Source organism: Bacillus sp. cl95 (assembly GCF_900115925.1).
Lineage (GTDB): Bacteria > Bacillota > Bacilli > Bacillales > Cytobacillaceae > Neobacillus_A.
Genome location: NZ_FOYF01000003.1, coordinates 314,392 through 545,077 on the forward strand (window position 1 = coordinate 314,392; position 230,686 = coordinate 545,077).

A 230,686-nucleotide genomic window follows, 5' to 3' on the forward strand; every position below is an offset into this window, starting at 1 on the left:
AAACATGGCAATGAGCCTTTTTTGATCAGATACATATGCTTTGAATGTCATGAAATCATATACCCCTGTCGTTTTTTCGTGGTAATGGGATCAATTGAACCACTATCAGTTATTTTGCGGCGAAGTCGAGCAATGTTAACGGTAAGGGTATTGTCATCGATGAAGTTTTCATCCTGCCACAAAGCTTGCATGATTTCCTCCCTGGATACAATCTGACCCTGCTTTTTAAACAATATGTACAAAATTTGAAATTCATTTTTCGTTAAATTTATTTCTCCTGAGTCGAAAGAAAGGGTGCTGCGATCCAAGTTCAGCACAAAACTATTGCAAACGAGAGTGTCTTTTTCAGTAGATCTATAAGAATATTGCCTTCTTAACAATGCATTTACCTTCGCCATTAATACTTCCAGGGAAAACGGTTTTTGAATGTAGTCATCTCCACCCATATTCATGGCCAAGACGATATCCATATTTTCCGATCGTGATGAGATAAAAACAATCGGCACGTTTGATTGCTGACGAATTTTTTGGCACCAGTAAAATCCATCATAGAAGGGCAGATTGATATCCAGTAAAACGATGTGGGGATTGATAACCGTAAACTCTTCAGCAATCCTCTCATAGTTTTGAGTGATATGAGGGTTAAATCCCCATTTGCTCAAATGATCAAACAAAATGCTACTGATTTTAGGATCATCTTCAACAATCATTATTTTGTACATGATTTCACAACACTTTACTTTAAAATATTTAACAACATTTTACTATATTTTAATATATTTGTAAGTTTATGTTTGTTTATTTATCATAGAAATGTAGAGAAGTGAAGGGAGTGGAAAAGATAATGAACAAGATACATATATTCGGAATCCCCAGTTCAGCGGGAGCTTTATTTAAAGGCACTGAGTGGTCACCTTATGCAATTAGAGAAGCAGGTCTTATGGATAGACTCGTTGAAGCAGGGTGGAAAGTGGAAGACTTCGGAAACATTGTTTCCAGCGATGAGATGCTACGCCACAATGTTGGGCCTGTAAGGAATTGGCCTTCACCTAGAATGATCTGGGAAGCGACCGTAAATCAAACAGAAACCTTATTTTCAAACGATGCTTTTACAATGATTTTAGGCGGCGATTGCAGTATTGAGGTAGGTACGTTTACTGCCTTCAAAAAGACATATGGTGAAAATAGTCATTTACTCGTTGTAGACGGACATGTCGATACCGTTCATCCTCGTGGAGATGCTTGCATAGGAGCAGCAGGTATGGGGCTTTGGTTCCTAACACAAGACAAGAAAGTGTGGTGGACAGAAGAACCTACTCCACCACAATCGATTTCTATCATAGGTCCTCACACTTTAAGTGAGAACGACTGTGGAATCAATATCCTGCCATTGGCAGAATTGAAACATGAAGGAATAGTGGGAAAAATAAAAAGTCACTTGGCATCAATTCCCTCCGATAATAAAATCCTTGTCCATCTTGATGTAGATGTACTTCACGAAAGCATTATGCCTTCTGCCTATTCGCCGAGCCAAACGGGCCTTAATCGTAATGAAGCATTGGAACTGTTCAACAACATCTTCAGTGACCCACGTGTGAAGGGAATAGAAGTAACGGAATTTTCGGCGCAAAAGGACGATAACGGTGAAAGCGCAAAAATGATTGTAGATTTGCTTTCACTCGTTAAAATGAATCAAGCTTAAGAAGGGAGTTGTTTATATGCTCCAAGGAGAAAAAGTTTCTCTTCGATTTCTTGAAAAAGAAGATTTAAGAACCGTTTGGGAGTTTATTTACGGTCAAGAAAATCCTGAATGGAAAAAATGGGATGCACCTTATTTTCCTTTAAAGTATATGGATTTTGAGACTTACGAAACGGAAATGCTCAATAAAATCAAGCATCATATTGAACCCCGCATGGTTATTATTGCTGATGGACATATTATCGGTATCGTTTCATATTACTGGGAGCACGAGCCTTCACAATGGCTTGAGGTTGGAATAGTGATATATGAACCTGAGTATTGGAGTGGCGGGTATGGTACGGAAGCACTAAAATTGTGGATAGATCATCTCTTTGAGGTTATGCCTATCCATCGTATTGGACTTACAACTTGGTCAGGCAATCATCGCATGATGAAGGCTGCTGAAAAGCTCGGAATGATTCTTGAAGGTAGAATGCGAAAATGCAGGCAATATAATGGAGAATACTATGATTCTATCAAAATGGGAGTTTTGAAGGAAGAGTGGTTCCAGGATTAAAAAAGAAACAGCGCACACCTTCATAGGGGTGCGCTGTTTCAATATCATGCTACTTTACCGTTTTACGAGCAGTCTCCGAAATTAGATCAGCTAGGATAACTAATAAAAGATAACAAGTAAGAATTAACGTGATTTCGCTATAATGGAAAAAGCTCATGCTAAGTTTAAACTGTAATCCAAGACCACCCGCACCTACGAAACCGACCACAATGGTCGTTCTCATAATCACTTCCCAACGATATAGGAGATAAGTCAGAAACTTTGGCATAACGGCTGGGATCACACCGTAAAAAAGTTGTTGCCACTTCGACGCTCCCGAGGAAGCAAGATTTCGAATCGGACGAGCATCAATGTTTTCAATGGTTTCAGCCCAAAGCTTACCTAAAATCCCAATATTATGGAGAGCAAGAGCGATAGCACCGGGCAATAATCCTGGTTTTAAGATAAAGACAATCAGAAGTGCCCATACTAACTCTGGTACTGCTCTTGAAAAAACGTACGAAATTCGAATCAGCACATAGATTGGCCAGTTATACCACCGCTTCGAAGAGGTAAGAGATCCATCAGCAACATTTCTTGACGCAGGAATGACCGTAACGATGGAGAAGAGGGCAGCGATACCTATTGCCATAATACTCATGATAAGCGTATCAAATGTTAGATTAAGAGCCATCTCCCAGCTTTCCCGGTTTGTAAATGCTGGATTTTCCTCGTTTAACCCTAACAATCCAGTAAAAAACTTCTGGGCAAATTGCAAGTTGCGGTCTGTAAACAATCCACTGAGATTTGCCGATTCGTACACGTAAATATACCACCATGATAAAGTCATGATTATCACAGAGAACCAAACCGAAATTCTGCCAATCCTCATATGTATTTTTTGTTCCATTAAACCCTTTCTAATCAACAGACTCCATAGATCCACTAAAAGGACGAGGAGAATCAAAAAGAAAACAAAAGTCCAAACTTCATTATACTTCAGATCAGCCAGCGATAATTGGATTTGATAGCCTAAACCGCCCAAACCGACAAAACTCATAATCGCAGAAGAGCGGATGGCGCATTCGAATCTATACATCGTATAACTAATCATATCTGCTCTTACGAGGGGGATATAGCCATAGAACAAGCATTGCAGCCTTGAAGCTCCTGCATTCTTAAGTGCTAAAATCGGCGCAGTTGGAACATCGTTTAACATGTCTGCGAAAACTCTTCCTAGAATGCCTCCGTATGGGATGGCTAAAGCAAAGATAGCAGCAAAAGGGGAAAGACCGATGGCTGCAACAAATAACCATGCCCAAACAAGTTCATGAATGGCTCTTGTAAAACCTAAGATTCCTCTGAAAAATATCCTTGAAGAGTAGTTGGCTACCTTACCTGAAAACAATACACCTGACGCAAGTACACCAGCAATAAAAGCATATACAATGGCAAAAGTCATACCTGCTGCGGCATAGGCGAGTGTTATCCAAGATGATTCAAATGCTATTGCGATAATGTCCTTTTCAAGGTTAGGATGAAAAAATCCTTCCACAATTTCACCTATCATCATACTGCCACCAGGATGAATCAGGTTCGAATTCCATCTTACAAAAAGCAGGCTCCAAACAAACACTAAGAACAGCATCAACGTCAGGATAGAGCGTTTATGCAAATTAAAAACTTTCCCGACCCTGCCCATCTAAACAGTCTCCTTTAATAGATAGAGCTGTTTCAAATGCGAATCATTGACATCGGAAGAAGGGAGGTCGAATAAAATTTTACCATCCCGTAAGGCAATGATTCTTGTAAAATACTTCTTGGCATACTCAACTGAATGAAGACTTGCAACGAGCGTCTGCTGTTCTTCTTGCGCAAGTTTCGTTAGTAACTTTAGTACATCCTCAGCCCTTGCAGGATCAAGTGACGCTACAGGTTCATCTGCTAAGACAATTTCTGGTCCTTGTACAATTAATCTAGCTAAGGCAACCCTTTGCTGCTCTCCACCTGAAAGATTAGTGGTTTGCTCAAATAACTTGTCACCAAGTCCGACTCGTTCCAAGGCATCATGCGCTATTTTCTTATCTTGTGGAACGAGGAGAGAGAAGACTGATTTGAAAAATCCCCAATCAGAAAGTCGGCCGGCTAAGACATTATGAATGACCGCTAGCTGTCCAACGAGGTCAAACTGTTGCCGTATCACGCCAACCTTTTTAGCGAACTCTTTACCGCTACGATATTCTTTTATCTGTTTCCCATCTATTTTCAAACTGCCAGTGTCCAGGTCAACAAGACCAGCTAGAGAATTCAATAGAGTCGTTTTTCCGGCTCCACTCGGTCCGATCAAGGCAACCATTTCTCCCTTTTTAAGGGTAAAAGAAAGGGAAGATAGTGCTATCTTCCGCTCAAAGTGTTTTGTTATTTGTTTTACATCAATCATAGAGTCTGAAGACATGAATTTTAGCTCCTACTTAATGATCTCTAATTCTTTAGCGACCTTTTCAATTGCTTTATAGTTCTCATTTTTTGTTTCAATGAATTTGTCTGTTTGGAAGAAATCAAGAATTTCCTTTTGTTCACTATCCATTTCTAATAGAGCTTTTTTGACACTGGATTTAGTATCTTTGTCTATTTTATTAATCATCCAGTGATAATCATAATAAGCAGGTGTTGTATAAAATACATCTACTTTTGAAGTATCTACTTTCTTTTCGGCAACGGCCGCTTCCCAAACTGCTTCATTTAAGGCACCCGCTTGGAATGCACCTGACTCTACCAGTTTATAAGTAGTATCGTGTGAACCTGAGAAATTCGGCTGACCTTCGAAGTCTTTTTTGGGATCGATTCCTTTTTCATTCAAAAAGAAACGCGGCATCAAATGGCCTGATGTAGAGCTTTCACTTCCAAACGTGAAAGTTTTACCTTTTAAATCTTCCAACTCTGTAATTCCAGAATCCTTAGCCGCGATGAAAACTGAATGAAATTCTGCATCCCGTGGTCTCTGAGCAATTGCTTCTGCTTCAGGAACAAGATTGTGCGCTTGCACGCCTGTCAATCCACCAAACCACGCCAAATGAATCTCACCTCGTTCAAATGCAGTTACAAGAGCCGCATAATCAACAGATGGAACAAATTCGACTTTCATTCCTGTTTCCTTAGCAAGATACTCAGCCACTTTATCCATGCTTCGATTAAGATCAGCTGCGTTTTGATCAGGTATCGCTCCTATTTTCAAAACTTCCTGCTTTGTTTCTTTATTTTTAACTTCCTCTTTTTGTGAACAGGCTGTCATCGAAATAAGGAATAATGCCATAAGTATGCCGATAATCCATTTTTTCATCATTATTGCCTCCAAATATGTATTTTTACAAATATATTTCACCGAATAAAAATGAAATACACGCATTTAGTAATTCTTTCATAAAAGCCATAACTTTTGCAAGCAACAACCCACAGAAAATATCCCCCTACAGCATACTGAAGGGGGATGGGGAAACAAATCTTACATTTACATTCATACTAAATGGATATGGATTCTTTTAGAAACATCAGTCGTGATGTACCTTTTTACCGTTGTAAAATTTCGCTCCCATTTGAACTGGATTCTCCTTTGCTGAAACATGTAGTGTTTTCAACCTAAAGACTGCAGTTTTACTTCCTAATGAGGACCTGTATTTATCCACATGTGAGCTTGCCAAAGGTTGGTTATAATAGCCAGGAACATATTTATCCAACATTTTTTGCATAATGACTGTCGCTGTAACCAAGTCTGAAATATACTCAATCTCTCCGAATAGCATTACACTCATGTAAGCTGTATCTGTTTTAGCCGGAACGGGATTGGTCATTGTCCCCATATCTTCACTTACAGTAAAACATGCGCTAGGATTGTCACGAATGATATCCACCTTACGTCCTTCCGATGCACCATGAATGAAGATATCCCCCATGTAATAAACGAAATTAAGCGGAATTACGTATGGAGATCCTTCATCAGATAAGCCTAAATAACCCGTTTTCATACTTGCTAAGAATGTTTCAATCTTCGTTTGATCGTTTACTTCCAATTTAGATTGTCTAATCTGATTCTTCACTATATATCCCCCTAAGTATTCATGTTAAAATCATCTTAAAATACATTTGGACTCACCAAAAGTGACAGTTTTCACATTTTAATTGGGGTCAGTTGGAGGATCAATGGACATCATACCACTTATTGATAGACAGCATTCTTTGCCGATTTACAATCAACTATATCTTTATTTTCGGAATCAGATCGAATTAGGAAACCTTGGGGCTGGAGGCAAATTACCATCAATCAGGCAGCTTGCCACAAGCTTAAACATCAGCAGAAACACAGTTGAAATTGCTTATCAGCAACTATTAGCAGAGGGATATATTGAAAGCAAACCAAAGAGTGGATTCATTGTCACTGATTTGGAGGGCCACGATTTAAAACCGAAGAAAATCAAAACAGAGGTGAAAATAGTAAAGGAAAACTTGAGTAGTGAGATGATTGACTTTCAATATGGCGACATTGATCTTGATAAGTTCCCGCATAAACAGTGGAAGAAGTGTGTAAATGAAGTGCTCACCGACTACAAACAATCCACTTTTTCATACGGTAATAAAAAGGGACACGAAGGGTTACGGATGGAGATAGCTGATTACCTTTTCAGATCACGTGGCGTTCAATGTTCACATGAAGACATTATCCTATGTGCAGGAACTCAATCATCGATGACGATGATTGGTCAATTACTAGATTTAAGAGGAAAGAGAATCGCTTTTGAGAATCCAGGCTATGATGGGGTTAGAAATATCTTTCAAAACTTCGGGAGTGACATATATCCGGTCAGTTTAGATGATGACGGAATAAACATGGAAGTACTTGAGAAGAGCGACGCAAAAGTTTGTTATGTTACGCCATCACATCAATTTCCGCTTGGCATGATTCTTCCGATAACGAAACGTATGCGATTATTACAATGGGCTTTAGAGACCGACAGTTATATCATTGAAGATGATTACGATTCTGAATTCCGCTACCAAGGACAGCCGGTACCGTCACTAAAATCGCTAGACACAAATTCACGCGTTATCTATGCAGGGACGTTTTCCAAAGCATTTCTCCCTGCAGCACGCATGAGTTATGTCGTCTTGCCATCAGAACTAACAAAGAAACACGAACAATATTTATCCCACCATAACCAAGCAGTTTCACCAATCATACAAGAAGCCATCTTTCATTTTATGCAAAAAGGATACTTTGATAGACACATCCGGAAGATGCGTAAGGTTTATCACGATAAACATGATATTCTCATCAAGAGCATACATAAATATTTTGACAGTAATGTCAAAGTAATTGGACAAAAGGCTGGACTCCATCTATTACTCGAATTCCCTCATTTGAATTATAAGGAATTCTCAAAACAAGCACGGAGGAAAAACGTCATCATCTATAACACAGATAAATTTTGGATGAAAACTGAAACGAACAATATGATCATGCTTGGTTTCGGTGGTTTAAGTTTAGAGGAGATCGAGTCGGGAATTAAAGCTCTGGCTCAGTCATGGAATGACCTTCAGTACAAAAATAATTAGCTCTGTTAAATGTGCCTGTATATTTTCGCTCCAGGCACTTTGCTTGCCGCGGGACATTGAATGGCTTCCTTGAATGAACCCACGCACGAAGAAAATGCGATAGCACAAGGAATTCTCCCCTGAATTTACATCGCACGATATTATGCGATAGCATAATGGCGGATTTTCGAGGAGTCTTCGTGTCATCCACTCCAGTTAACATTGTTTAATAATCAACCTTAAACTTTAACAGAGCCAAATATAAACCTAGTTGTGACTCTTTTTTGAAAAAAATTTTAAAAACCTTTCGACACTAACAAGGGAAATGGTCGCTTTCCTAGACAGGTTTATCCACGCTTCTTCACATAACACTCCTAAACCCTGTAAACAGTAGGGAATAGGAGTGTTTTTCGTCATAATTTGTAGGAATTTATGTTGTTTCAATCAGATGATTTATTGGTATAAATGAATTAAAGAAACAACCTAAACATATACACTTCATGAAAAGACGATAAACATCATTTTGAATGTAATTTCAATTAAAAGCGACAAATAACAGACCAAAAAGAGGAGTGAAAAATATGAAAATTCGAGTTGGAAGCTGGCAGGCATTAACATTACAAGACAAAATCTTCATTCTAAAAGCTATCAGTGACCGTTCTAAGTACAAAAAAAGCGCATGATGGAAGAAAAACACAACGCAATCAAGGGAGAAAATACTCGGCAGATGATGAAACTTATAACTTATAAAACGTGAGGTCAGATATGCGATGCCTAATAATGGCAACGTTATTATCTGACCTATTTTATTTCATTTTTAAAATCCTTACACTTTTCATCGATAATAATCATTCACATGTTTACGATTGGACATTCTAATAATAGAATGGGTTCTAAAAAAAGAATGTCCTCTATGTATGTACAACTCTAAAAAATATGTTACATTATTTATTAAGGAAAGCCATTACAAGGCTATTTTTACCAACTTAAAGTGTCCGCACTGAAAAAACAATTGTTTTCGTTACGTTTACATTTACGATGTTCAAGGAGGATGGATTTATGTCTAGCATGGGGTTAGAGAAATTTTTGACAGATAATCTTAACGATTTAAAAGAAAAAGGTCTATATAACGTGATTGACCCACTACAAAGTGCAAACGGACCAATCATTAAGGTAAAAGGAAGAGAACTTATTAACTTGTCCTCAAACAATTATTTGGGATTGGCAACTGATGACCGTTTAAAGAAAGCAGCAAATCAAGCGATTGAGAAGTTTGGAGTTGGTGCTGGTGCAGTCCGAACCATTAACGGAACACTTGAACTTCATACAAAACTTGAAGAAAAACTGGCAGAATTTAAACACACAGAAGCTGCCATCGCTTATCAGTCAGGTTTTAACTGCAACATGGCTGCCATTTCTGCTGTTATGGACAAAAACGATGCCATTCTTTCGGATGAACTTAACCACGCTTCCATAATAGATGGTTGCCGTTTATCAAGAGCAAAGATTATTCGTTTTAACCACTCAGATATGGAAGACTTAAGAGCAAAAGCGAAGGAAGCAAAAGAATCTGGACAATACAATAAAATCATGGTCATCACTGACGGCGTTTTCTCAATGGATGGTGATATTGCATTGCTTCCTGAAATAGTCGCTATTGCAGAAGAATTCGACTTAATCACTTATGTCGATGACGCACATGGTTCAGGTGTATTGGGTGATGGTGCCGGAACAGTTAAGCACTTCGGTCTTTCTGATAAAATCGATTTCCAAATTGGTACTCTATCAAAAGCCATTGGCGTTGTTGGAGGGTATGTTGCAGGGAAGAAGAACCTGATTGACTGGCTGAAAGTCCGCAGTCGTCCATTCTTATTTTCTACATCATTAACACCTGCAGATGTTGCTGCTAGTATTGCATCCATCGAAATTTTGATGGAAAGCACAGAACTTAACAAACGCCTTTGGGAAAATGGTGATTACCTGAAGAAAGGTCTAAAGCAATTAGGCTTTAATATTGGTAACAGTGAAACGCCAATTACACCATGTATCATTGGCGATGAAAAACTGACGCAACAATTCAGTACTCGTTTGAACGAGGAAGGCGTTTATGCAAAATCGATCGTTTTTCCAACTGTTCCAAGTGGTACAGGACGCGTAAGAAACATGCCTACTGCAGCACATACAAAAGAAATGCTTGATCAAGCAATTGCAATATATGAGAAAGTCGGTAAAGATTTAGGAATTATCAATTAAAAGACGTATTGTTTTTGGAGGAATCGGAACATGAAGAAAATTATGATAACTGGCGCACTTGGCCAAATTGGGTCAGAACTTACCCTAAAATTAAGAGAAATTTACGGAACAGATAACGTTGTTGCAACAGATATTCGCCAAAATGAGAGTGAAGCAGCCCAAAACGGTCCATTTGAAATCGTAGATGTAACAGATATGAAGACAATGGTGGAAATCGCTAAAAAGCACCAGGTGGATACTGTGATGCACCTCGCTGCACTCTTATCTGCTACAGCTGAAAAGAACCCAATTTTTGCTTGGAATCTTAATATGGGTGGATTGATGAATGCACTAGAAACCGCGAGAGAAGTCAATGCTCAATTCTTTACACCAAGCTCAATCGGTGCTTTCGGTCCTTCCACACCAAAGGATCAGACTCCACAGGACACGATTCAACGTCCAACAACGATGTATGGAGTTAATAAGGTAGCAGGTGAATTGTTATCTGATTACTACTTCCACAAATTTGGATTAGATACGAGAGGACTACGCTTTCCGGGCTTAATTTCTTATGTAACTCCTCCTGGTGGTGGTACGACAGATTATGCAGTAGAAATTTATTATGAAGCGATCAAAAATGGTAAATACACCTCTTACATTGATAAAGGAACTTACATGGATATGATGTACATGCCAGACGCTCTAAATGCCATCGTTGACCTTATGGAAGCTGACGCTTCTAAGTTAGTGCACCGAAATTCCTTTAACGTAACGGCAATGAGTTTCGATCCAGAAGAAATTGCAGCATCAATCAGCCAGCATATTCCTGGTTTTGAAATAAACTATGCAGTTGATCCTATTCGTCAGGCGATTGCAGATAGCTGGCCAAATTCAATCGACGCAACAGCTGCAAAAGAGGAATGGGGTTTCAAAGCAGAATATGACCTTGCAAAAATGACAGCAGATATGCTTGAGAAACTAAAACAAAATTAATATTTCAATAAAGTACCCGCTGTTTGCGGGTCTTTTTATTTTGGCGCGATGTTGCTAATTGAACGTAGTTTAGGTACATTTTGTGAAACTGGCCAGAAATCTCGGAAAATTGGGTACAAATGAAAAAAATTAAATTAAAAACCTAAGTATTTGTACAAAAATCCTTTCAAATTGTACATATTAAAGACTATGGTGAGTCCAGAGCCAGGTTTTTGAATCAATATTTTGAAAATCATTCTTTTTTATAATAAAATGGAATAAATATCTTTTTAAGTTGGGGGAAATAGCATGAAGCAATATGAAGTAACTGTTGAATTTTGTATGATGTGAAACTACGCACCAAAAGCCGCGAGTCTCGCGGAAGAATTGTTTACACATTTTAACCGAAATATCCCTAAACTAAATCTTATTCCAGGCTCTGGTGGGATTTTTGAGGTTTCGGTAAATGGAAAATTAATTTACTCGAAAAAAGATACAGGGATATTCCCACAGACAGAAGAAATAATTGAGTTGATTGAAGCAAATTAATCAGAAGGCTGTTTCCAATAGGGACAGCTTTTTAAAGTTACAATAAGATTATTATGTAAACTAAACAACAAAAAGAAGTAAAGCGAAATTCAAGGAAGAGTGATAAAACAGTCCTTTCCTAAGCCTAACTCCTTTTTGCTAATAGACACTTCTAATACTCCTTCTCTAAAAGCAGCCTCAACTTTTTTAGTTATAATGAGGAAAGGAAACTCTACAGTTCGATTTCTCACTTGGCTTTTTTTATAGGAAGTTAACGAAAGCTTTGCTGCTGTGATAATAAGCTTTTGCTTTTCTATATAAACGGACACTTCCGATGAATGATAATCACTTAAAAGGGCCTCAACAATAAGATGCGTGTCAGTTTCAAAAAGATCAATCCGGAATTGCGAATGATCAAGGTACGTGGTCAAAGGATCCAAAAAGAAATTTTCCAACCATTTTTCCATACTTTTTTGGTCAATGAACGCTTCTTCGCTGTTCGATGACATAATGATAACCCCCTTGCTTGGTTTATTTTATTCATTTCATGAAAAATTGTGAAAGTGCTATAATGATGTTGTATTTTGAAAGAGAAGAGGTAATCCAATGAAAGAATGGCTTCGCTCCATACCGCCTGTACATGAATTCCAAAAAGACTCACGTTTTTTAACATATACAAGTAATAACCAGCTTGATAACATAATCGCGACTGAGAAGTTGAAACAGACACTTACGGAGGTAAGGGAACTTATCTTGGAAAACTGTTGGGACGGATCACTGCCCGGAACTGAAGAATTCCTAATCGATATTTTTACGTTATTAGAGTCAAAAACGAGTAATGAACACACCTACACACTTAAACCTGTCATCAATGCCACAGGGACGATTTTACATACGAATCTTGGGAGAGCAAGATTGAGCAATAATGCCATGAAACATGTAATTGAAACGGCACAGTCATACTCTAACCTGGAATATGAGATAGCTGAAGGAAAAAGGGGATCAAGACACAGCCATATTGAGGCCATCCTAAAGCAGTTAACCGGTGCTGAATCCGCAATGGTAGTCAACAATAATGCTGCTGCCGTTTACTTAATCCTCAATGCTCTCGCCAAAGAAAAAGAAGTTATTGTTTCACGTGGTCAGCTCGTGGAAATTGGCGGTTCATTCCGAATCTCATCTATTATGGAAGAGAGCGGTGCTAAAATGGTGGAAGTTGGTACAACAAATAAGACTCATTTGTATGATTATGAGAACGCCATTTCTCCTGAAACAGCCATGATCATGAAGGTGCACACAAGTAATTTCAAAACCATCGGATTTACAAAAACAGTCGAGACAGAAGAAATAGCAAGTTTAGCAAATCAGCATGGTTTAATTTTTTATGAAGATTTAGGAAGTGGAGCTCTTTACGATTTCCGCAAACACGGTATTGGGGATGAGCCGGTCGTTAAGGAGATACTTGATGCTGGTGCTGACATCATTTCATTTAGTGGAGACAAATTGCTTGGAGGTCCTCAAGCAGGAATAATTGCGGGGAAAAAGAAATGGATTGACCGCTTAAAGAAACATCAGCTTGCTCGCGTTTTGCGTGTTGATAAGATGACCTTGGCTGCATTAGAAGGAACATTGCTTGATTATCTTAAAGGAGAGAAGGGACTTAGACAGATTCCAACACTCCGAGACCTTCTAACTGATAAGAATGAAATGAAAGAAAGAACAGAGTACTTTATACAGAGACTAAGGGATATTAATCCACTGATTGATGCAAGGATTGATGTGAGCTACAGTCAAGTTGGTGGAGGGACAATGCCCGAAGTGGAGTTGGAAACATTCATTGCAGCGTTAAAGCATAAAGGACTTACCGCTGAACAAATGGCAATGAAATTAAGGAAAGGGCAGAAAACATCCATTGTAGGACGAATACAAAAGGATGAATTACTGCTCGATTTAAGGACTGTTACAGATGAAGAAGAAATCATCATTCTCGAGGCTCTCCAAGACTTATCGTAGGCATCGAGCGATTTACAGCATATTTGAGAAGAGCCATGCAAAAATGCATGGCTCTATGTTTTCATCTTTATAATCTCAACGTTATTTTATCAAGTTACTACACTAAACAAAGATTAAGCTCTTTTTACATATCGTGATGCGAATTGTGCTTCTGGCGGGAATGGTTTCTATTTTTCACTTTATGAGAACCACTCAATGGCTGAGGTTGTCCTGATTCATTACCCTTAGGAGCATTTTTGCGCATATCTTTACTGTCGTTTTTGTTCATTTTTTCATCCCTCCTGACTGTTAGGATGCGATTTCAAATTCATTTTTATGCTGAATATTTTTTATAAAATAGCGTAATTTAACTGTACATGGATTCAGGAAGGATGTGAAAACATGCCATACAACAAAAACAAGCAACAAGCATTCCAAGCCGCACAACAAGGGTTGGAGGATGCTCAAGAGCTTTATTTTGAAATTGTGAAAGATAGCGGTGCATATGGTCATCAATTGAAGCATCTTAAACAAGAAGTAAATGAGGCTTATGCTCAAATTGAAAATGCCTTAGAAGTTGCTTCTGAGCATCAACGAGCACAACTTCAACAATTCCAACAGGATCTTCAAAACATGGTGACAGAAGTCAACCAAGTTGAATAGATGCATCATTTATACCAAGACAAAAAAGCAAACCCGGATAGATAAAACCGGGTTTGCTTTATGACGATCATTCTTCAATTATTGGTTTTTCTTGCGCTTTTTGTTGTTTTGTTTTTGAAGCTCAGATAGCTCAGAAGAGAACTCCTGATTAAATCCTACACCTTGTCCCTGTGCGTTTGCAGCATTCGCTCCATCTATTGCATGATTCGCTTTTTTCTTCGCCATTTGTCGTCACCCCCTCGTGTGTCTTATATTCCATCTTTTTCAAGATAATTATTCAATTATTGGTTTACTAAGATAATTTTATGGTTAAATATCAATGGATATGCCTTTTTAGAATATCTAATCATATAAGGGTATTACTCCTATACATAGTGGATAACTGTAATAACATAAGTGAAACTTATCAAAGACAATAACTTTCTTGTTATTTACTTATGTAGCAGATTATATTAAGATTGGAATTGTAAGAAAAGTTGAGATGGATGGGAATATTCACACTTTTCGACATACAAGTTTTTTTGTATGGTTTATGACGAAATTGGGGGTACAAGAAAATGGCAAAAACCGATTTATTTAATGCAAAGAGTTCATTTGACCTGAACGGTAAACGCTATCATTACTATCGCTTAAGCGCTTTAGAAGAAGCGGGTGCAGGCAAAGTATCAAACCTGCCTTATTCCATTAAAGTATTGCTTGAATCTGTTCTTCGTCAAATGGACGGTCGTGTTATCACGAAAGAACATGTTGAAAACTTAGCAAAATGGGGAACGTCTGAAGTAAAGGAAGTAGACGTACCATTCAAACCTTCTCGTGTTATCCTACAAGACTTTACAGGAGTACCAGCAGTAGTTGACCTTGCTTCATTAAGAAAAGCAATGGCAGATATGGGTGGAGATCCTGATAAAATCAATCCTGAAAAAACAGTTGACCTTGTAATTGACCACTCCGTACAGGTTGATAAATACGGAACACCTGATTCATTAGATGTAAACATGCAACTTGAATTTGAACGTAATACAGAACGCTATCAGTTCTTGAGCTGGGCTCAAAAAGCATTCAATAACTACCGTGCAGTTCCGCCAGCTACAGGAATCGTGCATCAGGTTAACCTTGAATTCTTAGCTGACGTTGTTCACGCTGAACCAACTGCAGACGGTGGATTTGAAGTTTATCCAGATACTTTAGTAGGTACTGACTCTCATACAACGATGATCAATGGTATTGGTGTCCTTGGATGGGGTGTAGGTGGTATTGAAGCAGAAGCAGGAATGCTTGGACAGCCATCATACTTCCCAGTTCCTGAAGTAGTAGGGGTAAAGCTAACTGGTGCACTACCAAACGGTTCAACTGCAACTGACCTTGCTCTTAAAGTAACTCAAGTACTTAGAAGCAAAGGCGTTGTAGGCAAGTTTGTTGAATTCTACGGCCCTGGTGTTTCTAGCCTTCCACTTGCTGACCGTGCAACAGTAGCTAACATGGCTCCTGAATACGGTGCAACTTGCGGATTCTTCCCAGTTGATTCCGAATCACTTGAATACCTTCGTTTAACAGGACGTGAAGAAGAACATATCCAAGTTGTTGAAAAATACAGCAAAGAAAACGGGTTATTCTTCGATCCTTCTATTGAACCAACTTATACTGCAGTTGTTGAAATCGATCTTTCAGTCATCGAAGCAAATCTTTCAGGTCCTAAGCGTCCACAAGATTTAATTCCACTTTCTGATATGAAGAAATCGTTCAACGATGCTCTTACAGCACCACAAGGTAACCAAGGTTTTGGTTTAACTGCTAAAGAAATCGACAAAGAAGTAACAGTTTCTTTCCATAACGGCGACCAAACTGTTATGAAGACTGGTGCAGTTGCAATTGCTGCGATTACAAGCTGTACAAACACATCAAACCCTTATGTACTAGTTGGAGCAGGACTTGTTGCTAAGAAAGCTGTAGAACTTGGAATGGAAGTTCCTAAGTTTGTTAAGACTTCTTTAGCACCTGGTTCAAAAGTAGTTACGGGATACCTTCGTGATTCTGGCCTACTTCCATTCCTAGAGCAACTAGGCTTCAACTTGGTTGGTTATGGATGTACGACATGTATCGGTAACTCCGGTCCATTAAGAGAAGAAATTGAAAAATCAGTAGCAGAAGGTGACTTACTCGTAACTTCTGTATTATCTGGTAACCGTAACTTTGAAGGACGTATCCATCCGCTAGTTAAAGCTAACTACTTAGCATCTCCACCTTTAGTAGTTGCATACGCATTAGCTGGTACGGTAAACATCGACCTTCAAAATGACGCTATCGGTAAAGATAAGAATGGTAACGATGTATTCTTCAAGGACATCTGGCCATCAACTGCTGAAGTAAATGAAGTGGTTAAGCAAACGGTAACGCCTGAATTATTCCGCAGAGAATATGAGCATGTGTTCTCCGATAACGAGCGTTGGAATGAAATCCAAACTGGCAATGACCCACTTTATACTTTTGATGAAGATTCAACTTACATTGCAAACCCGCCTTTCTTCGAAGGTTTACAACCAAACCCTGATGAAGTTAAGCCGCTTTCTGGTTTACGTGTAGTTGCTAAATTTGGTGATTCTGTAACAACTGACCACATCTCACCAGCAGGAGCAATCGGCAAAGATACTCCAGCAGGCAAATACTTACGTGAAAAAGGCGTTGAGCCACGTGATTTCAACTCTTATGGATCACGCCGTGGTAATCACGAAGTAATGATGCGTGGAACGTTTGCAAATATCCGTATTCGTAACCAAGTTGCTCCAGGTACCGAGGGTGGTTACACTACATTCTGGCCAACTGGTGAAGTTACATCAATCTATGATGCTTGCATGAAGTACAAAGATCAAGGTACTGGATTAATCGTATTTGCAGGAAAAGACTACGGAATGGGTTCATCCCGTGACTGGGCTGCAAAAGGAACAAACCTACTAGGTATTAAGACTGTTATCGCTGAAAGCTTTGAGCGTATCCACCGTTCAAACCTTGTATTAATGGGTGTGTTACCATTACAATTCAAGGATGGAGAAAGTGCTGATACTCTTGGATTGACTGGTAAGGAAACAATCGATGTTCAAATTGATGAGACTGTAAGACCGCGTGACATGGTTAAAGTTACTGCAACTGCAGAAGACGGAAAAGTAACCGAGTTTGAAGTACTTGTTCGTTTTGACTCTGAAGTTGAAATCGACTACTACCGTCACGGTGGAATTCTTCCAATGGTTCTTCGTGAAAAACTTAAAGCATAATCTATTTAAGAGTACTCCTTGGCACATCGCCAAGGAGTTTTTCAATATATATTGACAATTTTTCCAATAAATCCTAAACTAATGATTAACTGAAATGGAAGGACTGAGTAAAAGGGAATGAAGTACTAATCTTATTTTTCTAGGTTAATTCGAATATTTTAAAATTTCGAACCTGAAGAATAGGATAAGTCTGCCCTTTTTTAGAAAACATCAAATCGTTGCGTAATGGCAAAGCTTTTTTTCGTTCATTTTCTGCGACGAAACGATTTTTCTTTTTGTCTTCCCAAAGGCTGCTTGTTCACCTCTACAGGTTCTGTAGGAGGTTTTTTTATGTTTAATAGGGATAATATCTCGCCTTACATTAAGTTACATGAAGTAAGCTTAAGCTTTGCTGAAAAGAAAATACTGGACAAAATAAATCTAGAAATTTATCCTGGCGAAAAGATTGGTCTTGTCGGATACAATGGAGCTGGTAAAACGACGTTAGCTAAACTTATATTCGGTTCGATAGATGCTGAGAATGGATCTTTTATGAAAAAGAACCCCTGTAAAATTGGTTATCTCATGCAGTCCACGGATATCGTCCTTCAATCTGAAAATATCTTGCAGGATAAACAGAATTTCTCATATATGACGAGCCAACTTGGTTTATTAAAAACACACCAATGGAATGAAGAAAAATTAAAAAATCTCAGTGGTGGAGAAAAACTAAAACTTTCCCTTGCTGATTTGTGGTCTTCTACACCTGATTTGCTCATACTTGATGAACCGACCAATCATCTGGATATGAAAGGTATGGAATGGTTGATTCATGAAATTAAAGCCTTCTCTGGATCTGTGCTAATGATTTCGCACGATCGCCACTTTTTGGACCAAACCTCTTCAAAGATTATCGAAATCGAAAACGGCAAACTCATCGAATATCAAGGAAACTATAGTGAATATAAAATCGAAAAACAAAAGAATTATGAAGCACAATTACACCAATATGAAGTGCAACAGCACAAAAAAATGCAAATTGAAAACCAAATGGATAGACTCAAACGATGGTCAATTTCAGCACACATACAATCTACCAAACAGGGGTCTGCATCAGAAAGACGCCAAATCGGCTATAAAGAATTTCATCGGGTAAAGGCAAAAAAAATGGATAAACAAATAAAATCGAAAATGAAACGATTGCAGCAGGAACTGGATAAACGGAAGATTGAAAAACCGAAGGAAGACAAAGCGGTTGCTTTTGAATTCTCAACACAAGGTAAAAGAGGGAAAAGAATTGTCGAAGCTAAGGGGATTACTAAAGCATTTGGAAGCAAGACCTTATTTGTTGAAAGTCATTTTTATATCAAACAAGGCGATCGAGTTGCATTAATAGGAGAAAACGGTTGTGGAAAATCCACTTTATTGGGAATTATCTTGCAACAACAAGAACTTTCACGAGGTGAGATGTGGGTAAGTGAATCACTCAAAGTCGCCTATTTGAGTCAAGACGTACTAGATTTGCCCGAGAACCTAACTCCGATTGATTCATTATCTCTGACAAAAATTGAAGATATACAAAAAGCACGCACAATGTTAGCCCATATGGGGATAGACTCTAATAAGCTTCAAAAGAAGATTTCTCAACTTAGTCTCGGAGAGCGCACGAAGGTAAAACTCGTTGAATTATTACTGAAAGATTATGATGTATTAATTTTGGATGAACCAACAAATCATCTCGACTTACCCAGCCGTGAACAACTAGAATCCACGCTTTGCGAATATGAAGGTACTCTCATCATCGTATCTCACGACCATTATTTTATCGATAAGGTTTGTAATCAGTTACTGACATTTGAGGATGGTAAGATATACAGAGTAGAATCAGGGCTGTCAGAATGGAAAGAAAACAAAATGAAAAGAAATGTACACAGTGAAAGTGAAAAGAAGGAAAGAATGATGATCATTGAAAACAAACTTTCTGCCATACTAGGTGAGCTTTCACTGATCGATCAAAACGACGAGCGATATGCTGCTCTTGATCAAGAATTTAAAAAACTGCTTGAAGACAAGAAAAGCATTGGGTAATGGAAGAGCCATCTTATTTAGATGGCTCATTTTCTTCTAGAGATTCGATACTTGCGTGAGGTAGGCTTCGAGTAACTGTCGTTCTCTTTCAGCAGAAATCCCTGCCTTCCAGTCATTTTCGGTAAGATTTCTTTTACATTGCCAGTGATAGATTTCCTTAATTGTTTCATTAAGTGATCTAAAATGGAGTCCTGTTTCCAAAGCTTTGGAAATGTTTATAGAAAAGGTACCTTTCCAGGGTTCATCCTCCCCAGTTGTCAAAGCAAAGAGCTCAGGTACCCATAATGGCATTTCAGTCCATGGAGCAACACCATGATCCATTAAGAATTTTTCATCAGCCCATACAAATTCAGCGTCACTGCCTGTAACGGACTTAATACTTTGAAGAAACTCCTGCATGGTTACAGGATGATCTGGACCGGTTACATTAAAGCTGCCTACGATTTGTTTTTCCATGGCATTTAGAATCCATAATGCCATATCTCTATTGTCTATGTACTGAATGGGACGGTGAGGATTACCTGGAGCTAACACGGTTCCACCTTTAGCAACACGATGTATCCAATAAGGGAATCTATCCGTATAATCATTTTTACCAACGAGCTGTCCAGCCCTAACCTTTAGCACCCGTCCCGGCATACTCTTTTCTGCTTCTTGTTCACAAAGGGCCTTGAACGCTCCATAATATTCATAAAATTGACCTGTTGAGTCCTTGGTTAGTTCATCCGCCTGGTCGCTAGACATTGTTTGAAGTGGGTAATCTTCATCCAATCCGACCGGAATCCAATCACGATAAACAGAAATACTGGAAATAAACGTATAATGCTTCACATTGTTTTTGAGTAGCTGTGTAGATTCTCTAACAGACCTCGGTATGAACCCGCTAGTATCCAATACAGTATCCCATTTTCTATCCTTTAGAGCTGATAAATCACCATTTCGATCACCAATGAGAATTTCAACATTTTTAAGGTTTTCATTTTGATTCCCCCGATTAAAAATGCTGATTTCATGTCCACGTTTTTGAGCTTCTTCGATAAAAGCTCTTCCTAAAAATCGACTTCCACCAAGTACAAGAATTTTCATTTCCTCACTCCCAACATTTCTTATTCTTTATCATCGTATCAAATTATCGAATAATTATGATAATAAAAAGATTCCAACTCTTTTTAAGCCATTTAAATTGCATAGGAAGCGAAATTAATATACCTTATAACGTATGTGATATATTTAAAAGGAGGGGAGAATTTTGGACGCCTTTCAGATAGGCTTTCTTACAATACGCTATGAATGGCTTTATGCTGCCATCGCTTTTACCGTTACATACTTTACCCTTGAGCACATGACTAAGAAAGATAAACATATTCAAAAACAGGTTACCGAAACCCTTCTTAACAGTTTACTACTATGGATCCTAACCTTTAAATTGAGCGTAATCTTTTTTAGGCCAAGTATTATATTTGATAATCCGCTAGGAATCATATTCTTTTGGGGAGGACTGAAGGGGCAAGTTCTAGCAACATTTATAGCGCTAATCTATTTCATAATGAAATCTAAAAAGTTACAATGGCCGAATTCGCTTCTTTTATTAGTTACGTATTTTGTCACATTTATGCTTACATACATACTTATCAGAACTTTATTTCAACTAATAATATAGTGTAAAATACCTTTAGATATATTTATTGAGTTCAAAGGAGGAGCGGCATGATTAAAAAGGTATTGGCCGCAGTTGCCCTGATTGTGTTAATAACAGTGGCTATTGTACAGGCAATGGAGAAGAAAGAAGAACCGGTAAATAACAGTACAGGTATCGCTATCGGTTCAAAGGCTCCTGACTTTGAAGTTAAGACATTAACTGGGGAAACGGTCAAACTTTCTGATTACAAAGGTAAAAAAGTAATGTTAAATTTCTGGGCCACTTGGTGTCCTCCTTGTAAAGCAGAAATGCCGGACATGCAAAAGCACTACGAGCAAGGACACAAGGATTATGAAATTCTGGCAATAAATATTGATCCCCAACTTGATGTCCAAGGTTTTGTAGACGAAATGGGACTTACATTTCCTATTCTATTAGATGAGGACGACAGCATTAATACAAAGTATAAAGTGATTTCTATTCCAACTACTTACTTTATCGATAAAAAAGGGATTATCCGGGAAAAGTTTACTGGAGCAATGCCGCTTGAAGCAATGGAAGAATATCTGGAAGAACTTTAAAACATCGGCCGAGCCGATGTTTTTTATTATGTTCAATCATTCATTAAGACTTTATATCAAGTCAAATGATGTTTCATTTTCAATTATTAAATTACTTATAAATATAAAAAGTTAAAATACGATTAAATTTTCGAAAAGTTGTAATAATTAGAGCGGTTATTGGGCATTACTATTGTTAGAATAGTGGATAAGGAAGGTGATACCATGAGAAAGCCTCGTAAACGTTCTTTCGCAGAGCTTGTTTTAGAAAATAAGCGCCAATTATTGAAAGACCAGGCAGCAATGGACAAGATTGAAGAGCGTCTTGAAGAGAAGCGACTTGGAAGAGCCGAATAATTCTTACTTTGATTTCCATTCATGATTTTGAATCCCTCAGGACAAAATGAAGGTGAGGAGGGATAATCAAATGGGAAATCCAAAAAAAGACAGCAAACATTTTGTGCCTGAACATATAGGAACACAGCCTCGTACTGGCCATGGGAATAAAGGAAAGCAAATGGCTGATACTTCAGGCAAGCATGCCCAAGTCATCCAAACAAAAGGTGAATAAGAACATATGAATCATAAGAAACCCCGCGTATCTTCCCCCGGCACGCGGGGTTTCACTTATTCAATGAGAGTAATTTCCATCATATTTTCTTGCAAAAGTTACAAACTATATCTGTAACAGAAAAAGGAGGAATGAATGATGACTTATAATAATCAACCAAATCCTGATGATCGCAGTGACAATGTTGAAAAACTTCAAGCGATGATCCAGAATACAGACGATAACATCCGTAAAGCAGAACAATCATTGTCTCTTGCAGAGAATGAAGGGCAACGTAGCCAAATTGAAGCAAAGAACGAACGCAGACGTGAAAGTATCACAGAGATGCGTGCGGAAATTCAAGACGAAGCACATCAATAATCGAATCTGTAAGCGCGGAGAAACTTCCGCGTTTTTTCATGCCTTGGATTAGGTTGAGCAAAATTCGGATCTAAAAAAAGGATTTTACTACTGACCATTTTCCTTAGTTTGATTGCATTCCTTTTAAAAAACAGCTCTGAATGTGTTAGTATAATGGAAGTAAATTAAGTTAAAGAAGTGATGAAATTGGAACAACGTCAAAGCAAAGTGGAATCACCATTTCCTAAGTGGGAAAGTGAGTTATCCATAAATGGCCAATTGAAAAGTGAAGCGGAGATATTTGCATTTATTCGAGAAAGGGATGAAAAAAGCTATCCTGTTGAGCTGTCAAAGGCTTATTATCTGCTCGCATTGTCTCGAAGCAAACTGAAAGAAGATTCCTTAGCCAGGAGTTGGATGGATAAAGCCCTAAAACTCGATCCACAAAATGAAAGAGCGGCTCAGTATCTGGAAGAATTGAAATGGAATACGAAAAAGGATCTCCTTTCAGGTTTGAGTTTCCCTTTGATTCGAGAAACAGACAACCGTACTGCCAAAAAGAAAGTTGCTGAAGATTACATAAGAATCTGCCGAGAGTTTTTGGAATTAGCTGAAGAACAACAATATCCCTCCAAAAACCATACTGCAACATCTCAACTGAAGTTTTCACGATTAGCTTCCCTTTTAGAAGAAGTGATTGAAGAAACAAGCTTATTGTTAAAAGCAACTGAAGAATATGAACAATCCATTATTGGCGTTTTTCATACATCGGTACATTTTCAAGATTTAAAAAGACATTTAGAGAACCTTGAAAAACTTAAGATGGAGTGGAAGTCTCTCTTTGCTGAAAATGAAGAAGAAACAACCGATAATAGTGCGTTAACAGAACTTGAACAAATGATTGGTATGAATACGGTAAAGGCAAGGGTAGAGGATTTTTACCGATTTTTGAAATTCCAGAAAAAACGTAAAGAGATAGGCTATCAAATTAAAGACGAAATTAGCTTAAATATGGTGCTTACCGGTAACCCCGGAACGGGCAAAACAAGCTTAGCGAGATTGCTTGCGAAAATCTACAATGAACTTGGAGTCTTACCTCATGAACATGTGGTCGAAGCTGATCGTACTAAACTAGTAGGTGCTTTCGTTGGACAAACAGAGGAAAACGTTCGGGCACTGGTTGAGAAATCAATCGGTGGTGTTTTGTTTATTGATGAAGCATATAGTCTAAAACGCGAAGGGCAAACGTCTACAGATTATGGCCAGACTGCGATTGATACGCTTGTATCACTTATGACGAGTCAAGAATACGGAGGAAAATTCGCCGTCATTTTAGCTGGTTATACGGAAGAAATGCGACAATTCCTTGATACGAATCCTGGACTTCGAAGCCGCTTTCCGCAATCAAATATGATCCATCTAGATGATTATTCAAACGAAGAGCTCGTGCAAATTGCGGTTCAAATGGCTAAAGAGAATGACTATATTTTGACAGATGATGCAAAAATGGCACTGAACGACTTAATTGAGCGAGAACGAGTAGATGATACATTTGGGAATGCCCGTACGGTCAAAAATCTTGTTTTGGATGCCATCTTCAAAAAAGGAGCAAAATCTGATCTTGAAAAAGAGAATTTGATTGAATTTACCTTTTTAGAAAAAGATGATTTTGCCTGCTTTACAGATACGGATGCCATACTTCCTGCTGAAAAGCTACGTTCTTTAATTGGCTTGAAACAAATTAAGGATGAGATGAATACACTAGTTTCTTTCATTAAGATGCAACAATGGCGTAAAGAAAGAGGCTTACCGAGTGTTCCTATTCAACTACATTCGGTATTCAGTGGTAACCCTGGTACAGGGAAGACTACAGTTGCAAAAATTTATGCCGAATTCCTAAAAGAATGCGGAGTCCTTAAGAGAGGACATCTGATTGTGACAAGCAGAGCTGATTTTGTTGCCGGTTATATAGGGCAAACCGCCCTGAAAACAAAGAAAAAAATCAAAGAAGCATTAGGTGGAGTATTATTCATCGACGAAGCCTATTCGTTACTTGCTGATTCGAAAGCGGATTTTGGTAAGGAAGTCGTAGATACTCTTGTGGATGAGATGACTAAGCATAATGATAATCTTGTTGTCATTTTAGCTGGCTATCCAAAGGAAATGGAAGAACTCCTATTAAGTAATCCAGGTTTGAAATCGCGTTTCAAGAAGTTCTTTAATTTCCCTGATTACTCTGCTAATGAAATTTTAGCAATTACACTTGAACACAGCCGCCGTTTTGAATATGAAATGAGTGAAGAAGCTCAATCTTTCCTGTTACAAGCGTTCCAAACGACAAAAACGGAGGGGAATGGACGATTTGCGGCAAACTTGCTTGATGAAATGATTCAAGTACAAGCCGTCAGAATGATGAGTTCAGACAATTCAGTTGATCCATATGTAATGAACGAAGAAGCATTCATCATAAATAAAACAGATGCAGAAATAGCATTGTCTAAAATGGGGAGTGGGGAAAATCATGTTAATCTCTAAAAAAGAAGTAGAAGTTCGATACGCAGAAACTGACCAAATGGGAGTAGTCTACCACGCCAATTATTTAGTATGGATGGAACTCGGAAGAACCAGTTTAATTAAAGAATTAGGGTTCAATTACGCCGAGATGGAGAAGGATGGAATTATTTCTCCTGTTCTCGATATCCAAGCATCTTACAAAAAACCATTGAGATACGGGGAAACAGCTACGGTCAAAACCTGGATTGAAGAATACGATGGGTTTCGTTCAAAATACGGCTACGAGATTTTAGATAATCAAGGTGAAGTAGCAGTCACAGGCTTTTCTAGCCATGTTTGTGTCAAAAAAGAAAGCTTTCGTCCCATTTCCTTTAGAAAATTGTATCCAGAATGGCATGAAGCGTACGAAAAGAATAAAAAACCAACTGCTTAACCGAGGTGATAATAATGGCATTTGGGATCAAAAGGGAAGAACTTATGGAGTGGAAGAGACGGGTTGAAAGTGGGGAAATCGCTTTTCTTACCCACTATTGGGTTGATGACCGCTTCCCAGATGCTAGGACGGTCACGAAGGTAGGGTGTAAGGACCTTGTAAAGTTAATCAAATGGGGACAACAATATGGTTTAGAAAAGGAATGGATTCATCACCGACAAGGCTATCCTCATTTTGATTTACTTGGTTCTCGTCAGAAAGAAATACTGATTGCAGAAGGATTACAAAAACACCTTTGGTGATCATGAATACCTGAATGCTATAGGATGATTTCATCTACAAAAAAGAAGCTGATCGGTTGATCAGCTTCTTTCATTTTTCCTTTTGTCTAGCTCCAACGCCAAGCCAATTCTTATTGTACCTGGACTTGGTTACGTCCCTTATCTTTAGCGTTGTACAATGCTATATCGGCTCTTTTTAAGAGATGACGAGCTTGGTCATTCTCACTATATTGAGTGACACCGAAGCTCACGGTTACTTTATCAACTTCTGTAAATTCATTGTTTTCAACTGATTTCCTCAACGTCTCAGCGAAGCTAGCAGCATCATTGCTATTCATATGTGGAAGGATGACCAAAAACTCTTCGCCGCCCCATCTACCAAACACATCACCTTGACTCATTTTTCCACTAATCAAAGAAGAAAGTTCCTTCAATATTGTATCTCCCGCTGCATGACCATAAGTATCATTTATACATTTGAACCGGTCAATATCAAACAAGATAATCGAGAAACTCTTATTCGGATGATCGAGGAAATGGTGTAACGTCTCTTCTAGCATCCTGCGATTTGGCATACCCGTCAAAAAATCAGTATTGGCCATGACATCCATCGTCTGTTTATGAATATAAGCTTCTTTCAAATGCTGTAAAAAATAAAGTGCAAATACATAGACCGCATTTGATAAATAAAATTGGAACAGCGTATCGACCGCCTGATGATTAATTACGTCTGAAAACGTAATAATAGAAATAACCCCAATCATACAGGACATAAAAAAAATACTTCCTGCAACCATCAAGGCAATACGTCGACTGAAAACAAGAAAAATGAAAATATAGTATAAAGGAATCCAGTTTGTGATTTCACCTAATCCGCCACTAGCTTCTAGTGTCTTCCTATTGAATATCATAAGATCGGCTAACCAACTTAAATATACGATACTAATGATCATCATCGTGATAATTTCCATCTTCGGCAAATATTTGTCTTTAAATATCAAAATGAAGAGGACAAATAGCAACCATATATCCAATGCCGGAAACATATAATACATCACGAAATCGTTCTTATTATTGATACCATCAAAGAGCCATCCTAGAAATGTAGCACTAATGAGGAAAGGTAATATCCAAAAATATACTTTTTTCTTAAATCGGACGAAATATAAATCCTCTTTTGACTCTTTCATTTTTTCCCCTTAGAAAAATCGTTCTTTTACTTTTGATAATTAAATTCAGGTTCTTCAAACTTATTATTAAAATTCACTTCTAAATCATGTCCATCAAAGTACCATAAATCTTTTTCTTCTATATAATAAGTGATTCCGTCTACAACAGTTTGAGCTCCCAATCCTATTGGAGCTTCTTTTTCCACACCAAGCGAGAACCCTTTTTGGACTGTGCTACAACCTCCGTAACGAACGAAAAAACGAACAAAATCTCCTTCTTTTAAACCAATTTCATTTTGATACCAATTTGCTGCTTCGTTGCTGACAATAATATTCATAAGTATCTCCTTCCTAAAAGCACCTACCTATATTATAAAAGATAAACGGGGTTAATGCGAGTACATTAGACTGAGGGGAGTTATGACCACGTCTAAATAAAAAAAGCCCCCATTATGGGAGCCATTGCAGCATGTGGTCTAGTATTTCATTGTTTTTTACCGTTGCGTTTACTGCACCTACGGAACCTGCTTTTTCGAGTGGAAGCACTCTATAATTCTTTAAGTTCTTGTTTTCCACATAAGTTGGAATAAATACCGGATTAGAAAGTTCAATCTTTCTCTCATTTTTAGAGATAGTTTTCGTAATTTCCAAGGTTGCAATACCGCCGATATCTTTGTAATCACGCATTTGCCCAGACAGGAAATTCCCTAAAGAGTAGACGATAAAAGCTTTTCTTCCATCCGCTGCTTCAGCCCATTCCATAGGTTGCAGTACGTGTGGGTGATGTCCGAAAATGATATCTACACCTTCGTCAATAACGAATTGTCCTAATTCTTTTTGTTCGTTAGTAGGTACTCGTTGATATTCATTCCCCCAATGCAAAGCCATAATGACGACATCCGCCTCTTTACGGGCACGATGAATTTCATTTTTCATTTTTTCGCGATCAATAAGATTCACCAAGTATCCTTTTCCTTCAGGAACTGGAATACCATTTGTCCCATATGTGTAGGAAAGAAAGGCAAGTTTTATTCCGTTCTTACGAATGATTCTCAGTTTTTGTTGATCCTCAAAATTTTTGAAACTTCCCACATAAGGCAATCCCTTTTTTTCATAATAGCGAATAGCAGATTGGACTCCTCTTTCACCCTTATCAAGTGAGTGATTATTAGCATTCGTAACAATGTCAACTCCAGCATCCACAAATGCGTCTCCAACTTCAGTAGGGCTATTGAACATGGGATAGCTTGAAACACCGAGTTCTGCTCCACCTAAAACTGTTTCTTGATTTGCAACGAGAATATCAGGTGACTGAAGCAAAGGCTTTACTTCGGTAAGCATAGGTTTAAAATCGTATTTTCCATTCTTAAAGGCATCTTCATACACCCAATCATGAATCAAGATATCTCCAATGGCCCCTATCGTCAGCTTCTCGGTAAGACCTCTACTTTCGATATTCGTGTTACGAGAAGAGTGGGGAGCCGCAGAATAAATTTTTGCACTTGCTGTATTTTTTTGATAAAGCAGGAGGAATAATGAAACAGTAAAAAGGATGAGGACAGTAGAAATAATCAATAATGAAAAAATTTTTTTAGTTTTCATATGCAACCCCTTGTTCTTGTCGAATAAGCAATTTCTTTGTCTATCTATAACTACTATAATATATTTATGAAGTAATTTGATTAAAAATTTCACAAATAATGAAAGGAAGGATGCAGGATGTTTAAAATTAGCGGAAACGCTTACGATATTCTTTCCAAAACCATTAAAAATGAGAAAAAACACCCGACAGAACAATTGTTCGCAAGGGTGTCCATCGGCATTGGTTGAGGTGGACCTTCCTTAAAGCTGTCTCTGGAAGAGCGGCCACTTTCTCAGGATCAAATATTTGAGTTCAATGATATTAAAATTCTCATTGACGAAAGAGATTTCCCTTATTTCTCTCATACCAAATTAGATTATGTACGCGATGTATTAGGACAAGGAAAATTCCAGCTCCTAAAAATATAAAAGCGGATCCAAAATGGACCGCTTTTATTTATTGATCAAAAAAGATACAGTTCTAATTAAGTTAGTTTTCTTCGAGACCGTCAATGAACCTCAGCAGTTCATCAAAATTCTTCGTTATGGTAACAGGCAAGTTGGTATTCTTATCCAGAGAATTTGAGGAACCAAAAATTTCGACCATAAATTCATCACGATCCTCCGCTATATCTGTAGAAAAAGAGAATATTTGCCCTTGTTGCTCCGAAGATTCCATTCTAACCTTGTCCTCCTTAAAGTAATATCCATATTTATAGTTATAGTGTATAAAGATTTCCTTATAAAAATTCTAAGGTGAAACAAATTTATGACTAATTCGGTTAAAAACTCCAATTGCTGTAGATTATTATTTTTCACAGGAAGAAAATCTAAATAATAAGGGAAATCACCTCAATTAGTTTCTTTAAATTTCTTATTTCACAAAAAAAAATCAAAGATTAGGTTTAGGCCCTTTTTAGCGTGGGTAAACATAAAATCGTTGTATTTTCCGATAGAAAAAAATAATGGTATATTGCACCGTCTCACAACATTAGCAAAGGGGAAAAGAGGCATGAAAATTACTTCTCAAACCTTGAAAACATATATATTAGAACACGCTCAAGAAATGACTGATCAATGGCTTTCTCTTCGTAATCGTGAAGAAGATTATTCAATCTATTCCAACCACATGCCCATGGAGAGGGTGGAGGAGTTAAGAAAAAGTAATAGAGAACTCATTCAATATATAGCTTCAAAGATTGTGAATGAATCAGTAGAGGAATTAAAAAATTGGGGAGCGATAACTGGGGAAAAGAGGGCTAGCCTTTATACACCCATAAATCGTTCCATGGAGCAGTTCAAAGTGTTTAGGGGGATATTTCTGACTTATTACGAAAAATCCATTTTGAGCGTGAGTGATCAAGTTCCTTTTAGCCAAGCATTTGAATGGTGTAAGACCATAAACAATGCATTCGATGAAATGATTCAGCAATTTACTCATTCCTACTTCCTTTATACGAACGGACGATTAAAAGCACAGGAAGAAATGATTGATGAATTAAGTACCCCTGTTATCTCTATTACCGATGGGATTGCCGTCTTGCCGCTTGTAGGTGATATCGACACACATCGGGCCAAAATCCTAATGGAACACACTCTTAATGAAAGTTCTCAAAAGGATGTAGACTGCCTGATTATTGATTTATCAGGAGTTTTAGTTGTAGACACGATGGTGGCACAGGAATTGTTTAAAGTAATCTCTGCTTTGAACTTAACTGGAGTGGAAGTTTCCATTACCGGAATGCGGCCAGAACTAGCCAGTTCTATCGTTGGACTTGGTATTAAATTCAATAACATAAAAGTTTACAATAATCTTGAACAAGCCCTTAAAGACTTTGGTATAAAACGTCACTAAAAAAATGGCTATAAAAAACCTAAATAGGTCTTTTATAGCCATTTAATTTTTGGTTCAGTTTTATCTAAAATTCTCTTTATATTCGCTCGATGACGGTAAAATACAAAAAAGGCAAGTATGCTAACGATAATAATAAGAGGTATATCCTTAACATCCTTAAAAACAACAGCATACAGGACTGCAGCTACACCAACTAACATTGATGAAAGTGAGACGTACTTTGTTATGTAGAGACAAATAAAAAAGATAACAAGAATTGATACAAACATTAGTGGCTCATAGAAAAGCAAAACTCCACCGGAAGTTGCAACAGCTTTTCCTCCTCGAAAACCAGCAAATACAGGATACATATGACCAATAACTGCAACCATACCGGCGATCAAAGGATGCAGATCTGCTCCAAAGATAAACGGAAGCGCAGCAGCTAACGTGCCTTTTAAAATGTCCATTATGGTTACTGCCATTCCCGCTTTTACACCTAATGTCCTGAATGTATTTGTGCCACCAAGGTTTCCGCTGCCATGCTCGCGAATATCGGTCTTATAGAAAACTTTCCCGATTATGAGACCAGAAGGAATGGACCCGAGCAAATAAGCTATCCCGATAATAATAATAATTTCTGTCATGTAAAACTTCTCCTTCAAAATTGAAATCAGTTCTTCTATTGTACCATTTATTCGTAAAAACGCCATAGTCGTCCAAATAGTTTTTGTCTGAATTTTCTAATCGCGGATAAAATCTATCTCACATTGAATGTGCTGCCACGGGTTTACCGATTTTAAATACGGGAATCTATTAATTGTAACTTACAATAAAGGAGTGGTAACAATGGAAAAACTAAACGATCAAAAACTTGAAAACGAAGTGTTAAAAAACAAAGAAGTTCTCGGAGATTTCGAAGAGTTCAAAAGCTACCTAGGTAAGAAAGTAAGTCTTGGTGAAAAATTGGGCATGGATGAAGAACAACTTGCAAACGCAGCCCAAAAAGTCGGTGACTTCTTGGCTAAGAAAGAATCTCCTCAAAACAGCGAAGAACAGTTGTTACAGGAACTTTGGAAAGTGGGAACTGAAGAAGAAAAACACATGCTTTCCCATATGCTAGTAAGACTAGTGAAGTAATCCCATAAAAAGGGCGGAATTTTCCGTCCTTTTTTGTTTGCAGAAATACAGGTGAAACGAAAGAGATAGATTCCATAGATTTCAGCAATTAAGGACAATGAAAAGGACATTTTCCTCTTTCCAATTCCTGCTTATTTTCGTACGATAGATTGGGAGGGGGAAACGAATGGCAAACATAGAATATACAAGAAAGAAATCGAATACAGGCTGGGTGATAGGAGGGGCCATCATCTTTGTCGCTTTATCCATATCTCTCCTACTCACTATCTTATATCCTTTTGCTTCAACTGAAAAAACGGCATACTTTACAGGTAAAAGTCCCATTTTATATAAAGGAAAACAAGTGGGAAACGCATTCGTTGAAGGCGAAACGGTGTATATCCCTGTATCGTTTCTAACTAATAAACTCGATAAATCCATTATCGTAGATCAAAAATCCAGTTCAATCATTGTCACCACAAAAGATAAAGTGATCCAAATGCCTGTAGAATCACTCACCTATTATGTGAACGCAAAGCCAGTCGATATACAAATACCAATCGCAAAATTTAAGGACCAGGAATGGTATATTGCTATTGACCCATTACTGAGCTTTTATCCCATTCAATATAAGCAATTAAAAGAAACTGGCGCAATACTTATACAACAATCAGGAGAAAAGACGACAAATGCCTTAGTCAATGGAAAAGAAGTCAATTTAGAATTGTTGAGACTCAGAAGTGAGCCAACCCTTCAATCTCCTTACGTTGCTAATAGCTCTTATAAAGAAGAGATTACAATTGAAAATGAAACCGGAGACTTTTATTTTGTCAGAAAATCAAATGGAATTGCTGGATATCTTCAAAAAGAATATGTTGATAAGAAAGGAGAAATAACCATTAGCATTGAGCATCCTGATACTCCTGCTAAACTCACAAAAATCAACGGACCAATCCACTTGACATGGGAAGCAGTTTACACTAAAAATCCGAATCATGCTTTAATTTCTGAAATGTCGGGAGTAAACGTTGTTTCACCAACTTGGTTTAAATTAAATAATAAACAGGGCGGCATTGCGAACTTAGCTTCCCTGGATTACTCGAAATGGGCTAAGGGTCGAGGGTATCAAGTTTGGGGGTTATTTTCAAACGACTTCAACCCAGAAATGACCCATGAGGCTTTTAAGGACTTCGAAACTAGACAAACGATCATTCGTCAGCTTTTACATTTTGCACAAATGTACGAACTTGACGGTATTAATTTTGACATTGAGAACGTGGCTGTAAAAGATGGTCCATTCGTTACACAGTTATTAAGAGAAGCAACACCCTATTTACATGCTGCAGGACTAACGGTATCAATGGATATCACTTTTATATCTGGGAGCGGGAACTGGTCAGCTTTTTACGAACGAGATGAACTCTCAAAAATAGTTGATTACATGGTTGTCATGGCATACGATGAACATTGGGGTTCATCACCTGTAGCAGGAAGTGTCGCAAGTCTGCCATGGGTAGAAGAACATTTGCAAAAATTGCTTCAAGTTGTCCCAAATGAACGCTTGATTCTCGGTGTTCCCCTTTATACGAGACTTTGGAAAGAAGAACAACTGGAAGATGGTCAGGTAAAAGTAACTTCTGAAGCCTTATCCATGTCCAAGGCAAAGGAGTGGATTGCCTCGAAAGGAATTACTCCGGTTTATGATGATGCGAGCGGACAAAATTATGTTGAATTCTACTCGGAACAAGAGAAAATCACTTATAAAATTTGGATAGAAGATGAATTGTCATTAGGTAAACGAGCGGAGTTATCGAAGAAATACAGTTTAGCAGGCATAGCAACTTGGTCTCGTTACTTTGCTGACGAAACTGCATGGGTTGCGCTTAGGCTTGATGAACAAAAAGATGTGACAAAAAAATAAATTTTTGAAAACCGGCAATTGTCGGTTTTTTTATCGACTATCTTACAGTTTATCATTCTGGACAGCGTTAAGGGTTCTTATTAGAGTTTTCTCGGAAATAAGGCTAAAATAAAGGTAGTACAAATGCTTTGCCATTCAGAAATGAAAAGGAGAGTATATGATGCCAATTACAAACCCAACGAGAGAAGAACTAGGTGTTCTCTTAAAAAAAGCAAAAAGAATAGCTGTTGTAGGTCTAAGTAATGATCCGGACAGAACATCTTATATGGTTTCTGCAGCTATGCAAAGAGCGGGATATGAAATTATACCGGTGAACCCATCTATTGACGAAGCCCTTGGCGTTAGAGCCGTACCAACTTTAAAAGACGTTAAAGGACATGTAGATATTGTCAATGTGTTCAGACGATCCGAATTCTTGCCTGAAGTTGCCCGAGACTTTGATGAAATTGATGCAGACGTGTTTTGGGCTCAACAAGGCTTAATGAACGAAGAAGCATACAAATTTCTTAAGGACAAAGGTTACACAGTCGTAATGGATCGCTGTATCAAGGTTGAACTCGCTCTTACAAGATAACAAGTTTGCCATGGAATCCGTTGGTTTCCATGGCTTTTTATTTTCTTCAGCCTTCTCTCCACATTTTTGGTCATTTTCACCAATTTTTTGTTTTTTTCCTTTAAACTCATTTGCCAAATCTGAATAAAACGCTACAATTAAGCATAGACGCCACAAGTGCGTATGATACAATAGAAAACAAGAACGTTTGTTCCTTGTGAGATTAAAGGATTTTTTCCTCTATTGACGAATTCATAATCGAACGTTTAACTTAATGTAAGAGAAGGCTTCGCTTTTTGCAAGGTATGAAAGGGGTAATTTCGTGGCAACAAATCAGCAACAATTTGAATACAATGATGATGCCATCCAAGTTCTTGAAGGACTAGAGGCCGTACGGAAACGTCCCGGTATGTATATAGGAAGTACCGATACAAGAGGTCTTCATCACCTCGTCTACGAGATTGTAGACAATTCCGTTGACGAAGCACTCGCCGGATATGGTAATCAGATCATTGTAAAAATACACAAAGATAACTCCATTAGCGTCCAGGATAAAGGTCGTGGAATGCCTACTGGAATGCATAAAATGGGTAAACCAACTCCAGAAGTCATCCTAACCGTTCTCCATGCAGGTGGTAAATTTGGACAAGGTGGATACAAAACGAGTGGTGGTTTGCACGGTGTTGGTGCCTCAGTTGTAAACGCCTTATCAGAATGGCTAGTCGTTACGATTAAACGTGACGGTTTTGTATATGAACAGCGATTTGAAAATGGTGGTAAGCCCGTTACAACTCTCGAAAAAATTGGGAAGACGAATCAAACAGGTACGACGATTCATTTTAAACCTGATAGGTCCATATTCTCTGTTACGACATATAACTATGAGACATTATGCGAACGGTTAAGAGAATCTGCATTTCTATTAAAAGGGTTCAAGATTGAACTGATCGACGAACGTCATGATGCGCGTGACGTTTTTCACTACGAAACCGGAATTGAAGCATTTGTGGAATACTTGAATGAAGAAAAAGATACTCTTCATCACGTCGTCAGCTTTGAAGGGAATCAGAATGGAATTGAGTTAGAATTCGCTTTCCAATTCAATGATGGTTACTCTGAAAATATCCTTTCATTCGTTAATAATGTAAGGACAAAAGATGGAGGAACACACGAAGTAGGTTCAAAAACGGCTATGACTAGAGCTTTTAATGAATATGCTCGTAAAGTAGGATTATTGAAAGAAAAAGATAAGAATCTTGATGGAGCGGATATCCGTGAAGGATTATCAGCCATCATTTCCGTTCGTATACCTGAAGAGCTATTGCAGTTCGAAGGACAGACAAAAGGAAAGTTAGGAACAAGTGAAGCTCGTTCTGCGGTTGATTCCGTTGTGACAGAGCATTTATCTTATTTCCTGGAAGAAAATCCTGAAACTAGCTCATTGCTTATCAAGAAAGCAATTAAGGCGTATCAGGCACGTGAAGCAGCTCGTAAAGCTAGAGACGATGCTAGAAACGGCAAAAAACGTAAGCGTTCAGACACCGTTCTATCAGGTAAATTAACTCCTGCGCAATCTCGTAATCCTTTGAAAAATGAAATCTATCTCGTAGAGGGAGATTCAGCGGGCGGATCTGCAAAACAAGGTCGTGACAGACGTTTCCAAGCAGTCCTTCCACTTCGAGGTAAAGTTATCAATACCGAAAAAGCGAAACTGCAGGATATTTTTAAGAATGAAGAAATCAATACCATCATTCATGCAATCGGTTCAGGGGTCGGAGCAGATTTCACTGTTGAAGACTGTAACTACGATAAAGTCATCATTATGACCGATGCCGATACAGATGGAGCGCACATCCAAGTGCTTCTACTAACTTTCTTTTACCGATATATGAAACCGCTTCTTGAAGCAGGAAAGGTTTTCATCGCACTTCCTCCTTTGTATAAGGTGAGTAAAGGTGCCGGTAAAAAGGAAGTGATTGAATACGCTTGGAGTGATGAAGAGCTTGCAGGTGCAATCAAGAAGATTGGCAAAGGCTATATGATCCAGCGCTATAAGGGTCTTGGTGAAATGAACGCAGATCAATTATGGGAAACGACAATGGATCCTGAAACACGCACTCTAATTCGTGTGAAAATTGATGACGCTGCAAGAGCGGAACGACGCGTTACGACATTGATGGGTGATAAAGTTGAGCCACGTCGTAAATGGATTGAATCAAATGTGGCATTCGGACTTGAGGAAGAATCGAACATTCTTGAAAATGAAAACATTACGGTTGCTGAAGGGGGAAATGAGGAATGAGTTCACAGGAAAAATTCCGGGACCTGCCTCTAGAAGATGTTTTAGGCGACCGTTTCGGACGATATAGTAAGTATATTATTCAAGAACGGGCATTACCTGATGCCCGTGATGGATTAAAACCTGTACAACGTCGTATTCTTTATGCCATGCATGTCGAAGGCAATACAAATGACAAAGGTTACAGAAAATCTGCAAAGACCGTCGGTAACGTAATCGGTAACTATCATCCGCATGGTGACACATCCGTTTACGATGCAATGGTTCGGATGAGTCAGGACTGGAAAGTAAGAAACGTCCTGATTCAAATGCACGGTAACAACGGTAGCGTAGATGGAGATCCACCTGCAGCGATGCGTTATACAGAAGCTCGTTTATCAGCCATCGCAGCAGAACTATTACGTGATATTGAAAAGAAGACAGTTGATTTCATTCCTAACTTTGACGATACTTCTCAAGAACCTACTGTGTTACCAGCTATGTTCCCGAACTTGCTAGCCAACGGTTCAACTGGTATCTCTGCTGGTTATGCAACAGAAATTCCTCCACATCACCTTGGTGAAATCATTGATGGTGTGATTATGCGTATGGACCACCCAGACTCTACAGTTGATGAACTAATGACTGTTATCAAAGGGCCAGATTTCCCAACAGGCGGAATTATCCAAGGTGTTGACGGAATCAAAAAGGCATACGAAACAGGTAAAGGGAAAATCATTATCCGTGCAAAAGCTGATATTGAAGATGTTCGCGGTGGTAAGCAGCAAATCGTCATCACTGAAATTCCATTCGAAGTAAACAAAGCAAACCTCGTCAGAAAAATGGATGAGTTTAGAGTCGACCGTAAGCTTGAGGGGATTTCTGAGGTGCGTGATGAGACTGACCGTACTGGCCTTCGTATCGTCATCGAACTAAAGAAAGATGCAGATGCAGCTGGAGTATTGAACTTCCTTTATAAAAACAGTGATTTACAAGTAGCCTATAATTTTAATATGGTCGCTATTCACAAAAAACGACCTGTACTTATGGGGCTAAGAGAACTTCTTGATGCCTATATTGATCACCAAAAGGAAGTTATCACAAGAAGATCACAATTTGAACTAAATAAAGCTCGTGAACGTCAGCATATCGTCGAAGGCTTAATGAAAGCCTTATCGATACTAGATGAAGTGATTGCGACAATCCGAGCTTCTAAAGATAAACGCGATGCAAAAGATAATTTGATTGCTAAGTTTGAGTTTACTGAAGCACAATCAGAAGCAATCGTTTCCTTGCAGTTATATCGTTTAACAAATACGGATATTACGGCACTGAGAGCAGAAGCTGAAGAATTGGCAAAGAAAATTGAAGAACTTACTGCGATTTTAGACAGTGAAAAGAAACTTCTTTCTGTCATCAAAAAAGACTTGAAAGATTTGAAAAAGCGCTTTGCAGACGATCGTCGTTCACAAATCCAGGCTGAAATTGAGGAAATCAAGATCAACCTAGAAGTTATGGTAGCGAGTGAAGATGTCATCGTTACCGTTACCAAGGAAGGTTACGTGAAACGTACAAGTCAGCGCTCCTTTGCGGCTTCTAACGGCCAAGACTTGGCGATGAAAGACTCTGACCGCTTGCTCGCTCAAGTGGATGTAAATACAAAGGACGTTGTCTTGTTATTTACTAGCAAGGGTAACTATTTGTATTGTCCAGTGCACGAGCTTCCTGATATCCGTTGGAAAGACCTTGGTCAGCATATCGCTAATATCATACCAATTGACCGTGATGATGAAATTATCAAGGTTATGCCAATCAAAGACTTTGACGCTGAATCATTCCTATTATTTGTTACGAAAAACGGTATGGTTAAGAAAACAGAGCTAAAGTATTATAAAGCTCAACGTTACTCTAAGCCTCTTGTTGCGGTTAACCTAAAAGATAGCGATAAAGTGGTCGATGTTCACTTGACAGATGGCAAGCAGGATATCTTTATGACAACTCATTATGGTTATGCGTTATGGTTCCATGAAGAAGAAGTTAGCATTGTTGGAGCAAGAGCTGCAGGCGTAAAAGGTATGAATCTTAAGGACGCTGACTATATTGTCGGTGGAAAAATCGTAAATCCAGACCAAAAGCCATCAGTTGTCATTGTGACCCAACGTGGTTCTGTCAAGAAGATGAAACTAAAAGAATTTGAAAAATCATCCCGTGCTAAACGAGGTGTCGTAATGCTTAGAGAGCTCAAAGCAAATCCACACCGTGTTATTGGGTTTGATATTTCAAACGAAACAGATGAAATCACGATTCAAACCGAAAAAGGTGTAAGTGAGACCTTTAAAGTATCGGAATTAAAGTTTAGTGACCGCTATTCCAATGGTTCATTCCTTATTGATGAAGGTGACAGTGGCAAAGCATCACTGATCTGGAAAACAGAACAATCTACAAATGAATAACGAGTATCCTCCTGACCATTGAGTTAGGGGGATTTTTTCTGGTCTAGGAATTTATGAAATTGTAGGATGCGTATAACTTTTTACAAGTTCCATTTAATCCAGCTCCAGCACCCAGCCCCTCGGGGTCGTTTCTTGAAGCGCTAAACAGGACACTTCCGAATTTTGCTCTGGAAAGCCCCTCCGAAAATACATCTTTTTTCCATAAATGGACAATATAAGATTACTTAAATTCCGGAGGGATAAAGATGAGAAAAGAACACTTATTTGCTTTTGCAGCTTTCTTCTTCATTTCACTCTCAGCCATGACAGCCGTTTTTGCCATGGAGGAAGCAGAAAAAACCGTCATCATTTCGGAACGTTTCATTGATGTTACCGGGGATGGCAAGCCAGAAGAACTAACACTACAGGGAATCAAAAATAAAAAAGAAGATCCATACTTTAAAAACATCTTCCTTGAAGTAGTCAATTCTCGTGATGAAAAATTGCGTATCAATGCTGGAACGGGAATTGAACCTGGACTATCGTTTGCCGATCTTAATCACGATGGAATTCTAGATGTATTGCTCAACGTTTCAACAGGTGGCAGTAGTGGTTCTTCGAATTATATCCTTTACACCCTAAAGGATTTTAGACCGACAGACCTATCCGTTCCTCAGGTACTGAATATCGACACATCCTTTCAAGATGGATATCAAGCCAAAGCTGTCATAAAACCTACAAGTGACGTATTTACTTTTGATTTAAAAAACAGGAAACAAGAATATGACCAATCCGGCTTATACTTAAATGGAAAGCTGAATGAACCAACAGAATTGATTGTCAATAGATTTTCCTCACTCACTCCAGTCATGATTGAAGGAAATCAACTAGGATTGAAGGGAGTGCAGCTAATTAGCGGTATCACAACATCTGATTCCATAGCTAAAGTAGAGTCTTCATGGTTTTATACTGAGGGACAATGGAAGCTCAAAAGAACGAAGGTTTACACCCTGAAATAGTTTGTAACTTAGTTGATACATTTAAAATAGGCGTTTGTCACGGAATTCCCTTCCTACCATATACTATGGTAAGCATCATTATGCTTGAGAGGGGGAAATCCTTGTCATGAGTGTATTTGATCCATCTAAACTAAGTGTTACTTATTTAGCACCAGCAACGCCATTCCGGCCAATTGATTCCCGTAAGTATACGCTAACCCACTCTGATACGACAGGTCAGCTTTTTCTGGCAATAGGTTGTCAATACGATTATAAGGCGATTAATCCTAAGTTCCGTGATGAAGTATTAGCAGAATGGATCCCGAGAATGGGGATATTCACACTTTGTGGTCGCGTATATATTAGTGGCGGCGAATTTGATGAACGTTATTCTCATGTACGCTTTATGATTTTTAAAAGGGAACTTGAATTGGCACTAAAAGCGATTGTTTATGGTGATCAAACAATTTACTCGTATTTCCCTTGGCTACTTGATTCTCCAATCTACATTCATTTTGAATCGGTATTCCCGCAATATAATCAAGTCATTTACTTTGGTACACCGCGACAACACTTAATGAATGCCGTTCAGCAGCAACCATTAGCACAGGTCTAATTCGCCTGTGCCTTTTAGTTTTGAAATATTCTGTATTTTACTGCATTTATTATTTGATATAATGATAGAAAGGGAGTTTTCCAATTATAGGGAGGTGTTTATCGTGAAAAAAGCATTGTTAATCGCATTAACTGTCGGTGTGGAAAGTATTCTTACATGGTTGATCGCAAAATATTTTCATGTAAGATTCGTAGAAGTGATGTTTTTTACGGGATTGGCATTCACAGTAATTATTTTCTGGTTCTCAAGTAGCGGTGGGGCTTACACCCGTTTTATTGACTCTCAAGCAAGCGCACAAACCGGAGTTTTAATGAATAGAGAAAGCTTAAAATGGCGCTTAAACCCCGTATTGCTAGGTTCAATTGTCTTTTTAACAGTAGGGTTACTCCTTTTTATCTTGTTACTTAAGGGCATTATTCCCCAAGCCTAAGAAGTGAAGGGAAGAGGAGGAAATAGATTAGGTCCTAATGTCGAATGAATGGCTGTTTTGAAATTTTTAATATGTATTAGCCTACATAATAATTTTTAGCTGGTTGTAGAAAACGATTATTTATTGATCAAGATAGTGGTAATTATATTTTTTGAAATTAATGGAATGATAATGTAAAGGAAATTAATGTACATAAGGTTATTATGTTAACTGAAATAGAAAACATTTTAACAAGCTAATAATCAGATTTACCAATTGCTGATGTGTAAAACATTAAGTAATTGGTTTTTTTATGGTTAAAACTAAAGCGATATACAACTATTAATTTACATATAAACGAAACTGATGTTCAAACCAGAGTTACAAATTGGTTAAAAATTTTATGAATCAAATAATGACTCATATAGATTTGAAATTTAGATACATGTTGATAATCTAAGCAAATGAAAAAACATGATCTCAGCTGAAAAATTCTATTTCGTCTCACTATCTTAAGTTTACTTTATTATTGAGACGATATTTGATTCTATATATACAACTTCCTAGAATATATATTATGTAAACTGAATAATTGAAACAAAATATGGCCGTCTACATATCCGCCCCCTTGTCCGTTGAAGACAATCTACCTACATTAATGAAGAGAATCAGCCTACATTCCTCCCTTTTATGGGTTCCAAAGCAATAACCATGATTACTGCTTAAATACCACTGAAATTTTTTTGAATAGAATTTACCTACATAGATAAAACCTGAAAAGAATTCACCTACTGTCATAACTTAGCGTCATGAATGATGACAAATATCTTTTTTACTCTTTATAAACATAAAAATAACCTTAGGATAGCAAGAATCACCCTAAGGTTATTTTTAATTATTGGATTATTTTAATTGAGAAACCTCATTACAAATTAACGCTGTTCATATCCGGATAACGTTCTCCTGCTGCCACACCTTTTGGAGCTACTTCATTAATGCGGCGAAGGTCTTCTTTTGATAATTGAATTTTAAGGGCTCCAATATTTTCTTCTAGATATTGAATTCGTTTTGTTCCTGGAATCGGGACAATATCATCACCTTGAGACAGAATCCAAGCAAGTGCCAGCTGTGAAGGCTGACAATCTTTTTCTCTTGCTAATTCTTTAATTTGATTCACAAGATCTAAATTTTTTGTAAAGTTTTCTCCTTGAAAACGAGGAGAAAAGCGACGATAATCATTTTCTGCCAAGTCTTCAAATGTTTGAATTTGCCCTGTTAAAAAGCCTCTTCCTAAAGGACTGTAGGCTACAAATCCAATTCCAAGCTCACGGATAACAGGTAAAATTTCGTCTTCGACATCTCGGCTCCATAGTGAATATTCCGTCTGAATGGCTGTTATTTCATGTACCGAATGAGCACGGCGGATCGTTTGAGGAGCTACTTCAGACATGCCAAGGTAGCGTACTTTTCCCTCTTGAACTAATTCAGACATCGCACCAATTGTTTCTTCAATTGGAACATTAGGATCTACTCTATGCTGATAATAAAGATCAATATAATCTACACCTAAACGGGCTAAACTTGCATCACAAGCTTGTTTTACGTAGTCTGGATGGCCATTAACTCCTAAAAATGATCCATCTTCTCCTCTTACAACTCCAAACTTTGTTGCAACAATAACTTGATCACGTCGATTTTTAATAGCTTGACCAACTAAGTTTTCATTTTGGCCAGGGCCGTACATATCCGCTGTATCAAGGAAATTGATGCCCAGTTCGATGGCACGATGAATGGTTTTTACTGATTGATCATCATTTCGTCCGCTGTAAAAATCAGACATACCCATACAGCCTAAACCAAGAGATGAAACCTCTAATTCAGATTTTCCAAGCATTCTTTTCTTCATATTAAACATCCTCTCTGCTTAAATTAAGGTATAAAATAGTTAATTTTTCTAAATATCACCCTACTGAAATATTTTTTGGTCTAAGTTCTTTAGCGAATTCCGACCTTACTAACATCTACTTTGAAGGAACATGCTATTCCGCCGTTATGATTTATACTTTCGAAAACTTCTTCAGCCATTTGTTTATTAATCAAGTAATTTATCACAACAGTGTTGCCATTCTGAGAAAGCCTATGGGCTATTGCACGCTAATACCACGTAAACCCCTGTAACTATAGCAATTTTTTGGTTCAGGATTTAATTTCACTTTTCAAAGTGTGTTTAGAAAAAATGCAGAATCCCAAATTAGTTAATTTTCATAATGATTTTTTATCATTTCATGTTCTAATCTTGCAATTTTTTGTTGAATTTTTTTTAGATTTTCTTCAGTATCACGTAATTTGTTGTAAAACAGTGATTTCGTGTTGTTTCATCATTTTTAATCGTTGTGGGATGGTATCACTCCCATTCATTGTCTGTTCAATAAATTGTTTAATCTCTTTGCATTCCAGTATTTTTTAAACATAAGATCATTTCTAGAAATTTAAGTGCATCCTCGTCAAAAACTCGATTTCCATTTTCAGTTCCTTTTAGAAAAGGTAACATTCCTTGATTATCATAGTAACGTAATTGAGAAATGGATAAATGATACATTTTTGCAACTTGTCCAATGGTATAGTTCATAGTATTTTACCTTGGTGATTACCAAGGAATAATCCCGTTTTTATCGAGGATTTTACCATTATAGTTTGTATCGCTTAAAGCATATTTAACAATGATTTGTGCACCTTCAGCAGTTGTTTTACCACCTGGAGCATTATTATTAAGATCCGTAGTTGTAAAACCAGGTGTAACACCTAAAATTTCAGGTCCATCCGTACCAAATTCTGTACCAAATGCTAATGTTAATGAATTAACAGCCGTTTTTGATGAATTATAGCCCAATATATTGAGTTGAGGAATATCGCCATTCGCGAACATTGTTTGTGAAGCCATATCTGTCGTTACGTTAACAATTTTCCCACCCTGAGATTTTTTCACTAAAGGTAAGAAGGCTTGAATGATTTGGAATGTTCCAAAAAAGTTAACATCAAATTCTTGCCGTAGTGTTTCTAGTTTTAATTCACTAGGTAAAACACCAAAATCAAGTGCAATTCCAGCGTTATTAATCAATAAATCTAAGTGGTCCGTTACTTCAAGGATTTTATTTTTGGAGTTTTGAATCGATTGTGTGTCTGAGATATCAACTGGAACAAACGAAACATTTGAAATGCCCAAGGATTGCACGGCTTTTTGTCCAAGTTCAGCATTGCGTGCTCCTAAAAATACATGATAATTTTTTTCAGCTAATTTACGCACAATTTCATATCCAATACCTTTATTAGCACCTGTTACAAAAGCAAATTTTGTCATATGATTCCTCCAATTTTTATATTAAAAAGATACAGCCTAAACCTAAGTTGAGGTCAAGGTTTTTTAAAAATTATTATACGAAACTGATTTTTACATAATATAAAATATTTCGTTTATAAATCAATATTATATCTTGCTATGTCGGTAAGTTATTCGTTAGTTTTGAATGGTCAGTATTTGTGTTCAACTTAAATATGCTTATCCTTAATATAGCTTGTGAAGAAACTGTGATCGGTGATAGGAACCTAATTCATTTCTAATCTCTACCAGAAGTTCAATTTCTTTTTTTGCAAATCCAATTTGTTGAAAATTACGAGCCACAAATCCGTCTGCGACAAAAATACTAGTAACAAGTTCTGTTTGTCGATAAAAACAGAAAAAGTCATTCCCCTTTTTTATATTTTTATCAGCTTTTATCATCATAGATACAATAATGAATCGTTAGAAAAAGACCAAATCAAATGACCTGGTCTCCAATGGTTTTCGCTAATGATAATACTTCACAGTTACGATCTTCAATCATTAACACACTACGCTATTCTTAAATGTGTTTTGATTACACTTTCATTTTATACAAAACTGTCCTGAAACAGTGCTTGACTCATCATTCATAATCCGAAGGGTCAATGAAGAAACAGTAACAAAGATAGATAATAAGGCAGATGGCCATTGTGATGTAGCCCCAACCAAGGATGATTTGATCCATGACAAGGTAGCTATTGCACAAATTATCAGTTGCCATGATAAATAACCATCCCATTCCGATAAACATGACGGCAAAGAGTACAATAGTCATATTTTTAAGATTGCTTGATAATTTTACCCAACTGTCCCTTAAAGGAACCCCTGCTAGAAATGGCAGACTGATAAACTTGAAAACTTCCACCATAGGAAGATTGAGAGCCTCATCCATTGCCCTTGGCAACATCCAATAGGATATGATGATGATGAATAACATCATTCCAGGAACACCATTTCCATTCCACTTTTCGAAAAACCCGGGGAATTTAATTTGAAAAAAACGTGCTATTAAGATTCCCGAAATGACCAATAACGGCATTTGCATGTGCATATGCATGATCATGATAGACTCCAAAAAATCAGCAACTGGCGGAAGACTTAAGACCACAAATAACAGCAAACCATATAATGCCTGTTTCACTGTCAATCCCCCTTTTCAAGTATGCTTTTGATTTTTTGCGCTGCTGCATCCGTCTTTTCATAATCCATCACATCTGCCAAATAGCCGTTTCGATTAACTAAGTAAAATGCAGAGTTGTGAGTGAAATTACCACTTCCATCAGGAATTACGATAACACCAAACTCTTTCAACAAAGCTTCTAACTCCCTTTTATCCTTGATTCTAGCCATCCGCCACGTTTCCCCATCACTTTTGAACATATCCTTATACTTGTCAAGAGTTACCGGATCATCTCTATCCGGGTCAAAGCTTATGCTCAAAAATACAATCTTTCTGCCTAAAGCCTCGCTTGGTAATTCGTCATAGACTTTTGACATATTCATTTCCAATTCAGGACATACGGATCCACAAGAAGTATAAAGAAAGGTAATAAATACATACTTCCCTTTAAATTCAGAGATAGAATAAGTTCTTCCTTTACTATCTTCAATTGTGACATCAGGGAATTTTGGTTTATCCACTTCAAGCCGTGCAACTCTTGCAGCTTCGGCAGTAAATGCACGGAATCCGTCTGTACCAAAATAGAATAATAACAGACCAAACAATAAAACAAGGATGCTAGCCTGCGTATTGCGGCCAATTTTGATCATGAAGATCACTTCCCTAATGTCGTTCTAACAACAATGTTTACGAAAAGAGCCTTAATAAAAAAAGAGAGATAGCCCTACATTAAAGCTATCTCTCTTTTGGTTTCTATCAATGATTGGTCCCCTTTGCTTTTCGACTTCTTTTTATAAATCGTTCTACGTTCCTACCAGGTTTTAAATGGTGGAGATCCAGGAGGTGCATTAAAAATGAACTCTGTTAATGGGATTACATAAGCCATTCCAACCAGTACAAGCATCACTACAATCCAAATTCCCCATCTTTCTGTCCAATAAGGAGTTTTTGAGCTTTCCTCTTCGGTTTCAGCAATTGGGAATTCAGTTTCACCCTTTGGTGCAAAAAACATCATATTGATGACGGCATAAACTTGTAGAATAACACCTACCATCAACAAGGTGCCGCCTATGCCCAGCATTGCTAAATAAGGGTCCCATCCTAGTGCTGTTGCGTGGTCACCGTAAGTGGAGAAAGAAGTTCTCCTAGGTGAACCCAACAATCCAACACTATGCATCGCAAAAGCCATCAGGCTCATTCCTACAGTCCATATTACAGTCTGGAATATGCCCAATCTGTTCATTGTAGGTGTGAGTACTCTGTTTGATAGATGCGGAACGAGCCAATAACTGATTCCAAAGAACGTCATTGCTACCGTCATCCCTAGTGTCAAATGGAAATGGCCTGTTACCCACATAGTATTATGGACAACCTGGTTTAGTTGGTTCGTACTTTGGACAATACCACCTGCACCAGCAGGAATAAATGCTACCATCGCAATGAATGGAGCTAGAAAGCGGACATCGCCCCAAGGCATTTTTTTATACCATCCGATAAGCCCTTTTTCCCCATTGTTTCTCGCAGTTCTTTCAAAGACGGCGAATAGCGCAAATGCAGTCATCAACGAAGGAAAACCAATCGCTAGACTCATGAATACGTGCATAAATTTGACTGCTTCAGAAATTCCTGGGTCAACAATTTGATGATGGAAGCCTCCTGTTATGTTCATTACAACCAAGGATATGATTACGACGCGCGTCAGAGTATCGCTCCAACGTTTGCCACCTATTAATTTTGGTATTACGACATACCATGCAGAAACGGCAGTTAAGTACCAAATATTTACCAGAGTATGTCCAAAAGCCCAAAATAATGTCCGGGAAAGCATAACATTAATGGTTTTCATCCAGCCAAACGCCCATGGTATGATCATGAAAACCTCAATAGCTACAGGAATAGAGCTGAAGAACAAAAGAATGAATACGCCAGTAGCAAAATATGAAAGAATGGGAACGTGCTGCCCTTTATGCTTCTTCCTCCATTCAGCCACTTGGATAAACGACCCGAAAGCACACATCCAAACACCTAGGACGATAAATACCAGGCCAATATAAAACCATGGTGACGCTGCCATTGGCGGGTAAAAAGTAAACATAACAGAAGCTTGATTCAATAATATTGGAATAACGGCTATTACAAAGCCAACGATTTTCATCCCAAACCCGATCCACGCTATTTTTCTTACCTTTGGAAGCAATCCTCCGAGGTCATTGGAGAGTGCTGCGTAGAAATAGCCAATTGTAAAGAAAGCGGTTAAGACAAGAATTAGTAATATCCCGTGTGCTGTAAGTACTTGATAATAATTGAACCACGCGGGTAATTCCAATAATCCTGCACGATTTAATCCTTGTAACAATCCTAAGAAACCACCCAGTAGCAATGCTGTGAATGCGACAAATATATAGGATTTGCTTAGGGTGGCATCCTTAGGATTTAACCCAAATGCTTTCTTTGTTTTTTCTTTAAAAGTTTGCGCTGTAACTTTATTCATTTTCCACCCCTCCTTACTTCACTGTTATAGTTGTACTCATTGCTTGATGACCCGCACCGCAATACTCATTACAAAGAACCAAATAGCTTCCTGGCGTATCAAACACCTGAGTAATTTTTTGAATGTGTCCCGGAACTACCATTGTGTTTAGGTTGGTTCCTGCCACTTCAAAACCATGCACGACATCTTTTGAGGTCATGATAAAAGTGACCTTTGATCCAGCAGGCACTTCTATATTCCCTGGGTTAAAGCTGAATATTTGGAGCGTCATATCCACTTCATATTCTTTTTCTCCTACTTGTTTAATTCCTGGCTTATCAAACGGAGCAATTTGGTCAACCTTTTGCGGATCAATTGTTTCCAAATTGCTCGGTGGCCCCATTTGCAAAGCGAAGGTTTGATATCCTGTTATTAACATAAAAATCATGATGATTCCGAAACTCAATGCAAGCCAAACCTTTTCTGAACGATGCATGTTCTCTCTCCCCCTAAACTCTGGCCATAAACAGGCCGAATAGTACAAAATACGTAATGAGGATAACTCCTAAAACTACCCCTAAGGATATGAAAGTCCCCATCATGGATGATTCATTTTTCTTGCCCGACTTCTTCATGCTGTTAACTTTTGAGGATCCCATTGATCAACCAGCCCCCTTAACTTTTCTTACCCTCATCATAAATGCGAATGATTATCAGTTAAGTGAACTGCATCACACCTAAATTCATCTTTTTTCCAGTAAGGATAAATGAAAGTTTCGAAAAATGGAGAAGTATTTCTGATTATGACCGACCGAAACGCGCTATTACTAATGTTTACTGATTACTCACTGTCTCAAATTGAGTGAAAAAATAAGGAAAGAATCGCGAAAAATGATGAGAATTCAAATTTGACAAATTTGTGAATAATCAAATCCTTGGAAGTTATGGCGTGGGAGGGGTAAAAGAAAGAGAAGTTAGTAAAAGGTGAAAACAACAGATTCCTATGCCTGTAACCGAACAGGTATGTTAACAGAGTATAAAAAAGCCGTCCCGTTGTTTTGAGAACAAAACAACGAGACGACTGAATTCATTACATATTACTTAAATACTGGCAATGTAACCAGTACCATTGATAAAAAAAGCACCATAATATAATTAACCGAAAACAGAAAAACCAACCTTGCCCACTTCATATCATCTTTTGCAAAGAAGCCAAGCAAGGAAACAATTACTCCAGCCACATTCAAAAGAGATGCTATGACAATAAATGTCGTACCAAGTGATATTAAATAGAACGGTAATGGTAACAGGCAGACGGTATAAACAAAAATCTGTCGCTTGGTAACGGATAATCCATAAACAACAGGTAGCATGGCTACATTAGCAGCTTTATAATCATCATATTTTCTTATTGCAATCGCGAAAGTATGTGGCATTTGCCAGATAAACAAGATAAGAAATAGGATGATCGGAACCAATTGGAAGCTCGACTGGATCGCCGCCCAGCCAATTAAAGGTGATACAGCACCTGACACACTTCCAATCACAGTATTTAAGCTGTATCTCCGCTTTGACCAAACTGTGTATAAGACTACATAAGTGAACCAGCCTATGAATGCATAGATTGCTGATTCCATGGAAACAAACATCAGAAGAGTAAGGCCGAATATAGTCAGAAGAAGTCCAATGATGAGGACGGTTTTTAAGGAAAAATGACCTGTAACCGTAGGTCGATTTTTTGTACGGTTCATAATAGAGTCTATATCCACATCGTACCAGTTATTTATTGCAAGGGCACCTGCCATAACCAACGTGCTTCCGACCATTGTCAGCCAAAATAAATCCAAGTAACCAATAATTGAGGATCCACTAAAATGGACAGCTAACCAAAAGCCGGTAAAAACAGGCAAAACATTGGCGATTAGTACGGGTCCTTTAAAGAGTAATCTTAAGTCGTTAAGGAAGGTGGCGACATTTCGTTTATTTGATATTTCATCGTTCCATTCCTTATTCATAGAAGTCAAACCATTATTGCGCATCTGCTACTTCCCCTTAAAAAATATAATAATAGAATTATAACATAGCCCTTCCATGTTTGACTTTCCAGTTGATTCCTCTTTTCTAAAATTCTGGTTCTGTTTAATCATTGTGATATTTTCCGAAAGGCTCTGCTATAAGAAATATCCAGCGAAAAATTCTTTTGTTATTTCTTTCAATTATTTTTCCATCATTAATTTCAAAATTAACTTGTCTGTTTGCCTTGTTCCTTCATTTCCGAGCTTACAAAAGCTTTCAATACTTTTCTCCACGTCATCATGAATGAATCCATCAGTAGATTTAATTTCTTGATTGTTTAGTGCCAACAGTGCTGATTGAACCGCAACATTTGAACACGTGGAGACTTTCATGGCACAGCCAGCTTTGGCCCCATCGCAAATCATTCCTGAAACGTTTCCAATTGTATTTTGGATGGAAGCTTTAATTTGTTGTAGATGACCATCCAGTAAATAAACGATTGCACCACTGGCCCCCATTCCTGCAGCAGTTACACCGCATAAAGCAGAAAGACGACCAAATTTAGATTTTATATGTATCGTGATAAGATGACTAAGAGCGACTGCCCGAATCATCTTTTCTTCGGAAACTTGTAGTTTCTCTGCCACAGCAACAACTGGAAGTGTTACTGCTATCCCTTGGTTTCCACTTCCGGTGTTAGCCATTACCGGTAGCGTTGAACCTGCCATTCTAGCGTCTGATCCCGCGGCAGCTAAAGACATTGCAGCAGTTGCAATATCATCAGATAGAATTCCTCTTTTTACATTTTCTTTAATTGTTTTTCCTACATTTAAGCCATAATCTCCCACAAGGCCTTCCCTTCCAATGATTCTATTTAGGTCGATACTCTTTTTTACTAAAGACAAGAAGCTGACATCTACCATTTGAACCCAATCATATATTTCATCTATTGTGAGAGTTATTAAGTCCTCTTTGTCAGATTGAATGCCTATATTCTCACATCCACCCTGGTATAAAACCTTACCATCAACCTCGATTAATGTGATATTACTATGATTATCAGAAATAATCACTTTAGAAGTATTCTCTTTCGTCTTGAGAGTCACTTCAATATATAGTCTTTTCGGTGTATCGGCTTGACTACATTCAACTTTTCCTTCCTCAATAAGCTTGAGTGCTGCGTGCTCATCTTCGAAGGTAAGTCCATTTAATACTTCGAGTTTCTTATTTGGATCTCCAGCTACTGCTCCAAGGGCAGCTGCGAAATCTAAACCAGTAGAAGACATTCCAGGAATGCCGACCGCTTTAGCATTTTTTATAATATTCCCACTAACTTTTAGACTTAGCTCTTTAATCTGTCCCTTTGCATAGCTTTTTGCCGTTGCTGCCGCCAATGCAATCGCAACAGGCTCCGTACATCCAAGGGCAATCACTAATTCTTTTTCTAAAATTGATAAAATTTTGTGCTTCTCCATTATGCTACACCTACTTTTGTGAAATAACTTTTTCAAGATGATTTACATCTATTCTTTTCGGTGTATAGCCGATTAAATCCTCTTTAAATTTGATTAATAGGTAAATAGTCGCGTGTTAATATGTCCGAATAACTGACCTTTATCAATCACTTCTAAAATTAGTAGTGGAAGACGAAGTCTAAGTCTTCCTTCGAATGTATATTAAAAAATATCAAGCAAGGAGATTGAAAATGTTAAGCTTTTCCGCACAAAAAAGAGTCCTCTAAATGTTTTGGAGAACTCGTATCTAAGAATATATGCGGATTTTGAAACCATTACTCGCTCTTCAATGGGATTTCCAAAACATCTGTCTCTGATCCATCTTTGGCCGAATAAGTGAACAATTCTAACTTGGTTCCTTCATTTACAACAAGTTCCTTAGATATGGTAATTGAGAATTCACCCCATGCAGGCGCACCGTCTGTTTGATAGTACTCTTCCTTTAATATTTCTTTCCCAACAACTACCGCGTAATGAAAGACGCCTTCAAATACTCTTGCTTTTCCCTTAATGACTAGATTTTCGTTATTTTCAACAATTGTAACTTCCTTAAATGCATCATTTTCATAGAGTTTTGGCGGTATATCACTTTTTTCTTTCTCTGCATCTTTGTCGATGATAGTAGGATTATTTTTAACATCCTCTTGGTTTTCATTTCCATGGTTACAAGCCCTAAAATAGAGGATAGATAAAATAATCATCAGTGAAATAGAGATTAGCTTTTTCACATCCTGACTCCCTTTCTTTTTGTTATTCACCCATAATAATTGTCCTTCATGAAAAAATAGACTAAACTTATCTTTGGATTTAATTCTCTTTTCCACAAAATCAATTAGAAAGAAGGTTTCCACGTGCCATACAGAATCAAAGACACAATGATATCAGAAACTGAAATTTCGAAGCGTGTGAAAGAATTAGCGAAAGAGATTGAAAAAGATTTCAACAATGAACCAATTGTCTTAGTTATTGTTTTAAAAGGATCTTTTGTATTTGCAGCCGATTTAATTAGGGAATTGAAAGGCGATGTCAAAGTCGATTTCATCTCCATTTCTAGCTATAGTGACCAAACGGAGACCACTGGTAAGGTTAAGCTATTAAAGGATTTGGACGCGAATATTACAGATAAGAATGTAGTTGTTATTGAAGATATTATAGATAGCGGTCTTACATTACATTTCTTACGTGATCATTTACAATTACATAAGCCGAAAAACATTAAGATTTGTACCCTTTTAGATAAGCCAGAGAGAAGAAAAGTAGATATGAAGGTTGACTACGTAGGATTTGTCATTCCTGACGAATTCATTGTCGGATATGGAATTGACTTTGCGCAGAGATATAGGAATTTACCGTATATCGCAACTGTTGAGGAATATTAGAAGTTTTTAAAAGTATCAAGGTTGATGTTCCTACTAATGGGAGCATCAACCTTTTTAAATTAAGCTCTGTTATACTTGCCAGCTGATTTCTGTTCTAGGAGCTTCCTTTCCGCTCCAATCAACAATTTTTCAAAATCAACAATGAGTTTTAGCAGATCCTTACTGTATTATATTATTCCTCAACTTAGTAAACTTCCCTTCATCCAAGGGCGATTTCGGTAAGGACCGATCGGAATTTGAATCAAGCTAGTTTTACCTTGTTGCCCCAAGTTATAAATTTCATCACTTTGTATTGTATCAAAACCAAGAAGTGGATGTCCTCCTAACCCTAATGCAGAGGCAGTTAAAAGTAACCTTTGCACAAGCATACCGGCTTCCATTTGTTGTATTCGATATCCTCTTAAACCAAGAGCCATTTTTGAGTAGTCTCTGGTTCCCGCTAAATGGAGACATAATGGCACTTGGTACAAATTCACATTATCCATACTCATTCCTTTTTGTAACGAGACCCTATGATCACCAGGTAATATCTGTTGTAACGAATGTTCTCTGCTGTCATAGTAATATGCACCATTAGCAATGCCTTCAACATTATACAGACAGCCATATAGTGAAACACGAGGTTTGTGACAAAAAGGTATTTCATCCAAGTCATTCCTATAAGAGAAGGTAGCTAGTACTTCTTGGAGCAGATTCGCCAATTGTGATTGACTTATCCTTCCCAAAACAAAATCCATGTCCGGAGAGAATCGCTTACGGCAGACGGAAGCCAAATCATACTGCGTGGATTTCACATGAGGAAGAGGTATTAATTCTCCATCATTAACTCTCGGCTCTTTTCCCTCTATACGCCGAAAAAGTCTTGGTGAATCCATCATGGACGCTACATTCATTTTGATTAACATCGGATAATCTTTCATTCTCTGTGAACGGACGTAATGCTTTGTCTTAATTGCTATCAACTCTCGGCACAGTTCAGCTGAAGTGACAAATCCGTCTTTTTCACTGCCGTTTGTGGACCAATTCGTTGGTTCCACAGAAAGCGGGATAACAGAATAAACACTCTCATCATTTTCTGAGATTCCAATCAAATGGTTCATTGCCTCGTCAAGAAATTGGTAGTATACCCCCGCAGCAAAGCCAAATCGTTTCGCTACTTCTAATAACTGTCCCATCAGCACACCAGTATCCAACCCCTGGAGACGATAGGAGAAATTGTTGTACTTAAAGAAATTCTTCCAAAACATGGTCGATACAAAAACAGTTCCAAAACAAGAAGGCACGTCACAGCGATTACCAAGAGCTCTGTTAATATATGAATCGTAATTGCCTTCCCGCAACAATACCAGTCTGTGGTGCGCCACATCATAATGATATACCCCAGTTGGCAAATCCTCTACCTTTAAATACACGTATAATTCGTTTGGATACAATCCACCACCAGAAGGAGCAAATCTCCGAAAAGACTGCATGAGTTCCGTTTTTTGTTCAGCTGAATCTGACGAAAAGATCGATTGACTCAATTGAGTGATTCCGTACACATACCAGAGGAAATGACCCACTTTACGTAGATTTGGTTTTGCCGGAAGTTCCGAAACTTCCAATGTCAGCGGTATATCCAGAGATAATGGAACGACAGGTAATCCACGATAGAGCTTATATGGAAGCGGTGAGTCTTCCCAATCGACTTCCCAGTTTGACACGTTTGCTTTGTCGATATCAAATTGTAGATTGTGCAAAAATTCCTCTAGACTCATCCTCCTACCTCCTAGTCACCGCTTATGGGAAGGGATGCGGATACGGATTGAGTTCATCAACCGTTAATGTTTCTTTCCTATATCCTAATTGCTTAGGTACCTCTAACACTCTATCTAGTCCTGAAACACGGGTAAGATGATGACCAAAAGTCATTGGCAGCATGCCCGGAATAAGGACTTTCACACAATACAGTCCGTTTCGAATCGTCTCCGATGTCGATTGATCAACCACAATGACATCCATGTCCAGTCCTCGAAAAACTTGAATGAGGTCCTTTAGATCATCTGTTAGGTCTGTATGTTTTGACTTCCAATTAAATTCCTCATCAAATGTGCGCATCGGACGATCATCTTCCATTAAGAATTTAAAGCGTTCTTCTGCTTCCTGCAAGCCATACAGCATGCCATGATCATCCATCTGTCGCACCCGAGAAGAATCATAAAACATTTGCTCATACTCCTCGCGGTTTGCCTCAAACTTATCATCTAGTGTCAGCATCATGCCAGCCAACTCATGAATGGCACTCTTCACTGCGCGAACTGGGTCAAGATGAGCGCCCGCTGCACAAATGAGATTCAATCCCTTTTGCTTTCTGTTTTTCGCCAATGCCATGATACTCGGAATGCCGTTCTCCATCGTTGAGTTATAGAGATATAGATCATATCCAGCAACGGCTCGCATCCTCTCAATCATTAACTGTAACTCTTCGTCTTTAGCTGAAGATGGATCAAGTCGAGGGAGATTCATCCGCGAGTACCAAGTCATCAGAAATGAATCACGCTCCACCACTTCCATAATCCCGTAGAAAATGGACTCTTCAAGGCTTCCGCCTAACGCACATCCGTTGGAAGTTTCATAGACAAATCCGCTAGACCCACAGCCTAAGCTGTAATAGGCGAGTAACTCTGGAACCAATATTGAACGCTCTTGCAAAAAAGAATATCCCCACACCCAGTTCATAGGGTGATCAAGATTAAATTCCTTAAAAGGAAAACCCTGCCGCTGATATTGTTCTTTTTCGTGTACACCAACGCTAATAGGATCTAATGCATAATCTTTCAAATTAGTGTAACTATCATAAACTACTGTTTGTTTCCCCCTTGGCTGAATTCCGCAGTACCGCTCCAGACCTTCCAATATTGCAGTCAACTCACTTACCGCATAGGAGTTAGTCCGTCCTGCTGTCCCTTCGTCCCCATCGAACAAAGGCAAATTAACACTCACATCTGCAAATGGTGGAACAAGATTATACATTTTTCCATTCAAAAGCCCTGTACGATGATCTAGATAATCTTTTACCAGAACTTTATTCAATTCATCCAGCGAACGGCTTCGGTAACTGTCAGCGCTGACTTTTGGACTAGCCTTCAGGGATATGCGTGCCAAAGATGAAGTATCTTTCGGTAATCGACTACAAACCGAACATAATGGGACTGGCAAAAAGGGATGCCATGAACTCTTTAAAGTTTTTAGACTGATGAGGCATATATGTCCTTCAGAAAAAACCTTTTCGCCGCTTAAGATTCTTTGTACCTCCGCCGTGAGAAGGTACGCTATTTGTAAAATTCCTGTACGCGAGGCCCATGCTTCCTGTCGCACTCCACGGTCAGCTTCTAAATTTTTTTGCATCTGCCACATCTCTTTACGATCGTTTCCAGTCATATGTCGACGCAAATCTGCACATTGAGAGCACCCTGGCGAATTGGGGCGTACCAATGGTCCTATCACACCCTCTCCGAATGAAACAAAGCCTCTCAGCCAAGGGGTATTAGTTGCCCTAAACACTTCTTCTGCTTTTATATGAATAGAGGGATTCCAAGAATCATTTAAAACCAAAGCCAAATCAGCTTTCACCTGCAAGATTGACTCAAGATCAGACTGGCGAACGACCATGTATCGAGATGACAGTTCCTCACATAAGAGGTCAGTCAACACCCCTTTTCCGACTATCAAGACGAGATCACTCACCCTAATCCCTCCCCGCGAACACATACGGCAAAGACTCCTGCCATTTCCTCTTTTAAAAAAGGCTCGAGCCCTAATTCATAGACTGCTAGTTTCTTACCATTCCTCTCCAAGACTTCTATAGCATCCAACAAGATTTCAGTTTGAATCCTTGCTTTACATTCAGGGATATCAAGGCTTCTAGTTACCTTTTCGTCAAGAAGTACAGACGGTACAGTCAAAGCACGTGAAGTGAAGGGATTTTCGTTGTTTTGCAGTTTAAAAAGTGCCTGTTGCAAAGATCTTCGTAAGGCCATCGTAATATTCAAATCCACACTACCAAACCACCCGTCACTCGTACCGATCCATACAACTGGGAACCCTGATACATCCTTCCCTAAACCAACAATCGGTTTTTCCAGCATTGTTGCCAGTGATTGCAAATAAAAATTGCATCGCTCATCCTCTACAGTATTCAAATGTACGCGAGAGACCGTATACTTAGGATTTGCCTTCTCTTCCCTCAAATCATCTGCCAAACAGCTTTGCAATCCTCGGTAAACACTTTCCACAAATGTTTTACCTGCTCCAAGCCCAACAAATTCTCGCAATTGAATAATCCTCTCTGCTCCCGTCATAAAAGGTACAGGGGTATCTAGGATATCGACAAGACGTGATACATACGCTTCAATACCAGTTAATCCTGCTTCTCTTCTTGCCTCCTCATGGGTTAGTCCTGTAATGACGATCTCCTGCAACAGCTTGGTTGGGCCATCTGACAATGGGTCAACTACTTGAACTCGACACTGAGCCAATGGCAATTGCTTTAAATCTCCTTCCTCCCATATATGAAAAATCCCGGTTTGCTTAGATGTTAACTCGTTGAAGTAAAGGAGTAATTTATCTGACTCCCCATTACCTGAATCGCGTTCAAGCAATCTCTCGAAATCTTCGACCAAATTAGCTGAAGGTAGTCCTGTTACAAGTGGGTGAGGCAAGAACGAGTGCCAATTTCCTTCCATCGTTTCCAAGTTAAGCAGAAAAAATTGATTCTTCTGTTCCCGATCCTTTACTCCAGTAATGTCTTTATACAAGTCAAACACGATCAAATTAGCTAACATAGCACCGGCTATAGGAGAGAAGCCTGATGATGGCTCATGATTTGAGAGAACGGATTGGTGCATACGGCGCCAAGCAGACTCCCAACACGCGTCTGAGTCTGGTCTCACTAACGGCCCCGCCATCCCCATTTGCTCTATGCATACTGAGGGGAGAAACACTTTCTTTAATTCTTTACAAATAACATGAAGATTTCGCAGTTCCTCCACATCACTTCCTTCTGAAACATATAGTATCGAATCAAACGGTTTCACAATTTCCCTCCAGTAACTCGCCCGGTCTTCCTTTAAGACCATTTCCTCTACGAATACCTCAGCGTCTGTTTTACGAGCATGTGCCACAAGTTCCTTCAACCTCTTTCTATTGGTCGGAACAGTTTCTGTGATGAGTACTTTGAAATTCGGTAAACCCGATTCTAACAAAGAAGAAACTAAAGATACTAAAAATGGACCAGAGCCAATTGCCAATACCTTAGACTGGCGATATTCTTGGAAACGGTAAGCTCCAGAATCTACAAGATTATCAACAAATTCAATTTGAGATGCATATTTTTCAAGAATCTTTTCTTTCAAATGATGTGGACGATCTTGGCTTACATCTTTAACAAATCCATTCCGATATAGTGTTCCGGCAATTTCATACACCCTATCTCTGTAAGCTTCCGGCAAACCATTTGTCAAATACTCCAAGGTATTTTCCCCATTGAACATAGGAATCAGCTTTTCAACCCACTTTTCAATCATACTTCCTTCCATTCGAAAAGAACTTAAGTTATTCCGAAAATATACACCCCTATTTTCATCTGGGAGAAAAAACATGTCCCTTTTTACTTTCAGACGCATAGAAGGGTTAAGCTTTTCCATTTCGTACCTCCTTAGACGTAGCTCTCATTGTTCATGATTCTCATCCCTATTATTCTATGTAACGCAATTTGTCCCATATGTTCAACGATAAAGAGAAAAGCCCTTCTACCATAAGTAGGGGCTCTTCTTGAGTTAACCGAAATTTTGTTCGAAACCTAAAATTATTAGCGCTTACAGCGACCGCCACCGCCACAATTACCACCACAGCGGCCTCCACCACCGCAATTGCCTCCACAACGGTGTCCACCACAATTGCCTCCACAAGATGAACAACCAAAGCAGCTGAAACAACGGAAACAATTTGAGCAGTTAAAACAATTGAAACAGCTAAAACAATTAAAACAATTAAAACAACTAAAACCACCAATTGTACCAACACCGATAAACTGGCGATCCTGATCTGTATAGTACTGGTTTGGATCCCAAGAAACTGCCTGAGTTGCTTGGTAATCCCCTAAGTTCAGCATTTGGAGTTCTCTTTGAAAATCATTCATTTTTGTAACCTCCTGTAGTATAAAAACAAGCCCTATAAACCCTTTAAAACTTCAATTAAAGAGCTTAATTGAAAATATAACTTCTAATGTATTTAATACTCCCCAACAAAATATGTGAAATGGGTGGGTATTGCTACTAATACAAAAGCCTATTTTATTGGAGATTTGCAAATACCGTAAAACGAAGAAAGAGTACTAACATGAATAGTAGTCCAATTCATTGAAATTCAAGCGAAGTTTCTTTCTGAAATAATTTCATTGTCATTTCTTAAAATGAACCTAAAGACTACATATAAAAATTTCTTAGTGAATATTAATTAAAGAATATGAGTTAAATAAAGGGGTGAAACGATGTCTAATTCATTTGTATCCCAATCCTTAGATGAAATTCGTTTTTGGTCAAGGATTATGAAGGAACATGCGTTATTCTTAAGTCTCGGTTTTAGTTATGATGATAAACAATTGATAGAAGAAGCAAAGCAATTCATTCCAGTATTTCAAAGAATTGAAGAAGAACTAAGTAATTTCAATGTAAACTCTGATCCTCAGCAAATTATTAAGTTTAATAATCAAGTTTACCAAGCAGCCGTTTCTATTTGGGCTTATAAAAGAAAAGTTCTCGGTCTAACATTGCAGTGTAAAATTAGATCCAACAATTACGCATTATTAATTGACCATACAAGTAGGGAGGCAGCTTATTTCGCTAAACGCTTGAAAGAATTAAATGCGGGAAAATTGAAACCCTTACCGGAGGCAATTATAAAAGAAAATGTTTTCTTTCTAAAAATTATGGCAGACCACTCAAAATTTATCGGTCATCTACTTGATCCTTCTGAAAGAAAGCTAGTTGAACAAGCAAGGGAATTCAGCCATGACTTTGATCAACTGCTTTATCAAGCGATGGACTTAGATCACATGCGTCCTCAATCTGAAACTAAACCAATATTAGATCAATTTCTTGATCAAAACCGGGTGTCAGTAGCCTCTCTAAGGGACTTTAAGAAGACCGCGAGAGATTTAATTGAAGCATGCAGAATAAAGAGCAATATTCATCCCCTTCTTGCAGATCATGTTTTCCGTGAAGCTGAGAGATTTCTTCATGTTATTGATAGGTTTGAAGCCAGCCTTACTTCAACAAACGGTTGAATTTACCGCTGAATGCTTTGTCATAATTCACTATTTATATAAGAAGAAGTCGCTTTCCTTTATTAAAAAACCAGAGTGGAATACCACACTGGTTTTTTAAATTATCTTTTCAGTTTCCGATTTTTCTAACTCAACATGGTAAACAGTCACTTTATTCATACCAGTATGGAATTAAATTAAGTGCAGCTAAAACAATTAGTTATAAATTAATTCTTTAAAGGAAAGATAATATATAAAACAACCGAGGTAATGGCGTAATTACTCTCCCAATCAAAATTAACCTTAATCTATCTCTTAGAAACACATATCTCTAGATCTAAATCCATAGTCCAATGGAGTGAATGTATTGAGGAATAGTAAACGAATTCATTTAGTATTACTTTTAATCGTAACTTCCGTATTCATCTGGTCATTAATAAAGCCAGAAGGTTACCTCATATGGTCTTTGGAAGCACTTCCTGCTGTAGTGGTTCTGATCACTGCAATCCTCCTATATAATAAGTTTCGCCTGACGACGCTATCGTATTTCATCATTGCAATTCTTTCGATATGGATGTTCATCGGTGCACATTATACATATTCTAAAGTGCCGCTCTTTAGTTGGATAAAAGATTATTTTGAGTTAAAGCGGAATCATTATGATCGGGTAGGACACTTCCTAAAAGGATTATCTGCAATTGTCATTAGAGAAATATTCATACGTATGACACCACTTAAAAAAGGGCCGTGGCTAACTTCGGTTACTTTAAGCTTTGCACTAGCGATTGGCGCTTTATATGAGATTATCGAATGGCTAGCATCCAAAGTCTCCAAAGGTGGAAAGGCTTCTAAACAGTTTTTAGGAACGCAAGGTGATAATTGGGATTCTCAATGGGACATGTCGCTAACATTTATAGGCTCTATTGTGGCTTTGCTAATTCTATCAAAGTTACACAATAAGCTTTTAGTTAAAAAGGGGATTTCCATCGAACAAAAGAATAATCGTTAAAAATATGTACGTATTTCATATCCATATTCAATCGTCCTGGCTGGTTTCCTACCAGCCTTTTGCATGCATAAATCAAATAAAAGTTTAGGGGAAATAAGCCTATCCCCTAAACCTAATCATTTTCCTATCATTCATTCTTCTTCGATCCAATCATACCGTAATCCTTTATCGTTATATTGACATCATATGTTATGGGAATCTCACTAAATTCCTTATCCCAATCCTTTCTCACATCTTCCCAAACCTTTGGGTACTTAATTCGTAATTGGTTGCCAAATCCCGCAACATCAACTTTGTACCCTTTTTGCATCTTTTTTGTGACGGTCTCTACCAATCGTTTCACTTCTTTTTCGGCAGCTTTTTCAATATGTTTTACATTCTTATTCTTAAACGCAGGTTTTAAATAAGGATTCCAATATTCAGCAATTCTTCCCTCAGATTCAATCTTTACTGTGAATGAAATCCTGTTTCCTTTCACATGTGGCTGTATCTTGCTCTTCATTGTCTCTATTTCATAGTATGTTGCCCTTTCACCTGCTTTTTCATAGGCTTTTACAGCACCCCCCTTTCCTTCTCCTGTTATCCAAGAAATACCTTCAACCTCTTTCTTATTCAAAGACCCGACCATTTTATTTGTTTTACCGTGAATAATGGCAGCTCCAATAAACTCCACTTCACCTTTGGAAGAATCGAGTCGCTGCAAGAGAAAACTGGTCCCTGAATTCATTGTCCCCCATATCTTCATTAAAGAAGTATGTCTCAATATTCGTGTAGTCAGCTCCTGATTCGCAATTTCTACGATGCGTAATGCAGGAATAACGCCTGGTTCTTTCGTTTCAAGAACTTGATCGGCTGGCCCTTTCGATATAAAAATAAGCGTACTGCCTCTTATATCTATATCCCGAAAGTACAAATCCGTAAATTCTCTCAAATTTCGTTCTCTTGCTAATGCTTCACCTATAATGACCGTTTTTTGATGAGAACCAAAAATGATGCCTTCCCTCTTTAATGTCGTTTCCCATCCTGTAGGTTCTAATGCAATCCCATTTTCAGACACATTTATATATGGTTTTTGTGGTGTCGGCGCGCTTGAGTTATTCCCTATCGCTTTTGGGATTACATATTGGAGAGTGCTTCTTAATTTCCCATCTCCATCCTTATCAATAGCTGACCCTGTTATGAAATTAAGATCATCAATCGGCTTACTACTCCAGCAACCTGTAAGCAGGAAAATGACAAGAGCAATTATTAAAACAAGGTGATATGGTCGAGTTTGGTTATATTTTTGCATGTTTTCTTTCCTTCACCATTGAGATTAACAAAAGTAAAATGGGTATAAAACAAAACAAGTAAAAAGCAAAATTCCCGATCATTCCTCCCATTTTGAATACACCATTGATATTCTTTGGAATCATGGCAATGAAATAAATGACAGGTACTGAAACATAAATAAATGGGTGGGGACTTTTTCCAAAAACCTGAGCCAAACCTAGTACTGCAGCAAAAAGTGCAATGATATAGGTAGCAAAAATTTGCATAATCCATATCACTAGAAGGAGTGAATCAAAGCGTTCAAATAGGAGACCCTTAATTTCAAAACTTCGAACAAAAGTTAGTACGGGCCAAGTTTGTGATAAAACTCCGTCTATAGATAATGCACCTATGACCATTACCACTGTAATGGTATAGAAGATGATAGGCCCTCCTACACCAAGTAATACTAATCTTTTTGGTTTATTTTTTTCTTTCATAAACATAAAAATGATGAGGATAATTTCGAAGCCTGCAAAAGATAGCGATGTCGTCGTGAGCCCTTTAACAACCGGCATAACACCCATCCCTAATACTGGTCGAATATTATCAACTTCAAATATACTTATTCCTAGAAACATAACTACTAGAAAGAAGAGAACCGTTATCGGAAAAATAATCTCTAACATACGTGCAATTGAATTGATACCCCCCATTACCAAGTAGAAACCAATCCAAAGAAACGGCATCATTACAGCCCATGTAGGAGTACCCTGTAACAAAAATAATCTTGTGGTCTCTGCCATAGCTCGAACCTCAAAAGCAGAAAGTCCAATGTAATATGCTACTACAATAAGACTGAGCAAAGACCCTAACCATTTGCCAATAAGTTTTTGATTAAATTGATAGAATGTTTCGCTTGGGTATCTTTGGCATAATTTAAAAATTAAAAACACCATAAACATGATAAATATCCCACTAACTATGACTGCGATCCAAGAATCAGGCGTTTTTATTTTTTCCGTTGTTATTCTAGGTAAGGTCAAGATCCCTGCACCAAATATAAAATTTGAGATAAACATGACAGCTTGCGATGTCGTTATTCGATCTATAGGATTGGTATTCATAGTAGTCAAATCCTTTCGTTCCGCTACCTCTTTCTAACAGAATCTTTAGGGTGTAACATCTTTGGACGTCGTTTCATAATTGAAAGTGGAACTCGGATCATGAAGTCCTTCCAATCACTCAACCGATATGGAACCGCTGGGCTCACATATGGTATACCAAAACTCTTTAATTTTACCAAATGGCTGCAAAGCAAAAGGAAAAATAAAATGACTCCATACAGTCCAAATACACTAGCAAATAACATCGCAACAAATCGCAGCATTCTTAAAGCAATCCCTACATTATATTGCGGGAGTGTAAAGGAAGATATGGCCGTTACTGCCACAACGATGACCATAATTGGACTGACAATTCCCGCTTGCACTGCTGCTTCTCCGATAATTAAACCGCCGACAATTCCAAGTGATTGACCAATTGGTTTCGGCAAGCGGAGTCCCGCTTCTCTTAATACCTCAATAGACACTTCCATTATCATTGCTTCAATAAGTGGTGGAAAAGGAACACCTTCTCTCGTTGCTGCAATTGAAAAAGTAAGAGTAGTCGGGATTAAGCCTTGATGAAAAGAAATAAAAGAAATATATAATGAAGGTGCAAATAAAGCTGCAAAAGCTGCAAAATAACGTAAAAGTCGAATTAATGTCCCGGCTAGCCACCGTTCATAATAATCTTCGGGTGACTGCAAGAGCATATTAAAGGTCACCGGTACGATTAAGGCAAAAGGAGATCCATCTAAAAGAATGGCTACCCTGCCTTCCATTAAGGCACTCATTACACGATCTGGCCGTTCTGTACTTTGCACTTGCGGAAACGGACTTAAATAATTATCTTCAATTAATTGTTCGACATAACCTGATTCAGGGACATCGTCAATATTGATTTTACTGATTCTTTCCTTAACTTCTTCTATCAAATCATCATTTGCGATATCTTTCATGTAAGTAATAACAAGTTCTTTTTTTGATCTTTCCCCGACTTGAAAGTTGATAATGGTTAAGTTTTGATCCTTACCATACCTTCTTAAAAGGGCTGTATTATCACTTAAGTTTTCAATAAAGCCTAAACGAGGACCACGAACTAGCGCTTCCGAAGGTGGCTCTTCCATTGCTCTAGTTTTTGCTTTCGCTTCCCCTAAGAGGAAAGCCCCAGTATAACCCTCCACCAATAATGCAACGGAACCAAACATGACCCCTGAAGTTAACTCTTTCAGCTTCTGAATCTCCCTTATGTTACTAACAGAGAGGGGTTGCTTTTTCATGTAATCTTGAATGGAGTCTTTGGTTTCATTTGTAAAGTCAAACATCAATCCACGCATAATTTGTTCTTGAATCAAATCTGTATCTGCTAATCCATCTATAAAAACTACCGTAGCAAGAACATTTGTTTGCCCTAGGTGAAATTCGCGAAAATTCACATCTGAATTATGTCCAATTTCATTTCGAATCAACTCTAAATCATTCTTAAATACACCTGTAAGCATTCGAGAATTGTGATTAGTTTGAGATATGGTTTCTTTCGTTCCTGTTTCTTGTTTGGGCTTATGTCTGTCTATTGATTTCCGCCACTTCACACGAATCACTCTTTCTCTATTGAATGAACCCACTTAAAGAATTTGGTTAATCCCAATGGAACTAAAAACGTAATGATAGTTTGGATGAACACGATATAGTCAGGCATATAGGACAAGATTGTCTTTAGCAATTTGGATCACTCTCCATCTATGCTTTGCAATGGTATTGCTAGAAAAAATGATAAATCTCATATAAAAATCGACTGAATTATTTTCTATATCTACCATTATTTCCTGAAGCATGCTAGATTAACCGAGAAAATCGATTCTCACCAAAGGCAATGAATTCATCAATCCCTAGAAAAGAGTATTAGTTCATACTTATTAACTAAATCTTGGGTGGTATTTAAAATAATGACTACATAAATGGGGATAATAAAATTATCTATTTTGACTGGGGAGGATACACAATTGAGATCTACCGAAAATACATTATCGATTTTTGCATTAGGCGGCATAAATGAAATTGGGAAAAACATGTATGTTGTTCAATATGGTGACGATATCGTGATCATTGATTGTGGAGGGAAATTTCCAGACGAGAGTTTATTGGGAATCGATTTAATCATTCCTGATATGACATATTTGGAAGAAAACCAGGACAGGATTAGAGCTATGATTGTCACACATGGTCATGAAGACCATATCGGAGGCATTCCTTACTTTTTGAAAAAATTGAATGTCCCTATTTATGCGACGCGATTCACTTTAGGTCTGATTGAATTAAAGTTGGATGACCATCGTCTGAAAAGAGATACAAAACTCATTACAGTAGACTCTGACTCGAAACTGGAATTAGGTGAAATCAAAGTATCCTTTTTCAAAGTGAGCCATAGCATTCCAGATTGTTTGGGAATTGTTTTTCATACACCTGAAGGGAATATTGTTCATACAGGTGACTTTAAATTTGATTTAACACCTGCAAATAACCAATATTCCGATATCCATAGAATGGCTGAGATCGGGAATCAAGGCGTTTTAGTTTTATTATCCGAAAGTACGAATGCTGAACGCTCCGGTCTAACACCGACAGAAAGAATGGTCAGTGAACATATGGATGAGGCATTCATGAAAGCTGACGCCAAAGTTTTCGTCTCTACCTTTGCCTCGAATGTGAACCGTGTCCAACAGGTAGTGGATGCAGCCATGAAGACGAATCGAAAGCTGGCCTTACTAGGAAGAAGTATGGTTAATGTTGTTTCGGTAGCAATCGAAAGAGGATATCTGACTGTTCCTGAAGGAATGTTGATTGAGGCGCATCAAATTGAATCATTTCCTCCGGAAAAAGTAGCCATTCTGTGTACCGGAAGTCAGGGTGAACCAATGGCCGCCCTCGCACGTCTTGCAAGTGGAAATTATCGCGATGTTATCATTTATCCTGGAGATACAGTCATCTTAGCTGCATCACCGATTCCTGGTAATGAGCGCGACGTATCGAAAATCATCGATAACTTATTCCAACTCGGCGCAAAGGTCATTTACGGATCTGGAAGCACTACAGGAATGCATGTATCTGGACACGGTTATCAGGAAGACCTAAAACTGATGCTTACACTAATGAAACCGACATATTTCATTCCGATTCACGGGGAATATCGAATGCTCCACCATCATCAACTTCTTGCTGAATCCGTGGGAGTGGAAAAAGGAAATACTTTTATCATCAATAATGGTGATGTCGTTGATATCGAAAAATCGGTTGCCGTACAGACAAGGAATATTCCCGCAGGAGATACTTATGTGGACGGTGGTGGCGTTGGGAACGTAGGAGACGTTGTACTCCGTGACCGCAAACAACTTTCGGAAGATGGTATGCTCGTGATTGTATTAACATTAAGCAAAAGGGACGGAAAGATTATTCAAGGTCCTGATACCATTAGTCGCGGATTCGTCTATGTCAAAGATTCAGAAAATATTCTAAAAGACATTAATCGAATTGCAAAATCTACAATAAACGAATTACAAGAAGACAATATTCGTCAGTGGAATGTCATGAAACAAAATATTAAGAAAAGTGTTGGGCAATATTTATTCAAGCATACGCGAAGAAAACCAATGATTCTCCCTATTATTATCGAGATTTAGTCTTTAAACTAAAAAAAGGAGTCAGTCACTAATCCCTAGTGGCTGACTCCTTCATAATGATTTATTTGAGCTTCTCAATCTTCAAAACATGACTGGTTCTATCCAAAAAAGTGAAACGATAAGTTTCTCCTTCCGTTATTGTTATGGGAAGCCCAAATACAAAAAATTCACGATGATCCGCTTCAATAATATAATCCCCATCTTCCATATACTCAACATTTTTTACTAATAGCTCTTCTTCCTTCCAATCACCATTTGAGTAATCCTTCATGTCCAAAACACAATCATATGTAAACGATCCACCATAATAAATGAGTCCTCCAGTTAACAGGAGGACAAAAATCCCACCAAGGCTGAATTTCAATACGGTATTTTTTGAAACTTTTTGTGGATTTCTAAAAACGATCACAATTATTAAATATAAGAACATTGCACATAGTGTCAATCCTGTCAAAATGAGTGAACCGGTTGCAAACGATTCCAATAAAAATACTCGATAATTCACTTCAATAGTATTAATATCCGTTAATTGAAATAAAAAATTAGTAAAGATAAATATTCCTGCAATGAGCAAAAATATGACCATTATGATCATAAAACCAAAAACAATCCTCATTCGTTGATCTGAGATTCCATTTGAAATTTTGAGTTTACGCTTCTTCAACTAAATCACCTTCACTATGTAGTGCTCTCTTGTTCAAATCATTCTACTAAAATTTAGTGTTTCGGAAAGTTAACTTCTTTTGTTCTCGTAAACATATAATTTAGCGTTCTCTGGCCGATTGAATTTTGGACCTACAAATCCTCTTTTTATTAATTCCTTTCTCATAAATATCATTACCCCTCCGTGACCCACAATGAGAACATCTTCCTTTTCATCACCAATGATTCTGTCGAGGATATCATTTATTTTTTGAATTACTTCCTTCTTGCTTACAGGTTGTGAAGAATGATTAAAAAACCAAGCCAATCTTATAAGTATAAGGTGTATAGTCAAAGGAAGCTTTATATTGAATCTAAGTATTGGACTCAAACTTAATTCGCGCAATTCATTTATATAAACGATTTCACCATTAAACGCCTTTCTCGCAGTCGTAGATGCTCTTGGCAAATCGCTTGAATAACATTTCATCCACTCTATATTGCATAAATCAATCTCTTTTTCCATCACTTCTGATTCATCGTATTCTTTGACCCAATTCATCAACTCTTCTGAAGTAACAAGGCCAGATGGGTAACCCCTTTTCACTTCAAAATGACGTAGTAATCCAACTCTCATTGAATTCCCCCCCTAATAAAAACACTTTATACACTTTACCATTTTATAGGAGTGACAGCATTTTTGCAGGATATAAATCATTAGAATCGAATATTTATTTGAGGATATGAATGAATTGGAGGAATTTTATGAAAAAGTCACCTATTTTGAATGAAATTGGGACGATATTTATCCCAGTATGCAACATTGAATCCGCTCGAGATTGGTATTGTGACATATTGGGATTATCCACGGATGGAGAAATCCAATTCGGTCATATATATGTCATCCCAATGAAAGGAACAAACCTTGTATTAGACAGCAAAATATTTTCAAAGGCTAATATCAGTGAAGTTCCAAAGTTCCACTTCAATTCCGAAAATATTGAAGAAGCTTACCAATATATGAAAAGCAAAAATGTTGAACTGATAACAGAAATTGAACATGGACATTATTTTAACTTTAAAGATCCTGATGGAAATACTCTTATGATATGTAAATGTTAAATACAAAAGAGGAACTGTTTTGAATAAGTAGTTCCTTTTTTGTGGAGAAACATTATAAATAGCATATGAATTAGCATAGTAATTGGCATGCTTTTTTCGTTGGTATATCAACATTTGTAAAGAAGCGTACTCAAAATAGCATAGTAATTTACACCACAAATAGTAAAGTGCTGTTGTCATCGTGCGAACAAAGGGTATTAAATCCAATGTTATTCGTTATGTTAATTCGGCGCTGTTGTGAGAAAAGCAATGGGCTAATACCATTTTAGGTTAAAATAAATAAATATTTTGAAAACTATATTATTCAACGGAGGGGGCAGGATTGCGGAACAAGAAAAGGAGGTATATATGCCAAAGCGTTCAAATGAGGAATTGTTAGCTGGTGGTAACGTCTCAAAAGTATATAGGACAGGTAATACAGTTAGTCGGGAACTAAAGTCAAATAGCAAAAATATTCATGCACTGTTAAAACATCTTGATAAAAAAGGATACGATTATTCACCTAAATATCTTGGTATCGATGAAAAAGGACGAGAAGTATTATCATTTATCGAAGGAGAAGCTGGCAACTATCTTTAAAGGATTATATGTGGTCAGATGATGTATTACATGAAATTGCAAAAATGCTTCGTCTCTATCATGATTCAGTAAGCGACTTTTTATTTGATGACAGTTGGCAATCATTAGATAATACCCCACAAAATGCGGAGGTATTGTGCCATAACGACTTTGCAATATACAACATTATTTTTCAAAATGAAAGACCAATAGGTATTATTGATTTTGATGTAGCTGGACCTGGTCCACGACTTTGGGACATAGCTTATGCTCTTTATACTTGTGTTCCACTAAGTAGATTTTTTCTTACTGAAAAAGGTGGAAGAGTCTATTACGATTCATTTCAAGATGCCTACCGTTTAAAAAACAGAGTTAAATTGTTTTTTGATTCTTACGGAGAAGGCTTTGATGAAAATTATATAGAAATGGTACTATTGCGATTAGAAGGATTGTGTAAAACAATTAGAAGAAAAGCGAGTGAAGGTGACCTTGCTTTTCAAAAGATGATAGATGAAGGTCACCTTGAACATTATCAAAATGATATTAAATTCATTTCTGAGCATATGAATGATTGGACTTAATTTTTCTTCTTATAGAACCTTTGATTCAATAAGTACTACACACAAAAAAGCTTGAGATTCTTTTAATTTACCTCAAGCTTTTTTTGTGCTAATTTCATGGTTATTTATTTTGCTAATTGATAGGTTATTTAAAGGCAGAAAAATCAATATGATAGTAAGATAATGGAGATTTTACCAGGAGCTTTGGTAAACTAAATAGTGGGTATCGAAATTGAAGGTATTAAGGAGAATTTCGGTAATGGATTTCGTATACTCAACATCTAAATAATAATAGTCGTCGTAATCGGTACTTCCGAAGAAGAAACCTGGTTGAGTAGGTAATAAAGCGGGGGCTTGTTTCGTATCAATAACTTTTATACAAAGTTGATGGAGTCCTACCAGTTGTTCACGACTAACCTCATAAGGATCACTTGGGTCTACACCTTCTTGTACATTTTCCACGAACCAATGATGAATCTGATTAGCTTTCCTCCAATAAGCTACTTCCGTCAGGAGGCTTTTCCACTTATGGCCGTATTTTACAAAGTTCTTAACGTAAGGCTTCACTTGCTCATAAAGCTCATTTTTTTCAGATTTCAATCTTCCTAATTCCACATGAACTGACAAAACCTCTTCACACGTCATCTCACCTATTTTAGGCACTTCAAAAAGAAACATGTCTAGTCCCATCATGATCCTCCTAATAATTTTTAGCCAACCATATGACTGGCTAACGCTAGATTAGCATACTAAAACAGCATTTAGGGACAACCGCTATTTTATTCATAAAATGGACAAGAATATCAGGGACCGCTTCTATTAAAAACAAAAAAGCTGATGTGCATACATATCACATCAGCATACTATTATAAATTATTGAGTTACTTCCTCAGCAATTACATTCATTCTTTCGCGAACTTCTTCTTCACTTAAACCGTGCTGGGCAATGTAGCGATTGCGTGGGTGTACACGGCACTCATGAGAACAGCTGCGCAAGTATTTATGTTCGTTTTCTTCGGAACATAAGATTTTGTCATTACATTCAGGATTAGCACAGTTTACATAGCGCTCGCATGGTTCACCTGTGTAATAATCCTTACCAACGATTACATGCTCCTTACGGTTAACAGGAACGCTGATTCTTTCATCGAATACATACAGCTGGCCATCCCATAAATCGCCTTGTACTTCTGGATCTTTACCATAAGTAACAATTCCGCCTTCTAATTGCGAAACGTCTTCAAAACCTTCTTGAAGCATCCATCCAGAGAATTTTTCACAACGGATTCCGCCTGTGCAGTAAGTTAAAATCTTTTTACCTTCGAATTCTTGTTTATTTTCGCGAATCCATTGTGGTAAGTCACGGAAGTTACGGATGTCAGGTCTTACAGATCCACGGAAATGTCCTAGGTCATATTCATAATCATTACGAGCATCGATAACCACAGTATCTTCGCGCTGCATTGCCTCAAAGAACTCCTTCGGTTTCAAATGCTTTCCTGTAACCTTATTTGGATCGACGTCATCCTCAAGTCGTAACGTTACCAGTTCCTTACGATAACGAACCTTCATCTTCTTGAATGCATGTTCAGTTGCTTCGTCAATCTTAAAGATTGTGTCTTTAAAATAAGGGCTTTCCTGCATATATTTCATGTAAGCTTCTGTTTGTTCTACCGTCCCTGAAACGGTCCCATTAATACCTTCGGCTGAGATGAGAATTCGTCCTTTTAGGCCGATATCATCACAGACTTGTTTATGCGTTTTAGCATACTCCTCAGGATTGTCGATATTAACATATTTATAATAAAGTAATACTTGATAATTTTGTTCCATTCTAATCACCTTACATCTTTCTAAAATTACGTATAACTTTTGAATTAACTTATCTACTATATCAGATTTTCTGACTCGCTAGCAAGTCATCAAGTTTTTCGAGTACTTTTGAAGAGTTAGAAGGAATATCGCCTAGATCATTTGTTCCGATTATCAACTCTTTTATTGATGTTAAACGAATCTATAAAAAAGAGGAAACCATATCGATTTCCTCTTTTATGCTTATAAAATATCCATCCAAATCTTGATAGTTGTTCCTGCAATAAGCACGGCTAAGATGATTTGAAGTATTTTTGTGTTCATTTTTTTACCTGCTATAGCACCCAGCGGAGAAGCAATGAGACTGGCAACGACCATAATTAACGCAGGATAATAGTCAACCTGTCCTGTCGTGACTTTCCCAACAGTAGATCCTATAGAAGAGATGAAAGTAATCGCTAATGAAGTGGCAATGGTCATTCTTGTAGGAATCTTTAATACTACAAGCATAATTGGCACCAATAAGAATGCTCCAGCAGCTCCCACAATCCCTGAACCGATTCCTACTATCAACGCCAATATTGCCGCAAGCCACTTATTAAACTTTACTTGATCAAGGGGAATATCATCGATTCCCTTCTTTGGTATAAACATCATTACAGCTGCAATTAAAGCTAAAGTACCGTAAACTATATTGATTCCAGCTTCAGACATCATCTTGGATCCGAATCCGCCAATAAAGCTACCGATAAGGATACTGGAACCCATATAGATAATCAAATTCTTGTTTAAGTATCCGCCTTTTCGATACGCCCAAACTCCACCAATTGTCGCAAAAAACACTTGTACGGCACTGATACCCGAAACCTCATGCGCTGAAAAAGCCGCAACTCCAAGCATAGGTGGAATATATAGCAACATTGGATATTTAATTATGGAACCGCCAATTCCTAGCATTCCTGAAATATATGAACCAATAAAACCGATAAGAAATATGGTAATAATAAAAGTAAGATCCATTCGTTTCTCCCCCTTTTAAAAACGCCTATACTTAAGGCTGATTTCGCAATGATTGTTGCTTTTATTATGGGACTCTTCCCCCGCATTCTTTACGACTTCGTGGTTCTTTTCCAGAAGTTCCTGAACCAAGAATTCATAAAAATTCGTAAAAATCCAGAAGCCGATTTTTACATTTAAGTGTGAAAACAACAACGGTTACGAAAAGAGCCTTACTTAAAAATAATAGGAACCAAAACATGGTTCCTATTATTCATTACCCTTTTTTAATCCAGAATTTGAAAACACCGTTTTCTTCAGTAGAATCCAACAATTCGTGTCCGCCTGATTTTGACCAAGCAGCTAAATCATTCTTTGCGCCTTTATCTGTTGCTAGGATTTCTAGTACTTGACCAGATTCCATTTCATTCATTGCTTTTTTTGTCTTAACGATTGGCATTGGGCAAGCCAAACCTTTTGCGTCTAAAATTCTATCTACGTTCATTTTCAACACTCCTATTATTTATTATTTAAGTTATCGCACTGCACATCGATTAGGTCCGATTTCCATCTCACGTTGCTTTTCTTCATCTGGGTTGATTTTACCCATATTCGTTTCACGAATTTCTTGGTATGCATTTGGTTGTGGAGGCAAGTTCTCTGTCACCAATTTTCTGAATTCATTTTCGTCTTCAATATTTAAACCATGGTTTTGAGCAAATAATGTGCTTAACTTCTCTGAAACACTGCCGTCTTCATTAAGTTCATCAATAATCATAAAGTGAGCCGGTAATACGACTAGTTCGCCAGAAAGTTCTCTGTAACGCTTATATAGTGATTCGCGTAAATCGCCTACCCAATCTTCAGCCATTCCAGCAAGATCCGGACGTCCGATTGAGTCGATGAACAGGATGTCGCCTGATAATAAATATTTCTCACCTACCACGAATGAAGTGGATCCAATTGTATGACCTGGAGAGTATAACGCGTGAATATCAATTGTTGTGTTTCCGATTTTCACAAGGTTTCCATCTTCTAATGCTTGGTATTCAAAAGTAACTTCCTCTGCGTCTTTAGGAGGTAACCAGTAAGTTGCACCTGTGGCTTCAGCAATTTTTCTTCCACCAGAAATGTGGTCAGCGTGAAGGTGAGTGTCAAATACGTGAGTAATTTTCACACCATTCGCTTCAGCAAAATCAGTATAAACATCAGTCATACGTGTTGCATCGATAAGAGCTGCTTCTCCGTTTGAAAGGACCATGTAAGAAAGACAACCTTTTCCAAGTCTTACAAATTGGTAAAGTGAAGCATCACCGGCAAGTTCTCCTACTTTAACTGGTTCCAAATGTTCGCTCCAAGCTTTCATACCGCCTGCTAAGTAAGAAACGTCATGTCCTTCATCAGAAAGCATTTCAGCTATCATGATGGATGACCCTTCTTTGGCACAAACAACTAGTACTTCTTTTTCAGTAGGGATCTGACCAAGAATTTCTTCTACGCCATCCAACAAGTCGAAGTAAGGAATATTTACATATTGAAAGTTTTCGCTTTCAATTTTCCAATCTTGAAAATCGTTTTCGTTTCTAACATCAAGAACAAATAGATCAGCTTTATTGATTACTCTCTTTGCTACTTCACTTGCTTTCATTGCTGTAACTGCCATAACTTTTACCCCCTACAGTATATTTAATCTCAAAAAATTTTAATGATTATTACACTACGGTTAATTTATTACTTCGTGATGGATTCAGTTGTACCGTTCCATTGAGTCATGCCCGGTAAAACATTGAATACTTTTCCAAAGCCTTTTTCAGATAACTTTTGTGCTGCTAGGTCGCTTCTGCTTCCTGTACGGCAAACTACATAAACTTCAGCATCTTGATTAAGTTCGTTCATACGCTCTTCTAATTCACCTAGTGGTATAGAAACTGCATTTGGAATATGACTGAAAGCAAATTCCGCTGATTCCCTTACGTCAAGAAGAACAAATTGGTCACCTGATTGAAGCTTCTTTTCAAGTTCATCATTTTGGATGACATGCGGGTGCTTTCTTTCTACAGTATCTTCTCCAGAAGCTTTACGTAAATAGTGTGTAAGAACCGTACCATCTTCAATTGTTCCTAAATATTGATGACCAGTGCTTTCTGCCCAAGCTTTCAAATCCGCTTTAGAACCTTTATCTGTTGCTTGAATTTCAAGTACTTGACCAGCTTCTAATCCGGCAATTGCTTTTTTCGTTTTAACGATTGGCATAGGACAAGCTAGTCCTTTTGCATCCAATACAAGATTTGCTTTAATGTTTTCCATTATAAATGCCTCCCATGTATACGTATTAGGGTATTCAACTTTTCAAAAAAATTTACTCAGTCTTACCTTCCCAAGCTAGCATTCCGCCAGTCATATTGATCACTTTGTAGCCTTGGCTTTCAAGGAACTGTGAAGCACGACCGCTTCGTCCACCCGAACGGCAAACCATGATGTATTCTTTAGATTTATCAAGCTCATTCATGCGGAATTCTACTAATCCCAAAGGAATGTTCACTGCTCCAGGGATTTTGCCTTCAGCAACTTCGCTCGTTTCACGAACATCGATGATATCAAGTTTTTTCCCTTCATTAAGAAGCGTTTCTAATTCTTTAGTTGTAATTTCTTTCATCAGTAAATCCTCCTTAAAGTCAATAAGAATGTACCTTCATTTATTTATCTCTATGCTCAGGTAAAGCTATTCTCCCTCAAACAAAGAGGAAGAATACCATTAGATAAATAGGTTTACGTTGCCATCTTCTGCATCAGCTAAATAAGCTGCTACACCAGCATATTCGATATTGTTTAGTAATTCTTCTTGTTGAAGACCTAATAAGTCCATTGTCATTGTACAAGCTACAAGCTTAATGTCTTGCTCTTGAGCCATCTCAATTAATTGTGGAAGAGTTAACGCATTATGCTTCTTCATCACATCTTTAATCATTTTAGGTCCCATACCTGCGAAATTCATCTTTGAAAGACCCATTTTGTCTGCGCCTCTTGGCATCATTTTCCCAAACATCTTTTCCATGAAACCTTTTTTAACTGGAACGTGCTCATCTTTACGAAGTGCATTCAAACCCCAGAAAGTATGGAAGATTGTCACTTCATGATCATATGCAGCTGCACCATTTGCAATAATATAAGCTGCCATTGCTTTATCGTAATCGCCACTGAATAATACAATTGTTGTCTTTTTAGTTTCCATTTCTTATTTCCCCCTATTACAACAATTACCCATTAGGGTATGTTGAGTTTTAAAAAAATAGCAGATATATTATTTACCCCACAGGGTATATAATAATCCGAATCAAATCTTGTGTCAACAACTCTTTTCAACTTCAATTTTTGCAGACAGATGTTATATCCATTTGTTTATTATGGGAATTCATAATCGTATACCCAGACACTTTAATCCCTTTTTTCTTAAGCAAGCGAATCCCCATATTCTTGTCAAAATGATTATCGACAATAATATGAACTTCCTTAGCACGTATTTCATGTATGAATCTGTGCAAGTATGCAATTGGAATATTCTTAGCGTTTGTTACTGGATTCTTATATGAAAGGTTATAGTCCCTCAGATCAATAACTTCTGTTGAGGATTGGATTGTTGAACTTATTTCTTTACATTCCACGCCTCGAACTGGATAGTATCTCTGATAAATCGGATGACCAACGGCGAAACAAATCAAACCCGTTACGAACCACGACATCACAAACCTCCTAAAGGCTTTCGATTAACTTAACTTACATTGAACATCATAATACCTTATAGGGTATATTGTCAACACTATTATCTTGAATTCTTTGTTTAAGATTTTCAAAGAACCATGAAGATATTTAAGTATTAATCACAATAAGGAAGATAAACGGAATATCTATCAACAAAAAAACAAATGCGTGTATGGTTTAATAAGAACACTTGATTATTATAATGACAAATTAAGTTGTTAACTCACTTCATTGATTTGACGCAAGCGTTTAATTAATAAGGGAATTGCTCTTTTTAACCAAAATGTTGAACAAACCATCCCACCAGACATTCCTCCATGATCGTAACGAGGAGTAAGGATGTAATCTTTCAAACCCAGCTTGCTGCCTGTAAATTGCTCGAACGCAAAATACACTTCCTTAAGAAAGTGTTCCTCTGAACAAGGTAAAAACATCTTAGAAAAATGTGTTTCTAACTCGCTCCAAATATAAGGATCACCTCTTAAACCCCATTCACCTAGAGGTTCCCGAAAAATGATAGATACTCTTCCTCCCATTTTAAGCTCCTCCTTTTTCTAATAATCAGTCTATATTCTAGTTTTCAATTCAATGAAGTACCTACATTATTCTATAGCTGAACCTACAAATAAAGCAGTATCCAATAAACATGTAATGAAAGTGTAAATGAGTATGCCACAGAAGCAAACATGACGAGACTGAGGAGAAGTTTCGTTCTGTTAAGTTTTATTTTAAAGACAAAAACCAGTAAACAAGCGGATAAAAAAATTTTAATAAGCATAAATAAGAAAGGGCTATTATCATAAACGACAGCCATTAAATGATTAGCCTCTGTTATTACATTTAGATGAAGGCCGATAAAAGTAACAATACCATCAATTAAATTAACCAGTGCTAAGTAAATAAATAATTTAGTCACTTCAAAATAGCCCCTTTATATAAATGGAAGTATTTTAGAACAACAATTATTTCTTAATAAAGAACAAACAAACAATAGAATTCCACTAGAACTTTACTTTCATTCCTTTACATCTTACCTTATTTCCATAAGAAATGTAAACTTCCTTGGAATTCCTCTACCATGAATCGTTTCTTTAAAAAGAACAAAATCCTCTAACAGGCTGATATTACCACCTCTAACAACGCTCTTTATCTGTTACAATGCTTAGGTATGTAATAAGGAGGCTGGCACTATATGAGAAAACGCAATGTCCTCCGCGTACTGGTAATCATCGTTACCTTTTTCGGAGGCTTTTTATCTGGAATGTTTTATATAGAAGGAAAGCAGAAAAATACATCCATTCAGACGCAACCCAATCCACATTCATCAAAAAAACAATATGAAAAACTAGTACCTAAGTGGACAGAACCTATAGACAATGTTCTGATCGGTTATGTACAAGACTTTCGCGATCCTGCACAAGTTGATTATAATCATTTATCACATATTATTTTTTCATTTGCTCATCCATTGAAAGATGGAAGCATCAAATTAAATGGTGATTTAGCGATAAAAAATTTACGAGCCATTGTTGCGAATGCACATAAAAATGACAAGAAAGCCATTCTTGCCGTTGGAGGCTGGTTTCATATCGACGGTGGAGAATCGTATGGGTATTTCAAAGAAGCAATGAGCAATCCTACTTCAAGAACAAAGTTAGCCAATGAACTATACACTATCGCTGAGCGCGAAAACCTTGATGGGATTGATATTGATTTTGAACATCCTCATTCAAAAGCTGATGCTCAAAATTTGGCCGCTTTTACAAAGGAATTGAGCAACAAGCTTCATCCAAAAGGAAAAGAACTTTCGATTGCAGTTTACGCAAAAATTCACGCAGTTACACTTTCTGAATCAGGTTTTGTAGTTTATGAGCCCTCTATGTTCAACGATGTTGACCATGTGAATATCATGGCATACGACGGTCAGTGGGATGATGGATACAATGCTTCAAACCTTTCTCCTTATCCATTCACTGAAAAAGTCGTTAAGTATTGGGCAACTTACTTCGATGAACACAAGTTATCCAAAGAGAAACTTGTTCTAGGCGTTCCTTTCTATGGACAACCTGAAAACCCTAAAATCAAACAGGTTTCATTTGCAGCCATTGTGAATAAAGGTGAAGAAAATGCAAGTCGTGACACAGTAGTTATGAACGGTACCACCTATCATTATAACGGCCGTGTAACCATGCAAAAGAAGACCAATCTTGCGCTAGAAAATGGATTTGGTGGAATGATGCTTTGGGAAGCAGGTCATGATGCAACTGGGAAACATAGCTTAACCGCTGCGATTTCTAATTTTATTACTGAAGCCAATGAACAAAAACGTTTATCGGTAAAAAAATAGAGAGGGCTTGTTGCCCTCTCTATTTCTATTTACTCATCTTCATCCATTAATTGATCAAAGGCCTCTGAAACCTTATCAAATTCCTCATCGCTTTCGATCGCAGAGAAATCTCCGTCTTCGTCCACTTTCAAAAAGAAGATATCAATATCTTCATCTGTTTCTTGTTTTACGTCTTCAGAAAAAGCGACAGCTACAAATGTTGATGCCTCAATCTCCATCACACCTAGAACTTCAACTTCCTGTTCAACATCATTTTCATCGCTAATTGTAAATACTTCGCCAACTTCGATTTTTTCCATGTTCATCTCCCTTTCATGAAAAGATTATCTTCCCTTTTTCTTCCCTTTTTTAGGAAGTTTCATGCATGCATGTCCCTCTTATCATAGCATTACATTTTGTTGTGTCTATGAATAAAGTCTAATATCTCTTGTTTTTGTTCAGAAAAGACTTGCTTCCCCAATTCAGTGAGCTTATCCATGTACTCGACTTCATCAAACGGAACCTCTTCTCCCAGTTCTTTATTGATTCGTAGGTAGTTACTCCCTAGAAGTCTTTTGCAATAGTAAGAAACAGATTCAGATGAGAGATCAACTGCCAAATCGATCAGTTTTGGTGTAACTTTCATAGATGGAAGGTGAAAAGGCAGCCATTTTTTGATTCCCCAATTTTTATTTTTTTCAATATGAAAATCAATATGCTGTTTCCCTGTACCAATCGAAAGAATATGTATGTCTCTTAATTCGCTTTTGAAAAAACTGAGTGCCTCTGTAATGCAGACGAGGGAAGGATTATTTGCCCACAAGCCCCCATCAATCGATAAGAAATCGTTATTTACGTTATTGGGTGGAAAGTAGACTGGTGCTGAACAGGATGATAATATGGCGTCCCAAAGGTGGATGAATAGTTTGTCACCCGGATGTTCTTTATAGTTGGAACGATGTACATATGGCCTGCCATGTGTAATATCAACTGCAGGAATGAGTAAAGGTTTCTTTACGTCTTGTAGTGTAACGTCTTTAAATGCCTTTTCTAATAGAGCCCGTAAGTATTTGTCACTGTATACACTTTTGAAGAAGCCAACAGTTGCTTTTCTAATGAAAATTTTTTCACCATAAGCTTTGTAACTGTCCATAACATCCTTCATTTTTGTCTCTAGAGCGGCAGATGCGGCAATGATTGATCCCGTACTGGTTCCAGCAATCACGTCGAATAAATTGCCAATTGGCTCTTGCAATTCCTCTTCTATCGCTTGCAAAATGGCGATGGCGAATACACCTCGTATACCCCCGCCATCAATACACAACATTTTCATTATTTCCACCTATGATCAGACTTTTTTACATTTTGTCCTTTTGGAGGTGGTTCTATCCTTGAAAAAGGACTTTGAGTAAGGGGTATTTTGACTTTCCAGGATGCTTTAATTAATTTTATCAATACATAAATGCGGTTTATCAATTTGATATGACCATTTATCGATACGATTTTTCAATATATCAATACAAAAACAAGGGATATCGATATGTCGACACTTATCGACATAACCGATACCCTTATAGGTAACACTCTATTTACTTTCCAATACTCTTATAAACTCACGCAAATAATCCGGTAGATCTGGTGGGCGACGACTTGAGACAAGATGTCCATCCACCACTACAGGCTCGTCTATCCAAGTTGCTCCAGCATTTTCCATATCGTCTTTGATACCAGGTGTACTTGTTACTTTTTTACCATGAAGGATTTTTGCTGAGATCAGCACCCATCCAGCATGGCAAATTTGTCCTATGGGCTTTTGTTTTTCTTCCATATGATGAAGTAGACTTAACACTTCTGGAAACCGGCGAATCTTATCTGGAGCCCATCCACCTGGAACAAGAATAGCATCATAATCTTCCCCGCTAATATCTCCATAGGAAAAATCGGATTCAGCTGGTACTCCATATTTCCCGATATACTTTTCTTTTGCTTGTTCGCCTGCAAGATGAACGATTGCCCCTTCTTCCCTTAAGCGCAGAATTGGGTACCAAAGTTCGAGATCTTCGAATTCATGATGAACCAAACTTATAACTTTTTTGCCTTCTAAACGCATCGATAAATCAACTCCTTTACTCTTCTTACCATCATACTATTGTCTGTATTTTAACTAAAGCTAAACACCTTTTAGAATCATACTATTTGATGATCTTCTTTAAATCAATGATTGCCATTTTTTCTTCTGAATTGTTACCTACCCAAAAAATGAAAAGCCTGAGTTTTGAATTTTTATCATAATAACCACAGTCATCCTTGCAATCCCAATAATAGTAATTATTTTTATTAAACGAGGAAAACCGTAATTCATAGTAAGGATTAATCTTGAAATCTACATCTTGTATATGTTCCTTTCCTTTATATCGAACTTTAATACGATAACTGCCATTAAGGCCTACTAATTTAGAGTTAATTTCAATGAACCAATTCATATCTTCACCCATATAAGTGACAGTTCTTGTTCGAAATATCACTTCATACATCGAAACAATCAGTAACAAAACAATAAATGACCAAATGAGATTCTTTTTCATAGCCTTTTTTATATGTGCATGTTGATTTACGCTCCAATTAATGAAAGACAGAAAAGCAACGATGTTCTTCAATAGCCTTTTCATAAAAAAAACACCTCTATATAAGAGATGTAAAAGAATCATATATATGACAGATTTGAATGAGCCACAGCATTTCCTTTAACTAAATGTCTTCTGAAACTAGACGGTCCAATTCAAGCATTTGAAGTTACTAGAGGTCAAAATTCCTCAAGTCGATCAATCTTTAGCTAAAATTACCTTTCTATCATCCTTACTTATTTCATTTCCATTCATGAATATGGTATATTTTGGTTTAACAGGACGGTGATGAGGAGCATGTTTTTGAAGAAAAATTCATTCTTAGGTGAAAAAAATGGCGTTTCCTACTTAGATGGAGTAATTAAATTCAAAGGTGTTTCATTGAATGTGTATAGCTATTTAGTTGATGGTGTATTGATTGATACTGGAGCGCAATCCTTACATAAATATTTTGAAGCGTTTATTGATAGTGCAGATTTTGATCAAGTTATGCTTACTCATTTTCATGAAGATCATACAGGCTGTGCCGCCTATGTTGAAAAGACAAAGAAACTACCAATCTACTTAAATGATAAAACAATAGATTATTGCTCCAAACGAGCAGATTATCCTTTATATCGGCAACTCTTTTGGGGAAGACGAAAGCCATTTCATGCGAAATCGATGCCTACAAAGTTTTTTTCTAGAAATGCAACGTGGGATGTTATTGATACCCCTGGACATGCTTATGATCACAAAGCCTTCTTAAATAAGGAATCCGGTCAATTATTTACGGGGGATCTTTTTGTTAGTGAGCGGATAAAAGTAGCATTAAAAGAAGAAAGTATTCCTACAATCATTGACTCATTAGAGCGAGTATTAACTTATGATTTTCAAGATGTTTTTTGCAGCCATGCAGGGCTTCTCAAAGACGGCCGCGAAGCGCTTAGACGAAAAAGAGACAATTTACTATCCATACAACAAGAGGTATTAACTTTGCAAAAACAAGGGAACTCAGCTGAAGTAATCCGGAACAAGCTTTTTCAAAAAAAATACCCCATCACAAAATTTTCAGGTGGAGAATGGGATTCACTACACATTGTCACTTCGATTATGAATGAAAATAGTCAACCAAAGCCACATGATTACATAAGATAATTTCGGATTAGGAGTGGACAGGATAAACATTCTTTTGTTTGCCAAGCCAATCGTCTTTCTATTTCCTTCAATTTCCACTTTTCCATAACAGGCAAAAAAAGAAGATAAGCTGCTTTAAATAGCTTATCTTCTTTTACTTATTTAGGAAGCAGAATCACACTTTGATTCGCAATTATTTGCTAAAGAACATGCCGAACATTTTCCTTGTTTGCTCTTTTGGACATGTCGGTAAATAGACCATCCTGCATATCCAAAAATAAGAGAGCCTAACACAATATTCAAAACCATAGGTCAGTCCTCCTCCTTTAGTACCCTAAGAGTCTTCCCACTTGATAAATCACTAACGACAACATGTAGGCAATCACAAGTGCATATGCAACTGAGAAATAAGTCCACTTCGTTGAGCCCGACTCTTTGCGAATCGTAGCTACAGTTGCCAAACATGGTACATATAACAAAACAAACACCATAAAGCTAAATGCGGAAAGGGCTGAAAACTCAGTAGCCAATAACCCTTGCAGTGTATCAGCATTTGGAACATGATAAATGATGTTCATGGCTGATACAACTACCTCTTTCGCCAAAAACCCTGTTAATAAAGAAGCGCCCGCTTGCCATGAGCCGAAGCCTAATGGTGCAAGAATCGGTGCTAACACTCCACCAATCATAGCGAGGAAACTATCATCCATCGGAACAGCAAATCCGCTTGGTCCTGCGTAAGAAAGGAACCAAATGAGCACCGATCCACCAAAAATAAATGTTCCCGCTTTTTTAATGAAACCTTTACCCTTATCCCATGTACTGCGGAACAAAGCTTTTCCCTGTGGCATGCGGTACGGTGGCAATTCAACCACGAATAAAGAAAATTCACCTTTTAAGATGGTTAAAGAAAAGATTTTCGCTAAGACTAATGCAACCACAATTCCGAGTACATACAAAGAAAACACAACAAGCGCCTGATATTTTGCAAAAAATGCTCCTACAAACAGTGCATAAACTGGTAATCTAGCAGAACAAGACATTAAAGGTGTCAATAGAATGGTCAATAAACGTTCCCTTGGCGTTTCGATGGTCCTTGCTGCCATAACTCCTGGTACATTGCATCCAAATCCAATGATCATTGGAATGAACGCTTTCCCATTAAGTCCGACCATTTCCATCGTACGGTCCATCACTAGCGCTGCACGAGACATATATCCTGAATCCTCAAGAAACGATATAATTAAAAACAACATAAATATTTGCGGTACGAAGACGAGAACTCCACCCACACCAGCTACAATCCCGTCAAGTACAACAGCCTTAATAAAGTTAGAAGCATTCATCGCTGATAATCCGCTTGTTAGCCAATTGGTAATCGTTCCTGATAAAAATCCATCTAATAGATCAGATAGAGGTAACCCTACCCAGTCAAATGTAAGCTTAAACATCAAGAACATCGTCGCCAAGAAAATGGGGATCCCTAATATCGGATGAGTGGTGAAACGGTCGATTTTTTCAGTTACCGTTGGTTGCACATCTTGTTCTTGAATAACTGAATCTTGGATAATTTGGCTGATATAATCTTTTCTTACAAGATAAATCCATCTTGCAGCACTTTCCACACCATGCTCACTACGTAATTTATCATTGATTTGTTCTAAGAAAAGGTTAATTTCTTTTGCATTCTTGAATGAAGCAATATATTTTTTAACCTCATCGTTTCCTTCCAAAAGTTGAATGGCTGTCCATCTCTTTGGAATAGAAAGTGAAGATGGCAGAAGTTTTGCAATGGATTCAATACTATCCTCAATCACATTCCCATAATTAATCTTGAAATATGATTTTGCCGGCTTATCTGTGATCAGTTCATTAATTGTACTAGTACCTTTTCCTGTTCGAGCAATTACGGGGACGACAGGAACATCCAATAATTCGGATAACTTTACATCATCTATCGTCATACCTCTTCGCTTCGCTACATCCGTCATGTTCAATCCAATAATGGTAGGCTTTTCAAACTCCAATAACTGAAGAGTAAGCATTAAATTCCGCTCAATTTGAGAAGCGTCAACGATATTGATGATGCCATCAAATGGCTCGGATACAAAGAAGTTAGAAACCACCGCTTCGTCCTTTGAAAGAGGACTTAACGAATATATTCCAGGCAAATCTATGAGATTTCCACGCTTATTTTTTATGACTCCCACTTTTTTCTCGACAGTAACACCACTCCAGTTACCGACATATTGATAGGTGCCTGTGAGGTTATTAAAAAGTGAGGTCTTTCCTGTATTCGGATTCCCTATTAGAGCAATATTTAACACGGTTTTTCCACCTTAATATGGAATGCATCTTGCAAGCGAATGCCTAATGATTGGCCGCAGTTTTCGACCATGCAAGGTCCTTTAAACGGCATTTTACATTGTAGACAAACTTCAGATCCCTCACTGATCCCTAAATCCAACAAACGCCTTCTAACTGTTTCAGTTAATGATGATAAGTCAACAATCTTGGCTTTTTCGCCCTTTTTTAATTGAGAAAGAAGCATAGCCATTCCCCCTAACCTCTCGATGGAATTTAAAACATTCCTTTTAACTTTAAACCATTCTAAAAGAGAATGATAACCTTTATCAATTATAAGTCTACTTTAAGAATGTACTTTTCGCTATGATAAATCTTAATTTTTCAATTCATTTGATTAAGAAATGACAGAATGGTGACATAAGGAAACCACAATCATTTATTTTTGCGATTCTTGAACATAAAAACGGCAAAAAAAAGAGGCACTTCACAAAGGAAGTGCTCACTTCATAAAATCTAATCTCTAGTTGGCCATAGCATAGACACCTGACTGAACTTTTGTTTCTTCCTGCAATTTCCCTTCTTTCATCAAAATGGTAAGAAAAGCTTCCGCTGATTCAGGATCGAACTGGGTACCAATATTCCGTCTTAACTCTCCTGCTGCAGTTTCAATCGCTAGCTTTTGACGATAAGAGCGATTCGTTGTCATCGCATCAAAAGCATCTGCAACACCGAGAATTCTCGCTCCAACTGGGATTTCTTTTCCTTTTAAACCTAGTGGATATCCCATACCATCCGGACGTTCATGATGATAACGGACTATATCTGTGATACCGAGATCACGAAGTCTCTTGATATCCTTAATGATATGGTATCCTTCTTCTGGGTGTTTCTTCATGATTCCGTACTCTTCATCTGTTAAACGACCGTCCTTCTGGAGAATGGCATCAGGCATGCTGATTTTGCCGATATCATGCAATAAACCTGCCAAGTAGATTGAATCAATTTCTACTTGTGAGAGACCCATCGTTTTCGCGATTTTTTTAGCATAATCCGCTACATTACTGGAATGGAAAGCTGTGTAAGAATCACGAGCGTCAATCGTCTTAGCTAGTGAAAACACAGTGTTAACCAATAATTCTTCTTGTTCATTTTTCTTACTGAAATTCATTTGTGAAACAGTGACAACCCGGCGAACAATAAGCATCAGTACCGCATAGGCCATAATGTATAATGTCAAACTAGTACTTAAAGGTTTAACAAAATACAGGGTTCCCAACAATAGTGATCCTAGTCCATAAAATAAAGGTGCCGGGATACGCATCAATGAAATCAAAACAACAGGATAAGCATATAACGACAGTAAAAAGGATGAATCGAAATAGAAATTGACAATAATTACCCCGATACTACTAATGAGAAATAATGGCCAAAAAAGCTTTCCGTACTTTTTGAGAGAAATAGGACAGAATTGTTCCTCGTCTTTACATCTGTTCCATTCTTTAATCATATAATTTCCTTCTTTCAAAATAGGTCTATCAACATAGGAATATAGTAACACATTTCATTTCTCTAAGAAAGTATTGTAACTGATTAAATAATAATATAATTACTATAAAAATACCCCAAAAAAAGGACCCTAAAATGAATTAGGGCCACTTGTATTCTTAACAGCAATCGCTGTCTCGACCAGTCAACATCAGTCCATTGCGTTCCTGATCGTATTCTAATGTTAAATTTTCAAGATAGATTTCAATGTTCGGATCAATTGCAACCTGAATTTCATTGATTTTCACTACTTTGTCATCTGCTTCAGGCTCATCCAGAGCCAGTCCAATCTGTGGCTGTCCTCAGCCATAGCCTGCGAAATAGACTCTTATTCCACTTTTGTCTTGTTCTTTCAGAACTTGCAGCAGCAAATCACGGGCTTGATCTGTAATGTTCATCATGTTTCCCCTTCCTATTAGCCATTCTTGCATGTAAATTACCCCTATATTCAAAAAGTAATCATATAGAAAATAGCCGATTTCAGTCATTAGTATATAATGAGGAAATTGAGTTGTACACAAAAAAGTCCATAAATAAAGGTTACAGTTTGGCAAGTTTAATTTCCAATCATGAATCCATCGATACAAGCAATCCTAATGGGTATGCATTTGCAGAAATTTTAACGAAACTTGTTGATTTTCAAAGTGATGTCATAAGTGAAAAGACGAAAAAAGGAATCACGGAAGCAAAAGAACAAGGCGGTGCTACCGGGAGACCAAGAAAACCAGACGAAAATGTCCAACGAGCCATTGCGATGTATGAAAGCAAGAAACACTTTAGCAGAAATTAAAGAAAAACGGGTATTAAGTCTACTTTGTATCGTTACTTAGAAAGCTAAAGGAAACGATAGAAAACCTCGACGCTGACTATAGCATCGAGGCTTTTATATTATTTATGAAGATTCCTTACTTCAATCGGTATTAAGATGTCCTCAATTTGTCCACGATGTGGTTCATACTGTGAAGGCAGCATTAATTTTTCACCCATCGTTTCGAAAGATTCATCATGCGCAAAACCTGGCGGATCTGTGGCAATTTCAAATAGAATTTCTCCATGCTCCCTGAAGTAAATCGCATTAAAGTAGTTACGATCTTGAACGGGGGTTACCCCATACCCATAACCTTCAACATGCTTCTTCCAATCGAGCTGATCCACATCATCCAATGCTCGCCATGCAATATGATGCACAGTCCCTACACCCATTTGTCCACGGCCTGTTGCTACACGTTTCAGGTCAATGATGTTCCCTATATTACCTGTAGCTATAAATCGGATATATTCTCCCTCTTCTGCGACTTTTTCTAATCCCATAACGGTTTCTAGTAGCACGGAAGTTTGTTCAGGTTTGGCAGAAAATAGCGTTGCACCCGCAAATCCTTTTATGGCAACATCACGATGAACACCTGCAAAATCCCACGCATTTTTTTCCCCATCTTCTCTTGCAACCAATTCAAGCTGAAGGCCATGAGGATCCTTAAATTGCAGAACATCTTCATGAAAACGTACTTGTTTTACATACTCAATGTTAAAATCCTTTAACCTCTGTTCCCAAAAACCTAGGGATCCAGTTGGAACAGCATAAGATGTTACCCCAACTTGTCCGTCACCAATTTTCCCAGGATAAGCGTCGGCCCATGGGAAAAACGTAATAATGGTACCAGGTTGACCGCCTTCGTTACCAAAATATAAATGATACGTTCCCGGATCATCGAAGTTCACGGTTTGCTTTACTAGTCTTAATCCTAAAACACCTGCGTAAAAATCAACATTTTCTTGAGGATGGCCAACAATGGCTGTTATATGATGAATACCTAATGATTTTTTCAACATAGCTACACACTCCTTAAAATTGACTTCAATAAAAAATATCTCGAATTCAAGATAATTTTAATCCAACATAAACAAATAGTCAATTTCCTTTTCTTTACTTTTAGGTAACTCAGCAATTGATTAAAAAAGAAAGCAAAACAATGTTTGCTTTCTAGCTATTCCACATAGAGGATCACTTTCAGAAATAAACCGCTCAAAATTCCGGTCAATAGCAAGATTACTCCATTCACTAAAAGCATCGTAGGAGAACCATACAAATCTGTAAAGAAGGAGAACAAAGCTAACGCAACAGGCGGAGCTATGCTTGAGATAGATCCAAGAGTACCAAATAGTCTTCCTTGAAGGTCAGATTCCACTTCTTCCCTCATAATGACTTGAATCAAAAAGGTCGAGAAAGCAAAAAGCATGCCAATGACAAAAATAATCGGTATGGCTGGGAAAGGAGATTTTAGTATAGAAATAATCATAAAGAGTGGCGCCATTAGAATCATACTTCCGATAATCCAGATTCCTCTCCTTTTCACTCTCTTTCCTAAATACATGATGATTCCTGCCCCAGCCAAATAGCCAGTTGGTATACAGGCTTCGAGTAGCCCAAATTCCATCGGTGTTGCCTTCCACACTTTCACCGCTGCAACTTGTGTCAACATAAGAAATGAAACAAAGAACATACCCAATAAAGGGGATAGGATCATGACGGCCCGAGTAAACCTGTGTTTCCAAATAAAGATGAGTCCTGAAACGAAATCTTCTTTAAATGTCTTTTTTTCAACTGAAAGATTTCGTGAGGTTGGAAAAGCTCCACCTAACAAAATGAGAATCGAACATAAAAAGTATGAAATACCGTTAAAGATCACCGCTGCAGCTCCTCCAAAAGTTGCCACAGCCACCCCACCAATTGCAAGACCACTGATTCTGGCGATATTGTCTGCCACACCCATTGCACCTGTTGCCTTTTGAATGTTTTCTTTCCCAACAATGTCTGTTAATGACGACTGTAATGCAGGGTATTGAAAAAGCCTTACAAAACTATTTAAAGCCGTAAGCAGCAACAAGACCATGAATGATACGTTCGGAAGAATCATCGTTATCGCTACTCCTAATACTAAAACACCACTAATCAAATCCGTCATCCACATCAATTTCCTGCGGTCTACACGATCCGCAATTGTTCCTGCTACTGATCCAAAAAGGAAACTCATAACCATTGAAGTAATCATGACAGCAGACATTAGTTTAGCGCTGCCTGTGTTTTGTAAAATCCAGATATTCAGCGCAATACTATGAAAACAGTCTCCGAATATCGATAAAGTATAACCTGACAGCATAAAGGAGAATGTCTTGTTTTTCCTTAACGGTTTGGCGGAAAAAGAAGCGGATGTTTGAATTTGTTCTATCATCTATGATCCTTTCCCTTCATTATCTATCCCTTAAAACAAATGCCTCAGTACAATAACCTGAGGCATTTGAACGAGCAAAATACTTATTTAACAACAGCTACCACTACACCTCGAGCTGCTAATATAAATCCTGATTCGTTGACTTGCCATTCATCATTCAGCAATGATTCAAAGTTGCGTTCTTTTAAGCCTGCAGGAACCGGAACGACAATGTTTTCATCGCTATGGTTAAAAATAAACAACAGTGTTTCTTTGTCATTATGTTTCGTATACATCAAGTAGTTATCATCAGCAGCATTCTCGACGAATGTTAACGTCCCATCATTTCCAAAGGCAGGAACGGTTTTTCGTAACTGAATCAATCTTGTCATATATTGGAGCATGTCTTGATCTTGTTCTTCTTTGTTCCAAGGCATACATCTGCGGCAGTCTGGATCTCCTGCGCCCGTAAGCCCAATTTCATCTCCATAATAAATGCACGGTGTTCCCGGTGAGGAGAGTAAGAAAGTAAACAACTGCTTCACTTTCAATTTGTCTTCACCACTAACGTGTAAAATACGTGGCGTATCATGGCTTCCGAGCAAATTGAAGGCTACCTCAGTTACATTATCTGGATACATGAGTAGAGCTTCTGTCGTTTCATCGATAAACTGCTGTTTCGTGATTTTACTTTCACCGAAAAACTGAATCGCTGCATTTGTATATGGATAGTTCATGACAGCGTCGAACTGATCACCTTGAAGCCAAGGCATAGCATCATGCCAGATTTCACCCAAAATATAAGCATCTGGTTTAATCGCTTTAACTTCTTTTCGGAACTCACGCCAAAATTCATGTGAAACTTCGTTCGCCACATCAAGGCGCCACCCGTCAATATCAAACTCTCTTACCCAGTAACGTCCAACTTCCAATAAATATTCGCGAAGTTCAGGATTTGAAGTATTTAGTTTTGGCATTTTAGGTTCAAAAGCAAAAGTGTCATAGTTTGGAACAGGCTTACTCACAATCGGGAATTCTCTTAAATAAAACCAATCTTTATACTTTGATGCCTCTCCATGTTCAAGCACATCCTGAAACGGTGGGAAATAGAAGCCACTATGATTGAACACAGCATCCAACATCACTTTAATGCCGTTTGCATGACAAACTTCAACGAGTTTTTTGAATGTCTCTTTATCTCCAAAATGCGGGTCGATTTCCATATAGTCGATTGTGTCGTACTTATGGTTGGATGGCGCCTTGAAAATCGGCGTCAAGTAGATGCCATTGATTCCTAACGAGGCAAGATGATCGATGTGATCAATAATACCTTGTAAATCTCCACCAAAAAAATTGTCCCACTCTGGCTTTTGACTTCCCCAAGCCAACGTACCTTCTTGGTCTGTCGTTGGATTTCCATTTGCGAATCGTTCAGGGAAAATTTGATACCATACTGTCTCCTTTACCCATGCTGGAGCTTGGAAAATATCTTCAGGATTAATGAATGGGAAGGTAAAGAAACCTGCGATATACTCTTTTGCTTCACGGTCCGCTTCAAAAAATCCTTTTTCAGTAAACACAACTTTTTCTTCACCAGAGTGAATTTCAAAACCATATTTCAAGCGGCGGTATTCAGGCTGTAAATCCGCTGTCCAATAATCAAAAAGCGTCGTACTTCTCAATTTTTTCATGACGGTTTTTCCATTTACTTTCCACTGCCAAGTTCCGTCTTCTGTTTGCTCCCAAGTAAAAGGATCTCCCCATAACAGTGCAACTTCCGTCACATCATCCTTTTTCGTTCTCAGCCGAATTTGAACAGTTTTAGTGTCAATTGCGTAGGCAAAATTCCCTTTTGGTCGGTGATAAATAGCTTCTTTTAACATGTTGAACACCTCATATTTTGTCTTTATTTACTTAATCGTTTAAGTTGCGATGCTAAAAAAATACTCAAATACTGGACCCACTCTTTTTCTCCACTCTAATTCGTTATGAACAGCACCTTCTAAGATATCAAAACGACAATCCTTCACTTTATCTTTGATAATCGTGTATACCGCTTGACTGGAATCGATATACATTTGATGCGAAATCGATCCTGATTCCTCTTTCGTGCCAACGTCCATGTAAAATTTCTCAATCATACTTAAGTCGCTTTCCCTTATAAAATTTTCAATCTCTAACTGGTTAAACCAGTAGGCTGATGAGAAAGAAGCTACCTTTCGGAAAATGTGTGGGTATTTACAAGCAGCATAAGTGGAAATTAAGCCGCCCATCGAGCTCCCAGCCATACTAGAATCCTCGGGGACTGTACGGTATTTCTCATCAATTAAGGGCTTAAGTACATTCACTAAGTAGTCTACATATTCTATACCTTGCCCACCAAGCACACGCTCTTCTAAATTAAGATTTCTCCACAGCTCATGATTTGGCCATGGTCCATATTCGTCTAATCGTATTTCTCCTGGTGCACAATCAATACCAACAACAATTAAATCCATTCCTGTTTGATCAAGATAATCTGCAATGCGCCACGACATTCCATAACCAGCTTCTTCATCAAAATAAAGATTTTGACCATCGTGCATGTACAACACTGGATAAACTTTATTGCTCTGGTGATAATCATTAGGCACATAAATCCTTACTAACCGTTGCCTTTGGAAAGGGGTAATCGTGACCTCGAATTTTTCAATCATATAAACACCGCCTATTCACTTAAACGTTTAAGTAAAGTGTATCACAAGATAATTTTATCTGTCTATGAAACTTTAGAAATTCATGATTACAAATAGATTTTGTTGAGGGGTTTAAAATTAATGAAAGTGTGCCAAATCTAGTATTCATTTAACTTAAATCAAAAAAGCATTCCTGGATGGAATGCAGATGATATTGAAGTAATACATTCTACAATGGACAAAAGCTGTATTAAATAAGCTCGATTTATTTCCATTCACTCCTGTTTTTCTTTAATTTGTTCTCGAATCTTTTCAAGTTCTTTCAAAGAAAGTTCCCCTAAAGATTTTTTGATTTCTTCCTCTATTACTATCCTGTTGCTTTCTTGATATTGATCCCACCACACTTGAAGTCCTTCCGTATGATCCAAAAGGTATTCCATATCGATTACTTCTACTTCTTCATCAGAAATATAATTTAAGACAGCTGCTAACATGTGATTTAGCTTCTCGATTTCATCCTCGTTTTTTTCGTTTTGTGATTCAATTGTTTTCTCATCGGACTTCTCATTGATTGGAGAAGATTTTCGTGGCATGATATCACTCCTTTTTGATTCAACAAGTTTTAGATCAATCACACAACTCGTCGCTCCAATTTTGGTAATAGCCGATACTTACCTGCTTAAGAATAAAGTCATTCTTTTGCGCCTCACCTTTAGACCACTTTGAGGAGGTAAGAATTTCACCATTTGAGGTTTCAATTGTTACTTTTTCTTTCGTGTATGTCATGCCCTCTTTGGCGATCTCTTTTGCTTCTTGCAGGTCATTGACACTTATTTCTTTAGAAAAACCGCTATGATAATTGATGATGAATTTTTCGATTTCTACCCACTCCTTTTATGTTCATTTAGCAAAACTAAAAAGAAAGAAGCTTTTAAAACTTAGTATGAACAGAATCCTGTCCTTAAAATAGTAATTTTTCATATTTAGCTATATATGTCGTAAAGTTAATTAGACAGATTACTTCAAATAGGGTTAAAATGGTCAAGACTATTGTGCAAAGTACATGAAAAATACAGGAACGAGAGGAATCTTTGGAGATTTAGGATATGTTAGTAAAGTCTTCACTTTAAGACGTTCATATCTTCAATAGGCAAACGCAATGCAAAGTGTACTTTTTAGTATTAATTGATATATGGAAATCAATCCCTAACCTAAAGAGGATCCCCAGTTAGACCCTTTTCCTATCCAAATACCACCATTTAGCACTTTACAAAAATATGGAAAAATGAAACAATTCAAAATAGAGGGGTGATCACTTGAAAAGCAAAATGAACCAGTTGTTTGAAGACCAGAGAAGTGTTCATGTGTTGTATTCCTATCGTGGAATACAAAATTACATTGAACAGGTTGTCAATTATATAAAAGATGGCATTGTGTCAGGTGATTACATTATTCTCATTGAAAATGAACGTTTTTACCGTATTATTCATAAAGCACTCGTTTCACAGTTAACAGAAGATCAAATGGAATTCGTTCACTATGTTAACAACTTCGATTTCTATTACTCAAGTGGCAGTTACCATCCTCCTTCAATCACTGAATACTTTAATAAAACGGTACAGCCATACGTAAAAAATAACATTCCTTTTCGTTCATGGGCACATGTTGAGTGGGCCTCAATGGAAGATCCACTGCACTTAATTAATGATTTTGAAAAGATAGTAGACGAAGCTGTAAATCAGCTTTCGTTTCCTTTGATTTGTGCATACGAAGCAGAAAAAATGCCAGATCACCTTAAAACGATTTTGATGGAAACCCATCCATATGTTCTAATGGAAGATGATCTTATCCTCTCAGACCAATACCAGCTAAAGGTTTGATTTAAATTAAAGGCCAAACACTTAGAAAATATTTCTAAGTGTTTTTTGTAGCCCCAGTTTATTCTTTTTGGAAAATTCCCATATAATCCTTCCCCTACCCATCTTCTAAAAATTCTCGTTATTTTTATCACTTTGAATATTTATATGTACTTTCAAATGATAGACGTCGTTTTGCTTTTTGGAATATAGTATTTGTTTAAATCAGCTAACAACCTTAGTAAGCGTTTCTTGGCAAAATAAAAAACCTGTGCCTTAACACAAGCTTTTTGAACAATTATTCACTTGGAACCAAATACACGAACTTATCTAGTTTGTCTACTTGATCATCTTCCAGTATTTTAGCCATGATGTCTTCTGCTATTACTGCTTTTGTTCTTGTAAAAGTAATTTTATCACAGGCCATAGGGAGTATCTCTGGACAACCTGAAGTACATATGACAATCATGTCCTTAGTTTCAGCATATTTTGCAACAACGACTCCGATAAACTCATTAACCGCTATTACCTTTTTCCCTTTATGAATGCTTAAGAAATGTTTCAAGTCCGCTTCATTGCTCATAGTAAAAATATTATCTGGTTCAAGTCCTGATTCACGATACAGAGTCTTTATAATTCCGAGATTATTGTATTTTTCCACGACGAGAACAAATTCTCTATCTGTTGAAAATTGAATAGCGTTTGCCATTGCGCTTTTGAAATCTGGCAGCACTTTAAAGAACAATGGATCATCAATGTGACTATCAATGACAACTAATGGTACGAGTGGAAATTGCCTTGAAATATTATGGAAAGATTCTTCACTTGGATCGATCAAAAATACACCATCCAACTTTCTCTCTAGGATGATTTGCGGGTTAGGATTCTCAGCATCAAGACTATAGAGCAACACATGGTAGCCTTTCTTGGCAAGCAAGCCTTCGAGCTCACTGATAAAGTCCGCGTAATGAAACCTTCTCCAAAATCCTTGATTCTCTTCTCGATTTACCAAAATCCCCATTAAACCTGTCTTTTGCTTCACCAGCGATCTGGCTGCAAGGTTCGGGACATAATTGAGCCTTTTTACAATCTCAAGAACACGCTCCCTCGTTTCTTGAGGAATGGTCTGAGTCTTAACATTATTAATGATATAACTCACTGTTGCGACTGATACATTCGCTTCAAGTGCAATGTCTTTCATGGTTACTTTTTTCATAGTCCGCTCCATTGTAAGGTTTAACTGCAATGTAGCATATACGTTCATCACTGTCTATCTCATGTTTTCATTAGCACTGACATTTTTCAAAAAACGCTTTTCTATTTCACTTGCATCTATTGGTTCTGAAAAAAGATAACCTTGGGCTTCATCACATTCATGATCTATTAAAAATGTTAGATGTTCGCTAGTCTCTACACCTTCTGCAACAACTCTTAAATCAAGATGATGAGCCATTTTAATAATAGTCTTTACCATTGCAGCATCTTTTTCATTCGTCGTACACTCCATTACAAAAGACCGGTCGATTTTTAAAGTATCGATTGGAAAATTCTTGAGATAATTTAGAGAACTATACCCGGTGCCGAAGTCATCCATAGATAACTTGATTCCTATTGACTTCAAATCTTTCAGTATTTTAAATGCCCATTCGACATCTAGCGTCATGCTTTCTGTGATCTCAAGTTCTAGAGATTCAGGCTTAACACCTGTTTCCTCGAGAATATTCTTAACCATTCCCACAAAATTTTTCTGATTTAATTGCTTCCCTGAAAGATTCACTGCCATTTTTATATTTTCAAAACCAGAATCATGCCAGCATTTTAGAGTGCTACATGCCTTGTGTAGCACCCATTCGCCAATAGGAATGATAAGTCCGGTCTCTTCTGCCAGCGGAATAAACGTAGTAGGAGGGACTGCACCAAGCTCAGGATGATTCCAACGCAGGAGTGCTTCAACACCTGTCAGACTGTTGTTAAAGCTATCCATTTTTGGCTGATACTTTATTTTGAATTCGTCGTTTTCAATCGCTCTTCGCAAACCATTTTCTAGATCCAACCTTATTCTAAGTTGCTTATTTAGCTCAGAATCAAAATGCTGATAGTTGTTTTTTCCTTTTGATTTTGCTGCATACATAGCCATTTCTGCATTTTTTAATAGCTCATCCATGCATTTACCATCTACAGGAAAGCAACCAATTCCAATGCTGGTAGTCACAAATAACTCATATTCTTGAATGTCGATAGATGTTGCAAATTCCTGGATAATGGTTTCAGCCACTTCATTTGCAAAATGCATCATGCTTTTACCATTCACTTTATCCAACAAAACAGCAAACTCGTCCCCGCCTAATCTAGCAATCATTCCTTTGGATGCCACACATTTCTTTAACCTGATGACAGCCGCTTTTAGAAGATCATCCCCAATGGCATGACCGATCGAATCATTTACTTGCTTAAAATTATCAAGATCTATCAACAGAATGGAAAACTCTTGTTGAGATTTCATGCCTCTTTTTGTTTTTCGAAAAATGTGATCCATGAACTGACGGCGGTTAGGAAGATCCGTCAAATCATCATGGTAAGCCATATGTTTGATTTCGGCTTCAATCACTTTTCGATCACTAATATCCATTGAAAATCCGATTACTTCTTTAACAACTCCATTATTTTTGATTGGTCTTAGTGAAGTCATATAAGTGATCCCGTTTTGAAATTCTTCATACTGGACAATATCTTCACCCTCCCATGCTTTTAAATAGTGTTGAAGGGAGTAAAGGACATTTTCTCTTGATTTTACTTCTCTTACGTCCTTACCAACCACACTTGATGGGGTCTGTCCTAGTTGATATAACAACTCCCCGTCACAAAGGGTATAGACGAACTTATTTCCTTGCTTAACAAACTTGAACGTCATTCCTGGCTGTTTCCGTAGGGTTTGATAAAGATCCTGCTGCGTTCTTTCACAAAGTTCTCCTTGACCTTGGAGAATTACCTTATGTTCATCTTCCATTTTTGATTGCAATCTTCCTGGTGATTTATCAAATAATTTAGTAAGGGTCGTCAGGACTCTATTTAATGTTAGTTGCTTCGCTTTTTTCAACATTTTGTTCGCCCCTGTCCGCTTAACCACTTTTAGATCAATCATCGTCATTGCCTATTTATTCGTCTTCGTTACCACAACTTCATACTTATGAAACTTAAAATACAATAAAAAAAGACCATTCTTTAAAGAATAGTCTAAGTTTACTCTTATCCTATTCGGCAACCTGGCAGTCATAGGTGAACACCCTTAGACCCATAGCTTTGCGTCCTCGCCTTTCAACGAGTTTGCCATTATCGTAGTGAGTTATTAATATAATGATCAGAAATCATATGTATTCTATTAGAATAATAAAATATTAGAGTTGGAATAGGTCTCGTTAATAATTATTATATCAATATCACTCTGTATTTCAACGGAAAATTGGCAATGCATAACCAATGCATACTCTATACATAAATATACAAAACAATGAATCCCCTATTCTACTAGGGGATTCGTTGGATTCGACAAATTTCTCTTGGTAAAAATTACATGATTATTACGACCTATTTTATCTCTAATTAGACATTTCCTTCACCATCATGACTTGCTTAACGGTAGGTTTGAATCCGAAAGATTTGAGAGTTTCTGAGGTTTCTTTACTTTTCTTAACCGGCATATTTGGCACAACACGCTTGATCGATTCGCTGCAGTTTCCAAAGACATGATGAAGTAAACTTTCTATAATACTTGCAGGGTCTTTACATTCCGGGTTTGCTTCACATTGAAAAAGAACAGTCGCCACATGATTTCCTTTTTCATCAAGTGATCTGCGGTAATAGGCGTACCCTGCTTCTATCCCTGATTCATCTACTAAAGTAATAGCTTCCCCACCCTTTGCACTTTGCCACTGGGTTTGCCAAGGATTTCCCCCTTTATAAAAAGACAATAATCCAGCCTGTTGTGGCAGAAGTCTTTGCAACTTATATTCTACTGACAAACCAAATGGGCTTTCATCTTGGCTTCCGTTCATCTCCAAATATTCTAATTCATCAACGATTTGATATCCAATGCTCTCGTACAATTTGATAGCATTTTCATTTTCACTGATGGCTTCTAGCGTAGCTAATTTCACGCCTTCCTCACGATAAATCGTAAAAGACGCTTCCATCATAAGTTTTCCTACACCCTTTTTTCTAAAATCCTTGGCTACTCCAGTCCCACCGTTCCAGGCAATTTTTTCTCCATTCACTTCACGGATGCCACTTAGAACAATGCCAATTGGTTCTTGATCATGAAAGGCAACGACCGAGAGTTTGGTGGATAATCCTTCCATGACCATACGGTTAAGAAAAGCATCCGCGTTCGTAGTCGCATCAAAGAAATAACCTTCGAATCCTACATTCCAAGCTTTCACCGCTTTATCAACACTACATTCAGATAAGCGTTTAATATTTATCATTTCATTGCCTCCCATTTTTAAAATGACTACTCAGTTTATTTAATTAAACCACGCTGAATGTCTTTACACAATCAATTTTTAGTTTTTTCTAAAAATTTGAACTAAAAAAACAGTCTCGCTTATTAGCCGAGACTGTCTTCCGGTAATCCTAATCTTCAATGTAAAATCCTATTTTACCTAATTGTTCTGCTTTGTTCATTTTTTCAAAAGCTGCTGCAAAATCTTCAATAGGATACATCTTATCTACAACAGGTCTAATTTGATGCTTTTCCATAAATACGACCATTTCTTTGTACTCTTCCCCGCTACCGAGGGTAGAGCCAAGGAGGTTAAGTTGACCATAGAAGAAAGCTCGAAGATTAATTTGTACATCATCCCCCGCTGACGCTCCAAAAGTGACAATCGTGCCGCCAGGTCGTACCTGTTCAAGTGATTTGTTGAATGTAGCAGCACCTACGGATTCAATGACGAGATCCATTTTTTCGCCATTAAGTGCTTCTGCCCAATCTTCATTGCTATCGAAGGCTTTATCAGCACCCATTTCAAGTGCACTTTCACATTTTTCTTTCGAACGAGAGGTCACATAAACAGTTGCTCCCTCGGCTTTCGCCATTTGAAGGATGAAAGTTGCCACACCACTGCCAATGCCAGGTACTAACACTTTCATGCCAGCTTGAACTTTTCCTCTAGTAATTAAAGCCCGATACGCGGTTAAAGCCGCCAAAGAAAGGACTCCTGCTTCTTCCCATGTTAAATATGTAGGTTTAGCCACAACATTGTCTGCAGGTACTACTACTTTTTCAGCAAACGTACCATGGAAAGGATGTCCTAAAATCTCAAAGCCTTGTGGTGGAGCATCGGTTTTTTCCTTCCAGCCAAGACCAGGATTAATCATGACTTCGTCCCCAACCGCAATATTCGTTACACCTTCTCCGACTTCATCCACTACGCCTGCTCCGTCCGATCCAATGATAAGTGAACCTTGATCTGGTGTATGTCGATTTAGTACAAATAGATCTCTATGATTCAGCCCTGCCGATTTAAGTTTTACTCTGACTTCACCAAAGCCAATTTTTTGCTCCTCAATCTCTCGAAAAACTAATCCCGATAATCCTGTTTGTCCTTCATGCACGACCGCCTTCATACCATCACTCCCCTAAAATATCTCTAGTATCTATGTTACTTCTATTTTTCGAATATTGAAATTAAAAAGCGTTAAAAAAACTGACCGAAGTTTTCCTCGGTCAGTTTGATAATTATTGATTCGCTTTTTTCACCATTTCCGCTATAGTTACCGTTCGCTTAGCTTGATGCTTAACTGCCGTTTGAACATCTTCAACCATTTTACCATTTTGGTCTACCGAAACACTCGTCCCATATGGATTTCCGCCAGCAGCAAATGTCACAGGATCGGTATAACCTGGGGCTGCAACAATAGCACCCCAATGATACATCGTTGTATATAGGGAAAGAATCGTTGCCTCCTGACCGCCGTGAGGATTTTGTGCGGAAGTCATCGCACTTACGACTTTGTTCACTAGTTTCCCGTTAAACCAGAGTCCTCCTGTTGTATCAAGAAAGCTTTTCATCTGGGCTGGCATGTTCCCAAAACGTGTCGGGACGCTAAAGACAATCGCATCGGCCCACTCCAAATCACCATGACTCACTTCCGGGACATCCTTCGTTTCTTGAAGATGATTTTTCCACGCCTCATTTGAATCTATGGCAGACTGTGGCGCTGTTTCTGGAACTTTTAGTACTTTCACCTCTGCTCCCGCAGCCTTAGCTCCTTCTTCTGCCCATTTTGCCAATTTGTAGTTGGTACCCGTAGAACTGTAGTACACGATTGCTAAATTAACATTTGTCATATATATCCCTCCTATTTACATGCTTTCCCAATAATGCGATAAGAAAACCCACTTTACAAAAGAAAGGGATAGATCACTCAACATTTTATGAGCGCTTCTATTTTCTCCTATTAGGCCTGAATATGAATTTTGGATACCATTTTGCCACTCTCTATATAAATACATTCATTATATGTCGTTTCGTATACTATATTAAGATACTCATCTTCGGATATAACAGAAATTCTGGATATTTAAAATTGCTTCAGCATATTTAAATCTTCCATTACTATTAAAAGATTATATTCACTTCTGAAAACTACATTCCTATTCTCCAAAATAGTGTTTATAATCAAGATTCAAGAGTCCACGCCCTATAAATCAAATCAATCATGACATGTCAGAATACTATTCAAAACTCCGTGAATTGCGGAACTTAAAAAAGTGCCTAACTAAAACCTTTCATTTTTAGTCTAAGTGAGATGTACTATTGGCAAATTTAATGATTTGATGGCCTTTATAATATTCCAAGAAATGAATTCCTGTATTATTTGTGTGGAACCATTTATTATTTTGGGTCGGTAATTGAAGGAAGCTTTCAATCATTTTAGTTATCATTCCCCCATGAGAAATTACTACAATTCTATTAAATGCATCACTATTTTGTTTTATAGTTGAAAGAACGGTTTCCCCGCGTAACCTAAACTCTAATTCACTTTCAGTTTCCTGTTGTTCTCTTAAATTATCCATGTATTTAACAGAACATCCGATCGTCTTTGATAAATTCTCAGCAGTTTCACTTGCTCTTCTTAATGTACTACTCCATATAACATCAGGTGGGAACTCTTTCAAAACTCTTTGTGACATTTTCTCTACTTGTTTCAGTCCCTTTGGAGTTAGGGACAAATCAGTGAACCACTGTAATTTTCCTCTAAAAAGTCATCTTCTGATTCTCCGTGACGAATCAATAATATTTGCATCTTTCTTCTCCGCCCCAATTTGAATCCATCATCTAACTTCATTAAATGCATCAGCATTTCCTTGAAATCTTACAGTTTAGAAGTTAAACATTCTTTCACATACTGCCTGCTACTTGTGTAAGAAAAGGAAACTATCGTTAATGCAGTAGCACAACCGTCTACATTATTTCAAAGTAAAATACTTCTTTATTGTTCGATCAAGATTTCCCCTTCACCTACTGGTACTTCGAAGCCATTCAAGAAGGAAGTTAGAATTTCATCTGTAATTGTAAAAGCCGCATTAGCATCAAACCGTTTGCTTCGTATTTTAAGTCTCTCGCGTAAATCATTTGGATGAACTTTCAAATAAATAAGTATCCACTCTCCGCCAGAGTATTCAATAAGCTGTTTATACTCCTGCCTTTTTGAACGCTGCCAAAAACTGAAGTCCACTACGACATTTTGTTTATTTTGAATTAAACTTACCAACTGATCACGCAATTTTGCTTCAGCATCTTCCTTGTATTTCTCATACATTTCCACTGAAAAATCAATGCCGTATCGTCCATTAGTAGTCCATATTTCTTCATCTATAGAAAGGCGCACAAACCCTTCCTTTTCTAACTGTTGAGCAAATGTAGTCTTTCCTGAACCTGCTACTCCACACATCATTACTACCATAGGAGTTAATTTTTTTCGTGTTTGATCAATCAGTTTGTCTAAAATGGATTTTTCATCCACTACTATTCCCCCTATTATTCTTATGATAGTGCAGTTGCATTATTGTCCAATTCCCTTATTTTCAATAAAAAATGCATGAATCCTTCCCGGACCCATGCATTTTTTGTTGGAAAAAGACAACATTTTTGTCTTCTAACAATTGAAAACATTCATTTGTGTAAAGGATTACTGTTCAAAGCTTGCTCTTATCTAGGTTTATTTCGGTATCAACTAATCTTCATTGTACTAATATATTCATATTATAAAATCGTCCAATTTATGCGATATTTTCGTTCCCCATATCTCAGCACCCAATTAGAATGTTGCCTATTGACTAAACTAACTAGTTAGTCTAAATTGGAAATAGGAAAAATAATCCATGAGGTGATTCTTATGAAAAAGGTCATTGTGGTTGGAGCTGGGTTAGGTGGTTTATTTACTGCCGGTTTGTTGGCAGGAAGAGGACATCAAGTAACCGTAGTTGAAAGATCTCCTATTTTAGGGGGGCGGTCACACGTATTAAAAAAGGACGGCTTTACCTTAAGTTATGGGGCTCATGCCATCTTGGCACCAAAAGCACATCCAGTAAGCAGCATTTTCAAAGAACTCAACATTCACTTAAAATATAACAAAATGAGTCTTTCGAAATTTAAGTTATTTAATAACGGCAAGGTCGTTTCGTCACCCTTAGGGCCAGCCTCACTGACTTCACCAGCTATTAATGGGGTGATAAATCATTTTGTATTTTTTAAGAAATTTATCCAAATGGTCAAGGCAAAGCCTATCTTCGACGAATATCTAACTGTTGAAAGTTGGATCAATCAAAATATCAAAGATCCCTCTGTTGCAAAGGTAATCAAGGCGTATGCTACTCTAAGTGTGTATGATGGAGCCCTGGATTGTTATTCTATGAATGCATTTGTCGAACTTGCAAACTGTGAATATTCAACATTGCAACCACTTGCTTATGCTAGCTATCAAGAATTATTGGAAAAATTAAAGGAACAAATCATGAAACATAATGGAACAATACATTTAGGTTGTAAGGTCCAGGATCTTGTAATAAATGAAGGAAAGATAGTCGGAGTTAAAACCAATGATCAAACATTAACCACAGATACAGTTATAATAAATTTGCCTCCTCACTTCTTAGAGAAAATTGTTAATTATGATCCACTCATAAATGAACTCTCCCCCATCCTGAAGCAAACACCACAATTTGTATATGTTTACGATTTAATGCTTTCTAAATCTTTAAGAAGAGATATCACCAACATCTTGGATTTGGACGATAATGTTTATATTAATGATTACACCTTAAATGTTCCTTCATCGGTTACAAATAACGGGCAATTGCTCTCCTGTTTAAAATTTCTAACCAAAGATGAGCAACAAGATGATCAACATGCGGAGAAGTCCAAAAAATCGATAGAAAGAATTCTTGATCATGCTTATCCAGGATGGAGAGAGCACATAGTAGGAACAAGAATAATCAATAGGGCTATGGTAAATGGGATCGCAAGGCATACCGGAAATCAATTCCTTCCCTTTAAAAGCAAGTGTGTAGAATCCCTCTTTTTTGTCGGAGACTCTACAGCTGGTCGTGGTGGATTGGCATTGCCATCATATGATAGTGCTTGGGCAGTTACTGAAATGATTAGTAAGAAAAATTCGAATATGCAAGTGAATCATATTTAATCAAAAGGAAGAGAAAAAGACATGACAGAAAACGTTACAGGTAAAGCGAAGATTTTGGAGTCTGCATTAGTCGAATTTGCTGATAAGAGTTATGACGGGGCGCGAGTCGACCGGATTGCAATCGAGGCAGGCGTAAATAAAGCACTTATCTATTACCATTTCAAAAGTAAAGAAGAACTTTACGTCGCATCGATCAACTATTTGTTTGCTAAAGCAGCACCTAAAGAAATGCAATTGCCCACATCATTAACAGTAAGGGAAAAAATGTTACTTTTGATCAGGCACTTCACAACTTTTCTTCATCATAACCCGCAATTTATCAAAATCATGGATCAAGCTGTTTATAAAAGCAATGCTATCTTTGACAAACTGTACGAACAAAACCTATTTTTTCAAATGAGTATGGCATTATACCTTGAAGGAGTAGCCAAGAAGGAAATCAGAGAAGTTGAAGAACCGGTCGATTATTTAGTTTCCCTTTTGGGTGCTTGTTACTTCTTCTATTCCCATCGAAGTGCCATATCTAAATTTTATGAAAGAGCATTGGACGAAAAAGAATTCCTTGAGATGCGTATTCGCACAGTGGAGGACATTGTAAGTCGTGTGTTTTTTCAAAATTAAGGGATTGGGAGCGGTTTTGCGTTTTACCAGTAACAAAACAAAAAAGAAAAGCTAAACCAAAAATCAGCCTCCTCTATTCTGGTGACTGATATTGGTTAGCTTTCTTTTATTCTGTTTCCCTTTACCTTTTGGAAATGGCCAAAAACTTAAAGGATAAAGCTTTCCTTTTCGCTTGAACTTAGTTTTAAACTTTATTGTTGATGCTTTTCTTTTTAGAATTTCCCCTCAGAAAGCCAATAATAAAAACGATCCAATGCAATGGTAGATAAGCGATCAACAGGAGTCCTAATCCATAGTCTTCCGAATCCTGTATCATTGGTATATTTAAAGTTGATATGATTGGTTGGATAAGTAGGAAATAAGTTATGCCATTGATAAAGGGAACATAAAAGAGATATCTCCATTTACCGATTTGAAATGTAGATACTAATTTAATGATGATCATAATATGAAAAACATTTATGACTATCATCCCTAAAGGTAAGACGTACATAAACAAATATTGATTATCCCCTAACAAATAGTATAAAGACAATGACGGTAGTATAAAAATGGCTGAAATAAGAATGATACTAACAGCTCGTAAGAAATTCATTTATTAACTCCCCCATTCTACTTATTTCCTTGTATTTAATGTCCTTCAAATATGATTCTTCATTCTTTTTTCCTGATGATTTCATAAAAAACGTTTTCAATACAAAAAAATTAGGTGAAATCAGTTGATTTCCCCCTACTTTTGAATTTGTCATCTCGTTTATACCGTGTTTCTTCTTATCACTTCATATGAAAGTTCTTTGTTCGTGTTTGTTTCCTCGTTAGTAGTACTGAACCTTAAAGCCATACGCCCCATTTCTTTTAACGGAAGAGAAATCGTTGAGATCCCAAGTGCTTCTGAAATAGGATGATTTTCAAAACCTAATATAGCTAAATAAGTCAAACCTGCTCTTTGCGCTTCTAAAAAGACACCGGCTGCGACCATGTCGTTTGTCACAATCAAGGCTGTCGGTTGAGAATCTAGCGATTGCATTTTTTCAATGACCTTCTTTCCATCTTCTAAAAAAAGGCATTCACCAAAAGTCCATTCCTCCGATACTTCTACGCCTACTTCCTTTAGTGCATCTTGATAGGCTTGTTTTCTTTTCGAACTGCTTGTGCCTTTATGCCTTCCTACACAATAGCCGATCTGACGGTGCCCGCTATCAATCAGAAGCTTCATTCCTTCCTGAAAAGCTTCGTAATGATTAATAAAAACCGATGAAAATCGCTCATCACCAATTTCTTCAAAAAGCACAATTTTACCATAAGCTAGATAGTCTTGAACCACTTCAAGATCGATGCTTCTAGAAGTAATAATCAGTGAATCTACTTGCTTTAGCTTCAGCATATCGAGTGCTTCCAGTTCTTTTTCCGCCGTGTAGTCGGTTTGAATGATCATCAGCTTTAATCCTGACTTCTGGGCTTCCTCAGCAATCCCCTCTAAAATGGTACTAAAATACGGATGATTGATATATGGAATCACGACACCAATGATGTCCGTTTTTCCTTTCGCCAGATGAACAGCATTGATATTGATCTGGTAATTAAGTTCTTCCATCGCTTTTAAAACCGCTTCCCGTTTATCTTCCCTCACATACGGGTGATCGTTCAAAACCCTTGATACTGTTGCAACGGACACATTTGCCAATCTCGCAATGTCACGGATATTACTCATAATTGCACTTCCTCATCGTAAATCGCTTGCTATGTAACGCGTTTCATACTTTATATTCTAAACAAACGTAAAGGAGTGGTAAACAATGATAGGATTTTTCTTATTGTTCTTGTTGTGTTCATGTGAATTACTAGGTGCTTCTCTCGCTTTGGAAAAACAAAACAACCAACTCGATAGCTTCGAGGACTTTTTCAAGTTGTAGGATTTCAACAACCTCCAGTTAAAAAAATTGTATAAAATTGTCTGATTTCTAATGTACAATAGTATCATACTAACTGGAGGTTATTTTCATGAAACGCCTGACTGACCATCTCATCGTCATTTCTTTCGATTGTTTATCTGCTTTAGATCTGCCTATATTGCAAGAACTGCCTCATTTTAAAAAATTCATGAAGAAAGCGGCTCTCGCCCCACAAGTCAAAAGCATTTATCCATCTGTCACCTACCCTTGTCATACATCCATTATTACTGGGAATTATCCTGTCCGTCACGGAGTCATCAATAACACACTCCTTCAGCCGGGTTGGTTATCGCCTGATTGGAATTGGCATAGACAAGCCATCAAGGGTACGACTGTTTATGACGAAGTAAAAAAAGCCGGAATGACAACGGCAGCCCTGTTATGGCCTGTTACAGCAAAAGCGAATATTGACTACAACATGCCTGAAATTTTCCCAAACCGCCCTTGGCAAAATCAAATACTCGTCTCGTTAATGAACGGAAGTCCTTTCTATCAAATCGATCTTAATCGACGATTCGGTAAGTTACGAAGAGGAATTATGCAACCGGAACTCGATGACTTCGTTCTTGAATCAACCGTACATACGATAAAAACAAAGAAACCAAATCTACTACTGGTCCATTTCACAGATTTAGATTCGATGCGTCACTATCATGGGTTTTCATCGACAGAAGCAACTGAAGCCCTTCATAGGCACGACCATCGTCTCGGACGGATCACGGAAGCCATCGAGGAGGCTGGAATCTCTGAGAATAGCACTTTAGTTTTGCTAGGTGACCATAGTGCTTTGGATGAAAATCACGCCCTACACATCAATGTCTTATTTCATCAACACGGCTTGATAACCGTAAATGAAAAAGGCAAATTAAAAGATTGGCAGGCCTACTGCAAAAGTTGTGATGGCTCCGCATATATTTATGTTAAAAACAAGAATGACAGTGATACGATCTTGAAAGTGAAGAACATCTTAGAAGAACTCCATTGCGATGAGAAAAATGGAATTGAGCGAATTCTGACGGGGGAACAGGCAGCGAGTAAAGGAGCTGATCCGGAATGTTCATTCATGATTGAAGCTCGCAAAGGCTATTACTTCTTAGAAGATTTCGAGGGTGATTACGTAAAAAAGATAACTCCTCAAGACATTAAATCTGATAAAAAATACACAATGGCTACACACGGTTATTCACCTGAAAAAGAAGATTATTCAACCATCTTTATGGCAGCTGGAAAAGGAATCCGCTCAAATGCAGTGATTAAAGGAATGCATCTCGTAGATGAGGGCCCTATCTTCGCCAAACTTCTTGGGGTCAGCCTTGGCGAAACCGATGGCAAGGTAATCGAGGATTTATTGGATTTGTCGTAAAATTCCTCCCTTTTCACCATTGTTTTTTCTCAAGCTAAGAAAGAGATATTCACAGAAAAGGAGATGAACAAATGAAAAAGCTTTCCCGACAAGAAAATGGCTGGGTGTTTTACGATTGGGCAAACTCTGCCTATACCCTCATCATCACGACCGCAATTTTCCCATTATATTTTAAAGCCGCAGCAACTGAGGCTGGCATCGCTGCTTCAACTTCAACGGCATACTGGGGTTACGCAAATTCCTTTGCTACTTTACTTATATCCCTATTTGCCCCAATCTTAGGCACCATTGGCGATTACCAAGGATTCAAAAAACGCTTTTTTACATTTTTTCTATCATTAGGACTCATTTTCACAGTGTTGCTGTCGATAATTCCGTCTCAGCAATGGCTGATTCTCTTAATCTGCTATATGGTCACCGTCGTCGGCTTCGCAGGGGCTAATATTTTTTATGATGCCTTCCTGGTCGATGTAACAAGTGAAGAACGGATGAACCGGATCTCTGCTCGTGGCTTTGCTATGGGATACATCGGAAGTACAATCCCTTTTATCATCTCAATCGCGCTTATCATTTTATCTCAAAAGGAAATTCTTCCGTTTACTGTCGGTGTCGCAAGTCAGTTAGCATTTGGAATCGTTGCTCTGTGGTGGGGCCTATTTACCATCCCAATGCTAAAAAATGTCGAACAGGTCTACTACGTGGAACGAGTTGCAAATCCCATCCAGCACAGCTTTAAACGAATGCTTAAGACATTGAAAAATATCAAAGCACATCGTGCCCTTTTCCTTTTCTTGCTCGCCTATTTCTTTTACATCGATGGCGTCGATACAATCATCACAATGTCAACAGCTTATGGATCAGATTTAGGAATTGATTCAACGAACTTATTAATTATCTTATTTGCAACACAGGTTGTCGCTGCACCATGTTCAATCCTATACGGAAAGCTTTCAGAAATCTACTCGGGGAAAAAGATGCTTCTCGTCGGAATCGGAGTTTATATTACGATTTGTATTTATGCCTTTTTCTTAGAAACGACGCTTGATTTCTGGATTCTAGCGATGATGGTCGCGTCCTCTCAAGGAGGAATTCAAGCATTAAGCCGTGCATACTTCGCAAGACTCGTTCCAAAAGAATCCGCAAATGAATTCTTTGGCTTTTATAATATCTTTTATAAATTCGCAGCAATTCTCGGACCTTTCCTTGTCGGGGTCACAGCGCACATCACCGGAAATACAAGCAGCGGTGTGTTCAGTTTAATCATACTATTTGTGATAGGTGGTGTGCTTCTTTGGAAAGTGCCGGAAAACACACCATCCTCTAACTAGATTCAAAGCCGTTCATCATTGATGGTGAACGGGTTTTTTTTACTTTCTTAACTTGTTTCACAGAAACAAAGTCCTATTCCTCCATTAAACTCAAAAGATTTTCAGAATCCATATTGGTTGTCCATGCAAATTCACCAACTTTGAATAAAATGCGATAGTAACACCTATAAAGAAGTGAATGGATATCCTACCCTATTCATAGGAGGGAATTAAATTGAAAAACCCAAGTTCAGGGCGTTGGGAAAACCAACCGAGTGGTAAGATCAGAGTTTGATAGAAATTGGAGAACAACTCTTTCCCAAAGTGGCTATGTCATTTATATAGCTAAATCAGATCACGCAGAAGTAGAAGTTTTACTCATAGATGGCTCTCGCAAACTACTAATATTCCATAAGGATGGAAAAGTAATCGTAGGTGGAAGCGGAGTAAGCCACTATAGCAAGCCGCATTTTGCCATAACACTTTAAAATGTATTGATTTCTAACATCATGGAAAAAAACGAAGTAGACAGTGCCGGGTGACTTTTTGCACTTTCTATGCCTAGAATTTAATCAATCAAAAAAACGAACCCGCTCCTTATTGGTGAAGAGCGGGTTTCTTGTGCTGGTTTATTGATTAGGTAAGAATCCAAAACTAAAACTTTCATGTAATGACTTATAGATCAACAAGCTAATTCTATTTTAATTATCAGGTTTGTTTGATACTAGTGTTTGGGGCCGAAAGACTTGAGTCAATCACTTTTTTGTTCTCACACTCCAAATGTGTAGAGTGTATGTGGCAACACTTGAGAGATGGTGGGGAGTTTATTTATTTATCCGTTTCTTTGGAAAGTCATTCTTCTTAAAATTATCGTCTATTCGTTTTAGGACAAGTTCCATATCCTCAACATGGCCATAGGAAAGAAGAATTATTTAAATATTCTGTACTTTATATATATCAATCCTTTATAATTTTCATATCAACGATCGAGGAGGAATTTTACATGAAAAAAATGATGAACAAAACCGTGCAAATATATAAGGGGGAAACACTTCTTAAATTGTAACGGTGTACCCCCTTATATGTGTTTATTTAAATAACACATAAAGGGGTATCTCATGGATTTTCCAGTCAAAAAATTTTTTTCATATTATAAGCCGTATCTTAAATTGTTTTTGTCCATTTTGACATGTGCCTTTTTGGTATCTGCATTGTCCTTGTTATTTCCGTTGCTCGTCCGGTATATTACGAAGGATGTACTGGAGGGGGACCTATTAACAGCATTAAATAAAGTTTATTGGATCGGCGGGCTAATGCTTGTCTTAACCGCAATCCAGAATCTCGCAAACTACTTTGTGGACTACAAGGGTCATGAATTGGGAGCGCGCATGGAAAGCGATCTGCGTAGCGACTTGTTTGAGCATATGCAAAAACTTTCGTTCAGCTTTTTCGACAAGGAAAAGACCGGACAGCTTATGTCTAGGATAACAAACGACCTACTTTTCCTTTCTGAGCTTTACCATCACGGGCCTGAAGATTACCTTAAATATCTCGTCCGGTTTATCGGAGCTTTTTTCATCTTGTTCTTTATTAACGCACAATTAACGATTGTCGTATTCTCCTTTTTGCCAATTCTGGGATTCTTTACTTTATATTTCAATAAGATTGAAAACAAGGCATTAATAAGAAACAAAGAAAGAATTGGAGACGTAAATGCCCAGGTTGAGGATAGTCTGGCTGGCATCCGGGTTGTTAAATCTTTTGCCAATGAGCAGGTAGAAATAGGGAAGTTCAACCGCGAAAATAGCCGTTTCCTTGAAAGTAGGATCAGCTTCTATAAGACAGAGGCTAACTTTTACAATGGATTACAAACGCTCATCCAGTTGATAACGATTGCGGTAATCATCTTCGGAAGCTCAAGCATCTTGAAAAATACATTGGATTTAGCAGATTTGATCACTTTTATGCTGTATATAAACTTTATGCTTGAACCAATTCAAAAAATGGCTCAAATGAGCACGCTATTCCAGGAAGGAATCACCGGCTTCCAACGCTTTACGGAAATAATGAATCTACAGCCCGCAATCGAAAACAAACCGAATGCAGTTACACTAAGGCAAGTCCGTGGCGAAATTGAGTTTAAGCATGTTCATTTCCGGTACGAAGACCATTTGAACCATGTCCTTGATAATATGTTACTGAAAATACAGCCAGGAGAGTATGTTGCCTTGGTTGGCCCGTCTGGTGCAGGAAAAACGACATTCTGCTCGCTCATCCCCCGCTTTTATGATGTGTCAGACGGCAAGGTAATGCTGGACGGAATCGATGTCCGTGATATCGACCTCTATTCATTAAGAAAGAACATAGGGATCGTTCAGCAGGATGTTTACCTATTTGCAGGAACGGTGATGGAAAATATCCGCTACGGAAATCCTGAAGCGAGTGATGAGGATATTATCGCTGCAGCCAAGTGTGCTAATGCACATGACTTTATCATGAAACTGTCAGACGGTTACCATTCCGAAATTGGCCAGCGAGGAGTCAGGCTGTCGGGCGGACAAAAGCAGCGTCTTAGCATCGCCCGCGTTTTCCTTAAGAATCCTCCAATTCTTATTCTAGATGAAGCAACGAGTGCACTGGATAACGAGAGTGAAAGTATCATCAAGGAATCAATGGAAATGCTTGCAAAGGGGCGTACAACCATCGCCATAGCCCATCGCCTTTCCACAATCCGGAATGCACAGAGGATCATTGTATTGACGGAGGAAGGTATTGTGGAGGAAGGAACACACGATGCGTTACTTACTAATGATGGAGCCTATTCACACCTCTATTCCAAACAATTTGAATTAACATTGTAAAATCTTCTTTTTAAAAAAATCGGCTCCCTTTAAAAAACGGCCGATTTTTGCTTGTGAAGGCAACTCCCAGAAGGGGCAGTTGCCTTCTTTTAATACAAGTTTAGTGACTGCTTCCACGTGGGTTGGATGGTGATCGCAGTTAGAATGGTGTAGTGGTGTTTACCTAATTAAAAGATTCTAGAATTTTTCCGAATCATTACCATAGATGCTTATAGAGCGAAATAATTCTTTTCTTTAATATTTAACCATCTATTTGGTTTACAATAAGGATGAGTTGGTTCAGTTAGTTTTCCAAACCCATCGCGAAAAGGTATGGTTAGCGGCTTGGGGAAAAATGAAAATAAAAGTTAATTATCAGCTTTATTTTGAGGCATTACAAAATACTAAAAATAATTATTAAATTATCATGAAAAGAGGTTGCCCCCTTGGCCGGAGTCAACCTTAAATCACCAGTTAAAATTTACCTAATCGACTCTTGTCGTACTAAAGGATTCAACCCAGCAGTTTCCATATAATCTTTCCCCCAGTTATACATTGCATCGAGAATCGGCATCAAGCTTCTTCCTTGTTCAGTAAGGGAGTATTCTACTTTTGGAGGAACCACGGGATAGACTTCGCGGTTTACAATCAAGTCTTCTTCCAGTTCTCGCAATTGATTAACTAGCATTCTTTGCGTGATCCCTGGTATAAGAGCTTTCAGTTCACCAAATCGCTTCGTTCCCTCTTTTCCTAAATGCCATAGTATAAGCATCTTCCATTTACCACCGATAACGGAAAGAGTTAATTCTTTTTCACAATTAAACATCTTATCCTGCATTCGTGACATTTCACTTCACCTCCAAATTTATTATAACCCACAGTATACTTTTTTCACTATATAAAATAAAAGTATGTACTTGTAATATTATTCCATACATATTTATTAGCAATGAATATATAATTCTATTGTGTTGTTCAAGAAAGAAGTTAAAGAATGATGGAACAATTTAAAGCATTGATGGTTGATTACGGCCATAGGAATTTTTTTGGAATCGAATGGAAACCGATTTAAAACCTTCTACTCTTTCTGAAACTGTGAATAAAGAAATTACACTTGAAGATTTACCTGAAACCTTACCTACTATTTCAAAAGGACAAGCAAGAGGTAGAATCATAGTAAAGATTTAATAAAACAATAGAGAGGGACCCAAAGTCTCTCTCTAAAGATAATTACTTTCTTAACATGACAACATTTTTTTCTGGATCCAGAGTGATAACTAAGTCAGTCATTCCAACAAACAACCCATTTTCAACTACTCCCGGTATCATGTTAAGCATTCGTTCTAACATTTCAGGCTGAACTTGCTCAGGAATTTGGCAGTCAAAAATATAGTTCCCATTATCAGTAATAAACGGAGTTTCACCGTTTAATCGAATTTCCGGGACTAAACCAATGGCTCTAATATGTTTTTCTGTCATTTCATAACCGAACGTAATAACTTCTACAGGCAATCGAAACGCACCTAATTTCTCTACCCTTTTAGATGAATCTGCTACAACAATAAATGTTTTAGCTCCTCTCGCTATGATTTTCTCTCTTAAAAGTGCGCCGCCACCACCTTTGATTAGTTCTAATTCTGAATTGACTTCATCTGCTCCATCAATAGCAATATCTATACTTTCTATTTCACTAAAGCTTGTAAGTGGAATGCCTAATTCTTTAGCCAATTCTTCCGTTTGAACAGAAGTTGGAATACCTTTAATGGAAAGGCCTTCCTTCACTAGCTGACCAAGCTTTTGTATGGTATAAAAAACTGTCGAACCCGTACCAAGCCCTACAACCATGCCATCTTTAACAAACTCTGCTGCTTTTTCACCGACTATTTTTTTATCAACCATTTTGACACCCATCATAACTAGGTCCTTTCTTTTTCATAAAGCATAATTATCATTGATCTAATTCTTTGCCAAACTTTCATGATCAGTGGCAGAGGGAGGTTGTTCCATCCATCCCTTTTCTATTAATAGATTTATACCATCTTCAGCAATTAAGGCAATTTCGCTATTCATTCGTGCGTAATCTGCCGTTAAGTCTCTTCTTTGTCCCATTGATAATGCCTCACTATAATAAGCAATTGCTGCAGAAAGCAGTGTCGCTATATGAAATAGCATAAGTTTATCTGAAAAGGGTGGAACTGTTGAATCTGTTACTTCTGTTTCAAATAACTTTGGAACATGAAGATTCTCCTCTTTTAACATTGAACTTAGAATATCAAAGTGTTTAATACAAAGCTTACGAGCACGTTCCATATAATCTCGTACTTCTTTAGATTGACAAACTTGACTGAATCCTAACTCCAATACCATTTTCACCATTGTTTTCTGCATATTAAGATGCACACCACTGATTTCAATTGCGTTAATAGGTCTACGTTTCCCAAACCAACCAGTTAAATAATTTTGCTTCCTAACAAAATCAATCTTTTGTTGATTGTTTAAAGTAGGAGGTTTGTTAATAATTCCCTTATTTAAGGAAACACTAGTTACCCTATCATATAGTTCCAATGATTGCGAAGTACATTCAATAAAGTATTTTCTAACATCCTCTCGTATACAAACACTTGTGGCACCAGCATATCTCGTCAAACCGTGAATTGTCATAATATGTAAATAAACAATCTTAAATGTATCAGTAAATAAACTAGGAGCGTCTACTGTGACATCTTCGTCTGTAAAGCCTATTGGAATTGGAAGATTTTCTAAGGATAAGAATTGCTTCGTTTTTTCTAAATGAGTTTCTGATAATTCTAAGGCAAATTCCAGTAAATCGCGAATATCTTCATCCTTTACATCATGTAACAAATAGCGAAGAATACATCGTGACAAACTGTCATTAACATATTGTGACCAAATGACAGCATATTCTGATGCATTAATTTTAGTATGGTGATTAACTTGTTCCATTTTATCATCCCTCCTAGCTATTACAGATTAGAATAGCCATTTACATCAATTTTATTTGTTAAATGTTCCTGGCAAGATAAATATATTATCGTTTTCTTACTCATGTTTATTAGGGAATCTTATATGATTGGAAAAGTTAAACAAATTTTCTTGATTGGAAGATGCATTACAGAAATAGAAGCAAAAGTTAAATAGGGAATTCATACCATTTGGGATTCCCTATTTAACTTTTCTAAAAAACATACTCCAAATAAATTTTCTATCATTTTAATGGTTAATGAGATCTCTCAACACGAGCACTTAAAATGTCTTCTGTTGTGATTTCAAGTAATTTCTCCAGGAACCTTATTTTTCCTATTATATTTTCCTCAGTTTTGACGTTTTCCATTTTCTTTTCAGCTATCAAATCATTAAGAACTTTTCTGAAAGCATTGCTTTTTATTAGCCACTCTCCAATCAGTTCCTTTGTTGCGGATCTTTCAAATTCATTTTTCACAGCAAATAAACTTTCTCCTTTTGTTTCTATTATAGTAATAGCATTTAAATCAGAATTCATTCGCATCTTAAAATATCTTTTTTCACTATTATAATAATTTTCATTTCTTAACCGAAAATACTCTACACCTATAGTGATTTCGTAAAAAGAAGCTGTCTCTGTAATATATTGAATGTCTTTCACTTCAACGTTTTTCAATAGATCTAGATAAGTTTCTATACCATACTGAGTATTTATCATTTTTGCATCTAATACATTCATGAACTTCACATCCTTTTCAACCATCATATTCATTGTTTTCATTACCATTTCACAAATAATGAGCTATTTTTCTTCACCTATTTTTATTGACTCTTTTTCTATTAAATGTGACAGTTGTAATTCTATTAGTTTTTTTCAACAACATGTCCACCAAACTCGTATCTTAATGCAGCTACCACTTTACCTGTAAAAGTATCGCTGTCTAATGAACGGTAACGCATCAAAAGAGACATTGCGATAACAGGAGTGGCTGCTTGTAAATCTAAAGCTGTTTCAACTGTCCATTTCCCTTCACCAGAAGAGTGCATAATCCCTTTAATTTCATCTAGCTTTGCATCTTTTGAAAATGCACGTTCAGTCAACTCCATGAGCCATGAACGAATAACTGAGCCGTTATTCCACACTCTAGCCACTTTTTCGTAGTCAAAATCGAACTTGCTTTTTTCTAATACCTCGAATCCTTCACCAATCGCTGCCATCATACCGTATTCAATTCCATTGTGAACCATTTTTAAGAAATGACCGCTCCCTGCTATACCAGCATAGATAAATCCGTTTTCGACAGCTGTATCCTTGAAAATAGGTTCCACAATGCTCCAGGCTTCAGGGTCTCCACCAATCATATAAAATGCTCCATTACGAGCACCTTCCATTCCACCAGAAGTACCGGCATCCATAAAGTGAATTCCTACTTCCTTTAGCTGGTTATATCGGCGAATGGATTCCTTATAGTGAGAATTCCCAGCTTCAATTACGATATCTCCAGTGCCTAATAATGGTGTCATTTCATCAATTACTGAATCTACCACAGCATGCGGAACCATAATCCATACAACTCTTGGTTTTTCTAATGATTCAACAAGTTCTTTTAAATCAGATGTACCTTGAGCACCGTATTTCTTCATTTCTTCAACGGCACTTCCGTTTACATCGAAAGCTACTACTTCGTGCTTGTTATCAATTAAATTTTGACCTAAGTTTAATCCCATTTTTCCTAATCCAATTAATCCAACTTTCATGTTCATTTCCTCCTTAATAATCTACAAATATTCTCATCTTTTATTACTACCACCATTTATATCCTTCCTCCGCCAATAATTGATGGGAAGCATCTGGTCCCATTGACCCTGATGGATATAATTGAAGGGGAATTGTATTTTCCTCAAAAGCCTCTAAGATAGGCTGTACCCATTTCCAAGACAACTCCACTTCTTTCCAATGTGCAAAGAACGTTGAGTCGCCACGCATTGCGTCGTAAATTAAAAGCTCATACGCTTCAGGAACATCTGCTTGCTTAGCAGAAAAATCAACATTGACTGGTTCGATTTTCCCATTGTTTAATGGGTTTTTACTATTTAATTGTAATGAAACACTTTCGTTTGGATTGATTTCAATCACTAAAAGATTTGGCGCAGTTTCTTCTTCTTGAGTCCTATACAAATCCTTTAAAGTATTTTTGAATTCAATCACAATTCGGGTGGATTTCTCTGTCATTCTTTTTCCTGTACGGATATAGAAAGGAACCCCATTCCAAAAATCATTATCCACACATAGACGGGCAGCCACAAATGTGTCGTTTAAAGAAGAAGGCGCAACTTCAGGTTCTCCTGTATACCCAACAACTGGTTTACCTTGGATTTCACCAGGACCATATTGACCTCGAATCACATGATTCACCACATCCTCTTTCTTTAATGGACGAAGTGATTCTATTACTTTTCTCTTTTCATTGCGGATCTCTTCTGCACTAATTTGTTTTGGCAGTTGCATTGCTGTCATCATCAACATTTGCAGCATATGATTTTGAAACATGTCGCGAATAGCCCCAGCTTGATCATAATAACCAGCTCTCTCTTCAACCCCAACTGTTTCGCTTGCAGTAATTTGCACATTTGCAATGTATTGGTTGTTCCATAATGCTTGAAGCACTGGATTTGCAAACCCTAACGCTTCCAGGTTTTGTACCATCGGCTTTCCAAGATAGTGGTCGATGCGAAAAATTTCTTCTTCATCAAAAGCTTTACTTAGTTTATCGTTTAATTCTTGAGCTGATTTTAAGTCATGTCCAAACGGTTTTTCGATAATTAGACGTTTCCAACCTATAGTAGAACCTAGACCACTCTCTTTAATGTTGTAAGCAATCACATTAAAAAACTCTGGAGCAACAGATAGGTAGAACATACGATTTTCTGGAATATTCAATTCTTCTTCACGTTTTTTAACGAGTTCAAGTAATCCTTTATATCCTTCAGCCTTGATAGCATCTACATGGCTATACCGAAAGGCACGGATAAACATTTCAAGGTTTGAATCGTCATTTAGTAATCGTCTAGAAAATGTTTTTAAGGAATCTTTCACATGGTTTTGGAAATCAGTATCTGATAAATCTCCTCTGCCCACCCCAATAATTGAGATGGGCAGAGGTGATTTTTGATCCAAAAATAAATTATATAGAGCCGGGAAGATTTTTCTTTTTGCTAAGTCCCCTGTCGCCCCAAATAAGACAAATGTCATTGCCTCCATTTTACATACCTCCAAAAATAAAAATTTCACTTATGCATTTATTAAAAAACTGCTTCACTCTTGATAGCCAACCCCTGGCTTAGCCATATTTTTATTTGAACCTGATTGGACCGTAATAATGATGTCCCTAAAATGCGAATGACCACATTTTGGACAATAAGCATTATTCGATGTGAAGGTTAGGCATCTTGAACAAACTTTGTAATGCTTTGCATGTAACCCGAACATACTATCACCCTTTCAATGTAGTAAACTGAATGCGGAAGATCAGATGACTGATCAATAACCACAGTATTTCGTGAATCCAATCTTGCAACAAGATGTAAGTATAAAACCTATATTTTTTAAATGGAAGTACGCACTTTTTATTTAAATAGTGATAAAAAAATAACATAATAACAAAATGTATACTAAAGGAAATAAACTCATCGATTTTTGTGTTAAACAAATTAAAAAGCCAGGATGAGCATCCTCTCCCTGGCCACAAAAAAATATGTATAAATTTGTTGAGAACATTATTCTTTATGTGTTGAAGCTTTTGGCGTAAGCCCCACATGGCATTTGCCATAATTGATAAGGCAGTTACCCCATCATCTACCAGCCCATTTGGCACTAATATCATTTCTAATACCATTGCTACAATAGCCGCTCCTACTGTTAAAAGAATATAGTTAAAAAATTTATTCATTCAATCCCCCAGCTAGAAATGTCTTTATTAATAAGAGATTTTTATAAACAACATCTACAATGACAATTTGGGCAATTATCAAGCAACTTATACAGAAAATAGGTCATGCGAAATGGTGCATTGTTTCTTTTAAAGTTAATAGTAAGACTATATAAGCGGTTTGTCTCATAGTATACTTTTTATCACTATGTAAAATAAAAGTGCGTACTTTTATTGTTATTATATACGTTGTATACTTGCAATTGTTCAGCGAGAGAACATGATATCCTTTATTGCTGGCAGGTACAGAAAATGCACTATAAGGATAATATTACTGTAAAAGTATTATTACCCTTTGTAGATATTATCACTGTACAACAATAAAAAAATTATAGGAGTGAATACAGATGGAATTACAATTAGCATTAGATTTAGTAAATATCCCAGAAGCAATTGAGCTGGTAAAAGAAGTAGAGGAACATATTGATATCGTTGAAATCGGTACACCGGTTGTAATTAACGAAGGTCTTCATGCTGTAAAAGCAGTTAAAAAAGCATTTCCTAACTTAAAGGTATTAGCAGACCTAAAAATCATGGATGCAGCTGGTTATGAAGTAATGAAAGCTTCTGAAGCAGGTGCTGATATCGTCACAATTCTTGGAACTGCTGAAGATATGTCTATTAAAGGTGCTGTTGAAGAAGCGAAAAAACAAGGTAAAAAAATCCTTGTTGATATGATTGCTGTAAAAGATCTTGCTGGACGTGCAAAAGAAGTGGACGCTATGGGTGTTGATTATATTTGTGTGCACACTGGCTACGATCTTCAAGCTGTTGGAAAGAACTCATTTGAAGATTTACAAACTATCAAAAGTGTTGTAAAAAATGCTAAAACTGCAATCGCAGGCGGTATTAAATTAGAAACACTTCCAGAAGTCATCAAAGTACAACCAGACCTTGTCATTGTAGGTGGCGGGATAACTGGACAAGCTGATAAAAAAGCTGCTGCTGCCAAAATGCAACAAATGATTAATCAAGGGTAATTCAGATCATGAATACAACTCAATACCTAGCTGATATCATAAAAGAGTTAAATCGCTCTGTAGATTTAATTTCGAATGATGAAGCTGAAAAATTAGTAAATGGGATTCTTGAATCAAAAAAAATCTTTGTTGCAGGCGCAGGTAGATCTGGATTTATGGCCAAATCATTCGCCATGCGAATGATGCACATGGGGATTGATGCCTATGTGATTGGCGAAACAGTAGCCCCTAACTTTGAAAAAGATGACATCTTAATCATTGGATCAGGTTCAGGAGAAACAAAAGGTTTAGTTTCCATGGCTGAGAAAGCAAAAAGCATCGGTGGGACGATTGCAGCTGTAACCATTTTCCCTGAGTCCACTATTGGACAATTAGCAGATATCACAATTAAGTTGCCTGGCTCACCTAAAGATCAGTCGGCGAATGATTTTAAGACGATTCAACCAATGGGCTCATTATTTGAGCAAACACTTTTACTATTTTACGACGCTGTGATTCTTCGGTTCATGGAGAAAAAAGGTTTGGATACCAATAAGATGTACGGTAGACACGCCAATTTAGAATAAATATATTATTCCTCGAGTTCTAAATAGGAAAGACCGCAAGCTGTTTCCATGCAAGATTGCGGTCTTTCTGTTAGAATTAACTACTTCAATTTGTAAAAATTTTAGGAGTGATAAAATGATTTCTTTAAATGGAAAAACTGCAATAGTTACTGGCGCAGGAAGAGGCATTGGACGTGCTACTGCTATCGCCTTAGCAAAAGAAGGCGTTCATTTAGGCCTAATCGGCTTAAATATGTCTAATCTAGAAAAGGTAGCTGCTGAACTAGCACAATTTGATGTAAAGGTTTCTGCAGCAACAGCAGATGTGACAGATCTTGAATCCGTTACCCATGCTGTTGAACATATCAAATCAGACTTAGGACCAATTGATATCCTAATCAACAATGCTGGTGTTGCTAAATTTGGTGGGTTCCTTGATCTAACACCAGAAGAATGGGAAAAAATCATCCAAGTCAATTTAATGGGTGTGTATAATGTAACAAGAGCAGTATTACCAGGAATGATCGAAAGAAAATCAGGAGATATCATCAATATCTCTTCATCTGCTGGCCAAAAAGGTGCTCCTGTTACAAGTGCTTACAGTGCTTCTAAATTCGCTGTTTTAGGGCTAACAGAATCACTTATGCTAGAAGTAAGAAAACATAATGTCCGTGTTACTGCTTTAACACCAAGTACGGTCGTTACAGATTTAGCCATTGATACAAATCTTGTTAAAGGCAATGAAGAAAACGTTATGCACCCAGAAGACCTTGCAGAATTAGTCGTGGCTAGTTTAAAATTTAATCCAAGAGTATTCATTAAAACAGCTGGATTATGGTCAACAAATCCATCATAAAACGAAGCAGATCCAGTGGGGTCTGCTTCTTTAGTACGTACAAAATACTCTTATATGTATCAGTGATACAAGGACATTACTTTCTCTAAATCGACAATTAACTGGTTAACTTCATTCTGTGCTAAGCGTACAAGCATTTGATCGTATAAAGTAATAATTTGCCCATCCTCTTCATGCTGATGTTTTTTTAAATAATGATAAATATTAATTAACTGGTCTTCATTAAGGACCGACTCTGTTTCGAAATCCTTAACTTTCTGTAAGGAAAATTCATTGATAGTCGAATCAAATTCACCTGCAATAATGTTCCCTTTCACGAACATCCTCTCACTCCTCAAAGTCAGTATAGGATAGTTTTCCCACATAATATGTTAAATAAATCTTAACTCCTCAAATTTAAAAAATATGAAGGCTTTTCAAATGTTTGATTTATACCTTAGCATCATGAGACATGGGGACGGTTCCTGCGTATCACTCGAGAACCGAAATACCACTTCAATTAGTGAAATTATCGCTACAAAAAGAGCCTTATCCACGAATGGATAAGGCTCCCATATTATGCAAGAACAATCTTCGCCACACACTCAACATGTGTTGAGTGCGAAAACACCAAAGGCCCCTGGTGAGTTTACAAATTCAAAACAGCCCTCGATAGTTAAAACAACAACTTTATAAGAACTTAGCCTTTCCGTCTTTCTCATAGAATATCCTAATCACTTAAACCCTTACCATTGAGAATCTGCTGCACATATTTTTCAATCCTAGACACTCTAGTTTTGGATTGTTTGGCTTGAGAGAAATGAAGGAGGTATGCTCTTTGACGTCCTGGAGTCAATGCTTCAAAAGCAGTTTTTAAGTCAGGCATTTCATCAAATTTATTTTGAAGTTCTTCAGGAATTATGTATTCTGTTGTCTTTTTGAATTCTACTTCCAAACCGGCTTTTTCAACTTCAATGGCTTCATGAATATAGGCCTTTATAATGGGTTCCATATTAATTATTTCTTGGACATTGGTGAACCGAATCTGACGTGCCGCCTGTACATTCTCCGTTTGTTGGATTAGAATTCCATGAGTATCCTTTAACAAGGCACCTTTGTGAAAAAGAAGCGCACAATATTCTTTAAATCCATGTATTAAAACGATGTTTTTGTTCTCAAACATGTAACAAGGATGCATCCACTTAATATCTTCGGTCAACTCACAGTCAAGAACTATATTTCTCAATGCCTCAAATTCTTCTTTCCACTGTTTAGTTTTTCTTAAAAACCCATCAACCTTACGATTCTTTCTACTATCTGTCATCAAGGAACACTCCTATTCAATATTTGAAAGCAATGCCTGTTCCCTATTCCACAAAAACTTTAACGGACTAAGGGACATACACCATCTTATGATCTTTTGAAAATTTCTTTATCAATTAAATCGACTGCCGAAATCTTTTCATAAAAGTAATCTATTTTCATTTTGTCTTCAGTATCTAGTTCTTCATAATTCTCGTCAATAAACAGTAACCACTCTTTTTCTAACTCTTCAGTCGTTTTCCCATAAATTTCTTGGAATTTTTTGTCCAGACTGCTTTGGTTATATACCTTTTCAAATTTTTCTAATCCATAAGTTTCGATTAAATATGTGACAAATGACCCGGCGTGTGTATAACTCATCCATTGGAGACTCAAATCTTTGAACTCCACTATTGGTGTACGAAATAAAGCATCATCACTTTCGACACTGACTAATTTATGTAAAGGAATCGTTTTTTGAGACATGACAAAATTCTTCATGACTTTATGGACAGGATATTCCTGCTTGCCGTATTTGTTTTCCATAAATATTGCGAATCCCTCTTGGGTGATATACCCTTTACTTGAATCAAAGTTATCGCCATACCCTAATAAAGAATGTGTTAATTCATGAACAAGGGGATATTGCCCTTTTCTAATTGAGTACAACTTAATTTCGGACCTGAGCCCCCATGATGGTTGATCTCCCTCCAAAAGAAAGACATTTATTCGTTGGGATGGAACATAGCCCGTATCGATATACTGATGTATATTATTATAGGCGGTTGAGAGTTCCTTTTTTTATGGAGTCTACAGTTGATTTCGGTGCCTTCACAGTATTGAATACCTTAAAAGTGATCCTTCCGTCATCCGTTATTAAAATGTTTTCCTCAGATTTTTTCTTGGGTTCCTCTTTTGTTGGAAGCGATGCTTCATTTGAGCATGCCGTTAATACTAGTAAAGATATTAAAGTAGCTTTTAGTATTGTCTTCATTTTCTCCCACTCTTTATACAACTCACCTAAATTCAGAGCCTGTCCCCCATTACGCACTGCGAGTCATACCCCTTACTCAAGATTGTTTATTTAGTAGAACTCAATTATACTTTTAATATGTAAAGTTTTCCATATTGCTAACAATATCTGAATCTTAATCATTAAAAAGGTGGTAAAAAAATGAAACTTGGCGCATTTTCTGTAAGTTTAAATGTTAAAGACATTGAAATCTCCAAATCTTTTTACGAAAACCTCGGGTTTCAAGTTTTTGGCGGAGATATTACCCAGAATTGGCTTATTATGAAGAATGAAAATTGCATTATTGGACTATTCCAAGGGATGTTTGAACAAAACATCATGACATTTAATCCGGGATGGAATGAAAATGCCGAAAATCTCGAGTCGTTTACAGACATTCGAGAAATTCAAAAACAACTTAAAGAAAAAGGAATCAAAATGCTAACTGAAGCAAATGAATCAAGTGAAGGACCCGCATATTTTACAATAGAAGATCCAGATGGAAATCAGATTCTTGTGGACCAACACAGATAAAATCACATAAAGGCCAGTCCTACATTCCATTAAGACTTCAACGGAATGAGGGACAGGCCATTAGTTATTTGACACATGCGCACTAGGGGACAGGTCCCTTACATTCAAACAATCATTTTTAACTCTTCCCATGAATCAATCCTATCAACTTCTCCAACCCATCCAACAATCTAGGTGAAGGTCTACAGTACAACTCTTCTTCAAGAATCAGTATTCGCTCTTCACTTGGCAAGCCTAACTCCTCAAAACCAGGACGTTTCAAAACAATATTCTCCTGAACCTTTTCCTTCCTGACACCGACCCATGCCAAGCAAATATAATCCGGTTTTCGTTTCACTACGTCTTCCCAATCCGTCTGTACACTTGCCAATTCCACATCAGCAAAAGTATTCTCCGCTCCTGCTGCTTCAGATATATCCGTCAACCAATTGTGTTTGCCTGGAGTAAAGATCGGTTTTGGCCACCATTCCCAATAGAGTTTTGGTCTACTGGGAGACTGCGCACAAAGTTTCTTCAGCTTATTTAAACGCTCACGAAACTCATTCGCAGCCTCAATCCCTCGTTCCTTCTCGCCCACTGCTTCTCCAGTTTTGACTAAGTCATTTTCAATATCCTGAAGTGAGGCAGGATTTAAGACAATATGAGGAATTCCCCGTTCAACTAGGGCATCCACATTTTTCTCCATCCCCGGTACACTAAGGGATGCCAGCACTAAGTCTGGTTTCAGTTCTTCTACAAGGTCCATATTGATGGATAAGTCCGGGCCTAAGTTGGGTAGATGGGCAATGGATTCGGGCCAATCTGAAAAGTCATCTACTCCAACTAGCATATGTGATAACCCTAAGTACTCCATCAATTCGGTGTTACTTGGACATAAAGAAATGACTCTCATTCTTTCACCACTTTCTTTGTGCATACGTTTTCTTAATACAAAAATTGAGATTCATAAACTTACTCTTTAGTAGATTTCTTATCTCGAAGCATGATTACTACTTCAGTCCCCTTACCAAGTTCACTTTTGTAGGTAATCGTTCCGTTCATTTTTTCGATGATTCTTAATGAAACAGAAGTTCCTAAACCGGTTCCTCTGTCTTTTGTTGTGTAAAATAGAGTGCCTATTCGTTCTAGTTGTTCGGGGTCCATCCCCTTGCCGCTATCTGATATCGTAACAACAATTTTTTCTGAAAGTTTCTCCAGCTTAATACTCACTTTACCGTTCGCAGGAGTTGCTTCAATGGCATTCTTTATGAGATTTACAAGTACTTGTTTCAACTGGCTGCGGTCTGTGTGTACATAGACAGCTTCCTCAAGTTCGCATTCCAGTTCAACCCCTTCTTTCGTGGCCATGGCTTGTAAGAGATAATGTACATTTCGAATAGATTCTGAGAGATGAATACGCTCTATTTTATCAAACTGTGGCTTTGCAAAATTCAGATAATCATCGATAATCGATTCAGCTCTGTTTAGTTCGCTCAATACTAACGATATATATTGAAAGTTTGGTTCCTTCTCTTGGTTATGCATGAGTTGTAAGAATCCTTTCACGACTGTGAGTGGATTTCTGATTTCATGGGCAATGGATGCGGCAAGTTCTCCTAACGTGTTTAACTTTTCTGCCTTTTGTATTTCTTTTTTCATATTTTTGCGTTCCACATATATCTCATTCAATACTGATGCGAACCAAACGGATGCAATCTGAATCGCTCCAAACAATAAGACATTCATGATGATTTCGCAGCTATCATCAAAGCTTAAATTCGCTGAAAAAATATAAATGAGTAAAATGAATAGCATCACAAATGAAGGCCATAAAGTAATCAGCACGCTCATCTTAATTCTTTTCTTGCTATCGTATTTCCAAAATTTCCGTGAATAAATAAAAGGGACGATAAATGCCAAGACTCCACTTAAAATACCAAACCAAAGGGCGTCTCCGCCTAGATAAGTTCTTGTCAGAATATAGGAAAGAAATACGATAACACCAGCGATGGGTCCCCCTTGCAATGATCCAAGTATCGAAGGGACATATCTTAAATCCCAAAAGAGACCATAATCGTAAAATGAAAAAATCATGCAGAGAAACAGGGTAATTCCGTGTAAAGCACCTATTACATACGGTGACTCCCCCATTTTCCTATTTTCAAAGAAAACGTTCATAATAAAATTCGGCATTAAAATGATTAGAACATTTAATAATAGTTTTTCAATCAGCATCCTAACATCCCCTTGATGTATCTTCCTCTCTTAAGATACGACAAAGTTCAACCTTATCCCTGCCAAACCTTTGATAATTGCACTCTTAATTACAAATAAAGCCCCTTGCATGGCAAGGAGCTCTCTGTATCTTATTTAATTTGATCAAGCGAATCCACAAGCGTCTTTACGACAAAATCTAAATCTTCTTCCTCAATGTTCAATGGAGGTGAAATCGTTAGGACATTGTTAAAGCCTGCGACGGTGAATCCGTTCTTGCCGATAATCAACCCTTTCTGTTTACAAAAGCCGATTACTTTGTTCACCAGGTCAGTTTCTAAAGGGTCTTTTGTCGTTTTGTCCTTCACCAATTCAAGACCAATTAGCAAGCCTTTCCCGCGAACGTCACCAACAAGCGGATGAGCTTGCAGAAGAATTTTTAAATCGTTTAGAACTTTCTCGCCGAGTTCGGCTGATCGCTCAAACAGTTTCTCGTTTTCCATGATCTCGATATTTTTCAATGCGAGGGCACAGGCGGCAGGATTTCCTCCGAATGTATTGACATGACGGAAGAAATCATAGTCATCACTACCTTTAAATTCCTCATAAATCTCCTTACGAACGGCTGTTGCAGATAAAGGTAAATACGCACTCGTTATTCCTTTAGCCATTGTGATAATATCTGGTTTGACATCTTCGTGCATGTATCCAAAAGCTTTACCAGTACGACCAAATCCGCAGATAACTTCATCAGAAATCAGCAATGCTCCGTGTTTTTCACAAACTTCTTTTGCTGCTTTCATGTATCCTTTCGGAGGAGTTAAGACTCCACCACCCGTAATGATTGGTTCCATAATCATCGCCGCAATGGTCTCGCTTAATTCCCAAGTCATCACACGGTCGATGTCCTTAACGGAACCGATTTCTGAGGGATTGGCTGCACTGCAATCATCACGATAAGTATCAGGAGGGGCAATGTGAATAAATCCAGGTGCAAGGGGTTCATATTTGTATTTCCTTTGCGCTTGGCCAGTCGCTGCTAATGCTCCCATTGAGTTCCCATGATACGCTCTGTATCTGGAAACGATTTTATAGCGGCCATGCTCACCTTTTTGCTGATGATACTGTCTGGCAATTTTGAAGGCGGTTTCGTTTGCTTCAGATCCACTATTGGAGAAAAAGATCACATAGCCTCCGCCAAGCATTTCGTTCAACTTCTCAGCAAGCTTAATGGCTGGGATATGACTTTGCGTTAGTGGAAAATACGCCATTTCCTTCAACTGTTCATAGGCAGCTTGCGCGAGCTCTTCTCTTCCGTAGCCAACATTCACACACCACAATCCTGCCATCGCGTCCAAGTATCGGTTTCCATCAGCATCGGTAATCCAGGACCCTTGCGCTTTTTCGGCAACAAGAGTCGCATCTGGATTGTAAGGCTTCATGGAGTGCCAAACGTATTGTTCATCCTGCTTTTGCAGGTTTTCTGTGCGGCTGATACTAACCAAAGTGTTCTCCTCCCTTGCCACCATTTAGTTTTCGAATCTGGAAGTAATCATTTTTTTACGAGTAAAGAAGTTCACACCATCTTTTCCGTTCACATGAAGGTCTCCATAGAAGGAATCCTTCCACCCTGAGAACGGGAAGAAAGCCATCGTCGCTGGAACGCCAACATTAACTCCAAGCATGCCTGCATCTGCTTCTTCACGGAATGTACGCACTGCTTTGGCGTTATTAGTATAGATTGTTGCACCGTTTCCGTATCTTGATTTTCTGAGGAATTCGAGACCTTCATCCAAGTCTTTCGCACGAAGGATGCTCAACACTGGTGCGAAAATTTCTTCTTTCGCAATTGTCATGTCAGGTTTCACATGATCGAATAATGTTGGACCTAAGAAGTTTCCTTCTGGATTATCATGCATTTCACGACGGCCGTCTCTGATTAAATCGGCACCTTCTAAAATTCCTTTTTCAATATAGCCAAGCACCTTATCGCGGTGTTCTTTACGGATAACAGGTGTCAATAAGACGGTATCATCCATGCCGTTTCCGACTTTCAATTCATCTGCCTTGTCTTTCAGCGCTTTAACGAAAGTTTCGTTTTCCCCTACAATGACGACTGCGCTACACGCCATACAACGTTGACCCGCGCTACCAAAAGTAGAGCTGATGATTTGCTGCACCGCTTTTTCAGGATCTGCATCCGGCATCACAATATGATGGTTTTTTGCGCCAGAAAGAGCTTGAACGCGTTTACCACGAGAAGCAGCTTGCTCATACACGTATTTGGCAACAGGCTGTGAGCCTACGAATGAAATGGCGGCGATATCTTCATTTTCTAACAATGCATTAACGACATCATGCGCACCATGGACGACGTTTAACACACCAGCCGGAGCTCCTGCTTTGAAGAACAATTCTGCCAATCTATTAGCTAAAATCGGCGTGCGTTCAGATGGCTTCAAGACGAATGTGTTTCCACATGCTACCGCAAGAGGGAACATCCAAAGAGGGACCATCATCGGGAAATTGAAAGGTGTGATTCCCCCTACCACTCCAAGTGGATAACGGAACATTTCAGAGTCGATTTCTTCGGCAATTCCTGATAAGGATTCACCCATCATAAGCGTCGGTGCACCTGAAGCAAACTCAACACATTCGATGCCGCGTTGAACTTCGCCGTAGGCTTCTTTGTAAGCCTTACCATTTTCCTGCACGATCAACTTTGCCAATTCTTCATGTTGCTCGGTTAAAAGGTTATGATATTTAAATAGAATTCTAGCTCTTTTCGGGACGGGCACGTTCTTCCAAGTCTTAAATGCCTCTTTTGCTGCCGCAACTGCTTTATTCACATCCTCTTTCGTCGAAATCGGAACCTTCGCCAGAATTTCATTAGTAGCCGGGTTCGGCACCTCAAGTGATTGCGTGCTGCTTGATTCAACCCATTCACCATTCACAAAGTTCTTTAATACGGAGATATCATTCTTAATCACAGTCATTGCAAAATCCTCCTTCTCGATCTTGAGTTTGATAGATTAATACTTTATGAATCATCCAAAGGATGCTACCATACAATTTCAATACAATTTCAATATTCTGGGTACGTACTTCTATTATCCTTTAAGTGAGAATGTCAATCATTAGACAAAGTGTAAAATGATGATGGGTTTTCACACGACATTTATTAACGTTCTAACAAACACCTCATCTTCACTTAGCATTGTACTTTCGGTTTTCAATGGAACTCGATAAATAGTCATCGACGAGAAGCATAAACTCAATGGCTATTCTCTTTTCATGGTCCATGAAATCCTTACCTAATAAACTTTCCAGTTTTTTTAGGCGGTGATAGAGTGTCTGCCTGACGATGAACAGCTTATTGGCTGTTTCTTGTTTAGAACCATTGCACTCCAGGAAAACCTTCAGAGTTTCTAACAGTTTGCCGTTATGTTTGTGATCGTATTGAATCACGGGCTCCAAGTATTCTCCGACAATTTCATGTAAATCAATATGGTGATTCATCATGCTAATCAGACGGTAGAGATGCAAATCTTCATAGAAATGATACGTTTCGTTCTTTGTCATTTTGTCTTGGATGCGGATCGTTTCTTTGGCTGTTTCGTAACTTTTATGTAACTCAGTTATTTTGTGGACGATTTTCCCTACACCAACATATAAGCTGCTTGGCTGTTTTTTGATAAAATCAGATGCTTTGATCGTTTCAATTGCTTTGATGACTCTTTCCTTGTAATTCTTCTTCACCCGCTGATTCAGTAAAATAAAGACAATTTGGTTTCTTTTTTCAACCAAGAAGACTGCAAACCCCTGCTGCTCTAAAATTGAGCGAAAAAGGAGCTTCAAGTAGGTTGCATCTTGATTCATTTTCCCTTTTACATTCGAATATTTACAGATCAGAACGAGTCCCTCATTTATTTTGCTTGTCATATCGTGTTCTGCTAATTTTTCATACAACAGATCGGATCGATATTCGCCTTCTAGCCAGCCATTCAGCCATTCGAATTCTTCAACCCGCTTCTTTTCTTCTACAAATAAATCACGCAGAAGATGCTGGGCCAACGCCGTACTTGTCCGGTCCATGATCATCAATTCATAATCACTGATGTAATAATCGTTTGCCACAATATGTAATTCAGCAAACTCCTGTCCGAATAAATGAATCGGAACATAGGCACATATTTTCTGGTCCTGATTTGTTTGATCTTGGATGATGCCCAGTAGCTTCTTCTGCTGTTGCCGATTGATTTCAGGGTAGTATTCATACTCTTTCCCTTTTAACTTAAAGATGACAGGAATGTTTATCTCGTCTTGGAAAAACTGCAAGATTTCCTGATAACTCTCTGTTCCTAGCAAGCTTTTATTTAGAGTCTGAGAGTAGTTTTCTAAATCTGAAATAAGCTGATATTGCTGGTTGATAAGGACGGAGTGAATATCTTGGGTAATTTCTACAAAAGGTACGACTTTTTCAAAAATGATGATTGGGAATCCATGTTCATTTGCAATCCTGACCACTTCATCGGGGATCTTACTTAAATATGTACCAAGCTCCAAACATAGTCCTGCCGCTTCATTTTTTATCAACTGTCTTAAGACAGAGACAAACAGTCCTTCTGAATCCTTCCAAGCCACACCTGTTGAGAGAATCAATTCGTGTCCGTTTAGAAGTTTTTCGATATTGGTTACCTCAACGACATGCACCCATTTAACGATGCGTTGCATTCCATCTTCCCCTGCTACAATCTTGACCTGATCGAAATGCTTTCTACGTAAAATATCAGAAATCCTTAATTGGAAATGGTCCTTCATAGCACAACTCCCTTTCACGCCTAAGAACAAGATACCCGATGACCTTCTATTGCAGGAAAAGGATTGGCATTCTACCCAATCCTTTTACCGCAACACATTCTTTAATGGTTCACTGTCATATATTCTTGAATTCCCTTTACCATTGCGTGAAAATCTTCTTCACAAATAAAGTCCTGTGGCTCCCAGTTTGCAAGAATCCAGGCGACTAATTCATCTGGAAAATTAAATACTTCTCCACTTGAATCCGATTTTCGAATCATGTAACGGCCGTTATCTTCATCAATCGTCACTACACACGGATAAGCATTGTCCTTGCATCGCAATAAAAATTCCATAGGACCTCCTTCTAAGCTTTTTGTTTTTGTTGCGTAAAGAGAATAGTAGAAAAATATTTACGCGCATTCGCCGTTCCCACTTCGAGAACTTCTTGCGTCTTATCGGCGGGGTTTAAGAAAACGACGGTAGAGCCATTCAAATGTTCTTTCACTTCATGAATCACGTACCCTTTTTGCAGGAGAAAATCAATTTTCTCCCGCTCACTTTGGAATTGTTGATATTCTGACATTTAATCCACCCTTTGCTTAAAAAATTTACGATGTATGGAGATTAACGGATGATGGGTCAGCTGGGATTACGACTTCTGCGGCTTCATCTTCAATGACCCAATCACGTCCAACTGAAATGCCAAGATACTTGTCATCACTAGGATCCTCAATTTCAGCTTGTTTGTATTTTTGGAACCACCAGTATTTCGCTAACACATAATACACAGCTGCCCCGATGAGGAAGCCAACAATGAAAGAGTAGTTAGGAACAAAATACGAAACTCCCCCTCCTATGATCCAAGCGATAAAACCACTTAAGTTTACTCCACCCATATAGCGGTATTGACCGTGATCTTCATATAGTTCTGGTACATTCACTCTTCTTTTACGGATAAGGTAATAGTCTGCAAAGAGAATGCCGACAATTGCAGAGAGAATTCCTCCGACAAATAGCAGGATAGGTATAATGACACCAAACAACTCCCATGGTTGAACGATTGTTCCTACGATACCAGCCGTGGCAACACCCGCCCAGAAAGGAAATCTTGGTCCTCCGACATTTGAGAAAATCGTTGCGGCAGGAACGACGTTAGCTGCTGTATTCGTTGACCATTGTGCAAGGACGATCATGATCAATAACACTGCTAAAATAAATCCACCTGCAGCCTTTTGTAAGGCAATGACCGGATCGTAGTTAAGGACGGCGATATAAGAAACACCGCCAATGATGATCATGAAAGTTTGTGTTAATGGCATTGCCACGAGATTACCAATTAGAGAACCTTTATTGCGTTTAAACCAATTTTTTTCATTTACAGGCGCTTTTATGAAACGGGAGATGGACGGGATGTCAGCACCTAAGGTTGCCCAGAAACCCATGTTACTGAAGATAACAACCAGGAATGCCGAGAAGGCTGCTCCTCCTGTTACGGGATTTTCAACCCATGTCCAAACGTCTCTTCCATTTGCAGCTGCCGTGTCCGATAGTGATAGATACATCCAGATTGAAATTAAAAGGATTACTGGCGCAGCCATATCTGCAAAACGTTCGATCGATTTGATCCCTAGTGCTGTATTAACCAACTGAACAATCGCAAAGATAACAAAACACACGAACCAGTTATCAAAACCAAATAATATATCTAAGATTCCATTGAGTGCTGTCGATCCGAAATACGTGTTTATCCCAAACCACATCGATGCGGCAACACCTCTGGTAATTGAAGGGATGTGCGTTCCGACCGTTCCAAATGGGGCCCTCATATAAACCGGGAAAGAAAGCCCATGTTCGATTCCTATATCGGCGATTAATGAAATAAAGAGTCCAATGGCAAGGCTACCGATTAAGGTTCCTAAAATAACTAATGGCAATGGAAGAGACATAACGCCTGCTCCACCGATAGCAAAGGTCGCTAATACGACGACCATTCCTACCCACATAAATGAATAACCAAGCGTGGTGATTTTACGGTCCTTTTGTTGAATTGGGTATAAATCCGGAGATTTCAAATGGCTTTTTTTCATTAGTACACTCCCTCGTTTCAATTTTCACAACAGAGCCTAATTACATTTTGTTTTAGCCAAGCGGATTTGATATGTGACGATATGGAGTATGAAGGGGGCAACTGCCCGAGGAACAGGCAATTGCCGGAGATAATGTTAGGAAACGTCTATGTTCGTTAGATGGAAAGGGTCTCGCTTTGTTTTACTTCAGAGCTTTCATTGTATTTTTTGCGCTTTAAGTATTTACCGGCTCCTGCTTTGCCGACAAATTGCTTATTGCGTACAACAAATTCACCTCTTGAGAGAACGCTCACTGGTTCACCCTGTACTTTCATGCCCTCGAAGGCGTTATAGTCAACGGCCATGTGATGGGTTTCAGCACTTAGTTCTCTTTCAATATTTGGATCAAAGATGACGATGTCAGCGTCAGACCCAACAGCAATCGTGCCTTTTTGCGGGAATAAACCAAACAGTTTGGCACTGCGAGTTGATATAATATCAACGAATTGGTTGAGACTGATTCTTCCTTTTTTTACGCCTTCAGAATACATGATGGAGAAACGATCCTCGATAATCGGCCCGCCATTTGGTATCTTTGTGAAATCACCCCTTCCAAGTTCTTTCTGACCTTTGAAATCAAATGAACATTGGTCAGATCCAATTGTTTGCAGTGCGCCGCTTTTTAAAGCATTCCACAATAATTCCTGATGCTTTTTCTCACGGAGAGGAGGAGACCAAACATACTTGGCACCTTCAAAATCAGGTTTCTCCAATGCTGTTTGATCAAGCACCAAATATTGCGGACACGTTTCACCCCATACGTCAAACCCTTTCAAACGGGCTTCCGCGATTCGTTCAACGGCATCCCCACATGAAACGTGAACCACATACAGTTGTGAGTTTGCCAAACCAGCCAACTGAGAGGCACGACCTGTAGCTTCCCCTTCAACTTCAGGCGGTCTTGTTAGGGCATGATAAATCGGATCTGTCTTACCTTCTGCCAAAGCTCTTTTTGTTAAAAAGTCGATGACATCACCGTTTTCAGCATGCACCATAACCAATCCACCATGTTCTTTTGCCGCTAAAAGCGTGCGGAACAATGTTTCATCATCAGCCTGCAGTACGTTTTTATAGGCCATGAAAACCTTGAATGATGTAATTCCGTCTTCATTGATGACCTTTGGCAGTTCATTTAGCACTTTGTCATTGATTTCACCAATCATCAAATGAAATCCGTAATCAATGACCGCTTTGTCCTTTGACTTTTCGTGCCATGTTTTAATCGATTCAGACAACGGCACCCCTTTGCTTGTTAAACAGAAATCAATTATGGTTGTTGTGCCTCCGAAAGCGGCCGCCATCGTTCCTGTTTCAAAATCGTCCTTCGTAATCGTGCCACCGAAAGGCATATCTAAATGGGTGTGTGGGTCAATTCCACCTGGGAAGACATAGCATCCCTTTGCATCGACCACTTCAGCCCCTGTTGCTGAGAGGTTTAGACCAATCGCAGCAATTTTGCCGTCCTCTATGAGTACGTCAGCTGAAAAAGTATCAGAAGCGGTAACAATCGTTCCATTTTTAATCAGTTTCTTCATAAGAAAACTCCTTCCTTACTTAACTGCATTTGTTTTGCATTCAACTGCCGCATTCAATACGTTCTGCCTTTCGTTCCAAGTCATCGATGGCAATCCGCTTGGTACTTCGATCATGTCGATTGCCCCATCCACTGGGCAGACAATCGAACATAGATTACAGCCTACACAATCTTCTTCTCTTACCTTAAGAAATGCCTTGCCATTTTGGTCTGTATGTCTCTCAATACATTGATGAGACGTGTCCTCACATGCGATGTGGCACTTATTGCAGTTAATACATGTCTCTGTATTGATTTTTGCCACGACTTGATAATTGAGGTCCAAGTTGCCCCAATCTGAAAATCGATTAACAGATTTGCCAACGAGTTCAGATACAGACGCAAGTCCTTTTTCATCCAAATAATTGTTCAAGCCGTCAATCATGTCCTCGACAATGCGGAAACCATGATGCATGGCCGCTGTACAAATCTGCACACCAGTTGCACCCATCAGCATAAATTCAACAGCGTTCTGCCAGTTGGAAATGCCGCCGATTCCAGAAATCGGAACGTTGATTCTTGGACTTCTCGCACATTCCGCAACCATATTTAGAGCAATTGGTTTAACTGCAGGTCCGCAATAACCGCCATGTGCGCCTTTTCCTCCGACATGTGGAACGGTATTCCACGTATCGAGGTCTACCTCAGCCAAACTGTTGATCGTATTGATCATCGAAATGGCATCGGCTCCTCCTTTTACTGCCGCTTCCGCTGTTACGGTAATATCGGTAATATTCGGCGTTAATTTTACAATGACAGGTGTTTTGGCCATTTCTTTTGCCCAATACGTTTGCTTTTCAACAAGCTCTGGAACTTGACCTGAAGCCGATCCCATTCCGCGCTCGGCCATTCCGTGCGGGCATCCGAAGTTGAGCTCCAAACCATCTACACCAACATCTTCGACACGCTTGACGATTTCATGCCATTTCTCCTGTTTGGGCTCGACCATCAAGGACGCAATAATCGCATGATTCGGGAAGCGCTTTTTCGTTTCATAAATCTCTTTTAAATTCACCTCAAGAGGTCTGTCGGTGATCAATTCGATATTGTTGAATCCCGCTACTTTTTGACCATTGAAACTGACGGCCGCAAAACGGGATGAAACATTAATAATCGGATCTCCAAGCGTCTTCCAAACGGCACCGCCCCAGCCTGCTTCAAAGGCGCGTTGGACTTGGTAGCCGGAATTCGTCGGTGGTGCCGATGCAAGCCAAAACGGATTAGGCGACTTGATTCCCGCAAGATTAATCCTTAAATCAGCCATTTCTTTTCTCCCCCTCACTCTAAATTCTCAGGAGCATCCCCCCTCGATTAAACCGACCCAACCGGTACGTTTTGCAAATGGATGGCATATGCTGCATCTTTTCCTTGCTGAGCTGCCGTGACAACCATCGCTTCACCTTTTCCTTTGCCAAAAATAATATCGCCGCACGCGAAGATTTTGGGGTTGGACGTTTGCAGGGTTTCTCTATTTACTTGAACCACTCCGCCCTCTTCTTCCAGATCAAAGGCTTTGATCAACTCTAGATGTCTGTTTTGTCCGATCGCTTTAATGACCGCATCAACAGGAAGGACAAATTCCGAGCCTTCAACCGCGACAGGTCTTCTGCGACCGTCAGAATCAGGTTCTCCTAATGCCATTTGATAGCATTCGATTCCGGTTACCTTGCCATTTTCATCTCCAATGATTCTTTTCGGTGCTGTCAGCCAACGGAATTCCACGCCATCTTGCTTGGCAAATTCATACTCAAAATCATAAGCAGTCATTTCTTGTTCTGTTCTACGATAGAGGATTTTGACATTCTGCGCACCAAGACGGACAGAACATGTTGCTCCGTCAATCGCTGTATTTCCCGCGCCGATGACGACAACTTTTTTGCCGATGAAATCTTTCGAAAGTTCTCTTCCCTTGGTCGCTTTCACGAACTCGATCGCATCGTGGACTCCATCGAGCTCTTCACCTTCGATACCCAAGTTTGGTACTTCTGCCATCCCAGCCGCCAAAATAATATAGTCGAAATTTTCCGTTAATTCTTTCGCTGAAGTGTCCTTTCCGACACGTGTATTCGTTACAATTTTCACGTCTAATTTTTTCACTTGATCCACTTCCCAAAAAGAAACGGATTGTGGCAGACGGAAGGAAACAATTCCATACGTGTTCAAACCGCCTGCTTTTTCACTCGCTTCATAGATGGTCACGTCATAGCCTAATCGAGCAAGTTCTCTTGCAGCGGAAAGACCAGCAGGACCGGCACCAATTACAGCTACCGACTTCCCAATTTTGACTCCTGCTTCAAACAATGTTTGATCATTACGGATAGCCCAATCCGTGCTATATCTTTGTAGCTTCCCAATCATGATTGGATGAGTGGAATCATTAAGGACACATGCCCCTTCGCACAATTCTTCTGTCGGGCACACCCTTGAACAACTTGCCCCAACAGGGTTGGAAAGCATGATCGTTTTGGCTGATCCTTTTAAGTTTCCAGAAGCGATTTTTTTAATAAAAGAAGGAATGTCTATGCTTGTTGGGCAAGCCGTGATGCACGGAGCATCATAGCAATATAGACAGCGATTCGCTTCTTCCATTGCTTCACGGTTCGTAAGACCTGGGTCTACTTCTTGGAAATTCTGTTCAAGTACACTACAAGAAATCCTCTGTGTTTTCAAGTTAGCCAAAGAATTACCCCCTTTAATAAAAGCGTCTGCGCCTGTCGAGCACTTTTGCTAGATAGTATTCTTCTAACCACTAAATAGAAAGGGGCAATCATTGGCCCCCTTCTACTAATCAATATCTTATGGCAATAGTGCTGTCATTTCAGTGTACGTTTCAGGTCTGCGATCACGGTAGAATTGCCATGTATCGCGGACTTCGCGAATTAGTTTCTTGTTCATTTCACCAATGATGATTTCCGTCTGATCACGGCTCGCCATTGAAACAAAGTTGCCTCGTGGGTCAACCAAGTAAGACTGGCCGTAGAACTCGCCCATATTCCAAGGACCTTCCGTACCTACTCTGTTAATCGCCCCTAGGTAATAGCCATTCGCAACCGCGTGAGCAGGCTGTTCAAGCTTCCATAGATATTCGCTTAATCCCGCAACTGTCGCTGAAGGATTGAAGACAATTTCAGCACCCTTCAAACCTAGTAATCTCGCACCTTCAGGGAAATGGCGGTCGTAACAAATGTAGACGCCCACTTTAGCATAGGCCGTATCGAATACCGGATATCCTAGATTTCCAGGCTTGAAATAGAACTTCTCCCAGAAACCGCAGCCTTGATTCCCTACCCCAACATGTGGAATATGCTGTTTACGGTATTTCCCTAAATATTTTCCATCCGCATCAATCACTGCGGCTGTGTTGTAATAAGTAGCAATTCCCTCGCGCTCATAAATCGGAAGCACGATAACGACTTCTAATTCTTTTGCGAGTTCCTGAAACAATTTCGTTGTTGGGCCGTTTGGGATTTCTTCCGCTGAGTCATACCATTTCGTACTTTGCTCAGCACAGAAATATGGGCCGTAGAAGATTTCTTGTAAGCAAATGATTTGTGCGCCTTGTCTAGCTGCATCTCTTACTAAATCAAGATGCTTTTCAATCGCCTTTTCTTTATGAACCTGTACGGGTTCATTCCCGTCTACATCATGGGAAGCCTGGATCAAACCAATTTTAATGTTGTCTGACATTCTTTTACCCCCTAAATGAATATGTAGATTTACAAACTAACAAGAAAGCGCTTACAGATAACAACCTCAAACCATTTTATTTACAGAAAATTCTGCATCTTAACCTCATTTTACAGACTGTCATGTGTTAAATCACTACACACTGTGTAAAATGATGCAAGCCCAACACTAACCACTATGTAACATCCATTTGTTGTATTCATGAATCTATCATAATCACTCGAAAAAATTTGTAATAAATTAGCGAATACCATTTTTCTTTTTCTTTCAGATTTTGCGGACAGGTTGGCGGGGACAATCTTGATTTCATGCGGAAAATTGGAAGGAGGTGTCACTTTCCTCTTCTTTTTAGAATCCTATTATTGATCAATTCTCGTATTTTATTGTCGAACTTTGCACACTTTAGAAGAAAGATTTAGGTTAGCTACTTTGCTTTGCTATTTACACTTTTTCGACCTAATACATTGAGGTATTCAAAATATATAAAAAAATGAAAAAGACCTATCAATTTTTGATTGGCCTTTTTCATTATGGTTCTGGTATGCGTTAAAGTTGTAATTTAGCCAATGAAACTCGGATACTTCCCATGTATAATCCATTTAGGACTACAATATAAGATTACTGAAAATCTAATGATTTTTGATATTAAAGAAGAACCTTGTCTAGATCTTGGCTTAACCGACTGGTTTAGGGATTGGTAAACCTTCGAGCATTACCAGTTTTAATAAGTTCTGCCCGATAGTACGCAATTTTTAGTAAACGGCTTCCTTTTTGTTCATTAACTAAACCTCTTTTTTTGAAATTGAACTTTATTAACCAATCGAATGTAATGCTTCCGAAAACCTCTTTATTCCCTCATGGATATTTTCTTCATTTTCTCTTGCAAAGGTAAATCGTACATATCCCTTTTTAGAGCCCATAGTTGATCCGGGAACATAAATGACTCCTCTTTTAATGGATTCCTCCAACAATTTTGCTTCATAATGTTCCTTTTTGAGCTTGCACCACAAATGTATACCACCTTGTGGAACATTAAAATTTACTTCAGTCTTTAGAAAAGTATCTAGACTTGTTACAATTTGATTCCTTCTACTTTCTAGCTGTTTTACTAAGTTGTTAATATGATCATCAAATAAGTCGGAATCTAAGAAATCATTTGCAATCCATTGGTTAAAACTAGCGTGTCCAAAGTCAACCTGTTGTTTCGCATCCGATAATCTCTCAATTACCGGTATAGGAGCAATGATCCACCCAATTCGCAAACCGGAAGCAACGATTTTCGACAGAGAACTAATATATAAGACATTCCCGTGATACTCGGTAGACTTTAACGGAATAGCTCTTTCCCCAGTGAAAGATGTTAAACTGTAAGGATCATCTTCAACTACTGGAATACCATGCTCAGATGAGATCTCCAATATTTTTTTTCGACGATCCTTATTGAGGTATGCCCCAGTTGGGTTTTGAAAAGCAGGGTTTAAAAATATCATCTTTATTCGATGTCTCTTGTGCAAAGAAAGCAGATCATCTGGGTTTATTCCCTCTTTATCAGCTGGTAGGAAAAAAGGTCTTAATCCTGCAGATTTAAATACAGTGAGACCATAATGGTATGAGGGATCCTCTAACGCAATGGCATCCCCAGGCTTCAAGAGACATTGGACCACAAGGTGTAAAGCTTGTTGGGCTCCAGATGTAATGAGGATAGAGGCAGGGCTTGTCTCAATTCCTCGATATTTTTTAACATGTTCTGTAATCGTTTTTCTTAAAATTTCATTTCCTTGAGGATGGTCATAGCCAAGACTTCCTGCAAAGGTTCTTGTTGATGAAATTTCACGAAAAAATTTTGTAGGAAAAAGATCCTCAGATAATTCACCGCTGGCTAAGTTAATAATATTAGGAGCAACCATTTCTTTGCGAATTCTTTGCATGACGGGCAAATTGGGCAAGAAGGAACCTGCTTCTACATAACGGTTCCAACTTGGAATTCGAGTTTTTGTTATTCCCCAAATATCTTTGCATATGTTTGTTCCGCTTCCTCTTTTTCTTTCAATAAGTCCATTTGATACAAGTACATCATAAGCAGCCACTACTGTGCTTCTGTTTATATTGAGCTGATTTGCTAATTGCCGTTCAGGTGGTAAAGGTTTATCTGTTGGAAAGGTTCCATCGGTTATCCCATTTTCAATATGATCAGCAAGTTGCTTATATATTGCTTTTTTTGCTTTTCTATCCGGTTTCCAATCCATAGAATCCCTCCTTACCCATTAATGTTCTGAGTCATTCATTCCCGTTGCAATTAAGCGGAACATTGTTCCAGCTCATTATAAAGAATACCCATGTTATTTAGTAAACCTATCATCAAATTATAAAAGATAGGAATCGTTCTGCATAAATTAAAAATTTAGGCTATTTAAAGTACATTGTTGATTTTCACTTTGTTGATTGAAGCGGAAGGCGCTTGACTCCTCGAAATTCCTCAAGGATGCTACCGCATCATTTCGTGCGATTTAAATTCAAGGATGCTTTCCTTGTGCTATCGCATTTTCTTCGTGCGTGGGTTCTTTCGAGGAAGATCATCAATGTCCTGGGGGATTTGCGTTACAGGCGAGACCCCGCAGGAGCGTTAGCGACGAGGATGCTCGGCGAACGCCCCCAAGACGAATTTAATTATTCGTACCGGAAAGGAAGCGGCTGGAGCGAAAATCAACAGGCAAGTTCAACAGAGCCAAAATTTAAGTAAACCATCTAATGTATACCCCTACAGCAATTAACGAAAATAGGATAACGATAATATAAATCAATGTTAAGTTGGTTGTATTTCGCTTTGTAGCTTGACTATAACCTTCGTCCCCTTTACCGGATAGTAAAAGAGTAAAAATAAGTGAACTAATTAAAATAATAACAACTAAAAATATCCCCAGTTCCATGCTTGCACCCCTGTGATTAATTCTATTGATTTATCATTTCTTAAACTTCATAAGTATAAATCAATAACCGGAGTTGTTAACCAGCCAATTGTACGAATAATTCACCATCCAATTTCAAATTATTAAATTACATTTCCTCAAAACTAAACCATAGTAAAAAACTAAGGGGATTTATAGAACTCATTTGAGTTCTTATTTAGTCTTATAAAAAAAGTATAAAATGAGGGGATCTACATAACCTATTTTTGCTAGGAGGTGACGTTATGACAAATCAACAAGACAATCAAGTTTCTGAAGGAATTAAAGAAACGGCCGGAGCTGCTTTTCATGCTGTTCATAGTGCATTAGAAACAACTGAAAATGCAGCAATGACTGCGGTGGATGCAACTGCTAAGGCCGTGAAGAATGCAACAGAAAATGTTAAAGACACGTTTACAGATAACTCAAACCGTAATCAGCGATAAAAAACGCCATGAATTGGCGTTTTTTTTTGAAAAATGTTAATCGAGGATTCATTGGTAATTAATATAAATGAAGTTGCCCAGACCCGATGATGACACAATTCCCGCTAATTTTCACTTCTTTATACTCGCTTCCCTTTTTTCTAATCAGTATATCTATAAAACTTGGTCTTCCCATTTCCATTCCTTGTTCACTTCTAATAAAATATGTCCCCGTTTCAGTTGGTGGAATAACACCATGTTCCACTAAATATGCTCCTAATGGGCCACTTGCCGCTCCTGTTGCAGGATCTTCTGAAATACCCATGGCAGGTGCAAACATCCTACTGTGAACGGTTGATTGTTCTATTTCCGTTTCTGTGGTAAATGTGAAAATATGATTCGTTTGGGGATTATCACTAAAAAACTTCTCCCACACATCTGTTCTAAAGTTAATTTTTTTCATCGCTTGTAGCGTACGAACAGGAATAAATAAGAATGGTACGCCGGTGGATACAGTTTGGATGGGGAAATTGGTATCTATATCTTCAATGGTAAGGGAAAGTAATTCTGCAATGTTTCCAATTCCATGAAAGGTTTCACCAAAAACAGGATTAGGGTGATTCATTTCTACTTCTGTAATTTCGGATTGATTTTTATGAACCGTTACTTGAACATCCCCTACTCCCTCTTCAAAGGTCCAATCATTTTGTCCTAACTTCATTTCTATAGACCCTTTTTTAGCTAAAGAAAAAGCTGCTCCTATTGTTGGGTGTCCAGCCATCGGCAATTCTACCTGCGGGGTAAATATTCTTAAATTTTTTGTTTTACTCGGATCCATTGCCGGTCGGATAAATACTGTTTCTGAAAGGTTTAATTCTTTTGCAATCATTTGCATTTCTTCTGTTGTTAATGTTGAATCTTCTTCAAAAACCGCTAATTGATTTCCACCAAAAGGTATAGTCGTGAATACATCCAACAATGAATAATTTAATGTTTTCATGATTTTAACTCCTCCTTTTCTTAATTTAATGATATGCAGGTTCTTAACATTAATCAAATGAATGTTTATAATGATAAATATGAAAAATATTAATACGAAGGATAGATGCGTATGACATTACTTCAGTACAAGGTTTTCGAGACCATCGTTGATACTGGTAGCTTTACGAAAGCTGGAGATAAACTTGGTATGACTCAATCTGCAATCAGTCATGCTATTAAAGGCTTAGAGGTAGAACTTAGTTTAAATTTATTGAATAGGGGCCGTTCTGGAATTTCGTTGACTTCTGAAGGTGAGAGAATCATTCACTATGTAAGAGAAATACTCAATCTATCCGAACTGTTGAATCAAGAGGCGGGAAATTTAAATGGTTTAAAGGTTGGCTCTATTCGAATAGGTACTTTTCCAAGTGTATCTGCACACTTGTTACCTGCCATCATAGAAAAATTCCAAACTAATTATCCTGCCATTCAGGTTGAGTTTCATGAAGGTGGCTACAATGAACTTATGCAAATGTTATCATCAGGAGTGATTGATGTTAGTTTTTCAACTTCAGAAACTAGCGGGAATCTTGACTTTATACCCTTGCTCGATGATCATCTTAAAATCATTTTGCCAGAGAATCATCCATTGAAAAATTACAAAGTGTTGAGTATTCATAACATAGCAGATGAGCCTTTTATTATGCCCAAAGCCGGTTGTGATGAATTGATTAAAGAACTTTTCAAAAAAAATAAACTACAACCAAAAGTTTATTGGGAAATTGGTGATAATCAAACAATCATTAATATGGTCAAAAGAAATCTGGGAATAAGTATAGTACCTGAATTGATTCTATCGATCGAAAAGGAACTTAACATCATTTCATTAGAGGAAAACACATTCAGAACAATAGGATTGTCTGTTCCCTCTCTTGAAAGAAAATCTCCTGCTGTAGAAGCTTTTATTAATTTGGCAAAAGCTATGATTCAAAAAGACAAATAGAAAAAGTCTCAAAATTAGTATACTTTGACTTTATTTTGTACTATAAATTAATAGTTTTAGTAACGCTTGTCCCTGCATTTGAATACGATATATAACGTGAGGAAGCACCTTGCGTACTTGGACTGACTATTTTTAGTGAGTCTCTTTTTTTTGGCTGAACCAATATTCCTCTTAAAAGTTTGAAAAAAAAATTCAGTTTCTCTTAATTTGTTCATTTCATCCTGCTAAATTGTTAATGAAATAAAGATTTACCTTTTATTTGAAATTTTAGACTTGCAAAATAAACTGTTGCTTTACTATAATGAATGACAAGTTTAAATATTTAGAAAAATCTGTATTTAAGGTGGTGGTCTTTGATCGTATAACAATTCTTTGTCTCCCTTTTTCACCTGTCTATGGATAAAAAAATGCTTTTTATGTAGAGGAGGAACAAGTATGCCAGCTCTAAAACATAAGCGGAAAACTGAAAGCGATTACAGCACAATCGTGCAATCGGCATCTTTTCAAGCGCTGTTATCCGAAAAAAAGAAATTCATTATTCCTATAACGTTATTCTTTTTCAGCTTCTATTTTGCCCTACCGATTTTGACATCTTACACAACCGTTCTTAATCATAAGTTCGTTGGTGATATTACTTGGGCGTGGGTATTTGCCTTCATGCAATTTGTCATGACGTGGGCTTTGTGCATGCTTTACTCGAAAAGGGCTGTCAAATTCGATGAGTTGGCTGAAAGAGTTGTACAGGAAAGGGGGAATCGCTAGTGAATACGGCTGCATTTTCTATGTTTCTAGGGATTGTTTTTGTTACTTTGATCATTACCTATTACGCTTCGAAAAGAACGAAAAACGCGAGTGAATTTTATACAGCAGGTGGAGGTCTGACGGGGTGGCAAAATGGTCTTGCCATCGCTGGAGATTACATGTCCGCCGCTTCATTCCTTGGAATAGCAGGCGCTGTGGCACTCACTGGTTTTGACGGTTTCTTTTATAGCATCGGCTTCTTGGTTGCTTACCTAGTTGTTCTTTACTTGGTTGCAGAACCGTTACGAAACCTTGGCAAGTATACATTCGCAGACATGATTGCCTCGCGATTCGATGCAAAGAAAGTACGTGGATTTGCCGCCATGAACACAATGGCTATTTCTATTTTCTATATGATTGCCCAATTAGTTGGAGCAGGTGCACTTATAAAATTATTATTAGGCTTGGAGTATTCAACATCTGTATTGATTGTTGGAGTTCTTATGACGGTCTATGTCATTTTTGGTGGCATGCATGCAACGAGCTGGGTTCAAATTGTAAAAGCTGTCCTGTTAATGGGCGGAACATTCTTAATCTCCCTCATCGTTTTTGCTAAGTTCAACTTCAGCATTACCGATATGTTTGCACAAATGAAGACTGCCACTCCTCTTGGAGAAAGCTTCCTTAACCCTGGTGTGAAATATAAAATCGGTCTTGATACGATAAGCTTAAATATGGGTCTAGTATTAGGAACTGCAGGTCTTCCACACATTCTTGTCCGCTTCTTTACGGTAAAAAACGCTAAGGATGCTCGTTCTTCGGTCGTATATGCAACTTGGATCATTGGTTTATTCTATGTCATGACCATTTTCCTCGGATTCGGAGCAGCCGCCTTTGTTGGAACGGACAAGATCGTGGCAGCAAACGCAGCGGGTAATATGGCTGCACCACTATTGGCTCAAGCTCTTGGCGGCAATATGCTATTCGCATTCATTTCTGCCGTTGCGTTCGCAACCATACTTGCTGTAGTGGCAGGACTTGTATTAACTGCTGCTTCTGCTTTTGCACATGATTTCTACAATGAAATCCTTAAAAAGGGCAAAGCGACAGAGAAGCAACAAGTGGCAATGGCTCGTTATGCGGCGGTTGGCGTATCAATTGTATCTATCATTCTCGCTTTAGGTGCTCAAACACTGAATGTAGCATTCCTTGTATCTCTTGCTTTTGCGGTTGCCGCAAGTGCAAACTTACCAGTGATCATCTACACGATTTACTGGAAAAAGTTCAACACGACTGGTGCCATTTGGGCAATGATTGTTGGTCTAGTTTCAGCTGTAGGTTTGGTTCTCATCAGTCCGAGTGTAATGAGTCCTGAAGTTGGAAAAGCAATTTTTGTAGGAAATCCAATTTTCCCTTATACAACACCAGGCATTGTGTCCATTCCACTAGGATTCTTAGCTGGATATGTAGGTACGCTACTTTCCAAAGAGAAAGCGGATCTTAAGAAGTATGACGAAGTCCTTGTTAAATCCAATACTGGGATTGGCATTAATCAGGCTTAAAAAACTCAGTTTGGCATTAATAGCACTTGAAAACAAGAGTTAATGAATCGTTTAGTCTTCTTTTTCAGCAAATTGGAGTCGACTATGTTTTCTTTTGCAAGAATGTTATGTATAATAGAACCATAAAGATGCATACATTAAAAAGACCGAACAGTTCGTTCGGTCCTGCAATAGACGGTTCCCGCAGGGGGATCGGCGAATAGAGGAAATGACCCACTACTTATGCTTGCCGGCTCAAGGGTGGGTTATTTTTTTTGGTGAAAAGACAGGACCGCAACGATTAAGCTCGCAAATGAAAATGCTAACATCAATGCTTGAAAAACTGTCATTAGGCATCACCCCCTTTCATAGGGGAATGAACCGACCACCCTTGAGAAACCCTATTCTATTACCTCTCTATTATACCACAATTAACCACACAGAACAAATGTTCGTAACGTGAATTTGTTATTTATGTTCTACTAAAATCTTCATGAGATTATCTTCAATGGCTTTCCCTTTATCATCATCGGTTAAATTATTGAGTAAAATTGAGAAAACCACCCCATCTCCACTCTGTGTTTTCACATATCCAGCTAACGTACTGACCGTTGAGATAGATCCCGTCTTAGCCCTTACATTTCCCCTTAGCGGAGCCTCTTTCATACGTTTTCTTAGTGTTCCACCCGTCATTTTCTCTTCCATTCCCGCCACAGGTAATGAGTTTAAATAAGTGGGAAACCAATCTTTATTTTGAACATCATAAAGAAGTTGGGAAATTTCTTGAGCAGGCACTAGATTTACATGAGAAATGCCGGAGCCATCCCTCATAACAAGGTTCTCCGTATTCACTCCTAACTTTTTCAACTCCGATTCCATGACTTCTAAACCTTTTTCCCAACTACCTTCTCCCTTCACCACTCTGCCCATCTCCTTCACTAAGATTTCCGCATGGGCATTATTGCTGAGTTTCATGAAAGGTACTAGCAATTCTGAGAGTGGCATTGAAGAGTGGGTTAAAGTAAGTGTAGCTTGATCAGGTACCGCTCCTTTTTGAAATTGACCGTTCACATTTATTTTTTCTTCTGAAAGTGCTTGTCTGAATAAAGCTAAAGCATAACCGGTGGGTTCCCAAACGGAAATCCATTCCCTTGCAAGTTTTGCTTTGTATGGAATCATTCCTTCGATGATGATTTTATTGCTTCCATGCTCACGTTTAAATTTCACTTCTTTTTTCCCATCTGGAGTGACGGTCGTTACACGGTTGATGATTTGCACATAATCCGTATCAGGGGTAATTTTGACGTTCCCAGGTTTACCGATTCCATTGCCAGAGGTTACCTCTACGACAACCGAGCCTACATCATAATCCTCATTTGGCGATGCACTCAATGCTGAAATCTGTGCTCCGTAGTAGGTGAATTCATCACTCCAAGGAAGATCAAGTGGCAGGCGAACATCATCATACCAACTGTCGTCTGCGAAAACATTACCTGTAATTTGGGTGATTCCCTTTTCTTTTAACTCTTTGGTCAATTTGGCAAAATCGGATTTTAGAAGTGTAGGATCACCTTTACCTTTCAAATACAAGTCACCCTCTAAGACACTTCCAGTTACTTTCCCAGTTGTATAAACCTCCGTAGAGAATCGATACTTTGGGCCAAGGACGGATAATGCTGCTGCGGCCGTCAATAACTTCATGTTTGAAGCAGGTCGTAGTCGTGTATTTGCCAAGTGTTCATAAATAACCTTACCTGATGAAGCATCTCGAACACTAATTCCTGCAATCGCACCATCCAATCCTTTTTCGTTTTCTAAATACTGATCTAGCTGCCATTTCAAATTTCCATCAGTGATTGCTGCCTGAACTTGTGGTTCTTTAATTTGGTGTACAGGCGTTGCAGACAAATTCGAGACGAGGAAGATTACTGCAATGAGCAGCACTTTTTTAGACAATACTTCTCCCAACCCTTCATTTTCTTTCTCTTATATATCTTATTGTCATTCTCGCCAGAAAAATGCTTGGGGATTCGTGTTTTTTCTCTTTTAAATCATGACTTCTATAGGCTTTGGCAAGTCTGATTTGAATTTTCAACTACAAGAGCATGCGAAGGGCATAAATCTAAGGATTTATTTACATTTAATTCCATTAATAATAAAAATAACTAATTTTAAATGGATATATCTGGATGAAATATTTCTATCTTGCAAAAAGTATCCTCTTTCTTGCAAAACTAGATAGGATTCTTGCAAAAATCCAATGGATTCCTGCAAAATCAAGAAAGAATCTTGCAAAACCTAATTATCCCCTACTCACTGTCGGAAAACGAAGAAACCCTCCGAGTTTGGAGGGTTCATGATGCTATCGATGATAATAGTTTCTGCGAGCTCTGTTTGCATGACATGCGTCGCAAATCGCAAAGCTCGATTCCCATGATAATTTCTTACCGCAGTTTCGGCACGTTTTCTTCAGATTCTTTACCTCTGTATTCAAGTGTTCATGAACACCATCGCTGATTTCGAGTCTTACTCTTTCCCAATAGATTGCTTCTGTTTGTTTTTCCAAGCGATAAAGGAATAGTAAATGCAGCCCGATTGCCTTATAGGTAAGTTCCATTTCTTCGAGGTCTTTGCCTTTGATAATGGGCTCTGGCCATTCTGTTCCATTTACAATCGCCGTAACGGTTTCTAACCATTGCTGTTGTAACGCTGATTCTTTTTGTGAGAAGGGCAAGTGTAAAAATCCGTAAAGATCCATCATGGATAAACGAGCTTCTATTTCTGTGCCTCTAACCAGTTCATAAAGCTCGCGTTCTTCTGAGAGACTCGCCTTTTTCGTACCTTTTGGGCTCTCAAATTGGTCCCAAAGCTCGAAGAATTCTTCCAAAGTACGGAAATATTTCTGGAATCGTTCAAAAACCCCGCTCGTCGGAGCAATCGCAAACGTTGTGACGAGTACATCTTCCTGATCTAATAACTGCCTCATTAATCGAATATCACTTGTAAATGCTACCTTACCGACATCATAAATCCCTTTACGTCCTGCTCTACCGGCAATTTGCTTTACTTCTTGTGAGGTCAAGCGACGTCTTCTTGTTCCATCGAATTTTTCATTCTCAAGAAACACGATGCGGCGAATCGGTAAATTCAAGCCCATTCCGATTGCGTCTGTTGCCACAATCACTTTCGTTTCACCTTTAATAAATTGCTGCATTTGCTTTTTCCTTGTTTCAGGAGGCATGCTGCCGTAAATCATGCTCACAGTATGACCACTATTTTGTAAACGTGCAGCCGTTTCAAGTACTTGCCTTCTTGAAAAGCAAACGAGCGCATCGCCTTTTTTCGCATTATTCAATGTGAAATCTTCTTTTTCAACCTGCAAAGGCACTTCACGTTTGTACTCATTGATTTCAACCTGAGACTCACTCAATAGCTGAAGCATCATCTCTTTTATATTCTTACTGCCGATAATATGAACTTCTCTTGCATTGGCTTTTGTAATAGCTTTATACCAAGAAAAACCTCTGTCCTTATCCGCAATCATCTGTGCTTCGTCGATGACGACAACTTCATAGTATTCTTTCTCATGAAACATCTCGACCGTACAAGAAAGATGACGTGAACCAAGTACTTCTTTTTCTTCTTCACCCGTTTTCAAAGAACATGGAACACCATCAGCATTCAACTTATCGAAAACTTCAAGCGCCAAAAGGCGAAGCGGAGCTAGATAAATCCCACTGCCAGCCTCTTTCATGCGCTCAAGGGCATGGTGGGTCTTTCCTGTATTTGTCTCTCCAATATGCAAGAAATATTGAATGTTCCTGCCAAAAGCCGGACGGTATTCTTGACCAAAAATATCATCAAGCATTCGTGCTTCTTCCGCTTTTCTTCTTTCAAGCTCTGCCTGTCTTAAAGCTTCACGCTCTTCTCGACTTTGAAGATCTTCCTCCAAGATTTGTTGATGAGTTTCCACATCAAAAGGTACCTCTGCTAGACGAAGCATATCATCCAGATACTCCTGACCTAACAAATCCATGCAGAAGAAAGCATAATCCGCAATCGCGTCCGCTATCATTCGCTTAACTTCAGACTTATGAAGAGGTTCATTATGTATTTCTAAATAATCATCCAAGATGTCGGAAGGTATTGTTTCTAGCAGCTTCTCTGGTATTAATTCAAAGAGGTAGCTTGAGACATTCTTTTCATATTGTTCTTCGTATGTCTCATATTCAAAATAACTTTTACGCCAATTCAGTGTTTTGTGTATCCCACCCGTATATTCTTGGAAAAATTCACCTACAGTATCATATTCCTCTGAATTAAACGCTCCAAGCTCCTCGAGTTTTTCTTCGAGTGCTAACTTATCGATAGTGCCATCATATTTTACGTTATTTTCTAGATCGCTCTTCAACTGTTTTGCCGCATAGTAACGCACGTATAAATAATAGTCTAGGCGATCCTGACTCACCATTGCATTCGCAGCTTTTTCAATCGTTTGTCGGATATTCCCTTTTTTCACAAGGATTTTTTCGTTCTCTTTTCTCTTAAAATAAGCCGCTCTTGCTTGCTCATATTTTTCCTGCCACAGACCTTCATTTTCCGAGAACTTAACGTAAATCCATGAATTTACGTTAAACATTTGAAACATTCGCATCTCATCACGAAATAATTTATTGATAATCTTACGATCGACTCCTGCCGTCGCATATCCTTTCATATTGAGATACTCTTTTTTCTCTTGCTTTGACACATCATTTGTCACTTTATTCAGCCAAACGTTCATCCAAAGCTGTTCCATATATTCAGAGCGATCCCTTAAGTATTGTTCAAACGCAGGGATCGTCTCCTCCGTTTCCATATAACGATTAATATCTTCAAACATTTTTGTTTTTGTCTGACTTACAGCCGCACCATAACTAGCCAATATTTGTTCCATCACACGGCTCCTTCCTACACACTATGTTAGTTAGTTTACATCAAAAAGGACGAAATTAAAGAAACTTCACCTAAATATGTATGATTTTTATTCCACACAAAAATAAGCCTCCCATAACGTTCATTCATTTAGCCTTGGGAAAGCTTATTTTAATGAATATTAACGTAATTCCAACATCACGGGACAATGGTCGCTTCCCATTACTTCACTATGGATTTGAGCGTCCTTCAGTGAATCGCGCAGCCTTTCAGAAACGATGAAATAGTCGATACGCCATCCAATATTTCGTTCTCGAATCTTGGCCATATAGGACCACCATGTGTAGGCATCCGTTTTTTCTGGATAAAAAGCTCTAAACGTATCAATGAAACCACTTTCTAGCAGATTGGTCATCTTTCCGCGTTCTTCTTCGGTGAAACCTGAATTTTTTCGGTTGCTCTTAGGATTCTTCAAATCGATTTCCTGATGGGCAACATTCAAGTCTCCGCATAAGATAACAGGCTTCTTTTCATCGAGTTTCATTAAGTACTCGCGAATTCGCTCTTCCCATTCTAGTCTGTAATCGAGTCGTGCTAGATCTCTTTGGGAATTTGGCGTATAAACATTTACAAGGAAAAACGATTCATACTCGAGCGTAATAATTCTTCCTTCCGCTTCCGATTCATCTTCGCCAACTCCATAACTCACGGACAATGGCTTTACTCTTGTAAAAATCGCTGTACCCGAATAACCCTTTTTAACCGCGCAATTCCAGTACTGTTCATAGCCTTCAAACTCCAGCTGAATCTGATCCTCCTGGCACTTGGTTTCCTGAATACAAAATATATCGGCGTCCACTTCGTTAAAATAATTGACAAAGCCTTTATTCACGCAGGCTCTAATCCCATTCACATTCCAAGATACTAATTTCATGTCAAACTCCTTCAAGCATAGTCGTCCCTACATTTTACCCTAATTTTTAATGCAGTAGGGAAATTTTGCTTAGAATGTGATTTTTCACGAAGCTTTGGTTTTATAAAAAATTCCAATTCCCTTACAATAAAAATAGATAAATAAAGCCTGTATCTGAGATTTAGTTACTATCTAAGATACAGGCTAAAATGATTCGCGAACTTGTTAAAGCCCGCTTATTTTAACTCTTTTACCATTTTCACTATTTCAGCTTCAAAATCTAATTTTGAATATAAGTGAACGGCTCTTTCATTCTTTTTAAATACATTTAACGTTAGTTGCTTATATCCCTTCTTCCTAGACCATTCTTCTGCTTTTTCCATAAGTTTTCTTGCAATCCCTTTTCCCTCTCCATCTTTTGAAACTGCAATGGAAGAAACATAACCTTGGCTTTCACCCGTAAAGTAATCAGTATTTTTGGTCATATGTAAGAATCCCAATAAGTTATTCATTTCATCCTCAATAACAAATATATCTGAATCAGGATCTTCATTATTAATTGACTCTTTTGCTATCTTAAGCTGGGCTTCTTTCATTTTGTGAGGATTTCTCCACTCCATTAAATCAAATTCTGTAAATCGGGAAGATAATTCTAGAATGAAATGTTTGTCCCCCTCTTTCATTTTTCGAATGTTTAATTTATCCATCTATTATTCTCCTTAAATATTTTGGGCTTCATTGTATTTCTCCTATCTCTTTAGAACCTTAAAAACCTTAACGCAAATGTATCCAAAAATAACAACGAAGGCCATGATAAATATCGGTACTAGTACGTTTAACATCATACATTGTCCCCCAATCGTATTTACAGTCACGTCTAATCAAAGTCAAATTCAGTATGAATGTAGTAATCTCCATAAATCGAGCGAAATGTTATTGAAAAAACCAGCTACAATAAAAGAAGTAATTACAAATTAATGTGGAAACATCCTATGTCACCTCTTTAACGATGATGGATGAATTTAACCCCTTACTTTTTCTTCAAAAGTCTAACCATAAAGGGAACCTTCAAAGACCTTTGAACATTGGTTTTACTATTTAGAAAGTCTTGTATTTGATGTTTCCTATTTGGTATCAAGAACAGAGGGACTTTTCTAGGATGAAACCACTCAACCTTAGCTGTCTCTCCACCATTCTGAATGGCTTTACCACCAACAATTCTAGCTTTGAAAATATGCTGAATATCGTCGTAGTACGGAAAGTGATATTCCCCGATTTTTTGTTCAATGATTACCTTATACCCAGTCTCTTCGTATGTCTCTCTAATTGCACAATCTTCAAGTTTTTCGTTGTCTTCTAGTCTGCCACCTGGGAAATCCCAAAGCGGGTAATCCTTTCTCTTTACAAGTAGAATTTGATCCTGACCATTTACAACGATTGTAAAGCAGCCTTGTGAACTCATCATTTCTCCTAGTCATTTAGACATTCACTATATATTCATTCTATATCCCCTATAAAAATCCTTTTTTATCCATCTAAGTGAACGTTTCATACAAAAATAAGAGCTGCCAATTGACAGCTCCGATTTACTCTTTTTCATTACGAAGAATTGGAGGATTTTTTTGTGTGCGATGAACTACAACTCTTATTTAAGACACTAATTCAATTCTTTAGTTTCCGTGCTCTGTTTTAGATGTTGTATAAGAAGTGAATTAAATTCTATTGGTGCTTCCAAAGGAGTGAAATGACCGACTTCTGGGATCATGTGACATGAGGCATGATACAATTCTTCATTTTTCAACTTTTGTCCAAGTTCAGGATGAATGTACGAATCATTCTCCCCGAAAATGATTGTGACCGGCATCGTAAGATATTCAGCCAAGCGTCCTCGATAGATTTCGAGCTTATTCATATCTCCTGAGCGGTATAACTCTAAAGTGATTTTACTTTTATTTGCATCAGAAAATAACTCATAGAAATCTTCGACAATTGCTGATGAAACATTTGGGACGGATTTTTTCATAAAACCTTCAAAAACTGGTTTGTTAGTTAAATATGCGAGCCATTGCTCTCCTCCACCAGGAGTACGAATGATCAAGGCATCTTTATGCCATACAAAGTCAGGGCTAAAAGTAGCATCAGAAATAATTAAGCTTTGAACTTTTTCTGAATGAGAACAAGCCCATCTGGTTCCTATAAGCGCTCCCCAGTCATGTGTGACCAAATGAAACTGCTCAATAGAAAGCTCATTTACAAAATCGGTGAGAAAATCCATATACCTCTCCCAAGTTGACGGTTCATTGAATGGTTCGCTTTGCCCAAACCCAGGAAAATCCGGAGCAACAGCCCTGTAACCAGCGTTTTGAATAGCCAAGACGGTTTCTCCCCAAAGCAAAGCTGATTCAGGAAAACCATGTAATAAAATAACTGCTGTTGCATCAGAATTCCCGTAATCCAGATAATACGTGTCTTTTCCCCGTACTGTAATCCTCTTTTTTTCAATCATTTAAATCCCTCCCAAAGATTTAAATACCGACCGGTCTGTTTTAATTTAACATACCTTTAGCGCTTATCAAGAAAATTTTGGAAACATTTATTGTCTTTCAAATTATTGTATGTTATTTTGAGACCAAACGGTACTTTTTCAAGGGGGGATTCCATCATGCGAAAAGGTCAAATGACCAAAGAAAATATCATTAAAGAATCAGCAGTTTTATTTAATACGAAGGGATATTCGGGGACCTCTTTATCAGAAATTATTGATCGCTGTGGGATACAGAAAGGCGGAATCTATAATCATTTTGAAAATAAAGACCAGATTGCTTTTGCTGCCTTTGAATATTCCGTTTCACAAATCTTGAATCTCCTTTCGAATGCATTAGAAAATGCAGTCCACTCAAAAGAAAAACTGTTATCCATATGCATGGTTTACATAGACATCATCGAAAACAACAGGATTGAAGGTGGTTGTCCTATCCTAAATACAGCAATTGAGAGTGATGATGGGCACCCTCTGTTAAAAGAACGTGCTCAAGTTGCAATGAATTTTTTCATTAAAAAGTTATCCATGATTATTTTACAAGGTATTGATAATGGCGAATTTAGAAAGGATGTAAATTCTGAAGAAGTAAGTAGCTATATCATTGCTGTAGTTGAAGGAGGGTTGATGCTAAGTAAATTATTTGATGATAGCAAGTACATACGACAATGCACGAATAATGTCATACACTATATAGATGATAGGCTGCTAAACAAATAGATTCTGTCTCTTCTATCACAACTGCTAACTTTACCAAAGAATGATTGTTTCTAAAACAAAAGCCACATTTCCCATATATGAAATGCGGCTTTTCCCATTGTTTTTTGAGTTATGTGTATACTCTGCTAAATATTTATCTCCTTACTTCATGCATATACTTCATCCATTTTTTTAGTTTATGACTACATACTATATACCCAATAAGAGAAGTGGCCGTTAGTGCAGCAGATATCCCTAAGATAAGGGTTTGAGAGGCGTATATTCCACCTACGATTCCTGCAAATCCTAGTATTGTTAATTGAAAGAAGCGGTTTTTGTTATTTTCAAAAATCATAAATTGAAATTGTCTTCTTTGTTCTATTTCTTTTAAGTTCGTTAAGGTTTTTGGTGTATCTAAAAACTCTGTTATGGAATGAATGATTTTAAAAATTGGTTGTGATTGTAACCACGTCCAAATCAGTGACCATTTATTATTGCCCTGTTTGTTTAACCAATTCATAAATACAGGTTTCCCTAATTCCATTAACTCAGCCTCTGGAGCTAGATTACGTATTATTCCTTCAATTGTAATAAAGGATCGCCCCAAGAAGACGAATCTAGTGGGAACTTGTATTGGTAGTGCCTGAATTAAATCATTCATTTCTAGTTTTAATGCCATCAGATTTACTTCTTTTAGTTGTGAGAGTTGGAAAGAACCCATTTCAGCTAATAATCGCTCAAGCGTTTTTGAATCTGCTGCTGGAAGTAAAAATCCTAATTGATACAAGCAGTCTACAGTTTTGGCATAATTTTTAGAAAGAATGCTTTCAATTAAACTTTGAAAGTACGTGGCGTCCCTCTTCGTGATTTCTCCTACCATTCCAAAGTCAAGTAAGATTATTTTCCCTTCCTTGGATACAAGTACGTTTCCGGTATGTGGATCGGCATGGAACAATCCATGCTCAAGCCATTGAGGAAGGAACACAGTGATAAGTTTTTGAGCCAGTTCTTCTCCACTCACTCCTAATTTTTCCAACTCTTCCTTGTCACTTAGACGTATGCCCTCCACCCATTCCATGACGAGTACATTAGAGGTACTAAGATGCGCGTAAACGCAAGGAATTTGCACAATATCCAGTTCCTTAAAACGATTTTTGAAGTATAGTAAAGTTTCCAATTCGGTCGAATAGTCAAGCTCTCTTCCGATCACTTGTTTAAGTTCTTTGAAAAGGACTTTCAAATTAATAAAGCCCTTTGGAATGGGAACAAAGTGATCGGCAAACCAAATAATAATACTTAATATCCTGAAATCGGTTTGTACGATTGAATCAATATGAGGCCGCTTAACTTTTATAGCCACTAGAGTTCCATCTTGTAATACTCCTTTATAAACTTCTCCAATCGACGCGGAAGCAATGGCTGTTTTCTCAATGGATTTAAGGTGATCACTAATGGAATCCCCCCATTCCTTTTCTAAAATTTTCTGGATTTCATTCCAATTTGAAGGGGGAACATGATCTGTAAGATGTTCAATTTGACGAATGAAGGCTTGAGGTAACAAATCTCCACGAGTACTGAGGATTTGGCCAATCTTAATCAGTAAACCTTCCAATTCAAATAATGTATCTCTAAATCGCCTCCCTATTTCCTCCCAAAGTTTCTCCCACTCTACTTTGGGCTTCCTCCGAAGTTTGTGCCAATATATTTTTAAAAAGATAATAAAGGCCATAAAAAGCACCTTTGACATTCTATACAGCTTATTCCTTGATTTCATTGCTAGCCCTCTCTTCGCTTAATCTTCATTTTAGAAAAAATGTCCTTGTTTATCCTAATCTCATGTATATTCGAATTTGATTTAACTTAAAATATATAAAAAAATAGCCTGTTACCAAGGACATAATTATCCCTTGGTGACAAGCTCCTCCAAGTGTTTTAGATATATTCTTTTATTAAATTGATTTATTTTCTTATGACAATTATATATACGTACTAGTTATTGAAAGGTTTCATTATTGAAATCCACCTGTATCCTTATTATCGCCCATGAGATAATTTGAACTTTCTCGAGATTTGGTATTAGGGTCAATTGTTATGTGAGGGTTGTTGTTGTTTTTCTTACGGTTATTATCTATGAGTATAGCTAAGGCTAATATAATGAAAATAAGCGCAATAAATAACCATGCCATGAAAAACACTCCCTTCATTCATAATATATGATCATTTCCTCTGAAATTTCTTCTTGCCATTTCTGTTAAAAAACCTAATATAACCAATGTCTAGGAGTACTTAAGGAATATGGTAATTTTGTATGAATATCACCATTTGCCGAATTTAACTGTGCTTGCGTTAGAAAAATACTTCCCATTAGATTTGCCCCCCTTAGGTCCGCGTCTCGCAAGTCTGCACCAATAAAGTCAGATACACTCAAGTCTGCTTCCCCAAGGTCAGCAGCAATGAGTAAAGCTCCTCTCAAATTTGATCCTTTAAGATTAACACCTCTTAATTTTGCACCAATGAGATTGCTTCCCCTATTCATTTTTCTATGATTTTTGTCTTTCTTTACTTTTGCACGTACTAATTCACTTGTTTTTAGAAGCAGGTCATTAACCTTTGCTCTATGGACAAGCATATCAAGATCTAGGATTGATTCTGGATTTAGATAAGTTAATTGGTCTATTTCTTCCATAGCCTTTTGAAGATCAGCATGGATTGATCTAGTATCTTTTATGCTAAGCGCTTCGTTGAGGTAAAGCAGCATTTCGTGAAGTTGTTGCATGATAGGAAATACATCAAACATTTGCTTAGAGGACTCGGGATTTTCTCTCCAACCCTTCCCCTTATATGTCACTTGGGAAACCTTTTGTCCCGCACCAAAGCACTCATAAACCGTACAGCCTCGATAACCTTCACTTCTGAGATTTTTGTGGATACGACAACGATAATCTGTTTGCAAGTTTTCACAAGGAGTGCCTCCATCTTTATCCAATGCAAAATCAGTAGATTTAGCATAAGGCAATGCTACACAGCATAAACCGAAACAGTTTTCGCAGTCAGCACTTAATTTCTTTTTAATGTTATCGTTATTCATTAATTGATTTGGCAAGTCTTACACTTCCTTATGACGCTTAGATAAAAATAAGATTTAACTATTAGCCTATTTCAGAATAACGCTCATCTTAAAACTATGAGCAAGATTACTTAATTTTACCATAATTTAGTCCTGGATTTTAACTATGAAGTTACTGATAAATCTGGATAAGTGTCATTTTCCTTATTAGTAATAGTCGCATTTAACTGACTAAAAATTACACATTGGTTTTTCATCTCAAAGGGTTATCCTCTAAAATACTTTATGGTATGATAAGTGAATTGTTTTCTTTCATATAACACATTTTCATTCATCTAAGAAAAGAGGTAATTATGCAAGCAACAGAATTAACAAAGCGACATTGGCTTCTCATTTTCACATTAAGTTTATTAACGTTTGTTTTAGGGACAAGCGAATTTGTTATCGTAGGGATCTTAACAGATATTTCTTCGAGTCTTCATATGACAAATGCCAAAGCTGGTACACTCGTTTCCGCTTTTGCCATTACTTTTGCCATCGCTACACCCATTGTAATGTCAGCAACAAGTCATTTTCCGAAGCGAAAATGGATGTTATTCTTGATTGGTTCTTTTATTATATTTAATGCTTTGTGCGTGATTTCAACGAGTTATATCATGCTCCTTGGACTTCGGATGTTGACGGCCATTGTAACAGGCGTGTTGATTTCACTTGCCATGATTGTAGCAAGTGAGACGATGCCGATTGCAAAACGTGGACTTGCTATATCATTCGTTTTCGGTGGTTTTACACTCGCTAACGTGGTTGGAGTACCTATAGGCACTGTCATCGCAGAATGGTATAACTGGCATGGTACTTTCATATTGACGACTATTTTCGGTGGATTTGCATTTTTGGCATCTTTCTTTATTTTACCTGATCTGAAAAGCCAAAATCGCAGTTCGATGCGTGATCAGTTTGCTTTATTAACACACCCAAGAATTTTAATGGCTTTTTTCATTCCTGCTCTGGGATTTGGAGCCACATATACCGTTTTCACTTATCTTGTTCCGATTTTGAAAGGGATGGAAGCACCAAACAGTTCAATTAGTTTGATTCTATTTGCATACGGCTTTATTTCTATTTTCAGTAACATACTTGCAGGAAAAATTGCCAGCCACAATCCCATTGGGCGCCTAAGATTTGTTTTTTTTGTACAAGCAATTGTCTTGATGAGTCTTTATTGGACGACAAGCACTTTTACCCTAGGGTTATTTAATATTGGATTAATGTCCCTAATGGCCATCATGTTAACAACATCTACTCAGCTTTATCTAATAGATCTTGCCCGTATATATCAACCAAAAGCAACTGGACTTGCAGCTTCGTTGATGCCAGTTGCAAGTAATGTGGGGATTGCATTAGGCTCAGCATTAGGCGGACTTGTTTATCATCAAGGAAACTTAATGAATGTGACCTGGGTTGGAGGATTAGTTGCCATTTCAGCTAGTCTTCTAACTTTCTTTAGTCATCGATTAGATCAAAAACAATTGAAATCCTCCTAACGGTTTCATGCATTCTAATTGTGAGGAGCTTCTCTTTTTATGAGGGGTTCTTACAAACTCTAAATACAAAAATTGGCATTCAACAATATATCAGTCTGTTTTTTGTACCTAATTGACATTTTCTAAAAAGTATTCGCCTGTTTTTTGATGCTAATCGACGTTTTCAAAAATGTTAACGCAAAGTCAAAGCAAAGTTCAAACTTATTCCCGATTTCAACCAACAACACAAATAGCCATCTAATTCCCATGAGAATTAGATGGCTATTTGTATTACTTCCCTTTCTATACAGTAATCCAGAAGGGAACCCGATAGCCTACAATGGCAACTGTATTTAAATTATGTAGCTTAATTTAAATGGTATTCTATGAACATCGTTAATTCTTATTTGTCCATTTCTCCCATAGAACTTTCCAAACTGGATTCGTTTTGATCATTAATACCCAACTTAGAGGGAGAGTGGAGATTACAATTGGCGAAGGTGGGACATGAAACATAAGAGAAAGTGGAAACCAAATTGTTAATCCTAAGGTTCCAGCAATTAGAAACAAATGCACTTTAAACAAATACTCCATCCGCATTCTTTCCTCCATTATGTTTGTACATTGTTATTTATTATTCCTTTCTAAGAACGAAAAAACCTTCTAACTCATTATTTTTGAGCCGAAAGTTGCATTAAATCTAGCCTCATCTAGAGCAATAAGACGAGCCTATGAGAAGAAGATTTAAATTTCACGGTGTTAACCTCATCCACATCTATTTTATTCAGTGGATTGTTAACTAGGCTCTTTTCGAAAACTTTATTGTTATTGGAACAAGAAAAAGCCGGCTGTAGGGCTTTTTCTATACTGAAACCATTAGGAATTTAGCGTTTAGAATTTTGTATTGAGGAAAAGAACACGAAATAAGAATCTATACCTCTTGTTGGCTTTTGCGTAAAAGCAATAATCAAATCGTAAAAAGCCATTAATAATTTCAATTCTTAGGTTCAAATTTTTAAAAGGTGCTTCCACTTCTCATTATCAACCAAAATCGCTTTAAGTTATAGATAAAAAGTTCCAAAAAGGGTTGAATGATTTTGAAGCAGATTTTCCGTTTTATTTAGGAAATTAAGGGTAATATGAGAAATGAAGAATTATTTACATAATGGAGGAAAAGTTTTATGAAATTACTTTTAATTGTGGCCATAATCGCTATTGTCTATATAGCGTATAAAAAGTTCAAACGAAGTTAAGAAAAAGGGGCTCATTTGAGTCCCTTTTTCTATTGGTAAACTATTTCTCAATTCTATTTGGCATTCACATCGGGTTGATGAATTCCAAATATGTTGCCTTCGGTATCAATATAGTAACCTTGCCAAGCCATTCCCGGAAGGGCATACTTCGGCAAAGCAACCTTGCCACCATTCTCAAGAATCTTAGCTTCTGTTGAATCGTAATCTTCCACTCCCATTGTACAAGCAAACGCATTTACAGCTTGGTTCGAATCCGGCATCGCACCTTGACGTTGCATCAAAGCACCATTGATACCAGGTTCATTCTCATCACCAGTAACTGCTCCAAAGTAAGGCATGCCTGCAAAATCACTCCAATCTTGAAATGACCAGCCGAACACCTCTCCATAAAACTTTTTTGCACGATCCATATCACTTACATGAACTTCAAAATGAACTAATCTTCCCATGATAACCTCCTAGTGTAATAAAAAATTAAACATCTCTTTATTATTCAGTTTGCTTGCTTAAAATCCCTTTCAATATGAAATTGGTATGGAAATAAATTTAACTTCTATCAGCACGATAAATCAATAATTAAGTTTAATACAATCTTTTACCCTTATTATGTCCATCTCTAAAAAGATGTATAGCTTTTTACTGCAATGCAAGAATTTCAAAAAGCACATTCGCAAAAACAATTCGTCACAAATTGTCCACTGGAAAACGACCTTAAACACTACTAAACTTCTAACTGTAAAAGGAATATTCTTTTAAATTAAAGATGGGGTGCATCAAAGTGAAACAGACATTTAAACAAGTCATCGTCCTAACTGCCATCACACTACTTATGGCCTTTGCCTTAAACTCATTTCTCATCCCGCATCGTGTTCTTACTGGAGGAGTTGCAGGGATTGCCATCATTATTCAACAATATTTACACATCAATACTGGCTGGATTATTCTCGCTATCAATATCCCGCTATTTGTTCTAGGATTCTTCCACCTAGGTAAAAGATTTTTGATTCTGACCATCTATTCGGTCATTTTACTATCCGTATCCATGAAGATCATCCCTGTAAATGCTTTTAGCGAAGATATCCTGCTATCAAGTATTGTCGGTGGCGTCATGTTTGGTTTTGGCGTTGGTACTTTGATTAGATTTGGCGCTTCAGCAGGAGGTATTGATATAATCAGCCTGATATTGGCCCGAAAAAAAGACCTGCCTGTTGGAATGCTCATCACCTATATGAATGTTGCGATTGTGGGAGCATCCGCTTTAGTATTCGGTATCGATAAGACTCTTTACACGCTTTTCGCCATTTTTGCTTCTGGACGAACCGTTGATGCTGTCCATACCAATCATGTCAAATTAACGGTAACGATTGTGACTGAAAAGTGGAATGAGATAAACAATGCATTAATTAGATTGCATAAGCGTGGAATTACAATGACTGACGCAGAAGGAGTGTATACACATTCTCCAAAGAAGGTATTGACGACGGTTATTACAAAATATGAGCTCTCTGAAACGAAGGACGCGATCCGACAAATGGACCCAGGTGCATTTGTTCATGTGACGAAAGCAATTGAAGTCATGGGACGTTTTAGAAAAGTATAAAAAGAGCCGCTGATGAGCGGCTCTTTACTTCTTCAGGAATCGTTAGTTTGTTACTTTTTCACTTTCAACTTTACTTATTCCATGACGGATTGTCGCTTGAGCTGCAGCAAGTCTAGCCAATGGTACACGGTATGGCGAGCAACTTACATAGTCCAGCCCCATTTTGTAACAGAAATCTATGGATTGCTTCTCTCCACCGTGCTCACCGCAAATACCCGTCTTAAGTTCCGGCTTTGTTTGTCGTCCCAGCTTTACACCCATTTCCACAAGTTTTCCTACACCTTCTTGGTCCAGCACAGCGAATGGGTTTTCTGGCAATACTTTATTCTCAATGTAATTTTGCAAGAATTTCCCTTCTGCGTCATCACGGCTAAAACCGTATGTCGTTTGAGTCAGGTCATTCGTTCCAAATGAGAAGAAATCTGCTTCTTCAGCAATTTGATCAGCTGTTAATGCAGCACGTGGGATTTCAATCATCGTACCAACTGTGTAATCGAATTCTCTCCCTGTTTCAACTTTCACTTGTACACTTGCATCGATGACAAGCTGTCGCATCTGTTTTAGTTCGTTCACATGACCAACTAATGGGATCATGATTTCTGGTTGTACTTCAATTCCCTTTTCTGCAAGTTTAGCAGCCGCATAGAAAATCGCTTTTGCTTGCATGAAATAGATTTCTGGATGAATCATTCCCAGACGGCATCCACGGTGGCCAAGCATTGGATTGAACTCATCCAGTTGACGTACCTTTTTCAATAAAGCTTCTTTCGATTTCAACTCTTGCGATTGCGGTTGAAGAATTTGTAGTTTCGTCACTTCTACCAATAGTTCTTCTTTGTCTGGTAGGAACTCATGAAGTGGAGGGTCTAGTAAACGAATAGTGACCGGATGACCTTCCATCGCTTCAAAAATCCCTTCGAAATCACCTTGTTGCATAGGTAATAATTGATCAAGCGCAGCTTTTCTTTCCTCGAACGTTTCTGCCAAAATCATGCTTTGAACAATTGGAATTCGCTTTGCATCCATAAACATATGCTCTGTACGGCATAATCCAATTCCTCCTGCGCCGAATTCAACTGCTTTTTGAGCATCCTCAGGATTGTCTGCATTAGCACGCACACCGATTTTTCGCTCTTGATCTGCCCATGCAAGTAACATTTGGAACTCATCAGAAAGTTCAGGTTCGATCATTGGGATTTCTCCGAGCATGATTTCCCCTGTGCTACCGTCGATTGTAATGATCTCTCCATAATTCACAACCGTTTCACCAACACGGAACTGTTTAGCACGAAGGTCGATTTTCAACACTTCACATCCACAAATACATGCTTTACCCATACCGCGCGCTACTACTGCCGCATGGCTTGTCATTCCTCCGCGACTTGTAACAATTGCTTGAGCGGCAACGATTCCATGAATATCATCTGGTGTTGTTTCAGGACGAACAAGAATGACTTTTTTGCCATCGTTGCTTAATGCTTCTGCTTCATCTGCATCGAAGACTACTTGCCCTGTGGCAGCACCCGGTGAAGCTGGCAATCCTTTTGCCAGTTGTTTACGTTCAAATTTATCGTCGATTCTGCGGTGCAATAACTGATTTAACTGATCAGGATCGACGCGTAAAAGTGCGTTCTTTTTATCAATGATGCCTTCTTCAACCATTTCAACTGCAATTCGGATAGCTGCTTGGGCCGTTCTTTTTCCATTACGAGTTTGAAGAATGAATAGCTGCCCGCGTTCAACCGTGAACTCAATATCCTGCATGTCTAGGTAATGGCTTTCTAGGCGCTGACATGTTTCAACGAATTGTTGGAATACTTCAGGCATTTCATTTTGAAGCGTTTGAATTGGTTGTGGCGTACGGATACCAGCCACCACGTCTTCTCCCTGTGCATTAATCAAGTATTCTCCGTACAGCTTGTGCTCACCAGTAGACGGATTGCGCGTGAAAGCTACGCCAGTTCCCGAATCATTGCCCATGTTTCCGAAAACCATACTTTGAATATTGACAGCCGTTCCTAAGTGATCGGCTATTTTATTTAGACGACGGTAAACGATGGCGCGCTGATTATTCCAAGAATCGAATACAGCGTTCACGGACAAGAATAGTTGCTCCTTAGGATTCTGTGGGAACTCTTTACGTGTATGTTTTTTGACGATTTTCTTATACCCCGCCAACACTTCTTTCCAGTCTTCTGCTGTTAATTCCGGATCGTTAGAGTAACCCTTTTCCTCACGGTATTCTTCTAGGAATTGCTCAAAATAGTATACATCCACATCAAGAACGACATTACAGAACATCTGGATAAAACGTCGGTAAGAATCGTAAGCAAAACGTGCATTACCCGTTAAGCGAGCAAGGCCCTCAACCGTCTCATCATTCATTCCAAGATTAAGAACTGTATCCATCATGCCCGGCATCGAGAAAACAGATCCAGATCTTACGCTTACCAATAATGGATTTTCAGGATTACCAAGTTGTTTTCCTGTGTTTTCTTCTAAACTAGCTAATGCATTAAGAATTTGTCCCTCTACTTCTTCTGAAATCTTCTTACCTGCTCCATAATAAGCATTGCAAGCTTCCGTTGAAATCGTAAATCCAAACGGAACCGGCAATCCGATCCTCGTCATCTCGGCTAGGTTAGCACCTTTCCCTCCAAGAACTTCTTTCATATCGCTATTGCCTTCATTGAATAGGTAGACGAACTTTTTCATATGTAAACCCCTCTCACTTTTTTAATACATCTAGTATCAAACTTGCCGTTTCCTCTACTGCTTTATTGGAAACATTGATGACAGGACAACCAACACGCTTCATGATTTTTTCAGCGTAATCTAGTTCTTCTAGTATTCTCTCAAAACTTGCATAGTTTGCTTGCGACGTTAAGCCAAGCGCCTTAAGTCGTTCTTTACGTATATCATTAAGTTTGTCAGGTGAGATGATTAACCCCACACATTTCTTCCTCGGCACTTCGAACAGTTCGTCGGGTGGCGGCACTTCTGGAACTAAAGGAACATTGGCCACTTTAAAACGCTGATGAGCCAAATACATGGACAATGGTGTTTTCGAAGTTCTTGAAACACCGATTAGGACGATATCCGCTTTCATAATCCCACGAGTATCGCGTCCATCATCATACTTTACGGCAAATTCAATTGCTTCAACTTTGCGGAAGTATTCCTCATCGAGCTTTCTCATTAGCCCTGGTTGATGATTAGGATCTTTATTGAACTTTTTTGTAAACGCATCCATTAGAGGATTTAATAAATCGACAGCGACGATGTTTTCTTCTTTAGAGCGCTTATCTAAATATGCTTTCAAAGTAGGGATAACAATCGTATACGCAATGATGGAACGGCTTTGGTTAGCCATCATGATGACATCCTCTATGTCATCAAAATCCTCGACATATGAATTTCTTCTAATATCGACGTTGCCTCCATTGAACTGAGTGGCAACCGCTTTTACGACAAATTCAGCTGTTTCCCCAACTGAATCCGATACAACATAAACAATCTCTCTTTGATTAAAAATGTTACTCACTCTCCCTACTTCGGCTACTGCCCTAATACCTCAATATATGCTCGTGTAATCGTCGTTTTTGTAATTCGGCCAATCACTTCAAACGTATTCGGATCTTCATCAGTCGCGCGGACTACTGGTAAAGAGTCAATGCGATTTTGCATCAGCTTTTTTGCAGCATCAAGTAGATTTTCTTCAGGTGTGATTGTGACAATGTTGGGCATTCTGGTCATGATGACGCTTACCGGCAAATCATTAAGATCTTTATTTCCTAAGGCTGCCCTTAGCAGATCCTTTCGGGAAATCACTCCAGCAAGATGACCTGACTGATTAACTGCATAAAGTGTCCCAACGTCTTCAAGGAAAAGCTGAACGATAGCATCATAAACAGAATGAGATTTCTCAATAACAATGGGATGCGCTTTGAATTCATTCACCAATTGACTTCTGAATTTATCAATCTTAACTTTTGTATCACTTTCTTCATTCAAGAAGTATCCTACCCGAGGTCTTGCATCGAGATTACCCGCCATCGTCAATATAGATAAATCAGGTCGAAGTGTTGCTCTTGTTAATGACAGCTTCTCGGCTATCTCTTTACCTGTGATAGGTCCGCCCTCTTTGACGATTTGGATGATTTCTTCCTGCCTTTTGGTCAGTTTAATTGTCTCCACCACCTTTAATCAAACCTTACAAATATGTAGCACTTTTATGTTTATATCTTAATTGTGTTATACTTATTAATATATAGTATATACCATTTAACTTCAATATGAAACTATTAGTTTTCCCTAAATTTTGCTTTTCGCTTTATTTTTCCATAAAAAAAGCATACAGACTAAGTCTGTACGCCTTCTCGGTTCATCCATTACTTACAAGTTACTGACCAGTTGATACTAAGTATGCCCCTATCCACAATGGCTTCATGGCCTGTTTTGCTACATTCTGATGATGCCTGTTTAATGAGGAATTGACTTACACCTACATTTATAGCGAGCAGCATACAAACAAATGTAAGCATTCGTTTCAATTTGCTTTTTCCAAATAGAGTATTGATCATTTAACTCTGACTCCCTCAATCATTTCACGATTATTGAAAGTTTTGTTCAAACCATTCTCTTGCTTTCTCAACTTCTTCTCTCGTCAACTCGTGCCCACCTTCGCCCCAGTGCTCTGTAACGATTGAGGAAGCATTTCGCAGTGCTTCAACCAGTTCCTTCGTTTCATTCGCCGGAATGAGGGGATCACGTTTCCCTGCACCAATGAAAACAGGTGTGTTTTCGAGATTAGGCAGTTGGATTCCACGCATAGGCACCATAGCATGAAATAGTATGGCACCATTTAGAGCATCTTCAAAATGATACATCAGACTTGCAGCGATGTTGGCGCCATTAGAATAGCCTACAGCCACAACATTCTTTCTATCGAAATCGTATTGTTGTGACATGTCATCGATAAAATCGCTTAATTCTTCCGTTCGGAAAACGAGATCTTCCTCATCGAAAATTCCTTCTGCGAGTCTCCGGAAAAACCTTGGCATCCCATTTTCCAATACATTGCCCCTAACTCCAAGATAAGAAGCACCAGGAGCAATCATGTTTACCAAGGGAATAAGGTCTTTCTCATTCCCTCCTGTTCCATGGAGAAGCAATAAAATTGGTCCGTCTTTTTCTCCTTTATGAAAAACATGTTGCATGTAAATCCCTCCTATTCTTTCGTTTCTAATGGTTTAAGATTCGCTTCAATTTGAGCTCTTTGATTTTCGAAATATGGTGGCAATGCTAAGCGCTCACCTAAAGTTTCAAATGGTTCGTCTCCTTCAAAGCCAGGTCCATCTGTTGCCAATTCGAATAGAATGCCGTTGGGTTCTCTGAAATATAAAGATTTAAAGTAGTAACGTTCAACAAACCCTGAATTCGGGATTCCTTTCTCATTCAGAAGGTTCACCCACTTCATCAATTCTTCTTCATCTTCCACTCTAAATGCCACATGGTGCACACTGCCTCGGCCTGGTCTTTCTCTCGGTAAATCAGACTTTTCTTCTAAAAATACTTCCGCTCCGCTCCCGCCTTCACCTGTAGTAAAAATACGAACAGAATCTTCATTTTTCAATTCACTGAATCCTAATACAGATGTAAGGATCTTCGCAGTTACTTCACTTCGTGAGACAGTCAATCTAATTGGTCCGAGGCCAATGATTCCTTGTTCAACTGGGACAGGGCTCTTATCCCATGGATTCCCACCACTTACACCTGTATTGTTCTCGTCAGATACAAGCTTAAGCTGCTGTCCTTCAAAATCTCGGAAAGCTATGGTTGCACGACCATTTTCTTTTACAATGGCATCGTATTCTACGTTGAAATCTTGGAAACGTTGCTCCCAAAATTTTAATGCTTCATCATTTTTCACTCGTAAAGAAGTTGTACTAATGCTGTTTGTACCTCTGTATGTATTCCCTGCATGTGGAATTTCAAAAAATGTTAAATCTGTGCCTGGATTTCCTTTTTCATCAGCATAGAAAAGATGGTACATAGACGTATCATCCTGGTTAACTGTTTTTTTAACAAGGCGAAGTCCCAATACCTTGGTATAAAACTCATAATTCTTTTTTGCATTTGCTGTAATCGCCGAAACGTGATGAATTCCCTTAAGTGGTTTTACTTGCATGTTTTTCCCTCCATTTACACATTCTTGCAATGTCCTATTTTATTAGCTTATCATTATTCTATCAAATATCCCAAAACTAATGCTTACGTACGCCTGCTCACATGTAAGTTTGGGTATCTTAATGATGAGACGAATATCTAAGGAGGCTTAAATATGAAAAAGTGGGCGTTCGTATCTGATTTCGACGGTACCATTTCAAAAGAGGATTTTTATGTGATCATGATGGATAAGTACTATCCCGAAGGACGTGAATTATTTAAGAAATGGAAAGCAGGCGAAATGAAAGACATTGACTTCCTAGCGACCATTTTTAAATCCATCCATCAGGAAGAAGAACAAATTATCGCAGATACGCTTGCCATTCCAATCGATGAGTATGTTCCCGACTTCATAAAAAAAGTTCAAAACAACGGAGCCGACTTCTATATTCTAAGTGCCGGAACAGACTATTACATTCACCATTTACTTCACAAGTATGGCGTTGAAAATGTTAAAGTCTTTTCAAACGAAGGCTATTTTAAAGATAAGAATGTTCACATGAATATCGATAAGAATCATTGGCATTACTCAGAGAGATATGGGATTGATAAATCAAAGGTGATATTAAAATTAAAAGAGCAATATGAACAGGTTTTCTTCGCTGGCGACAGTGAACCCGATTCGCATCCAGCCCGACATGCAGACATTACATTTGCAAAAAAAGGACTGCAAAATATCCTGAGTGAAATGAAAATCCCTTTTGTACCTATCGATAATTTCAAGGAAATAGAAGCATATTTAATCGAAATTGGAAGAATGACACCATGACAACACCCGTTTCCAATATACCAATCCCAACCATCTTGCAGATAAGTGAAGGCTCCATTTTCCTTCTTGAAGAAACTTTGATGAAGCATGGCTTTTCAAAGGTTTTTATCTTGTTCGATGAATTCAGTTACTCAACTATCCGCGAAAAATTATTGGGTCAATTCCAGAGCGTGGTCGTGGAATCGAATCTGATGCAGCCAAATCTTGATATTAATGAATTGGTTGCTTTGTCTTATTCTATAAAACCGTATGATTCCATCATTGCAATTGGGGGAGGTGCGGTGATTGATTACGGCAAATATACGGCTTTCTTAAAGCGGTCACCATTTATTAGCATTCCTACTTCAGCATCTAACGATGGTTTTGCGAGCAGTAATTGTTCACTCCTTGTGAATGGAAAGAAAACGACTGTGCCGGCAAGAGTTCCGTATGGAATCATTGCAGATCTTAATGTGATCCAAAAGGTCCCTACCCAGTTTCTATTGGCTGGCATCGGTGACCTGGTTTCTAACATCACAGCCTTGTATGATTGGGAGTTCGAAGAAAATAACGGAGTTGGAACGGTAAATGCGTTCGCTCATATGTTGAGCAAAAAAGCGGTGAATAGTTTTATTAGAACGCCAATGACTGATATAAGAAGTTGCATTTTCCTAAAAGAGTTAATCAGTTCGCTGACCATGGGCGGTATTTCCACCGTAATTAGTGGCAATAGTTCTCCTATCAGTGGATCAGAACATTTAATTTCACATGCTATAGACAAGATTTCGACTTCCCCACAAATGCACGGCATTCAAGTGGGGATTGCCACTTATATTATGGCGAACGTCCAAGCGCATCGTGCAGAGAGAATCCAAAAAATCTTCACAAGGACTGGTTTTTTTGACTACGTTCAAACCATTCCACTGAATAAGGAAGAATATATACAAGCGATTAAAATGGCACCTCAAATCAAACCTAATCGTTTTACATACTTGCATGTAGAGGAATATAGACAAAAGGCGCTGCAATTCATTGAGGAAGATCCAATCATGTATACATTGTTTAAAAAGTAATAGGGGATTTACTGGGAATCCCCTTCCTTTGTTTTGGGTTTAATCCTTTAATTAAAATCGCTTTTTCTTTGAACCGTATCTCCTTCTGTATACGAATGTTCTAAAGTCTAAATCCTTCAGTTTCCCATCATAATGACTGAAAAGCAGCGACAAATATTGGGGATAATTCGTTTGCACGCTAATGGCGAACTCTTTTCGACTGCCTTTTAAGCTTTCAATATAATGAGGCTGGAGGACAATCTCCTCTATTTGATTCTTTACATACTCTTTTGTATCTTCCCATTTTCGTATTTGATCTAGAAGAATACCTTTGGCAAAATCAGGAAGTTTTTCTATGACTATGTCGATATATCCTTCGACCCACATAATCATCCTTTCCTTTTCCGTTAGCTCATATATGATCTTAAGCAATTCAAGTTCATCTGCCTCACTACTGGCAGCATATCTGCCTGCCCGATTCATCCTATCCGCTCCTTTTCCACACTGTTTCTTTTAACATACCCAAACGAGCAGTGGATAAAGGCATTCGAAAGCTAAAGCGTCATGGAGTTTAACAACTCATCTTTGTTTAGCATGCAATCTCGCAAGCAAAAATTCGATTTTCGGCTACAATGTGAGGAATTTTCATTTAAAAGCATTTCGGATTTAAAGAATTACCCGGTTGGATGCTTAAACTGGGGATAATGGTGAAGAAAAAACGAAAATATACCCATACCTGTTTACTAAAAAGAGCAATTTTACACTCAAATAGTCGTGGCATCTGAAATTTACAAATATAATCGCGTATTTTTTGCGTCTAATCGCCATTTTCAAAAATGTAATCGCCTGTTTTTTCATGCTAATCTACGTTTTCAAAAATGTTAACGCAAAATTCAAGTTAAGGACACAAACGTCCACTTCCACGTTCATGTCCTCGTCCACATAGAAACTTCAAATTCCCTGCTAAACAAAAAAAGAGCCCAAGGCTCTTTTTAGGAATTAAAACATTATTAAGCGTCGTATACTTCAACTTTTTCCATAACGTCGCCGTTCTTCATGCTCTTCGCAGCTTCAAGACCAGAAGTCACTTTACCGAAAACAGTGTGAACACCGTTTAAGTGTGGTTGAGCTTCGTGAACGATAAAGAATTGGCTTCCACCAGTATCTTTACCAGCATGTGCCATAGATAATGAACCTGGCTCATGCTTATGTGGGTTACCTTGAGTTTCACACTTGATTTGGTATCCAGGACCGCCTGTCCCTGTACCATGTGGGCATCCGCCTTGGCTTACGAAACCAGGGATAACGCGGTGGAAATTTAGCCCGTTATAGTATCCTTCTTTTGCAAGCTTTTCGAAGTTCTCAACAGTTCCCGGTGCTTCATTTGGGAAAAGATCGAATTCAATTTTGTCGCCACTTTTCATCTGTATGTAACCTTTTTTAGTCATTGATAACAACTCCTTAATCAAATTAATGTCTATCATAACATGATTTTTCACAGAAATAAAATAATGCACTTTTTCAAGAACCAAATCATAAAAAAAGAGGCATATTTGTCCAGTGGAACGGGTATAGTAGTAGTGACCCTTCCGAAACATCGCTTGTTGCGGGACACTTAACCATTGTTCGGATCGGAAGGGTCACCCAAACGCCTGTGCAGAAGCACGGGCGTTTTTCCGTCTAATCCAAATCTAATTGATTGAGAAAGTGCTCAACCACTGCAGAAGAATCCAAACGGGCTGAAACATAGGGTGGTTTAACATTACTCGCACCTTCAAGTGGCAATCCTAACCAAAACAGCCTCCTGTCGATGATAATAAACGGAAAAGGTACCGTCTGTTCAAAGACTCTATCTGCCTTTAAGGAATCCACCTTTCCGTTAGAAATCACTAATAACTTCACACCATGCTTACGTTCTCGCAGCTTTTTTTCCCATTCTAATTGAAGAGCATCATTTTTCGGGAAAGAAACGATGACTTCTTTTTTCGCATTCTTAATATCTGTAAAAACTGAATCCAATTTTAATGAATGTACCCATTGCAACCGGGCATGTTGATTTTGGATCCATTTGCCAATTTGACTTGGTAGTACATTTTGTTTAAGTGCAGTTTGATGATCGACTAGCTGTCTAAGGGTTTTATTTCGGTACACATTCTTCTTGATGAATTCTGTATCAGACACTTGAATAAATTTGCCCTTTGTCCTAGTGATAGCCACATTTATTAGACGCTCACTTTCCTTCCCGATCAATAGCATTCCTGCACGTTCCATCGGAAAAGAATCAACTGTATCAAAAATCATGACGTCCCGTTCACTTCCTTGAAACTTGTGCACGGTGGCTGCAATGATATCACCCGTCAACAGCTCACTCTCGTATAAATCCTCTAACAGTTTCTGCATCAGTCCAGCTTGTGCACGATATGGACTGACATATCCAATTGAACGTGCCCCTTCTAAATAGGCTTCGTGGATAAGTTGAAAGCTAATCAGCAGTTGCCAAGGATTAATTCTTGAATGCGAAGTCCTTTCTGTAGAACAATACGTGCCACTAAAACTTGTATCGAGCAAGATGGAAGCACGATTAGGGAAAGGTCGTTGGGAGACAATTTCATTTCTACTTTTCTGTACACTCAGGTGGTCGCCGACTAATCCACCATAAATATGCTCATTCGTGAATGCTGAAATATCAGGATGCATTCTTCTCTGTTCTTTTAACAAGAATAAGTGTGGATGCAATCTACCTTCGTTGACCCAATCCACTACGCCAGCGCGGTGGAATATGTCTTCTTTTAGCCATTGATTGACTAATGCATCCCTTGATGACGCAATTGGTGGTAACTGCTTAAAATCACCGCAAATGATTACTCGTTTGGCTAGAGTCGCAGAAAAAGCAGCCTGCGGGACATAAGCCATACTCGCTTCGTCTAATATCACTAAATCAAATTCGCTTTCATAAATGGATTCGTCACTCGCAGCCTTAGCAAGGGTTGTTCCGATGATTTGAGCGTCTAACACAAACTCGCTTTCTCGTTTTCTTATTTTTTCAAAAACCTTACTGATTTTCGTTTCCAAACTTAACAAACGGTCAGAATCCCTCTTACTGAAAGAACGAGATAGATCTTCTTTTAGTGCCTTCCGCTCCATTGTCAATGTTTCACGTTCATGAATGAGGTCAGGTTCATGTTTTTCGAGAAGCTGACTTGTAGTAAGTGATTCTTCTTCACTAATAGAAAAGCTGGAATTCGAGCCATAACGAAGGATTTCCCCTTCTTTAAAGCGCTCCTTCTTCCGAACGAAATTCGATATTTCCTTTATGATGACATCAACCGCTTGATTGCTATGGGACAGGATGAGAACGCGTTTCCCCTGAAAGTATTTATTTGCAGCAACGCGAGCGAGCGTATAAGTCTTTCCAGTACCCGGGGGCCCCCAAACAAAGGTGACGGGATTGTATTTCGACCTGAGAATAAGTTCATGTGCGTTACTTTTAATGTTATTTTCAGGATGTTTTGCCGGCATAGAAGGGTCCATCAATTTTTTTATCCTCAAGCGTTTCTGCTTGTTTTTTTTAATATCATCGAATCTTTGAATCAACTGTTCGAGAAGTTCCCATGGGTCGTGAAAAAGGAATGCCTCTCCAATCAAATCGCCAAGTGTTTTTTCGAAAACAATGATAACTCCTCTTCCTTCTGAAGACAGAATTCTCCCTTGCTCCCTTACGCTTCCCCACTCAATTCTAACGTTTGAGCCTACCGGAATATTTAAATGGAAGCTCGTATCGAAATAATAGGTATAACCGTCCGTGTCTGATAAAAGTCTTCCTTTTTGTATCAAATATTTGTTACTGCCGAATTTTTTTAAATGCAGTATTTCGTTTAATAACGCTTTCTGCCATTCTTTAATAAGTTGTGTAGTGCTGTTCATGACCATCTTCCTTTTGAAAAAGACAACTCAGTCGTTCCCTTTAAGATAATAATCAGTATAATGGATTAGATAGACAGTGTACATATCACCATCCAAGTGAAGGAGGAATTCGATGGCATCAAAGAAATTCTACGTTGTATGGAGCGGTAGAAAACCTGGAATATATAAAACATGGGCTGAATGCGAAGCTCAAACAAAGGGATACCAAGGTGCCAGATTTAAATCCTTTCCTTCTCAAAAAGAAGCTGAAGAGGCATTCAGTAAGGCACCATCTTCCACACCTCGTACCACTAGCTCTAAAACGTCCAAAGCTAGCACCGCTCCTGGCAGTTATATTGAAGAAAGCATTTCTGTAGATGCAGCTTGCAGTGGAAATCCTGGCATGATGGAATACCAAGGTGTGGCCACAAAAACGGGACAAGTCATCTTTCATTTTGGACCCATTCTTGGAACGAATAATATTGGTGAATTCCTGGCCATCGTTCATGCACTATCCCTGTTAAAAAAACAAGGATTAGAAACAACCATTTACACTGATTCACAAACAGCCATGTCGTGGGTTCGCAACAAAAAAGCCAATACCTCCCTAGTGAGAAACGCAAAGACAGACGAAGTGTGGGACATGATTCATCGTGCTGAAAAGTGGCTTAAAGAAAATACCTACAAGAATAAGATTTTGAAATGGGAAACGAAACAATTTGGTGAAATCAAAGCAGATTTTGGGAGAAAATAAGAAAAAGAAGTTCCGCGCATTAGCCGGAACTTCTTTTTTCAAGATTTCAACTTACAACATCAAGTTGGTCGTACAAATCATCTCTCTGTTTCTCAAGGTCTTCGAGTTCCTTGTAGAGATCTTGTATCTTTTGAAGCTCAGCTTCCTTTTCCAACAGCAATTGAAGCTTTAGAATCGTAGCTTCTAGTTTCTCCAAATCGGCTTCAATTTCGTCCGCACCTTTGCCAATTTGCTCCCTTTGCTTTTTTATCACGGTCTTAGGCTCTGCTCTCTTAATAGGCTCTTCGATACTAATTTTTGTATTTCGCTCATCTAACTTCTTTCTAGCCCATTCATAATTGCCGTCAAACACTAAAACATTGCCATTTTGAATCCAATACGTTTTCTTAAACAACTTATTTAAGAAATAGCGATCATGAGAAACAGCCAGAATGGTCCCATTAAATCCATCTAGAGCTTCTTCAAGAACCTCGCATGAATCGATATCTAAATGGTTGGTCGGCTCATCAAGGATGAGGAAGTTTATATCCGAATACATGAGCTGGGCAAGCCTTAATCTCATTCTTTCGCCACCACTTAACTGATTCACTTTTCTAAAAACAGCCGGTCCATAAAACAAGAATTTGGCTAATATATGTCTCGCTTCTCCCTCATTAACCGTTACAGCGCTTCTAAAAACGTCAATGACCCTTTCATCATTTACCCCTTGAAATACATGCTGCGACAAGTAACCTGTTTTTGCATTGCTCCCGACCTTAACAATGCCACTGTCAGCTTCCACTTCATGCAAGATGAGTTTGATAAGGGTAGACTTCCCTGTACCGTTTTCTCCCACAATCGCAACTCTTTCTTTGTACTGTACATGTATATCAACACCTTCAAAAAGAGTCCGATCCCCAAACCGCTTCGAAACATCTTTCATGACAACCACATCTTTACCACTTCGGTCATTTGCTTCAAAATCAATGAGCATTTTCTTCGTATCTAATTTTGGTCGATCCAGTTTTTCCATGCGATCCAAAGCGCGTTGCATATTAGTAGCACGTTTATGCAGAGCCGAACTCGGAGGATTGGAACGATTGGCCCAATCGCGAAGGCGTTTAATCGCTTCCTTCATCTTCTTTATTTTTTTCTGTTGTTCATGATATTCCTGGAATTCTCGCAATAGCTTTTCTTCCTTAGATTTTACGAAATCACTGAAGTTAGTATGGTATAGTTCAATTTCTCCGTCCTCCATATCAAGAACATTCGTTACAACTTCATCAAGAAAATAGCGATCATGGGATATGAGAATGATGGTTCCCTCGTACTCCTTTAAGAACGTCCCTAGCCATTCAACCGCCATCAAATCAAGATGGTTTGTAGGTTCATCTAGAAGGAGAAGCTCCGGTTTCTTTAACAAGCTTAATGCCAAGCCAACTTTCGTCTTTTCCCCTCCACTAAGGAGCATAAAAGGCTTTTCACTTAATCCAGTAATATTTAGCCCTTGTGAAACTCGATCCAATTCGAAGTCCATGTCATATCCACCTCTTAAAGTGAACTGATCCTGAAATTTACCATATTCGTTGATTAATCTTTCAAGTATTGAGGGTTCAATTTCTGAACTCATGGCTATCTCCAAAGACTTTAATTTTGTTTCGATTTCAACTAAATCTTGAAAAGCCGTTTTCAATACCTGGTTAACGGTCATATTTTCATAATGTGGTATTTGTGCTAAATAACCAATTTTTAAGCCCTTTTTCCAATGAATGACTCCTTCATCTACTGTTTCTTCACCAGCAAGCAGACGCATAAGAGTTGTTTTACCACAGCCATTGCGACCAACCAAACCAACTCTTTTCCCTTCATTAATTTCTAATGAAAGATCCTTAAATATCAAATTACCACCGAAAGATTTAGCTATATGATTAACACTGCAAATGATCATTTTTCATTCTCCTTTTCAGTAAAACTCTCACAAAAAAAACCACAGGTATCCCTAAAGATACCCGTGGTTGATGTTTGGTATAAATATCCATGCCAAGAAGACATGAAAAAAGAGTGCAAACAGCACTCACTTTTACCAAATGTATTGGGTAAAGAGATGTGTTATCGTTCTAATTTCAATATACAATTTTGAAAAAAGGGCAGACTTCCCCCTTTGACAACTGCATCATGAAAAATCGCGCGACAAAAATAGAGAATCTCTAACCATTGCGCACGAACAAAAATAGAACGAATCATCTCTTTACACCTCCGTTTCTAAACAAGTTACCACAATCATATAATTTTCTGAATGTTATTGCAAGTAACAAATGCCTATTTATGCCATAAATTCAAAGAACACAGGCTTGTCTTTAGACTGTTTTAAAAAAAATGGCATATATTCAAATGAATGACTCTTAAAGGAGGATTTTGATGACAAACAACAACTTGATGAGCTTTTATGATCCCTTTGTGTATCAAACACTGACAACCATTGTCGGTAAAACAGTAACTGTGCAGACGACGAGAGGTTCTGTCCACGGAAATTTAAATACGGTAATGCCTGATCATATTGTTGTAGAATCCGGCGGCACACCATTTTTCATTAGGACACAACAAATCATATGGGTTTTTCCTGGTTAAACAAAACATGAAGGCTTGAAAAGGAGGGAAAACATGTTTAAGCGAATAAATAAACTGGCAATTGAATTGCCAATTCCGGCTCACGGTGATATGAACGCAGCCGCTGCAGTACAGGAGCTTCTCGGTGGGAAATTTGGAGAGATGTCAACTTTAAATAATTATATGTTCCAATCATTTAACTTCCGCGGCAAGAAAAAATTAAAGCCTTTCTATGATTTGGTGGCAAGTATTACTGCAGAAGAATTTGGACACGTCGAACTTGTAACAAATGCGATTAACTTGCTTTCTGTAGGAAATACTTTTCCAGGAGATCCCGACATTGCTCCACTACAAAACGGAAAAGATGCTCGAAATACTTATCATTTTATAGCTACTGCACAGACCGCTTTGCCTGGAGATTCAATGGGGAGGGCCTGGACGGGAGACAATGTCTTCAACAGCGGAAACCTCGTCCTTGATTTGATTCATAATTTCTTCCTTGAAGTAGGTGCACGGACTCATAAAATGCGTGTTTACGAAATGACCGATCACCCAGTTGCCAGGGAGATGATTGGTTATCTCCTCGTACGTGGAGGCACACATATTCTTGCTTATGCGAAAGCTATAGAAATGGCTACCGGCACTGACTTGACTAAAATGCTACCAGTTCCTAATATAAGTAATTCTAAATTTGATCACGCCAAAAAGTTTGAGGCGCAAGGGTTAAGCAATGTACTCTTTACATGGAGTGAGAAAGATTATAGAGATATCAATAAAATTTGGAAAGGTACAAATCCAGAGAATGGTCAGCCACTCGAAGTAAGAATCGGTACGCCTGAAGGTGCTCCTATTCCAGATCTTGATGACTTGCCAGAGGAATTCGCACCTGGTATTACAAAAGATGACTATGAACTAATCATGAAAAGATTGATGAAAGATTTATAAGGTCAACTGTCCATTATCTTCTATATACAAATAACACCAGCCTAATATTTTTAGGCTGGTGTTCTCTTGCAACTAAATTCTATCTAAAATGTGTTATACACGCTACTGCACGTTTCGGAAGTTGGTTCATAAAAACAATGGAGCTTAAAACGGCCCACCTTTGGCTGATTATACCATGTTGGAGGACAATCTCCCGGTGGCCTAAAATACCATAAGCTGTATTTGGATGGCCATAATCTTTCTCCGTTAATTGCCCTCTTTGCTAGCCTCTTCTCTTTATCTCTCGCTCTTTGATAAAAATAACTGTGCGTTACTGCTTCAAAAGCATGGGGCTGATTAATCATTTGAGGTATTGTCCGCAGCCCTTTAAAATCCGAACAATTTGCCCTAATACGGTTAATGCCGACATTTCCGACCATCAGCATACCTTGAACGCCTTCTGCTTCAGCCTCTGCCCTTAGCAATCTTGCCAGTAAATCAATATCGGATGATGTGTGCTTAACGACTGCCATAGCAAAACCTCCATTATAGTATCATTACTATTTTATTCCATCTTCAGGAAGTAATGACGTATATCTTAGAGAGCTTTGCGTCTTTTTACCCCACTCAACACAAAGTTCCACTATACATTATTAAATGCGCCGGGATACGCTACTGTTCCAGAAAAACCAGATAAACCTCCAGGGACAAGTTCAATTGCCATGAATACTTCGTCTGGCACTGGAAAAGGCGGCATTATTCCATACTTACTCGCTCGTTCAAACCCAAACTTCGGATAAAAATTAGGATGCCCAAGAACGATTACATGCTCATAACCTAATTCTGCACATCTTCTCAAACCGAATTGAACGAGTGTTGAACCAATCCCTTTACCCTGATGGGTCGGTAGAACTGCCATCGGAGCAAGCGCAACAGACTCCAATTTTTCACCATGGGAGGTTATATAAATTTTACTGAACAATATATGTCCTACAACTTGATCATTTTCATCGACTGCGACCAGGGATAATTCCGGAATGAATTCTTTTGAATTTCTGATTCCATTGACTAGTGCCGCTTCATTTTCTTTACCAAAAGCAAGTGTATTTACTTTTGCGACTTCTTCTTTATGTTTAATGGATTCAACTATTACATTAATCATCGAGTATTCCCCCACTTATGCAGGATTAATTATTTGTTCATTTGATTTCAAGTATCGATCCCTTAACCATCTTTCAAGTGTCTTTGTCAAATCAGGATGAATAGGAAGCTTTGACTCTTCTACAATATCTTTTTTAACCGTCAGCATATTCGATGTTTTCTCTTGAAATTTACAGCTATGACCCATATTTTCAATAATGTGATATTCGTTATCACTTTTAACATATGTGGATAATTCCTTTAGAACTTCGGGATTCGCCTGGATATCACGCGCTCCTGTTATCGCTAATACAGGACATGTCACACGTTGTAAATCTTCCCTCACATTATAGGTGAAGTGTTCCCTCATCCACTTTGCATTTGTGGGTACAAGACTTATTCTTAATGTGTCCTTATTTGATTTCATGACCTTATCAATGTATTTTTGGGCTTGTTTTTCAATCTTATTAGGTACCCCTAAAAGGCGAAGCAGAGTTCCTTGGAATCCTTTAGCATTCAAAATATCCACTCTTGCGATTTCTCGTTGGCGAACAAGAGCTTCAGAAATTCTTTCGACTGCGCCTGAAAGAAGAATTAATCCACCAAGTTCCTCACGGGCCGCTAAGGCCGTTCCTAAAGTACTTCCCTCACTATGACCGAGCACGATGATTTCTTGAGGGTTAACCCCTGGTACATTTTTCAGAAATCGGACTGCCGCTTGGGCATCATCGACCAAATCCCACATACCAGTTCTCAGAAAATCCCCCTCACTTTTACCTACTCCTCGTTTGTCGTAGCGGAGTGTGTAAAAGCCCATCTCTGTTAGGGCATCTGCCAATTGTTTGTATAGCCTTAAATTAATCTTGCTGTTAAGTTTTCCATCCCGATCCAATTTTCCTGTACCAGGTATAATACAGACTGCCGGAGCAAACGCAACATTTGATTTCGGCTGTGTCAGTGTTCCACTAAGCTTAACTGCACTTTGAATCGTGATTTCATTTCCCCCCATGTTTAAGCCCATTTATCTTCCTCCCTTAATCTCCCCTTGGTTCTGGGATCATGATTGTTGCAAAAGTCCTTCTTTTTCTCTCTGTTGTTGGTTTATTATAAAGAACCTTTGTTAATGCACCTGCCATTTCTTTGGTGACATTAGCAAATTCCTCATCCGTTAAGTATATATTCGCTTGCCTAAATGAGACCCCGTCCTCCAAAATGTTATAATTGTCTTGTTTTGTATAATTTTCAAACTCTCCCAAAATGTTTGCCATGAACTTAATGAAAAGCGTCATGTGTTCATCACTCGACATATTGGCAATTTCATTTGGTGAAATTACAGCATTGTCAGCTTGTAAGGCGTAGATTTTTTCGACTGTACCTCTATTTGGAATTTCATCTACAACGTGGATGATTTCTGCATCACTCAATTTCTTAAGGTGTCTATACAAAGTTGCTTGTGGTACATCGGGTAAAAACTCTTTCAACTGTTGAACAGATAATCTCTGGTTAATTAAGCTCTGAAGAATCCTCATTCGAACAGGATGCAATATTAAATCTGATTTACTTTCGTTCATTTTCTGACCCCTTCGTTATCATTATTGATAATGATAATATTATATGATTATTTTACATTTGTAAAGTAATACCAATGCACAAGAAAACACCTTCAAAATTTAGAAGGTGTTTTCTTGTTATGATTTTTTCTTGGATCCTGCTAGGGATTGAAATTGTCCCATAAGTTTCTCACGAGATTTTTTATCCTTAAGTAGATAGGCAGTCCCAAGTGCAACAGTAGTCATCATCAATTTTTTACGATTCATAATATTTACCTCCCTGAGAATTCATGTAGCCTTTCATACTTAAAAAGTTCCCTTCTTTCAGAAAGTTAAACCTTTTATCAGGGAGATGATATTTTTCAAAGTAAAATATGGTTAATATTTTTTAAGTGCATTTTTTTGTTTAAGCATTTGCTCATACGATTTCTCGATAATATCCATCAGTACATCGCCTTTATATAATCTTCCGAGTTTCATATTTTCCTGATAATATTCGACGATTGCATCTAATTTTTTTGAAGTCTCATTCGACACACGTACATTTAATTGTATTTTATTGTCCTGTACCAACCACAACACTCCTATAAGCTTTATATCAAAATGCTAGCAAGATGATAGTACTTTATATATTGGCTGCTATAACCCCTTTTTCCTTCTTAAGTACAAAGAAAAAACAAAAATCGACAAAAATACTAAACCAAACGTCCCAAAGAAAATACTTCGATGAACCAAGGCAGTTGAAAAATTTTCTTGAAAATGTAATGCCAGTCCTGTCAATGCCACTCCAAAAGCCCCTCCAAAAAATTGAATCAACTGGGCCATCCCCATTCCAGAACCGAGTTCATCTTTTGTGAGAATTCTTGAGATTTCGTTAGAAATACTGGATGTTAATGCTGAAAAACCAGTACTCATAAACATGTAAATAAACAAGATTAGATAAGCAGAGATATTTGAGAATAAAGCAAATAATAGCGTAGCCAATATTAAAAGAGATTGTCCGCCAATGATCAGCGGAACGTTCCCAAATCGATCTATAAGTCTACCAATAAATTGAGCTGCTACCGCTGACAGGATAGCTCCTGGAAAAATAATCATTCCCACTTTGGCTGGTTCTAAATGAAATACCTGTGTCAATATAATCGGCAACAAGAATAATGATGAAAAATGAGTTATAAAGGCCGAAAATCCAATGAAAAGTAACTTTAAATATTGCTTATTTAAGAGCAACTTAGGTTGAATAAATGGCATTTCGATTTTATTGATATGCTTCCATAAAAACAATAGGAGTGCAATGCTGATTAGCAAAATCCAGTATGAAAATGTTGAAAAGAAAAGAAGTAGTCCTGTAACGCTAACTCCCGTAACTAAGCCTCCAAGAATGTCGAAATTCACCTTTTCAATAGACTCGATTGGAAGATATTTATTAAATAGCGGTATCAACAAAATCACAATTGCCGTTACAATAAATAGATACTCCCATCCAAAATACTGCGTGATGGCTCCTCCGATTACAGGACCCAATCCAAAACCTAGTGATGCAGCAGAAGCAATAAAGGACATGGCTTTGCCTCTTCGCGACACGGGAATATATCGACTTGCAAGCACCATCGCAAGACCAGGCACTGCACCGGCACCAGCCGCCTGCAATATTCTTGATATTAATAATAGATAGAAATCATCTGAAAAAAAGCCGATCAGAGAAGCTACTGACAAAATTGTGATACCAATATAAAGTAGTCTGGAGATAGGCAGATAATCTGATAATCTACTAAAAGTCAGCGTGGATATCGCAAAAACGATGGAATAGCCCGAAACGATCCAAGAAGCTGCTCCCGATGTAAGAGACAAATCTTCTAAAACACTCGGAAGTGCAACGTTAAACATTGTTGTATTCATAACCACTAGCCAGACCGTAAAGCTCCAAATGAGCACTATCTTATTTTCATCTATGACCGGACTTTCTTTTTGCAGTGTTAATGCACTGGTTTCCAACACAAGGACCTCCTTATTTCGAATTACAAGCAGTTATTTTAATCCAAACTGTTTGATATTTTTATTGAATTATCTTTTGAACTATACATTGCGTTCACAATTTCGTCAAACAATCTTTCTTTGAATCCAAAATAAAAACAAGCAGTATCGTGCTCTGCTTGTTAACATAATAAACTATGTCAATTCAATTCAATTTATTTTCGGAAATTTAGGATATATTCCAGTCCTTGTTGAGCTGTTGCAAAAGTCGAGAATGTAAATTTATGTTCCGAAAATTTAACGGCCAATTCGGATGAAATTCCTACGATGATACAATCTGCACCAACAAGTCTTAACGTATCGTATAGCTTCTTAATGTATGCTGCTGTTTCAGCATTATATTCGGTTAATCCACTAACATCAACGAGGACATATTGATTGCCATTTGATGTACATGAATCCAGTACTCTTGATAGCAATAGTTCTCCTCGATCAATATCCAAAGAACCAAATAGAGGAATGGCAATTGTAGAATCCCAGATATTTAAAATTGGAATCGACATGTCCTGAATAAGTTGTTCTTTCCTTTTCTCTTCTTCTGCTTTTGTTGTCACATCTTGGAGTAAGGCCACATAACCAATGATCTCTTCATCAGAGTATACAGGGTTTACTATAATATCGGCGACAAAATGATTCTTAATCGTAATTCTTGCTCTATGTGTACCCGTCAATTTCTCCATAATTTTTTCTTGGTGACTAGGGTCCTTATGAAATCGGGATATGTTCATACCGATAATTTGGCTGACATCATTAATACCGAACAAAGGTACAACCTGTGAAAGGAGCGAGGCAGCTTTGACGTTGACCCAAACAACATTATATTGTTTATCGGAAACAATGATGTTTTCACCTAAACTATCCAAAATGTTGAGTGCAGGGATGTTTTCCGGTAAGGAACCTAAGTTTTTCATATGATCACCTTTGTTTTTTCATATAGTATATCATAGGGCGAATTAGAAAAACGATTTGTGGTTATTCTCTATTCCTCTTCCATTCCAGTCTCCAATCCCCCGTACCCTAACCTGTGAATTTTTTCTGCCATGCGTTCATACCCATTATCGTTGGGATGGACCCCATCAATGGACAAGAAATCACCTTCGTTATTTTTAAAAATCTTATAAATATCGGCTACGATAATCGTATCCCCATTTGAGAACCCTTTCAGGAGACGATTAAATCTCCGCACCCCTTCATCAGCAAGAGGAATATTGGGAAAAGGATTATATAAATTTAGGACACGTACAATGTAAGGGTGATGACAATGTTTCTTGATATTTGTTATGTTTTCTAATATTTTTTTCATATTGGCAATGCTATTATTTAATTTTTTCTCCAATTGTTTTTCATTACCGCCATTTAGAAACTCCCTTGCTGCATCAATCAAGTCATTTCCACCTGCAGTTACCGTTACAATTTCTGCTTCCTTTACTCGATTTGCAACAAATTCTTTTTGTATTTCCAAAAGTACGTCCTCTGTTTTGGAACCGGACTGAGCAAAACTAAGTAAGTAAATTTGCTCATCTAGGGCTTTTTCAGCGAATCTCCTGTACCTTTGTACGAATCCCGGTGAAAAGAATGAAGATCCTACTCCAACGGATAAGGAATCCCCTAGCACAACGTAAGAATACGCCATTTACCACACCTCCCCATTACTAATTACATGTTATGTTTATTCGAGAATGGGCTGATGTGCGAATAAAATCGTGTTCATAATACTTAATTAATCATTTGTATATAGTGTCTGGACTTATCCACCTTCCAGATTCGACAAATTCTTTTATCTCTATTTTATCGACTATGATTTAAGTTCCAACAAAAATGACCAACTCTTTTTATCTAAAAAGTTGGTCACAAATCAACTAAGACTTACGTAGAATGAGTGTTCATGAAATCCCCGCAAAAAAATTAGAACTATTTTTTTAGGAAATAAAACTAATTATTGTCTTCATTATTCCCCAGGCAAGCGCAACATCTGACAATATTTTTAATTTTCTGTCTATTTTTTCACCAAATTACTTCAAAATCTTTAGGAAAGTTATTCTTCTTCTGCCTCCAAAGAATTTCCTTCGATTACAACTGAATATTCTTCAAGCTTTTCAGTTACTTTCCAACGATTTACAGTATACTTATGATCATTCGGAAGTGTGACACTTGAGCCATCATTCGTATAAAATATGAGCTCTTTCAAATAAGTGGTTCCTTGACGAACTTTATACACTTCTTTCACTTTTGAAATCTCATCCCAAGCATACACATCTTTGTCCATTTTCAATAAATAATGATAATGAATACCTTTATCGTTGAGATAGTAATAATTATTCGTTCCAGCCACGAACAAAGGAATACTTACTAAAAAACCTATCATTACAATGAGTGAAACAATTCTTTTTTCAGTTCGAGCTTTGACTATTAAATAAACAGTTAAGCTGATAGCAATAACAATAATGCCCGCAGCAAATGATAGATATGCGCTTAAAGGCGCAGTGAAATACCAATTTTCTCTTGAGAAGAAGAAAAAACCCTGAAGCAAAAACACAAAGAAGAATGGCATAAAAAGACTGCTTATGTACAAAATAATCGTTATGGGCAGGATAATAGGTGGTCGATCATCCTGATTTCTACTTATTCCTAACATGAAATCCTCCTTATAGAACATTTAGAATATTTACAATAAATCTAGTATATCACCAAATTTTGAATATTCATCACATTGGAATAAAAAAGAAATAAAATTATAATAATAGGAGATAGAGGTGAATCCATGAACCATGAACAAGATTATGACAGTGACTTCGATCGTGAGGATGACCTTACTAAAGAAGCCTTACAAGATATTTTAAAACAAAGTCATGAGAGGGAAACTGAACTTATGAGGAATTATTTAATGGTAGAAGAGAGACTTCATGGTTATGAAGATTTGAAAAACTCTCTAGAGAATTTTGCAGAAGGCAACGCCAAAAGAAGTAAACAATTAGAAGAAGCTCTTCAAAAACTCCATTAAAAATGGGATACTGCCAACAATGGCTGTATCCCGTTTTTAATTATTGCATGGATTGTGTTGGGGCAGAAATTTGCTCTAAAGCTTGTCCTGCATCATCGTTCGTTTCCTGATTAACTGCTAAGTCTCCTAGTGAAACGATTCCCACAAGCCTTTCATCTTCCACAATTGGGAGACGTCTAATTTGATGTTCTGCCATTAAATCGGCTGCTTCTTTAACACTCATTTCTTTATGACCTGTAACGAGGCTTTCACTCATAACTTGGGACACTTGGGCTTTTGCTTCAAGCTCATTTGCAAGACCGTTGATGACTAAGTCCCTGTCTGTCACCACACCTACCAGCTTGTCTTGTTCACAGATTGGCATGACACCGACATTTAATTCTTTCATTTTCCCTGCTACTTCAGTCAAAGAGCTTTCGGGGTTACATACTTCCACATTTGTTGTCATCAATTCAGATAATTTCATCTCGAATGAATCCTCCTTTTGTTTTTTCGTATACCCTTCTTTTCCCTGTAAACAGCAGTTAAAACATTGGTTTACTCTAAATTAGCAAAACGTTCGAGATCCTTGTTTTCACCTATGACAACAAGTACATCTCCATGGTTTATCACTTCATTCGGTGAAGGAGAAATATTAATATCTTCATGATGACGAATAGCAATAACACTTAAGTTATATTTGGCTCGTAAATCAAGATCTCTCAGTGTTCTAGCAGTCATTGAAGTGGGAATCTTAATTTCCTCTACACTATACGCTTTTGAGAGCTCAATGAAGTTAAGAACATTTGGTGATAGTAATTGGTGGGCGACCCTCTCTCCCATATCCCTTTCAGGAAAGATCACCCAATCGGCCCCAACTTTGTAAAGTACTTTCCCATGGTGCTTACTTAGTGCTTTGGCAATAACCTTTTGTACACCCAACTCTTTTAACAAAAGTACCGTTAAAATACTAGCTTGTATGTCATTTCCAATCGCCACTATTACGGTTTCGAAGTTTCTGATACCTATCGATTTTAATGCCTCTATTTCCGTCGTATCCGCAATTAATGAATGCGTTACAAATGATCTCGCATCCTCTAGACGATCCTCGTCTATATCTACACCTAATACTTCTTGACCAGCTTCATATAATTTTGAAGCAATACTCGCACCAAATCTTCCAAGCCCAATGACCGCATATTGTTTAATCATGTAATCACCCTTTTTTCATTTTATCCAATCATGATTTTCCCTTTAGGATAGCGGAAAGGATCTGGACTCCTTCTCATGGCGATTGCGAAGGCAACTGTCAAAGGCCCTACTCTTCCTGCAAACATCGTAAATGTGATTAAGATTCTGCCAAGTGGAGATAGTTCCGGCGTTAAACCCATTGATAAGCCTACTGTGGCAAAAGCAGAAGTGGATTCAAATAATATCATGAAAAAATCTTGACCTTTTTCTGTAATGGTTAATAGCATGGTCATCGTGATTACAAGAAACAAGCCACTCGTTGTTACAGTTAAAGCTTTATAGATTGTTTCATAAACAATACGCTGGCGGAAGAAGATTACGTCTTCCTTACCACGTATTTGTGACCAAACTGTTCCCATCAAAGTTGCAAATGTTGTTGTCTTAATCCCCCCACCTGTCGATCCGGGAGAAGCTCCAATAAACATAAGAATAATAATTAAGAACAGCGTTGGATGGGTCAAATCAGGGATGTTTAAAGTATTCGAACCAGCGGTACGTGGTGTAACCGATTGATAGATAGATGCAAGCGTCTTTCCCAAAAAAGAAAGTGGTTGTAACGTTTTAGAATTGTCATACTCGAATACAAATATGAGGATTGTTCCTAGCACAAGTAATATAGAACTGGATACTAAAACGATCTTCGTATGCATCGATAATCTCTTGGTTTGACGATATTCAAAGACTTCATTCATGACAATAAAACCGATTCCTCCAAGGATAATAAGTGCACTAACAGTAAGGGTAACGATAGGGTCTGAAGCATAGTCGGTCAAACTCTTAAACTCGCCCATTAAGTCAAAACCCGCATTATTAAAATTTGAGATTGAATGGAAGAAGCCCAAATATATGGCTTTTCCTATCGGGTAATCAAAAGAAAATCTAAATGAAAGTAATATTCCACCAACTGCTTCTATTAGCACTGTAAAAATGATAATCCTTTTGGCTAACCTAACGATCCCTTCAATCGACATATTATTTAACGACTCCTGAAGCAGAATTCTTTCTTTCAAGGAAATTCTCTTCCCTAAAAGAAATGCAAAAAAGGTGGCGAAGGTCATGAAGCCAAGGCCGCCAACTTGTATAAGTGTCAAAATGACGAGTTCTCCAAATATGGTAAAGGTACTTCCTGTATCGACTACAACTAGTCCCGTTACACATGTAGCCGAAGTTGCCGTAAAGAGGGCGTCTAGGAATGTCAGACCTTTTCCATCTACTGTCGCCATTGATGTGGTCAGTAGAAATGCTCCAATCAAGATAATAGCGGCAAATCCCAAAACCAATATTTTCGGTGGATCCAAAGAAAACTTTTTCTTTTTCATATTTTTCTCCCTAACCTATTTATTTTAAGAGGCTCCTTTTACATTAAATAACGGACATAAACGTATACAGTTGAAATGACAATAGAAACTAGCATTAAGGGAAAACCGATTTTGAGAAATTGCATAAAAGAAATACGATGACCTTCTCTAGCTGCAATACCTGCTACAACAAGATTGGCACTTGCACCTATTAAAGTACCATTCCCACCTAGACAGGCACCTAAAGATAAACTCCACCATAAAGGTTCTAAATTCGTAATACCTAAATTCCCCATTTCTTTAACCAGAGGAATCATCGTTGCTACAAATGGAATATTGTCCACAAATGCAGAAACAATTGCGCTCATCCATAATATGAGCAATGTTGTCGTATTCAAATCTCCACCCGTAAGGGACATTGCCTTTTTAGCTACAAGAGCAATCAATCCTGTATCAACGAGTCCCCCGACTATAACAAATAGGCCGATAAAGAAAAATAGTGTCGTCCATTCAGCTTTTTCCAAGCTTTTCTCAAGGTACTTTTCGCCTGTTATCAATAGAAGTAAAAAGGCACCGAAAAGAGCGATTGTTGCTGTTTCAATATGTATAAATTGATGTGCAAAAAATCCACTTATTGTAACAAAAATTGCAAATAGACTTTTTCTTAATAAGATGGGATCCAGAATTTCTTCGCTTGCTTTCTTTTGCATTAAGACGTTTTTCAATTCATCAGACGTTTTGAATTCGTGCCTATATATGAATGTGAAAATTGCAATTGTTACGATGAGAATAATGGTACTGACTATAGCAAGGTTATCGATAAAAGCCAGGAATGTTAAGTCACTAACAGCACTTCCAATCATAATATTCGGAGGATCACCAATCATGGTTGAAGTTCCCCCTATATTTGAAGAAAAGATTTCCGATATTAAAAATGGTATGGGGTTAACTCTCAGTTGTTTTGTAATACTTAGAGTGACTGGCACGACAAGTAGAACGGTCGTAACATTATCAAGGAAAGCAGAGGCAACGGCAGTAAAAAGATTCAACACAATGAGAATCTTCAGCGGTTGTGCTTTTACTTTTTGTGAACCCCAAACAGCAATATATTCGAATACTCCTGTCTCGGCTGTGATTCCTACAATTATCATCATTCCAATGAGTAGTCCTATCGTATTGAAATCGATATGATGGAGCGCACTCTCTTGGTCCAATACTCCAAATGCGATTAAGGCTACCGCACCAATCATTGAAATGATTGTACGATGGATTTTTTCAGAGATGATAAATGCATATGTAATTAAAAATACGGCTATAGCAATTAAAGCAGATGATTCCATGTTTTTTCCCCTTTTTAGTTTTTAGCATCATAGACTTGAACCAAGCCCATATATACAAGTTAAATATACTCTTCATATTGGAAATTTCCAACAATTTTATACATTTTCAGCATTGGACAAGTATTTTTCTCAATATTGCTTTTCCAATAAGAAACATCCTTCAGGAGATGTTTCTGAAGGATGTTTTAGTTTGCTTTAATCCTCTATCTATTTGCTCTTCCTTTAAGCATATTAAAGAGAAAAATCACTGCTGCAACCACAAGCAAGATATGAATAAGTCCTCCGGCAATATTGAAAACCAATCCAAGAACCCAAAGTACTAAAAGAACAGCTAAAATTGTCCATAACATGGTTAAGAATCCTCCTTTTGATTTTATGTTAGCATTCCCTTTCTGTGTAAAATCAAACATCACCAAGTACTCTTCCGTTCAATCGTTACAACTTTTTGTCTAAACCCTTCTGTTCACAATTCCTTCACCACTTTTGTGACGTACGTCACAAATCTATAAATCGAGAGTAGCTATGATTGACTTGTAAACACATCACTAGTGAAAAACAATTTATGATCCATTAGGAGGAATATATCATGGCTCGAATAAAGACATGGAATCCAGAAGATGAAAAATTCTGGTTAAAGGAAGGTAAGAAACACGCACAAAGAAACTTATGGATTTCAGTACCATCGTTAATGCTCGCTTTTATTGTCTGGCAAATTTGGTCAGTGGTTGCAGTACGGTTAAACGATATAGGTTTTCAATTTACGGAAGCACAACTGTTTACATTGGCTGCCATACCAGGTTTAGTTGGCGCAACGCTTCGTTTTGTCTACACATTCGCTGTAGGATCGATTGGTGGCCGAAATTGGACGGTCATATCAACGGGACTCTTAGCAATCCCTGCCATCGGTATCGGATTCGCCGTTCAAAATCCTGAAACACCCTATTCAATCATGTTACTATTAGCAGCACTTTGTGGTCTTGGTGGTGGTAACTTCTCATCTTCACTTGCAAACATTAGCTTCTTTTTTCCTAAAAAAGAAAAAGGAACTGCACTTGGTATCAACGGCGGTTTAGGAAATATGGGTGTATCAGTTGTTCAATTCATAACACCTCTGATCATTACAACAGCGACATTTTCTTTTGTAAGCGGAAAAGGTCAAGTCTTAGCAAATGGTCAAGAAGTATGGTTACAAAATGCTGCATTCATTTGGGTCATTCCGATTGTAATCATGACAATCCTTGCATACTTCGGAATGGATAATCTACCAAACGCAAAGCAATCCGTTTCAGAACAATTTGTCATCGTAAAACGTAAACACACATGGGTTATGACTTTCCTTTATGTCGCAACTTTCGGTTCATTTATCGGTTATGCTGCAGCATTTCCATTATTGCTAAAATCTCAATTTCCAGAACATGTATCACTAGCATTCTTTGGCGCTCTCATTGCAGCAGCGGCAAGACCTGTTGGTGGATGGATCGCAGATAAATTTGGCGGGGCAAAGGTTACAGCATATGTATTAGTGACAATGGGTATTGGCGCGTCAGGGGTTATTTACTTCCTTAACGACAAGCAATTCGCGGGCTTCTTAGCTTCATTCTTACTATTATTCTTGGCTGCTGGTATTGGATCTGGTTCTACGTTCCAAATGATCCCAACCATTTTTGTTCCTAAAGAAGCAGCACCTGTTCTAGGCTTCACGGCAGCATTTGCAGCTTACGGGTCTTTCTTTATCCCAAAACTATTTGGATGGTCTGTTAATACAACAGGAACTCCTGTTACTGCTTTCTACTTCTTTATCGGTTTCTACGTGGCTGCGCTTATCTTAAACTACTATTATTACCAAAGAAAGAATTCAGAAGTGAAACGTAAAATGTTGCAAGCATCTTAAGAATAATGAATATATAAATTACGAAAGGGTGTCCCAACTCGGGACACCCTTCATTTTATTCTATTCTAGGATTGTAACTTTCACAGTTCTTGTTCCCCACTCTAGTGCTGCTTCTTTGGTCGGGATAAAGATATCTATTTTATTACCTTTGATGGCGCCACCTGTATCACCTGCAATGGCATTTCCATAACCTTCTACATATACTTTGCTTCCAAGCGGAATAACCTTTGGATCGACAGAAATCACTTTCATGTCAGGATTTTCTTTAAGGTTAATTCCAGTTGCCGTAATGCCTGAACATCCTTCACAAGACGCAGTATAAGCAGTTGCAGTAACGGTAATTTCTTTTTTCGCGGCCTCAGTTGGAGCAGCTTTTGTCGTGTCAGTAGTAGCTGGTTGGCTTGGAGCTGGCTGTGCTGCCGGTGTGCTTACTGGCTGTGCCGGTTGAGCAACTGGTTTAGCCACTTGTTGTGCTGGCTGTACTGGTTTTGCAGTAGCTGGAGCTTGTGTCTTTACTGCTTCAACCTTTTTTGTAGCTTCATGAATTTCTAAGATTTGATTTGGTTGAATGACGTCCGTTTGTAAATTGTTCCATTGAATAATATTGTAAACAGTTACGTTATATTGTTTTGCGATTTTCCAAAGTGATTCGCCCTTCTTAACGGTATGTAGCGCCTTTGGTGAAACCTCCAATGTATCTCCTGCAATAATCAAATCCGATGAAAGCTGATTCCAATTTTTCAACTCTTCAATTGAAACTTGATGATCACGAGATAGACCCCAAAGTGTATCTCCTTTTTGAATCGTAATTTCTTCTGCCTGCACATTTGCAGCAACCGTACCTGATAAAGCTAATGCTGTAATCATAGTCTTAAATGTTTTTTTCATATTATTTATTCCCTCCCATAGCTGTTTAGGCTAACAGGGATAATCATAACATGAGGTGGAAATATACAAAGAACAGACAGATTATAATTATATTACAAGAATGACAAGCAGTTAACGGTTATGTGTCTAAAAATCAGATAATTCTGACTTTGTATCTTATTATTTACTTTTACTGGCTTTTAATTACTTTTAATGGTTTTAAATCCCTTTAATATCCATTTAATCAATTAATTTACTGCAAGAAAGTGTATGATTAATTTACACTACCTGCATATTAAAAACTGTCAAACAATGTTCATAGATTCACATACTTATTATATTTCATCCATGCTATATTTTTATTGTAAATAAAATAACATTTAAGGGGATTTACTACATGAGAATTTTCTCTTCCATCATTATATTTTTTGCTGCTTTATTGTCGCCATTATTCATCAGTGCACATGTAAAGTGGTTTACTAAACTTGAACCTGTTAAAGAGCCTATTAAACAAATCCTTTCACCTTTGTTCATGACCATTTCCATCTTAGTAGCTTTATTGTTAGCCGTATTACCACAGCTACTACCTGCGGTGATGAAATGGGAGCCTCTTGCGAAAATAGATAAGAAGCTAGAGGGTTTCCGTAAGTACTCTCGCTATATTCTTAAGTACGGGACAGCCGTTGCATTGATTTTCCAAGTGACAAGTGGAAGTTTATTTGCACCAGAAATTCATATAGAATCTAGCATCATTACTTATCTAGCTTGGGCATCTATCGTCTTCTTATTGATTCCGCATCACTATTCAACAAAACTTGGAGCGCTCTTCCTACTTGGATTGTTCTCATTTGTCACAGCTCACCAAGGGATCTTTTATATGCTTGATTATGGATTTTATATTGCAATTATTTTTGTTCTTCTCATCGGTAGTACAAAACTTGAGAATTGGGGATTCCCATTCCTATACTTAGGAACTGGTTTATCATTATGTTGGGTGGCCGTTGAAAAATGGGTGTATCCGGCACTTTCTATAGATATTATTGCAAACCATGGAGTTCCTACATTTGGTTTCCCTTCAGCAACATTCGTCATATTAAGTGCTTTTATTGAATTCGTGGTTGGATATCTTCTTGTTGTGGGGATACTCAATCGCTTACTAGCCTTCGTCTTAACAGGTATCTTTGTGATGACGACTACGTTATTTGGTGGTGTTGAACTCGTTGGACACTTTATGATTCACATCATATTGATTATTTTTATCATAGAAGGCGTCTCATTTTATAAGCCACCGATTACGATGCACAAGTCAGTCCTAGATCAAATGATTTTTGTATTCTTGAATTTCATATTTGTATTAGCAACATTCATCATCATTTACTACCGCTTTGCTTAACAAACAAAAGACCAATCCGCACTTTGCTACACGGATTGGTCTTCCTTATTTGTCTAAGCTGTTTTAGTAGGGAGAACGATGTTAAAGGTAGTACCTTTATTCAATTCGCTTTCGATATACACCTTTCCAAAATGACTCTCAATAATTTTGAAGCTTACCATTAAACCGAGTCCATTGCCATTTTGCTTTGTTGTATAGAAAGGCTCTCCAATTCGTTTTAGTTTATCTTCTGGAATACCGACACCAGTATCCTGTATGGAAATCTGGATATTATTATCAACCACAGACGTCTTAACGTGCAGGTCTCCACCATTTGGCATGGCTTCTATTCCGTTTTTAATAAAATTAAGGAATACTTGCTTTAGACGATTCTCATCACATTCAACCTGGACAATTTCTTCTGTATTATCAAAATGCAAACGAACATGTTTTTTCCTGGCTTCAAACTCAAGAAGCATCAAGACATTGCGAATGACTTCCACTATATTCTTTTCTTCCAATTGGACTGCTTTCGGCTTTGCTAGCACCATGAAATCTTCGACAATCCCATTAACGCGTTCAATTTCATCCAGAATGATATCAAGGAATTCCATCCGTTCAGGATCTTTTTCATCTAATTGAAGGAACTCCGCATAACCCTTCATGGAAGTCAGTGGGTTTCGGATCTCATGTACTACTCCTGCAGCCAATTGTCCAACGGCTGCGAGCTTATCTTGACGGTGTAGGATTTCCTCCGTCTTCTTTCTCTCTGTGATATCATTTCTAATTGCAATATATTGATAGGGTTTTCTTGCTTCATTTAAGAAGGGAACCAAGGTTGTATCGACCCAGTAATAGGATCCATCCTTAGCCTTGTTCTTAATTTCGCCTTTCCAAACCTTACCTGTTCCTATCGTTTTCCATAAATCTTTGAAAAACTCCTTCGAGTGGAAGCCAGAATTAAGGATATTATGATCTTTACCAATCAATTCCTCTCGGCTGTACTTTGAAATCTCACAAAACTTGTCATTTACAGCTGTAATGATTCCTTTTGCGTCTGTAAAAGCTACAATCGAAGATTGATCTAGGGCAAATTTAATATCAATGTTCTCTTTCAATGTTTCCTTCAAATGCTCTTCCGCAGTCTTACGATCTGTAATATCGGTACGGATGGCAACGTATTGATAGGGTTTTCCAGTTTGATCTAAAAAAGGAACGATTGTTGTATCTACCCAATAAAAGCTCCCGTCTTTTGCTTTATTTCTAATTTCACCTTTCCAAACGTTTCCGTTTTGGATTGTTTCCCATAGATCCTTGAAGAACTCTTTAGGGTGTAAACCAGAATTTAGGATTCGATGATCTTTGCCGATAAGTTCGTCTCGGCTATATTTTGATATCTCACAGAACTTATCATTTACAATCGTAATTTTCCCTTTTTGATCGGTCATTGCTACAATGGAAGATTGATCAAGTGCAAAATGAATATCTTTGATATCCTTCAATCTTTCCATTAAGTTTTGCTCAGCTAATTTACGATCAGTAATATCAGAGCGGATTGAAACATATTGAAAAGGTTTTCCCTTTTTATTAATAAACGGGACTATCGTTGTATCAACCCAATAAAAACTTCCGTCTTTCGCTTTATTTCGAATTTCGCCTCGCCATATATAACCTGAACCAATCATTCTCCACAACTCTTGGAAAAACTCTTTTGGATGTAATCCTGAGTTTAGTATATTATGGTTTTGGCCATGAATCTCATCTTTTTCATATTTAGAGATCTCGACAAATTTATCATTTACATAAGTAATAATACCCTTAGGATCTGTTATGGCCACAATTGCTGACTCATCCAGTGCCCATTTAATTTCTTTCAAATTCGTATCACTAATTGCCAGGCGTTTATTGATCATCGTACTCGAAGCAATAAGGCCACCGAAAATCAAGATTGAAGTGAACAAGACAAGATAAACCATAAATGATTCCTGACTTTGAGTATAACCAACGGCTGCATCTTCATGATTAAGAAAGGCTGATGCTCGTTTTAATAAGAAATGCCCTTCCACGATAGTTCCTGTGATAATGATGGAACTAACAAGCTTTAACCATGCCTGATGATCAGATAAGAAGTTATTAGAATAGAAAATCATCCATATAGATACGAGGAACGAAGCATAAATGATGAGGGCAGAAAAGCCAAATACCCAAGGGTCAAACTGTATGCTTAAATTCATTGCATACAAACCAAGGACATGGATGGACAAAACTGAGAGCGTCAAAAATAAGCTACCTAACAATAAATCGGATAACTTAACTTTCTTGTTTATTAACATATAAAAAGCCATACCTGTAAAAGAAATCCCAATTACAATGGAGAGGAATGTCGCTGGAATTTGATACTGGGCAAATCTTGAAAGGTCGCCCGCCAAGAATCCCATAAAGTTCATAATCCAAAAACCTACACCCATTGAGAAAGTTCCACCTACAAAAAGGAACCTCTTATTCTTTTCAGAATGTTTTATGAGAATAAACATATCGAGTGCTGTATATGAAGCCATAAAAGATAATACAATGGCAATTATGATGATAAGGGGGTTGAAAGACAAGAAAACATCATTCATTGTCAGATATCATCTTCCTTTCCTATTTTGTTTACTACTACGATTGTAAGGTAAAGTCCATCTTTAGGGAAGTGTTAATAATTGTCTGAAATTGGATTATTTATTTAATCCTCTAGTATATGATTTTTTCCTTTAATGATTTCAAACAATCCATAAAGTATCAGTCCACCGGAAACGATTCCTAAGAGCCATTTCCCATATGGTTGCTGCGCTATTTTTAACAAAGCACCATCCATCCCGATGGCGTTGTTCGAATTCATGGTTATTGAAGTCTGTATCAAGAAATACCCGATGACAAACAAAACGATGCTTCTGGCAAGCAAACCATATTTACCTGCTTTTTTTCCTATTTTCAATTCATCTTTACCCATTTGACTCGTATTAAGCCTTCGAATAAATTTCCCTCTTATGGAACAATAAAGTTCATAGAATCCAACCCCAATAATAATTGCACCCACAAGTCCGACTAACCAATCTCCATACGAATGCTGAAGGACAAGACCAGCAACAGATTTACGTGAAAAATCTCCTCCACGGATATGCAAAGCGATCTTGACAGCTTTATATGCAAGCATTCCATATATAAAAGCACTGATAAAATATCCAACTCTTTTTAAAAAAACCTTTACTCCACCTTCATCTTCTTGATTAGCAAACACGATCTGATAACCTCTCCAACATACATAACCTGTAAGCCCTGCTGCAATAAGCCACAACAAAACTTCACCAAATGGCGTTTTTTCAACTTTAGTTAGAACACCTTCGGTACCAGACGGCTTATCTCCCGATCCTAGAGCTGCAAGGAAAGAAAGAAAACCAGCAAATATGTAAATCGAACCTTTAGAAATGTATCCAATCTTTGTAAAAATCTCGAATATTTTATTCGCAGTTTCCTTTATCGGTTCTTCACCATTTGACACTTCATCTCTAATGTTAACTGGTTTCGCTTTCATTCTAACCCTCCCCCTCTTTTAAATAATTCCCGAGCAAAGCCTCAATCAAACTTGCCCTTTTTTTACAGAAACAAAAAAATTTTAAAAAAAGTCTACACATTTATAAAAAAAATGTTTATACTGTACTATAACAGATAAAACGTTAATAATCTGTATTATATAAAGGAGGAATTATCAATGTTACAAAGTCCAGTTGAATTTTTCCGTAATTTACCCAAGAAGGAATGCCCGGAGTGTGGTCAAAGCATGTTTGAACAAGCAGAATCATACTTAATGGAATGTGAAAGATGTCTATCTAAAAAAGAAGAGTAAAGCAAGAAGAAGAGCCGGCCAATTGGTCGGTTTTTTTATTTTCCATTGGGGTATATACATATTGAACTACATCCATTATTGTTATAATACAGAGGATGATAACGTTGAAATTAAAGAAATGGAGTTATACAAAAAAATATAATATTAAAGCTTTTTTCGATTTTTTCCCGAATTCACCGGTTATTTTCCGCCAGATAAAGGACTATTTCTTTGTATATAGCGTCAAATGGGACATGGATGACCCGGTCGTAACTAGGGCTCACTTAGAAGAGATGGAAAGATTGCTGAATACTGAACTTGGTACATATTCTTTCTATCAACAACGGAGTACAAATAGTTGAAAGAAAAGCTCACATTTAATAAAACGATTTTTTGCACAACAAAACACGCTACTATTCAAAGTAGCGTGTTTTGTTTTTACCATCATTAAACAAGAATGATTCATATTTGCTAAGACAAACTAACCAATAAACATGTAGAAAAGAGGTCGGTTGAATGAATAGTTTAGATATGAACGAAGTCAAACTCGGTGATGAAGTATATGTGATTTATCGCAATCCTCACGTACCTTCAGTCTCAAATATCAGGGCCGCTGAAATTGTTCAACATCCTAAGGATCCTCAAGCATTAGCTCTTTTCATCAATGATACTTTCCATGTAATCGAGGATGATGATGCACTTTTTAGAACCGAACAAGAAGCCCAGTTTGCACAAGAAAACCTTGATTAGGCTGCCAATCAGCAGCCTTTCTTCCCACCTACATTTTTGGCAATTCACGTGTTTCTAAATTCATACCATGCCCACACATTGGACAGTTCAAATCATCTGTTACAAAATCCTTCCGCATCCACCCTATACAGCTATCATCGCTGCAAGAATATACTTCAGTATCGACGAGGATATTTTCGAGTTTTTCTTCATTGTTTCTTTTTCCGTAAAATATAACGTCCGCCTCCATTTCGTATATACTCTGTCTGTAAAAGATAAAGAGGTGAAACTTATAACTCTAAGTTAGTATGTACAAAAGTCCTTCTTTTTAAAAAAAGAATTTGGTAAATCTTCAACAAGTTACCTAAAGAAAAAGCGAAAATAGATTGGTTGAACTATGCTTTGAAATAAACACTCAATGAATCTGAAAAGTAGAAAGGACCCCATTTGGAGTCCTTTTTGAAATATTAAGTAAATCTATATCCCTGGATAATTGTATTTAACATGTTGCTATCCATGTTTAAGTATTCTACATTCGTATCTTCAATGAGTTCCCTTGTATTGGAATCTTTATATTTGATATTTCGATCTAGATACTGGTCAAAGACTTTAATCATAGAATTTAGAGTGATTTCTTCTTTGCTTAGCAATGCCCTGGATTCCTTTCCTACAATGGCTAAGTTTTCAAACATCAAAGCTTTTTTTATTCCTTTTAATATAGCGAAATTCGTAGGTGGGTTTGTGTTTACAATTAAATAGATTTTTTCCTTTTGTGCCTTTTCGACTGCCACTGTTAAAACATCACAAACGTAATCTACCGGAACGAGATTTGATGTCCCTTCTCTATTGCCAATAAGATGATAGACCGCATGTTGATCATCAGATTTTCTTTCCATCCTCTTTTTGAATACTTCTAATCCTCTTATGAAACCGTACAAAGTGAAGTGAGAGTCTGCTTGTCCTGTTTTGGAATCACCTACAATAATTGACGGTCTGAAGATAGAAATATCTAATTTTTCTTTATAGGAGAAAACCAAATGCTCTGACTTTATCTTGCTATCTTCATATGGATTGTTAGTAGGAGTATCAATAGGATACAACTCTTCTACGCCATATTCCATCTTTCCAATAGTATAGGCTGTGCTTACGTAATAAAATTTTTGAGAATTAACTTTAACGGCCAAATCCAGTGCATGTTTCGTTCCATGGTAATTAATTTCAAATAATTCCTTTTCCAATTCAAAATCGAATTTTACTAAAGCTGCTAAGTGATAAAAGATGTCAACCTTATCTCGTAACTCACTAATGATCTCATCCGAGAGACCACAGTTCGCTTTTGTAATATCTCCTTTTAGAAAATGGATATGTTTTTGTTTTTCTTGTTTAATAGAAAGTTTGATTTTATTTGCCTTTTCTAAATCTCTTACCAACACATATAAGTTATGATTCTGATTAACTAGATTTTGTATGAGACGCCCACCTAAAAAACCAGTAGAACCTGTAAGAAAAATATTTATTGTTTCCACCACCAAAATGAGTTCTTTTATAAGTTCGTTTCATTTGACTATCATACCAACTTATTTCAAAACTTCCTAAACCTTATATTTACAATTAGGAAAAGGCACCTTACATAACTGTGTTTGAATCGTCCTTTCAAACTCTCCTGTAATTAAACTATTCCCTAGAAATAGTTGATTCTTTCACCAATTTCATGAGGACTCTTTGAAAATATGCTTTTTCTTCATAGTTCATTTTTAAGGCACAATCCCGAAATCAAAGTATTGGCTTCTCATTTTTTGAAGGAATATTCAGTTTTCACATAGAATAGATAGATAGATAGATAGTACAGGTTATGTATAATAAATTAAAAACCATTGGACGTGATTTTTTATGAATAAGTTCTTGCTTCCCCTAATGATTGGCGTGACAGCGGTTATATACATATTCATCATTCCTGAAGAGCCGCTTGGAATAAAAATAGTCTTTAAGCTTATTCCGATGATCTTAATCATTTTTTATGCTTTTACGCGACTTCCTGCCATATCAATTACTGCCCATCGCTTAGTTATCATGGGCCTGTTTTTCTGCATACTTGGCGATGCCTTCATTGCTGTGTCATTTACTGCTGGGCTCGGTGCCTTCCTAATCGGCCACCTATTCTATTTAAGCGGCTTCTTGAAGGTGTCCTTGATGGACAGAATGCGGCTTGCCTCTATTTTACCGATTCTCTTATACTCCTTCATCATGGGTTCTAAGATAATCTCATCCTTACTAGCCGATGGAAACCAAATGCTCATCATCCCAGTGATTGCCTACATACTGGCCATCTCATTGATGGCCCTTTCAGCCATCCAAACCCGAAACATTCGAGCTATTTTTGGCAGCATCTTATTCGTCATCTCCGATTCAATCCTGTCATGGAATATGTTCGTTTCAGACATTACCCATTCTGGTGTCTTCATCATGACCACCTATTACTTCGCCCAATTCCTAATCGCAAGCAGCCTCACCACTCTTTGGAAAAATGCAGGGCATAATAGGGAAATAGACATTTCAAAAGCCAGTATCTAAATAACAAAAGCGAATCAAAAAAAGAATGATTTTTGGAAGCTAATAATTTTCGTAGGAAAGTAAGAGTTATTAATAAGGATTAAAGAAAGTGACCTCAGTGAAATTCCTGGGATCACTTTCTAGCAGCATAGATATTTTATTAGAATGTTCTCAAATTATGGCACACTTCAGGTAACACCCTTAATATTTCTTAATTCTTGATAGGTAGATTAATCAAATGACTCTTTGTTTCTTCCTTAATCAACCAAAAACAAAGGACTACGCCAATGAGGGCCAAAACTGCAAAAAATAGATAAACCACATAAATCGAAAACTCTTCGTATAATACTCCCCCCAAGAATGTGCTAAACCAATTTCCTAACCCATTCCCAATAGCTGAATAGACTGTCACAGCAGTAGCAGTAATATTAACGGGTGTTATTTCACGAATATATTGAAGACCGGCTGGAATAAATAACCCTAAAGAAACACCTTGAACGACGGCTGATGCATATACGACTGATAGACTAGGTTCCATAAAATAGAAAAACCATCGAATCATAGATACGGTTCCTGCAAATGCAGCTATCTGTAGTAACCCAAATTTATTTATCCATTTGCCAGCTGCACGCATAAATGGGATTTCTGATAAAACAGCAATCAAAAAGGCAATTCCTATGCCAGTATATGTTCCTCCTCTATCTTCCACAAACAAACTGAAGTAAAAATTGTTTGCAAGATTAGGACCAAAAATCATAAACGTAACTGCTAAAAAAATGACAAATTTTCTAATTTTGAACAGGTCTTTCATTCCGGAAAAAAGCTTATTTTTTTCTGTTGCTTGTTCTTTCGGTAAACGCATTGCCATAATAGCGGCTAAAGATAAAGCGATGAAAAATCCCCAAAAGATTACTTCGGCAGACCAGTCAGACAGCCTTCCCATAATAAAGACCGCCACACCAAACCCCAGTGATCCGAAAAGCCGTACGTTTCCGTAATTGTATTTCACTTTACTCGTATATTTCAATGAAATACTATCTGAAACAGGTATCATGGCACTTTGAAAAACAGAAATCAATATGGCTATGATCAAAAATAACAAATAGTGATTTAAGAACAAAAAACCTAGGCCAAAAATGCCTGCCATTGCGGTTGTTAAGGTTAGTACTTTAACAGGAGCATTTGTCATATCGGACATGATTCCCCATAATGGTTGGAAAAATATCATAACAATGGGTCCAACCGACAATATCGTACCAATTTGATAACCATTAAGTTTTTCTACTTCACTTAAGTAGACGCTTAAAAGTGGATACAAACTCCCAACTCCAAAAAAAGCTAATAAATAAAAAGCCTGCAAATTCCTAATATTCCTTTTCACTTGCGTGTTCATATTATTTCCCCCGCTAACCGACTCTGATGTCTTGATTTAAGCCTTATACATTGTAACATGATTATGAAGTGAGAAAGTTAAATTTTGCTATTTATCAGAAGTATAAACTTAAAAAGATAATAAGCTGCCACCAGATGATGACAGCTTTGATCATTATTCATCCAGATTTATGACGGCCCCTTCGATATGACCTTTGCTAAAACTTTTGTTCAATTTTCTCTGCTCAACCGACTTGAAAATAATATCAAAATCATAGTCTTCAGGATAAAGCTCTTTTGCAGCAATATAGAGTTTTAACCTCTTGTGGTTATGTGACTGCTTTTCTCCCTTTACCTGTACGATATAATTGCCAAGAGCATCAGGGCCGCTGTATATGATTCCAAATTCTTCAGAAGGATACACTTGAACATTGTCCCCTTTAGTAAATATAGGGACCGAAGTTGCTTTGTTAGCATTCTTCCGGATATGATTTTTGTATTTATTTATTATCACCTGTTTCTCTCTCTGCTTGATTCTTTCTGGGTCAATATCAGAAGACACATATTGTTTCTCCTCTTTATAGGTGATTTGATGCGCCCTTTCAATAATTTTCGGATGCATTCCTAGTTTCATGGCAATTGAAAATGCCTGGCTATCACCACCCTTACCTATCAAAAGTTTATAGGTAGGCTTTAGTGTCTCTAAATCGAATTCCATTGAACCATTCAAAAAACCACGATGACTTTCCGCATACTCCTTTATCTCGCTATAATGAGTGGTGGCTAACAAAGTTGTTCCCTTTGCATATAGTTGCTCAAGAATTGCCGTCGCCAGCCCCATTCCTTCCCGAGGATCCGTTCCAGATCCTAGTTCATCTAGCAATGCTAATGTCCTCGGCGTTGCTTCCTCCAAAATACCGATAATATTTTTTATTCTCGAACTAAATGTACTCAAATTATCGACTATACTTTGACCATCGCCAATGTCGACCATTATTTTTTGAAAAATACTTATGCTGCTTCCTTTAGCAACTGGAATAAGAAGACCACTTTGTACCATTAAGGTAAGCAGACCGACCGTCTTGATGGTCACTGTCTTTCCTCCCGTATTTGGCCCCGTTATGACAAGGGCATTTTCAGGATTCCCCAATTCTATGGTAAGCGGAACTGCTTTTTGCCCAATAAGAGGGTGATGTGCATCGATTAAATTCAAGTAATTTCCTTCATTTACATTTACCTTTGTACCATCAATGGAACGGCTGTATTTGGCTTTTGCAAAGAGTATGTCATAGTGAACCATTGTTTCGAATGCAAGACGAATTTGCACTTCATTGGCCTCAACTAGCCCTGTCAAATACATCAATACCTTATGGATCTCTGCTTCTTCATCTGCACGAAGCCACTCTAACTCATCCTGGTAAGCGGCTATTTCAGTTGGTTCAAGGAACAGGGTTGCTCCAGAGGCTGAAGCATCAAGTACGGTCCCGTTGATTTTGTTCCTGTATTCCTTTTTGATTGGGATCACATATCTCCCATTTCTTTGGCTAACGACATTTTCTTGAAGATAAGACTTATATTTATTGGATCGCACAAATTGTTGCACTCTTTCTTTAAGTCTTTCCGTCTCTATGCTAATTTGTTTTCGAATCTTTAAGAGCTCCTTACTTGCATAGTCATCGACAGCACTATTTCTTATGCACCTGGATATCTCTGAAGCTAGTTCAGGCAGATTTTCTATCGAATGTACATATGAAGACACTCTCGGCGCAATAAATTCCTTATCCTTCATATATCTTCGCATTTTTTCACAGCAGTCTAGAAAATCCGCCAATCCACTTAGCTGCTCTGTACGTAAAGCGCCACCTTTATTCAAGGAACCTAGTAATCTTTCCATCCCTTCAAGTCCATGAACTGGTACGCTTGCACTCTTGTTCAAAATATTTACCGCCTCTGATACCTCATCTAACCATGCTTCAATTTGTTTTAGATGAGTGGAAGGAAGTAAGTCCATAATTTTTTGCTTACCTTCAGATGTTAAAGCAAAATTAGCAATTTGGGATTTGATTTCTTGATACTGTAATACTTCAAAACTGTGTTGATTCACCGTAAATTCCTCCTTATTTTGAAAGACAAAAAGCCGCAATGAACAATGTCCATTGCGGCTAACATAAATAATTTACAAGCAGGTCACTTGACCTGTTGACATTATTTTAATTTCAAGTACCAGAAAACAAAAAATACCGCATACAAGTGTACACAGCATCTGGAACGTTGAAAGTATACGTTAGGATGGCTGTTGTTCTTAACTACATTTCTCACCCATGAAAAAATAGGCGTTATGAATCACTGTCGATTCACAAAGCGGTGATGAAATGCATTATCCAATTAGCTGGATTAGTTAAGAACGGCACCTAACATACAACATACTTCCTTACTATCATAAATTTTCTTTCCATCCTTATCTTATGATGAAAGTCCTGAATAGTCAATTAATTAGAAGGGTATTTTTGTAATTACCATCGAAAACTTTTTTAAGATTTGGGCTATGTTCACATTATATCCATTTCTTTTATTTACTTTTTTATTTATCTTTATAAGGGGAGGCGTTTATTTTGAAAAACATTTATATCATTTGCAGTTCGATCGTCATTATCGGAATCTTAGGAGGCATATCTTTCTTTTTGATTAGAGATGCTTCAGCTCAAATTCCGAATGATATTACGTTAATTAATCAAAATAATGAAGAATATCAGTTTAGTCAAAATAAGAAAACTGTTAAGCTTATTGAATTTATCTATACCCATTGCCCCGATATTTGCCCAACAACGACCCAAAAAATGAATGATCTTAAAGCCGACTTACAGAAAGCAGGTCTATTTGGAAATAAGGTTCAATTTGTAACCGTGAGCATTGACCCTTATCGTGACACTCCTGAAGTATTAAGGACTTATATGAATTCTTTTGAGATTGAAGACGACGGTAACTGGATCTTTCTAACTGGGGACAAAGAGAAGATGAAAGAAGAATTACGCGATGTGCAGAAAATAGCTGATACATTTAAATTCCAGTATCGCGACCCTGGAAACGGTTTTTATGTACACAGCACTTTTACTTTCCTTATTGATCAGAACAACAAATACATTGCAAAATTCCCTATGGGTGAGGATTTTAACAAAAACGATGTATACGATAAAATATTGAACGAATTGGATTAATTCAAATAAAAGAAGCAACCTGTAAAGGTCGCTTCTTTTATTTTATTCAGCTTAATTCACAGATGATGGCATCTTCTTCATTTGTTGTAAAGGCAACAAGTAGTTTGACTTTGGTTTTGTTAAACTGGCTTTGATACCTGCTTCTTTTAGTTTGGAGACTAAATCAGATAGATGTTTTTTGGCCATGAATCCACCTTCTTTTATCCAACGTTCTTATTCATATTTTACATGAAAAGTATGAATAAAGTGTGAAAATCAAAAAAATTATTAAAAAATTCTCCCGGAAATTTTCGCTTAATTCATTGATTCCCAAAAAATTGTCTATAAAACCTTTTTTTGAATTTTATGAGATTTACCATAGATGGCAGTTTTGTATAATAAATGATATAATTCTTTAGATATTTTGATTTTGGAGGATTTTATCATGATTACTGTAAGTAATGTAGGTTTAAGATATGGTGAAAGAAAATTATTTGAAGATGTAAATATTAAATTCACTCCTGGTAACTGCTATGGATTAATCGGAGCAAACGGAGCTGGCAAATCGACGTTCTTAAAGATCCTATCTGGAGAAATCGAAGCCCAAAGCGGTTCTGTCCATTTGGGTCCAAACGAACGTATGGCAGTCCTAAAACAGAACCATTTTGAATATGAACAAGAAGAAGTCATGAAGGTTGTCATCATGGGCCATACCCGCCTTTATGAAGTTATGCAGGAAAAAGACGCTATTTACATGAAAGCCGATTTTACTGATGAGGATGGAATGAAAGCTGCTGAACTTGAAGGCGAATTCGCCGAATTGAACGGTTGGGAAGCAGAGTCAGAGGCTGCAATCCTACTAAAAGGTTTAGGAATTGAAGAAGATCTTCACACTAAAAAGATGGAAGAACTTTCTGGTGGAGATAAAGTAAAAGTCTTGCTTGCACAAGCATTATTCGGAAAACCTGATGTTCTGTTGCTGGATGAGCCTACTAACCACTTGGATATCAAAGCGATTCAATGGTTGGAAGAATTCCTGATCAATTTTGAGAATACAGTCATTGTTGTATCCCATGACCGTCACTTCCTAAACAAGGTTTGTACTCATATCGCTGATTTAGATTTTAGCAAAATTCAAATTTATGTTGGTAACTATGATTTCTGGTATGAATCGAGTCAACTCGCTTCACGTTTGACACAGGATGCGAACAAAAAGAAAGAAGAAAAAATCAAAGAATTACAAGCATTTATCGCTAGATTTAGTGCAAATGCTTCTAAATCTAAGCAAGCAACATCTAGAAAGAAATTGCTTGATAAGATTTCTCTAGATGATATCCGACCTTCTTCACGTCGTTATCCTTATGTTGGATTCACACCTGACCGAGAAATCGGAAATGATTTGCTACGAGTTGAAGGTTTAACAAAAACAGTTGATGGTGTAAAAGTGCTAGATAATATCAGTTTCATTATGAATAAAGACGACAAGATTGCCTTAGTAGGATCAAATGAAATTGCTAAGACTACTCTCTTTAAGATCTTAATGGGCGAATTAGAAGCAGATAGCGGAACGTATAAATGGGGTATTACAACTTCCCAGGCTTATTTCCCAAAAGACAATTCTGTGTACTTTGAGAACAATGATTTAAACCTTGTTGACTGGTTGCGTCAATTCTCTCCTAATGATCAGAGTGAAAGCTTCTTACGTGGTTTCTTAGGAAGAATGCTATTCTCTGGCGAGGAAGTATTAAAGAAAGCTAGCGTCCTTTCCGGTGGTGAGAAAGTTCGTTGTATGCTTTCTAAAATGATGTTAAGTGGATCGAATGTCTTGCTTTTAGACGAGCCAACGAACCACTTGGATTTGGAGTCCATTACAGCACTAAATAACGGTTTAATGGCTTACAAAGGTTCAATGATCTTCGCAACACACGATCATCAATTTGTTCAAACTGTTGCAAACCGTATTATGGAGTTGACTCCTGCTGGTCTTGTCGATAAGCAAATGACTTACGATGAGTACCTTGAAAACACGGATTTACAAAAGCAAATTGCAGCAATGTACCAATAAATAAATGAGGGAATCCATTTGTGGATTCCCTTTTTCATCTTATTGTTAGCTTCTTTTTTGCTTTTTCCTTGAGGAAGAAGCACTAACTGTACCTGTCTCATTGGTTGTTGTTCCTTGACCTTCTACTTGAGAAGAACCCAAACCAGCCGTCGAAGGATCTTGTTTACGTTTTGACATCGTTACACCCCCTGCCCTATCATCTTCAATCTTAGCTTTCCTCTATCCTTTCAATTTATTTTAATAATTTGTGTAAAAGTTTACTTTTAAGAACCCTCTTACTCCGTTATAATTCATGTGAGTAACAATTGTTTGTTTTGGAAGGATGTAAAGAAAATGTTCAAAAAACTGCTCATTTTATTTGTTAGTGTTCAATTATTTTTTACGTTATCAGCATGTTCTACAAAAAGTAGGGATAAAGAAAACGATGATAAATCTATAGAACTAACTATTTCTGCAGCTATAAGCCTTAATGAAGCATTGACAGAGATTCAAGCGGAATTTACAAAAAAGCATCCCAACATCCATACTTCGTTAAATTTAGCTGGTTCAGGTACCCTTCAGCAACAAATCATCCAAGGTGCACCTGTTGATATTTTCATATCGGCATCCTCTGAAAAATTTACCGAATTGGAAAAAAGAGATTTATTAATAAAACAATCTAAGAAAAATTTATTAAGTAACGAGTTAGTTTTGATCAGCAATAAGACAAGTAAAGCGAATTTTAATAAATTTGAAGATCTTACTTCACCTTCAATTAAGAAGATTGCAATAGGGACACCAGAATCTGTCCCAGCTGGTATGTATGCCCGCCAATCTCTTGAGAAGTTAGGGATTTGGGACGAGGTTGAAGAGAAAATCCTTTACGCTAAGGATGTACGCCAAGTACTTACATATGTAGAGACAGGTAATGTTGATGCCGGAATCGTCTATATGACTGAAGCGAAATCATCGGAGAAAGTTAAGATAATAACCAAGGCGGATCCTGCAACTCATGACCAAATCATCTATCCATCAGGAATAATCAACAGTTCCAAACATGTAAAAGAAGCTAACTTATTTTATGATTTTTTAACGAGCGCTTTTGCTAGTGAAATTTTCAAAAAATACGGATTTAAAGTATTGGATTGATTGAAATGTTAACGAACTCATTTTGGACACCCATCAATCTTTCTTTAGAAGTTGCAATCATTTCTTTTTTATTCGTCTTAGTGGCAGGTACGATTCTTGCTAAGGTTATTGGGACCTTGTCTTTTAAAGGAAAAGCCGTTCTAGAATCATTTTTTATGATTCCAATTGTGCTTCCACCAACAGTCATTGGTTTTCTTTTAGTGATGATTTTTGGAAATTCCAGCTTTTTAAGCCCGTTGATTGAAACTATTTTGGGAGAGCCGATTATTTTCTCTTTTCAGGCCGCGGTGCTTGCATCATTCATAGTTGCATTCCCTTTAATGTATCAATCTGCTAAAGTTGGATTTCAATCTGTGGACCCTCAAGTTGAAGAAGCTGCCCGTGTGGATGGTGCGAGTGCGACAAAAGTTTTCCTTCAAGTAACTCTGCCATTATCTTGGAAATCCTTAATCAGTGGTGGCATTCTTAGTTTTGCAAGGGCTTTAGGCGAGTTTGGAGCTACTTATATGTTTGCGGGTAATATTCCCGGTAAGACTCAAACGGTTCCAATTGCCATTTATTCAGCCATGGAATCAGGGAACATGCAGATGGCATGGTTATGGGTAATAGCAATGATCTTCATTTCCTTTCTCATGCTCGCTGCTACAAATCTAGTAAAAAATTAACCGTCCTGTATTCGACAGGACGGTTAATTTTTTACTCGGATGTTACCTTGTTTTGGTCATCCTTAATCTTATTTTCTTGATAACGAAAAGAAAGGCCAAACACATAAACAAATATCCCATAAATGCTGTAATATTATTTATTGAATGGTCTGCCAGTATCTTAGCTTGTTGATATTCACCTTCCACTTCTGCCGGTTTTGGAGGTTTGATTACTTTTAGTTTTAGGGTTTGTAAAACTTTCCCTGCGTTTGTTGTCAATTGTAACTCACCATCAGCAGTAACCGTCTTACTCGTCTTTCCATTCAGCTCTTCTGTAATTTGTTGATCCCCCAAAACCTGATAAGGGATACCGTTTTTTTTATATATAGTGTTATCCTTTATCACTCCGCTTTTAAAATGAGCGAAACCATATTCTAATAACTTCACCGTATCTTTATAAATTTTCCTTTTTGTATCCGCCTTCAGTACAATAGCAACCAAGTTTATCTCATCATTCTCTGCAGTTGTTGCTAATGTTTGTTTTGATTCATCTATGAAACCCGTTTTCCCACCTGTTATTCTCTGTTTGAAAGGGACTTCCCCTTTTAATAACCTATGATGTGTAACCAAGGTTGTATCCCACGACTGACCATCCCAAACAAGTTCTTTCGTTCCGAAAATTTCTCTGAATGTTTCATTTTGCAAAGCATATTTGGTGATGATGGCCATATCTTTAGCTGTTGTATAATGATTTTCTCCGAACAATCCATTTGGATTTGTAAAGTGAGTATTTTCTACCCCGATTTCATTCTTTAGATATTCATTTAAAGAGAAGGAAAAGTCCTCAACATTCCCATTAAGGTACTCTGCAATGGCAACTGCAGCATCGTTACCAGAATTGATTAACATGCCTTGAACAAGTTTCTTTAATGGAACCAACTCTCCTGGTTCCAAATAAACACTTGTCCCTTCGGTATTTACAGCCTTTTCACTTATCACTACGTTTTCGTCAAGTTTCCCTTTTTCAATGGCATATATTGCAGTTGCGATCTTCGTCAAGCTTGCAGGATACATTTTTGCATCTGAGTTCTTTTCAAAAAGAATCGAACCTGTTTCAGCATCCATAAGGACAGCCGCTTCACTTGTTAACATAATATTATTACTGTCTTTCTCTTCTGCTTTTACTAAAGTTGTGCTATAAGTGATAAGCGCAATGATGCTGAAAATGGAAATAAAATATTTCATCGTTAAGAGTCCGTCCTTTACTTTTCTTTACAAGACGATTTTAGCACAATGATGAAATAAGTCTATTGATGTCTTTACTTTTTAATATAATTGAAAAAAGTTGTAAAAAACGCAAAAAACTGATGATTATTGTCATCAGTTTTTTTACCGTTTAGCTCTGTTTTATACTTATATCTTGTTTTGCCATAAAATCTATATAGGAGTCATCACGAGATAACCATACACTGAACTGACGTTTTAAATATTCTTCAGCTTTTTCAAAGCTTGGAAAAGATTCGTGTTTTTGTTCACCGTTGATTGATATGATCCATTCCTCAGATCCTGATGGAAGAATTAAGTACTGTTCTTTTTGACGATTCTCAAACAGTGTTCCTTTAGGAGATTTTTTGAGATTATGTTGGTTCTGTTCTGGATCAGCCATTAAAGTGTCCTCATGGAAAATATCTTGAACAAAGTTCTTAAAAGCCGCATCGTCCATGGAACAGCCTGAAGCTTTGGCATGACCCCCACCGCCGTATTCTCCGGCGATACTTGAAACATCAATGTGATCATGTATGGTTCTAAAACTGATTCTCTTTCCTCCAACGTTTACAATGGCTATATAATCCAAGTGTTGAAAGGTCTTTCCGAGATCATTACCTAACTCTGAGTGATTAGAATCCGCATGAACAACCCCCACACAATAATCATTTATAAAGGTTTGGACGATTTCCCGCCTCTTCCTTCTAATATATCTTTGTGTCTTCTCTTCCTCTATGCTAAGTATCTTATCTTCAAATTCGGAAAAACTGAATCCTTCTTCATGTAACAGCCGACTCATCATCAGTTCTTGAAATTCATCAATAGAATAGATGGAGAATAAATCATTCAGTTGTTTAGCTTCTTTAACATCTTGTTTCTCCCATTCCCATGTATCATAGAGACGGACAAGCTCTACAAACTCGGTAAGGGTCTTGGTTGGCTTCAAAATGTTTTGTTCTTGAAAGTATTCGTAAAGCAAGGAAGTTGCACATGTCAAATTCCCATCATCTTGGACGACTTTTACTCTTCCCCAAGGAAATTCATTTAATTTCATCGAGGTTTTATGATGGTCAATCAAGATGATGTCCTGACCCTTTTTGTGCATTTCGGTGATTCTTAAGGCATTTTCATCGTTTACTGCTAAGTCAGTGATGATTAAGCTTGATTTCTTATTCATTTTTTCCAAGAATCGCTGGATTTGAGTATCATGCCTTGCGATGGAGTTATATCGAACCTCGACACGATCTTTGTATGCCAATTTTGCCAATATTCCGCAACCTATTCCATCCAAGTCATTATGAGAAAATAAATAAATCATCCTCTGCCAACTTTCTATTGAAGATTATGTTCATCCGCGTGGTTTATCCTGACTTATTTTATCCATGAACCTAAACCTTTACCCTTTTAATATAAAAAACATCCCGAAAGGCTAAATTCTCAACGCTAATTTCCCTGGTGGTATGAGGATAGAAAAATCCCTCATGCCGGCTTTTTCTTGTTCCAAAAACAACAAAGCTTAGGAACATAGCCTCCTGAAAAGATAACAAATGAAAAAACGCACAATTTCACGTAATCGTGCAATTGTACGTTTAAGTTTCTATTTGTTCTGTAAAAGGCCAGTTATGAAGGTAAGGAAGGTGTAAACACCTGCTTTGACCGTAGGCGAGGCCGCTGTGTCCCTTGTTGGGTCAAGACAAACAATATCCATGCCAACTAACTTTTTCGATTGTGCGGCAGTAAATACCGCTTCGAAAAGCTCATCCGTCCTCATCCCTCCAGGTGTTGAAGCTGGAACACCTGGTGCAAAACCGATATCTAATACGTCCATATCTATTGTTACATAGATTCCGTCCACTTTACTCTCTAGCTCCCGTACCGCTGCCGAAACAGTTTGAGTTATTCCCTTTTTGCGGGCTTCTTTAAGAGTTGTGTAATTAACTCCTTTTTCTTTTGCGTAAGTAATCAACGATGGTGCGTTGAAAAAGCCATGCAAGCCAATATTATACACATCGTGTCCCTTTATCACAGAACTCTCGATGAGGTTTCTAATAGGTGTTCCGTTCGTTGGTCCATGTTCAGTTAAGTCACGTAAATCTAGATGTGTATCAAACTGGACAATGCCGATTCTCTTTTTCGGATGAATCTCTTTTATCCCTTTTACAAGCATGGCTGTAATCGAATGATCACCGCCAATCGCAATTGGCAAAGCTCCGTTAAAAATAGTCAGCACCTGCTGCATCACATTCCGAATGTTGGAATGTGACTGTGCAATGTCAGTATGGTGCATCTTTACGTCGCCTATATCAAGAATTCTTAGTTCAGAAAGATCCATTTCATAGTCAATGTTATAGATTGAAAATTGATTCCAGTACCTGCGAAAGTGCTCCGGAAATTCAGATGCTCCAGACACGCTTATAGATGATCTCGAAAGAGGTACACCAAATAAGATGGCTTGCCATTCCTCGCCAAGAAGTTCATTTTTCGTACATGTGTATTGATGAATCCAATCCTTCACTTTTAAATCAAATTGCGCTTTTGGTTCAGGATAATAAACAGATGGGGGCGTTAAGAGCGAATTTAACATCGTTTTCCCTCACGCACAACAATTTCACCGTTCTTTATGACCATATCGGTATGATTCATGCCATAGTGATATTGCAGGAGCATATAATTTGGTACATTTAGAATGACAACGTCTGCTTTTTTCCCTTTTTCCAAACTTCCGATACTCTCATTTTTCGCGATAGCATGGGCTGCATTTATTGTTACTGCTGTAATGGCTTCTTCCGGAGTTAGCCCCATATTCATGCACGCCAAGTTCATGATAAACGGAGTAGAAACGGTTGGAGAAGAACCAGGGTTACAATCTGTAGAGATGGCTACCGCTACACCCGCATCAATCATTTTTCTGCCTTTTGCAGCTTCTGTCATTAAAAAGAAAGCCGTTCCTGGCAACAAAACTCCAATGACTCCCGCTTCCGCCATGGCAGCGATGCCACTATCGGATGCTCTTAAAAGATGATCAGCCGAAACAGCCTTGAGCTCAGCTGCCAACTCAGCACCTTCATAAGGTTCAATTTCATCTGCATGAAGTTTTGGTTTTAAACCATATTTTTTCCCTGCTTCTAAAATAATTCTACTTTGTTCTGGAGTGAAAACCCCCCGCTCACAGAAAACATCGTTAAAATCTGCTAGCTTTTCTTCGGCCACTTTTGGAATCATTTCCTCACATACTAACTTTACATATGCGTCGGGATTCTCTTTGTATTCTTTTGGAACTGCATGTGCACCCATAAAGGTACTAACCACATCAACTGGATGCTGTTCGTTGAGCAATTGGGCAACTCTTAATTGTTTATATTCTGTTTCCCAATCAAGCCCGTATCCACTTTTTGCTTCTATAGTCGTTACCCCATGTTCTAAGAAGCGCTCTAATCGCTTTTTACTTTCTTCAAAAAGCATTTCTTCAGAAGCTTCCCTTGTTTTTGAAGTGGTGGCATGTATGCCTCCACCATTATTCATGATTTCCATGTAGGTGGCGCCTTTTAGTCTCATCGTGAATTCCGCTTCGCGAGTACCGCTGAAAACAAGATGTGTGTGCGGATCAACCAATCCTGGCAAGACAATTTTACCCGTTGCATCAATAACTTCTATTTCATCTAACCTATCGTTCAGTATTTGAAGCAATTCATTAGTAGTACCTAATTCAGAAATGATGCCATTTTCAAGAAAAATGGCACCTTCATAAATGATGGATAATTGACTCATGGATTCTCTTACGGCAGGAGAATCAGAAAACCCTGCCACCGTGATAAGCTGAGAGGAATTTATGATTAATAGTGGTTTTCCTGTCTGTTTCATTATCTGCCTCCTACTTTCTCATCGGAATCTTGATGCCATGGTCTTCTGCTGCTTTAATCGCCAAATCATAACCTGCATCAACGTGTCTGACAATTCCCATTCCTGGATCAGATGTTAAGACGCGCTCTAAACGGTTCTCCGCTTCTTTCGTCCCGTCTGCAACAATAACCATTCCAGCATGTAGGGAATAACCCATTCCTACCCCACCGCCATGGTGGACCGATACCCAACTCGCTCCATTAACGGCGTTGATTAATGCGTTAAGGATTGGCCAATCAGCGACTGCATCACTTCCATCCTTCATTGCCTCCGTTTCCCGATTTGGAGAGGCTACAGACCCTGAATCTAGATGATCTCTACCAATTACAATTGGAGCCTTCAGTTCACCGCTTGCAACCATATCGTTGATAATTTTGCCAAATCTTGCCCTCTCACCGTAACCTAACCAACAGATTCTTGATGGCAACCCTTGGAATTGGATTCGTTCTTGAGCAAGCTTAATCCATTTGCATAGGTGTTCATTGTCTTTAAACTCTCTAAGAATGGCTTCATCTGTCTTTCTAATATCTTCAGGATCTCCAGAGAGAGCTACCCATCTAAATGGCCCTTTTCCTTCACAGAAAAGCGGACGAATGTAAGCAGGTACAAAGCCTGGGAAATCAAATGCCTTTTCCACGCCTTCGTCTTTTGCTACTTGACGAATGTTATTGCCATAGTCAAATGTTACTGCTCCTCTATTTTGCAACTCAAGCATCGCATCAACATGTTTGGCCATGCTCTTCTTTGATGCTTTAACATAATTGGATGGGTTTTCATTGCGGAAAACCGAAGCTTCCTTAATGGAGTACCCAACTGGTATATAACCATTAAGTGGGTCATGAGCGGAGGTTTGGTCAGTCAAAACCTCAGGAATAAAATTAAGTTCCAACATTTCAGGTAGAACTTTAGCCGCATTTCCTAATAAGCCGATCGACAGTGCTTTACCGTTCAATTTCGCCTCTTTTGCAACACGAATAGCTTCATCCAAATTATCAGCCATAATATCGAGGTATTTTGTTTCAATTCTACGTGCAATCTTCTCTTTGTCCGCCTCAATTGCAATACAAACTCCATCGTTCATGGTAACGGCGAGTGGTTGAGCACCGCCCATTCCACCTAATCCTGCTGTAACCGTAATGGTATGCTTCAAGCTTCCGTTATAGTGCTGTCTGGCAAGTTCTGCGAAGGTTTCATATGTACCTTGCACAATGCCTTGACTTCCGATATAAATCCAGCTACCTGCTGTCATTTGCCCGTACATCATCAAACCTTTCCGATCTAGCTCATGAAACGTCTCCCAATTTGCCCATGCAGGCACTAAATTAGAATTCGCCAGTAACACTCTTGGTGCATCTTGATGGCTTTTAAAAATGGCTACAGGCTTTCCAGATTGAACAAGCAGGGTTTCATCACTATTCAATTCCTTTAAAGAAGCGATGATTGCATCAAATGACTCCCAATTCCTTGCCGCTTTACCGATGCCTCCATATACGACAAGATCTTGTGGATTTTCCGCTACTTCTTCATCAAGATTGTTCAATAGCATTCTGATTGCCGCTTCTTGTACCCACCCTTTTGAATGAAGATCGGAACCATGGTAATTCTGAATCACTCTTTTTGTATGCGGTTTCATTTTTTACCTCCTAAATGATATGGCAGGCAGTATGTATGGTCTTTGTTGAAAGGCAGCTACCGATAGTCTTCAAGTTTATTATTCATATATATTCTATATTTGTAAACTAAGTTTCAGAAAAATCAATAAAAATAGACAAGTTCACCCACTTCATCTGCATATACTAGACTAGCAATTTAAAACGAGGAGGGTTTCTATGCAATTTCTTGTTTTGACAAAGAAGGCCATCACTATTTTCTTAATGGCTGTTTGTTGCCTTGTATTAGCTGGTATTTGGTATTTACAAAACAGTTCTGACGTCCCTGTCACGAATGCCGTACCGTCCGAAAATGCTAGGGAAATTCATTTAGTAACAGGAGAATTCAAGGGTAAATTGCCAAATGGAAATGAAATTGAGGCTTATCGTTGGGATCCAGGAACCATTTTTGTAGAAAAAGACGAAAAAGTTAACCTCGTCATTTATGGTGTAAATGGTATGGAGCATCCCTTCCACATTGAGGGTACGAACATTAAAGGTACTGTAAAAAGAGGCGCTGAAACGAAGGTTCCACTCCTTTTCAATAAAGAAGGGGTTTATCGACTTGTTTGTGAACTTCATCCTGATAAAGACCATAGTGGGCCAATGATTGCCTACATCGTTGTAGACTAGTTCATGAAAAAAACTTTAAGAAGAATCTTGAATAAACTTGTTCAGGATTCTTTTTTTTGGATATTCTGTGCACACCTTTATATAACAGTTACCATTTTTTCCGAAGTATTTATAGTACAGTTTTCCCAAAGGATATTATCGATTTAGTCTTGCTGTTTTTATTCAAAAATGAAACTAACCTTATTAATTCACAATATGTTAACAAATCAGTCATAAAACAGCCACTCTTGAGTGATTTTTATCACATTCCAACTGTTATACTCAAGGTAAGATAAAAGCAGATAAACTGTTATACATTCTTAAACCGATGAGGTGGATTTAAATGGAACATTGGAGAGGCTTTAGAAGTGGAGTTTGGCAATCAGAGATTAACGTTCGAGATTTTATCCTTAAGAATTTTTCTCCATATGAAGGAGACGATACTTTCCTAGTAGGCGCAACAGAAGCTACAAATCTACTTTGGGATCAAGTAATGGAATTAACTAAGCTTGAACGCGAAAATGGTGGAGTCTTAGATATGGATACTGAGACAGTATCCACGATTACTTCTCATGGACCTGGATATTTAAACGAAGATTTAGAAAAGGTTGTAGGTGTACAAACAGATAAACCTTTCAATCGTTCACTTCAGCCATTTGGCGGGATCAGAATGGCGAAAGCGGCTTGTGAATCATATGGATTTACGATGAGCAGTGAAATTGAAAGAATCTTCACCGACTTTAGAAAAACACACAATCAAGGCGTATTCGATGCTTACACAGAAGAAATGGCGTTAGCGCGTAAAGCGGGTATTATCACAGGTCTTCCAGATGCTTATGGCCGTGGTCGAATCATTGGTGACTACCGACGTGTTGCCCTATATGGCGTTGATTTCTTAATCGAACAAAAGAAAGCTGACTTAAAAAATACGAGCAAAAAAATGACCGAAGATACAATGCGCCTACGGGAAGAAATCTCTGAACAAATCAGAGCACTTAAGGAACTGAAAGAGTTGGCTGTAAGCTACGGGTTTGATATTTCTGCTCCTGCGAAAAACGCTAGAGAGGCATTCCAATGGCTCTACTTAGGTTATCTTGCTGCCATTAAGGAACAGAACGGCGCAGCAATGAGTCTAGGCCGCGTTTCTACTTTCCTCGATATTTATATTGAGCGTGATCTTTCCGAAAACGTACTTACTGAAATCGAAGCCCAAGAACTTGTGGATCACTTTGTCATGAAGCTCCGTTTAGTAAAATTTGCCCGCACACCTGATTACAATGAATTATTTAGTGGAGACCCTACATGGGTAACAGAATCTATTGGCGGAATGGCTATGGACGGCCGCCCGCTTGTAACTAAAAACTCTTTCAGATTTCTGCATTCGCTAGATAACTTAGGACCAGCTCCAGAACCAAACTTGACGGTACTTTGGTCTAGCAAGCTTCCAGAAAACTTCAAGAAATACTGTGCACACATGTCCATTAAGACAAGTTCAATACAGTATGAAAATGATGATATCATGCTTCCTGAATATGGAGATGATTATGGCATTGCTTGTTGCGTTTCCGCAATGGAAATTGGCAAGCAAATGCAATTCTTCGGAGCACGTGCAAACCTTGCAAAAGCATTACTTTATGCTATTAACGGTGGTGTTGACGAAAAACTGAAGATCCAAGTGGGACCTGAGTTTGCTCCTATTACTTCCGATATTCTGGATTTTGAAGAAGTAATGAAGAAGTTCGATCAGATGATGGAATGGCTTGCGGAACTTTATATAAATACATTAAATATCATCCATTACATGCATGACAAATACAGTTATGAAAGAATCGAAATGGCTTTACATGATTCCGAAATACTTCGTACGATGGCAACTGGCATCGCGGGACTAAGTGTTGTTGCAGACTCATTAAGTGCAATCAAATTTGCAGAAGTAAAAGTAATCCGTGACGAAAATGGAATTGCCATTGACTTTGAAACTACAGGCGAATTCCCTAAATACGGTAATAATGACGACCGAGTCGATCTTATCGCAGTTGAATTAGTACAAAGATTTATGAAAAAATTACGTAAACATCAAACATACCGTAATTCCCTTCATACTATGTCTGTTCTAACGATCACTTCGAATGTCGTATATGGAAAGAAAACGGGAAACACACCTGATGGAAGACGTGCTGGCGAACCATTTGCCCCTGGCGCCAATCCGATGCATGGTCGTGATACAAAAGGTACTCTCGCTTCCCTTTCGTCTGTAGCGAAGCTTCCTTATCAATACTCTTTAGACGGGATATCAAATACGTTCTCCATCGTTCCAAATGCACTTGGAAAAGATGAAGAATCACGTTCTCGCAATCTCGTATCCATACTTGATGGTTATGCAATTAAATCAGGCCACCATTTGAATGTGAACGTCTTTAACAAAGAAACCTTGCTTGATGCAATGGATCACCCTGAGTTGTATCCACAATTGACCATTCGCGTTTCAGGCTATGCTGTTAACTTTATAAAATTAACAAGAGAACAACAAATGGATGTCATCAATCGAACATTCCATGAATCCATGTAACCATAGGGTGAGAGCTTCTCGCTTCTTATAAGAAGCTCTCTTTTTGAATTGAAGGGAGAAGTCAACATGAACGCAAACATACACTCTATAGAAACATTCGGTACCGTGGATGGACTTGGGATACGATATGTCCTTTTTACACAAGGATGTCTCCTCCGATGTCAGTTCTGTCACAATGCGGATACGTGGGAAATTGGCAAAGGAAAGGTAATGAGTGTTTCTGACATTATGAACGATTTGCGTTCCTATCTTCCTTTTATTGAAGCATCAGGAGGAGGGATTACAGTAAGTGGTGGAGAACCTTTATTGCAAATACCATTCCTCATTGAACTGTTTAAAGAATGTAAAAAAGCAGGCATTCACACGACAATCGATTCTTCTGGCGGATGTTTTTCACATTCACCCCATTTCTTGGAGCAATTTGATGAACTTCTTCAATATACAGATTTGTTGTTAGTAGACCTGAAACATATCAATCGCAAAAAGCATATAAGACTTACCGGGATGGCAAATGAGCATATTCTTGAATTTGCCCGATATTTATCTAACAAACAGGTCCCAGTGTGGATCAGACATGTATTAGTCCCTACTGTAACCGATGATCAAGATGATTTACAAAAACTTGGAGAATTTATTGGAACCCTTAAGAATGTGCGAAAGATTGAAGTGTTGCCTTATCATAAGTTAGGAGTCTATAAATGGGAAACTCTTGGGCTCGAGTATCCACTAAAAGATATTGAACCTCCCACAGAAGAGAATATAGAGCTTGCATATTCCCTCCTAACTAAGTCATGTAAAATTGTATCCGAATAAAAAGCAGACTTTTGAGATGATTAATCTTTTCTCAAAAGTCTGCTTTCTTCTTATTCCGCTTCTTTTTTCAGTATTACTATTTTATCATAAATCGATTCGAGCTCCTTATTTCCTGTCTCTTCCGAAATTAGATCTTCTGCTAATAAATTGCTAATGGCTTCGTGTTCCGCATGTAGTGCATGTAAATGCAGATGATTTCTTTGCTCTGCTTTTAACTGTGGCAATCTATCGAGAATCCTCGCCATATCATCTTCCGTTTTTGATTTCTCCATCTCGTATTCACTGATGAGATCTTTAGCTACTGGCTTACTAACAAAATGCTGTCCAGCCACCCTTTCTACTTCCATTAATCCTTTTGAATATCTTTCATAACGAGCGAGCATTTCTTCGTATTCGATTTGTGACTCTGGTTTTGGATTTATTTTTAGAAACTTTATTAATGGTTTAACTGATAAACCTTGAACCAGCAATGAAAATAGCACAACACTGAATGCGAGAATTAATAAGTCTTCCCTGCCTGCAAAATTTCGTGGCAAACTTAAAACCAATGCAATTGACAACGATCCTTTCAAACCACCCCAATTAATAATATGCCTCCAAGAGACAGGGAAATCCTTAGCAAAGTACAAACTCATATAGACGGCTATACTTCTGGCAACAAGAACGATGATGATCGCAGCAAAAATGATTCCCCACTTATCCAAAACATTGATTCGAGTAATCTCAAGACCAACCATGAGAAACACGATTGAATTACTTAATAATGCCGCAACATCCCAAAAATTATTGATATTGAGCTTTGTTGTAGGAGTCATTCCGATCTTATATCCGTAATTCCCCAAGATAAGAGCTGCTGTTACAACGGCAATAACACCGGATGCATGAATACTTTCAGCCAATAAAAATGAACCATAAAAAAGAATGATACTAAAAATAATTTCCAAAGGATAATCATCGAAAAAGCTTGTCAAAAGAGAGAACACATAACCTAATGCTCCACCTACTATTAAACCTAATGTGATTACCTTAACAAATTCCCATAAACCCATTCCAAATCCGATCCAGCCTGCATCCATATAAATCAGTAAATAAAAGGCGGAAATCTTGAAAAGGACGACAGCCAAGCCATCATTAAAGAGACTTTCCCCTTCAATCACAATGGCAAGTCTCTTTTGAACCCCTACACTTTTGAAAATGGAAAGAACACTCACTGGATCAGTCGCACTCATTAGTGCCGCGAATACAAACGCAACTGGGATTGATAATTCTAACAGAAAGTAACCAGAAAAACCGATAATGATAAAGGATAATAAGGTCGCACCAAATGCCAAAAACATGATGGGTTTTTGGTTTTCTCTCAGATGTGTAAAAGGCAACTTAAGTGCCGCTTCCCCTAACAGCGCAGGCAAGAACAATGTCACAATGACAAAATTAAAGACTTCTCCTTCAGTAATAAACCATTTTACTGGTTCTAAAATAGGAACGTTGAATAATCCTATTAATGCTCCAACGATTACGAGGGCAATAGGATATGGTTGTTTTACCTTCTTTGCTAGTGCTGTTACTCCAGCTGCCAGCATGATCAATATGAGAATCAATTCAAATATGTAATGTAAATCATACTCGTGCAAAGTCTTCACCTACCATTCCCTTAAATTCAATAATAATATCTTAACCACTCACCTTTCTTAGCTTACCTTTCACTTTATTATTGCCTACTAAACATCAATCATATATTGGAAATTCGGCTATACGTTAATTCTATTGACAAAATCAGTTATTACCCCTTCTTTGCGATTATACAAATCTCAGCTTATAATGTAGGATATCGATAGAAAAGAGGTGAGTGACATGTTCGAGCTGATGATTGAATTAACGGATATCAATACAATGATGACGTTATATACTAGTTTATTACTTGGAATTTCGTTCAATTTTCTATTGAGATGGAGTTTAAGTGATTCTTTCATTGAATCATTCTCGGATCAATCCACGTCACTTATTCAGCCACCTCAATGTTATGAACAAAAGAACTTAACAACGGTTAACTTAATACTTCTTAGAATTATTAAATTTATCCGCAAAAAAATTAAAGTTTCACAGGACGACCCTGAGAGTGCTATTTCCTCCAAAGTTGTGTTTATCTAACTACAAGATTTTTAGGAGGAAATATGAAAACAAAACGTTCACTATTCACAGGGGTTATCTTCTTTTTATTAAGTTCAATATTACTGACAGGATGTCAGTCTCAAGGCGGAAAAAGTGATGGATTTTTCCAACATTACATGGTTGATCCCTTTACATCCGCGATACATTTTGCAGCCACTTTATTCGGTGGCAACTATGGGCTCGCAATTATCCTAATTACATTAATTATTCGATTGATTTTATTGCCTTTTATGTTGAAGCAATATAAAAATCAAATGTTAATGAAAGAAAAAATGAATGTTTTAAAACCTGAAATGGATGATATTCAAAAGAAAATAAAAGCGGAAAAGGATCCTAAAAAACAACAAGAACTTCAGCAACAGATGATGGGCTTGTATAAGAAGCATGGAGTAAATCCCCTTTCAATGGGTTGCCTTCCGCTACTTATTCAGATGCCGATCCTAACCGCATTCTATTATGCAATCCGAAATAATCATGAAATTGCCACTCATAATTTTCTGTGGTTCAATCTTGGTCATTCCGATATCATCATAACCATCATTGCAGGTATCGTTTATTTTATGCAATTTAAAGTTTCACAATCTACCATGTCAGAACAACAGAAACAACAAATGAAATTTATGGGGCTTCTCTCACCCATTATGATTGTAATGTTCTCTTTCTCTGCACCAGCAGCGTTGCCTCTTTATTGGGCAGTCGGTGGAACCTTCCTCATCATTCAGTCTTGGCTTGGTCAAAAATTATACAAGCAGGCATTAAAAACGGAAAATGCACTAGAGGGTTGACCAGTCAAAAAGCATCGGAAATCTTTTCCGATGCTTTTTATTTTCCTCTTCCCATTATTATTCCCATGTAAGCGAGAAGAAGGCCCCCACCATAGCTCAAAATTAAGTATAAATAAAATAATTTCCCAAGTTCCTTCTTTTTAAGTTGGTAACCTTCTAATTGAAAAGTCGAAAACGTCGTAAATGCTCCCATAAAACCAATACCAAAAAGTGAATATAGTAACCCTTCTGTACGTATCCCTACTAAGATTCCAAGCAGAAAAGATCCTAATAAATTTATTAATAGTGTTCCTACGGGAAAAGCTGATGGCTTTTTCTTTTTAACGTAAGAGCTAAGCGTAAAGCGACTAACAGCTCCTAAGAATCCTCCAATTGAAATCATGGCTAAATTCATCATGGAATGAATTCCTCCGCTCGCTTATTCTTAAGATAATACCCAAGTTTTTGACCTACACTTACTAATAATAAACCACCGATAGAACTGATCAGAAAGTATGTAAGTGCGTAAATGAGATGACCATTTTCAATTAGCTTCACCATTTCAACACTAAATGTAGAAAAGGTTGTAAATGAACCAATGATCCCTGTTGTTATAGCTGTTTTCACACCATCAGTCCACTCGCTCAGAAACATAAAAAAGATTGTCAAAAAGCCGAGTAAAAAGGAACCTAGTAAATTTGCAGTCAATGTCCCGAATGGAAATTCACCTATCATCCACGAGGTGCAAAATACTGCCACTAAATATCTTAGTAAACTTCCAATAACCCCACCGATACCTACATACCAATACACCATTTCTAACACTCCGTTAATCTTCAATGTCTTTAGGTAACTTGTTCTAATTGTTCCCATCTTTAAATCAAAGGCTGTTTCGCATGGATTGTTTTTATAGGAATGCTATTCTCATCCCGAATTCTTTATGGCTTCGGGGCTTTTTTCTAGAAGTTCCTGACACAAGAACTTATAAACATTCGTAAAAATCCAGAAGCCGATTTTTACTTTGGCGTTCGAAAACAACAAAGTTTACGAAAAAAGCCTAATCAAAACAAAAACTGCCAGTCTTTACTGACAGTTTCTGCATTACAAATTAAGCATCTTGAAAATAGTCTTTATAATAGCCGCCGATTTTACCTGAGTTGTCGATGATAAAATAGAACTCTTCTGTTTCATTTTTCACATCATACAATTGCCCAGCAGTAAGAACACGGTTAACGATATATTTCGTTGCATCTGTATGGATGCACTTTACTTTTTTTACAGTTTCCCGTTCTTCCCAAATCTTATGAATCATTACGAGTCACTCCTTCTTCTCATACCTTATCCTAGTATATAGAAAATAAGTGCTCATCTGCAACCATATTTAAGTGCTGATTCTTAAAAACTTGGAGCATTGTTCTCTTCTTCAGGTCTTGTATCTTCTCTTTTTCAAACGTTAATATTTCTTCCGTCAGGACATTTTTCAGTGTTACATAAGTAACATCACAAATGGTATCCATGCGAACAAATTGTAAGTTTTCATAGTTTTCATCGTCATAGGCAAGTTCATAAAGGCCATTATCATAAAGTATATTCATTCAGTAAACCCTCTTTCTTAGATGATGGCACTATTTATATACCACGATAGGTGCTTGTTTCAAACATCACCTAGAAAGGTTTAAAAATGAATTTAACGCGGTCTGGCAACAATGCCATTGTGTACCTTAATAAACCCATGTCTCAAGATTTCGAATCCACCTTCATAAACGTAAAGTCCCATTTGACGAATGTCCATCAACTCACGATACGTATGGTTCATGACATCTGCCATGATCGAGTAAAAGAGACGAGATTTCAATTGGTGCCTAGGAGTTGTCATGATGACATATCCTCCTTCCTTAAGGAAGCGTCGATGCCAATCCATGACTTCATGCTTATATTCGTCAGGGAAATGTTCAAGAAGACCAACACTGATGACAATGTCAAATTCTTTTCCAAAAGAAAGATTTCTAATATCATCTACAACATAATGGATATTCATTTGGTCTTTATACCATACTGTTGGGCTTCCACTGGCACGACTGACACCCAAGAAAGGATAACTCTCTGGAAAATCACCGAAACGGTCGGTTTTACAGAACTCATCATAGTCCACCATAACGACCTCGCCGCCAGGATACATAGCTGAAAGTTGCATGGCTTCGTATCCTTCTGCTGCTCCAAGAAACAAGATTCTGGGCTTTTCTACATCTAAACCTTGGAACAGAGCTCGTTTTCCTCTTGGATCCCACACACCATCCTCGATACGATGCGCATAATTCCATAAGGACAACCTCATAGTCTCACCAAGCGCTTCTTTTACTTCTTTAAAATGAAATTGAGAGAGATGTTTTTTCATACGCTGTTTTGTTTCAATTGTTTTTGCAGGTACATCCATGACAAACCATTCATGAAATGAACGATTAAAGAACTCCCAAGAGGTTTTTACTGACATTTCCCCATTCGTTTGCTCCCATTCCTTTTTCGATTTAGCGACTGACTTAACTTCGTATGGTTTACCGATATCCTTCCAAGTCAATTGCGACCAATCATAAACAAGTTTCGCATTTATGAATTGATCTAATCCATTAGAAGTGGGGTTCCTTAAGTCGACCCTATAACTTGGTGTCAACTCTGTTTTTTCAAAATCGTGATGTGAATACGGACGTGTTTCCAATGCCGCTGCTGTATCGCACATGTTCAACACCCTCTCCAAGCTTACTCGTGGACATAAACAAAAGTATCAAATAGATGCACTTGCGTTTTCGATTTTTTCCATTGAAAGTTCTCTCAACTTGAATTTCTGGATCTTTCCGGATGCAGTCATTGGGTAGGCATTCGTGAATTCAAAGTAGCGAGGAATCTTATGCTTTGAAATCTTTCCTCTACAATAATTTCTTATTTCTTCTTCATCTGCGATTTGGTCTTCTTTCAATATGATCCAAGCCATAACTTCTTCACCATAAACCTTATCCGGAACACCTACTACTTGAACGTCTAAAATCTTAGGATGGGTATAGAGGAACTCTTCTATTTCACGAGGATAAATGTTTTCTCCACCTCTAATGATCATATCTTTCAATCTACCTGTAATTTTGCAATATCCATTTTCGTCCATAACTGCTAAATCTCCTGTATGAAGCCAGCCAGCTTCATCAATTGCTTCCCGAGTAGCATCATCGTTTTTGTAGTAGCCTTTCATGACATGATACCCACGAGTACATAGTTCACCTTGTTCACCGAAAGGCAGCTCCCGGTTCGTACCTGGCTCTACGATTTTAACTTCGACATTCGGCAGAGCTTTGCCAACCGTTTCAACACGAACGCTTATAGGGTCATCGGTACGGGTTTGAGTAATAACTGGAGATGCTTCCGTCTGTCCGTAAGCAATCGTAATTTCTTTAGCACCCATTCTATCAATGACCGCTTTCATCACTTCTATTGGACAGTTGGATCCAGCCATAATTCCCGTCCTTAAAGTCGAGAGGTCATATTTACTGAATTCTGGATCATTCAACTCTGCAATGAACATTGTAGGTACTCCGTGAAGACCTGTACACTTTTCATCCTGTACTGTCTGAAGAACCGCTTTAGGACTGAAGTCCTGCACAGGTACAATGGTTGCACCAACCGTAACACATGCCATAGTGCCAAGAACACACCCGAAGCAATGGAAAAATGGTACCGGAATACATAAACGATCTTCTTTTGTTAGTTTCATACAGCTTGCAATATTGTAGGCATTGTTGACGATATTATTGTGAGTAAGCATTACACCCTTAGGAAACCCTGTTGTTCCGGAAGTGTATTGCATATTGATGGCTTCATTTGGATTAGTAGACTGTATTCTTTCATCAAGTTCTTCGTCAGAAACATGATCAGCCATCTCAAGGATATCTTCCCAAGAGTAAGTACCTGGATATTTTTTATCACCGAGGACAATGACGTTCTTTAAGAAAGGCAAACGACTACTATTTAGTTGACCAGGCTCCGAATCTTTTAGCTCTGGTACTATTTCATTAATGATTTCTATGTATGAGGAATCTTTGAAGACATCCATAAGGATAATGGATGTTGAATCTGATTGCTTTAGAAGGTACTCCAATTCGGAACTCCGATAATTTGTATTTACGGTAACGAGCACGGCGCCCATCTTTCCTGTTGCAAATTGTGCCGTCAACCACTCAGGAGTATTAGAAGACCATGCAGCAATGTGCTCACCTTTTTTGATACCTAAATGCATCAAACCCTTTGCAGCCTTTCGACAATTATTTTCAAATTCAAGGTAGGTCATTCTTAATCCTCTGTCCGAATAAATCACAGCTTCATGCGATGGGTGTAAACGAGCCTTCTCTTCTAAGAGTTTACCAATTGTCGTATTCAATAATTCACTCATTCTCTTAACCTCCCATAATTGCTCTTTCATCATCCTTAAATAGGAACCGCTTTCATTATTATAAATAATTATTTAAGAATATTCTATATTTTTAGAACTTTTGATTTATATCTCTGTCTGAATTGTGTCTAGAGATTAATTTCAGAAACATACGAAAAAAAATGAAGTGATCATATCATGGATTAAGGATAATGAACAATGACTTTTTACATGCAAATAATTCATCCAATGATTGTTTCCTAGGCACATTTCCTTCAACATAACTTAATGGACAACTTTTGAATCTGAACGAAAGTACCTTTTTAAAAAAATTCATCGAATCCCTTTTCAAATAGCTAAAAAACCTATATAATTAACAAAACTGAATATTCAAACCATTTTTCCGAGGAGGCATTCAAGAGCATGAAAATCATGAGTAACGAACAGTTAGTTGTATCGTATCGGGATGCATTAAAATCAGGAAATGAAAAGGATTGGATAAGATTTTTGAAAGAAGAAATTCAACGTCGTGGATTAAGACCATTCAAAAACCGCTAATAATTGAACGTAAGCCGCCGAATTCATTCGGCGGCTTCTCTATTTTTATCCTTAATATGATTAACTCTCCAATAATAATGAATCAGGATCCTCCAACAGCTCCTTGATTTTCACAAGAAAACTTACTGCCTCTTTACCATCTACAATACGATGATCGTAAGAAAGGGCAAGGAACATCATCGGTCTATTCTCCATTCTTTCTTCATCAATCGCTATAGGGCGGAGTTGGATTTTATGCATACCGAGTATGCCCACTTGTGGTCCATTGAGAATAGGGGTTGATAGTAATGACCCAAAAACACCACCATTTGTAATTGTGAACGTCCCCCCTTGCAAATCAGATATGGAGAGTTTATTTACTTTGGCCTTATTGGCTAAATCAAGAATGCTCGTTTCTATCTCTGCGAACGATTTCCGGTCAGCATCACGAACAACAGGGACCACTAATCCATCTGGAGCAGCAACCGCAATTCCAATGTCATAGAACTTCTTAACTAGTAATTCATCTCCCTGAATCTCTGCATTTAGATAAGGATATTTTTTCAAAGCAGCCACTACAGCTTTCGTAAAAAAGCTCATAAAGCCTAATCTGACATCATGCTCTGCGTAAAATTTATCTTTGCGCTTATTTCTAAGTTTCATGATTTCAGACATATCGACTTCATTGAATGTAGTTAGCATTGCTGCTGTTTGCTGAACTTCGACTAAACGCTTTGCGATTGTTTGTCTTCTCCTAGACATTTTTTCACGTTCGATTGGTTTAACTGATTCTGATGTATTAATGGATAGACCTACCTGTTCACTTACTTGTTTCTCCGGTTGCGGAGTTACTTTTTGAATTTCAAGAGATGTAATATCCTGTAAACGTACCCTTCCTAGTGGATCCTTTGTTTGAACGTCATTCAAATCTATCCCTTTTTCACGCGCAAGTTTTCTTGCTGCTGGTGAAGCAATCGGACGTTGTTTGGTCTTTTCCATAAAAAGATCATTTGAAACGACTTCTTCACTTTTTGATTCTTTCGATGATTCTTTTTTGATGTCTTCTTCGTTTTCCTCCTTAGAAGGTAAGGAAACTGGTTCTGCTTCCTCACCACCTTCGGAAACAAGTGCGATCGTTTCTCCTACTTTTACCGTGTCACCCTCCTCAAAATTCAGTTCTGTTAAAATACCTGCCTGTTCAGAAATTATCTCGACATTAACCTTATCTGTTTCTAATTCAACAATATAATCTCCCTTTTCAACTCTATCACCCTTGTTTTTTAACCATCGGGCAATGGTACCTTCTGTGATAGATTCCGCTAATTCTGGTACTTTGATTTCTGCCATTCTACTCTCCCCCTTGTGATTGTTTCGAAAGTGCTTTCAAAATCATTTGTGCCTGTTCAAGTTTGTGAACATTTGGGTCCCCTTCAGCTGGACTAGATCTTCGTCGTCTTCCGATATATTCAACTTTGATACCATTTGGAGCCATTTCTTGAATTCTTGGTTCCACGAAACTCCAAGCGCCCATATTTTTCGGCTCTTCCTGAATCCAGCAAATCTCATGAAGGTTTGGGTATTTATTAAATTCATTTTCCAAGATTTTTGCAGGAAACGGATAGATTTCCTCGATGCGCAGAACTCGTAACCAGTTCAAATCGCTATATTCCTTCATTTTTTCTGCTAAATCAATGGCAATCTTCCCTGAACACAATACAACCCTTTCCACTATCTCCGAATTAGTTCCAGAGTCTGGTTGAGCAATAATCGCCTTGAACTTCCCAGTACTTAATTCCACTCCAGATGAGGATACCAGTGGATTTCTTAGTAAGCTTTTAGGACTCATAACCACTAACGGTCTGATTTCTTCTCTTTTTAGCATTAATGCTTGGCGGCGAAGAAGGTGAAAGTATTGTGCCGA

Annotated in this window: 230 protein-coding genes, 3 pseudogenes and 1 riboswitch (2 of these 234 running past the window's edge); of the genes and pseudogenes, 76 read left to right on the top strand and 157 right to left on the bottom strand. The window is 37.9% G+C overall.

Annotated features, from left to right (window positions below; genetic code table 11):
* Positions 1-51, bottom strand: the beginning of a protein-coding gene (locus BMZ31_RS10555; RefSeq protein WP_090831705.1) for a sensor histidine kinase. Its footprint begins 915 nt before the window's first position; the window shows 51 of its 966 coding nt (coding positions 1-51); it begins with the start codon at positions 49-51; the stop codon falls past the left edge of the window.
* Complete coding sequence (locus BMZ31_RS10560) at positions 48-722, bottom strand: response regulator transcription factor (RefSeq protein WP_090831706.1); 675 nt, start codon at positions 720-722, stop codon at positions 48-50. The genes BMZ31_RS10555 and BMZ31_RS10560 overlap by 4 nt, the downstream gene beginning before the upstream one ends.
* Positions 723-844: 122 nt before the next feature.
* On the opposite strand from BMZ31_RS10560, the gene BMZ31_RS10565 reads away from it, so the two are divergent.
* Positions 845-1,702 (top strand): arginase family protein, encoded by an 858-nt coding sequence (locus tag BMZ31_RS10565; protein WP_090831707.1) that lies wholly within the window; start codon positions 845-847, stop codon positions 1,700-1,702.
* A gap of 16 nt (positions 1,703-1,718) precedes the next feature.
* On the top strand, positions 1,719-2,258 hold the full coding sequence (locus tag BMZ31_RS10570; protein WP_090831708.1) for a GNAT family N-acetyltransferase: 540 nt from the start codon (positions 1,719-1,721) through the stop codon (positions 2,256-2,258).
* A 49-nt stretch (positions 2,259-2,307) separates the two neighbouring features.
* Here the strand turns inward: BMZ31_RS10570 and BMZ31_RS10575 are convergent, their stop codons facing one another.
* The 4 genes from BMZ31_RS10575 to BMZ31_RS10590 all read right to left on the bottom strand — a co-directional run bounded on the left by BMZ31_RS10575 (position 2,308) and on the right by BMZ31_RS10590 (position 6,331).
* On the bottom strand, positions 2,308-3,939 hold the full coding sequence (locus BMZ31_RS10575; RefSeq protein WP_090831709.1) for a PhnE/PtxC family ABC transporter permease: 1,632 nt from the start codon (positions 3,937-3,939) through the stop codon (positions 2,308-2,310).
* The gene (locus BMZ31_RS10580) at positions 3,940-4,692 is read right to left on the bottom strand and encodes a phosphonate ABC transporter ATP-binding protein (protein WP_090831710.1); all 753 of its coding nucleotides are present in this window, start codon (positions 4,690-4,692) and stop codon (positions 3,940-3,942) included.
* A 12-nt stretch (positions 4,693-4,704) separates the two neighbouring features.
* Complete coding sequence (locus BMZ31_RS10585) at positions 4,705-5,580, bottom strand: putative selenate ABC transporter substrate-binding protein (protein ID WP_254778738.1); 876 nt, start codon at positions 5,578-5,580, stop codon at positions 4,705-4,707.
* 205 nt (positions 5,581-5,785) lie between these two features.
* Positions 5,786-6,331, bottom strand: a complete 546-nt coding sequence (locus BMZ31_RS10590) for a pyridoxamine 5'-phosphate oxidase family protein (RefSeq protein WP_090831712.1) — start codon at positions 6,329-6,331, stop codon at positions 5,786-5,788.
* A gap of 103 nt (positions 6,332-6,434) precedes the next feature.
* Between BMZ31_RS10590 and BMZ31_RS10595 the strand changes: the two genes are divergently transcribed.
* From BMZ31_RS10595 to BMZ31_RS20915, 4 genes are all read left to right on the top strand, one after another.
* Complete coding sequence (locus BMZ31_RS10595) at positions 6,435-7,844, top strand: MocR-like pyridoxine biosynthesis transcription factor PdxR (RefSeq protein WP_090831713.1); 1,410 nt, start codon at positions 6,435-6,437, stop codon at positions 7,842-7,844.
* Between the two features lie 1,038 nt (positions 7,845-8,882).
* Positions 8,883-10,076, top strand: coding sequence for a glycine C-acetyltransferase (locus BMZ31_RS10600; RefSeq protein ID WP_090831714.1), 1,194 nt, complete (start codon positions 8,883-8,885; stop codon positions 10,074-10,076).
* Positions 10,077-10,106: 30 nt separating this feature from the next.
* Entirely contained in the window at positions 10,107-11,048 is a 942-nt protein-coding gene (locus BMZ31_RS10605) for an L-threonine 3-dehydrogenase (protein WP_090831715.1), read from the top strand.
* Between the two features lie 288 nt (positions 11,049-11,336).
* Positions 11,337-11,576 carry a SelT/SelW/SelH family (seleno)protein gene (locus BMZ31_RS20915; RefSeq protein WP_368086641.1) on the top strand — a complete coding sequence of 80 codons (240 nt, stop codon included), beginning with the start codon at positions 11,337-11,339 and terminating at the stop codon, positions 11,574-11,576.
* Positions 11,577-11,665: 89 nt separating this feature from the next.
* Here the strand turns inward: BMZ31_RS20915 and BMZ31_RS10615 are convergent, their stop codons facing one another.
* On the bottom strand, positions 11,666-12,064 hold the full coding sequence (locus BMZ31_RS10615; protein ID WP_090831717.1) for an Hsp20/alpha crystallin family protein: 399 nt from the start codon (positions 12,062-12,064) through the stop codon (positions 11,666-11,668).
* A 97-nt stretch (positions 12,065-12,161) separates the two neighbouring features.
* Between BMZ31_RS10615 and selA the strand changes: the two genes are divergently transcribed.
* A complete protein-coding gene (gene selA / locus BMZ31_RS10620; RefSeq protein ID WP_090831718.1) occupies positions 12,162-13,568 on the top strand; it encodes an L-seryl-tRNA(Sec) selenium transferase in 1,407 nt (468 codons plus the stop codon).
* 124 nt (positions 13,569-13,692) lie between these two features.
* Here the strand turns inward: selA and BMZ31_RS10625 are convergent, their stop codons facing one another.
* Positions 13,693-13,836, bottom strand: a complete 144-nt coding sequence (locus tag BMZ31_RS10625) for a small acid-soluble spore protein P (RefSeq protein ID WP_090831719.1) — start codon at positions 13,834-13,836, stop codon at positions 13,693-13,695.
* 113 nt (positions 13,837-13,949) lie between these two features.
* On the opposite strand from BMZ31_RS10625, the gene BMZ31_RS10630 reads away from it, so the two are divergent.
* A complete protein-coding gene (locus tag BMZ31_RS10630) occupies positions 13,950-14,210 on the top strand; it encodes a hypothetical protein (protein WP_090831720.1) in 261 nt (86 codons plus the stop codon).
* Positions 14,211-14,288: 78 nt separating this feature from the next.
* Here the strand turns inward: BMZ31_RS10630 and sspO are convergent, their stop codons facing one another.
* Positions 14,289-14,435 carry a small acid-soluble spore protein O gene (sspO, locus tag BMZ31_RS10635; RefSeq protein WP_090831721.1) on the bottom strand — a complete coding sequence of 49 codons (147 nt, stop codon included), beginning with the start codon at positions 14,433-14,435 and terminating at the stop codon, positions 14,289-14,291.
* A 332-nt stretch (positions 14,436-14,767) separates the two neighbouring features.
* Between sspO and acnA the strand changes: the two genes are divergently transcribed.
* Positions 14,768-17,476 (top strand): aconitate hydratase AcnA, encoded by a 2,709-nt coding sequence (acnA, locus tag BMZ31_RS10640; RefSeq protein WP_090831722.1) that lies wholly within the window; start codon positions 14,768-14,770, stop codon positions 17,474-17,476.
* A gap of 330 nt (positions 17,477-17,806) precedes the next feature.
* Positions 17,807-19,543, top strand: coding sequence for a ribosomal protection-like ABC-F family protein (gene abc-f / locus BMZ31_RS10645; RefSeq protein ID WP_254778740.1), 1,737 nt, complete (start codon positions 17,807-17,809; stop codon positions 19,541-19,543).
* Positions 19,544-19,579: 36 nt separating this feature from the next.
* Here abc-f (BMZ31_RS10645) and BMZ31_RS10650 read toward each other — a convergent pair whose 3' ends face one another.
* The gene (locus BMZ31_RS10650; RefSeq protein ID WP_090831723.1) at positions 19,580-20,629 is read right to left on the bottom strand and encodes an NAD-dependent epimerase/dehydratase family protein; all 1,050 of its coding nucleotides are present in this window, start codon (positions 20,627-20,629) and stop codon (positions 19,580-19,582) included.
* Positions 20,630-21,250: 621 nt separating this feature from the next.
* Here BMZ31_RS10650 and BMZ31_RS10660 point away from each other — a divergent pair.
* The 7 genes from BMZ31_RS10660 (at position 21,251) to BMZ31_RS10690 (ending at position 25,901) form a co-directional block, all read left to right on the top strand.
* On the top strand, positions 21,251-21,763 hold the full coding sequence (locus tag BMZ31_RS10660; RefSeq protein ID WP_090831725.1) for a peroxiredoxin family protein: 513 nt from the start codon (positions 21,251-21,253) through the stop codon (positions 21,761-21,763).
* A 204-nt stretch (positions 21,764-21,967) separates the two neighbouring features.
* Positions 21,968-22,099 (top strand): FbpB family small basic protein, encoded by a 132-nt coding sequence (locus BMZ31_RS10665; protein WP_090831726.1) that lies wholly within the window; start codon positions 21,968-21,970, stop codon positions 22,097-22,099.
* 70 nt (positions 22,100-22,169) lie between these two features.
* Entirely contained in the window at positions 22,170-22,313 is a 144-nt protein-coding gene (locus BMZ31_RS10670) for an acid-soluble spore protein N (RefSeq protein ID WP_090831727.1), read from the top strand.
* 135 nt (positions 22,314-22,448) lie between these two features.
* On the top strand, positions 22,449-22,673 hold the full coding sequence (tlp, locus tag BMZ31_RS10675; RefSeq protein WP_090831728.1) for a small acid-soluble spore protein Tlp: 225 nt from the start codon (positions 22,449-22,451) through the stop codon (positions 22,671-22,673).
* Positions 22,674-22,853: 180 nt separating this feature from the next.
* Positions 22,854-25,187, top strand: coding sequence for an AAA family ATPase (locus tag BMZ31_RS10680; RefSeq protein WP_090831729.1), 2,334 nt, complete (start codon positions 22,854-22,856; stop codon positions 25,185-25,187).
* Positions 25,174-25,599, top strand: a complete 426-nt coding sequence (locus BMZ31_RS10685; RefSeq protein WP_090831730.1) for an acyl-CoA thioesterase — start codon at positions 25,174-25,176, stop codon at positions 25,597-25,599. The genes BMZ31_RS10680 and BMZ31_RS10685 overlap by 14 nt, the downstream gene beginning before the upstream one ends.
* A 14-nt stretch (positions 25,600-25,613) precedes the next feature.
* Complete coding sequence (locus BMZ31_RS10690; RefSeq protein WP_090831731.1) at positions 25,614-25,901, top strand: hypothetical protein; 288 nt, start codon at positions 25,614-25,616, stop codon at positions 25,899-25,901.
* A gap of 110 nt (positions 25,902-26,011) precedes the next feature.
* On the opposite strand, the gene BMZ31_RS10695 is transcribed toward BMZ31_RS10690, so the two are convergent.
* The 4 genes from BMZ31_RS10695 to BMZ31_RS10710 all read right to left on the bottom strand — a co-directional run bounded on the left by BMZ31_RS10695 (position 26,012) and on the right by BMZ31_RS10710 (position 29,309).
* Complete coding sequence (locus tag BMZ31_RS10695) at positions 26,012-27,070, bottom strand: GGDEF domain-containing protein (RefSeq protein WP_090831732.1); 1,059 nt, start codon at positions 27,068-27,070, stop codon at positions 26,012-26,014.
* Between the two features lie 26 nt (positions 27,071-27,096).
* Positions 27,097-27,387 carry a HesB/YadR/YfhF family protein gene (locus BMZ31_RS10700; RefSeq protein WP_090831733.1) on the bottom strand — a complete coding sequence of 97 codons (291 nt, stop codon included), beginning with the start codon at positions 27,385-27,387 and terminating at the stop codon, positions 27,097-27,099.
* Positions 27,388-27,499: 112 nt separating this feature from the next.
* Positions 27,500-28,651, bottom strand: coding sequence for a CapA family protein (locus BMZ31_RS10705; RefSeq protein WP_090831734.1), 1,152 nt, complete (start codon positions 28,649-28,651; stop codon positions 27,500-27,502).
* Positions 28,652-29,120: 469 nt separating this feature from the next.
* A complete protein-coding gene (locus tag BMZ31_RS10710) occupies positions 29,121-29,309 on the bottom strand; it encodes a hypothetical protein (protein WP_090831735.1) in 189 nt (62 codons plus the stop codon).
* A gap of 333 nt (positions 29,310-29,642) precedes the next feature.
* Between BMZ31_RS10710 and BMZ31_RS10715 the strand changes: the two genes are divergently transcribed.
* The gene (locus BMZ31_RS10715; RefSeq protein ID WP_090831736.1) at positions 29,643-30,485 is read left to right on the top strand and encodes an STAS domain-containing protein; all 843 of its coding nucleotides are present in this window, start codon (positions 29,643-29,645) and stop codon (positions 30,483-30,485) included.
* A 32-nt stretch (positions 30,486-30,517) separates the two neighbouring features.
* On the opposite strand, the gene plsY is transcribed toward BMZ31_RS10715, so the two are convergent.
* The gene (gene plsY / locus BMZ31_RS10720; RefSeq protein WP_090831737.1) at positions 30,518-31,111 is read right to left on the bottom strand and encodes a glycerol-3-phosphate 1-O-acyltransferase PlsY; all 594 of its coding nucleotides are present in this window, start codon (positions 31,109-31,111) and stop codon (positions 30,518-30,520) included.
* Between the two features lie 202 nt (positions 31,112-31,313).
* Here plsY and BMZ31_RS10725 point away from each other — a divergent pair, with 202 nt between their 5' ends.
* The 8 genes from BMZ31_RS10725 (at position 31,314) to BMZ31_RS10760 (ending at position 40,811) form a co-directional block, all read left to right on the top strand.
* On the top strand, positions 31,314-31,604 hold the full coding sequence (locus BMZ31_RS10725) for a DUF3243 domain-containing protein (protein WP_090831738.1): 291 nt from the start codon (positions 31,314-31,316) through the stop codon (positions 31,602-31,604).
* Between the two features lie 166 nt (positions 31,605-31,770).
* On the top strand, positions 31,771-33,504 hold the full coding sequence (locus BMZ31_RS10730) for a glycosyl hydrolase family 18 protein (RefSeq protein ID WP_090831739.1): 1,734 nt from the start codon (positions 31,771-31,773) through the stop codon (positions 33,502-33,504).
* 160 nt (positions 33,505-33,664) lie between these two features.
* Positions 33,665-34,078 (top strand): CoA-binding protein, encoded by a 414-nt coding sequence (locus BMZ31_RS10735; protein WP_090831740.1) that lies wholly within the window; start codon positions 33,665-33,667, stop codon positions 34,076-34,078.
* Between the two features lie 301 nt (positions 34,079-34,379).
* On the top strand, positions 34,380-36,359 hold the full coding sequence (gene parE, locus BMZ31_RS10740) for a DNA topoisomerase IV subunit B (RefSeq protein WP_090831741.1): 1,980 nt from the start codon (positions 34,380-34,382) through the stop codon (positions 36,357-36,359).
* Entirely contained in the window at positions 36,356-38,788 is a 2,433-nt protein-coding gene (gene parC, locus BMZ31_RS10745; RefSeq protein WP_090831742.1) for a DNA topoisomerase IV subunit A, read from the top strand. The genes parE and parC overlap by 4 nt, the downstream gene beginning before the upstream one ends.
* 245 nt (positions 38,789-39,033) lie before the next feature.
* On the top strand, positions 39,034-39,786 hold the full coding sequence (locus BMZ31_RS10750) for a hypothetical protein (protein WP_090831743.1): 753 nt from the start codon (positions 39,034-39,036) through the stop codon (positions 39,784-39,786).
* 106 nt (positions 39,787-39,892) lie between these two features.
* On the top strand, positions 39,893-40,381 hold the full coding sequence (locus BMZ31_RS10755) for a staygreen family protein (protein WP_090831744.1): 489 nt from the start codon (positions 39,893-39,895) through the stop codon (positions 40,379-40,381).
* Between the two features lie 103 nt (positions 40,382-40,484).
* Positions 40,485-40,811, top strand: coding sequence for a hypothetical protein (locus BMZ31_RS10760; protein ID WP_254778742.1), 327 nt, complete (start codon positions 40,485-40,487; stop codon positions 40,809-40,811).
* Between the two features lie 904 nt (positions 40,812-41,715).
* Here the strand turns inward: BMZ31_RS10760 and BMZ31_RS10765 are convergent.
* The 12 genes and pseudogenes from BMZ31_RS10765 to BMZ31_RS10815 form a co-directional block, all read right to left on the bottom strand.
* On the bottom strand, positions 41,716-42,696 hold the full coding sequence (locus BMZ31_RS10765; protein WP_090831745.1) for an aldo/keto reductase: 981 nt from the start codon (positions 42,694-42,696) through the stop codon (positions 41,716-41,718).
* Between the two features lie 349 nt (positions 42,697-43,045).
* Positions 43,046-43,419: pseudogene (locus tag BMZ31_RS10770) on the bottom strand (MerR family transcriptional regulator).
* Between the two features lie 18 nt (positions 43,420-43,437).
* A complete protein-coding gene (locus BMZ31_RS10775) occupies positions 43,438-44,148 on the bottom strand; it encodes an SDR family NAD(P)-dependent oxidoreductase (protein ID WP_090831746.1) in 711 nt (236 codons plus the stop codon).
* A 204-nt stretch (positions 44,149-44,352) separates the two neighbouring features.
* The gene (locus tag BMZ31_RS20335) at positions 44,353-44,571 is read right to left on the bottom strand and encodes a hypothetical protein (protein WP_090831747.1); all 219 of its coding nucleotides are present in this window, start codon (positions 44,569-44,571) and stop codon (positions 44,353-44,355) included.
* Between the two features lie 181 nt (positions 44,572-44,752).
* A complete protein-coding gene (locus BMZ31_RS10785; RefSeq protein WP_090831748.1) occupies positions 44,753-45,310 on the bottom strand; it encodes a hypothetical protein in 558 nt (185 codons plus the stop codon).
* Positions 45,311-45,312: 2 nt separating this feature from the next.
* Entirely contained in the window at positions 45,313-45,939 is a 627-nt protein-coding gene (locus tag BMZ31_RS10790) for an SCO family protein (protein ID WP_090831749.1), read from the bottom strand.
* Between the two features lie 161 nt (positions 45,940-46,100).
* Positions 46,101-47,780 (bottom strand): cbb3-type cytochrome c oxidase subunit I, encoded by a 1,680-nt coding sequence (locus BMZ31_RS10795; protein ID WP_090831750.1) that lies wholly within the window; start codon positions 47,778-47,780, stop codon positions 46,101-46,103.
* A gap of 13 nt (positions 47,781-47,793) precedes the next feature.
* On the bottom strand, positions 47,794-48,255 hold the full coding sequence (locus BMZ31_RS10800; RefSeq protein ID WP_090831751.1) for a cytochrome c oxidase subunit II: 462 nt from the start codon (positions 48,253-48,255) through the stop codon (positions 47,794-47,796).
* Between the two features lie 13 nt (positions 48,256-48,268).
* Complete coding sequence (locus BMZ31_RS20535) at positions 48,269-48,418, bottom strand: hypothetical protein (protein ID WP_175480292.1); 150 nt, start codon at positions 48,416-48,418, stop codon at positions 48,269-48,271.
* A 438-nt stretch (positions 48,419-48,856) separates the two neighbouring features.
* A complete protein-coding gene (gene cyoE, locus BMZ31_RS10805; protein WP_090832008.1) occupies positions 48,857-49,774 on the bottom strand; it encodes a heme o synthase in 918 nt (305 codons plus the stop codon).
* A 201-nt stretch (positions 49,775-49,975) separates the two neighbouring features.
* Positions 49,976-51,250, bottom strand: a complete 1,275-nt coding sequence (locus BMZ31_RS10810; RefSeq protein WP_090831752.1) for an L-cysteine desulfidase family protein — start codon at positions 51,248-51,250, stop codon at positions 49,976-49,978.
* Positions 51,251-51,564: 314 nt separating this feature from the next.
* Complete coding sequence (locus BMZ31_RS10815; RefSeq protein ID WP_139205940.1) at positions 51,565-52,017, bottom strand: Gmad2 immunoglobulin-like domain-containing protein; 453 nt, start codon at positions 52,015-52,017, stop codon at positions 51,565-51,567.
* 123 nt (positions 52,018-52,140) lie between these two features.
* On the opposite strand from BMZ31_RS10815, the gene hpt reads away from it, so the two are divergent.
* On the top strand, positions 52,141-52,668 hold the full coding sequence (hpt, locus tag BMZ31_RS10820; RefSeq protein ID WP_090831754.1) for a hypoxanthine phosphoribosyltransferase: 528 nt from the start codon (positions 52,141-52,143) through the stop codon (positions 52,666-52,668).
* A 179-nt stretch (positions 52,669-52,847) separates the two neighbouring features.
* On the opposite strand, the gene BMZ31_RS10825 is transcribed toward hpt, so the two are convergent.
* The 4 genes from BMZ31_RS10825 to BMZ31_RS10840 form a co-directional block, all read right to left on the bottom strand.
* Complete coding sequence (locus BMZ31_RS10825; RefSeq protein ID WP_090831755.1) at positions 52,848-54,425, bottom strand: SagB family peptide dehydrogenase; 1,578 nt, start codon at positions 54,423-54,425, stop codon at positions 52,848-52,850.
* A 22-nt stretch (positions 54,426-54,447) separates the two neighbouring features.
* Positions 54,448-56,394 carry a TOMM precursor leader peptide-binding protein gene (locus BMZ31_RS10830; protein WP_090831756.1) on the bottom strand — a complete coding sequence of 649 codons (1,947 nt, stop codon included), beginning with the start codon at positions 56,392-56,394 and terminating at the stop codon, positions 54,448-54,450.
* Positions 56,391-58,352, bottom strand: a complete 1,962-nt coding sequence (locus BMZ31_RS10835) for a putative thiazole-containing bacteriocin maturation protein (RefSeq protein WP_090831757.1) — start codon at positions 58,350-58,352, stop codon at positions 56,391-56,393. Before BMZ31_RS10835 ends, BMZ31_RS10830 begins: the two co-directional genes overlap by 4 nt.
* Positions 58,353-58,516: 164 nt before the next feature.
* Complete coding sequence (locus BMZ31_RS10840; protein WP_090831758.1) at positions 58,517-58,846, bottom strand: heterocycloanthracin/sonorensin family bacteriocin; 330 nt, start codon at positions 58,844-58,846, stop codon at positions 58,517-58,519.
* A gap of 351 nt (positions 58,847-59,197) precedes the next feature.
* Between BMZ31_RS10840 and BMZ31_RS10845 the strand changes: the two genes are divergently transcribed.
* Complete coding sequence (locus tag BMZ31_RS10845; protein WP_090831759.1) at positions 59,198-59,992, top strand: DUF2935 domain-containing protein; 795 nt, start codon at positions 59,198-59,200, stop codon at positions 59,990-59,992.
* 346 nt (positions 59,993-60,338) lie between these two features.
* Positions 60,339-60,980, top strand: a complete 642-nt coding sequence (locus BMZ31_RS10850; RefSeq protein ID WP_090831760.1) for a DUF2238 domain-containing protein — start codon at positions 60,339-60,341, stop codon at positions 60,978-60,980.
* A gap of 127 nt (positions 60,981-61,107) precedes the next feature.
* Here the strand turns inward: BMZ31_RS10850 and BMZ31_RS10855 are convergent, their stop codons facing one another.
* The 3 genes from BMZ31_RS10855 to BMZ31_RS10865 are packed head-to-tail and all read right to left on the bottom strand — an operon-like array spanning position 61,108 to position 64,863.
* Complete coding sequence (locus tag BMZ31_RS10855) at positions 61,108-62,271, bottom strand: Ger(x)C family spore germination protein (protein ID WP_090831761.1); 1,164 nt, start codon at positions 62,269-62,271, stop codon at positions 61,108-61,110.
* Positions 62,258-63,358 carry a GerAB/ArcD/ProY family transporter gene (locus tag BMZ31_RS10860; protein WP_090831762.1) on the bottom strand — a complete coding sequence of 367 codons (1,101 nt, stop codon included), beginning with the start codon at positions 63,356-63,358 and terminating at the stop codon, positions 62,258-62,260. The genes BMZ31_RS10855 and BMZ31_RS10860 overlap by 14 nt, the downstream gene beginning before the upstream one ends.
* Positions 63,359-63,381: 23 nt before the next feature.
* Positions 63,382-64,863 (bottom strand): spore germination protein, encoded by a 1,482-nt coding sequence (locus BMZ31_RS10865; RefSeq protein ID WP_254778780.1) that lies wholly within the window; start codon positions 64,861-64,863, stop codon positions 63,382-63,384.
* 474 nt (positions 64,864-65,337) lie between these two features.
* Between BMZ31_RS10865 and BMZ31_RS10870 the strand changes: the two genes are divergently transcribed.
* The gene (locus BMZ31_RS10870; protein WP_175478079.1) at positions 65,338-67,011 is read left to right on the top strand and encodes a ribonuclease J; all 1,674 of its coding nucleotides are present in this window, start codon (positions 65,338-65,340) and stop codon (positions 67,009-67,011) included.
* Between the two features lie 61 nt (positions 67,012-67,072).
* On the opposite strand, the gene BMZ31_RS10875 is transcribed toward BMZ31_RS10870, so the two are convergent.
* The gene (locus BMZ31_RS10875; RefSeq protein ID WP_090831764.1) at positions 67,073-67,675 is read right to left on the bottom strand and encodes a hypothetical protein; all 603 of its coding nucleotides are present in this window, start codon (positions 67,673-67,675) and stop codon (positions 67,073-67,075) included.
* A 69-nt stretch (positions 67,676-67,744) separates the two neighbouring features.
* Positions 67,745-68,290, bottom strand: coding sequence for a histidine phosphatase family protein (locus BMZ31_RS10880; RefSeq protein ID WP_090831765.1), 546 nt, complete (start codon positions 68,288-68,290; stop codon positions 67,745-67,747).
* A 128-nt stretch (positions 68,291-68,418) separates the two neighbouring features.
* Between BMZ31_RS10880 and BMZ31_RS10885 the strand changes: the two genes are divergently transcribed.
* Positions 68,419-68,775, top strand: coding sequence for a VOC family protein (locus BMZ31_RS10885; RefSeq protein WP_090831766.1), 357 nt, complete (start codon positions 68,419-68,421; stop codon positions 68,773-68,775).
* Between the two features lie 348 nt (positions 68,776-69,123).
* Positions 69,124-69,914: pseudogene (locus tag BMZ31_RS10890) on the top strand (phosphotransferase).
* A gap of 171 nt (positions 69,915-70,085) precedes the next feature.
* Here the strand turns inward: BMZ31_RS10890 and BMZ31_RS10895 are convergent.
* The 11 genes from BMZ31_RS10895 to BMZ31_RS21050 form a co-directional block, all read right to left on the bottom strand.
* Complete coding sequence (locus tag BMZ31_RS10895; RefSeq protein ID WP_090831767.1) at positions 70,086-70,583, bottom strand: hypothetical protein; 498 nt, start codon at positions 70,581-70,583, stop codon at positions 70,086-70,088.
* A gap of 183 nt (positions 70,584-70,766) precedes the next feature.
* On the bottom strand, positions 70,767-71,726 hold the full coding sequence (locus BMZ31_RS10900) for an oxygen-dependent tRNA uridine(34) hydroxylase TrhO (RefSeq protein WP_090831768.1): 960 nt from the start codon (positions 71,724-71,726) through the stop codon (positions 70,767-70,769).
* A 222-nt stretch (positions 71,727-71,948) separates the two neighbouring features.
* A complete protein-coding gene (locus BMZ31_RS10905) occupies positions 71,949-72,725 on the bottom strand; it encodes a sulfite exporter TauE/SafE family protein (protein ID WP_090831769.1) in 777 nt (258 codons plus the stop codon).
* A 253-nt stretch (positions 72,726-72,978) separates the two neighbouring features.
* Positions 72,979-73,206: a sulfurtransferase TusA family protein gene (locus BMZ31_RS10910; protein ID WP_090831770.1), complete on the bottom strand. Its 228-nt coding sequence runs from the start codon at positions 73,204-73,206 to the stop codon at positions 72,979-72,981.
* 30 nt (positions 73,207-73,236) lie between these two features.
* A complete protein-coding gene (locus BMZ31_RS10915) occupies positions 73,237-74,364 on the bottom strand; it encodes an MBL fold metallo-hydrolase (RefSeq protein ID WP_090831771.1) in 1,128 nt (375 codons plus the stop codon).
* A gap of 68 nt (positions 74,365-74,432) precedes the next feature.
* On the bottom strand, positions 74,433-75,008 hold the full coding sequence (locus BMZ31_RS10920) for a sulfurtransferase TusA family protein (protein ID WP_090831772.1): 576 nt from the start codon (positions 75,006-75,008) through the stop codon (positions 74,433-74,435).
* Positions 75,009-75,060: 52 nt separating this feature from the next.
* On the bottom strand, positions 75,061-75,357 hold the full coding sequence (locus tag BMZ31_RS10925; RefSeq protein WP_090831773.1) for a rhodanese-like domain-containing protein: 297 nt from the start codon (positions 75,355-75,357) through the stop codon (positions 75,061-75,063).
* A 99-nt stretch (positions 75,358-75,456) separates the two neighbouring features.
* Complete coding sequence (locus tag BMZ31_RS10930) at positions 75,457-75,933, bottom strand: DsrE/DsrF/DrsH-like family protein (RefSeq protein WP_090831774.1); 477 nt, start codon at positions 75,931-75,933, stop codon at positions 75,457-75,459.
* A gap of 133 nt (positions 75,934-76,066) precedes the next feature.
* On the bottom strand, positions 76,067-76,441 hold the full coding sequence (locus BMZ31_RS10935; RefSeq protein ID WP_090831775.1) for a hypothetical protein: 375 nt from the start codon (positions 76,439-76,441) through the stop codon (positions 76,067-76,069).
* 237 nt (positions 76,442-76,678) lie between these two features.
* A complete protein-coding gene (locus BMZ31_RS10940) occupies positions 76,679-76,996 on the bottom strand; it encodes a hypothetical protein (RefSeq protein WP_090831776.1) in 318 nt (105 codons plus the stop codon).
* Positions 76,997-77,079: 83 nt separating this feature from the next.
* Positions 77,080-77,376 (bottom strand): DUF5658 family protein, encoded by a 297-nt coding sequence (locus BMZ31_RS21050; RefSeq protein WP_090831777.1) that lies wholly within the window; start codon positions 77,374-77,376, stop codon positions 77,080-77,082.
* Between the two features lie 276 nt (positions 77,377-77,652).
* On the opposite strand from BMZ31_RS21050, the gene BMZ31_RS10950 reads away from it, so the two are divergent.
* Entirely contained in the window at positions 77,653-78,807 is a 1,155-nt protein-coding gene (locus BMZ31_RS10950) for a glycoside hydrolase family 18 protein (RefSeq protein ID WP_090831778.1), read from the top strand.
* 29 nt (positions 78,808-78,836) lie between these two features.
* Here BMZ31_RS10950 and BMZ31_RS10955 read toward each other — a convergent pair whose 3' ends face one another.
* From BMZ31_RS10955 to BMZ31_RS10970, 4 genes are all read right to left on the bottom strand, one after another.
* Entirely contained in the window at positions 78,837-79,112 is a 276-nt protein-coding gene (locus BMZ31_RS10955; RefSeq protein ID WP_139205941.1) for a DUF1292 domain-containing protein, read from the bottom strand.
* An 83-nt stretch (positions 79,113-79,195) separates the two neighbouring features.
* Positions 79,196-80,119 carry a CBASS cGAMP-activated phospholipase gene (locus BMZ31_RS10960; protein WP_090831780.1) on the bottom strand — a complete coding sequence of 308 codons (924 nt, stop codon included), beginning with the start codon at positions 80,117-80,119 and terminating at the stop codon, positions 79,196-79,198.
* 252 nt (positions 80,120-80,371) lie between these two features.
* Positions 80,372-80,896, bottom strand: coding sequence for a type 1 glutamine amidotransferase domain-containing protein (locus BMZ31_RS10965; protein ID WP_090831781.1), 525 nt, complete (start codon positions 80,894-80,896; stop codon positions 80,372-80,374).
* A gap of 82 nt (positions 80,897-80,978) precedes the next feature.
* On the bottom strand, positions 80,979-81,455 hold the full coding sequence (locus BMZ31_RS10970; protein ID WP_090831782.1) for a hypothetical protein: 477 nt from the start codon (positions 81,453-81,455) through the stop codon (positions 80,979-80,981).
* A gap of 252 nt (positions 81,456-81,707) precedes the next feature.
* Here BMZ31_RS10970 and BMZ31_RS10975 point away from each other — a divergent pair, with 252 nt between their 5' ends.
* A complete protein-coding gene (locus tag BMZ31_RS10975; RefSeq protein ID WP_090831783.1) occupies positions 81,708-82,547 on the top strand; it encodes an MBL fold metallo-hydrolase in 840 nt (279 codons plus the stop codon).
* 141 nt (positions 82,548-82,688) lie between these two features.
* Here BMZ31_RS10975 and BMZ31_RS10980 read toward each other — a convergent pair whose 3' ends face one another.
* The 4 genes from BMZ31_RS10980 to BMZ31_RS10995 form a co-directional block, all read right to left on the bottom strand.
* Positions 82,689-82,835 (bottom strand): FeoB-associated Cys-rich membrane protein, encoded by a 147-nt coding sequence (locus BMZ31_RS10980; protein ID WP_090831784.1) that lies wholly within the window; start codon positions 82,833-82,835, stop codon positions 82,689-82,691.
* A 17-nt stretch (positions 82,836-82,852) separates the two neighbouring features.
* Positions 82,853-84,853 carry a ferrous iron transport protein B gene (gene feoB, locus BMZ31_RS10985; RefSeq protein ID WP_090831785.1) on the bottom strand — a complete coding sequence of 667 codons (2,001 nt, stop codon included), beginning with the start codon at positions 84,851-84,853 and terminating at the stop codon, positions 82,853-82,855.
* Positions 84,847-85,077 carry a FeoA family protein gene (locus BMZ31_RS10990; protein ID WP_090831786.1) on the bottom strand — a complete coding sequence of 77 codons (231 nt, stop codon included), beginning with the start codon at positions 85,075-85,077 and terminating at the stop codon, positions 84,847-84,849. Before BMZ31_RS10990 ends, feoB begins: the two co-directional genes overlap by 7 nt.
* 276 nt (positions 85,078-85,353) lie before the next feature.
* Complete coding sequence (locus tag BMZ31_RS10995; protein WP_090831787.1) at positions 85,354-86,340, bottom strand: HD-GYP domain-containing protein; 987 nt, start codon at positions 86,338-86,340, stop codon at positions 85,354-85,356.
* 549 nt (positions 86,341-86,889) lie between these two features.
* Here BMZ31_RS10995 and BMZ31_RS11000 point away from each other — a divergent pair.
* Complete coding sequence (locus BMZ31_RS11000; protein WP_254778744.1) at positions 86,890-87,168, top strand: recombinase family protein; 279 nt, start codon at positions 86,890-86,892, stop codon at positions 87,166-87,168.
* Positions 87,169-87,266: 98 nt separating this feature from the next.
* Here the strand turns inward: BMZ31_RS11000 and BMZ31_RS11005 are convergent, their stop codons facing one another.
* The 6 genes from BMZ31_RS11005 to BMZ31_RS20735 form a co-directional block, all read right to left on the bottom strand.
* Positions 87,267-88,208 (bottom strand): ring-cleaving dioxygenase, encoded by a 942-nt coding sequence (locus BMZ31_RS11005; RefSeq protein WP_090831789.1) that lies wholly within the window; start codon positions 88,206-88,208, stop codon positions 87,267-87,269.
* Positions 88,209-88,363: 155 nt separating this feature from the next.
* A complete protein-coding gene (locus tag BMZ31_RS11010; protein ID WP_090831790.1) occupies positions 88,364-89,608 on the bottom strand; it encodes an MFS transporter in 1,245 nt (414 codons plus the stop codon).
* Between the two features lie 83 nt (positions 89,609-89,691).
* Positions 89,692-91,470, bottom strand: a complete 1,779-nt coding sequence (locus tag BMZ31_RS11015; protein ID WP_090831791.1) for a glycoside hydrolase family 13 protein — start codon at positions 91,468-91,470, stop codon at positions 89,692-89,694.
* 39 nt (positions 91,471-91,509) lie between these two features.
* The gene (locus tag BMZ31_RS11020) at positions 91,510-92,283 is read right to left on the bottom strand and encodes an alpha/beta hydrolase (RefSeq protein ID WP_090831792.1); all 774 of its coding nucleotides are present in this window, start codon (positions 92,281-92,283) and stop codon (positions 91,510-91,512) included.
* A 254-nt stretch (positions 92,284-92,537) separates the two neighbouring features.
* Positions 92,538-92,855: a hypothetical protein gene (locus tag BMZ31_RS11025; protein WP_090832010.1), complete on the bottom strand. Its 318-nt coding sequence runs from the start codon at positions 92,853-92,855 to the stop codon at positions 92,538-92,540.
* Between the two features lie 34 nt (positions 92,856-92,889).
* Entirely contained in the window at positions 92,890-93,048 is a 159-nt protein-coding gene (locus BMZ31_RS20735) for a hypothetical protein (RefSeq protein WP_254778746.1), read from the bottom strand.
* A gap of 530 nt (positions 93,049-93,578) precedes the next feature.
* Between BMZ31_RS20735 and BMZ31_RS11035 the strand changes: the two genes are divergently transcribed.
* Positions 93,579-94,142, top strand: a complete 564-nt coding sequence (locus tag BMZ31_RS11035) for an MEDS domain-containing protein (protein WP_090831794.1) — start codon at positions 93,579-93,581, stop codon at positions 94,140-94,142.
* 274 nt (positions 94,143-94,416) lie between these two features.
* Here BMZ31_RS11035 and BMZ31_RS11040 read toward each other — a convergent pair whose 3' ends face one another.
* The 7 genes from BMZ31_RS11040 to BMZ31_RS11070 form a co-directional block, all read right to left on the bottom strand.
* Positions 94,417-95,382, bottom strand: a complete 966-nt coding sequence (locus tag BMZ31_RS11040) for a LacI family DNA-binding transcriptional regulator (RefSeq protein ID WP_090831795.1) — start codon at positions 95,380-95,382, stop codon at positions 94,417-94,419.
* A 6-nt stretch (positions 95,383-95,388) separates the two neighbouring features.
* A complete protein-coding gene (locus BMZ31_RS11045) occupies positions 95,389-97,260 on the bottom strand; it encodes a sensor domain-containing protein (protein WP_175478080.1) in 1,872 nt (623 codons plus the stop codon).
* A 112-nt stretch (positions 97,261-97,372) separates the two neighbouring features.
* A riboswitch (cyclic di-GMP riboswitch) is annotated at positions 97,373-97,457 on the bottom strand.
* Positions 97,458-97,714: 257 nt separating this feature from the next.
* A complete protein-coding gene (locus BMZ31_RS11050; protein ID WP_090831797.1) occupies positions 97,715-98,599 on the bottom strand; it encodes a GNAT family N-acetyltransferase in 885 nt (294 codons plus the stop codon).
* Between the two features lie 148 nt (positions 98,600-98,747).
* The gene (locus BMZ31_RS11055) at positions 98,748-99,743 is read right to left on the bottom strand and encodes a zinc-binding dehydrogenase (RefSeq protein WP_090831798.1); all 996 of its coding nucleotides are present in this window, start codon (positions 99,741-99,743) and stop codon (positions 98,748-98,750) included.
* Positions 99,744-99,855: 112 nt separating this feature from the next.
* Entirely contained in the window at positions 99,856-100,467 is a 612-nt protein-coding gene (gene wrbA, locus BMZ31_RS11060) for an NAD(P)H:quinone oxidoreductase (RefSeq protein WP_090831799.1), read from the bottom strand.
* Positions 100,468-100,914: 447 nt separating this feature from the next.
* Positions 100,915-101,352, bottom strand: coding sequence for a histidine phosphatase family protein (locus BMZ31_RS11065; RefSeq protein ID WP_254778748.1), 438 nt, complete (start codon positions 101,350-101,352; stop codon positions 100,915-100,917).
* A gap of 260 nt (positions 101,353-101,612) precedes the next feature.
* Complete coding sequence (locus tag BMZ31_RS11070; protein WP_139205943.1) at positions 101,613-102,146, bottom strand: P-loop nucleotide/nucleoside kinase family protein; 534 nt, start codon at positions 102,144-102,146, stop codon at positions 101,613-101,615.
* Positions 102,147-102,518: 372 nt separating this feature from the next.
* Between BMZ31_RS11070 and BMZ31_RS11075 the strand changes: the two genes are divergently transcribed.
* On the top strand, positions 102,519-103,823 hold the full coding sequence (locus BMZ31_RS11075) for a phytoene desaturase family protein (RefSeq protein WP_090831800.1): 1,305 nt from the start codon (positions 102,519-102,521) through the stop codon (positions 103,821-103,823).
* Between the two features lie 21 nt (positions 103,824-103,844).
* Positions 103,845-104,444: a TetR/AcrR family transcriptional regulator gene (locus BMZ31_RS11080; protein WP_090831801.1), complete on the top strand. Its 600-nt coding sequence runs from the start codon at positions 103,845-103,847 to the stop codon at positions 104,442-104,444.
* Positions 104,445-104,628: 184 nt separating this feature from the next.
* Here BMZ31_RS11080 and BMZ31_RS11085 read toward each other — a convergent pair whose 3' ends face one another.
* Together BMZ31_RS11085 and BMZ31_RS11090 are read right to left on the bottom strand one after the other, a co-directional pair.
* Entirely contained in the window at positions 104,629-105,039 is a 411-nt protein-coding gene (locus tag BMZ31_RS11085; protein WP_090831802.1) for a hypothetical protein, read from the bottom strand.
* 159 nt (positions 105,040-105,198) lie between these two features.
* Entirely contained in the window at positions 105,199-106,155 is a 957-nt protein-coding gene (locus tag BMZ31_RS11090; RefSeq protein ID WP_090831803.1) for a LacI family DNA-binding transcriptional regulator, read from the bottom strand.
* Between the two features lie 290 nt (positions 106,156-106,445).
* On the opposite strand from BMZ31_RS11090, the gene BMZ31_RS11095 reads away from it, so the two are divergent.
* The 4 genes from BMZ31_RS11095 to BMZ31_RS11110 all read left to right on the top strand — a co-directional run bounded on the left by BMZ31_RS11095 (position 106,446) and on the right by BMZ31_RS11110 (position 111,927).
* Positions 106,446-107,759, top strand: coding sequence for an alkaline phosphatase family protein (locus BMZ31_RS11095; RefSeq protein ID WP_090831804.1), 1,314 nt, complete (start codon positions 106,446-106,448; stop codon positions 107,757-107,759).
* A 71-nt stretch (positions 107,760-107,830) separates the two neighbouring features.
* Complete coding sequence (locus tag BMZ31_RS11100) at positions 107,831-109,087, top strand: MFS transporter (RefSeq protein ID WP_090831805.1); 1,257 nt, start codon at positions 107,831-107,833, stop codon at positions 109,085-109,087.
* Positions 109,088-109,341: 254 nt separating this feature from the next.
* On the top strand, positions 109,342-109,554 hold the full coding sequence (locus BMZ31_RS11105) for a hypothetical protein (protein ID WP_090831806.1): 213 nt from the start codon (positions 109,342-109,344) through the stop codon (positions 109,552-109,554).
* Between the two features lie 630 nt (positions 109,555-110,184).
* The gene (locus BMZ31_RS11110) at positions 110,185-111,927 is read left to right on the top strand and encodes an ABC transporter ATP-binding protein (protein ID WP_090831807.1); all 1,743 of its coding nucleotides are present in this window, start codon (positions 110,185-110,187) and stop codon (positions 111,925-111,927) included.
* Between the two features lie 460 nt (positions 111,928-112,387).
* Here BMZ31_RS11110 and BMZ31_RS11115 read toward each other — a convergent pair whose 3' ends face one another.
* The gene (locus BMZ31_RS11115) at positions 112,388-112,753 is read right to left on the bottom strand and encodes a transcriptional activator HxlR (RefSeq protein ID WP_090831808.1); all 366 of its coding nucleotides are present in this window, start codon (positions 112,751-112,753) and stop codon (positions 112,388-112,390) included.
* A 209-nt stretch (positions 112,754-112,962) separates the two neighbouring features.
* On the opposite strand from BMZ31_RS11115, the gene BMZ31_RS20920 reads away from it, so the two are divergent.
* Positions 112,963-113,094 carry a hypothetical protein gene (locus BMZ31_RS20920; RefSeq protein WP_302846844.1) on the top strand — a complete coding sequence of 44 codons (132 nt, stop codon included), beginning with the start codon at positions 112,963-112,965 and terminating at the stop codon, positions 113,092-113,094.
* A gap of 42 nt (positions 113,095-113,136) precedes the next feature.
* Here the strand turns inward: BMZ31_RS20920 and rpiA are convergent, their stop codons facing one another.
* From rpiA to BMZ31_RS20740, 6 genes and pseudogenes are all read right to left on the bottom strand, one after another.
* Positions 113,137-113,805, bottom strand: a complete 669-nt coding sequence (gene rpiA / locus BMZ31_RS11120; RefSeq protein ID WP_090832012.1) for a ribose-5-phosphate isomerase RpiA — start codon at positions 113,803-113,805, stop codon at positions 113,137-113,139.
* 57 nt (positions 113,806-113,862) lie between these two features.
* On the bottom strand, positions 113,863-114,870 hold the full coding sequence (locus BMZ31_RS11125; protein ID WP_090831809.1) for a DUF3231 family protein: 1,008 nt from the start codon (positions 114,868-114,870) through the stop codon (positions 113,863-113,865).
* A gap of 274 nt (positions 114,871-115,144) precedes the next feature.
* Positions 115,145-115,627 (bottom strand): hypothetical protein, encoded by a 483-nt coding sequence (locus BMZ31_RS11130; protein WP_090832013.1) that lies wholly within the window; start codon positions 115,625-115,627, stop codon positions 115,145-115,147.
* A 125-nt stretch (positions 115,628-115,752) separates the two neighbouring features.
* A complete protein-coding gene (gene gnd, locus BMZ31_RS11135; RefSeq protein ID WP_090831810.1) occupies positions 115,753-116,646 on the bottom strand; it encodes a phosphogluconate dehydrogenase (NAD(+)-dependent, decarboxylating) in 894 nt (297 codons plus the stop codon).
* Positions 116,647-116,692: 46 nt separating this feature from the next.
* The gene (gene zwf / locus BMZ31_RS11140; protein WP_090831811.1) at positions 116,693-118,150 is read right to left on the bottom strand and encodes a glucose-6-phosphate dehydrogenase; all 1,458 of its coding nucleotides are present in this window, start codon (positions 118,148-118,150) and stop codon (positions 116,693-116,695) included.
* A 544-nt stretch (positions 118,151-118,694) separates the two neighbouring features.
* A pseudogene (locus BMZ31_RS20740) lies at positions 118,695-118,838 on the bottom strand (YitT family protein); the annotation flags it as partial.
* A 386-nt stretch (positions 118,839-119,224) separates the two neighbouring features.
* Between BMZ31_RS20740 and hxlA the strand changes: the two are divergent.
* The 3 genes from hxlA (at position 119,225) to BMZ31_RS11160 (ending at position 121,258) form a co-directional block, all read left to right on the top strand.
* A complete protein-coding gene (gene hxlA / locus BMZ31_RS11150; RefSeq protein WP_090831813.1) occupies positions 119,225-119,857 on the top strand; it encodes a 3-hexulose-6-phosphate synthase in 633 nt (210 codons plus the stop codon).
* Between the two features lie 8 nt (positions 119,858-119,865).
* A complete protein-coding gene (hxlB, locus tag BMZ31_RS11155; protein ID WP_090831814.1) occupies positions 119,866-120,423 on the top strand; it encodes a 6-phospho-3-hexuloisomerase in 558 nt (185 codons plus the stop codon).
* Positions 120,424-120,538: 115 nt separating this feature from the next.
* Positions 120,539-121,258, top strand: coding sequence for a 3-ketoacyl-ACP reductase (locus BMZ31_RS11160; RefSeq protein ID WP_090831815.1), 720 nt, complete (start codon positions 120,539-120,541; stop codon positions 121,256-121,258).
* A gap of 59 nt (positions 121,259-121,317) precedes the next feature.
* Here BMZ31_RS11160 and BMZ31_RS11165 read toward each other — a convergent pair whose 3' ends face one another.
* The 4 genes from BMZ31_RS11165 to BMZ31_RS11180 all read right to left on the bottom strand — a co-directional run bounded on the left by BMZ31_RS11165 (position 121,318) and on the right by BMZ31_RS11180 (position 123,533).
* On the bottom strand, positions 121,318-121,581 hold the full coding sequence (locus tag BMZ31_RS11165; RefSeq protein WP_090831816.1) for a hypothetical protein: 264 nt from the start codon (positions 121,579-121,581) through the stop codon (positions 121,318-121,320).
* A 386-nt stretch (positions 121,582-121,967) separates the two neighbouring features.
* Positions 121,968-122,561, bottom strand: coding sequence for a YdeI/OmpD-associated family protein (locus tag BMZ31_RS11170; RefSeq protein WP_090831817.1), 594 nt, complete (start codon positions 122,559-122,561; stop codon positions 121,968-121,970).
* Positions 122,562-122,647: 86 nt separating this feature from the next.
* Positions 122,648-123,085 (bottom strand): gluzincin family metallopeptidase, encoded by a 438-nt coding sequence (locus BMZ31_RS11175; RefSeq protein ID WP_139205944.1) that lies wholly within the window; start codon positions 123,083-123,085, stop codon positions 122,648-122,650.
* A gap of 229 nt (positions 123,086-123,314) precedes the next feature.
* Positions 123,315-123,533, bottom strand: coding sequence for a hypothetical protein (locus tag BMZ31_RS11180; RefSeq protein ID WP_139205945.1), 219 nt, complete (start codon positions 123,531-123,533; stop codon positions 123,315-123,317).
* Between the two features lie 180 nt (positions 123,534-123,713).
* Here BMZ31_RS11180 and BMZ31_RS11185 point away from each other — a divergent pair, with 180 nt between their 5' ends.
* Positions 123,714-124,085, top strand: coding sequence for a VOC family protein (locus BMZ31_RS11185; RefSeq protein WP_090831820.1), 372 nt, complete (start codon positions 123,714-123,716; stop codon positions 124,083-124,085).
* 118 nt (positions 124,086-124,203) lie between these two features.
* Here the strand turns inward: BMZ31_RS11185 and BMZ31_RS11190 are convergent, their stop codons facing one another.
* The 14 genes from BMZ31_RS11190 to BMZ31_RS11260 all read right to left on the bottom strand — a co-directional run bounded on the left by BMZ31_RS11190 (position 124,204) and on the right by BMZ31_RS11260 (position 141,394).
* The gene (locus tag BMZ31_RS11190) at positions 124,204-124,977 is read right to left on the bottom strand and encodes a cobalamin-binding protein (RefSeq protein WP_090831821.1); all 774 of its coding nucleotides are present in this window, start codon (positions 124,975-124,977) and stop codon (positions 124,204-124,206) included.
* A gap of 59 nt (positions 124,978-125,036) precedes the next feature.
* Positions 125,037-126,299, bottom strand: coding sequence for an ATP-binding protein (locus tag BMZ31_RS11195; protein ID WP_090831822.1), 1,263 nt, complete (start codon positions 126,297-126,299; stop codon positions 125,037-125,039).
* Positions 126,300-126,430: 131 nt separating this feature from the next.
* A complete protein-coding gene (locus BMZ31_RS11200; protein ID WP_090831823.1) occupies positions 126,431-127,807 on the bottom strand; it encodes an aspartate aminotransferase family protein in 1,377 nt (458 codons plus the stop codon).
* Positions 127,808-129,274: a CoA-acylating methylmalonate-semialdehyde dehydrogenase gene (locus BMZ31_RS11205; RefSeq protein WP_090831824.1), complete on the bottom strand. Its 1,467-nt coding sequence runs from the start codon at positions 129,272-129,274 to the stop codon at positions 127,808-127,810.
* A 211-nt stretch (positions 129,275-129,485) separates the two neighbouring features.
* Positions 129,486-131,099 (bottom strand): PucR family transcriptional regulator, encoded by a 1,614-nt coding sequence (locus tag BMZ31_RS11210; RefSeq protein ID WP_090831825.1) that lies wholly within the window; start codon positions 131,097-131,099, stop codon positions 129,486-129,488.
* Positions 131,100-131,200: 101 nt separating this feature from the next.
* Positions 131,201-131,434, bottom strand: coding sequence for a hypothetical protein (locus tag BMZ31_RS11215; RefSeq protein WP_090831826.1), 234 nt, complete (start codon positions 131,432-131,434; stop codon positions 131,201-131,203).
* A gap of 11 nt (positions 131,435-131,445) precedes the next feature.
* Positions 131,446-131,664 carry a hypothetical protein gene (locus tag BMZ31_RS11220; RefSeq protein ID WP_090831827.1) on the bottom strand — a complete coding sequence of 73 codons (219 nt, stop codon included), beginning with the start codon at positions 131,662-131,664 and terminating at the stop codon, positions 131,446-131,448.
* A gap of 25 nt (positions 131,665-131,689) precedes the next feature.
* Positions 131,690-133,168 carry an NCS1 family transporter gene (locus BMZ31_RS11225; protein ID WP_090831828.1) on the bottom strand — a complete coding sequence of 493 codons (1,479 nt, stop codon included), beginning with the start codon at positions 133,166-133,168 and terminating at the stop codon, positions 131,690-131,692.
* Positions 133,169-133,323: 155 nt separating this feature from the next.
* Complete coding sequence (gene hydA, locus BMZ31_RS11230; protein ID WP_090831829.1) at positions 133,324-134,742, bottom strand: dihydropyrimidinase; 1,419 nt, start codon at positions 134,740-134,742, stop codon at positions 133,324-133,326.
* Between the two features lie 15 nt (positions 134,743-134,757).
* Positions 134,758-136,044 carry an NAD-dependent dihydropyrimidine dehydrogenase subunit PreA gene (preA, locus tag BMZ31_RS11235; RefSeq protein ID WP_090831830.1) on the bottom strand — a complete coding sequence of 429 codons (1,287 nt, stop codon included), beginning with the start codon at positions 136,042-136,044 and terminating at the stop codon, positions 134,758-134,760.
* A 47-nt stretch (positions 136,045-136,091) separates the two neighbouring features.
* Entirely contained in the window at positions 136,092-137,450 is a 1,359-nt protein-coding gene (locus BMZ31_RS11240; protein WP_090832014.1) for an NAD(P)-dependent oxidoreductase, read from the bottom strand.
* 126 nt (positions 137,451-137,576) lie between these two features.
* Complete coding sequence (locus BMZ31_RS11245) at positions 137,577-138,467, bottom strand: nitrilase-related carbon-nitrogen hydrolase (protein ID WP_090831831.1); 891 nt, start codon at positions 138,465-138,467, stop codon at positions 137,577-137,579.
* 812 nt (positions 138,468-139,279) lie between these two features.
* Positions 139,280-140,713 carry a MocR-like pyridoxine biosynthesis transcription factor PdxR gene (locus BMZ31_RS11250; protein WP_090831832.1) on the bottom strand — a complete coding sequence of 478 codons (1,434 nt, stop codon included), beginning with the start codon at positions 140,711-140,713 and terminating at the stop codon, positions 139,280-139,282.
* A 486-nt stretch (positions 140,714-141,199) separates the two neighbouring features.
* Positions 141,200-141,394, bottom strand: a complete 195-nt coding sequence (locus BMZ31_RS11260; protein WP_090831834.1) for a hypothetical protein — start codon at positions 141,392-141,394, stop codon at positions 141,200-141,202.
* A gap of 263 nt (positions 141,395-141,657) precedes the next feature.
* Between BMZ31_RS11260 and BMZ31_RS11265 the strand changes: the two genes are divergently transcribed.
* Positions 141,658-141,858, top strand: a complete 201-nt coding sequence (locus BMZ31_RS11265; protein WP_090831835.1) for a hypothetical protein — start codon at positions 141,658-141,660, stop codon at positions 141,856-141,858.
* A 58-nt stretch (positions 141,859-141,916) separates the two neighbouring features.
* Here the strand turns inward: BMZ31_RS11265 and BMZ31_RS11270 are convergent, their stop codons facing one another.
* Positions 141,917-142,837, bottom strand: a complete 921-nt coding sequence (locus tag BMZ31_RS11270; protein ID WP_090831836.1) for a PhzF family phenazine biosynthesis protein — start codon at positions 142,835-142,837, stop codon at positions 141,917-141,919.
* A gap of 111 nt (positions 142,838-142,948) precedes the next feature.
* Here BMZ31_RS11270 and BMZ31_RS11275 point away from each other — a divergent pair, with 111 nt between their 5' ends.
* The 3 genes from BMZ31_RS11275 (at position 142,949) to BMZ31_RS11285 (ending at position 146,124) form a co-directional block, all read left to right on the top strand.
* Positions 142,949-143,821 carry a LysR family transcriptional regulator gene (locus BMZ31_RS11275; RefSeq protein ID WP_175478081.1) on the top strand — a complete coding sequence of 291 codons (873 nt, stop codon included), beginning with the start codon at positions 142,949-142,951 and terminating at the stop codon, positions 143,819-143,821.
* Positions 143,822-144,256: 435 nt separating this feature from the next.
* Positions 144,257-144,583: a DUF485 domain-containing protein gene (locus BMZ31_RS11280; RefSeq protein ID WP_090831838.1), complete on the top strand. Its 327-nt coding sequence runs from the start codon at positions 144,257-144,259 to the stop codon at positions 144,581-144,583.
* Positions 144,583-146,124, top strand: a complete 1,542-nt coding sequence (locus tag BMZ31_RS11285) for a solute symporter family protein (protein ID WP_090831839.1) — start codon at positions 144,583-144,585, stop codon at positions 146,122-146,124. The genes BMZ31_RS11280 and BMZ31_RS11285 overlap by 1 nt, the downstream gene beginning before the upstream one ends.
* 245 nt (positions 146,125-146,369) lie before the next feature.
* Here the strand turns inward: BMZ31_RS11285 and BMZ31_RS21055 are convergent, their stop codons facing one another.
* The 7 genes from BMZ31_RS21055 to BMZ31_RS11315 all read right to left on the bottom strand — a co-directional run bounded on the left by BMZ31_RS21055 (position 146,370) and on the right by BMZ31_RS11315 (position 154,436).
* Positions 146,370-146,453 (bottom strand): putative holin-like toxin, encoded by an 84-nt coding sequence (locus tag BMZ31_RS21055; RefSeq protein WP_368086646.1) that lies wholly within the window; start codon positions 146,451-146,453, stop codon positions 146,370-146,372.
* Positions 146,454-146,571: 118 nt separating this feature from the next.
* Positions 146,572-148,059 (bottom strand): D-alanyl-D-alanine carboxypeptidase/D-alanyl-D-alanine endopeptidase, encoded by a 1,488-nt coding sequence (dacB, locus tag BMZ31_RS11290; RefSeq protein WP_090831840.1) that lies wholly within the window; start codon positions 148,057-148,059, stop codon positions 146,572-146,574.
* Between the two features lie 406 nt (positions 148,060-148,465).
* On the bottom strand, positions 148,466-151,039 hold the full coding sequence (locus tag BMZ31_RS11295) for a DEAD/DEAH box helicase (protein WP_090831841.1): 2,574 nt from the start codon (positions 151,037-151,039) through the stop codon (positions 148,466-148,468).
* A 159-nt stretch (positions 151,040-151,198) separates the two neighbouring features.
* Positions 151,199-151,951: an exodeoxyribonuclease III gene (locus BMZ31_RS11300; RefSeq protein WP_090831842.1), complete on the bottom strand. Its 753-nt coding sequence runs from the start codon at positions 151,949-151,951 to the stop codon at positions 151,199-151,201.
* Between the two features lie 215 nt (positions 151,952-152,166).
* Positions 152,167-152,637 carry a GNAT family N-acetyltransferase gene (locus BMZ31_RS11305; protein WP_090831843.1) on the bottom strand — a complete coding sequence of 157 codons (471 nt, stop codon included), beginning with the start codon at positions 152,635-152,637 and terminating at the stop codon, positions 152,167-152,169.
* Between the two features lie 323 nt (positions 152,638-152,960).
* Positions 152,961-153,395 (bottom strand): NUDIX hydrolase, encoded by a 435-nt coding sequence (locus BMZ31_RS11310; RefSeq protein WP_254778750.1) that lies wholly within the window; start codon positions 153,393-153,395, stop codon positions 152,961-152,963.
* Positions 153,396-153,587: 192 nt separating this feature from the next.
* Positions 153,588-154,436 (bottom strand): alpha/beta fold hydrolase, encoded by an 849-nt coding sequence (locus BMZ31_RS11315; RefSeq protein ID WP_090831845.1) that lies wholly within the window; start codon positions 154,434-154,436, stop codon positions 153,588-153,590.
* A gap of 156 nt (positions 154,437-154,592) precedes the next feature.
* Between BMZ31_RS11315 and BMZ31_RS11320 the strand changes: the two genes are divergently transcribed.
* Positions 154,593-155,189, top strand: a complete 597-nt coding sequence (locus BMZ31_RS11320; protein ID WP_090831846.1) for a TetR/AcrR family transcriptional regulator — start codon at positions 154,593-154,595, stop codon at positions 155,187-155,189.
* Between the two features lie 133 nt (positions 155,190-155,322).
* Here BMZ31_RS11320 and BMZ31_RS11325 read toward each other — a convergent pair whose 3' ends face one another.
* From BMZ31_RS11325 to BMZ31_RS11330, 3 genes are all read right to left on the bottom strand, one after another.
* Positions 155,323-156,915 (bottom strand): ABC1 kinase family protein, encoded by a 1,593-nt coding sequence (locus BMZ31_RS11325; protein ID WP_254778752.1) that lies wholly within the window; start codon positions 156,913-156,915, stop codon positions 155,323-155,325.
* Between the two features lie 262 nt (positions 156,916-157,177).
* The gene (locus BMZ31_RS20345; RefSeq protein WP_175478082.1) at positions 157,178-157,354 is read right to left on the bottom strand and encodes a hypothetical protein; all 177 of its coding nucleotides are present in this window, start codon (positions 157,352-157,354) and stop codon (positions 157,178-157,180) included.
* 74 nt (positions 157,355-157,428) lie between these two features.
* A complete protein-coding gene (locus BMZ31_RS11330) occupies positions 157,429-158,271 on the bottom strand; it encodes a pentapeptide repeat-containing protein (RefSeq protein WP_254778754.1) in 843 nt (280 codons plus the stop codon).
* A gap of 317 nt (positions 158,272-158,588) precedes the next feature.
* On the opposite strand from BMZ31_RS11330, the gene BMZ31_RS11335 reads away from it, so the two are divergent.
* Positions 158,589-159,779, top strand: a complete 1,191-nt coding sequence (locus BMZ31_RS11335) for an MFS transporter (protein WP_090831848.1) — start codon at positions 158,589-158,591, stop codon at positions 159,777-159,779.
* Positions 159,780-160,154: 375 nt separating this feature from the next.
* On the opposite strand, the gene BMZ31_RS20540 is transcribed toward BMZ31_RS11335, so the two are convergent.
* Both BMZ31_RS20540 and BMZ31_RS11345 read right to left on the bottom strand, forming a co-directional pair.
* Positions 160,155-160,370 (bottom strand): hypothetical protein, encoded by a 216-nt coding sequence (locus tag BMZ31_RS20540; protein WP_139206607.1) that lies wholly within the window; start codon positions 160,368-160,370, stop codon positions 160,155-160,157.
* A gap of 694 nt (positions 160,371-161,064) precedes the next feature.
* Entirely contained in the window at positions 161,065-161,460 is a 396-nt protein-coding gene (locus BMZ31_RS11345; RefSeq protein WP_090831850.1) for a VOC family protein, read from the bottom strand.
* Positions 161,461-161,789: 329 nt separating this feature from the next.
* On the opposite strand from BMZ31_RS11345, the gene BMZ31_RS11350 reads away from it, so the two are divergent.
* The gene (locus BMZ31_RS11350; protein WP_175478083.1) at positions 161,790-162,611 is read left to right on the top strand and encodes a YitT family protein; all 822 of its coding nucleotides are present in this window, start codon (positions 161,790-161,792) and stop codon (positions 162,609-162,611) included.
* A 42-nt stretch (positions 162,612-162,653) separates the two neighbouring features.
* Here the strand turns inward: BMZ31_RS11350 and ppdK are convergent, their stop codons facing one another.
* From ppdK to BMZ31_RS11380, 6 genes are all read right to left on the bottom strand, one after another.
* The gene (ppdK, locus tag BMZ31_RS11355; protein WP_090831852.1) at positions 162,654-165,326 is read right to left on the bottom strand and encodes a pyruvate, phosphate dikinase; all 2,673 of its coding nucleotides are present in this window, start codon (positions 165,324-165,326) and stop codon (positions 162,654-162,656) included.
* 13 nt (positions 165,327-165,339) lie between these two features.
* Positions 165,340-166,155, bottom strand: a complete 816-nt coding sequence (locus tag BMZ31_RS11360; RefSeq protein WP_254778756.1) for a pyruvate, water dikinase regulatory protein — start codon at positions 166,153-166,155, stop codon at positions 165,340-165,342.
* Between the two features lie 14 nt (positions 166,156-166,169).
* Positions 166,170-166,808 (bottom strand): transcriptional regulator CcpN, encoded by a 639-nt coding sequence (locus BMZ31_RS11365; RefSeq protein ID WP_254778758.1) that lies wholly within the window; start codon positions 166,806-166,808, stop codon positions 166,170-166,172.
* A 194-nt stretch (positions 166,809-167,002) separates the two neighbouring features.
* Complete coding sequence (locus BMZ31_RS11370; RefSeq protein ID WP_090831853.1) at positions 167,003-167,194, bottom strand: hypothetical protein; 192 nt, start codon at positions 167,192-167,194, stop codon at positions 167,003-167,005.
* A 30-nt stretch (positions 167,195-167,224) separates the two neighbouring features.
* Positions 167,225-167,830, bottom strand: a complete 606-nt coding sequence (locus tag BMZ31_RS11375; RefSeq protein ID WP_090831854.1) for an alpha/beta hydrolase — start codon at positions 167,828-167,830, stop codon at positions 167,225-167,227.
* A gap of 11 nt (positions 167,831-167,841) precedes the next feature.
* Positions 167,842-168,801, bottom strand: a complete 960-nt coding sequence (locus BMZ31_RS11380; RefSeq protein WP_090831855.1) for a ring-cleaving dioxygenase — start codon at positions 168,799-168,801, stop codon at positions 167,842-167,844.
* A gap of 153 nt (positions 168,802-168,954) precedes the next feature.
* Between BMZ31_RS11380 and BMZ31_RS11385 the strand changes: the two genes are divergently transcribed.
* Together BMZ31_RS11385 and BMZ31_RS11390 are read left to right on the top strand one after the other, a co-directional pair.
* Positions 168,955-169,608 carry an MtnX-like HAD-IB family phosphatase gene (locus tag BMZ31_RS11385; protein WP_090831856.1) on the top strand — a complete coding sequence of 218 codons (654 nt, stop codon included), beginning with the start codon at positions 168,955-168,957 and terminating at the stop codon, positions 169,606-169,608.
* Positions 169,605-170,660 carry an iron-containing alcohol dehydrogenase family protein gene (locus BMZ31_RS11390; protein WP_090831857.1) on the top strand — a complete coding sequence of 352 codons (1,056 nt, stop codon included), beginning with the start codon at positions 169,605-169,607 and terminating at the stop codon, positions 170,658-170,660. Before BMZ31_RS11385 ends, BMZ31_RS11390 begins: the two co-directional genes overlap by 4 nt.
* Before the next feature lie 51 nt (positions 170,661-170,711).
* On the opposite strand, the gene BMZ31_RS11395 is transcribed toward BMZ31_RS11390, so the two are convergent.
* From BMZ31_RS11395 to BMZ31_RS11405, 3 genes are all read right to left on the bottom strand, one after another.
* Positions 170,712-171,122 (bottom strand): hypothetical protein, encoded by a 411-nt coding sequence (locus tag BMZ31_RS11395; protein WP_090831858.1) that lies wholly within the window; start codon positions 171,120-171,122, stop codon positions 170,712-170,714.
* 527 nt (positions 171,123-171,649) lie between these two features.
* A complete protein-coding gene (locus BMZ31_RS11400; RefSeq protein WP_090831859.1) occupies positions 171,650-172,087 on the bottom strand; it encodes a peptidylprolyl isomerase in 438 nt (145 codons plus the stop codon).
* Between the two features lie 232 nt (positions 172,088-172,319).
* A complete protein-coding gene (locus tag BMZ31_RS11405) occupies positions 172,320-174,563 on the bottom strand; it encodes an AAA domain-containing protein (protein ID WP_090831860.1) in 2,244 nt (747 codons plus the stop codon).
* Between the two features lie 112 nt (positions 174,564-174,675).
* On the opposite strand from BMZ31_RS11405, the gene BMZ31_RS11410 reads away from it, so the two are divergent.
* Positions 174,676-175,296 (top strand): ribonuclease H1 domain-containing protein, encoded by a 621-nt coding sequence (locus BMZ31_RS11410; RefSeq protein ID WP_090831861.1) that lies wholly within the window; start codon positions 174,676-174,678, stop codon positions 175,294-175,296.
* Between the two features lie 46 nt (positions 175,297-175,342).
* Here BMZ31_RS11410 and abc-f (BMZ31_RS11415) read toward each other — a convergent pair whose 3' ends face one another.
* Both abc-f (BMZ31_RS11415) and BMZ31_RS20925 read right to left on the bottom strand, forming a co-directional pair.
* Positions 175,343-177,223, bottom strand: coding sequence for a ribosomal protection-like ABC-F family protein (gene abc-f / locus BMZ31_RS11415; RefSeq protein WP_090831862.1), 1,881 nt, complete (start codon positions 177,221-177,223; stop codon positions 175,343-175,345).
* A gap of 161 nt (positions 177,224-177,384) precedes the next feature.
* Positions 177,385-177,519: an RAxF-45 family protein gene (locus tag BMZ31_RS20925; protein WP_090831863.1), complete on the bottom strand. Its 135-nt coding sequence runs from the start codon at positions 177,517-177,519 to the stop codon at positions 177,385-177,387.
* A 174-nt stretch (positions 177,520-177,693) separates the two neighbouring features.
* On the opposite strand from BMZ31_RS20925, the gene BMZ31_RS11425 reads away from it, so the two are divergent.
* Entirely contained in the window at positions 177,694-177,903 is a 210-nt protein-coding gene (locus BMZ31_RS11425) for a YuzF family protein (RefSeq protein WP_090831864.1), read from the top strand.
* A 33-nt stretch (positions 177,904-177,936) separates the two neighbouring features.
* A complete protein-coding gene (locus tag BMZ31_RS11430; protein WP_090831865.1) occupies positions 177,937-178,827 on the top strand; it encodes a manganese catalase family protein in 891 nt (296 codons plus the stop codon).
* A gap of 83 nt (positions 178,828-178,910) precedes the next feature.
* Here the strand turns inward: BMZ31_RS11430 and BMZ31_RS11435 are convergent, their stop codons facing one another.
* The 10 genes from BMZ31_RS11435 to BMZ31_RS11475 form a co-directional block, all read right to left on the bottom strand.
* On the bottom strand, positions 178,911-179,339 hold the full coding sequence (locus BMZ31_RS11435; protein ID WP_090831866.1) for a cell wall hydrolase: 429 nt from the start codon (positions 179,337-179,339) through the stop codon (positions 178,911-178,913).
* Positions 179,340-179,449: 110 nt separating this feature from the next.
* The gene (locus BMZ31_RS11440) at positions 179,450-179,968 is read right to left on the bottom strand and encodes a GNAT family N-acetyltransferase (protein WP_090831867.1); all 519 of its coding nucleotides are present in this window, start codon (positions 179,966-179,968) and stop codon (positions 179,450-179,452) included.
* A gap of 15 nt (positions 179,969-179,983) precedes the next feature.
* Positions 179,984-180,967 (bottom strand): alpha/beta hydrolase, encoded by a 984-nt coding sequence (locus BMZ31_RS11445; protein ID WP_090831868.1) that lies wholly within the window; start codon positions 180,965-180,967, stop codon positions 179,984-179,986.
* Between the two features lie 13 nt (positions 180,968-180,980).
* Positions 180,981-181,517, bottom strand: coding sequence for a helix-turn-helix domain-containing protein (locus tag BMZ31_RS11450; protein WP_090831869.1), 537 nt, complete (start codon positions 181,515-181,517; stop codon positions 180,981-180,983).
* A 117-nt stretch (positions 181,518-181,634) separates the two neighbouring features.
* Positions 181,635-181,763 carry a hypothetical protein gene (locus BMZ31_RS20930; protein WP_302846845.1) on the bottom strand — a complete coding sequence of 43 codons (129 nt, stop codon included), beginning with the start codon at positions 181,761-181,763 and terminating at the stop codon, positions 181,635-181,637.
* A 111-nt stretch (positions 181,764-181,874) separates the two neighbouring features.
* On the bottom strand, positions 181,875-182,069 hold the full coding sequence (locus BMZ31_RS11455; protein WP_090831870.1) for a hypothetical protein: 195 nt from the start codon (positions 182,067-182,069) through the stop codon (positions 181,875-181,877).
* A 66-nt stretch (positions 182,070-182,135) separates the two neighbouring features.
* Entirely contained in the window at positions 182,136-183,494 is a 1,359-nt protein-coding gene (locus tag BMZ31_RS11460; protein WP_254778760.1) for an MFS transporter, read from the bottom strand.
* Positions 183,495-183,685: 191 nt separating this feature from the next.
* Positions 183,686-184,441 carry an STAS domain-containing protein gene (locus BMZ31_RS11465; RefSeq protein ID WP_090831872.1) on the bottom strand — a complete coding sequence of 252 codons (756 nt, stop codon included), beginning with the start codon at positions 184,439-184,441 and terminating at the stop codon, positions 183,686-183,688.
* 68 nt (positions 184,442-184,509) lie between these two features.
* Positions 184,510-185,163 (bottom strand): GDSL-type esterase/lipase family protein, encoded by a 654-nt coding sequence (locus BMZ31_RS11470; RefSeq protein WP_090831873.1) that lies wholly within the window; start codon positions 185,161-185,163, stop codon positions 184,510-184,512.
* A 402-nt stretch (positions 185,164-185,565) separates the two neighbouring features.
* Positions 185,566-186,165, bottom strand: coding sequence for a ZIP family metal transporter (locus BMZ31_RS11475; RefSeq protein WP_090831874.1), 600 nt, complete (start codon positions 186,163-186,165; stop codon positions 185,566-185,568).
* Between the two features lie 126 nt (positions 186,166-186,291).
* On the opposite strand from BMZ31_RS11475, the gene BMZ31_RS11480 reads away from it, so the two are divergent.
* Positions 186,292-186,531: a hypothetical protein gene (locus BMZ31_RS11480; RefSeq protein WP_090831875.1), complete on the top strand. Its 240-nt coding sequence runs from the start codon at positions 186,292-186,294 to the stop codon at positions 186,529-186,531.
* Positions 186,532-186,571: 40 nt separating this feature from the next.
* Here BMZ31_RS11480 and BMZ31_RS11485 read toward each other — a convergent pair whose 3' ends face one another.
* The 5 genes from BMZ31_RS11485 to BMZ31_RS11505 form a co-directional block, all read right to left on the bottom strand.
* Positions 186,572-186,997, bottom strand: coding sequence for a CBS domain-containing protein (locus tag BMZ31_RS11485; RefSeq protein ID WP_090831876.1), 426 nt, complete (start codon positions 186,995-186,997; stop codon positions 186,572-186,574).
* Between the two features lie 71 nt (positions 186,998-187,068).
* A complete protein-coding gene (locus BMZ31_RS11490; protein WP_090831877.1) occupies positions 187,069-187,722 on the bottom strand; it encodes a potassium channel family protein in 654 nt (217 codons plus the stop codon).
* 20 nt (positions 187,723-187,742) lie between these two features.
* A complete protein-coding gene (locus BMZ31_RS11495) occupies positions 187,743-189,080 on the bottom strand; it encodes a TrkH family potassium uptake protein (protein WP_090831878.1) in 1,338 nt (445 codons plus the stop codon).
* A 38-nt stretch (positions 189,081-189,118) separates the two neighbouring features.
* Positions 189,119-190,399, bottom strand: a complete 1,281-nt coding sequence (locus BMZ31_RS11500; protein WP_090831879.1) for an ArsB/NhaD family transporter — start codon at positions 190,397-190,399, stop codon at positions 189,119-189,121.
* 203 nt (positions 190,400-190,602) lie between these two features.
* Positions 190,603-190,749, bottom strand: coding sequence for a lmo0937 family membrane protein (locus tag BMZ31_RS11505; protein WP_139205946.1), 147 nt, complete (start codon positions 190,747-190,749; stop codon positions 190,603-190,605).
* A gap of 236 nt (positions 190,750-190,985) precedes the next feature.
* Between BMZ31_RS11505 and BMZ31_RS11510 the strand changes: the two genes are divergently transcribed.
* Positions 190,986-192,290, top strand: coding sequence for a NarK family nitrate/nitrite MFS transporter (locus BMZ31_RS11510; RefSeq protein ID WP_090831881.1), 1,305 nt, complete (start codon positions 190,986-190,988; stop codon positions 192,288-192,290).
* A 60-nt stretch (positions 192,291-192,350) separates the two neighbouring features.
* Here the strand turns inward: BMZ31_RS11510 and BMZ31_RS11515 are convergent, their stop codons facing one another.
* Entirely contained in the window at positions 192,351-193,178 is an 828-nt protein-coding gene (locus BMZ31_RS11515; RefSeq protein WP_090831882.1) for a LysM peptidoglycan-binding and 3D domain-containing protein, read from the bottom strand.
* 376 nt (positions 193,179-193,554) lie between these two features.
* Here BMZ31_RS11515 and BMZ31_RS11520 point away from each other — a divergent pair, with 376 nt between their 5' ends.
* Complete coding sequence (locus BMZ31_RS11520) at positions 193,555-194,550, top strand: DoxX family membrane protein (RefSeq protein WP_090831883.1); 996 nt, start codon at positions 193,555-193,557, stop codon at positions 194,548-194,550.
* 53 nt (positions 194,551-194,603) lie between these two features.
* Here BMZ31_RS11520 and BMZ31_RS11525 read toward each other — a convergent pair whose 3' ends face one another.
* Together BMZ31_RS11525 and BMZ31_RS11530 are read right to left on the bottom strand one after the other, a co-directional pair.
* On the bottom strand, positions 194,604-197,150 hold the full coding sequence (locus tag BMZ31_RS11525) for a PAS domain S-box protein (RefSeq protein ID WP_090831884.1): 2,547 nt from the start codon (positions 197,148-197,150) through the stop codon (positions 194,604-194,606).
* Positions 197,151-197,254: 104 nt separating this feature from the next.
* On the bottom strand, positions 197,255-198,103 hold the full coding sequence (locus tag BMZ31_RS11530; protein ID WP_090831885.1) for a DUF1206 domain-containing protein: 849 nt from the start codon (positions 198,101-198,103) through the stop codon (positions 197,255-197,257).
* 177 nt (positions 198,104-198,280) lie between these two features.
* On the opposite strand from BMZ31_RS11530, the gene yhfH reads away from it, so the two are divergent.
* From yhfH to BMZ31_RS11545, 3 genes are all read left to right on the top strand, one after another.
* Positions 198,281-198,415: a protein YhfH gene (gene yhfH / locus BMZ31_RS11535; protein ID WP_090831886.1), complete on the top strand. Its 135-nt coding sequence runs from the start codon at positions 198,281-198,283 to the stop codon at positions 198,413-198,415.
* Positions 198,416-198,519: 104 nt separating this feature from the next.
* Positions 198,520-198,756, top strand: coding sequence for a hypothetical protein (locus BMZ31_RS11540; protein WP_090831887.1), 237 nt, complete (start codon positions 198,520-198,522; stop codon positions 198,754-198,756).
* A 154-nt stretch (positions 198,757-198,910) separates the two neighbouring features.
* The gene (locus BMZ31_RS11545; protein WP_090831888.1) at positions 198,911-199,144 is read left to right on the top strand and encodes a transcriptional regulator SplA domain-containing protein; all 234 of its coding nucleotides are present in this window, start codon (positions 198,911-198,913) and stop codon (positions 199,142-199,144) included.
* A 28-nt stretch (positions 199,145-199,172) separates the two neighbouring features.
* On the opposite strand, the gene BMZ31_RS11550 is transcribed toward BMZ31_RS11545, so the two are convergent.
* Together BMZ31_RS11550 and BMZ31_RS11555 are read right to left on the bottom strand one after the other, a co-directional pair.
* A complete protein-coding gene (locus BMZ31_RS11550; protein ID WP_254778762.1) occupies positions 199,173-199,373 on the bottom strand; it encodes a cold-inducible protein YdjO-related protein in 201 nt (66 codons plus the stop codon).
* Between the two features lie 217 nt (positions 199,374-199,590).
* Positions 199,591-200,649 carry an SDR family oxidoreductase gene (locus BMZ31_RS11555; RefSeq protein WP_254778764.1) on the bottom strand — a complete coding sequence of 353 codons (1,059 nt, stop codon included), beginning with the start codon at positions 200,647-200,649 and terminating at the stop codon, positions 199,591-199,593.
* A 364-nt stretch (positions 200,650-201,013) separates the two neighbouring features.
* On the opposite strand from BMZ31_RS11555, the gene BMZ31_RS11560 reads away from it, so the two are divergent.
* Entirely contained in the window at positions 201,014-201,694 is a 681-nt protein-coding gene (locus BMZ31_RS11560) for a lysoplasmalogenase (RefSeq protein ID WP_090831889.1), read from the top strand.
* Between the two features lie 190 nt (positions 201,695-201,884).
* Here BMZ31_RS11560 and BMZ31_RS11565 read toward each other — a convergent pair whose 3' ends face one another.
* The gene (locus BMZ31_RS11565) at positions 201,885-203,066 is read right to left on the bottom strand and encodes an MFS transporter (protein WP_090831890.1); all 1,182 of its coding nucleotides are present in this window, start codon (positions 203,064-203,066) and stop codon (positions 201,885-201,887) included.
* A gap of 153 nt (positions 203,067-203,219) precedes the next feature.
* Positions 203,220-205,148 carry an endonuclease MutS2 gene (locus tag BMZ31_RS11570; protein WP_090831891.1) on the bottom strand — a complete coding sequence of 643 codons (1,929 nt, stop codon included), beginning with the start codon at positions 205,146-205,148 and terminating at the stop codon, positions 203,220-203,222.
* Between the two features lie 508 nt (positions 205,149-205,656).
* On the opposite strand from BMZ31_RS11570, the gene BMZ31_RS11575 reads away from it, so the two are divergent.
* Positions 205,657-206,259 carry an SCO family protein gene (locus tag BMZ31_RS11575; protein WP_090831892.1) on the top strand — a complete coding sequence of 201 codons (603 nt, stop codon included), beginning with the start codon at positions 205,657-205,659 and terminating at the stop codon, positions 206,257-206,259.
* A gap of 51 nt (positions 206,260-206,310) precedes the next feature.
* On the opposite strand, the gene BMZ31_RS20935 is transcribed toward BMZ31_RS11575, so the two are convergent.
* A complete protein-coding gene (locus BMZ31_RS20935; protein ID WP_302846846.1) occupies positions 206,311-206,445 on the bottom strand; it encodes a hypothetical protein in 135 nt (44 codons plus the stop codon).
* Positions 206,446-206,683: 238 nt separating this feature from the next.
* Here BMZ31_RS20935 and BMZ31_RS11580 point away from each other — a divergent pair, with 238 nt between their 5' ends.
* Entirely contained in the window at positions 206,684-208,303 is a 1,620-nt protein-coding gene (locus tag BMZ31_RS11580) for an ABC-F family ATP-binding cassette domain-containing protein (protein ID WP_090831893.1), read from the top strand.
* Between the two features lie 45 nt (positions 208,304-208,348).
* Here BMZ31_RS11580 and BMZ31_RS11585 read toward each other — a convergent pair whose 3' ends face one another.
* Entirely contained in the window at positions 208,349-208,480 is a 132-nt protein-coding gene (locus tag BMZ31_RS11585) for a YuzL family protein (protein WP_090831894.1), read from the bottom strand.
* 156 nt (positions 208,481-208,636) lie between these two features.
* Here BMZ31_RS11585 and modA point away from each other — a divergent pair, with 156 nt between their 5' ends.
* Together modA and modB are read left to right on the top strand one after the other, a co-directional pair.
* Positions 208,637-209,431: a molybdate ABC transporter substrate-binding protein gene (gene modA, locus BMZ31_RS11590; protein ID WP_090831895.1), complete on the top strand. Its 795-nt coding sequence runs from the start codon at positions 208,637-208,639 to the stop codon at positions 209,429-209,431.
* Between the two features lie 5 nt (positions 209,432-209,436).
* The gene (modB, locus tag BMZ31_RS11595) at positions 209,437-210,096 is read left to right on the top strand and encodes a molybdate ABC transporter permease subunit (protein WP_090831896.1); all 660 of its coding nucleotides are present in this window, start codon (positions 209,437-209,439) and stop codon (positions 210,094-210,096) included.
* Between the two features lie 42 nt (positions 210,097-210,138).
* On the opposite strand, the gene BMZ31_RS11600 is transcribed toward modB, so the two are convergent.
* The 5 genes from BMZ31_RS11600 to hutU all read right to left on the bottom strand — a co-directional run bounded on the left by BMZ31_RS11600 (position 210,139) and on the right by hutU (position 216,874).
* A complete protein-coding gene (locus tag BMZ31_RS11600) occupies positions 210,139-211,320 on the bottom strand; it encodes a D-alanyl-D-alanine carboxypeptidase family protein (protein WP_090831897.1) in 1,182 nt (393 codons plus the stop codon).
* A gap of 151 nt (positions 211,321-211,471) precedes the next feature.
* Entirely contained in the window at positions 211,472-212,659 is a 1,188-nt protein-coding gene (locus BMZ31_RS11605) for a DHH family phosphoesterase (protein WP_090831898.1), read from the bottom strand.
* A 279-nt stretch (positions 212,660-212,938) separates the two neighbouring features.
* Positions 212,939-213,925, bottom strand: coding sequence for an agmatinase family protein (locus BMZ31_RS11610; protein ID WP_090831899.1), 987 nt, complete (start codon positions 213,923-213,925; stop codon positions 212,939-212,941).
* The gene (gene hutI, locus BMZ31_RS11615; RefSeq protein WP_090831900.1) at positions 213,919-215,202 is read right to left on the bottom strand and encodes an imidazolonepropionase; all 1,284 of its coding nucleotides are present in this window, start codon (positions 215,200-215,202) and stop codon (positions 213,919-213,921) included. The genes BMZ31_RS11610 and hutI overlap by 7 nt, the downstream gene beginning before the upstream one ends.
* Positions 215,203-215,212: 10 nt before the next feature.
* Complete coding sequence (gene hutU / locus BMZ31_RS11620) at positions 215,213-216,874, bottom strand: urocanate hydratase (RefSeq protein ID WP_090831901.1); 1,662 nt, start codon at positions 216,872-216,874, stop codon at positions 215,213-215,215.
* Between the two features lie 196 nt (positions 216,875-217,070).
* On the opposite strand from hutU, the gene BMZ31_RS11625 reads away from it, so the two are divergent.
* The 3 genes from BMZ31_RS11625 to pflA all read left to right on the top strand — a co-directional run bounded on the left by BMZ31_RS11625 (position 217,071) and on the right by pflA (position 220,884).
* A complete protein-coding gene (locus BMZ31_RS11625; protein WP_090831902.1) occupies positions 217,071-217,523 on the top strand; it encodes a cupredoxin domain-containing protein in 453 nt (150 codons plus the stop codon).
* 322 nt (positions 217,524-217,845) lie between these two features.
* The gene (pflB, locus tag BMZ31_RS11630) at positions 217,846-220,071 is read left to right on the top strand and encodes a formate C-acetyltransferase (protein WP_090831903.1); all 2,226 of its coding nucleotides are present in this window, start codon (positions 217,846-217,848) and stop codon (positions 220,069-220,071) included.
* Between the two features lie 66 nt (positions 220,072-220,137).
* Entirely contained in the window at positions 220,138-220,884 is a 747-nt protein-coding gene (pflA, locus tag BMZ31_RS11635) for a pyruvate formate-lyase-activating protein (protein WP_090831904.1), read from the top strand.
* Between the two features lie 50 nt (positions 220,885-220,934).
* On the opposite strand, the gene BMZ31_RS11640 is transcribed toward pflA, so the two are convergent.
* Positions 220,935-222,524, bottom strand: coding sequence for a Na+/H+ antiporter (locus tag BMZ31_RS11640; RefSeq protein ID WP_368086642.1), 1,590 nt, complete (start codon positions 222,522-222,524; stop codon positions 220,935-220,937).
* Between the two features lie 223 nt (positions 222,525-222,747).
* On the opposite strand from BMZ31_RS11640, the gene BMZ31_RS11645 reads away from it, so the two are divergent.
* Complete coding sequence (locus tag BMZ31_RS11645) at positions 222,748-223,032, top strand: hypothetical protein (protein WP_139206608.1); 285 nt, start codon at positions 222,748-222,750, stop codon at positions 223,030-223,032.
* A 23-nt stretch (positions 223,033-223,055) separates the two neighbouring features.
* On the top strand, positions 223,056-223,838 hold the full coding sequence (yidC, locus tag BMZ31_RS11650) for a membrane protein insertase YidC (protein WP_090831906.1): 783 nt from the start codon (positions 223,056-223,058) through the stop codon (positions 223,836-223,838).
* A gap of 37 nt (positions 223,839-223,875) precedes the next feature.
* Here the strand turns inward: yidC and BMZ31_RS11655 are convergent, their stop codons facing one another.
* The 6 genes from BMZ31_RS11655 to BMZ31_RS11680 form a co-directional block, all read right to left on the bottom strand.
* The gene (locus tag BMZ31_RS11655) at positions 223,876-224,232 is read right to left on the bottom strand and encodes a fluoride efflux transporter FluC (RefSeq protein WP_090832021.1); all 357 of its coding nucleotides are present in this window, start codon (positions 224,230-224,232) and stop codon (positions 223,876-223,878) included.
* Positions 224,232-224,690 carry a fluoride efflux transporter CrcB gene (gene crcB, locus BMZ31_RS11660; protein WP_254778766.1) on the bottom strand — a complete coding sequence of 153 codons (459 nt, stop codon included), beginning with the start codon at positions 224,688-224,690 and terminating at the stop codon, positions 224,232-224,234. The genes BMZ31_RS11655 and crcB overlap by 1 nt, the downstream gene beginning before the upstream one ends.
* A 235-nt stretch (positions 224,691-224,925) precedes the next feature.
* Positions 224,926-225,129, bottom strand: coding sequence for a DUF6501 family protein (locus BMZ31_RS11665; RefSeq protein WP_090831908.1), 204 nt, complete (start codon positions 225,127-225,129; stop codon positions 224,926-224,928).
* A gap of 31 nt (positions 225,130-225,160) precedes the next feature.
* Positions 225,161-225,412, bottom strand: a complete 252-nt coding sequence (locus tag BMZ31_RS11670) for a hypothetical protein (protein ID WP_090831909.1) — start codon at positions 225,410-225,412, stop codon at positions 225,161-225,163.
* A 92-nt stretch (positions 225,413-225,504) separates the two neighbouring features.
* Positions 225,505-226,551: a class I SAM-dependent methyltransferase gene (locus tag BMZ31_RS11675; RefSeq protein ID WP_090831910.1), complete on the bottom strand. Its 1,047-nt coding sequence runs from the start codon at positions 226,549-226,551 to the stop codon at positions 225,505-225,507.
* 45 nt (positions 226,552-226,596) lie between these two features.
* Positions 226,597-228,249, bottom strand: a complete 1,653-nt coding sequence (locus BMZ31_RS11680) for an AMP-binding protein (RefSeq protein WP_090831911.1) — start codon at positions 228,247-228,249, stop codon at positions 226,597-226,599.
* Between the two features lie 402 nt (positions 228,250-228,651).
* Between BMZ31_RS11680 and sda the strand changes: the two genes are divergently transcribed.
* The gene (sda, locus tag BMZ31_RS11685) at positions 228,652-228,786 is read left to right on the top strand and encodes a sporulation histidine kinase inhibitor Sda (RefSeq protein ID WP_090831912.1); all 135 of its coding nucleotides are present in this window, start codon (positions 228,652-228,654) and stop codon (positions 228,784-228,786) included.
* A 60-nt stretch (positions 228,787-228,846) separates the two neighbouring features.
* On the opposite strand, the gene odhB is transcribed toward sda, so the two are convergent.
* Entirely contained in the window at positions 228,847-230,112 is a 1,266-nt protein-coding gene (gene odhB, locus BMZ31_RS11690; protein WP_090831913.1) for a 2-oxoglutarate dehydrogenase complex dihydrolipoyllysine-residue succinyltransferase, read from the bottom strand.
* Position 230,113: 1 nt separating this feature from the next.
* On the bottom strand, positions 230,114-230,686 hold the 3' end of the coding sequence (locus tag BMZ31_RS11695; RefSeq protein WP_090831914.1) for a 2-oxoglutarate dehydrogenase E1 component. Its footprint extends 2,259 nt past the window's final position; 573 of the gene's 2,832 nt are visible here — the last part of the coding sequence; the start codon falls outside the window, past its right edge — the gene reads right to left on this strand; its stop codon occupies positions 230,114-230,116.

Excerpts from the sequence above, each read along its gene's own strand:
- BMZ31_RS10560 (WP_090831706.1), bottom strand. The coding sequence starts at position 722 with ATGTACAAAATAATGATTGTTGAAGATGATCCTAAAATCAGTAGCATT.
- BMZ31_RS10565 (WP_090831707.1), top strand. The coding sequence starts at position 845 with ATGAACAAGATACATATATTCGGAATCCCCAGTTCAGCGGGAGCTTTA.
- BMZ31_RS10570 (WP_090831708.1), top strand. The coding sequence starts at position 1,719 with ATGCTCCAAGGAGAAAAAGTTTCTCTTCGATTTCTTGAAAAAGAAGAT.
- BMZ31_RS10575 (WP_090831709.1), bottom strand. The coding sequence starts at position 3,939 with ATGGGCAGGGTCGGGAAAGTTTTTAATTTGCATAAACGCTCTATCCTG.
- BMZ31_RS10580 (WP_090831710.1), bottom strand. The coding sequence starts at position 4,692 with ATGTCTTCAGACTCTATGATTGATGTAAAACAAATAACAAAACACTTT.
- BMZ31_RS10585 (WP_254778738.1), bottom strand. The coding sequence starts at position 5,580 with ATGATGAAAAAATGGATTATCGGCATACTTATGGCATTATTCCTTATT.
- BMZ31_RS10595 (WP_090831713.1), top strand. The coding sequence starts at position 6,435 with ATGGACATCATACCACTTATTGATAGACAGCATTCTTTGCCGATTTAC.
- BMZ31_RS10600 (WP_090831714.1), top strand. The coding sequence starts at position 8,883 with ATGTCTAGCATGGGGTTAGAGAAATTTTTGACAGATAATCTTAACGAT.
- BMZ31_RS10605 (WP_090831715.1), top strand. The coding sequence starts at position 10,107 with ATGAAGAAAATTATGATAACTGGCGCACTTGGCCAAATTGGGTCAGAA.
- BMZ31_RS10615 (WP_090831717.1), bottom strand. The coding sequence starts at position 12,064 with ATGTCATCGAACAGCGAAGAAGCGTTCATTGACCAAAAAAGTATGGAA.
- selA (WP_090831718.1), top strand. The coding sequence starts at position 12,162 with ATGAAAGAATGGCTTCGCTCCATACCGCCTGTACATGAATTCCAAAAA.
- BMZ31_RS10625 (WP_090831719.1), bottom strand. The coding sequence starts at position 13,836 with ATGAACAAAAACGACAGTAAAGATATGCGCAAAAATGCTCCTAAGGGT.
- BMZ31_RS10630 (WP_090831720.1), top strand. The coding sequence starts at position 13,950 with ATGCCATACAACAAAAACAAGCAACAAGCATTCCAAGCCGCACAACAA.
- sspO (WP_090831721.1), bottom strand. The coding sequence starts at position 14,435 with ATGGCGAAGAAAAAAGCGAATCATGCAATAGATGGAGCGAATGCTGCA.
- acnA (WP_090831722.1), top strand. The coding sequence starts at position 14,768 with ATGGCAAAAACCGATTTATTTAATGCAAAGAGTTCATTTGACCTGAAC.
- abc-f (WP_254778740.1), top strand. The coding sequence starts at position 17,807 with ATGTTTAATAGGGATAATATCTCGCCTTACATTAAGTTACATGAAGTA.
- BMZ31_RS10650 (WP_090831723.1), bottom strand. The coding sequence starts at position 20,629 with ATGAAAATTCTTGTACTTGGTGGAAGTCGATTTTTAGGAAGAGCTTTT.
- BMZ31_RS10660 (WP_090831725.1), top strand. The coding sequence starts at position 21,251 with ATGATTAAAAAGGTATTGGCCGCAGTTGCCCTGATTGTGTTAATAACA.
- BMZ31_RS10665 (WP_090831726.1), top strand. The coding sequence starts at position 21,968 with ATGAGAAAGCCTCGTAAACGTTCTTTCGCAGAGCTTGTTTTAGAAAAT.
- BMZ31_RS10670 (WP_090831727.1), top strand. The coding sequence starts at position 22,170 with ATGGGAAATCCAAAAAAAGACAGCAAACATTTTGTGCCTGAACATATA.
- tlp (WP_090831728.1), top strand. The coding sequence starts at position 22,449 with ATGATGACTTATAATAATCAACCAAATCCTGATGATCGCAGTGACAAT.
- BMZ31_RS10680 (WP_090831729.1), top strand. The coding sequence starts at position 22,854 with ATGAAATTGGAACAACGTCAAAGCAAAGTGGAATCACCATTTCCTAAG.
- BMZ31_RS10685 (WP_090831730.1), top strand. The coding sequence starts at position 25,174 with ATGTTAATCTCTAAAAAAGAAGTAGAAGTTCGATACGCAGAAACTGAC.
- BMZ31_RS10690 (WP_090831731.1), top strand. The coding sequence starts at position 25,614 with ATGGCATTTGGGATCAAAAGGGAAGAACTTATGGAGTGGAAGAGACGG.
- BMZ31_RS10695 (WP_090831732.1), bottom strand. The coding sequence starts at position 27,070 with ATGAAAGAGTCAAAAGAGGATTTATATTTCGTCCGATTTAAGAAAAAA.
- BMZ31_RS10700 (WP_090831733.1), bottom strand. The coding sequence starts at position 27,387 with ATGAATATTATTGTCAGCAACGAAGCAGCAAATTGGTATCAAAATGAA.
- BMZ31_RS10705 (WP_090831734.1), bottom strand. The coding sequence starts at position 28,651 with ATGAAAACTAAAAAAATTTTTTCATTATTGATTATTTCTACTGTCCTC.
- BMZ31_RS10710 (WP_090831735.1), bottom strand. The coding sequence starts at position 29,309 with ATGGAATCTTCGGAGCAACAAGGGCAAATATTCTCTTTTTCTACAGAT.
- BMZ31_RS10715 (WP_090831736.1), top strand. The coding sequence starts at position 29,643 with ATGAAAATTACTTCTCAAACCTTGAAAACATATATATTAGAACACGCT.
- plsY (WP_090831737.1), bottom strand. The coding sequence starts at position 31,111 with ATGACAGAAATTATTATTATTATCGGGATAGCTTATTTGCTCGGGTCC.
- BMZ31_RS10725 (WP_090831738.1), top strand. The coding sequence starts at position 31,314 with ATGGAAAAACTAAACGATCAAAAACTTGAAAACGAAGTGTTAAAAAAC.
- BMZ31_RS10730 (WP_090831739.1), top strand. The coding sequence starts at position 31,771 with ATGGCAAACATAGAATATACAAGAAAGAAATCGAATACAGGCTGGGTG.
- BMZ31_RS10735 (WP_090831740.1), top strand. The coding sequence starts at position 33,665 with ATGCCAATTACAAACCCAACGAGAGAAGAACTAGGTGTTCTCTTAAAA.
- parC (WP_090831742.1), top strand. The coding sequence starts at position 36,356 with ATGAGTTCACAGGAAAAATTCCGGGACCTGCCTCTAGAAGATGTTTTA.
- BMZ31_RS10750 (WP_090831743.1), top strand. The coding sequence starts at position 39,034 with ATGAGAAAAGAACACTTATTTGCTTTTGCAGCTTTCTTCTTCATTTCA.
- BMZ31_RS10755 (WP_090831744.1), top strand. The coding sequence starts at position 39,893 with ATGAGTGTATTTGATCCATCTAAACTAAGTGTTACTTATTTAGCACCA.
- BMZ31_RS10765 (WP_090831745.1), bottom strand. The coding sequence starts at position 42,696 with ATGAAGAAAAGAATGCTTGGAAAATCTGAATTAGAGGTTTCATCTCTT.
- BMZ31_RS10775 (WP_090831746.1), bottom strand. The coding sequence starts at position 44,148 with ATGACAAAATTTGCTTTTGTAACAGGTGCTAATAAAGGTATTGGATAT.
- BMZ31_RS20335 (WP_090831747.1), bottom strand. The coding sequence starts at position 44,571 with ATGATGATAAAAGCTGATAAAAATATAAAAAAGGGGAATGACTTTTTC.
- BMZ31_RS10790 (WP_090831749.1), bottom strand. The coding sequence starts at position 45,939 with ATGATCAAAATTGGCCGCAATACGCAGGCTAGCATCCTTGTTTTATTG.
- BMZ31_RS10795 (WP_090831750.1), bottom strand. The coding sequence starts at position 47,780 with ATGAATAAAGTTACAGCGCAAACTTTTAAAGAAAAAACAAAGAAAGCA.
- BMZ31_RS10800 (WP_090831751.1), bottom strand. The coding sequence starts at position 48,255 with ATGCATCGTTCAGAAAAGGTTTGGCTTGCATTGAGTTTCGGAATCATC.
- BMZ31_RS20535 (WP_175480292.1), bottom strand. The coding sequence starts at position 48,418 with ATGGGATCCTCAAAAGTTAACAGCATGAAGAAGTCGGGCAAGAAAAAT.
- cyoE (WP_090832008.1), bottom strand. The coding sequence starts at position 49,774 with ATGAATAAGGAATGGAACGATGAAATATCAAATAAACGAAATGTCGCC.
- BMZ31_RS10810 (WP_090831752.1), bottom strand. The coding sequence starts at position 51,250 with ATGGAGAAGCACAAAATTTTATCAATTTTAGAAAAAGAATTAGTGATT.
- BMZ31_RS10825 (WP_090831755.1), bottom strand. The coding sequence starts at position 54,425 with ATGAGTCTAGAGGAATTTTTGCACAATCTACAATTTGATATCGACAAA.
- BMZ31_RS10835 (WP_090831757.1), bottom strand. The coding sequence starts at position 58,352 with ATGGAAAAGCTTAACCCTTCTATGCGTCTGAAAGTAAAAAGGGACATG.
- BMZ31_RS10840 (WP_090831758.1), bottom strand. The coding sequence starts at position 58,846 with ATGAATGATTTTCAAAGAGAACTCCAAATGCTGAACTTAGGGGATTAC.
- BMZ31_RS10845 (WP_090831759.1), top strand. The coding sequence starts at position 59,198 with ATGTCTAATTCATTTGTATCCCAATCCTTAGATGAAATTCGTTTTTGG.
- BMZ31_RS10855 (WP_090831761.1), bottom strand. The coding sequence starts at position 62,271 with ATGCAAAAATATAACCAAACTCGACCATATCACCTTGTTTTAATAATT.
- BMZ31_RS10860 (WP_090831762.1), bottom strand. The coding sequence starts at position 63,358 with ATGAATACCAATCCTATAGATCGAATAACGACATCGCAAGCTGTCATG.
- BMZ31_RS10880 (WP_090831765.1), bottom strand. The coding sequence starts at position 68,290 with ATGAGAGTTGGATTACTACGTCATTTTGAAGTGAAAAGGGGTTACCCA.
- BMZ31_RS10885 (WP_090831766.1), top strand. The coding sequence starts at position 68,419 with ATGAAAAAGTCACCTATTTTGAATGAAATTGGGACGATATTTATCCCA.
- BMZ31_RS10895 (WP_090831767.1), bottom strand. The coding sequence starts at position 70,583 with ATGGGACTAGACATGTTTCTTTTTGAAGTGCCTAAAATAGGTGAGATG.
- BMZ31_RS10900 (WP_090831768.1), bottom strand. The coding sequence starts at position 71,726 with ATGGAACAAAATTATCAAGTATTACTTTATTATAAATATGTTAATATC.
- BMZ31_RS10905 (WP_090831769.1), bottom strand. The coding sequence starts at position 72,725 with ATGGATCTTACTTTTATTATTACCATATTTCTTATCGGTTTTATTGGT.
- BMZ31_RS10910 (WP_090831770.1), bottom strand. The coding sequence starts at position 73,206 with ATGAACGTAGATAGAATTTTAGACGCAAAAGGTTTGGCTTGCCCAATG.
- BMZ31_RS10915 (WP_090831771.1), bottom strand. The coding sequence starts at position 74,364 with ATGGCAGTTACAGCAATGAAAGCAAGTGAAGTAGCAAAGAGAGTAATC.
- BMZ31_RS10920 (WP_090831772.1), bottom strand. The coding sequence starts at position 75,008 with ATGGAAAACATTAAAGCAAATCTTGTATTGGATGCAAAAGGACTAGCT.
- BMZ31_RS10925 (WP_090831773.1), bottom strand. The coding sequence starts at position 75,357 with ATGAAAGAAATTACAACTAAAGAATTAGAAACGCTTCTTAATGAAGGG.
- BMZ31_RS10930 (WP_090831774.1), bottom strand. The coding sequence starts at position 75,933 with ATGGAAACTAAAAAGACAACAATTGTATTATTCAGTGGCGATTACGAT.
- BMZ31_RS10935 (WP_090831775.1), bottom strand. The coding sequence starts at position 76,441 with ATGTCGTGGTTCGTAACGGGTTTGATTTGTTTCGCCGTTGGTCATCCG.
- BMZ31_RS10940 (WP_090831776.1), bottom strand. The coding sequence starts at position 76,996 with ATGGGAGGAAGAGTATCTATCATTTTTCGGGAACCTCTAGGTGAATGG.
- BMZ31_RS10950 (WP_090831778.1), top strand. The coding sequence starts at position 77,653 with ATGAGAAAACGCAATGTCCTCCGCGTACTGGTAATCATCGTTACCTTT.
- BMZ31_RS10955 (WP_139205941.1), bottom strand. The coding sequence starts at position 79,112 with ATGAACATGGAAAAAATCGAAGTTGGCGAAGTATTTACAATTAGCGAT.
- BMZ31_RS10960 (WP_090831780.1), bottom strand. The coding sequence starts at position 80,119 with ATGAAAATGTTGTGTATTGATGGCGGGGGTATACGAGGTGTATTCGCC.
- BMZ31_RS10965 (WP_090831781.1), bottom strand. The coding sequence starts at position 80,896 with ATGCGTTTAGAAGGCAAAAAAGTTATAAGTTTGGTTCATCATGAATTC.
- BMZ31_RS10970 (WP_090831782.1), bottom strand. The coding sequence starts at position 81,455 with ATGAAAAGGCTATTGAAGAACATCGTTGCTTTTCTGTCTTTCATTAAT.
- BMZ31_RS10975 (WP_090831783.1), top strand. The coding sequence starts at position 81,708 with ATGTTTTTGAAGAAAAATTCATTCTTAGGTGAAAAAAATGGCGTTTCC.
- BMZ31_RS10980 (WP_090831784.1), bottom strand. The coding sequence starts at position 82,835 with ATGGTTTTGAATATTGTGTTAGGCTCTCTTATTTTTGGATATGCAGGA.
- BMZ31_RS10990 (WP_090831786.1), bottom strand. The coding sequence starts at position 85,077 with ATGCTTCTTTCTCAATTAAAAAAGGGCGAAAAAGCCAAGATTGTTGAC.
- BMZ31_RS10995 (WP_090831787.1), bottom strand. The coding sequence starts at position 86,340 with ATGATTAAAGAATGGAACAGATGTAAAGACGAGGAACAATTCTGTCCT.
- BMZ31_RS11005 (WP_090831789.1), bottom strand. The coding sequence starts at position 88,208 with ATGTTGAAAAAATCATTAGGTATTCATCATATAACAGCCATTGTTGGC.
- BMZ31_RS11010 (WP_090831790.1), bottom strand. The coding sequence starts at position 89,608 with ATGATAGAACAAATTCAAACATCCGCTTCTTTTTCCGCCAAACCGTTA.
- BMZ31_RS11015 (WP_090831791.1), bottom strand. The coding sequence starts at position 91,470 with ATGTTAAAAGAAGCTATTTATCACCGACCAAAAGGGAATTTTGCCTAC.
- BMZ31_RS11020 (WP_090831792.1), bottom strand. The coding sequence starts at position 92,283 with ATGATTGAAAAATTCGAGGTCACGATTACCCCTTTCCAAAGGCAACGG.
- BMZ31_RS11025 (WP_090832010.1), bottom strand. The coding sequence starts at position 92,855 with ATGCCACGAAAATCTTCTCCAATCAATGAGAAGTCCGATGAGAAAACA.
- BMZ31_RS20735 (WP_254778746.1), bottom strand. The coding sequence starts at position 93,048 with ATGACATACACGAAAGAAAAAGTAACAATTGAAACCTCAAATGGTGAA.
- BMZ31_RS11040 (WP_090831795.1), bottom strand. The coding sequence starts at position 95,382 with ATGAACGTATATGCTACATTGCAGTTAAACCTTACAATGGAGCGGACT.
- BMZ31_RS11045 (WP_175478080.1), bottom strand. The coding sequence starts at position 97,260 with ATGATTGATCTAAAAGTGGTTAAGCGGACAGGGGCGAACAAAATGTTG.
- BMZ31_RS11050 (WP_090831797.1), bottom strand. The coding sequence starts at position 98,599 with ATGATAAATATTAAACGCTTATCTGAATGTAGTGTTGATAAAGCGGTG.
- BMZ31_RS11055 (WP_090831798.1), bottom strand. The coding sequence starts at position 99,743 with ATGAAGGCGGTCGTGCATGAAGGACAAACAGGATTATCGGGATTAGTT.
- wrbA (WP_090831799.1), bottom strand. The coding sequence starts at position 100,467 with ATGACAAATGTTAATTTAGCAATCGTGTACTACAGTTCTACGGGTACC.
- BMZ31_RS11075 (WP_090831800.1), top strand. The coding sequence starts at position 102,519 with ATGAAAAAGGTCATTGTGGTTGGAGCTGGGTTAGGTGGTTTATTTACT.
- BMZ31_RS11080 (WP_090831801.1), top strand. The coding sequence starts at position 103,845 with ATGACAGAAAACGTTACAGGTAAAGCGAAGATTTTGGAGTCTGCATTA.
- BMZ31_RS11085 (WP_090831802.1), bottom strand. The coding sequence starts at position 105,039 with ATGAATTTCTTACGAGCTGTTAGTATCATTCTTATTTCAGCCATTTTT.
- BMZ31_RS11090 (WP_090831803.1), bottom strand. The coding sequence starts at position 106,155 with ATGAGTAATATCCGTGACATTGCGAGATTGGCAAATGTGTCCGTTGCA.
- BMZ31_RS11095 (WP_090831804.1), top strand. The coding sequence starts at position 106,446 with ATGAAACGCCTGACTGACCATCTCATCGTCATTTCTTTCGATTGTTTA.
- BMZ31_RS11100 (WP_090831805.1), top strand. The coding sequence starts at position 107,831 with ATGAAAAAGCTTTCCCGACAAGAAAATGGCTGGGTGTTTTACGATTGG.
- BMZ31_RS11110 (WP_090831807.1), top strand. The coding sequence starts at position 110,185 with ATGGATTTTCCAGTCAAAAAATTTTTTTCATATTATAAGCCGTATCTT.
- BMZ31_RS11115 (WP_090831808.1), bottom strand. The coding sequence starts at position 112,753 with ATGTCACGAATGCAGGATAAGATGTTTAATTGTGAAAAAGAATTAACT.
- BMZ31_RS20920 (WP_302846844.1), top strand. The coding sequence starts at position 112,963 with ATGGAAACCGATTTAAAACCTTCTACTCTTTCTGAAACTGTGAATAAA.
- rpiA (WP_090832012.1), bottom strand. The coding sequence starts at position 113,805 with ATGGTTGATAAAAAAATAGTCGGTGAAAAAGCAGCAGAGTTTGTTAAA.
- BMZ31_RS11125 (WP_090831809.1), bottom strand. The coding sequence starts at position 114,870 with ATGGAACAAGTTAATCACCATACTAAAATTAATGCATCAGAATATGCT.
- BMZ31_RS11130 (WP_090832013.1), bottom strand. The coding sequence starts at position 115,627 with ATGAATGTATTAGATGCAAAAATGATAAATACTCAGTATGGTATAGAA.
- gnd (WP_090831810.1), bottom strand. The coding sequence starts at position 116,646 with ATGAAAGTTGGATTAATTGGATTAGGAAAAATGGGATTAAACTTAGGT.
- zwf (WP_090831811.1), bottom strand. The coding sequence starts at position 118,150 with ATGGAGGCAATGACATTTGTCTTATTTGGGGCGACAGGGGACTTAGCA.
- hxlA (WP_090831813.1), top strand. The coding sequence starts at position 119,225 with ATGGAATTACAATTAGCATTAGATTTAGTAAATATCCCAGAAGCAATT.
- hxlB (WP_090831814.1), top strand. The coding sequence starts at position 119,866 with ATGAATACAACTCAATACCTAGCTGATATCATAAAAGAGTTAAATCGC.
- BMZ31_RS11160 (WP_090831815.1), top strand. The coding sequence starts at position 120,539 with ATGATTTCTTTAAATGGAAAAACTGCAATAGTTACTGGCGCAGGAAGA.
- BMZ31_RS11165 (WP_090831816.1), bottom strand. The coding sequence starts at position 121,581 with ATGTTCGTGAAAGGGAACATTATTGCAGGTGAATTTGATTCGACTATC.
- BMZ31_RS11170 (WP_090831817.1), bottom strand. The coding sequence starts at position 122,561 with ATGACAGATAGTAGAAAGAATCGTAAGGTTGATGGGTTTTTAAGAAAA.
- BMZ31_RS11175 (WP_139205944.1), bottom strand. The coding sequence starts at position 123,085 with ATGGAAAACAAATACGGCAAGCAGGAATATCCTGTCCATAAAGTCATG.
- BMZ31_RS11180 (WP_139205945.1), bottom strand. The coding sequence starts at position 123,533 with ATGAAGACAATACTAAAAGCTACTTTAATATCTTTACTAGTATTAACG.
- BMZ31_RS11185 (WP_090831820.1), top strand. The coding sequence starts at position 123,714 with ATGAAACTTGGCGCATTTTCTGTAAGTTTAAATGTTAAAGACATTGAA.
- BMZ31_RS11190 (WP_090831821.1), bottom strand. The coding sequence starts at position 124,977 with ATGAGAGTCATTTCTTTATGTCCAAGTAACACCGAATTGATGGAGTAC.
- BMZ31_RS11195 (WP_090831822.1), bottom strand. The coding sequence starts at position 126,299 with ATGCTGATTGAAAAACTATTATTAAATGTTCTAATCATTTTAATGCCG.
- BMZ31_RS11200 (WP_090831823.1), bottom strand. The coding sequence starts at position 127,807 with ATGGTGGCAAGGGAGGAGAACACTTTGGTTAGTATCAGCCGCACAGAA.
- BMZ31_RS11205 (WP_090831824.1), bottom strand. The coding sequence starts at position 129,274 with ATGACTGTGATTAAGAATGATATCTCCGTATTAAAGAACTTTGTGAAT.
- BMZ31_RS11210 (WP_090831825.1), bottom strand. The coding sequence starts at position 131,099 with ATGAAGGACCATTTCCAATTAAGGATTTCTGATATTTTACGTAGAAAG.
- BMZ31_RS11215 (WP_090831826.1), bottom strand. The coding sequence starts at position 131,434 with ATGGAATTTTTATTGCGATGCAAGGACAATGCTTATCCGTGTGTAGTG.
- BMZ31_RS11220 (WP_090831827.1), bottom strand. The coding sequence starts at position 131,664 with ATGTCAGAATATCAACAATTCCAAAGTGAGCGGGAGAAAATTGATTTT.
- BMZ31_RS11225 (WP_090831828.1), bottom strand. The coding sequence starts at position 133,168 with ATGAAAAAAAGCCATTTGAAATCTCCGGATTTATACCCAATTCAACAA.
- hydA (WP_090831829.1), bottom strand. The coding sequence starts at position 134,742 with ATGAAGAAACTGATTAAAAATGGAACGATTGTTACCGCTTCTGATACT.
- preA (WP_090831830.1), bottom strand. The coding sequence starts at position 136,044 with ATGGCTGATTTAAGGATTAATCTTGCGGGAATCAAGTCGCCTAATCCG.
- BMZ31_RS11245 (WP_090831831.1), bottom strand. The coding sequence starts at position 138,467 with ATGTCAGACAACATTAAAATTGGTTTGATCCAGGCTTCCCATGATGTA.
- BMZ31_RS11250 (WP_090831832.1), bottom strand. The coding sequence starts at position 140,713 with ATGGATTGGAAACCGGATAGAAAAGCAAAAAAAGCAATATATAAGCAA.
- BMZ31_RS11260 (WP_090831834.1), bottom strand. The coding sequence starts at position 141,394 with ATGGAACTGGGGATATTTTTAGTTGTTATTATTTTAATTAGTTCACTT.
- BMZ31_RS11265 (WP_090831835.1), top strand. The coding sequence starts at position 141,658 with ATGACAAATCAACAAGACAATCAAGTTTCTGAAGGAATTAAAGAAACG.
- BMZ31_RS11270 (WP_090831836.1), bottom strand. The coding sequence starts at position 142,837 with ATGAAAACATTAAATTATTCATTGTTGGATGTATTCACGACTATACCT.
- BMZ31_RS11275 (WP_175478081.1), top strand. The coding sequence starts at position 142,949 with ATGACATTACTTCAGTACAAGGTTTTCGAGACCATCGTTGATACTGGT.
- BMZ31_RS11280 (WP_090831838.1), top strand. The coding sequence starts at position 144,257 with ATGCCAGCTCTAAAACATAAGCGGAAAACTGAAAGCGATTACAGCACA.
- BMZ31_RS21055 (WP_368086646.1), bottom strand. The coding sequence starts at position 146,453 with ATGACAGTTTTTCAAGCATTGATGTTAGCATTTTCATTTGCGAGCTTA.
- BMZ31_RS11295 (WP_090831841.1), bottom strand. The coding sequence starts at position 151,039 with ATGGAACAAATATTGGCTAGTTATGGTGCGGCTGTAAGTCAGACAAAA.
- BMZ31_RS11300 (WP_090831842.1), bottom strand. The coding sequence starts at position 151,951 with ATGAAATTAGTATCTTGGAATGTGAATGGGATTAGAGCCTGCGTGAAT.
- BMZ31_RS11305 (WP_090831843.1), bottom strand. The coding sequence starts at position 152,637 with ATGGATAAATTAAACATTCGAAAAATGAAAGAGGGGGACAAACATTTC.
- BMZ31_RS11310 (WP_254778750.1), bottom strand. The coding sequence starts at position 153,395 with ATGATGAGTTCACAAGGCTGCTTTACAATCGTTGTAAATGGTCAGGAT.
- BMZ31_RS11315 (WP_090831845.1), bottom strand. The coding sequence starts at position 154,436 with ATGATTGAAAAAAAGAGGATTACAGTACGGGGAAAAGACACGTATTAT.
- BMZ31_RS11320 (WP_090831846.1), top strand. The coding sequence starts at position 154,593 with ATGCGAAAAGGTCAAATGACCAAAGAAAATATCATTAAAGAATCAGCA.
- BMZ31_RS11325 (WP_254778752.1), bottom strand. The coding sequence starts at position 156,915 with ATGTCAAAGGTGCTTTTTATGGCCTTTATTATCTTTTTAAAAATATAT.
- BMZ31_RS20345 (WP_175478082.1), bottom strand. The coding sequence starts at position 157,354 with ATGGCATGGTTATTTATTGCGCTTATTTTCATTATATTAGCCTTAGCT.
- BMZ31_RS11335 (WP_090831848.1), top strand. The coding sequence starts at position 158,589 with ATGCAAGCAACAGAATTAACAAAGCGACATTGGCTTCTCATTTTCACA.
- BMZ31_RS20540 (WP_139206607.1), bottom strand. The coding sequence starts at position 160,370 with ATGGAGGAAAGAATGCGGATGGAGTATTTGTTTAAAGTGCATTTGTTT.
- BMZ31_RS11345 (WP_090831850.1), bottom strand. The coding sequence starts at position 161,460 with ATGGGAAGATTAGTTCATTTTGAAGTTCATGTAAGTGATATGGATCGT.
- ppdK (WP_090831852.1), bottom strand. The coding sequence starts at position 165,326 with ATGAAAAAGTTCGTCTACCTATTCAATGAAGGCAATAGCGATATGAAA.
- BMZ31_RS11370 (WP_090831853.1), bottom strand. The coding sequence starts at position 167,194 with ATGATCAATACTCTATTTGGAAAAAGCAAATTGAAACGAATGCTTACA.
- BMZ31_RS11375 (WP_090831854.1), bottom strand. The coding sequence starts at position 167,830 with ATGCAACATGTTTTTCATAAAGGAGAAAAAGACGGACCAATTTTATTG.
- BMZ31_RS11380 (WP_090831855.1), bottom strand. The coding sequence starts at position 168,801 with ATGCAAGTAAAACCACTTAAGGGAATTCATCACGTTTCGGCGATTACA.
- BMZ31_RS11385 (WP_090831856.1), top strand. The coding sequence starts at position 168,955 with ATGAAAAAGTGGGCGTTCGTATCTGATTTCGACGGTACCATTTCAAAA.
- BMZ31_RS11390 (WP_090831857.1), top strand. The coding sequence starts at position 169,605 with ATGACAACACCCGTTTCCAATATACCAATCCCAACCATCTTGCAGATA.
- BMZ31_RS11395 (WP_090831858.1), bottom strand. The coding sequence starts at position 171,122 with ATGAATCGGGCAGGCAGATATGCTGCCAGTAGTGAGGCAGATGAACTT.
- BMZ31_RS11400 (WP_090831859.1), bottom strand. The coding sequence starts at position 172,087 with ATGACTAAAAAAGGTTACATACAGATGAAAAGTGGCGACAAAATTGAA.
- BMZ31_RS11405 (WP_090831860.1), bottom strand. The coding sequence starts at position 174,563 with ATGAACAGCACTACACAACTTATTAAAGAATGGCAGAAAGCGTTATTA.
- BMZ31_RS11410 (WP_090831861.1), top strand. The coding sequence starts at position 174,676 with ATGGCATCAAAGAAATTCTACGTTGTATGGAGCGGTAGAAAACCTGGA.
- abc-f (WP_090831862.1), bottom strand. The coding sequence starts at position 177,223 with ATGATCATTTGCAGTGTTAATCATATAGCTAAATCTTTCGGTGGTAAT.
- BMZ31_RS20925 (WP_090831863.1), bottom strand. The coding sequence starts at position 177,519 with ATGATTCGTTCTATTTTTGTTCGTGCGCAATGGTTAGAGATTCTCTAT.
- BMZ31_RS11425 (WP_090831864.1), top strand. The coding sequence starts at position 177,694 with ATGACAAACAACAACTTGATGAGCTTTTATGATCCCTTTGTGTATCAA.
- BMZ31_RS11430 (WP_090831865.1), top strand. The coding sequence starts at position 177,937 with ATGTTTAAGCGAATAAATAAACTGGCAATTGAATTGCCAATTCCGGCT.
- BMZ31_RS11435 (WP_090831866.1), bottom strand. The coding sequence starts at position 179,339 with ATGGCAGTCGTTAAGCACACATCATCCGATATTGATTTACTGGCAAGA.
- BMZ31_RS11440 (WP_090831867.1), bottom strand. The coding sequence starts at position 179,968 with ATGATTAATGTAATAGTTGAATCCATTAAACATAAAGAAGAAGTCGCA.
- BMZ31_RS11445 (WP_090831868.1), bottom strand. The coding sequence starts at position 180,967 with ATGGGCTTAAACATGGGGGGAAATGAAATCACGATTCAAAGTGCAGTT.
- BMZ31_RS11450 (WP_090831869.1), bottom strand. The coding sequence starts at position 181,517 with ATGAACGAAAGTAAATCAGATTTAATATTGCATCCTGTTCGAATGAGG.
- BMZ31_RS20930 (WP_302846845.1), bottom strand. The coding sequence starts at position 181,763 with ATGAATCGTAAAAAATTGATGATGACTACTGTTGCACTTGGGACTGCC.
- BMZ31_RS11465 (WP_090831872.1), bottom strand. The coding sequence starts at position 184,441 with ATGAAAAACTTAGGTTCCTTACCGGAAAACATCCCTGCACTCAACATT.
- BMZ31_RS11470 (WP_090831873.1), bottom strand. The coding sequence starts at position 185,163 with ATGGCGTATTCTTACGTTGTGCTAGGGGATTCCTTATCCGTTGGAGTA.
- BMZ31_RS11475 (WP_090831874.1), bottom strand. The coding sequence starts at position 186,165 with ATGTTAGGAATAAGTAGAAATCAGGATGATCGACCACCTATTATCCTG.
- BMZ31_RS11480 (WP_090831875.1), top strand. The coding sequence starts at position 186,292 with ATGAACCATGAACAAGATTATGACAGTGACTTCGATCGTGAGGATGAC.
- BMZ31_RS11485 (WP_090831876.1), bottom strand. The coding sequence starts at position 186,997 with ATGAAATTATCTGAATTGATGACAACAAATGTGGAAGTATGTAACCCC.
- BMZ31_RS11490 (WP_090831877.1), bottom strand. The coding sequence starts at position 187,722 with ATGATTAAACAATATGCGGTCATTGGGCTTGGAAGATTTGGTGCGAGT.
- BMZ31_RS11495 (WP_090831878.1), bottom strand. The coding sequence starts at position 189,080 with ATGAAAAAGAAAAAGTTTTCTTTGGATCCACCGAAAATATTGGTTTTG.
- BMZ31_RS11500 (WP_090831879.1), bottom strand. The coding sequence starts at position 190,399 with ATGGAATCATCTGCTTTAATTGCTATAGCCGTATTTTTAATTACATAT.
- BMZ31_RS11505 (WP_139205946.1), bottom strand. The coding sequence starts at position 190,749 with ATGTTATGGACAATTTTAGCTGTTCTTTTAGTACTTTGGGTTCTTGGA.
- BMZ31_RS11510 (WP_090831881.1), top strand. The coding sequence starts at position 190,986 with ATGGCTCGAATAAAGACATGGAATCCAGAAGATGAAAAATTCTGGTTA.
- BMZ31_RS11515 (WP_090831882.1), bottom strand. The coding sequence starts at position 193,178 with ATGAAAAAAACATTTAAGACTATGATTACAGCATTAGCTTTATCAGGT.
- BMZ31_RS11520 (WP_090831883.1), top strand. The coding sequence starts at position 193,555 with ATGAGAATTTTCTCTTCCATCATTATATTTTTTGCTGCTTTATTGTCG.
- BMZ31_RS11525 (WP_090831884.1), bottom strand. The coding sequence starts at position 197,150 with ATGAATGATGTTTTCTTGTCTTTCAACCCCCTTATCATCATAATTGCC.
- BMZ31_RS11530 (WP_090831885.1), bottom strand. The coding sequence starts at position 198,103 with ATGAAAGCGAAACCAGTTAACATTAGAGATGAAGTGTCAAATGGTGAA.
- yhfH (WP_090831886.1), top strand. The coding sequence starts at position 198,281 with ATGTTACAAAGTCCAGTTGAATTTTTCCGTAATTTACCCAAGAAGGAA.
- BMZ31_RS11545 (WP_090831888.1), top strand. The coding sequence starts at position 198,911 with ATGAATAGTTTAGATATGAACGAAGTCAAACTCGGTGATGAAGTATAT.
- BMZ31_RS11550 (WP_254778762.1), bottom strand. The coding sequence starts at position 199,373 with ATGGAGGCGGACGTTATATTTTACGGAAAAAGAAACAATGAAGAAAAA.
- BMZ31_RS11560 (WP_090831889.1), top strand. The coding sequence starts at position 201,014 with ATGAATAAGTTCTTGCTTCCCCTAATGATTGGCGTGACAGCGGTTATA.
- BMZ31_RS11565 (WP_090831890.1), bottom strand. The coding sequence starts at position 203,066 with ATGAACACGCAAGTGAAAAGGAATATTAGGAATTTGCAGGCTTTTTAT.
- BMZ31_RS20935 (WP_302846846.1), bottom strand. The coding sequence starts at position 206,445 with ATGGCCAAAAAACATCTATCTGATTTAGTCTCCAAACTAAAAGAAGCA.
- BMZ31_RS11580 (WP_090831893.1), top strand. The coding sequence starts at position 206,684 with ATGATTACTGTAAGTAATGTAGGTTTAAGATATGGTGAAAGAAAATTA.
- BMZ31_RS11585 (WP_090831894.1), bottom strand. The coding sequence starts at position 208,480 with ATGTCAAAACGTAAACAAGATCCTTCGACGGCTGGTTTGGGTTCTTCT.
- modA (WP_090831895.1), top strand. The coding sequence starts at position 208,637 with ATGTTCAAAAAACTGCTCATTTTATTTGTTAGTGTTCAATTATTTTTT.
- modB (WP_090831896.1), top strand. The coding sequence starts at position 209,437 with ATGTTAACGAACTCATTTTGGACACCCATCAATCTTTCTTTAGAAGTT.
- BMZ31_RS11600 (WP_090831897.1), bottom strand. The coding sequence starts at position 211,320 with ATGAAATATTTTATTTCCATTTTCAGCATCATTGCGCTTATCACTTAT.
- BMZ31_RS11605 (WP_090831898.1), bottom strand. The coding sequence starts at position 212,659 with ATGATTTATTTATTTTCTCATAATGACTTGGATGGAATAGGTTGCGGA.
- BMZ31_RS11610 (WP_090831899.1), bottom strand. The coding sequence starts at position 213,925 with ATGTTAAATTCGCTCTTAACGCCCCCATCTGTTTATTATCCTGAACCA.
- hutI (WP_090831900.1), bottom strand. The coding sequence starts at position 215,202 with ATGAAACAGACAGGAAAACCACTATTAATCATAAATTCCTCTCAGCTT.
- hutU (WP_090831901.1), bottom strand. The coding sequence starts at position 216,874 with ATGAAACCGCATACAAAAAGAGTGATTCAGAATTACCATGGTTCCGAT.
- BMZ31_RS11625 (WP_090831902.1), top strand. The coding sequence starts at position 217,071 with ATGCAATTTCTTGTTTTGACAAAGAAGGCCATCACTATTTTCTTAATG.
- pflB (WP_090831903.1), top strand. The coding sequence starts at position 217,846 with ATGGAACATTGGAGAGGCTTTAGAAGTGGAGTTTGGCAATCAGAGATT.
- pflA (WP_090831904.1), top strand. The coding sequence starts at position 220,138 with ATGAACGCAAACATACACTCTATAGAAACATTCGGTACCGTGGATGGA.
- BMZ31_RS11645 (WP_139206608.1), top strand. The coding sequence starts at position 222,748 with ATGATTGAATTAACGGATATCAATACAATGATGACGTTATATACTAGT.
- yidC (WP_090831906.1), top strand. The coding sequence starts at position 223,056 with ATGAAAACAAAACGTTCACTATTCACAGGGGTTATCTTCTTTTTATTA.
- BMZ31_RS11655 (WP_090832021.1), bottom strand. The coding sequence starts at position 224,232 with ATGAATTTAGCCATGATTTCAATTGGAGGATTCTTAGGAGCTGTTAGT.
- crcB (WP_254778766.1), bottom strand. The coding sequence starts at position 224,690 with ATGGGAACAATTAGAACAAGTTACCTAAAGACATTGAAGATTAACGGA.
- BMZ31_RS11665 (WP_090831908.1), bottom strand. The coding sequence starts at position 225,129 with ATGATTCATAAGATTTGGGAAGAACGGGAAACTGTAAAAAAAGTAAAG.
- BMZ31_RS11670 (WP_090831909.1), bottom strand. The coding sequence starts at position 225,412 with ATGAATATACTTTATGATAATGGCCTTTATGAACTTGCCTATGACGAT.
- BMZ31_RS11675 (WP_090831910.1), bottom strand. The coding sequence starts at position 226,551 with ATGTGCGATACAGCAGCGGCATTGGAAACACGTCCGTATTCACATCAC.
- BMZ31_RS11680 (WP_090831911.1), bottom strand. The coding sequence starts at position 228,249 with ATGAGTGAATTATTGAATACGACAATTGGTAAACTCTTAGAAGAGAAG.
- sda (WP_090831912.1), top strand. The coding sequence starts at position 228,652 with ATGAAAATCATGAGTAACGAACAGTTAGTTGTATCGTATCGGGATGCA.
- odhB (WP_090831913.1), bottom strand. The coding sequence starts at position 230,112 with ATGGCAGAAATCAAAGTACCAGAATTAGCGGAATCTATCACAGAAGGT.